At 71.4% G+C, this 224,721-nt stretch carries 213 protein-coding genes (1 of these 213 running past the window's edge); 96 read left to right on the plus strand and 117 right to left on the minus strand.

All coding sequences use genetic code 11. The features are described 5' to 3' along the window. Positions 1-61: 61 nt before the first annotated feature. On the minus strand, positions 62-952 hold the full coding sequence (locus tag ACFOY2_RS07760) for an SDR family oxidoreductase (protein ID WP_379527240.1): 891 nt from the start codon (positions 950-952) through the stop codon (positions 62-64). 78 nt (positions 953-1,030) lie between these two features. On the opposite strand from ACFOY2_RS07760, the gene ACFOY2_RS07765 reads away from it, so the two are divergent. The 3 genes from ACFOY2_RS07765 to mctP all read left to right on the plus strand — a co-directional run bounded on the left by ACFOY2_RS07765 (position 1,031) and on the right by mctP (position 3,611). Continuing rightward, positions 1,031-1,579, plus strand: a complete 549-nt coding sequence (locus ACFOY2_RS07765; protein ID WP_379527241.1) for a VOC family protein — start codon at positions 1,031-1,033, stop codon at positions 1,577-1,579. 215 nt (positions 1,580-1,794) lie between these two features. Then, a complete protein-coding gene (locus ACFOY2_RS07770) occupies positions 1,795-2,004 on the plus strand; it encodes a DUF3311 domain-containing protein (RefSeq protein WP_379527242.1) in 210 nt (69 codons plus the stop codon). After that, on the plus strand, positions 2,001-3,611 hold the full coding sequence (gene mctP, locus ACFOY2_RS07775; RefSeq protein WP_379527243.1) for a monocarboxylate uptake permease MctP: 1,611 nt from the start codon (positions 2,001-2,003) through the stop codon (positions 3,609-3,611). The genes ACFOY2_RS07770 and mctP overlap by 4 nt, the downstream gene beginning before the upstream one ends. 6 nt (positions 3,612-3,617) lie before the next feature. On the opposite strand, the gene ACFOY2_RS07780 is transcribed toward mctP, so the two are convergent. Further along, entirely contained in the window at positions 3,618-3,755 is a 138-nt protein-coding gene (locus ACFOY2_RS07780; RefSeq protein ID WP_379527244.1) for a hypothetical protein, read from the minus strand. A gap of 75 nt (positions 3,756-3,830) precedes the next feature. On the opposite strand from ACFOY2_RS07780, the gene ACFOY2_RS07785 reads away from it, so the two are divergent. Together ACFOY2_RS07785 and ACFOY2_RS07790 are read left to right on the plus strand one after the other, a co-directional pair. Next, positions 3,831-4,613 (plus strand): CPBP family intramembrane glutamic endopeptidase, encoded by a 783-nt coding sequence (locus tag ACFOY2_RS07785; RefSeq protein WP_379527245.1) that lies wholly within the window; start codon positions 3,831-3,833, stop codon positions 4,611-4,613. Next, positions 4,511-4,999, plus strand: coding sequence for a phosphotransferase (locus ACFOY2_RS07790; protein WP_379527457.1), 489 nt, complete (start codon positions 4,511-4,513; stop codon positions 4,997-4,999). Before ACFOY2_RS07785 ends, ACFOY2_RS07790 begins: the two co-directional genes overlap by 103 nt. A 118-nt stretch (positions 5,000-5,117) precedes the next feature. Here ACFOY2_RS07790 and ACFOY2_RS07795 read toward each other — a convergent pair whose 3' ends face one another. Both ACFOY2_RS07795 and ACFOY2_RS07800 read right to left on the minus strand, forming a co-directional pair. After that, the gene (locus ACFOY2_RS07795) at positions 5,118-5,699 is read right to left on the minus strand and encodes a TetR/AcrR family transcriptional regulator (protein ID WP_379527246.1); all 582 of its coding nucleotides are present in this window, start codon (positions 5,697-5,699) and stop codon (positions 5,118-5,120) included. Continuing rightward, positions 5,696-6,154, minus strand: coding sequence for a hypothetical protein (locus tag ACFOY2_RS07800; protein WP_379527247.1), 459 nt, complete (start codon positions 6,152-6,154; stop codon positions 5,696-5,698). Before ACFOY2_RS07800 ends, ACFOY2_RS07795 begins: the two co-directional genes overlap by 4 nt. 402 nt (positions 6,155-6,556) lie before the next feature. Here ACFOY2_RS07800 and ACFOY2_RS07805 point away from each other — a divergent pair, with 402 nt between their 5' ends. The 5 genes from ACFOY2_RS07805 to ACFOY2_RS07825 all read left to right on the plus strand — a co-directional run bounded on the left by ACFOY2_RS07805 (position 6,557) and on the right by ACFOY2_RS07825 (position 12,035). Continuing rightward, positions 6,557-7,234 (plus strand): class I SAM-dependent methyltransferase, encoded by a 678-nt coding sequence (locus tag ACFOY2_RS07805; protein WP_379527248.1) that lies wholly within the window; start codon positions 6,557-6,559, stop codon positions 7,232-7,234. Between the two features lie 205 nt (positions 7,235-7,439). Further along, a complete protein-coding gene (locus ACFOY2_RS07810) occupies positions 7,440-8,210 on the plus strand; it encodes a hypothetical protein (protein ID WP_379527249.1) in 771 nt (256 codons plus the stop codon). Continuing rightward, positions 8,207-9,337 (plus strand): hypothetical protein, encoded by a 1,131-nt coding sequence (locus ACFOY2_RS07815; protein ID WP_379527250.1) that lies wholly within the window; start codon positions 8,207-8,209, stop codon positions 9,335-9,337. Before ACFOY2_RS07810 ends, ACFOY2_RS07815 begins: the two co-directional genes overlap by 4 nt. Continuing rightward, positions 9,325-10,761 (plus strand): hypothetical protein, encoded by a 1,437-nt coding sequence (locus ACFOY2_RS07820; protein ID WP_379527251.1) that lies wholly within the window; start codon positions 9,325-9,327, stop codon positions 10,759-10,761. The genes ACFOY2_RS07815 and ACFOY2_RS07820 overlap by 13 nt, the downstream gene beginning before the upstream one ends. Then, positions 10,758-12,035, plus strand: a complete 1,278-nt coding sequence (locus ACFOY2_RS07825) for an AAA domain-containing protein (RefSeq protein WP_379527252.1) — start codon at positions 10,758-10,760, stop codon at positions 12,033-12,035. The genes ACFOY2_RS07820 and ACFOY2_RS07825 overlap by 4 nt, the downstream gene beginning before the upstream one ends. A 41-nt stretch (positions 12,036-12,076) precedes the next feature. Here the strand turns inward: ACFOY2_RS07825 and ACFOY2_RS07830 are convergent, their stop codons facing one another. Together ACFOY2_RS07830 and ACFOY2_RS07835 are read right to left on the minus strand one after the other, a co-directional pair. Beyond that, positions 12,077-13,006: a GNAT family N-acetyltransferase gene (locus ACFOY2_RS07830; RefSeq protein ID WP_379527253.1), complete on the minus strand. Its 930-nt coding sequence runs from the start codon at positions 13,004-13,006 to the stop codon at positions 12,077-12,079. 60 nt (positions 13,007-13,066) lie between these two features. Beyond that, positions 13,067-14,638, minus strand: coding sequence for an MDR family MFS transporter (locus ACFOY2_RS07835; protein WP_379527254.1), 1,572 nt, complete (start codon positions 14,636-14,638; stop codon positions 13,067-13,069). A gap of 106 nt (positions 14,639-14,744) precedes the next feature. Here ACFOY2_RS07835 and ACFOY2_RS07840 point away from each other — a divergent pair, with 106 nt between their 5' ends. Together ACFOY2_RS07840 and ACFOY2_RS07845 are read left to right on the plus strand one after the other, a co-directional pair. Further along, positions 14,745-15,290 (plus strand): TetR/AcrR family transcriptional regulator, encoded by a 546-nt coding sequence (locus ACFOY2_RS07840; protein ID WP_379527255.1) that lies wholly within the window; start codon positions 14,745-14,747, stop codon positions 15,288-15,290. Positions 15,291-15,372: 82 nt separating this feature from the next. Next, positions 15,373-15,804 carry an ATP-binding protein gene (locus tag ACFOY2_RS07845; protein WP_379527256.1) on the plus strand — a complete coding sequence of 144 codons (432 nt, stop codon included), beginning with the start codon at positions 15,373-15,375 and terminating at the stop codon, positions 15,802-15,804. A 14-nt stretch (positions 15,805-15,818) separates the two neighbouring features. Here the strand turns inward: ACFOY2_RS07845 and ACFOY2_RS07850 are convergent, their stop codons facing one another. After that, positions 15,819-16,175 carry a hypothetical protein gene (locus tag ACFOY2_RS07850; RefSeq protein WP_379527257.1) on the minus strand — a complete coding sequence of 119 codons (357 nt, stop codon included), beginning with the start codon at positions 16,173-16,175 and terminating at the stop codon, positions 15,819-15,821. 58 nt (positions 16,176-16,233) lie between these two features. Continuing rightward, entirely contained in the window at positions 16,234-17,190 is a 957-nt protein-coding gene (locus tag ACFOY2_RS07855; RefSeq protein ID WP_379527258.1) for a Ppx/GppA phosphatase family protein, read from the minus strand. A gap of 196 nt (positions 17,191-17,386) precedes the next feature. Between ACFOY2_RS07855 and ACFOY2_RS07860 the strand changes: the two genes are divergently transcribed. Both ACFOY2_RS07860 and ACFOY2_RS07865 read left to right on the plus strand, forming a co-directional pair. After that, positions 17,387-18,298 carry a formylglycine-generating enzyme family protein gene (locus ACFOY2_RS07860; RefSeq protein ID WP_449290130.1) on the plus strand — a complete coding sequence of 304 codons (912 nt, stop codon included), beginning with the start codon at positions 17,387-17,389 and terminating at the stop codon, positions 18,296-18,298. A 4-nt stretch (positions 18,299-18,302) separates the two neighbouring features. Continuing rightward, on the plus strand, positions 18,303-19,457 hold the full coding sequence (locus tag ACFOY2_RS07865; RefSeq protein WP_379527259.1) for a UDP-N-acetylglucosamine--N-acetylmuramyl-(pentapeptide) pyrophosphoryl-undecaprenol N-acetylglucosamine transferase: 1,155 nt from the start codon (positions 18,303-18,305) through the stop codon (positions 19,455-19,457). On the opposite strand, the gene ACFOY2_RS07870 is transcribed toward ACFOY2_RS07865, so the two are convergent. From ACFOY2_RS07870 to ACFOY2_RS07880, 3 genes are all read right to left on the minus strand, one after another. After that, a complete protein-coding gene (locus ACFOY2_RS07870) occupies positions 19,421-20,338 on the minus strand; it encodes a hypothetical protein (protein ID WP_379527260.1) in 918 nt (305 codons plus the stop codon). The genes ACFOY2_RS07865 and ACFOY2_RS07870 overlap by 37 nt on opposite strands. Positions 20,339-20,359: 21 nt before the next feature. Beyond that, complete coding sequence (locus ACFOY2_RS07875) at positions 20,360-21,268, minus strand: hypothetical protein (protein WP_379527261.1); 909 nt, start codon at positions 21,266-21,268, stop codon at positions 20,360-20,362. An 80-nt stretch (positions 21,269-21,348) separates the two neighbouring features. Then, the gene (locus ACFOY2_RS07880) at positions 21,349-22,236 is read right to left on the minus strand and encodes a hypothetical protein (RefSeq protein WP_379527262.1); all 888 of its coding nucleotides are present in this window, start codon (positions 22,234-22,236) and stop codon (positions 21,349-21,351) included. 228 nt (positions 22,237-22,464) lie between these two features. Here ACFOY2_RS07880 and ACFOY2_RS07885 point away from each other — a divergent pair, with 228 nt between their 5' ends. Together ACFOY2_RS07885 and ACFOY2_RS07890 are read left to right on the plus strand one after the other, a co-directional pair. Further along, the gene (locus ACFOY2_RS07885; protein WP_379527263.1) at positions 22,465-23,121 is read left to right on the plus strand and encodes a response regulator transcription factor; all 657 of its coding nucleotides are present in this window, start codon (positions 22,465-22,467) and stop codon (positions 23,119-23,121) included. After that, a complete protein-coding gene (locus ACFOY2_RS07890; RefSeq protein WP_379527264.1) occupies positions 23,118-24,272 on the plus strand; it encodes a sensor histidine kinase in 1,155 nt (384 codons plus the stop codon). The genes ACFOY2_RS07885 and ACFOY2_RS07890 overlap by 4 nt, the downstream gene beginning before the upstream one ends. Here ACFOY2_RS07890 and ACFOY2_RS07895 read toward each other — a convergent pair. After that, positions 24,257-27,076 (minus strand): NACHT domain-containing protein, encoded by a 2,820-nt coding sequence (locus tag ACFOY2_RS07895; protein WP_379527265.1) that lies wholly within the window; start codon positions 27,074-27,076, stop codon positions 24,257-24,259. The two genes, ACFOY2_RS07890 and ACFOY2_RS07895, sit on opposite strands and share 16 nt — an antisense overlap. Positions 27,077-27,129: 53 nt before the next feature. After that, positions 27,130-28,995 carry a propionyl-CoA synthetase gene (locus ACFOY2_RS07900; RefSeq protein ID WP_379527266.1) on the minus strand — a complete coding sequence of 622 codons (1,866 nt, stop codon included), beginning with the start codon at positions 28,993-28,995 and terminating at the stop codon, positions 27,130-27,132. A gap of 46 nt (positions 28,996-29,041) precedes the next feature. Here ACFOY2_RS07900 and ACFOY2_RS07905 point away from each other — a divergent pair, with 46 nt between their 5' ends. Further along, positions 29,042-29,680 carry a nucleotidyltransferase domain-containing protein gene (locus tag ACFOY2_RS07905; protein WP_379527267.1) on the plus strand — a complete coding sequence of 213 codons (639 nt, stop codon included), beginning with the start codon at positions 29,042-29,044 and terminating at the stop codon, positions 29,678-29,680. A gap of 98 nt (positions 29,681-29,778) precedes the next feature. On the opposite strand, the gene ACFOY2_RS07910 is transcribed toward ACFOY2_RS07905, so the two are convergent. The 6 genes from ACFOY2_RS07910 to def form a co-directional block, all read right to left on the minus strand. Then, entirely contained in the window at positions 29,779-30,141 is a 363-nt protein-coding gene (locus ACFOY2_RS07910; protein ID WP_379527268.1) for a cupin domain-containing protein, read from the minus strand. Positions 30,142-30,235: 94 nt separating this feature from the next. Continuing rightward, a complete protein-coding gene (locus ACFOY2_RS07915; RefSeq protein ID WP_379527269.1) occupies positions 30,236-30,586 on the minus strand; it encodes an MmcQ/YjbR family DNA-binding protein in 351 nt (116 codons plus the stop codon). Between the two features lie 9 nt (positions 30,587-30,595). Further along, on the minus strand, positions 30,596-31,012 hold the full coding sequence (locus ACFOY2_RS07920) for a CBS domain-containing protein (RefSeq protein ID WP_379527270.1): 417 nt from the start codon (positions 31,010-31,012) through the stop codon (positions 30,596-30,598). 189 nt (positions 31,013-31,201) lie between these two features. Beyond that, positions 31,202-32,851: a pyridoxal phosphate-dependent decarboxylase family protein gene (locus tag ACFOY2_RS07925; protein WP_379527271.1), complete on the minus strand. Its 1,650-nt coding sequence runs from the start codon at positions 32,849-32,851 to the stop codon at positions 31,202-31,204. Continuing rightward, positions 32,844-33,506, minus strand: a complete 663-nt coding sequence (locus ACFOY2_RS07930; protein WP_379527272.1) for a helix-turn-helix domain-containing protein — start codon at positions 33,504-33,506, stop codon at positions 32,844-32,846. Before ACFOY2_RS07930 ends, ACFOY2_RS07925 begins: the two co-directional genes overlap by 8 nt. Positions 33,507-33,513: 7 nt before the next feature. Beyond that, positions 33,514-34,053 (minus strand): peptide deformylase, encoded by a 540-nt coding sequence (gene def / locus ACFOY2_RS07935; protein ID WP_379527459.1) that lies wholly within the window; start codon positions 34,051-34,053, stop codon positions 33,514-33,516. Positions 34,054-34,194: 141 nt separating this feature from the next. Here def and ACFOY2_RS07940 point away from each other — a divergent pair, with 141 nt between their 5' ends. Beyond that, positions 34,195-34,989, plus strand: coding sequence for a class I SAM-dependent methyltransferase (locus tag ACFOY2_RS07940; protein ID WP_379527273.1), 795 nt, complete (start codon positions 34,195-34,197; stop codon positions 34,987-34,989). 27 nt (positions 34,990-35,016) lie between these two features. Here ACFOY2_RS07940 and ACFOY2_RS07945 read toward each other — a convergent pair whose 3' ends face one another. Together ACFOY2_RS07945 and ACFOY2_RS07950 are read right to left on the minus strand one after the other, a co-directional pair. Further along, positions 35,017-35,529 carry a hypothetical protein gene (locus ACFOY2_RS07945; protein ID WP_379527460.1) on the minus strand — a complete coding sequence of 171 codons (513 nt, stop codon included), beginning with the start codon at positions 35,527-35,529 and terminating at the stop codon, positions 35,017-35,019. Positions 35,530-35,600: 71 nt separating this feature from the next. Beyond that, positions 35,601-36,524 (minus strand): hypothetical protein, encoded by a 924-nt coding sequence (locus tag ACFOY2_RS07950; RefSeq protein WP_379527274.1) that lies wholly within the window; start codon positions 36,522-36,524, stop codon positions 35,601-35,603. Positions 36,525-36,654: 130 nt separating this feature from the next. Between ACFOY2_RS07950 and ACFOY2_RS07955 the strand changes: the two genes are divergently transcribed. Together ACFOY2_RS07955 and ACFOY2_RS07960 are read left to right on the plus strand one after the other, a co-directional pair. Then, complete coding sequence (locus ACFOY2_RS07955; RefSeq protein WP_379527275.1) at positions 36,655-37,593, plus strand: GNAT family N-acetyltransferase; 939 nt, start codon at positions 36,655-36,657, stop codon at positions 37,591-37,593. 36 nt (positions 37,594-37,629) lie between these two features. After that, the gene (locus ACFOY2_RS07960) at positions 37,630-38,397 is read left to right on the plus strand and encodes an arylamine N-acetyltransferase family protein (RefSeq protein ID WP_379527276.1); all 768 of its coding nucleotides are present in this window, start codon (positions 37,630-37,632) and stop codon (positions 38,395-38,397) included. 66 nt (positions 38,398-38,463) lie between these two features. On the opposite strand, the gene ACFOY2_RS07965 is transcribed toward ACFOY2_RS07960, so the two are convergent. Then, positions 38,464-40,575, minus strand: coding sequence for an ATP-binding protein (locus ACFOY2_RS07965; protein WP_379527461.1), 2,112 nt, complete (start codon positions 40,573-40,575; stop codon positions 38,464-38,466). A 321-nt stretch (positions 40,576-40,896) separates the two neighbouring features. Between ACFOY2_RS07965 and ACFOY2_RS07970 the strand changes: the two genes are divergently transcribed. Then, on the plus strand, positions 40,897-43,245 hold the full coding sequence (locus ACFOY2_RS07970) for a SpoIIE family protein phosphatase (RefSeq protein ID WP_379527277.1): 2,349 nt from the start codon (positions 40,897-40,899) through the stop codon (positions 43,243-43,245). A gap of 10 nt (positions 43,246-43,255) precedes the next feature. Here ACFOY2_RS07970 and ACFOY2_RS07975 read toward each other — a convergent pair whose 3' ends face one another. Beyond that, a complete protein-coding gene (locus tag ACFOY2_RS07975; RefSeq protein WP_379527278.1) occupies positions 43,256-44,104 on the minus strand; it encodes a hypothetical protein in 849 nt (282 codons plus the stop codon). A 108-nt stretch (positions 44,105-44,212) separates the two neighbouring features. On the opposite strand from ACFOY2_RS07975, the gene ACFOY2_RS07980 reads away from it, so the two are divergent. From ACFOY2_RS07980 to ptsP, 8 genes are all read left to right on the plus strand, one after another. After that, on the plus strand, positions 44,213-44,974 hold the full coding sequence (locus ACFOY2_RS07980) for a DeoR/GlpR family DNA-binding transcription regulator (protein WP_379527279.1): 762 nt from the start codon (positions 44,213-44,215) through the stop codon (positions 44,972-44,974). Next, positions 44,971-45,951 (plus strand): 1-phosphofructokinase, encoded by a 981-nt coding sequence (gene pfkB / locus ACFOY2_RS07985; protein WP_379527280.1) that lies wholly within the window; start codon positions 44,971-44,973, stop codon positions 45,949-45,951. Before ACFOY2_RS07980 ends, pfkB begins: the two co-directional genes overlap by 4 nt. A gap of 33 nt (positions 45,952-45,984) precedes the next feature. Continuing rightward, positions 45,985-47,094: a mannitol-specific PTS transporter subunit IIC gene (mtlA, locus tag ACFOY2_RS07990; protein ID WP_379527281.1), complete on the plus strand. Its 1,110-nt coding sequence runs from the start codon at positions 45,985-45,987 to the stop codon at positions 47,092-47,094. A gap of 3 nt (positions 47,095-47,097) precedes the next feature. Then, positions 47,098-47,406 (plus strand): PTS lactose transporter subunit IIB, encoded by a 309-nt coding sequence (locus ACFOY2_RS07995; protein ID WP_357821466.1) that lies wholly within the window; start codon positions 47,098-47,100, stop codon positions 47,404-47,406. Continuing rightward, positions 47,399-47,824: a PTS sugar transporter subunit IIA gene (locus ACFOY2_RS08000; RefSeq protein WP_379527282.1), complete on the plus strand. Its 426-nt coding sequence runs from the start codon at positions 47,399-47,401 to the stop codon at positions 47,822-47,824. The genes ACFOY2_RS07995 and ACFOY2_RS08000 overlap by 8 nt, the downstream gene beginning before the upstream one ends. After that, positions 47,821-48,825 (plus strand): zinc-dependent dehydrogenase, encoded by a 1,005-nt coding sequence (locus ACFOY2_RS08005; protein ID WP_379527283.1) that lies wholly within the window; start codon positions 47,821-47,823, stop codon positions 48,823-48,825. The genes ACFOY2_RS08000 and ACFOY2_RS08005 overlap by 4 nt, the downstream gene beginning before the upstream one ends. A gap of 27 nt (positions 48,826-48,852) precedes the next feature. After that, positions 48,853-49,134, plus strand: coding sequence for an HPr family phosphocarrier protein (locus ACFOY2_RS08010; protein WP_379527284.1), 282 nt, complete (start codon positions 48,853-48,855; stop codon positions 49,132-49,134). A gap of 100 nt (positions 49,135-49,234) precedes the next feature. Then, positions 49,235-50,797 (plus strand): phosphoenolpyruvate--protein phosphotransferase, encoded by a 1,563-nt coding sequence (gene ptsP, locus ACFOY2_RS08015; protein ID WP_379527285.1) that lies wholly within the window; start codon positions 49,235-49,237, stop codon positions 50,795-50,797. Positions 50,798-50,859: 62 nt separating this feature from the next. Here the strand turns inward: ptsP and ACFOY2_RS08020 are convergent, their stop codons facing one another. Both ACFOY2_RS08020 and ACFOY2_RS08025 read right to left on the minus strand, forming a co-directional pair. Beyond that, on the minus strand, positions 50,860-53,358 hold the full coding sequence (locus tag ACFOY2_RS08020; RefSeq protein ID WP_379527286.1) for an ATP-dependent Clp protease ATP-binding subunit: 2,499 nt from the start codon (positions 53,356-53,358) through the stop codon (positions 50,860-50,862). Positions 53,359-53,450: 92 nt separating this feature from the next. Continuing rightward, positions 53,451-54,089: an SDR family oxidoreductase gene (locus ACFOY2_RS08025; protein ID WP_379527287.1), complete on the minus strand. Its 639-nt coding sequence runs from the start codon at positions 54,087-54,089 to the stop codon at positions 53,451-53,453. A 24-nt stretch (positions 54,090-54,113) separates the two neighbouring features. Between ACFOY2_RS08025 and ACFOY2_RS08030 the strand changes: the two genes are divergently transcribed. From ACFOY2_RS08030 to ACFOY2_RS08040, 3 genes are all read left to right on the plus strand, one after another. After that, complete coding sequence (locus ACFOY2_RS08030; protein ID WP_379527288.1) at positions 54,114-54,806, plus strand: HAD family hydrolase; 693 nt, start codon at positions 54,114-54,116, stop codon at positions 54,804-54,806. Between the two features lie 62 nt (positions 54,807-54,868). Further along, positions 54,869-56,293 (plus strand): NADP-dependent phosphogluconate dehydrogenase, encoded by a 1,425-nt coding sequence (gndA, locus tag ACFOY2_RS08035; RefSeq protein WP_379527289.1) that lies wholly within the window; start codon positions 54,869-54,871, stop codon positions 56,291-56,293. Between the two features lie 232 nt (positions 56,294-56,525). Next, a complete protein-coding gene (locus ACFOY2_RS08040; protein ID WP_379527290.1) occupies positions 56,526-57,128 on the plus strand; it encodes a hypothetical protein in 603 nt (200 codons plus the stop codon). Positions 57,129-57,150: 22 nt separating this feature from the next. Here the strand turns inward: ACFOY2_RS08040 and ACFOY2_RS08045 are convergent, their stop codons facing one another. Then, entirely contained in the window at positions 57,151-57,963 is an 813-nt protein-coding gene (locus ACFOY2_RS08045) for an acyl-CoA thioesterase domain-containing protein (protein WP_379527291.1), read from the minus strand. A gap of 88 nt (positions 57,964-58,051) precedes the next feature. Here ACFOY2_RS08045 and ACFOY2_RS08050 point away from each other — a divergent pair, with 88 nt between their 5' ends. From ACFOY2_RS08050 to ACFOY2_RS08065, 4 genes are all read left to right on the plus strand, one after another. Next, complete coding sequence (locus ACFOY2_RS08050) at positions 58,052-58,483, plus strand: type II toxin-antitoxin system PemK/MazF family toxin (protein WP_379527292.1); 432 nt, start codon at positions 58,052-58,054, stop codon at positions 58,481-58,483. 51 nt (positions 58,484-58,534) lie between these two features. Further along, positions 58,535-59,773, plus strand: a complete 1,239-nt coding sequence (locus tag ACFOY2_RS08055) for an NAD(P)/FAD-dependent oxidoreductase (protein ID WP_379527293.1) — start codon at positions 58,535-58,537, stop codon at positions 59,771-59,773. A gap of 83 nt (positions 59,774-59,856) precedes the next feature. Next, a complete protein-coding gene (locus ACFOY2_RS08060; protein WP_379527294.1) occupies positions 59,857-60,585 on the plus strand; it encodes a DUF3152 domain-containing protein in 729 nt (242 codons plus the stop codon). 18 nt (positions 60,586-60,603) lie between these two features. Next, positions 60,604-62,067, plus strand: coding sequence for a carboxylesterase/lipase family protein (locus tag ACFOY2_RS08065; protein WP_379527295.1), 1,464 nt, complete (start codon positions 60,604-60,606; stop codon positions 62,065-62,067). Between the two features lie 53 nt (positions 62,068-62,120). Here ACFOY2_RS08065 and ACFOY2_RS08070 read toward each other — a convergent pair whose 3' ends face one another. Continuing rightward, the gene (locus tag ACFOY2_RS08070; RefSeq protein WP_379527296.1) at positions 62,121-62,687 is read right to left on the minus strand and encodes a TetR/AcrR family transcriptional regulator; all 567 of its coding nucleotides are present in this window, start codon (positions 62,685-62,687) and stop codon (positions 62,121-62,123) included. A gap of 97 nt (positions 62,688-62,784) precedes the next feature. Between ACFOY2_RS08070 and ACFOY2_RS08075 the strand changes: the two genes are divergently transcribed. Continuing rightward, the gene (locus ACFOY2_RS08075) at positions 62,785-63,321 is read left to right on the plus strand and encodes a hypothetical protein (protein ID WP_379527297.1); all 537 of its coding nucleotides are present in this window, start codon (positions 62,785-62,787) and stop codon (positions 63,319-63,321) included. A gap of 65 nt (positions 63,322-63,386) precedes the next feature. After that, on the plus strand, positions 63,387-64,502 hold the full coding sequence (locus ACFOY2_RS08080; RefSeq protein ID WP_379527298.1) for an MBL fold metallo-hydrolase: 1,116 nt from the start codon (positions 63,387-63,389) through the stop codon (positions 64,500-64,502). On the opposite strand, the gene rfbB is transcribed toward ACFOY2_RS08080, so the two are convergent. From rfbB to ACFOY2_RS08155, 15 genes are read right to left on the minus strand one after another with little or no spacing between them, the layout of a single operon-like run. Continuing rightward, positions 64,499-65,428, minus strand: coding sequence for a dTDP-glucose 4,6-dehydratase (gene rfbB, locus ACFOY2_RS08085; RefSeq protein WP_379527299.1), 930 nt, complete (start codon positions 65,426-65,428; stop codon positions 64,499-64,501). The genes ACFOY2_RS08080 and rfbB overlap by 4 nt on opposite strands. Then, complete coding sequence (locus ACFOY2_RS08090) at positions 65,425-66,288, minus strand: NAD(P)-dependent oxidoreductase (protein ID WP_357832911.1); 864 nt, start codon at positions 66,286-66,288, stop codon at positions 65,425-65,427. Before ACFOY2_RS08090 ends, rfbB begins: the two co-directional genes overlap by 4 nt. Continuing rightward, entirely contained in the window at positions 66,285-66,668 is a 384-nt protein-coding gene (locus tag ACFOY2_RS08095) for a SchA/CurD-like domain-containing protein (protein ID WP_379527300.1), read from the minus strand. Before ACFOY2_RS08095 ends, ACFOY2_RS08090 begins: the two co-directional genes overlap by 4 nt. Beyond that, the gene (locus tag ACFOY2_RS08100; protein ID WP_379527301.1) at positions 66,668-67,366 is read right to left on the minus strand and encodes an SDR family NAD(P)-dependent oxidoreductase; all 699 of its coding nucleotides are present in this window, start codon (positions 67,364-67,366) and stop codon (positions 66,668-66,670) included. Before ACFOY2_RS08100 ends, ACFOY2_RS08095 begins: the two co-directional genes overlap by 1 nt. After that, positions 67,363-67,689, minus strand: a complete 327-nt coding sequence (locus tag ACFOY2_RS08105) for an antibiotic biosynthesis monooxygenase family protein (RefSeq protein WP_379527302.1) — start codon at positions 67,687-67,689, stop codon at positions 67,363-67,365. The genes ACFOY2_RS08100 and ACFOY2_RS08105 overlap by 4 nt, the downstream gene beginning before the upstream one ends. Further along, complete coding sequence (locus ACFOY2_RS08110; protein ID WP_379527303.1) at positions 67,686-67,997, minus strand: antibiotic biosynthesis monooxygenase family protein; 312 nt, start codon at positions 67,995-67,997, stop codon at positions 67,686-67,688. The genes ACFOY2_RS08105 and ACFOY2_RS08110 overlap by 4 nt, the downstream gene beginning before the upstream one ends. Positions 67,998-67,999: 2 nt before the next feature. Beyond that, complete coding sequence (locus tag ACFOY2_RS08115; protein ID WP_379527304.1) at positions 68,000-68,725, minus strand: SDR family NAD(P)-dependent oxidoreductase; 726 nt, start codon at positions 68,723-68,725, stop codon at positions 68,000-68,002. 13 nt (positions 68,726-68,738) lie between these two features. Beyond that, the gene (locus ACFOY2_RS08120; RefSeq protein WP_379527305.1) at positions 68,739-69,200 is read right to left on the minus strand and encodes an anthrone oxygenase family protein; all 462 of its coding nucleotides are present in this window, start codon (positions 69,198-69,200) and stop codon (positions 68,739-68,741) included. Continuing rightward, positions 69,197-69,658, minus strand: coding sequence for an SRPBCC family protein (locus ACFOY2_RS08125; protein WP_379527306.1), 462 nt, complete (start codon positions 69,656-69,658; stop codon positions 69,197-69,199). Before ACFOY2_RS08125 ends, ACFOY2_RS08120 begins: the two co-directional genes overlap by 4 nt. Before the next feature lie 2 nt (positions 69,659-69,660). After that, positions 69,661-70,845 (minus strand): ketosynthase chain-length factor, encoded by a 1,185-nt coding sequence (locus ACFOY2_RS08130; protein ID WP_379527307.1) that lies wholly within the window; start codon positions 70,843-70,845, stop codon positions 69,661-69,663. Then, the gene (locus ACFOY2_RS08135) at positions 70,842-72,098 is read right to left on the minus strand and encodes a beta-ketoacyl-[acyl-carrier-protein] synthase family protein (RefSeq protein ID WP_379527308.1); all 1,257 of its coding nucleotides are present in this window, start codon (positions 72,096-72,098) and stop codon (positions 70,842-70,844) included. Before ACFOY2_RS08135 ends, ACFOY2_RS08130 begins: the two co-directional genes overlap by 4 nt. After that, positions 72,098-72,493: a cupin domain-containing protein gene (locus ACFOY2_RS08140; RefSeq protein ID WP_379527309.1), complete on the minus strand. Its 396-nt coding sequence runs from the start codon at positions 72,491-72,493 to the stop codon at positions 72,098-72,100. Before ACFOY2_RS08140 ends, ACFOY2_RS08135 begins: the two co-directional genes overlap by 1 nt. Continuing rightward, entirely contained in the window at positions 72,490-72,810 is a 321-nt protein-coding gene (locus ACFOY2_RS08145; protein ID WP_379527310.1) for a TcmI family type II polyketide cyclase, read from the minus strand. Before ACFOY2_RS08145 ends, ACFOY2_RS08140 begins: the two co-directional genes overlap by 4 nt. Before the next feature lie 10 nt (positions 72,811-72,820). Then, the gene (locus tag ACFOY2_RS08150) at positions 72,821-73,825 is read right to left on the minus strand and encodes a methyltransferase (protein WP_379527311.1); all 1,005 of its coding nucleotides are present in this window, start codon (positions 73,823-73,825) and stop codon (positions 72,821-72,823) included. A gap of 28 nt (positions 73,826-73,853) precedes the next feature. Further along, positions 73,854-74,879: a methyltransferase gene (locus tag ACFOY2_RS08155; protein ID WP_379527312.1), complete on the minus strand. Its 1,026-nt coding sequence runs from the start codon at positions 74,877-74,879 to the stop codon at positions 73,854-73,856. A 237-nt stretch (positions 74,880-75,116) separates the two neighbouring features. Between ACFOY2_RS08155 and ACFOY2_RS08160 the strand changes: the two genes are divergently transcribed. Then, entirely contained in the window at positions 75,117-75,878 is a 762-nt protein-coding gene (locus ACFOY2_RS08160) for an SDR family NAD(P)-dependent oxidoreductase (RefSeq protein WP_379527313.1), read from the plus strand. 5 nt (positions 75,879-75,883) lie between these two features. Here the strand turns inward: ACFOY2_RS08160 and ACFOY2_RS08165 are convergent, their stop codons facing one another. The 4 genes from ACFOY2_RS08165 to ACFOY2_RS08180 all read right to left on the minus strand — a co-directional run bounded on the left by ACFOY2_RS08165 (position 75,884) and on the right by ACFOY2_RS08180 (position 80,905). After that, complete coding sequence (locus tag ACFOY2_RS08165; RefSeq protein ID WP_379527314.1) at positions 75,884-77,044, minus strand: nucleotide disphospho-sugar-binding domain-containing protein; 1,161 nt, start codon at positions 77,042-77,044, stop codon at positions 75,884-75,886. Positions 77,045-77,267: 223 nt separating this feature from the next. Beyond that, complete coding sequence (locus ACFOY2_RS08170) at positions 77,268-78,440, minus strand: nucleotide disphospho-sugar-binding domain-containing protein (protein ID WP_379527315.1); 1,173 nt, start codon at positions 78,438-78,440, stop codon at positions 77,268-77,270. Between the two features lie 15 nt (positions 78,441-78,455). Continuing rightward, entirely contained in the window at positions 78,456-79,295 is an 840-nt protein-coding gene (locus ACFOY2_RS08175; protein WP_379527316.1) for an LLM class flavin-dependent oxidoreductase, read from the minus strand. A 14-nt stretch (positions 79,296-79,309) separates the two neighbouring features. Continuing rightward, on the minus strand, positions 79,310-80,905 hold the full coding sequence (locus ACFOY2_RS08180; protein ID WP_379527317.1) for an FAD-dependent monooxygenase: 1,596 nt from the start codon (positions 80,903-80,905) through the stop codon (positions 79,310-79,312). 187 nt (positions 80,906-81,092) lie between these two features. On the opposite strand from ACFOY2_RS08180, the gene ACFOY2_RS08185 reads away from it, so the two are divergent. Both ACFOY2_RS08185 and ACFOY2_RS08190 read left to right on the plus strand, forming a co-directional pair. Further along, the gene (locus tag ACFOY2_RS08185; protein ID WP_379527318.1) at positions 81,093-82,118 is read left to right on the plus strand and encodes an LLM class flavin-dependent oxidoreductase; all 1,026 of its coding nucleotides are present in this window, start codon (positions 81,093-81,095) and stop codon (positions 82,116-82,118) included. A gap of 23 nt (positions 82,119-82,141) precedes the next feature. Continuing rightward, positions 82,142-82,627: a hypothetical protein gene (locus tag ACFOY2_RS08190; protein ID WP_379527319.1), complete on the plus strand. Its 486-nt coding sequence runs from the start codon at positions 82,142-82,144 to the stop codon at positions 82,625-82,627. Between the two features lie 54 nt (positions 82,628-82,681). Here ACFOY2_RS08190 and ACFOY2_RS08195 read toward each other — a convergent pair whose 3' ends face one another. The 3 genes from ACFOY2_RS08195 to ACFOY2_RS08205 are packed head-to-tail and all read right to left on the minus strand — an operon-like array spanning position 82,682 to position 84,869. Next, complete coding sequence (locus ACFOY2_RS08195; RefSeq protein WP_379527320.1) at positions 82,682-83,881, minus strand: cytochrome P450; 1,200 nt, start codon at positions 83,879-83,881, stop codon at positions 82,682-82,684. Positions 83,882-83,892: 11 nt separating this feature from the next. Continuing rightward, positions 83,893-84,729, minus strand: coding sequence for an NAD(P)-binding domain-containing protein (locus ACFOY2_RS08200; protein ID WP_379527321.1), 837 nt, complete (start codon positions 84,727-84,729; stop codon positions 83,893-83,895). Next, positions 84,726-84,869 (minus strand): hypothetical protein, encoded by a 144-nt coding sequence (locus ACFOY2_RS08205; protein WP_379527322.1) that lies wholly within the window; start codon positions 84,867-84,869, stop codon positions 84,726-84,728. Before ACFOY2_RS08205 ends, ACFOY2_RS08200 begins: the two co-directional genes overlap by 4 nt. Before the next feature lie 152 nt (positions 84,870-85,021). Between ACFOY2_RS08205 and ACFOY2_RS08210 the strand changes: the two genes are divergently transcribed. Genes ACFOY2_RS08210 through ACFOY2_RS08225 form a run of 4 tightly spaced genes read left to right on the plus strand, consistent with a single transcriptional unit; the run spans position 85,022 to position 88,607 of the window. Next, on the plus strand, positions 85,022-85,279 hold the full coding sequence (locus tag ACFOY2_RS08210) for an acyl carrier protein (protein WP_357809091.1): 258 nt from the start codon (positions 85,022-85,024) through the stop codon (positions 85,277-85,279). A 10-nt stretch (positions 85,280-85,289) separates the two neighbouring features. Continuing rightward, positions 85,290-87,140: an asparagine synthase (glutamine-hydrolyzing) gene (asnB, locus tag ACFOY2_RS08215; RefSeq protein WP_379527323.1), complete on the plus strand. Its 1,851-nt coding sequence runs from the start codon at positions 85,290-85,292 to the stop codon at positions 87,138-87,140. A 9-nt stretch (positions 87,141-87,149) separates the two neighbouring features. Next, positions 87,150-88,145 carry an acyltransferase domain-containing protein gene (locus ACFOY2_RS08220; protein WP_379527324.1) on the plus strand — a complete coding sequence of 332 codons (996 nt, stop codon included), beginning with the start codon at positions 87,150-87,152 and terminating at the stop codon, positions 88,143-88,145. A gap of 6 nt (positions 88,146-88,151) precedes the next feature. Next, positions 88,152-88,607 (plus strand): anthrone oxygenase family protein, encoded by a 456-nt coding sequence (locus ACFOY2_RS08225; RefSeq protein ID WP_379527325.1) that lies wholly within the window; start codon positions 88,152-88,154, stop codon positions 88,605-88,607. A 170-nt stretch (positions 88,608-88,777) separates the two neighbouring features. On the opposite strand, the gene ACFOY2_RS08230 is transcribed toward ACFOY2_RS08225, so the two are convergent. From ACFOY2_RS08230 to ACFOY2_RS08250, 5 genes are all read right to left on the minus strand, one after another. Continuing rightward, the gene (locus tag ACFOY2_RS08230; protein ID WP_379527326.1) at positions 88,778-90,127 is read right to left on the minus strand and encodes an acetyl-CoA carboxylase biotin carboxylase subunit; all 1,350 of its coding nucleotides are present in this window, start codon (positions 90,125-90,127) and stop codon (positions 88,778-88,780) included. Then, the gene (locus ACFOY2_RS08235; RefSeq protein WP_379527327.1) at positions 90,127-90,687 is read right to left on the minus strand and encodes an acetyl-CoA carboxylase biotin carboxyl carrier protein; all 561 of its coding nucleotides are present in this window, start codon (positions 90,685-90,687) and stop codon (positions 90,127-90,129) included. The genes ACFOY2_RS08230 and ACFOY2_RS08235 overlap by 1 nt, the downstream gene beginning before the upstream one ends. Beyond that, positions 90,666-92,366 (minus strand): acetyl-CoA carboxylase carboxyltransferase subunit alpha, encoded by a 1,701-nt coding sequence (locus tag ACFOY2_RS08240; RefSeq protein WP_379527328.1) that lies wholly within the window; start codon positions 92,364-92,366, stop codon positions 90,666-90,668. The genes ACFOY2_RS08235 and ACFOY2_RS08240 overlap by 22 nt, the downstream gene beginning before the upstream one ends. A gap of 58 nt (positions 92,367-92,424) precedes the next feature. After that, the gene (locus ACFOY2_RS08245; protein ID WP_379527329.1) at positions 92,425-93,489 is read right to left on the minus strand and encodes a glucose-1-phosphate thymidylyltransferase; all 1,065 of its coding nucleotides are present in this window, start codon (positions 93,487-93,489) and stop codon (positions 92,425-92,427) included. 107 nt (positions 93,490-93,596) lie between these two features. Beyond that, the gene (locus ACFOY2_RS08250) at positions 93,597-95,465 is read right to left on the minus strand and encodes an AfsR/SARP family transcriptional regulator (RefSeq protein ID WP_379527330.1); all 1,869 of its coding nucleotides are present in this window, start codon (positions 95,463-95,465) and stop codon (positions 93,597-93,599) included. Positions 95,466-95,817: 352 nt separating this feature from the next. Here ACFOY2_RS08250 and ACFOY2_RS08255 point away from each other — a divergent pair, with 352 nt between their 5' ends. Next, on the plus strand, positions 95,818-96,504 hold the full coding sequence (locus tag ACFOY2_RS08255) for an SDR family NAD(P)-dependent oxidoreductase (RefSeq protein ID WP_379527331.1): 687 nt from the start codon (positions 95,818-95,820) through the stop codon (positions 96,502-96,504). A 67-nt stretch (positions 96,505-96,571) separates the two neighbouring features. Here the strand turns inward: ACFOY2_RS08255 and ACFOY2_RS08260 are convergent, their stop codons facing one another. Next, positions 96,572-97,162, minus strand: a complete 591-nt coding sequence (locus ACFOY2_RS08260; RefSeq protein ID WP_379527332.1) for a dTDP-4-dehydrorhamnose 3,5-epimerase family protein — start codon at positions 97,160-97,162, stop codon at positions 96,572-96,574. A gap of 4 nt (positions 97,163-97,166) precedes the next feature. Further along, complete coding sequence (locus tag ACFOY2_RS08265) at positions 97,167-98,273, minus strand: DegT/DnrJ/EryC1/StrS family aminotransferase (protein WP_379527333.1); 1,107 nt, start codon at positions 98,271-98,273, stop codon at positions 97,167-97,169. 160 nt (positions 98,274-98,433) lie between these two features. Between ACFOY2_RS08265 and ACFOY2_RS08270 the strand changes: the two genes are divergently transcribed. The 3 genes from ACFOY2_RS08270 to ACFOY2_RS08280 all read left to right on the plus strand — a co-directional run bounded on the left by ACFOY2_RS08270 (position 98,434) and on the right by ACFOY2_RS08280 (position 101,208). Continuing rightward, on the plus strand, positions 98,434-99,387 hold the full coding sequence (locus ACFOY2_RS08270) for an ATP-binding cassette domain-containing protein (protein WP_379527334.1): 954 nt from the start codon (positions 98,434-98,436) through the stop codon (positions 99,385-99,387). Continuing rightward, the gene (locus ACFOY2_RS08275; protein WP_379527335.1) at positions 99,374-100,207 is read left to right on the plus strand and encodes an ABC transporter permease; all 834 of its coding nucleotides are present in this window, start codon (positions 99,374-99,376) and stop codon (positions 100,205-100,207) included. The genes ACFOY2_RS08270 and ACFOY2_RS08275 overlap by 14 nt, the downstream gene beginning before the upstream one ends. Before the next feature lie 86 nt (positions 100,208-100,293). After that, on the plus strand, positions 100,294-101,208 hold the full coding sequence (locus ACFOY2_RS08280) for a pirin family protein (protein ID WP_379527336.1): 915 nt from the start codon (positions 100,294-100,296) through the stop codon (positions 101,206-101,208). A 3-nt stretch (positions 101,209-101,211) separates the two neighbouring features. Here the strand turns inward: ACFOY2_RS08280 and ACFOY2_RS08285 are convergent, their stop codons facing one another. The 5 genes from ACFOY2_RS08285 to ACFOY2_RS08305 all read right to left on the minus strand — a co-directional run bounded on the left by ACFOY2_RS08285 (position 101,212) and on the right by ACFOY2_RS08305 (position 108,351). After that, on the minus strand, positions 101,212-102,165 hold the full coding sequence (locus ACFOY2_RS08285; protein WP_379527337.1) for an ABC transporter permease: 954 nt from the start codon (positions 102,163-102,165) through the stop codon (positions 101,212-101,214). Then, a complete protein-coding gene (locus ACFOY2_RS08290) occupies positions 102,162-103,121 on the minus strand; it encodes an ABC transporter permease (protein WP_379527338.1) in 960 nt (319 codons plus the stop codon). Before ACFOY2_RS08290 ends, ACFOY2_RS08285 begins: the two co-directional genes overlap by 4 nt. Continuing rightward, entirely contained in the window at positions 103,114-104,673 is a 1,560-nt protein-coding gene (locus tag ACFOY2_RS08295; protein ID WP_379527339.1) for a sugar ABC transporter ATP-binding protein, read from the minus strand. The genes ACFOY2_RS08290 and ACFOY2_RS08295 overlap by 8 nt, the downstream gene beginning before the upstream one ends. Further along, positions 104,660-105,727, minus strand: coding sequence for an ABC transporter substrate-binding protein (locus tag ACFOY2_RS08300; protein WP_379527340.1), 1,068 nt, complete (start codon positions 105,725-105,727; stop codon positions 104,660-104,662). Before ACFOY2_RS08300 ends, ACFOY2_RS08295 begins: the two co-directional genes overlap by 14 nt. 92 nt (positions 105,728-105,819) lie before the next feature. Then, positions 105,820-108,351: a PA14 domain-containing protein gene (locus ACFOY2_RS08305; protein ID WP_379527341.1), complete on the minus strand. Its 2,532-nt coding sequence runs from the start codon at positions 108,349-108,351 to the stop codon at positions 105,820-105,822. A 173-nt stretch (positions 108,352-108,524) separates the two neighbouring features. On the opposite strand from ACFOY2_RS08305, the gene ACFOY2_RS08310 reads away from it, so the two are divergent. Together ACFOY2_RS08310 and ACFOY2_RS08315 are read left to right on the plus strand one after the other, a co-directional pair. Continuing rightward, a complete protein-coding gene (locus tag ACFOY2_RS08310; RefSeq protein WP_379527342.1) occupies positions 108,525-109,325 on the plus strand; it encodes a DeoR/GlpR family DNA-binding transcription regulator in 801 nt (266 codons plus the stop codon). Between the two features lie 75 nt (positions 109,326-109,400). Then, positions 109,401-110,882, plus strand: coding sequence for a sugar ABC transporter ATP-binding protein (locus tag ACFOY2_RS08315; RefSeq protein WP_379527343.1), 1,482 nt, complete (start codon positions 109,401-109,403; stop codon positions 110,880-110,882). A gap of 12 nt (positions 110,883-110,894) precedes the next feature. Here ACFOY2_RS08315 and ACFOY2_RS08320 read toward each other — a convergent pair whose 3' ends face one another. Both ACFOY2_RS08320 and ACFOY2_RS08325 read right to left on the minus strand, forming a co-directional pair. Continuing rightward, positions 110,895-111,872 (minus strand): coiled-coil domain-containing protein, encoded by a 978-nt coding sequence (locus ACFOY2_RS08320; RefSeq protein ID WP_379527344.1) that lies wholly within the window; start codon positions 111,870-111,872, stop codon positions 110,895-110,897. 129 nt (positions 111,873-112,001) lie between these two features. Next, entirely contained in the window at positions 112,002-113,672 is a 1,671-nt protein-coding gene (locus ACFOY2_RS08325; RefSeq protein ID WP_379527345.1) for a serine/threonine-protein kinase, read from the minus strand. A gap of 137 nt (positions 113,673-113,809) precedes the next feature. Here ACFOY2_RS08325 and ACFOY2_RS08330 point away from each other — a divergent pair, with 137 nt between their 5' ends. Next, a complete protein-coding gene (locus tag ACFOY2_RS08330) occupies positions 113,810-114,448 on the plus strand; it encodes a GNAT family N-acetyltransferase (protein WP_379527346.1) in 639 nt (212 codons plus the stop codon). Between the two features lie 25 nt (positions 114,449-114,473). On the opposite strand, the gene ACFOY2_RS08335 is transcribed toward ACFOY2_RS08330, so the two are convergent. Together ACFOY2_RS08335 and ACFOY2_RS08340 are read right to left on the minus strand one after the other, a co-directional pair. Continuing rightward, entirely contained in the window at positions 114,474-115,502 is a 1,029-nt protein-coding gene (locus ACFOY2_RS08335; RefSeq protein ID WP_379527347.1) for a LacI family DNA-binding transcriptional regulator, read from the minus strand. Beyond that, complete coding sequence (locus tag ACFOY2_RS08340) at positions 115,486-115,926, minus strand: hypothetical protein (protein ID WP_379527348.1); 441 nt, start codon at positions 115,924-115,926, stop codon at positions 115,486-115,488. The genes ACFOY2_RS08335 and ACFOY2_RS08340 overlap by 17 nt, the downstream gene beginning before the upstream one ends. A 333-nt stretch (positions 115,927-116,259) precedes the next feature. On the opposite strand from ACFOY2_RS08340, the gene ACFOY2_RS08345 reads away from it, so the two are divergent. The 3 genes from ACFOY2_RS08345 to ACFOY2_RS08355 are packed head-to-tail and all read left to right on the plus strand — an operon-like array spanning position 116,260 to position 119,422. Next, entirely contained in the window at positions 116,260-117,606 is a 1,347-nt protein-coding gene (locus tag ACFOY2_RS08345; protein ID WP_379527349.1) for an extracellular solute-binding protein, read from the plus strand. After that, entirely contained in the window at positions 117,603-118,487 is an 885-nt protein-coding gene (locus ACFOY2_RS08350; protein WP_379527350.1) for a carbohydrate ABC transporter permease, read from the plus strand. Before ACFOY2_RS08345 ends, ACFOY2_RS08350 begins: the two co-directional genes overlap by 4 nt. A gap of 44 nt (positions 118,488-118,531) precedes the next feature. Continuing rightward, positions 118,532-119,422: a carbohydrate ABC transporter permease gene (locus tag ACFOY2_RS08355; RefSeq protein ID WP_379527351.1), complete on the plus strand. Its 891-nt coding sequence runs from the start codon at positions 118,532-118,534 to the stop codon at positions 119,420-119,422. On the opposite strand, the gene ACFOY2_RS08360 is transcribed toward ACFOY2_RS08355, so the two are convergent. The 3 genes from ACFOY2_RS08360 to ACFOY2_RS08370 form a co-directional block, all read right to left on the minus strand. Further along, positions 119,391-120,188: a phosphotransferase enzyme family protein gene (locus ACFOY2_RS08360; RefSeq protein WP_379527352.1), complete on the minus strand. Its 798-nt coding sequence runs from the start codon at positions 120,186-120,188 to the stop codon at positions 119,391-119,393. The two genes, ACFOY2_RS08355 and ACFOY2_RS08360, sit on opposite strands and share 32 nt — an antisense overlap. Before the next feature lie 69 nt (positions 120,189-120,257). Continuing rightward, positions 120,258-121,013 (minus strand): hypothetical protein, encoded by a 756-nt coding sequence (locus ACFOY2_RS08365; protein ID WP_379527353.1) that lies wholly within the window; start codon positions 121,011-121,013, stop codon positions 120,258-120,260. A 242-nt stretch (positions 121,014-121,255) separates the two neighbouring features. Next, positions 121,256-122,023, minus strand: a complete 768-nt coding sequence (locus ACFOY2_RS08370; RefSeq protein ID WP_379527354.1) for a bestrophin-like domain — start codon at positions 122,021-122,023, stop codon at positions 121,256-121,258. A gap of 363 nt (positions 122,024-122,386) precedes the next feature. On the opposite strand from ACFOY2_RS08370, the gene ACFOY2_RS08375 reads away from it, so the two are divergent. Beyond that, entirely contained in the window at positions 122,387-122,941 is a 555-nt protein-coding gene (locus ACFOY2_RS08375; RefSeq protein ID WP_379527355.1) for an acyclic terpene utilization AtuA family protein, read from the plus strand. A 322-nt stretch (positions 122,942-123,263) separates the two neighbouring features. Beyond that, a complete protein-coding gene (menC, locus tag ACFOY2_RS08380; RefSeq protein WP_379527356.1) occupies positions 123,264-124,364 on the plus strand; it encodes an o-succinylbenzoate synthase in 1,101 nt (366 codons plus the stop codon). A 263-nt stretch (positions 124,365-124,627) separates the two neighbouring features. Here menC and ACFOY2_RS08385 read toward each other — a convergent pair whose 3' ends face one another. Beyond that, complete coding sequence (locus tag ACFOY2_RS08385) at positions 124,628-124,912, minus strand: transposase (protein WP_379527357.1); 285 nt, start codon at positions 124,910-124,912, stop codon at positions 124,628-124,630. Positions 124,913-125,067: 155 nt separating this feature from the next. On the opposite strand from ACFOY2_RS08385, the gene tuf reads away from it, so the two are divergent. Further along, entirely contained in the window at positions 125,068-126,234 is a 1,167-nt protein-coding gene (tuf, locus tag ACFOY2_RS08390) for an elongation factor Tu (protein ID WP_379527358.1), read from the plus strand. A 150-nt stretch (positions 126,235-126,384) separates the two neighbouring features. Here tuf and ACFOY2_RS08395 read toward each other — a convergent pair whose 3' ends face one another. The 4 genes from ACFOY2_RS08395 to ACFOY2_RS08410 all read right to left on the minus strand — a co-directional run bounded on the left by ACFOY2_RS08395 (position 126,385) and on the right by ACFOY2_RS08410 (position 134,778). After that, entirely contained in the window at positions 126,385-127,194 is an 810-nt protein-coding gene (locus ACFOY2_RS08395; RefSeq protein WP_379527359.1) for a class I SAM-dependent methyltransferase, read from the minus strand. 82 nt (positions 127,195-127,276) lie between these two features. Then, complete coding sequence (locus ACFOY2_RS08400) at positions 127,277-130,057, minus strand: glycoside hydrolase family 2 TIM barrel-domain containing protein (protein ID WP_379527360.1); 2,781 nt, start codon at positions 130,055-130,057, stop codon at positions 127,277-127,279. A gap of 63 nt (positions 130,058-130,120) precedes the next feature. Continuing rightward, positions 130,121-131,275 carry an amidohydrolase family protein gene (locus tag ACFOY2_RS08405; RefSeq protein ID WP_379527361.1) on the minus strand — a complete coding sequence of 385 codons (1,155 nt, stop codon included), beginning with the start codon at positions 131,273-131,275 and terminating at the stop codon, positions 130,121-130,123. Between the two features lie 119 nt (positions 131,276-131,394). Then, entirely contained in the window at positions 131,395-134,778 is a 3,384-nt protein-coding gene (locus tag ACFOY2_RS08410; protein ID WP_379527362.1) for a phosphodiester glycosidase family protein, read from the minus strand. A 104-nt stretch (positions 134,779-134,882) separates the two neighbouring features. Here ACFOY2_RS08410 and ACFOY2_RS08415 point away from each other — a divergent pair, with 104 nt between their 5' ends. Beyond that, positions 134,883-136,067 (plus strand): cytochrome P450, encoded by a 1,185-nt coding sequence (locus ACFOY2_RS08415; protein ID WP_379527363.1) that lies wholly within the window; start codon positions 134,883-134,885, stop codon positions 136,065-136,067. Here ACFOY2_RS08415 and ACFOY2_RS08420 read toward each other — a convergent pair. From ACFOY2_RS08420 to ACFOY2_RS08435, 4 genes are all read right to left on the minus strand, one after another. Continuing rightward, positions 135,987-138,077, minus strand: a complete 2,091-nt coding sequence (locus tag ACFOY2_RS08420) for a hypothetical protein (RefSeq protein ID WP_379527364.1) — start codon at positions 138,075-138,077, stop codon at positions 135,987-135,989. The genes ACFOY2_RS08415 and ACFOY2_RS08420 overlap by 81 nt on opposite strands. 123 nt (positions 138,078-138,200) lie before the next feature. Beyond that, complete coding sequence (locus ACFOY2_RS08425; protein WP_379527365.1) at positions 138,201-139,052, minus strand: sugar ABC transporter permease; 852 nt, start codon at positions 139,050-139,052, stop codon at positions 138,201-138,203. Continuing rightward, positions 139,046-140,059 carry a carbohydrate ABC transporter permease gene (locus ACFOY2_RS08430; protein WP_379527366.1) on the minus strand — a complete coding sequence of 338 codons (1,014 nt, stop codon included), beginning with the start codon at positions 140,057-140,059 and terminating at the stop codon, positions 139,046-139,048. The genes ACFOY2_RS08425 and ACFOY2_RS08430 overlap by 7 nt, the downstream gene beginning before the upstream one ends. A 3-nt stretch (positions 140,060-140,062) precedes the next feature. Next, the gene (locus ACFOY2_RS08435) at positions 140,063-141,352 is read right to left on the minus strand and encodes an extracellular solute-binding protein (RefSeq protein ID WP_379527367.1); all 1,290 of its coding nucleotides are present in this window, start codon (positions 141,350-141,352) and stop codon (positions 140,063-140,065) included. 177 nt (positions 141,353-141,529) lie between these two features. On the opposite strand from ACFOY2_RS08435, the gene pulA reads away from it, so the two are divergent. Both pulA and ACFOY2_RS08445 read left to right on the plus strand, forming a co-directional pair. Next, a complete protein-coding gene (gene pulA / locus ACFOY2_RS08440; RefSeq protein ID WP_379527368.1) occupies positions 141,530-144,337 on the plus strand; it encodes a pullulanase-type alpha-1,6-glucosidase in 2,808 nt (935 codons plus the stop codon). A 215-nt stretch (positions 144,338-144,552) separates the two neighbouring features. After that, positions 144,553-145,215: a hypothetical protein gene (locus ACFOY2_RS08445; RefSeq protein WP_379527369.1), complete on the plus strand. Its 663-nt coding sequence runs from the start codon at positions 144,553-144,555 to the stop codon at positions 145,213-145,215. 43 nt (positions 145,216-145,258) lie between these two features. Here the strand turns inward: ACFOY2_RS08445 and ACFOY2_RS08450 are convergent, their stop codons facing one another. After that, on the minus strand, positions 145,259-145,909 hold the full coding sequence (locus ACFOY2_RS08450; protein WP_379527370.1) for a Uma2 family endonuclease: 651 nt from the start codon (positions 145,907-145,909) through the stop codon (positions 145,259-145,261). Between the two features lie 223 nt (positions 145,910-146,132). On the opposite strand from ACFOY2_RS08450, the gene ACFOY2_RS08455 reads away from it, so the two are divergent. Next, the gene (locus ACFOY2_RS08455) at positions 146,133-146,855 is read left to right on the plus strand and encodes a VIT1/CCC1 transporter family protein (protein ID WP_379527371.1); all 723 of its coding nucleotides are present in this window, start codon (positions 146,133-146,135) and stop codon (positions 146,853-146,855) included. Positions 146,856-146,965: 110 nt separating this feature from the next. Here ACFOY2_RS08455 and ACFOY2_RS08460 read toward each other — a convergent pair whose 3' ends face one another. The 4 genes from ACFOY2_RS08460 to ACFOY2_RS08475 form a co-directional block, all read right to left on the minus strand. After that, positions 146,966-147,301, minus strand: a complete 336-nt coding sequence (locus tag ACFOY2_RS08460) for a spore germination protein GerW family protein (RefSeq protein ID WP_357809264.1) — start codon at positions 147,299-147,301, stop codon at positions 146,966-146,968. Positions 147,302-147,547: 246 nt separating this feature from the next. Next, positions 147,548-148,936 (minus strand): glucose-6-phosphate dehydrogenase, encoded by a 1,389-nt coding sequence (gene zwf, locus ACFOY2_RS08465; protein WP_379527372.1) that lies wholly within the window; start codon positions 148,934-148,936, stop codon positions 147,548-147,550. A 1-nt stretch (position 148,937) separates the two neighbouring features. Then, the gene (gene pgi / locus ACFOY2_RS08470; RefSeq protein WP_379527373.1) at positions 148,938-150,569 is read right to left on the minus strand and encodes a glucose-6-phosphate isomerase; all 1,632 of its coding nucleotides are present in this window, start codon (positions 150,567-150,569) and stop codon (positions 148,938-148,940) included. Positions 150,570-150,676: 107 nt separating this feature from the next. Continuing rightward, positions 150,677-152,383 carry an IlvD/Edd family dehydratase gene (locus ACFOY2_RS08475; protein ID WP_379527374.1) on the minus strand — a complete coding sequence of 569 codons (1,707 nt, stop codon included), beginning with the start codon at positions 152,381-152,383 and terminating at the stop codon, positions 150,677-150,679. A 52-nt stretch (positions 152,384-152,435) separates the two neighbouring features. Between ACFOY2_RS08475 and ACFOY2_RS08480 the strand changes: the two genes are divergently transcribed. Together ACFOY2_RS08480 and ACFOY2_RS08485 are read left to right on the plus strand one after the other, a co-directional pair. After that, positions 152,436-154,739 (plus strand): phosphoketolase family protein, encoded by a 2,304-nt coding sequence (locus tag ACFOY2_RS08480; protein WP_379527375.1) that lies wholly within the window; start codon positions 152,436-152,438, stop codon positions 154,737-154,739. After that, entirely contained in the window at positions 154,715-155,899 is a 1,185-nt protein-coding gene (locus tag ACFOY2_RS08485; RefSeq protein WP_379527376.1) for an acetate/propionate family kinase, read from the plus strand. Before ACFOY2_RS08480 ends, ACFOY2_RS08485 begins: the two co-directional genes overlap by 25 nt. On the opposite strand, the gene ACFOY2_RS08490 is transcribed toward ACFOY2_RS08485, so the two are convergent. The 3 genes from ACFOY2_RS08490 to ACFOY2_RS08500 all read right to left on the minus strand — a co-directional run bounded on the left by ACFOY2_RS08490 (position 155,900) and on the right by ACFOY2_RS08500 (position 158,159). Beyond that, positions 155,900-156,955, minus strand: coding sequence for a PAS domain-containing sensor histidine kinase (locus ACFOY2_RS08490; protein WP_379527377.1), 1,056 nt, complete (start codon positions 156,953-156,955; stop codon positions 155,900-155,902). 45 nt (positions 156,956-157,000) lie between these two features. Continuing rightward, positions 157,001-157,420, minus strand: a complete 420-nt coding sequence (locus ACFOY2_RS08495) for an ATP-binding protein (RefSeq protein WP_379527378.1) — start codon at positions 157,418-157,420, stop codon at positions 157,001-157,003. A gap of 94 nt (positions 157,421-157,514) precedes the next feature. Further along, positions 157,515-158,159, minus strand: a complete 645-nt coding sequence (locus ACFOY2_RS08500) for a response regulator transcription factor (RefSeq protein ID WP_379527379.1) — start codon at positions 158,157-158,159, stop codon at positions 157,515-157,517. A gap of 287 nt (positions 158,160-158,446) precedes the next feature. Here ACFOY2_RS08500 and ACFOY2_RS08505 point away from each other — a divergent pair, with 287 nt between their 5' ends. The 4 genes from ACFOY2_RS08505 to ACFOY2_RS08520 are packed head-to-tail and all read left to right on the plus strand — an operon-like array spanning position 158,447 to position 162,612. Then, complete coding sequence (locus tag ACFOY2_RS08505) at positions 158,447-158,929, plus strand: cation:proton antiporter regulatory subunit (RefSeq protein ID WP_379527380.1); 483 nt, start codon at positions 158,447-158,449, stop codon at positions 158,927-158,929. A gap of 7 nt (positions 158,930-158,936) precedes the next feature. Next, a complete protein-coding gene (locus tag ACFOY2_RS08510; RefSeq protein WP_357809294.1) occupies positions 158,937-160,097 on the plus strand; it encodes a cation:proton antiporter in 1,161 nt (386 codons plus the stop codon). Positions 160,098-160,107: 10 nt separating this feature from the next. Beyond that, the gene (locus ACFOY2_RS08515) at positions 160,108-160,695 is read left to right on the plus strand and encodes a pentapeptide repeat-containing protein (protein WP_379527381.1); all 588 of its coding nucleotides are present in this window, start codon (positions 160,108-160,110) and stop codon (positions 160,693-160,695) included. Positions 160,696-160,707: 12 nt separating this feature from the next. Continuing rightward, entirely contained in the window at positions 160,708-162,612 is a 1,905-nt protein-coding gene (locus ACFOY2_RS08520; protein WP_379527382.1) for a hypothetical protein, read from the plus strand. Positions 162,613-162,658: 46 nt separating this feature from the next. Here ACFOY2_RS08520 and ACFOY2_RS08525 read toward each other — a convergent pair whose 3' ends face one another. Beyond that, positions 162,659-163,519 (minus strand): helix-turn-helix domain-containing protein, encoded by an 861-nt coding sequence (locus tag ACFOY2_RS08525; protein ID WP_379527383.1) that lies wholly within the window; start codon positions 163,517-163,519, stop codon positions 162,659-162,661. A 103-nt stretch (positions 163,520-163,622) separates the two neighbouring features. Between ACFOY2_RS08525 and ACFOY2_RS08530 the strand changes: the two genes are divergently transcribed. Together ACFOY2_RS08530 and ACFOY2_RS08535 are read left to right on the plus strand one after the other, a co-directional pair. Further along, complete coding sequence (locus ACFOY2_RS08530; protein WP_379527384.1) at positions 163,623-164,219, plus strand: NADPH-dependent FMN reductase; 597 nt, start codon at positions 163,623-163,625, stop codon at positions 164,217-164,219. A 15-nt stretch (positions 164,220-164,234) separates the two neighbouring features. After that, positions 164,235-165,221 (plus strand): aldo/keto reductase, encoded by a 987-nt coding sequence (locus ACFOY2_RS08535; protein ID WP_379527385.1) that lies wholly within the window; start codon positions 164,235-164,237, stop codon positions 165,219-165,221. 36 nt (positions 165,222-165,257) lie between these two features. On the opposite strand, the gene ACFOY2_RS08540 is transcribed toward ACFOY2_RS08535, so the two are convergent. The 3 genes from ACFOY2_RS08540 to ACFOY2_RS08550 form a co-directional block, all read right to left on the minus strand. Beyond that, positions 165,258-166,247, minus strand: a complete 990-nt coding sequence (locus tag ACFOY2_RS08540; RefSeq protein ID WP_379527386.1) for a hypothetical protein — start codon at positions 166,245-166,247, stop codon at positions 165,258-165,260. Next, positions 166,237-166,764 (minus strand): copper resistance CopC family protein, encoded by a 528-nt coding sequence (locus tag ACFOY2_RS08545; RefSeq protein ID WP_379527387.1) that lies wholly within the window; start codon positions 166,762-166,764, stop codon positions 166,237-166,239. Before ACFOY2_RS08545 ends, ACFOY2_RS08540 begins: the two co-directional genes overlap by 11 nt. Before the next feature lie 160 nt (positions 166,765-166,924). Continuing rightward, a complete protein-coding gene (locus ACFOY2_RS08550; RefSeq protein ID WP_379527388.1) occupies positions 166,925-167,461 on the minus strand; it encodes a hypothetical protein in 537 nt (178 codons plus the stop codon). 72 nt (positions 167,462-167,533) lie between these two features. Between ACFOY2_RS08550 and ACFOY2_RS08555 the strand changes: the two genes are divergently transcribed. Then, positions 167,534-167,824 (plus strand): hypothetical protein, encoded by a 291-nt coding sequence (locus ACFOY2_RS08555; RefSeq protein ID WP_379527389.1) that lies wholly within the window; start codon positions 167,534-167,536, stop codon positions 167,822-167,824. Here ACFOY2_RS08555 and ACFOY2_RS08560 read toward each other — a convergent pair. The 6 genes from ACFOY2_RS08560 to ACFOY2_RS08585 form a co-directional block, all read right to left on the minus strand. Beyond that, positions 167,814-168,824: a fatty acid desaturase family protein gene (locus ACFOY2_RS08560; RefSeq protein ID WP_379527390.1), complete on the minus strand. Its 1,011-nt coding sequence runs from the start codon at positions 168,822-168,824 to the stop codon at positions 167,814-167,816. The two genes, ACFOY2_RS08555 and ACFOY2_RS08560, sit on opposite strands and share 11 nt — an antisense overlap. A gap of 229 nt (positions 168,825-169,053) precedes the next feature. Further along, entirely contained in the window at positions 169,054-170,193 is a 1,140-nt protein-coding gene (locus ACFOY2_RS08565; RefSeq protein WP_357809326.1) for an FAD-dependent monooxygenase, read from the minus strand. Positions 170,194-170,219: 26 nt separating this feature from the next. Further along, a complete protein-coding gene (locus ACFOY2_RS08570) occupies positions 170,220-171,806 on the minus strand; it encodes an MFS transporter (protein WP_379527391.1) in 1,587 nt (528 codons plus the stop codon). 82 nt (positions 171,807-171,888) lie between these two features. Further along, complete coding sequence (locus ACFOY2_RS08575; protein WP_379527392.1) at positions 171,889-173,289, minus strand: FAD-binding oxidoreductase; 1,401 nt, start codon at positions 173,287-173,289, stop codon at positions 171,889-171,891. 64 nt (positions 173,290-173,353) lie between these two features. Beyond that, positions 173,354-173,608: a hypothetical protein gene (locus tag ACFOY2_RS08580; protein ID WP_379527393.1), complete on the minus strand. Its 255-nt coding sequence runs from the start codon at positions 173,606-173,608 to the stop codon at positions 173,354-173,356. A 71-nt stretch (positions 173,609-173,679) separates the two neighbouring features. Beyond that, positions 173,680-174,576 (minus strand): hypothetical protein, encoded by an 897-nt coding sequence (locus ACFOY2_RS08585; RefSeq protein ID WP_379527394.1) that lies wholly within the window; start codon positions 174,574-174,576, stop codon positions 173,680-173,682. A gap of 246 nt (positions 174,577-174,822) precedes the next feature. Here ACFOY2_RS08585 and ACFOY2_RS08590 point away from each other — a divergent pair, with 246 nt between their 5' ends. After that, the gene (locus ACFOY2_RS08590) at positions 174,823-176,463 is read left to right on the plus strand and encodes a sialidase family protein (RefSeq protein ID WP_379527395.1); all 1,641 of its coding nucleotides are present in this window, start codon (positions 174,823-174,825) and stop codon (positions 176,461-176,463) included. Positions 176,464-176,551: 88 nt separating this feature from the next. On the opposite strand, the gene ACFOY2_RS08595 is transcribed toward ACFOY2_RS08590, so the two are convergent. Next, a complete protein-coding gene (locus ACFOY2_RS08595; protein WP_379527396.1) occupies positions 176,552-177,364 on the minus strand; it encodes a DUF2382 domain-containing protein in 813 nt (270 codons plus the stop codon). A 218-nt stretch (positions 177,365-177,582) separates the two neighbouring features. Between ACFOY2_RS08595 and ACFOY2_RS08600 the strand changes: the two genes are divergently transcribed. Further along, the gene (locus tag ACFOY2_RS08600) at positions 177,583-178,044 is read left to right on the plus strand and encodes a pyridoxamine 5'-phosphate oxidase family protein (RefSeq protein ID WP_379527397.1); all 462 of its coding nucleotides are present in this window, start codon (positions 177,583-177,585) and stop codon (positions 178,042-178,044) included. A gap of 132 nt (positions 178,045-178,176) precedes the next feature. On the opposite strand, the gene fxlM is transcribed toward ACFOY2_RS08600, so the two are convergent. Beyond that, a complete protein-coding gene (gene fxlM / locus ACFOY2_RS08605) occupies positions 178,177-179,319 on the minus strand; it encodes a methyltransferase, FxLD system (protein WP_379527398.1) in 1,143 nt (380 codons plus the stop codon). 119 nt (positions 179,320-179,438) lie between these two features. On the opposite strand from fxlM, the gene ACFOY2_RS08610 reads away from it, so the two are divergent. Continuing rightward, on the plus strand, positions 179,439-179,726 hold the full coding sequence (locus ACFOY2_RS08610; RefSeq protein ID WP_379527399.1) for a HesB/IscA family protein: 288 nt from the start codon (positions 179,439-179,441) through the stop codon (positions 179,724-179,726). A gap of 43 nt (positions 179,727-179,769) precedes the next feature. Here the strand turns inward: ACFOY2_RS08610 and ACFOY2_RS08615 are convergent, their stop codons facing one another. Both ACFOY2_RS08615 and ACFOY2_RS08620 read right to left on the minus strand, forming a co-directional pair. After that, positions 179,770-180,750 (minus strand): acetylxylan esterase, encoded by a 981-nt coding sequence (locus ACFOY2_RS08615; protein ID WP_379527400.1) that lies wholly within the window; start codon positions 180,748-180,750, stop codon positions 179,770-179,772. A 178-nt stretch (positions 180,751-180,928) separates the two neighbouring features. Continuing rightward, the gene (locus ACFOY2_RS08620; protein ID WP_379527401.1) at positions 180,929-184,951 is read right to left on the minus strand and encodes a hypothetical protein; all 4,023 of its coding nucleotides are present in this window, start codon (positions 184,949-184,951) and stop codon (positions 180,929-180,931) included. 257 nt (positions 184,952-185,208) lie between these two features. Between ACFOY2_RS08620 and ACFOY2_RS08625 the strand changes: the two genes are divergently transcribed. The 3 genes from ACFOY2_RS08625 to ACFOY2_RS08635 are packed head-to-tail and all read left to right on the plus strand — an operon-like array spanning position 185,209 to position 186,858. Continuing rightward, the gene (locus ACFOY2_RS08625) at positions 185,209-185,631 is read left to right on the plus strand and encodes a VOC family protein (protein ID WP_379527402.1); all 423 of its coding nucleotides are present in this window, start codon (positions 185,209-185,211) and stop codon (positions 185,629-185,631) included. A 4-nt stretch (positions 185,632-185,635) separates the two neighbouring features. Further along, complete coding sequence (locus ACFOY2_RS08630; RefSeq protein WP_379527403.1) at positions 185,636-186,619, plus strand: MerR family transcriptional regulator; 984 nt, start codon at positions 185,636-185,638, stop codon at positions 186,617-186,619. A 44-nt stretch (positions 186,620-186,663) separates the two neighbouring features. Then, the gene (locus tag ACFOY2_RS08635) at positions 186,664-186,858 is read left to right on the plus strand and encodes a DUF1918 domain-containing protein (RefSeq protein WP_379527404.1); all 195 of its coding nucleotides are present in this window, start codon (positions 186,664-186,666) and stop codon (positions 186,856-186,858) included. Here ACFOY2_RS08635 and ACFOY2_RS08640 read toward each other — a convergent pair. Continuing rightward, positions 186,855-187,382, minus strand: a complete 528-nt coding sequence (locus ACFOY2_RS08640; RefSeq protein WP_379527405.1) for a hypothetical protein — start codon at positions 187,380-187,382, stop codon at positions 186,855-186,857. The genes ACFOY2_RS08635 and ACFOY2_RS08640 overlap by 4 nt on opposite strands. 75 nt (positions 187,383-187,457) lie before the next feature. Between ACFOY2_RS08640 and ACFOY2_RS08645 the strand changes: the two genes are divergently transcribed. From ACFOY2_RS08645 to ACFOY2_RS08655, 3 genes are read left to right on the plus strand one after another with little or no spacing between them, the layout of a single operon-like run. Further along, entirely contained in the window at positions 187,458-188,126 is a 669-nt protein-coding gene (locus tag ACFOY2_RS08645) for an HAD family hydrolase (protein WP_379527406.1), read from the plus strand. A gap of 33 nt (positions 188,127-188,159) precedes the next feature. Beyond that, positions 188,160-188,705 (plus strand): GNAT family N-acetyltransferase, encoded by a 546-nt coding sequence (locus ACFOY2_RS08650; protein WP_379527407.1) that lies wholly within the window; start codon positions 188,160-188,162, stop codon positions 188,703-188,705. A 40-nt stretch (positions 188,706-188,745) separates the two neighbouring features. Continuing rightward, positions 188,746-189,507 carry an SDR family NAD(P)-dependent oxidoreductase gene (locus ACFOY2_RS08655; RefSeq protein ID WP_379527408.1) on the plus strand — a complete coding sequence of 254 codons (762 nt, stop codon included), beginning with the start codon at positions 188,746-188,748 and terminating at the stop codon, positions 189,505-189,507. A gap of 16 nt (positions 189,508-189,523) precedes the next feature. Here ACFOY2_RS08655 and ACFOY2_RS08660 read toward each other — a convergent pair whose 3' ends face one another. From ACFOY2_RS08660 to ACFOY2_RS08695, 8 genes are read right to left on the minus strand one after another with little or no spacing between them, the layout of a single operon-like run. After that, positions 189,524-190,945, minus strand: coding sequence for an aldehyde dehydrogenase family protein (locus ACFOY2_RS08660; protein ID WP_379527409.1), 1,422 nt, complete (start codon positions 190,943-190,945; stop codon positions 189,524-189,526). Further along, positions 190,942-192,090, minus strand: coding sequence for a P1 family peptidase (locus ACFOY2_RS08665; protein WP_379527410.1), 1,149 nt, complete (start codon positions 192,088-192,090; stop codon positions 190,942-190,944). Before ACFOY2_RS08665 ends, ACFOY2_RS08660 begins: the two co-directional genes overlap by 4 nt. Continuing rightward, positions 192,090-193,265 carry a M20 family metallopeptidase gene (locus tag ACFOY2_RS08670; protein WP_379527411.1) on the minus strand — a complete coding sequence of 392 codons (1,176 nt, stop codon included), beginning with the start codon at positions 193,263-193,265 and terminating at the stop codon, positions 192,090-192,092. The genes ACFOY2_RS08665 and ACFOY2_RS08670 overlap by 1 nt, the downstream gene beginning before the upstream one ends. After that, positions 193,262-194,083, minus strand: coding sequence for an ATP-binding cassette domain-containing protein (locus tag ACFOY2_RS08675; RefSeq protein ID WP_379527412.1), 822 nt, complete (start codon positions 194,081-194,083; stop codon positions 193,262-193,264). The genes ACFOY2_RS08670 and ACFOY2_RS08675 overlap by 4 nt, the downstream gene beginning before the upstream one ends. Beyond that, complete coding sequence (locus ACFOY2_RS08680) at positions 194,052-194,972, minus strand: ABC transporter ATP-binding protein (protein ID WP_379527413.1); 921 nt, start codon at positions 194,970-194,972, stop codon at positions 194,052-194,054. Before ACFOY2_RS08680 ends, ACFOY2_RS08675 begins: the two co-directional genes overlap by 32 nt. After that, a complete protein-coding gene (locus ACFOY2_RS08685) occupies positions 194,969-195,802 on the minus strand; it encodes an ABC transporter permease (protein ID WP_379527414.1) in 834 nt (277 codons plus the stop codon). The genes ACFOY2_RS08680 and ACFOY2_RS08685 overlap by 4 nt, the downstream gene beginning before the upstream one ends. Further along, complete coding sequence (locus ACFOY2_RS08690) at positions 195,799-196,737, minus strand: ABC transporter permease (RefSeq protein WP_379527415.1); 939 nt, start codon at positions 196,735-196,737, stop codon at positions 195,799-195,801. The genes ACFOY2_RS08685 and ACFOY2_RS08690 overlap by 4 nt, the downstream gene beginning before the upstream one ends. Continuing rightward, positions 196,734-198,227, minus strand: coding sequence for an ABC transporter substrate-binding protein (locus ACFOY2_RS08695; RefSeq protein WP_379527416.1), 1,494 nt, complete (start codon positions 198,225-198,227; stop codon positions 196,734-196,736). Before ACFOY2_RS08695 ends, ACFOY2_RS08690 begins: the two co-directional genes overlap by 4 nt. Before the next feature lie 89 nt (positions 198,228-198,316). Here ACFOY2_RS08695 and ACFOY2_RS08700 point away from each other — a divergent pair, with 89 nt between their 5' ends. From ACFOY2_RS08700 to ACFOY2_RS08730, 7 genes are all read left to right on the plus strand, one after another. After that, positions 198,317-199,069, plus strand: coding sequence for a FadR/GntR family transcriptional regulator (locus ACFOY2_RS08700; protein WP_379527417.1), 753 nt, complete (start codon positions 198,317-198,319; stop codon positions 199,067-199,069). A gap of 33 nt (positions 199,070-199,102) precedes the next feature. Beyond that, a complete protein-coding gene (locus ACFOY2_RS08705; RefSeq protein WP_379527418.1) occupies positions 199,103-200,068 on the plus strand; it encodes an adenylate/guanylate cyclase domain-containing protein in 966 nt (321 codons plus the stop codon). A gap of 110 nt (positions 200,069-200,178) precedes the next feature. Next, entirely contained in the window at positions 200,179-200,661 is a 483-nt protein-coding gene (locus ACFOY2_RS08710) for a SigE family RNA polymerase sigma factor (RefSeq protein WP_379527419.1), read from the plus strand. Then, complete coding sequence (locus ACFOY2_RS08715) at positions 200,658-201,698, plus strand: hypothetical protein (RefSeq protein WP_379527420.1); 1,041 nt, start codon at positions 200,658-200,660, stop codon at positions 201,696-201,698. Before ACFOY2_RS08710 ends, ACFOY2_RS08715 begins: the two co-directional genes overlap by 4 nt. Positions 201,699-201,707: 9 nt before the next feature. Continuing rightward, positions 201,708-202,463 carry an aminotransferase class IV gene (locus ACFOY2_RS08720; protein WP_379527421.1) on the plus strand — a complete coding sequence of 252 codons (756 nt, stop codon included), beginning with the start codon at positions 201,708-201,710 and terminating at the stop codon, positions 202,461-202,463. A gap of 93 nt (positions 202,464-202,556) precedes the next feature. After that, the gene (locus tag ACFOY2_RS08725; RefSeq protein ID WP_379527422.1) at positions 202,557-204,071 is read left to right on the plus strand and encodes an acyl-CoA synthetase; all 1,515 of its coding nucleotides are present in this window, start codon (positions 202,557-202,559) and stop codon (positions 204,069-204,071) included. A gap of 90 nt (positions 204,072-204,161) precedes the next feature. After that, complete coding sequence (locus ACFOY2_RS08730; RefSeq protein WP_379527423.1) at positions 204,162-204,806, plus strand: class I SAM-dependent methyltransferase; 645 nt, start codon at positions 204,162-204,164, stop codon at positions 204,804-204,806. Between the two features lie 624 nt (positions 204,807-205,430). On the opposite strand, the gene ACFOY2_RS08735 is transcribed toward ACFOY2_RS08730, so the two are convergent. Both ACFOY2_RS08735 and ACFOY2_RS08740 read right to left on the minus strand, forming a co-directional pair. Beyond that, a complete protein-coding gene (locus ACFOY2_RS08735; protein WP_379527424.1) occupies positions 205,431-205,778 on the minus strand; it encodes a hypothetical protein in 348 nt (115 codons plus the stop codon). Beyond that, on the minus strand, positions 205,775-206,725 hold the full coding sequence (locus ACFOY2_RS08740; protein ID WP_379527425.1) for a LysR family transcriptional regulator: 951 nt from the start codon (positions 206,723-206,725) through the stop codon (positions 205,775-205,777). Before ACFOY2_RS08740 ends, ACFOY2_RS08735 begins: the two co-directional genes overlap by 4 nt. A gap of 63 nt (positions 206,726-206,788) precedes the next feature. On the opposite strand from ACFOY2_RS08740, the gene ACFOY2_RS08745 reads away from it, so the two are divergent. Continuing rightward, positions 206,789-208,243, plus strand: a complete 1,455-nt coding sequence (locus ACFOY2_RS08745; protein ID WP_379527426.1) for an MFS transporter — start codon at positions 206,789-206,791, stop codon at positions 208,241-208,243. A 136-nt stretch (positions 208,244-208,379) separates the two neighbouring features. On the opposite strand, the gene ACFOY2_RS08750 is transcribed toward ACFOY2_RS08745, so the two are convergent. Further along, positions 208,380-209,201 carry an aldo/keto reductase gene (locus tag ACFOY2_RS08750; protein ID WP_379527427.1) on the minus strand — a complete coding sequence of 274 codons (822 nt, stop codon included), beginning with the start codon at positions 209,199-209,201 and terminating at the stop codon, positions 208,380-208,382. 100 nt (positions 209,202-209,301) lie between these two features. Here ACFOY2_RS08750 and ACFOY2_RS08755 point away from each other — a divergent pair, with 100 nt between their 5' ends. Beyond that, complete coding sequence (locus ACFOY2_RS08755) at positions 209,302-210,003, plus strand: sulfotransferase family protein (RefSeq protein ID WP_379527428.1); 702 nt, start codon at positions 209,302-209,304, stop codon at positions 210,001-210,003. Here the strand turns inward: ACFOY2_RS08755 and ACFOY2_RS08760 are convergent, their stop codons facing one another. From ACFOY2_RS08760 to ACFOY2_RS08770, 3 genes are all read right to left on the minus strand, one after another. Then, complete coding sequence (locus ACFOY2_RS08760) at positions 210,004-210,648, minus strand: response regulator transcription factor (RefSeq protein ID WP_357809447.1); 645 nt, start codon at positions 210,646-210,648, stop codon at positions 210,004-210,006. It lies immediately after the preceding gene. Next, complete coding sequence (locus ACFOY2_RS08765) at positions 210,639-211,787, minus strand: sensor histidine kinase (protein ID WP_379527429.1); 1,149 nt, start codon at positions 211,785-211,787, stop codon at positions 210,639-210,641. The genes ACFOY2_RS08760 and ACFOY2_RS08765 overlap by 10 nt, the downstream gene beginning before the upstream one ends. A 75-nt stretch (positions 211,788-211,862) precedes the next feature. Then, positions 211,863-214,718, minus strand: coding sequence for a hybrid sensor histidine kinase/response regulator (locus ACFOY2_RS08770; RefSeq protein ID WP_379527430.1), 2,856 nt, complete (start codon positions 214,716-214,718; stop codon positions 211,863-211,865). A 156-nt stretch (positions 214,719-214,874) separates the two neighbouring features. Between ACFOY2_RS08770 and ACFOY2_RS08775 the strand changes: the two genes are divergently transcribed. The 6 genes from ACFOY2_RS08775 to ACFOY2_RS08800 all read left to right on the plus strand — a co-directional run bounded on the left by ACFOY2_RS08775 (position 214,875) and on the right by ACFOY2_RS08800 (position 219,629). After that, a complete protein-coding gene (locus tag ACFOY2_RS08775; RefSeq protein WP_379527431.1) occupies positions 214,875-215,561 on the plus strand; it encodes a response regulator in 687 nt (228 codons plus the stop codon). Continuing rightward, the gene (locus ACFOY2_RS08780; protein WP_379527432.1) at positions 215,558-216,385 is read left to right on the plus strand and encodes a glutamate ABC transporter substrate-binding protein; all 828 of its coding nucleotides are present in this window, start codon (positions 215,558-215,560) and stop codon (positions 216,383-216,385) included. Before ACFOY2_RS08775 ends, ACFOY2_RS08780 begins: the two co-directional genes overlap by 4 nt. Before the next feature lie 126 nt (positions 216,386-216,511). After that, the gene (locus ACFOY2_RS08785; RefSeq protein ID WP_379527433.1) at positions 216,512-217,249 is read left to right on the plus strand and encodes an amino acid ABC transporter ATP-binding protein; all 738 of its coding nucleotides are present in this window, start codon (positions 216,512-216,514) and stop codon (positions 217,247-217,249) included. A gap of 8 nt (positions 217,250-217,257) precedes the next feature. Next, entirely contained in the window at positions 217,258-218,094 is an 837-nt protein-coding gene (locus tag ACFOY2_RS08790; protein ID WP_379527434.1) for a glutamate ABC transporter substrate-binding protein, read from the plus strand. 3 nt (positions 218,095-218,097) lie between these two features. Continuing rightward, complete coding sequence (locus ACFOY2_RS08795; protein ID WP_379527435.1) at positions 218,098-218,766, plus strand: amino acid ABC transporter permease; 669 nt, start codon at positions 218,098-218,100, stop codon at positions 218,764-218,766. Further along, a complete protein-coding gene (locus ACFOY2_RS08800) occupies positions 218,763-219,629 on the plus strand; it encodes an amino acid ABC transporter permease (RefSeq protein WP_379527436.1) in 867 nt (288 codons plus the stop codon). Before ACFOY2_RS08795 ends, ACFOY2_RS08800 begins: the two co-directional genes overlap by 4 nt. A 2-nt stretch (positions 219,630-219,631) precedes the next feature. On the opposite strand, the gene ACFOY2_RS08805 is transcribed toward ACFOY2_RS08800, so the two are convergent. The 3 genes from ACFOY2_RS08805 to ACFOY2_RS08815 all read right to left on the minus strand — a co-directional run bounded on the left by ACFOY2_RS08805 (position 219,632) and on the right by ACFOY2_RS08815 (position 224,291). Continuing rightward, positions 219,632-220,879 (minus strand): hypothetical protein, encoded by a 1,248-nt coding sequence (locus ACFOY2_RS08805; protein ID WP_379527437.1) that lies wholly within the window; start codon positions 220,877-220,879, stop codon positions 219,632-219,634. Positions 220,880-221,169: 290 nt separating this feature from the next. Then, positions 221,170-223,221 carry an ATP-binding protein gene (locus tag ACFOY2_RS08810; RefSeq protein WP_379527438.1) on the minus strand — a complete coding sequence of 684 codons (2,052 nt, stop codon included), beginning with the start codon at positions 223,219-223,221 and terminating at the stop codon, positions 221,170-221,172. 197 nt (positions 223,222-223,418) lie between these two features. Continuing rightward, positions 223,419-224,291, minus strand: a complete 873-nt coding sequence (locus ACFOY2_RS08815) for a hypothetical protein (protein ID WP_379527439.1) — start codon at positions 224,289-224,291, stop codon at positions 223,419-223,421. A 193-nt stretch (positions 224,292-224,484) separates the two neighbouring features. Here ACFOY2_RS08815 and ACFOY2_RS08820 point away from each other — a divergent pair, with 193 nt between their 5' ends. Beyond that, positions 224,485-224,721, plus strand: the 5' end (the start) of a protein-coding gene (locus ACFOY2_RS08820; protein ID WP_379527440.1) for a hypothetical protein. The gene runs 864 nt beyond the window's last position; the window shows 237 of its 1,101 coding nt (coding positions 1-237); its start codon is at positions 224,485-224,487; its stop codon lies beyond the right edge, outside the window.

Consider the following 224,721-nt stretch of genomic DNA (forward strand, 5'->3'; position numbering starts at 1 on the left):
CGGTAGCGGCCCGGCGTTCCGGGCCGCTACCGGCGCAACTCCCGGCCGGCGCTTCCTGGCCCTACCGGTAGGACTCCCAGCCGGTGTTCCCGCCGTTCTCGCGGGCCTCGATGATGTAGCGCCACACCTGCGGGCGGCTGCCGTCCACGTCGGTCACCCCGTACGCCTGCGCGAGGTCGCCGCTGGTCACGGACTTGCCGGACCAGCGCTGCCGGTCGGGATCCTGGGCGAGCGCGGCCACGCCGCGGCCGACGTAGGCGGGCGTCTCGGAGACCATCCAGCTGTCGTCCACCTTGGCTTCGCGCCAGTTGTCCTCGGTGACGCCGAAGTTGTCCAGCATCGCCTCCGAGCGCAGGAACCCGGGCGTGACGGCCACCCCCGTCCCCCCGTACGGGCGCAGCTCGTTCGACCAGGCGAAGGCCAGCCGGTTCACCGACATCTTGGCCAGGTCGTAGTAGACGTTCTCCCGGTAACGGGTCTCGTTGTAGGACCAGGTGCCGTCGGTGACCTCCACGACCAGCCCGCCCTTGTCCTTGATCATCAGCGGCAGGAGGTGCCGGCTGCTGATGATGTGGGTGTCGATCGCCAGCCGCAACAATCGCAGCCCCTTGTCCATGTCGTGTTTCCAGACGGGGGTGTCCCACTCCCACAGGTGGTCGCCGCCCCACACGTCGTTGACCAGCACGTCGAGCCGGCCCTGCTCGCTCTCGACCCGCCCGGCCAGCGCCCGCACCTGCTCGGAGTCCAGGTGGTCGACCTGGACCGCGATGCCGGCGCCCCCGGCGGCCGTGACCAGTTCCGCCGTCTCCTCGATGGTCTCCGGCCGGTTCATCTCCGACCGCTGGGCGCGCGTGCTGCGTCCCGTGCAGTACACCGTCGCGCCCGCCGCGCCCAGCGCGACCGCTATTCCTCGTCCCGTTCCGCGGGTCGCCCCCGCCACCAACGCAATCATGGCGACGATCGTGCCGCGAAAAGCCGACACCTCATGTCATGTTTTTTGCTGAATCCCTGTGATAAGCAGGGAGTTACCATGAACGGCGAATTCGAGCTCCGTGGCGTCAACCATGTCGCGCTGGTCTGCTCGGACATGCGGCAGACGGTCGAGTTCTACTCGGGCGTGCTGGGCATGCCGCTGATCAAGACCATCGAGCTGCCGCTGGGCTGGGGGCAGCACTTCTTCTTCGACTGCGGCGGCGGCAACGCGCTGGCCTTCTTCTGGTTCCCCGACGCGCCCGACGGCGTCCCGGGGGTGTCGGCGCCGAAGAACCTGCCTGACCGGGGCGAACTGGTCTCGGCCGTCGGCTCGATGAACCACATCGCCTTCGACGTGCCGCCGGACAAGATCGAGGAGTACCGCGAGCGGCTCATCGCCAAGGGCGTCGACGTGGGCGTGCTGCTCAACCACGACGACAGCGAGTTCGGCGTGGCGCCCGAGATGCACGACGGCGTGTTCGTGCGCTCGATCTACTTCAAGGACCCCGACGGGACGCTGGTGGAGTTCGCCGCCTGGACGCGGCCCGTCGGGCAGCCGGGCGACGTGCGGCACGAGCCGAAGACGGCGGCCGACAGGACGGCCTGAGCCGCGCACACACCTGGCGACCGTTCGCCGCGGGCAACCGACCGTTCGCCGATCGAGTGATCTTCGGGTGGCGGTCCGTCATTAAGGTGCCGTTGCGGGCATGCCAGACGCACGCCTGCAACATCTAGGCCAAAACGTGACATAACGGTCTTTGGGTTTAATACCGCCATAAATTACTCTCCCCTCTGACAAACTGTCGATTCATCGGAGGGTCGATGACTACCGGGGAACCCGGGCAGCCGCGTACCGACCGCAGCCCGTGGAACTGGCTGCTGGTCCTGCCGATCGTGCTGCCGCTGCTGACGTTCCTGTTCAACGCCGACGAACCGCGCCTGCTGGGCTTCCCGCTCTTCTACTGGCTGCAGATCGCGTTCATCGTGGTGGGCGTCACGACGACGACCATCGTCTACCGGATGACCAAATGAGCGAGCACACGACCGAGCTGGTCGTCTTCGTCCTGCTGTTCCTCCTGGTCAGCGGCATGGGCTTCGTGGCCGCGCGCTGGCGGCGGCCCACCGACCTGGCCAGCCTCAACGAATGGGGCCTGGGCGGGCGCAACTTCGGCTCCTGGATCACCTGGTTCCTGGTCGGCGGCGACCTCTACACCGCCTACACCTTCGTGGCGGTGCCCGCCCTGGTGTTCAGCTCCGGGGCACTGGGGTTCTACGCGCTGCCGTACACGGTGGTCGTCTACCCGCTGGTGTTCCTGGTGCTGGCGCGGATGTGGTCGGTCTCGCACGTGCACGGATTCGTCACGCCGGCCGACTTCGTCCGGGCCAGGTTCGGCTCGCCGACGCTGGCGCTGGCCATCGCGATCACCGGGCTGGTGGCCACGATGCCCTACATCGCGCTGCAGCTCGTCGGCATCGAGGCCGTGCTGAAGTCGATGGGCATCACCGGGCACCTGCCGATCATCATCGCCTTCGCGATCCTGGCCGCCTACACCTACCAGTCGGGGCTGCGCGCGCCCGCGCTGATCGCCTTCGTCAAGGACACGCTCATCTACATCGTGATCCTGGCCGCGGTCATCTACATCCCGTCCCAGCTCGGCGGCTGGGACTCGATCTTCGACGCGGCCAAGGCCAAGTTCGACGCCACCCCCGCCCAGGGCGACGGGATCACCCTCAACGCCGCCAACCAGCTCCAGTACATAACGCTGGCGCTCGGTTCGGCGCTGGCGCTGTTCCTCTACCCGCACAGCCTCACCGGCGTGCTGGCCTCGAAGAACCGCAACGTCATCAAGCGCAACATGTCGGCGCTGCCCGCCTACAGCTTCCTGCTGGGCCTGATCGCGCTGCTGGGCTTCATGGCGATCGCGGCCGGCACCAAACCGGTCGTCGGCGAGAACGGCAAGCCCGACACCAACACGATCGTGCCCATGCTGTTCGACCAGATGTTCCCCGACTGGTTCACCGGCGTCGCCTACGCCGCCGTCGGCATCGGCGCGCTCGTCCCCGCGGCCATCATGTCGATCGCGGCGGCTAACCTGTTCACCCGCAACATCTACCGCGAGTACCTCAACAAGAACGCCACCGACGCCCAGGAGGCCAACGTCTCCAAGCTGGTGTCGCTGGTGGTCAAGGTCGGGGCGGTGCTGTGCATCCTGCTGCTCGACCCGCAGTTCTCCATCGACCTGCAGCTCATCGGCGGCGTGATCATCCTGCAGACGCTGCCCTCGGTGGCGCTGGGCCTGTACACGCGCTGGTTCCACAAGGGCGGCCTGATCGCCGGCTGGGCGGCCGGGCTGGCGGCGGGCATGTGGATGTTGTACCTGATCCCCAACCCGGCCAACGGCAAGCAGCACTTCGGCGGCTCGGCGTTCGGGCTGTCGAACCTCGGGTTCGACACCAAGATGACGATCTACGCCGGGTTCCTGGCGCTGGCCGTCAACCTGGTGGTGGCGGTGCTGGGCACGCTGGCCTTCCGCGCGGCCAAGGTCGCCGACGGCGAGGACGCGACGGCGCGCGACGACTACTTCGCCGACGAGGGCGACCCGAAGGTCAAGGACCTCGACCCCACCGGCTCTCACTGACCCGGGTCAGTCCGCCTCGAGGTGGCCGGGGTCGGCCACCTCGAGCTTGGCCCACACGGCCTGCTCCAGGACGGTGACGAGGGCGTGGTCGCCGGCGATCCGGCCCTCGCGGACGGCGGCGGCCAGCTCGACGTCGTCGGCCACGCCCAGCCGGGCGGCAGAGACGCCAGCTTGTGGGGTTTTATCCGGGTCCGATCATTTCGGGGCTACTCTGCGGCCATGCACACACCCTCTCCCCTCGCACCGCCCCCGGTGCTCGGGCCGAAGCTCATCAGGGCCGAGGTCATCGCCGTGTTGTCGGTCTCGCTCGGGGCCAGCGCGCTGCTGGCGTTCGTGCGGCTGGTCGGGGCGCTCACCGCGCCCAAGGAGCTGCAGAACCAGCAGGCGGTGCTCGTCGGGTCCATGGCGCCGGGGCGGCCCTGGCTGGACCTGACGTTGCAGCTCGTCCAGATCGCGATCGCGGTGGCGCCGGTCGGGCTGGTGGCGTACCTGATGGTGCGCTCGGGCGAGTCGATGCGCACGATCGGCGCCGACTTCCGGGAGCCGGGGCGCGACACGGTGCGCGGGGCGCTGCTGGCGGCCGCGATCGGCGGCAGCGGGCTGGCCTTCTACCTGGCGGTGTGGGCGTCCGGCGTGAACCTGACCGTCGTACCCGGCCAACTGCCCGAAGTGTGGTGGCAGGTGCCGGTGCTGCTGCTGGCCTCCGCCCAGAACGGGGTGCTGGAAGAGGTCATCGTGGCCGGTTACCTGCTGCACCGGCTGGGGCAGGCCGGGTGGGGGCCGTGGCGGGCGGTCGTGGTGTCATCGCTGCTGCGGGGGTCCTACCACCTGTATCAGGGGTTCGGGGGGTTCGTCGGGAACGTGGTGATGGGGCTGGTGTTCGGGCGGCTGTACCAGCGCTGGGGGCGGGCCATGCCGCTGATCGTGGCCCACACGCTCATCGACGCCGTCGCCTTCGTCGGGTACGCCTTCCTGCGCGACCGGGTGAGCTGGCTGCCTTGACCGGGCGCCGGCCACCGTGCACCGCATGCCGCCGTCGTGCGTGCCGCGGCAGCAGCAGGAGGATCCGCTGCCGCGTGCACGACGACTTCCGCAACGGCAACCTCATCGTCGGGTCCAAGGGTCTCAGGGCGGTGCTCGACTGGGAGCCGGCCCATGCCTGTGATCCCCTCGAGGACCTGGAGTGGTTGTGCGTGAAAACGTGGCGGTTCGGCTCGCCGCTGCCGGCGGGCGGGTTCGGCGGCCACCCCGCCCTGGTCGCGGCCTACGAGTCGGCCGGCGGGCCGCCCGTCGACCGGGTGGCGTTGAGACGTTCGGGGTGCTCAAATAGGCATCATCTGCGTCATGCAGACCAGGCGGCACCTGCGCGGCGGGACGCGCTCGGTTGAGCCGGGCGCGATCGGGCGTCGCGTCTGCGCGACCGAGTGGGACCTGCCGCGAATGCTGCGCGCCGCCTAGAACCGCCCGGACGCGAGCGCCGCTAGACCCGCCCGGACGTGAGCGCCGCTAGACCCGCCCGGACGTGAGTGCCGCCGCGATCACGTCGACCAGGCCCTCCACCACCTGCGCGCGGTCGACCTCCTGGTGCTCCAGCCACCAGTCGCCGGTCGTCTGCACCATCCCGACGAACGCGTGCCCGAGCACCTGGGCCCTGACCGGGTCGCGCACCACCCGCTCGGCCGACAACATCCCGCCCAGCTCCTCGCCCAGGCTGCGCACCAGCGAGGTCATGTGGGAGCGGACCCTGGTGTCCTCGGCGCCGGCCCGGTGGAACAGGAAGCGGTAGAGGTTGAGGTTGGCCGAGACCAGGTCGAGGTAGACGCCGATGGCCGCCCCGGCCCTGGCCCGCACGTCGGCGCCGGTCTCGGCGAGCTTGGGCCGCAGCAGCGCGATCACCGTGCGAACGTGCCTGTCGGCCAGCGCCTCGTACAATCCGCTCTTGTCGCCGAAGTGGCGGTAGAGAATGGGCTTGGTGATGCCCGCCTCCACGGCGATGGCCGCCATCGACACCTCGGGGCCTTCGCTCAGGATCACCCGATCGGCGGCGTCGAGCAACGCCCTGCGCCGATCCGGGTCCCGTCCGCTCACCCGCTCAATATAGATCGCAACCGGCCGGGCAGCAGCGCCGAGAGCACCAGGAGCACGCCGATCAGCGCGTACAGGCCGGTCATGCCCGCCATGGTGCCGGGCGGCTCGGCCAGCTCGGCCCACGGCAGGCCGTCGGGACGCGACCACGGGAGCCCGCCCTCCGCCGCCCACGGCAGGCGGACCGCCACACCGAGCGCGGAGTCCAGGTCCAGGACGAACAGGGACCCCGCCGCGGCCAGCGGCAGCCCGCAGCCGAGCGCCGCCGCCGGCCACGCCATCAGGAGGCTGATGATCAGCGCCACCGCACCCAGGTAGGCCAGGCCCTGGGGTGAGGGGGCGAATGTGGCGTTACCCACGCGCAGCGCCCTGGCGGCGGCCTCGGTGAGGTAGTAGACGGGGGCCAGGGCTACCAGACCTGCGGCGGCGCCCGCCAGTTGACGAATCTCAGGGGTCACAGGGGCATAGTCCCCTCGTCCCGCACCCATCGAACCTCATCCCCCGGCCCCGCCGACACGACCGGTCGCGAGCCTCTGCGACGGCCCGGCCGAGCATCGGAACAACCGAGCGACGCCAAGCGTGCACAGGACGGGGACCCCCGGCGGAGAAACCCGCAGCGGTGCGCGGTAACACGACGTGCGGAACGAGTTGGAGCGGCCTGAAACGGGGCGGAGAGGCGGGGGTGGGCACCGTGCCGGTGGTGCGGTGTGGGGCTGGGCGAGGAGACGCGGGGCGTCGAGGTGCGGATGATGCGGCGCGAGGGAAACGGCGCGGATCGCGTGGATGGTTGGGGTGCGCGAGAAAGGGTGGGCGGGTTGTTGGGGGGTGCGGGGGGAAGGTGGGCGGGTTAGCGTCGGGTCATGCGGAACAATGGCACGGGCCCCGGCCCCATTTCCCCCGACGGATCTCCGGTCGAGTTCTACAGCATGCTCCCGCCCAACGGCGAGCCCGAGCTGGTCGCCCAGGTGACCCCGCCCGGCGGTTCGGTCCTGGAGCTCGGCGCGGGCGTGGGCAGGGTGACGCACCCGCTGCTCGCCCTCGGCTTCGAGGTGGTCGCCGTGGACGAGTCCCCAGAGATGCTGGCCCTCGTGCAGGACGCCCAGACCGTGCTCGCCCGGGTGGAGGGGCTACGGCTGGATCGGCGCTTCGACACCGTCATGCTGGCCTCCCAGCTCGTCAACACCGCCGACGACGCGTACAGGCGGGAGCTGATCGCCACCTGCGCGCGGCACGTGGTCCCGGGCGGCGTGGTACTGATCCAGTGGATGCCGGCCTCCGCGCACGACAGGTGGTACGTGGGCAGAACGAGGACCGACGGCGACGTCACGATCACGATGGCGGCCGTCGAGGAGGTCTCCCCCGGCGTCTACCACGCGACGATGCGCTACACCTACGGCGACGCCAAGGTCTGGACGCAGTCGTTCTCCTCCAAGCGGCTCACCGACGACGAGCTCGCGGCCGAGCTGGCCACGGAGGGGCTGCGACTGGACGGGTTCCTGACCGAGGACCGTACCTGGGTGTCGGCGGTGCCCGCCTAACCCCGCGTTTCCGCACTTGCCGGTGTCACTCCTCACCTCCCCAAAGGCACCCCTGCCGAAGTGCGGCGGCGTGGAGAAGGGCGGGCACGTTGGAGTGAGGTGCGGAAAACCAGCCTGCGCGCCCGCCTTTACGATGTAGATCACGTGATGGCGACGATACCGCCGAAATACTGGAAAATACTGGGACTGTTGGTACGCTCGCGCCATGAGTGACCGGCTGGACGATCTGGAGCGCCGGATCGACGAGTTGCGGGCGGGCGTCCGCAAGGCGATGCGGGTCAAGGACGGTGCCGGCGCCCGCGTCCTGCGCGCCGAGCTGCGTACCGCGGAACGCGCCTGGGACGCCCTGGTCAGCGGCGAGCAGCCGCAGGCCGCGCCCGAGCCGCCGCGCCTGGTCACCGTCAGGGAGCAGGTGCACCAGGGGCTGCGGCTGCTGGGGGCGGCGGCGCAGCCGAGGCTGGTCGTGGCCGTCAGCGACGCGTTCTTCGGCGGCACGATCCGCAGCGGCCAGCTCACCAGCCTGCGCAGGGACGAGGAGCGCTCGTTCCGGTCCTCACCCGGCGGACGCCCGTTCTACCTGTGTGCGGCCCTGACCGACCGCCTCTCCCCCGCCCGCGGCCTGCTCACGCTCAGCACCTGGCCGCTGGAGCGGCGCGTGGTCGGGCCGCTCAGCCCGCGTGTCGACTTCCTGACCTGCGCCATCGCGGTGGCTTCGCACGACGGCGACGCTGAGCGGACCTCGCGGTTATTGGCAAGGATGGCCAGGAACATCCCCGGCGCCACCGACGCCGAGATCGGCCCGCCCGACCGCGGGCGGGTGATCGAGGCGGCCCGCGCCGAGCTGGGTGTGCACGCGGGGCGCGACACGCGGGACCGCGCCGAGCTGGCACGACGCGCGACAGCGCAGCTCGGTGACGTCGCCCGGCTGTTCGGCGCCGCTACGCTGAGCACGATCAAGAAAGAGAGGGCCAAGTGAGCGGCTTGAAGCGCGAAGGCGACCATGTGCACCGCCTCGACGCCCTGCGTGGCACGACGCCGTCCCGCCCGCACGACGCCCGCGCCATCGCGGCCCTGGCCGCCAACCCGGGCTGCTCCCGCAGGGCGCTGCTGGACGGCGCCGGCATCGACAAGGACGCCGCGGCTCACCATCTGGGTTTCCCCGCGCCGTTCGGCCAGTCGCCGTTCGCGATCACGCGCGGCAACATGTTCGAGGCGCAGGTCAAGGCCGACGGGTGCGCGGAGCTGCTGCGGATGCTGCGCGAGCTGCTCGGGCTGCCGGTCGCAGAGGTGTCCTACCACGACGTGGAGAACGTCGGCGCCCACCTGCGCCACGCCCACACCAGGACGCTCATCGACCGCGCCGCGGGCGGCGCCGAGGACGCGGGCACGCTGTACGACCACCCGCTGCTGACGATGGACATCGCCGGGCACACCGCCTACCTGGAGCCCGACGTGGTGGCCTTCCAGCTCGGCGGGCGCTTCCACATCGTGGAGATCAAGTCGTTCGCGGTGATCGACGGCCAGGCCGACCCGTCGGCGGTGGCGGCGGCGGCGCGGCAGGCGGCGGTGTACGTGCTGGCGCTGCGCACCCTGCTGGAGGAGCTGGGCCACGACCCGTCGAAGGTCTCCCACGACGTGGTCCTGATCTGCCCGGAGAACTTCGCCAACCGCCCGGTCGCGACCCTGGTCGACGTGCGCAAGCAGCTCGCCGTGCTGCGCCGTCAGCTCACCAGGATGACCTCGCTCGACCGCCTGCTCGAAGGGCTGCCCGAGGACCTCACCTTCGACCTGCTCCCCGGCGAGGACGGGCGTCCCACCAGGCCGGTGGCGGAGCTGGCGGACGCGCTGCGCAGGACCACCGCCCGCTACGCCCCCGACTGCCTGTCCGCCTGCGACATGTGCTTCTTCTGCCGTGACGAGGCCCGCCAGGAGGGCGCTTCCGACCTGCTGGGCCGTCAGGTGCGCGACGAGCTCGGCGGGGTGGCGTCGGTGGCCGAGGCGCTCGGGCTGGCCGACGGCACGCGCGCCCCTGCCGAGGGGCAGGAGGAGATCGCCCGGCTGCTCCGCAACGCCGAACGCCTGCGCAGGGAGTGCCTGAATTGAGCCTGCTGACCTCGCTCGCCCGGCTGCGGGCCATGGAGGAGGGCATCGCGCAGCCCATCGCGACCGTCAGGCACGTGCATCTGGCACCGCGGCCGATGGTGTTCATCCCGCTTCGGCTGTCGGGCGAGGCCGCCGCGCCGCTGGCCGCCATGCTCGGCACCGACCGCCGGCGGCCGCGCCTGCTCGTGGTCACCCAGCCGCGCAACCGCGACCAGCGCTTCGCCTGGGCCGCCGAGCTGGCCGGGGTGCTGCTGGCCTACATCGAGGGCTTCGTGGCCGACACCGAGACGGTCGAGCGCAAGAACGCCGACCCCTACGAGCGGGCGCTGGACGCGCCGCAGCTCATCGTCCCCAACCAGACGGGCGTGGCCTTCACCCGGCTGCTCGGCCGCTCGACCCGTTTCCGCCGCGCCGACGGGCCCTACCCGGTGCCCGACGTGGTGCCGCTGCTGGGGCGGTGGCTGACCTATTTCGGGGAACGGGCGGCCTACCCCGGCTCGTCGTCGCTGCTGGCCATGACCGAGGAGCTGGGCCGCCACTGGGCCAGCGGGCAGAGCGGGCTGGAGGACGCCAACCTGGCCGCGCTGCTCGGCTGGATCACCGAGGGGCCGAGCGAGGCGGCCGAGGACCCGCTGATCTGGCCGCCCGCGGGGCCTGCGACCGATCCAGGGTTCGACGCGGAGGTGCTCGCCCCTGCCATCGAGAGCGGGTCGGCCGAGCGGGTCACCGAGGCGCTGCGTACCCAGCTCGAACCCACCTGGCGGCTGATGTGGCAGGCCGTCGACCTGCTCGCGGGCCTGGAGGAGGGCGCGAGCGTGGCGCAGCGGTGGGAGCAGGACCGCGGCTCGTTCAGCGGCATGGCGGCCCACATCGCCGAGGGCGCGCCGCCGCAGGCCCGGCGCGACGGCGCGATCTCCGCGGCGGCCAAGCTGGCCCGCATGGAACGCGCCCAGGCCGCCTACGACGTGCAGCGCGCCTATGACGACCCGCTCGTCATGGCCGAGTACCGGCTCACCGGGGAGGCGTTCGCGGGCGAGGTGGTCGAGACCGTGCCCGACAACGTCGAGGGCGAGGGCCGCTCACGCAAGCTCCGCCCCCTGGTGGTGATCAAAACCGACGATCCGGTACGCCTGGCGCCCGGCACCACTCTCGGCACCCCGCAGCGCCGCGCCCAGGGCGCCGAACTCGTCGAGGCCGGTGACGGGCTCGCCACGCTGAAGATCACCAAGGGCATGGGCCGGGGCAAGACGGCCGCGCCGGGCGCGGTGCCCGACGTCGGCGAGCGGGTCTGTTACACCTCGCTCACCGACGACTTCCAGGGCTCGCCCAACCTGCCCGACTCCGAGGCCACGCCGTGGACGCACGGCGGGCCGCCGCAGGAGTACGTGCCCGACGACGAGGATGCCCAGGAGGAGTGGTCGTGACGGAGAGCCCGGAGCAGGTCATCGCGAACGTGCTGGCCGACCTGCCCAGGCACCGCGGCGTGGTCGTCGACTCGCCGCCGGGCGCGGGCAAGTCCACGCTCGTCGTACGCGCGGCGGCGCACATCGCGGCCACCGGCGAGCCGCTGATGATCGTGGCCCAGACCAACGAGCAGGTCGACGACCTGGTCGTGCGGATCACCGACAAACATCCCCGGCTCAGTGTGGGCCGGCTGTCGGCGGGTGGCTACGTGCCGCCGCTGCGCATGCTGGAGTTGCCGGGGGTGCGTTTCGGCACCAGGATCCAGGATCTCGCCGATCCGGACATCGTCATCGCGACCGCGGACAAATGGGCGTGGATCGGCGGCCGGGTGTGGCCATGGGCGATCGTGGACGAGGCGTACCAGATGCGCTCGGACAAGCTGCTGCGGATCGCGGGGCTGTTCGAGCGGGCGCTGTTCGTGGGCGATCCCGGGCAGCTCGACCCGTTCTCCATCGTGGACGGCGACCGCTGGTCGGGGCTGTCGTGGGACCCGCTGCAGAGCGCGGTGTCGGTGCTGCTGCGGCACAATCCCGACCTGCCCGTGCACCGGCTGCCGGTGTCGTGGCGGCTGCCCGCCTCGGCCGCCCCTGTGGTGTCGCGGGCGTTCTACCCGTTCACCGGGTTCCGCTCGGGCACCGGCTTCGCCGATCGGCGGCTGGAGCTGGCCACGGGCGGCATGGGCACCGTGCACGACCGGGCGCTGGAGGAGGCGGCCCGGTCGGGGTGGGCGCTGCTGGAGTTGCCGAACCGGCACACCGTGCGCACCGACGGCGAGGCCGTCCAGGCGGTGGCGCTGCTGGCCGAGCGGCTGCTGCAGCGGGGCGCCACGGCCTACTCCGAGCAGGGCGAGCGGCCGGTCACGGCCGAGCGGATCGCGGTCGGGGCGGCGCACCGCGACCAGGTGGCCGCCATCAGGGCTGCCGGGCTGCCGCCGGAGATCACCGTCGACACCGCCAACCGGCTGCAGGGGCGCGAGTACGACGTGACCGTCGTCCTCCATCCGCTGTCGGGGCGGCGCGACGCCACCGCCTTCCACCTGGAGTCGGGACGGCTGTGCGTGCTGGCCTCCCGGCATCGGCACGCGTGCGTGGTGGTGGCCAGGGCGGGCATCGCCGAACTGCTCGACGCCCATCCGTCGGCCGAGCCGGTGCAGCTCGGGGTGCCGGTGAAGTTTCCCGACGGCTGGGAGGCCAACCAGTCGGTGCTCGACCACCTGGCCCGGCACCGCGTCTGACCGCCGGCCGTTCCGGCTTTCGGCTGTTTCGAGCGTTCGGTTCACAGGCGGCGGCGCCAGATGTCGATGGCCATCACCGGGCGCATGCCGGCCGACTCGTACAGGCCCAGCGCCGGAGTGGTGTTGCCCGAGTCGACGTGCAGGATCGTGCCCTTGCGTCCGCGGGCGGCGTCGGCGGCGAAGGCGTGGCGCAGCAGGAGCCGTCCGAGCCCGCGGCCACGGAAGCGCGGCAGCACGGCGAGCGTGGCCACGTAGCCGCAGTCCTGGTCGGAGACGAACTGGTTGTTGCCGATCACCACGGCCGCCGCTCTGCCGTCGATCCTGGCCAGGACGAGCTGGCTCCAGTCGGTCGCGCTCTGCGCCTGCCTGCGCTCGTACCACAGGTCGTAGTCGATCGCCGCGAATCCGAAGTGCTCGGCGAACCCCTCCTGGTGCACGTGGTGCGCCTCGCGCCGTACCTCCTCGCTCTGGCCGCCGTGCAACGTGAGCCCGGCCGGTACGGCGGGCGGCTCGACCGGCCCGTCGAAGTCGATGCGCATGCGGTGGAAGCTGGTGCCCGGCTCGAAGCCCCACCCCTTGGCCAGGGCCTGCTTGCCCTGGTCGGCGCGGTAGAGGCCGACGTGCAGGGTGACGGCGTCGTGGCCGCGTTCCGCGCCCAGCTCGCGGGCCCGCCCCGACACCAGCGGCCACAACTTCTCGGCCAGGTCCCCGGCGCCGGGGCGTACGATCACGTCGACCTCGATGAGGTCGCCGTCTCCCGCGGCCCAGGCCCACGCCCACCCGTCGAGCCGCCCGTCCTGCGCGCGGACCACCCAGCCGTCCTTGTCACGGTCGAAGCCGGGCTCTGCCAGCTCGTCGGCGACATCCTCCGGAGTCGTGTCCGGGGCGCCGAGCACTGCGCGTTCGTAGGTGGAGATGAGCTCGTACAGGGCGTCGGCGTCTTCCACCCGGGGACGGCTGAAGGTGTGCATACGGTGGATTGTCCACACTCACCCCATCCATCCGCCTCCCATTTTCCGCCCCGTCAGGGCTCAGCCGGCTGCCGGTGTGGGCGTCTTCGCGTTGGCGGGCTCTGCCGGGCCGGCGCCGCGTAGCGGGATCTCCTTGATGAAGGCCGCCAGCACCGGTACGGCGACGGCGAACGCGATGGCCCACCAGAACACCCCGGAAATCGACACCGCCAATGACTCCAGCAGCCCGGTGCGCTGCTGGGCGGGCATCTGGGCGAGGGTCGCGGCGTCGATCTGGGAGCCGCCCTTGGCGAGTTTCCCGGCCACCTGCGGGCCGAACCGCCCGGTCAGCTCCGACAGGAAGTGGTTGTTGAAGATGGCGCCGAACAGGGAGATGCCGAACGAGCCGCCGATGGAGCGGAAGAACGTCGAGGTGCTGCTGGCGACGCCCAGGTCGCGCTGTTCGACGCTGTTCTGCGCGATGAGCAACGTGGTCTGCATGAGGAAGCCCATGCCGAGGCCGAGCACCGCGATGTAGACGCCGGTCACCCAGGCGGGTGTGGTGACGTCCATGGTGGACAGCAGCCACATGCCCACGATCATGCCGACGCCACCGATCACCGGGTACACCTTGTACTTGCCGGTGGTGGTGATGGCCCGTCCCACGAACAGCGAGACCACCATGGAGGCGCCCATCATCGGCAGCAGCAGCAAGCCGGAGTTGGTGGCGGAGGCGCCCTGCACGAGCTGCTGGAACAGCGGCAGGAAGTTGATCGCGCCGAACATGGCGAAGCCGAGCAGGAAGCCGATGAGCGAGATCAGGGTGAAGTTGCGGTTCGCGAAGAGCTGCAGCGGCATGACGGGCTCGGCGGCCCGGCGTTCGGCCAGGACGAACAGCGCCAGCGTCACCACGGCGACGGCCGCCAGGGTGAGGATCTGCCAGGAGCCCCACGTGTACTCGGTTCCGCCCCAGGTGGTGATGAGCACCAAGGCAGTGATGCCGAGCGAGAGCAGGATCGCGCCCAGCCAGTCGATGCGGACGCGGTTGTGGTGTTTGGGCAGGTGCAGCCGCGCCACGATGAGGACGAGGGCGACGGCGCCGATGGGCAGGTTCACGTAGAAGGCCCAGCGCCAGTCGAGGTGGTCGGTGATGAAGCCGCCGACGAGCGGGCCCGCGATCATCGCCAGCGACATGATGGCGGCCATGATGCCCTGGTACTGGCCGCGTTCGCGGGGTGGGACGAGGTCGCCGATGATGGCCATGACGTTCACCATCAGGCCGCCCGCGCCGAGCCCCTGGATCGCGCGGAAGACGATGAGCTCCGTCATGCCGCCTTCGGCGCCGCCGAACAGCGACGAGCCCGCCATGCCGCAGAGGGCCGAGCCGATCATGAAGATGACGATGGAGATGATGAAGATGTTCTTGCGTCCGTACAGGTCGCCGATCTTGCCCCAGATCGGGGTCGAGACGGTCGTGCCCAGCACGTACGCCGTGACGACCCACGAGAAGTGGGTCAGGTCCCCGAGTTCTCGGACGATGCGCGGCATGGCCGTGCCCACGATCATGTTGTCCAGTAACGCCAGGACCATCGCCAGCATGAGCCCCGGCAGGACGACCATGACCTCGCGGCGCCGTCCGGCTGCCTCCGTCACTGCCCCCACCCCCTGAATTTCCGATCTTGCTTACTTGCCGACCGGCAAGCCTAGAATAAGGTAGATACTTACTTGTCGGCCGTCAAGTCGGAATATAGGTGTGAAAGTGCGAGAAGATACGCGAACCCGAATCCAGGAGATCGCGCTGAGGCTCTTCACCGAGCAGGGCTACGAGGCGACTTCTCTGCGCGAGATCGCCGAAGAGCTCGGGGTGACCAAGGCCGCTCTTTACTACCACTTCAGGACCAAGGACGACATCATCGCCAGCCTGGTCGAGATGCGTATGACGGAGCTGGAAGAGCTGCTCACCTGGTTCCGCAGCCGGCCGAACACCTTGCAGACACGGCGTGAACTGCTCGAACGCTACGCCGAAACGCTCAAGCGGAGCCGTTATCTCGACGTCGCCAAGTTCCTGGAGCGCAACCAGACGGCGATGCGCGACCATCCGCAGCTCACCCGGATGCGCGAGACGATGATGACGCTGACCAGGGAGATGAGCGACCCCGGCGCCACCCCGACGGAGCGGATCAGCCGCTCGATGGCGTTGTTCGCGCTCCACGCCGGCAAATGGCTGACCCTTGAGACCGAGCTGTCGGATGAGGAGATCGACAAGGCCACCATGGAAGTGGCCATGCGGCTGCTGGAGCCGTAGGAGGGCGGAAGGGGCGATTGGGCCGGGCAATCGCGGGAAGAAGTCCTGGCACGCATCCGCCAGGAAGCAGGAAGGAGGCGCCGTGGAAGCCACGATAGCGCTCCGGTTGCCGAGGGATGCGGCCAGCGTGCCGCTGACCCGGCAGATGCTCGACGGAACGCTGCGGTCACTCGGAGTGGAGGATCAGGTCCGCGATGACATCGAGCTCATGCTGACCGAGGCGTGCTCCAACGTCATCCGGCACGCCGAGCCCAGCGACGACTACACCGTCAGCGCGACCGTCCGCGACCACCTGTGCGTCATCAGGGTCATCGACGCCGGCAACGGCTTCGACCCCCGCAAGATCGTCAAGCCGGATCCCACCTCCGAGCACGGGCGCGGTCTGCAGATCATGCGCGCGCTCGCCGACGACGTCCGTTTCAGCAACCGTCACGAGAACGGCGCGATGGTCTGCCTGGAGAAGCGGCTCCGCTACGCCCCCGGAGCCATCGGCCCTGACCTGATGTCCGCCTGAGCCGGCCCCCGCCCCTAGATCTTGGTGTGCTGTTCCCTGTTCTCGTGGCGGCGCAGCCGGGGGCGCGGGTCGCCCGGGGTGCGGCGTGGACCCCTGGGGTGGGTGCCGCCGAGGTGGAAGCGGCGGCGCAGGGACGGGGTGGTGCCGCTGAGTTCGGCGCGCATCCGGTCGGGCACCGTGTCGCCGCTGCGTTTCAGCTCAAGCCGCGCCTTCCTGCGCGTGAGCCGCCGCAACAACGCGCGCCAGTCGGTCATCGTCCCGGCTATCAGCACGAGGACGGCCAGGAAGACCACCAGGCCGACGACCACGGCCAAGACGATGAGGATCAGGACGACCATCAGGGAACCGATCGTGCCGAGCACTGCCACCATTCGGCGGACAATGCCCACGCACCAGCGGTTTATGCAAGTTGTTGGAGATAGATCGGCCTTACCCCGTGCCGTTCAACTGATCGAGCCGCCCGGGCAGCAGGTCGAGCCTGCGCAGGATGACTCCCTCGCGCAGCGCCCACGGACAGACCTCCAGCCGGTCCACCTCGAACAGGTCCATCGCCGCGTCGGCCACCAGCGCCCCGGCGGCGAGCTGGGCCGCCCGGCCCTCGGACACGCCCGACAGCACGGCCCGTTCCGTCGATCTCATGGTGGTGAGCTTGACGGCCCAGTCGGCCATGTTCTGGCGTGTCAGGGAGCGGGAGACGTACGGGCCGTTGCTGGAGGGCGCCGCGCCGGCGATCCTGGCGAGCTGTTTGAAGGTCTTGGAGGTGGCCACGGCGCGGTCGGGCTCGCCGTACCTGACGACGTCGCCGACGGTGCGCGCGATCTCGGCGCGTACGTGCTTGCGCAGTTTGCGCACCTCTTCCGCGGACGGCGGGTCGCCGGTGAACCAGTCGCGGGTCAGCCGCCCGGCGCCCAGCGGCAGCGAGACGGCCACGTCGGGCTCCTCGTCCACCCCCGCGGCGATCTCCAGCGAGCCACCCCCTATGTCGAAGGCCAGCAGCCGCCCGGACGACCAGCCGAACCAGCGGCGCACGGCCAGGAACGTCAGCCGGGCCTCGTCGCGCCCGGACAGCACGGAGATGCGCACGCCGCTGCGCTCGGCGATCTGGGCCAGGACCTCCTCGCCGTTGGCGGCCTCGCGCACGGCGGAGGTGGCGAAGGCCAGCAGGTCCTCCACCCCCTTGTCCTCGGCGAGGTGGACGGCCTCCTCGACGAAGGCGCCGAGCCGCGCGGGGCCGTCCCCGGCCAGGTGGTTGTGCTCGTCGAGGTACTCCGTCAGGCGGAGATTCTCCTTGTGGGAGTAGGCGGGCATGGGCCGCGCGCCGCGGTGGGCGTCCACGACCAGTAAATGGACGGTGTTCGAGCCGATGTCCAGCACGCCGAGTCGCATGAGAAAAAGCTACCGGTCTGCGGCTTTTTCTGGGAAACAGGGCAGGAATGTGGCGGCCGAGTCGGCGGGCACCTTGACCGAGCGCTCACATGGGGCTGCCCGATCCCCCGCAACCTCGCCTGCGGCCGGTGGCCGCGTGATCGTGGGCATACTTCAGGCACTACCCTTCCATGGTGTCGTGACACGTTTGGGGGGATTGTTGAGCGCTTGCTGTGGCCCGAGCAGAGACGCCGCCGCCGGGCCCTACGAGGAAGGGCCGGTGATCGCCGTGCGGCGGGCGTCGCCGCGTGGGATGGTCCGCGTACCCGGCGGGACGTTCCTCATGGGCGGGGACGATCCGGACGGGCGTCCCGAGGACGGCGAGGGGCCGGTGCGTGAGGTGCGCCTGCGGCCGTTCATGATCGACCCCACGTGCGTGACGAACGCGCAGTTCGCCACGTTCGTCAAGGAGAGCGGATACGTGACCGAGGCCGAGCGGATCGGCTGGTCGTTCGTGTTCCGTCAGTTCGCCGCGGGCGGGGTCATGGAGGCCACCGTGCCGGGCGCGCCCTGGTGGGCCGGGGTCGAGGGGGCGACGTGGCGTACGCCCGAGGGGCCCGGCTCCTCGGTCGGCGACCGCCAGAACCACCCGGTCGTGCACGTGTCGTGGAACGACGCCACCGCGTACGCCGCCTGGGCGGGCAAGCGCCTGCCCACCGAGGCGGAGTGGGAGATGGCCGCCCGCGGCGGGCTGGAGCGGGCCCGCTACCCATGGGGCGAGGAGCTGGCGCCGAAGGGGCGGCAGCGGTGCAACATCTGGCAGGGCCGTTTCCCGACCGCGCCGAGCAAGGGCACGATGCCGGTCAAGTCGTTCCAGCCCAACGGCTACGGGCTCTACAACGTCTCGGGCAACGTGTGGGAGTGGACGGCCGACTGGTGGGGCACGACGTGGGAGGCGTCCGCCGAGGACCCGGCCGGGCCCGCCGAGGGCGCGGCCAAGGTGATCCGCGGCGGCTCGTACATGTGCCACGACTCCTACTGCAACCGCTACCGCGTGGCCGCCCGCACCGCGAACACGCCGGACTCCTCGACCGGGCACACCGGTTTCCGCTGCGCGGCCATACTCTGATCGCATGTCACGAACCCTGCGACTGTTGATCACCGGCGGCGGCACCGGTGGTCACACCTATCCGGCCCTGACGACCCTGTCGGCGGTCCAGCGACGTCAGGTGCCGCACGACGTGCTGTGGGTGGGCACCGCGAACGGCCTGGAGGCCAGGATCACGGCCGAGCACGGCATCCCGTTCAAGGCGATCACGACGGGCAAGCTGCGCCGCCGTCCCAACCTCAAGGAGCTGGGCACCAACATCGCCGACGTGTTCCGCATCCCGATCGGCGTCCTGCAGGCGGTCGGGCACGCCGCCCGCTACCTGCCCGACGTGGTGTTGTCGACGGGGGGTTATGTGGCGGTGCCCATCGGCGTGGCGGCCAAGCTGATCCGCCGGCCGCTGGTCATGCACGAGCAGACGACCGTGGTGGGGCTGGCCAACCGCATCCTGGCCAGGCTCGCGACCAGGATCGCGCTGTCGCACGAGTCCTCGCTCGACTACCTGCCGGCCTCCGCCCGGGGCAAGGCCGTGGTGACGGGCAATCCGATCAGGCCGGAGCTGCTGCAGGGCAACAGGGCGGCGGCCTACGACCTGTTCGGGCTGACGTTCGAGGTGCCGCTGATCTACGTGACGGGCGGCGCTCAGGGCAGCAAGCAGATCAACACGCTCATCGCGGAGGTGCTGCCGCGGCTGCTGCCGCACGCGCAGATCGTGCACCAGTGCGGCCCCGCCTGGATCGACCAGATGCGGGCCGTGCCGCTGCCGCAAGACCTGGCCGACCGATACCACCCGGTGCCCTACGTGGGCTCGGAGCTGGCCGACCTGTTCGCGGCGGCCGACGTGGTGATCTCACGCAGCGGGGCGGGCACGGTGTCGGAGCTGACGGCCATCGGCAAACCCTCGGTGCTGATCCCGCTGATCCCGACCGGCGGCGACGAGCAGCGCAAGAACGCCGGCTACCTGGCCTCCTCGGGCGCGGCGCGGGCGCTGCTCGAACCCGGCCCCACGGCCGAACAGCTCCTGGCGGAGCTGATGCCGCTGCTGGCCGACCCTGGCCTGCGGGCCTCGATGGGGCAGGCGGCGGCCAAGCTCGGCCGCCTCGACGCGGCCGACGCCCTGTGCGACCTGCTGCTGGAGGCGGCTCAGGTGTCCTCTTCCTGGGTCGGCGGCTCCAGGTAGCGGAAGGCCTCGTGGGCGGAGCTGACGCTCCGCCTCAACGCCTGCTCCAGCCGGTCGGCGTCGCGCGCCAGCCGTTCCAGCTCCGGTACGGCGAAGCCGTCCGCCCCGGTCTCGGCCACCAGTTCCTCGTACTGGTGCAGCCGTCCCCGCAGCTCCTCGATCTGGTGGTGGGCCACGTAGGCGCGCTCGGCCTCGGTGACGTTGGCGGCGTAACGTTCCAGCGCCTCCACGCGGGCCAGGACGGCGTCCTCGCTGCTGTCGAGCGCCCTGGCCAGCGGCTCGGCCACGGCCGACACCTCGGGCGTGAGCCCCTTGGAGACGGTCTCCCTGTGCTTGGCGCGCAGGGCCGACAGTTTGGCCAGCAGGCGGGCGATCTCCCACTCCTGCGCGGGCAGCATCACCGCGTTGCGGGCGTCGTCCAGCAGCCCTTCGCTGTGGACCCGGGCGCCGAGGACGACGCCGATCGCGCGCTGGGCGCGGGAGAGCAGCCTCCTGGAGGATTCGTCCAGGTCGTCCACGAGCACGTAGCTGCCCTCGTACCAGCGCAGTTGCTCGTAGATGTCGCGTTCGTACTCGTCCTCGTCCTCGTCGTCGTCCGCCGACAGGTCGTGGCGCAGGAACATCACGATCATCAGCGGGACGCCGATCAGCACCAGCATCAGCAGGCCGAGCCCTCGGCCCAGGCCGCCGAAGCCGAGCACCAGGCCGAAGAGGGCCATCATCGCGAAGCCGCCCGAGAGCACGCGGCGGTTCCCGCTGGAGACGGCCGGGCGGGATTCGGGGGTCCAGCCCTGGCGCATCTTGAGCAGGACCCGCCGGCCTTGCTTGAGGAGTTGGGCGTCGTCCGGCGGCACCCCGGGGTCTACAACCACATCCGCCACAAATCCGGATCCTAGGGGAAGTCAGCCACGTAGGTGGCGAAAAGCCTCATGAGCCGAGCTCACGCTGTCACGTAGTGCCTGTTCAAGACGGTCGGCGTCGTCGGACAATCGGCTCAGCTCCGGCATGGCCGCTCCGTCGGCGCCCGACTCGGCCAGCAGCTCCTCGTAGCGGGGCAGGCGGGCGCTGAGACGTTCGATCTGATGGCGGGCGCGGTAGGCGCGCTCGGCGTCGGCGACGTGGCCCGCGTAACGCTCCAGGGCCTCGACCCTGGCGACCACGGCCCGCTGGCTGCTGTCGAGCACCTCGGCCAGGGGCTCGGCCACGGCGGCCACCTCGGGGGTGACGCCCTCCGCGACGACCTCCTGATGCTCCGAGCGCAGCTCCGACAGCTTGGCCAGCAGGCGGGCGATCTCCCACTCCTGGGCGGGCAGCATCACCGCGTTGCGGGCGTCGTCCAGCAGCCCTTCGGCGTGCACGCTCGAGTCCATGACCAGGCCGATGGCCGCCTGGGCGCGGGCCATGAGCGCGCGGGCGGGCTCGTCGAGCTCGTCGCGCAGCACGTAGCGGCCCTCGTGCCGGCGCGCCTGGTCGTGGACCTCGCGTTCGAGCGCCTGCCGCCGCTCGGCCTCGGCGTCGGGCCTGGGCCTGAGCAGGACGCTGACGATCAGCAGGGCGGCCCCCATCATGATCACCACGAAGGGTGTGTAGTTCTCGGCGACGAACAGGACCAGCCCGTAGACCGCCGTGGCCGCGGCGGTCGCGAAGGCCACCGTCCTGGCCACCCCGCCCGGCAGCCTGTCCAGCACCTCCGCCAGGGGCCCACGGCGCTTGTGCGGCGGGCTCCAGCCCGCGTGGACGCGCAGGAGGATGCGGCGGTTGTCACGAAGGAGGGACGCGACGTCGCCGGGGAGCGCCGGATCGACTATCACCTTCGCCTGACGTCCTGGCGCGTCGTCGATCCTGTGTGCCGGGACTGCGCGCCTGCCTGCTCTGCTCACCCGAACGCCACTCAGCCTTCCAGGTATCTGAAGGCGTCATGGGCGGACTCGACGCTGCGCCGTAAGGTGCGTTCGAGCACGTCGGCGTCGTGCGCCAGGCGTTCGATCTCGGCCACGGCCAGCCCGTCGGCGCCCGCCTCGGCCAGCAACTCCTCGTACCGCGGCAGCCGGGAGCGCAGCTCCTCGATCTGGCCCCGCGCGTGGTAGGCGCGCTCGGCCTCGGCGACATGGCGGGCGTAACGTTCCAGCGCCTCGACGCGGGCGACGACGGCGGCCTCGCTGTTGGCCAGCGCCCGCTCCAGCGGCTCGATGACCGAGGCGACCTCGGGGGCGATGCCTCTGGCCAGCAGTTCCTTGTGCTCCAGGCGCAGGGCGGAGAGCTTGGCCAGCAGGCGGGCGATCTCCCACTCCTGCGCGGGCAGCATCACCGCGTTGCGGGCGTCGTCCAGCAGCCCTTCGGCGTTGACGTGGGAGCGCAGCACGGATCCGATGGCCCGCTGGGCCCGGACGAGCACGTGCGCGGCCTCCGGGTCGAAGTCCTCGGGCAGCAGGTAGCGGCCGTCGTACCAGCGGGCCTGCTCGTACACGCCGCGTTCGCGCGGCCGGTCGTCCTCGTGCACCTCGTTCATGGAGGCGATCTTCACCAGGACGATGAAGACGTACGTGCCCAGCAGCACGAACCCGGCCGGAGCGGCCGGCGAGGCCAGTAAGACGGCCATGAGCGCGACCACGACGGGCGTGGCCGCCAGGAGCAGGGCGCTGGAGGGGCTCCTGCGCTGCGACGGGCGCACGACGGGTGGTGGCACGTAGCCGTTGCGCACCCTTGACAGCAGCGCGGCGTTGGCCCGCAGAAGACCGGCCACCTCCGGTGGCACTCCCGGATCGACGACCACACCCACGCTCTGTCCTGGCACCCTGGCGCCCCCACCGCTCGTGATGTTGGGATATTACGTAAGATTCCGCTTGACTGTCAGCCTCGCAAAGGTGAGTCCGAGAAACCACCACTTGCACACGACCCCACCACAGCCTCTCTTCGTCGCTACGCTGATCGTCTCGGAATGTGGTTATGCCCGCGTTATCCGATCCTGAGCACACTGGCGGCATTTAACATCTTTTTTGGGGGCGCAGTGCGCGTTTTGGTCGCCGAGGACGAGCGGATGCTCGCCGACTCGATCGCCGAGGGGCTGCGAGGGGAGGCGCTGGCCGTCGACGTCGCCTACGACGGGGAGGCGGCGCTCGAACGGCTCGCCGTGCACGACTACGACGTGCTGGTCCTCGACAGGGATCTGCCGCTGACCCACGGGGACGAGGTGTGCAGGACGGTGGTCCGGCAGGGCGGGCTGGTCCGGGTGCTCATGCTCACCGCCTCCGGCGACGTGCGCTCCCGGGTGGCGGGGTTGTCGCTGGGGGCCGACGACTACCTGCCGAAGCCGTTCGCGTTCGAGGAGTTGGTGGCGCGGGTGCACGCGCTCGGCCGCAGGGCCAGGCCGGCCGATCCGCCGATGCTGGAACGGGCCGGGGTGCGGCTGGACTGGGCGCACCGGCAGGTCTTCCGCGAGGGCCGGTACGTGCCGCTGGCGCGCAAGGAGTTCGGCGTGCTGGCCGAGCTGCTGCGCGCCCAGGGCGCGGTGGTCTCGGCCGAGGACCTGCTGGAGAAGGTCTGGGATGAGCACATCGACCCGTTCACCAACACCGTGCGCACCACGGTGATGAAGCTGCGCAAGAAGCTCGGCGAGCCGCAGGTCATCGAGACCGTGCCGGGGGCGGGGTACCGCATCCCATGAGCGTCCGCCTGCGTTTCGCCCTGGCCTGCGCCGGGATCTGTTTCGTGCTCGGCTCGTTGACGGTGGCCGGGCTGTACGTCGTCGTCCGGCAGAGCCTGGAATACCGCAGCGGCCTGCTCACCCCGGAGTACATCAACAACACCTCGTGGATGATCCGCCGCGGGAGCGACTATTACGAGATCGCACGCACGCGGGCGATGCACGTCCGGGAGGTCTACCAGCGCGACACCCTGTCCAACGTGCGCACGATCGGCGCGCTCGCCGTACTGGCGATCACGGGCGGGGCGTACGGGCTCGGCTGGCGCGCCGCCGGGTGGGTGCTCCAGCCGGTCAGATCGGTCACCGAGACCGCCCGCCGCGTCGCCCAGAGCCACGACCTGAGCGAGCGCATCGGCTACGACGGCCCGCGCGAGGAGGTCAAGGAGCTGACCGAGATCTTCGACACGATGCTCGGCCGGCTGGCCCGTTCGTTCGACAGCCAGCGGCGTTTCGTCGCCAACGCCTCCCACGAGCTGCGCACGCCGCTGACCATCAACAGGACGCTGGTGGACGTGGCCGTACGGCGGCCGGACGCCACCGAGGACGTCAAGCGGCTCGGCGAGTCGCTGCTGCTGGTCAACGCTCGCCACGAACGCCTCATCGACGGCCTGCTGGCGCTGGCGGAGGGCGAGCAGGCGGTGCTGGACCGGCGGCCGTTCGACCTGACGGACGTGGCCGAGCACGTGCTCGACCAGGCGGCCGAGGAGGCGGGCGAGCGCGAGGTGAGCATGCACCGGCTGCTGGACTCGGCCCCGACGACGGGCGAGGCGGTGCTGGTGGAGCGGCTGGTGCAGAACCTGGTGGAGAACGCGATCCGGCACAACCACCCCAAGGGCGAGGTGTGGGTGACGACGCGGCGGCGGACCGAGCAGGTCGAGCTGGTCGTGGCCAACACGGGGTTGCAGGTGCCGCAGTACGAGATCGAGACGATCTTCGAGCCGTTCCGCCGGCTGCACGGCGACCGGCTGCGTTCTGACCGGGGCAGCGGGCTGGGGTTGTCGATCGTCCGGGTGATCGCCGAGGCGCACGGCGGCACCGTCACGGCCCGGCCGAGGGACGAGGGCGGGCTGACGATCACCGTGGAGCTGCCGGTCGATCAGTCGGCGCCCTGACTCTCCTTGATCTCCCACAGGACCGTCTCCGGGATGCCGGACTTGACGAGCTGGTCCCAGGTCGCCATGCGGTCGGTGGGGTCGGCGAGCAGGGCGAGCAGCAGCGGCCGCAGCCCGGCGTGGTCGGCGCCCTCTTCGTTCCACAGGGCGCCGAGCGCCCGGTGCATGGCGGGCGAGCGGACGGCCACGGTGCGCACCAGCTCCTCCAGGATGGCCACGCGGTCGCGGTAGGCGGGCGCGCGGCCCTCCCCCAACGCCCCCAGCAGCAGGTCGAGCAGCCGGCGGTGGCGGGGGCTGTGGCCGGTGGCGACCGCGACGACGACGTCGCCCATGGCGCCGCCCTCGCCGGAGCCGAGGATGACGTCCTCCTTGCCGCCCTCCACCACCCGCTGCGCCGACAGCGCGGTGACCAGCCCCGTCCAGCCCTCCAGGCCGAGCTGGCCCTTCCACAGGTGGGTCAGGGCCGCCCAGCGTTCGAGGTGGTCGGGCCCCGGCAGCAGCGAGGAGACGGTGACCGGCTGCTCGGAGGCGGCCACGATGAGCAGGGCGAGGTTCGCGGAGTAGGCGGCCAGGCGGCGGGTCGTCGGGTGGCGTACGGGCTGGAAGCCGATGAAGTGGCGGCGCGGGCGCTCGTACAGGGAGCGGCGCAGCAGCCCGGTCAGCAGCGTGACGCATCTGGCCCGCACCGCGCCGGGCACCTCGTCGAGCAGCTCCATGACGAAGCCGATCGTCGGGCCGCGCTCGGCCAGGCAGGAGTGGGAGGTGACGGCGTACAGCAGGTCGTCGTCCACGCTCTGGACGATGGCCAGGGGTTCGTCGCCCGCCAGGCGGCGGCGCCTGTCGAGGTCGCGCAGGGCGTACATGGCCAGCCAGGCCACCAGGAACTCGCCGAAGGTGGCGTGCAGGAAGGCGTGGCCGTTCCTGCGGACGAAGAAGAAGCGCTCGGTGGCCCGGCGTGCCCAGTCGATCTGGGTGTCCTGCTCGCCGTCGTCCTCGCCGCCGTGGCACAGCGCGGGCAGGTTCCTGTTGAGCGCCTCGTCCGTGATCACCTGGCGACCGCCGGCCAGCATGGACAGCGCCACCGCGCCGAGCATGACCAGCTCCTGGTCGATCATCACCCGGCGGGCGCCGCCGGTCTCGCGTTCGGTGTAGTCCCGCAGCAGGACCTCATACAGGCGGGCGCGGCCGAGCGGGCCGTGGTCGCGCTGCAGGGCGTTGCCGCCCGCGTCATAGAGCGCGAGCAGCAGCAGGAGCAGCGGCTGCCTGGCCATCTCGCCGTGGACGAGCGCCGCCTCGGCGGGCAGGGGCTTCAGGTCGCGCCTGGCCAGCAGGGCGCGGTTGGCCTGGTCCCAGATGTCGAGCCACTGGCGTACCTGCTCGTCGTCGAACGGCTGGAGCTCCAGCGCGAGCAGCCCTTCGGGGAACCTGATCCGGTCGGCCACGACGGTGCGGCTGGTCACGATCACCGCGACCGGCCGGCCGAGATCGGCCTCCCGGCGCTGGAAGTCCTGGACGTCCTCCAGGTAGTCGTAGCGGTTGATGCCGCCCTGGACCAGTTCGTCGAACCCGTCCAGCAGGACCACCGGCATGGCCCCGCCCCCGGCGGCCACCAGGTCGGCGTAGGAGACCTCCTCCCCCAGCATCTCCGCGATGGCCTGCTCGATCTGTTCGGTGACGCCGGCCCGCGCCGCCACGCCGCGCAGCTCCACCCTGATCGGCAGGAACTCCGATCTGGCCAGCCGGGCGGCCAGGACCTCCGCGAGTTTGGTCTTGCCCGAGCCGGGCTCGCCCAGCACCAGCAGCGGCGCCTGGGCGGCGCGCAGCGAGGTCAGGTGGCCCACCAGGAACGCCTCGCCGTCGGGCAGCAGCCGCCGGCCGGCCCACCAGCTCCGCTGCGCGGGCATGGCCTCGCGGGTCAGCTCCGCGACGCGGAAGCGGGGGCTGAGGTAGCCCTCGCCGAGCAGCGGCAGGGAGACGTCCTCGGGGGGCTTGCCGGCGATCAGCAGCGGCCGGTCGAGCGCGTTGGCCGCCATCCTGGCCCGGTGCACCACGGGGCCGTCGCCGACGCGGGGCGGGGCCAGCTCGGCCAGCAGCCACGCCACCCGCGACAGGGCGGTGGCCGGGGCCGGCTTCTCGGTGACCAGGCTGCGCACCCCGAACTCGTGGCTGTCGAGCGTGAGCGACCGGTAGTCCTCGTCGTAGATGCGCAGCGCGTGCGCGGGCGGCCCTTCGGCGAGCAGGCGGGGCAGCAGGAACCGGTCATCGACCGGCAGATCATCCCAGACCGACAGGGCTCCGACATATCCAGCCATGGCCTCGGACATGCGCAGGTAGGCACGTTCCACCTCCAGCCGGGTCTCGGCGTAGGGCAGGTGCGGCTCGGGCGTGGGCAGCCGTTCGAGCAGCAGCTCGGCCACGAGTCTGGCGAACCGCTCGGGCGTGGGCACGCCTCGGGAGATCTTGCCCGCGCGGTCGAGCTGGTCGAGGGTGAAGGGCAGCTTCGCCTCGCCGAACGCCTCGAAGTAGGCGGAGACGACGATGACGGCGTGCGCGGCGGCCAGGCGCTGGGTGCGGGTGCGGCGGTCCACGCCGCTGCGCAGCTCGGGCATGCGGCTGACGACGTCCTCGCCGTAGCGGACGATCTCCTCGCGCAGGTCGGCCAGGCCGGGGGCGAGCTGGGCCCCGCCCGCCAGGGCCCAGCCGGTACGGGCGGCGGCCGAGGCGAACCCGATCACCTTGACGAGCCTGCCGGTCTTGCAGCCGAGAATTCTCAGGGCGTCGGCGTAGCTCGGGGTCTCGATCATGGCCTCCTCCCGGGACTGGGGTGTCCCATCATGCGACGTATGTGGTGATCGCGTCAGGTTCTTTTCACAGCTCGGGCGATCTCGGGCAGCGCCGCCGGGTCCTCGATGGTGGACGGCGTGGTGTAGGAGTTGCCGTCGGCGATGTCGCGCATCGTGGCGCGCAGGATCTTGCCGGAACGGGTCTTCGGCAGGCGGGAGACCACCATGGCGCGGCGGAAGGCGGCCACGGGGCCGATGCGCTCGCGCATCAGGGCGGTCAGCTCGCGCTCGACGTCCTGGGGGTCGCGCTCCGCGCCGGCCTTCAGCACCACGAAACCGACCGGGAGCTGGCCCTTCAGCTCGTCGGCCACGCCGATCACTGCGCACTCGGCCACGTCGGGGTGGGAGGCGATGACCTCCTCCATGGAGCCGGTCGACAGGCGGTGACCGGCCACGTTGATCACGTCGTCGATGCGGCCCATCACATACAGGTAGCCGTCGGCGTCGAGGTGGCCGCCGTCGCCCGTCAGGTAGTGGCCCGGGTAGCGCTCCAGGTAGGAGGCGTGGAAGCGGGCGTCGTCGCGGTAGAGCGTGGGCAGCGCGCCGGGCGGCAGGGGAAGCTTGATCGTGACCGCGCCCTCGACGCCGGGCGGGCACGGCTCGCCGTCGGGGTCGAGGACGCGCACGTCCCAGCCGGGGACGGCTTTGGTGGGCGAGCCCGCCTTGATGGGCAGCGACTCGATGCCGACGCAGTTGGCGGCGATGGGCCAGCCGGTCTCGGTCTGCCACCAGTGGTCGATCACGGGGATGCCGAGCAGGTCGGAGGCCCAGTGGTAGGTGTCGGGGTCGAGGCGTTCGCCGGCGAGGAAGAGGTAGCGCAGCCCGGACAGGTCCCACTTTTTCGCGAAATTGCCGGATGGGTCCTCTTTTTTGATGGCGCGGATCGCGGTCGGCGCCGTGAACAGCGTGCGCACCCCGTGCGTGGCCACCACCCGCCAGAACGCCCCCGGATCGGGGGTGCCGACCGGTTTGCCCTCATACAGGACGGTGGTGCAGCCGGCCAGCAGCGGCGCGTAGACGATGTAGGAGTGGCCGACGACCCATCCGACGTCGGAGGCCGCCCAGTAGACCTCGCCGGGGGCGGCGCCGTACACGTTGGCCATGCTCCAGTGCAGCGCCACCGCGTGGCCGCCGTTGTCGCGCACGACGCCCTTGGGCAGGCCGGTGGTGCCGGAGGTGTAGAGGATGTACAGCGGGTCGGTGGCCGCCACGCTCACGCAGGCGGCGGGCTCGGCGCCGCGTACGGTGCTCTCCCAGTCGAGGTCGCGGCCCTCCTCCAGATCGGCCGCGCACTGGGGCCTGCGCAGGATGACGCAGTGGCCGGGCCGGTGGGCGGCCTGCTCCAGCGCGGCGTCCAGCAGCGGCTTGTAGGCCACCACCCGGGCCGGCTCGATCCCGCAGGACGCCGAGAGCACGACCTTGGGCTTGGCGTGGTCGATCCGCACCGCCAGCTCGCCTGCCGCGAACCCGCCGAACACCACCGAGTGCACCGCGCCGAGGCGCGCGCAGGCCAGCATCGCGACGACCGCCTCGGGCACCATGGGCATGTAGATCACCACGGTGTCGCCGGCCTGGACGCCGAGGTCGCGCAGCATGCCCGCCGTCCTGGCCACCTCGTCGAGCAGTTCGGCGTAGGTGATGGTGCGCACGGTGCCGGTGACGGGGCTGTCGTAGATCAGCGCCGCCTGCCCGCCGCGTCCGGCCTCCATGTGCCGGTCGACCGCGTTGTAGCAGGTGTTGAGCCGCCCGTCGGGGAACCATCGGCCGTCGCCGGTCACCGTGGCGGGCGCCACGTCCCAGTCGATGCCCCGGGCCGCCTCCGCCCAGAACTCCTCGGGCCTTTCGATGCTTTGCCGGTATACCTCGTCATAACCGCGCACTTATCGATCAGATCAGCCCACCGCCCCATGGCGCAAGATATGGGGGATGAACGATGACCTGATCCTTTCCGTCGTCATGGGATCTCGGGCGTACGGGCTGGAGACCGACGACTCCGACACCGACCGGCGCGGAGTGTACGCGGCGCCGACGGCCGCGTTCTGGCGTCTGGACAAACCGCCCACGCACCGTGACGGGCCGCTGCCCGAGCAGTTCTCGTGGGAGGTCGAACGCTTCTGCGTCCTCGCCCTCGACGCCAACCCCACCGTCCTGGAGTGCCTGTGGTCCCCCATCGTCGAGGTGATCACCCCTGCGGGACGGCGGCTGCGCGAGTTGCGCACGGCGTTCGTGTCGGAGAAGGTGCGGCACTCGTTCGCCGGCTACTCCGACGCCCAGTTGCGCCGCCTCGATCCGGCGGCGCCCGCCTGGAAGCGGACCATGCACATGCTGCGACTGCTGCTCAGCGCCCTGCACCTGGTGCGGCACGGCGAGCCGCTCATCCAGGTGGGGCCGCACAGAGAGCGGTTGCTGGCGATCAAGCGGGGCGAGGTGCCCTGGGCCGAGGTGGACGCCTGGCGTCAGAGTCTGTCCGCCGAACTGGCGGCGACCCGGTGCACGCTGCCTGAGCGTCCCGATCGGCGGCGGGTGGAGGATTTCCTGGCCTCGGTCCGCCGGGAGAACCTCTGACCCGGTCCACCGCTCTTCAAGGCCGGTCTGAGGGGCGTAAGCACGGCGTCCCAAAGATCGCGCGGCCGGGCGTTGCCCGGTCGCGCGGCGGTCTCAGCTCAGCTCTCCTTCGCCTTGGCGTATTCGGTCATGCCGCCCGCGAAGTCGTACACCACGGTCTGCTCGTCTCCGACGACCCACGAGTCGTGGCCCGGCTGGCAGACGAACACCTCGCCGGCCCCCACCTCGGACTCGGTGCCGTCCTCCATCCGCAGGCGCATCCGTCCGGCGGCGACGAAGCCGTTGTGGTGGACCTGGCACAAATCCGTCCCCGCGATCGGCTTGACCGACTCGGACCAGCGCCAGCCCGGCTCGAACGTGGCGCAGCAGAAGTCGAGCCCGCTCAGGTGGCAGATCTCCAGGTGACCTCGCGGGAAGTCACGCCGTTCGTCCGGCTTGTCGATGCTCTTGACTTCGATCATGACATCCCCCCTCCGTCAAACCCAGTCTTCCACCGGCCTGCCCCGCAGAAGAGACTTGTTTCGGCAAACACCTTTTTCCGCAGGTCAAAGGCGCTCACGGCCCCGCGGCCAGTTCCTGCTCCCTGCGCACCTTCTTCGGCACGCACATCCGCCACGCCTCCAGGACCAACTCCCGCATCTCCGTCACGTCGATGGCGGCCAGTCGTACCACCACCCAGTTGAAACGCAGGTCCGACTCCCCGGGCATGAGGAACTTCTCCGGCTCGGCGGCCACGAGGGCCTCGCGCTCCTCCTTGGGGAACGCGAAACCCATCAGCGTCTCCTCGCGCGAGAACGCCACGTAGACGATCTTTCCGATCCGGAACTTGACGCGGTCTCTGATCAGGTGCTCCGAGGTGCGCGGGAGCGTGCGCGCGAACTGGCGTACATCCTCGACGGTGACCACCCGGCCACGTTACCGGTTGCCCTCGGCGGCGGAGATGTCGGCGAGCGCGGAGTGGGGGTCGCGTGCGCGCGCGAGGTCGCCGAGGCTGACGATGCCGACGGCGCGGCCGTCCTCGACGACCGGAAGGCGGCGTACGGCGTGCGAGCGCATCAGCCGTACCGCCTGGTCGATGCTGGTGTCGGGCCCGACGGCCTCGACGGACGGGCTGTAGGCCTCGCGGACCGGCGTCTGCGGCGGCTTGTCCCAGGCCACCACGCGCACGGTGATGTCACGGTCGGTGATGATGCCGTGGATGCGCCCGTTGTCGTTGACGATCACGGCGCCCAGGTCGTTGTCGCGCATGAGCGCCGCGGCGGCGGATACGGGCTGGTCGGCCTCGACCGTCGCCGGGTGGGACGTCATCACATCTGCCACGGTCTCCGCCATGGGAACCTCCTGCTGGTGTCGGCCCAGCGGCCCTCTACCCCGGCGGATGCCCCGTTCACGGACTTTGTCCGTTATCTGCGTTCAACGCGCGTGTCGGGGCCGCCGTTTGACCTTCTCATAGGCCCCTTGGCGATCAGCCTGACCTCCTCTGACCACACGCCCCTTGGCGATCAGCCTGACCTCCTCCGGCTACATGCCCTTGGCGGCCAGCCTGATCTCCTCCAGCAGGACGGCCAGGTCCCGCTCGGTGGTGTCCGGGTGCAGGAAGCAGGCGCGCAGCGCCTCGCGCCCGCCGAGCCTGGTGCCGGTGATGAATGCGTTCCCGCGCGCCTGGACCGCGCCGGGGATCGCCCGGTTGAGCGCGTCCAGGCCGTCGGGACGCGGGCGGTGCCTGAAGGCGGTGATCGAGGTGGTGACCGGGGCGAGCAGTTCGAAGTCGAGGGCCTGCTCGACCATGGCGGCGAGCGTGCGGGCCAGTCCCGTCGTGTGGTCGACCAGGCGGGTGATCCCGGCCCGGCCGAGGTACGACATGGTGGCCCAGGTCTTCAGCGCCCGGAACGGGCGGGTTTGTTCGGGTCCGTACTCGGCGAACCATCCGAGATCATCGGCGTTGTCGTCCACCAGGTAGGAGGGCACCAGGCTGAAGGCGGCCCGCGCCGCCCCCGGATCGCGCAGCAGGGCGCAGCCGCAGCCCACCGGGACGCCGAGCCACTTGTGCGGGTCGAGGGCCAGCGAGTCGGCTCGTTCCATGCCCGCGTAGTGCGGCGCGGCGCCGTCGGCCAGGACGCCGAGCGCGCCGTACGCGCCGTCCACGTGGAACCACAGTCCGTGCTCGGCGGCCACGTCGGCGATCTCGCCGAGCGGGTCGACCGCGCCGGAGTTCACGGTGCCCGCGCTGCCCGCCACGCAGAACGGCCGCAGCCCCGCCGCCCGGTCCGCGGCGATCATCTCGCGCAGCGCCGCCACGTCCATCCGGTATGAGCCGTCGACCGGCACGGTGCGGACGTTGCGCGCGCCGATCCCGAGGAGCTGGGCCGCCTTGTGCAGGCAGCTGTGGCCCTCCTCCGTGACGTACATGATCATGGGCGGGCGCGCCGACAGGCCCTCCTCACGAGCGTCCCAGCCGTCAGCGAGCGCCGCCCGCTGGCGGGCGGCGGCCAGGCAGATCACGGTGGCCATGGACGCGCCGCTGGTCAGCAGTCCGCCGCCGGGCGGATGCGGGAAGCCGACCAGGTCGGCCAGCCAGCGCACCACGGAACGTTCCAGGTGGGGGCCCGCGTGGTCGCCTCCGGCGCAGCTCGGGTTGAGGGCGGCGGCCAGCGGCTCGACGAGCACGCCCGCCGGGTTGGGCGGGGAGTTCACCCAGCCGAAGAACCGGGGATGACCGTTGCCCATGGGGTGCGGCAGAACGCGGGCGCGGACGTCGTCGAGCAGGTCATCGAGAGGGCGGCCGGTCTCGGGCAGATCCTGCTCACCCAACCAGGCGCGGGCGGCGTCGGGGACGGGCTGCCAGACGGGCCGGGCGGGAAGCGCCGCCAGATGCTCGGCCACGATCTCCACCGCCCTGCCACCAACCCGCCCCAGGTCGGTACCGGTACGCCCGCCGGGGCCCGACCCGCCGACGCCCAGCTCACCAACGCCCTGTTCGTCGGCGCCCGGTTCTTCAGCACCCGACCCATCGACGCCCAGCCCGCTGACGCCCAGCTCTTCGGCGCCCGGTCGACCGGGGCCCGGCCTGCTGACGCCCGGCGCATTGGCACGGAGCTCATTGGCTCTTGGCTGGTTCGGGCCAGGACCATCCAGGTTGGCGTGGAATTCTGTTGGGTGGAGTTCATCCATCGAGCGGTTCCTTCCAGGGGTCGTGCTGCCCGGTGTGGGGGTCGTGCCGCACGGTCCGGGGATCGTGCTGACCGGCTGCGCCCAGTTCCATGGCGAGGTAGTAGACGCAGTCGGCGGGGCCGTCGTTGGCGAAGGCGTGACGGCAGTCGCCCGGGTAGTACGCCGAGTCGCCGGTCCCCAGCTCGTACGGCCTGCCGTTGATCGTCAGGCGCAGGCTGCCGCTCTCGACGGCGAGGTACTCCCGCGACCCCGGCGCGTGCGGCGCGAACTCGCCCGCGTCCACACCGGGCCCGATCGTGGTGCGCATGAACTCGAACTCCACGTCCTCCAGCACCGGCGACAGCACCCGCCGCTCCCAGCCGGACGGGTCGCGCAGCACCCGCTGCCCGGAATGGCGCAGCACCCGCATGGCTTGGTGCGCGGGTTCGTCGAGCAGGCGCCCGATCGAGGTGCCGAGCGCCGTGGCCAGGCGGTCGAGCACGAGCACGGTCGGCGTCTTCGTGCCCCGCTCGACCTCCGAGACCATGCTCCTGCTGATGCCGCTCAGCTCGGTGAGGCGATCGATGGACAGGCCGCGTGTCCGGCGCTCGGTGCGGATCCGCAGCCCGAGCTCGGCCATCGACAGGCCACTGGACAGAACCCCTTCACTGCGCATTTCTCCACTATAGCGGTGATATGTCCGCGATAGTGGAATGCTCCTCCTTGTATGCGGCCAGCACCTGCTTGCGGCGTTTGGCCGGAAGGCGATCGATGTACAGGTAGCCATCGAGGTGATCGGTCTCGTGCTGCAGGCAGCGGGCCAGCAGTCCGGTGCCCTCGACGGTCACGGGCTCCCCGTCCGCGTCGAACCCGTGCACGACGGCATGGTCGGCGCGGGGCAGCGGCGCGTACTGGCCGGGCACCGACAGGCAGCCCTCGTCGCCGGCGTCCAGGCGGCGCTCGCCGACCTCGGGAAGCTCCAGCGCCGGATTGACGACGACGCCCTTGTGGTGTTCGCCGTCGGCGTCCGGGCAGTCGTAGACGAACACGCGCAGCGGCACGCCGATCTGGTTGGCGGCCAGGCCCACGCCCTCCGCCGCGTACATGCTGGCGAACATGTCGTCCACCAGCGCCGCCAATTCGCCGTCGAACCGGGTGACCGGCTCGCACGGGTGATGCAGCACGGGGTCGCCCACACGCACGATCGGCCGGACCTCTCCCACGACCAACGCCTCTCCTCATCTTGTGAACGTGTCGGCACAAGTCTATGGGCGCTCCAAGCGTCTCATATCGCAAGACGTTATCTCCTGAATAATGAGACCAGGGGTAAAGTCGGTGCCGTCGTCTTCGGTTGGGAGTTCGCGATGGATGCCGTCTACACCCATGGCCACCACGAGTCCGTGCTGCGCTCGCACCGCTGGCGCACCGCCGCGAACTCGGCCGCCTACCTGCTGCCCCACCTCAAAGCGCACATGAAGGTGCTGGACGTGGGCAGCGGCCCCGGCACGATCACCGCCGACCTGGCGGCGCGGACCGGGCACCTGACGGCGTCCGAGGTCAGCGCGGAGGCGTTGGAGCTGGCCAGGGCCGAGGTGAACGCCCGAGGGCTGACGAACGTGGACTTCACGGTCACCGACGTGCACGCGCTCGACTTCCCCGACGACACCTTCTGCGTCGTCCACGCGCACCAGGTGCTGCAGCACGTGGGCGATCCGGTGCGGGCGCTGCGGGAGATGCGCCGGGTGACCAAGCCGGCCGGGTACGTGGCGGCCAGGGACAGCGACTACTCGGCGTTCACGTGGTATCCGCTGCTGCCGGAGCTGGACGAATGGCTGGCCCTGTACCAGAAGGTCGCGCGGGGCAACGGCGGCGAACCGGACGCCGGGCGGCGACTGCTGTCCTGGGCCCGGGCCGCCGGATTCACCGACATCACCGCCACCTCCTCGACCTGGTGCTTCGCCACACCGGACGATCGCGCCTGGTGGGGCGGGATGTGGGCGGAACGCGTCCTGCACTCGTCCATGGCCCGGCAGGCGCTGGCCACGGGAGCCGCCACCGAAGGGGATCTGCGGCGGATCTCGCAGGGGTGGCTGAAGTGGGCCGCCGCGGAGGACGGCTGGCTGTCGATCCTGCACGGCGAGATCCTCTGCCGCGCCTGACCGGCGGTTGCCGGGGACGGCAGAGGGTCACAGCCCCAGGGTGCGGGCGCGCTGCCACTGCGGGTCGCGGTAGAGGACCATGTCCGTCCCGACCAGCTCATCGGGGGCCGACAACATCGTGATCTCGCCCACCGCCTGCAACTCCAGGAGCAGATCACGCACCCGGGGCCCGACAGGCAGCCGCCCGGCGGGCAGCCCCAGCCCGGCGCGGACCGTGTCGGCGATCTCCGACAGCCGGAACGGCCCGTCGAGCCCCGCGACGATCCCACGCACCATGGTCATCGTGATCAGGTGCTCGGCCTCGGCGCAGGCGAGCTGCCAGGTGATCTGCTCCTTCCGGCGCCCGGTGGCCACGCACGCGGTGCAACCACGTGTCACCCCGGGCACCAGTTCCTCGTCGGCGGAACCGAGGCACGCCGAACAGAGTCCGTTCTCGGCCGCGTGCAGCTCTGCCGTCATCCGGCCGGCCAGCAGGACGCCGCAGTCGCAGGCGTACGCGTCATCGACGATGCCGGCCTGCGGGGAGATCGCGTGCTTCATCACCACGCCGACTCTACCGCCGCCCACCACCCTCACAACGCGGTTCCCCCGCGTCACAGCCGGATGCCGTTCTAGCTCCGGACGTCGGCCAGGCCGCGGAGCCGGCGCAGGGCCTTGCGGGCCGAGGCGACCACCCGTTCGTCCGGATGGCGGTCGATGAACACCTGCAGCACCCGCCCCGTCCAGGGGTGTTCCCCGAACGCCAGGATCGCGATCGTCCCCGCCTGCTCCTCCGCGTCCATCCCCATGGCGATCGACTCGATCACCTCACCGCTCTCGCCCCCGAACTCCAGCAGCGCCGCCGCCATGTCCACCAGCACCCAGGCGATTTCGTCCGGCGCGGGCCGGCGTTCGTCGCGGCCGGTCCTGGCGGCGATCACCGCGCCCAGTTTGGGCTCATCCAGCAGCGCGGCGAGCGCCAGCCGTCCTTCCTCGCCGAAGTCCGACGACAGCAGCTCCACTCCGACCGCCCTGCTCAGCGGGCTGACTGTGGCCAGCACCGAGGTGATCTCGCTCACCGCGTCGTCGCGCCCCTTCACCCAGCCGGACAGTTCCTCGCCGCGGTCGGCCTCGGGGTAGGAGCGCAGCCCGTGCAGCAGGCCGGCGGCGTCGGCGTCGGCGAGCGTGCCCATGACCGGGACGTCCTGTCCGGTGGTCTCCGCGACGATCAGCCGTGCCACCCACAGGCCGAGCCAGGTCAGCGTGTACGGTTCGGTGCGCCGTACCAGGCCGAGCCCTGTCAGCGTCTCGGGGACGCCGTCCTCGACCGGCTCCCGCGACAGGAACATCCTCATGAGCTCCAGCAGCAGCCCTTCGTCGGCGGCCAGCCGTTCGCGGCAGTGGTCCGCCCAGGCGGCCAGCACCTCGGCGTCGGAGCCCGCCGGCTCCAGTTCCTCGGCCAGCGGGGCGGCGCGCACGGCGGCCGCGAGTGTGGCTTCGCCGGGCAGCCGGATCGGGGGCTGCAGAGGCAGCGTGTCGTCGTCGTAGGACCTCACAGCCCCATCCTTTCGTGATATTTCCGCTAGAGTGCCATCGCACGCCGAAAAGTCCGAAGAAAGGAGGCGCAGAGATGTTCGGCTTTGGTTCGGGCGCTCACTGCGCCCGCTTCTACTTCTCGGAGGAATCGTGCTTTTCCGTCCTGCGGTCGAGGCTGACCTTGACCGCCTGCTCGGCTGTGTCGTCGACGAGTCCATAAGCTGGGCCCATCCCGACCGGCTCCTGTCGTTCCTGGAGAGCGGCAACTACCGTTTCGACCGTATCTGGCTGGCCACGGACGAGGCCGGCGAGGTCCTGGCCAGGGCCGTGTGGTGGGGTTTCCCCGACGGCCACCGGCCTCTCGCGCTGGACTGCCTGTACGTCCACCCTCGCGTCGATGACCGTGTCGGCCTGGCCGCCGAGCTGCTGCGGCGGGCCCACGACGCGTTCGGGGAAGCTCCGGAGTACCACGTGTTCGTCTCCAACGGCTGGCGCGACAACCCCAAGACCGGCCCGGCCGTCGCCTGGCGGTGGGAGGCCGCCGGCCGCGCCGGGCTGACCGAGGAACTGGAGCGCCTGCGCTATGAGTGGACCGCGGACGCCCCCGTCCCGGAGCCCTCGGGACGGCTGGTGTTCCGTGGGCAGGACGACGACGAGGTCTTCGTGGAGGCGTTCCGGCGGGTGGCCGTCGGGACCCTCGACTTCCACACCCGTCACGCCCTGACGACCATGGACCCCGTGGCGCAGGCCCGCCAGGACGTCCGCGACTACAGGTCGATGCGCGGGGAGCGGGCGTGGTGGCGGCTGGCGTACACGCCGGAGGGCGACCTGGTGGGGGTCGCCCTGCCGTCGGCGAACGACGCCGGCCCCGTCGTGAGCTACCTCGGCGTGGTGCCGGAGTGGCGCGGGCACGGGTTCGCGGAAGAACTGCTCGGCGAGATCACCCGCCTCCACGCCGAACGCGGGGTTCAGCGGATCGTGGCGGACACCGACGCGGGGAACGTGCCGATGGCGCGGGCGTTCGAACGGGGCGGATACCGAAATTTCGCCATAAGACTGGTTCTGTCGACGAATCCCGCGAACACGTGATGTGAGCCCCGTCCCGCCCGCGCCATCGTTGATCCCATGACATGGGACATCGAGAAGCTCGATCTTGACGCCTACCTGGACCGCGTCGGCTATACCGGGCCGCGCACCCCGACGTTCGCGACGCTGCGCGCGCTGCACCTGGGACACGTCCGTTCCATCCCCTTCGAGAACCTGGACGTGATCCTCGGCCGCGACATCGGCCTCGACCTGGGCAGCCTGCAGGACAAGCTGGTGACGGGCGGGCGCGGCGGCTACTGCCACGAGCACAACCTGCTGTTCGCCGCCGCCCTCGAACGCCTCGGCTTCACCCCTGCCCGTCACCTGGCCAGGATCCGGCTGGGCCGCTACCACCTGCCCCGCTCGCACGCCATGCTCACCGTGCCGGTCGAGGGGCGGGTCTGGGTGGCGGACGTCGGGTTCGGCGGAGAAGGGCTGGTGGAGCCGATCGCGTTCGAGGAGGGCGCGACGGTGGAGTCGGGGCCCTGGCGGTGGCGGCTGGGGCGGGACGGGGACTTCTGGGTGCTGCACGCGGGAGAGATGGAGTTGTACGCCTTTCGCCAGGATGAGCCGAACTATCCGAGCGACTTCGAGGTGGCGAACTACCACGTGGCCACACATCCGCATTCGCCCTTCGTCCGGCATGTGCTCGCCCAGCGGACCACGGCCGGGGAGCGGATCCGGCTGGAGGGAGTGACCTTCGCGACGGGCGCGGAACTGGCGGGGTGGCTGCGCGACCACCTCGGGATCGAGCTCACCGAGCGGGACGCGGCCCTCCTGCTGCCGCGCCTCGCCGATCCGCAGTGATGACCGGCGCCGTGGGGACGTGCTCGCCTTGCCCGTCCCCACGGCGCCGCCGCCACCCGGCGGGAACTAGTCGGCGGGCTCGTGGGCCAGTACCTGGCGGGTCAGCTCCACGCGGCTGCTCACCCCGAGCTTGGCGAAGGCATGCCGGAGATGGCTGTCGACGGTGTGCGGCGACAGGAACAGCTCGGCCGCCGCCTCCCGATTCGTCATCCCCCGGGCGACGAGCCGCACCACACGCAACTCGGCGGCCGTCAAGGCCTCCCATCCTCGGCCGGGAGCCCCGCGACGCCCGGCGACGACGACCCCGCAAGAGCGGTAGATCGCCAGCGCCTCCCCCCGCCGTCCGGCCTCCTCCAACGCCGCCCCCAGCCACAACCGCGGATGCCGGTGCGCCACCTCACCACCCGCGGCATCGGCCAGCCGTACGGACTGTTCGGCGTGGCGCAGCGCGCCATCCAGCTCACCGCGGAACAACGCCACGGTGGACCGCGCCTGCAACCCCACCACCTGGGCGAACACCTCGCCGGTCGCCACGGCCTGCGCCGCCGCGACGTCGGCCGCGTCGATCCCGCCCGTCATCATCAACGCATGGGCCCGTACGGCCAGCAGCCGCGCCCGTTCCAGAACCGGCACCCCCGGCCTGCCGAGCACCCGTCCGGTCCGCTGGATGACGCCGTGATCGTCCCCGGCGTGCTTGAGCGCCTCGGCCAGCCCGAGCACGATCCCGGCCTCCTCGGCCGCGGAGAGCGGTGCCCCGGGCGCGTCGGCCACCCGCCGCGCCTCCTCCAACCGGCCCGCCGACGCCAGCAACCGCACCACCCCGGCGACCAGCCCCGCGTCCAGCCCGCCGGCCTCTCGCCTTCCGCGGTTGCGCCCATCCGGGCCGGGTCTCGGCGGCTCGGCCCGGCCATCGCGCCCAGTGCCCGGGGCGCCCCGTCCGTCGTGCTCACCCTGTCGGAACGCGGGAGGCTCGGCCCGATCGCCCGGGCCGGTGCCAGGTGATCCCGCAAGTTCCAGGGCCCGCAACATCAGGTCGGCGGCAGCCGAAGGGGCGACGGACATCATCTCCTCGGCGGCGGCCCGAAGCTCGCCGATCGCCGCCACGTCCCCCAGCCTGGCCCCGTGCCGCAGGTGCTCGGCCAGTTCCGCGGGCGGACGGCCCTCGGCCCGGAGCACAGCCGCCGCCTCCCGGTGCAGCGCCGTCCTGATCGGCGCCGTCAGGCCGCCGTACACCGCCTCCCGGATGAGGTCGTGCCTGAACGCCAGCCGTTCCCCGTCCTCGACCACCGCCCCCGCGCCCACGGCCTCCTCGAGGCAGGAGAACAGCCGCGCGGGCGGCACACCGAGCATCCCGGCGGCCTCGTGCACCGTGAACGGCCGCCGCAACACGGCCGCCACCTCCAGCAACCGCCGCGCCTCCCCAGAAAGATCCCGCAACCGCCTCTCCACGGCCGCGACCAGTCTCACGGGCAACTCGATCCCGCCGACCGCGCCCGCGATCGCGGCCACGCCATCGGTCACCGAGACCCGGCCCTCGTCGCGCAGTCCCGTCAGCACCTCCTCCAGCAGGAACGGGTTGCCCCCGCTGGCCCGGGCCAATTCCGTCACCGACGCGTCCGGTTCCGCCCCGAGGATCTGCCCGCTCAGCTCGGCGCACTCATCCAGGGTGAGCGGGGGCAGCACCACCCTTCGGGCGCCCTCGGCGATGAGCTGTTCCACCGCCTCCTGCTCGGGCAAGGGCCTGCGTCCCAGCAGCCAGATCACGGGCGAGGCGGCCAGCGAGGGTATGAGGTGCCGCAGCGCCAGGCAGGTCAGCTCATCGGCCCACTGCACATCGTCCAGGACGATCGCCAGCGGACGGTGACGGGCGAGGCGTTCGACGGCATCTCCGATCCGTTCGATCCGCCGCAAGCCGTCGGTTCCTTCCAGAGCGCCCGGTGAACCGTGTTCCCGAAGCATCCCGAGCGAGCGGGTCAGCGTGGACAGCGGTGCCACCCGATCCAGTTCGGTGGCCCGCCCGGCACCCACGCTCATCCCCCGTGACCGCCCCAGCGCCACCGCCGCCTCCAACAGGCGGCTCTTGCCGATCCCCGCGGGCCCCTCGACCACCACGCACCCGGCCCCGGCCGCCAGCACCCCTTCGACAGCGCCGAGCGCCTCTTTCCTGCCCACCAACATCACACGGAGAATTCTGTCGTGCCCGCCCCTCCAGGGCGCAGGCCGAGCTCCCACGCGCCCACCGACCGGCCGTGCGGGTGCCGGGGGCGTTACCGCAGAAAGACTTGGCGTTGTCCATTATTTGGCAAAATCATCGCCGTATTCATGGAGAGCGGAGGTAGCCACGGAGCTACCGGATATTAATGGCATGTGCCGCCAAGCATCGCAAATCAGTTTGGCATAGGGACGTTGATAAGGGTCAGGCTATATCTCCTATGCATGGACTTGCCTGGCCATCCCTGCCGACGACCGCGCCCCACGGCGGTGATCGAGGGGATGGGTGTGAACGACCAGTGGGCTGAACAGCCGCACTCCCCACACGTGGAACGGCAGGCCGGGGAGCGGATGCGGTTGCTCAAGGCAGTCGGCGACGAACTGCATGGCGTCGAACTGCTGCGATTCGCGGTCCAGCAGGCCGTGGCCGACCTCGCCGGGCTCGGGGGCATGCTGCATCTGCGCCTGCCCGGCGTCGACGGGCTGTGCCTGGTCGCCAGCAGCGGGCTGCCCCCTGCTCTCACCCACGTGTGGCGGCAGATCGCATGGGACGACGACGCGGCTGCGATGCTCGCGGTGCGCGAGGGCGCGTGCGTGTGGCACCCCGCCGTGTACGAGGCCATGGGCGGCCACGCCCCCAGCACGCCGGTTCCCCCGCCGCGATCGGGGAGCCGAACACGACCGTGGGACTTTCCCGCCGGCACCGGGATCCTGGCCGTTCCGCTGATCGCACCGGACAGACCCCTGGGAGCGCTGTCCGTGCTGACGACCACCCCGGGCGAACCCACGGCCGACCAGCAGGTATTCGTGCGGACACTGGCCTGCTGGGTCGCCGGGCGTCTGGAATCCTTCGACGCTCCGGGTGTTCCCCAGCCGGAGAAACAGCCCTTCGCCTCCCGTTCCAGAAAGGCCGGGCCGGAATGGAATGACACCGATGTCACCGACCATTGGCCTCCGGCCTTGGAGCGGGCCAGGGTCGAGCGGACCGCAGCCGGCCAAGCGGCCAGGATGCTGGAACTGACCGCGGCGCTCGCCGAGGCGATCACCGTGCAGGACGTCGTGAAAGCCGTCGCCGACCGCGTCCTGCCGCCTTTCGGCGCCACCGGCCTGGTCATTCTTTTTCTCGAGGGCGACCACCTGCGGCCGGCGGGGGCGGTCGGATACGCACCGGAATTCGTCGAGGAAATCTGTCATTTCCCGATGACAGATGAGTACCCGATCCCGCGCGTCATCCAGGAACGTGCCCCCCTTTTCATCAGCTCGGTGGAGGAGTACGCCCGCTGCTTCCCCACCTGGAGTGATTTGCCGGCACGGGCGCACAAGAAGGCGTGGGCGTTCCTGCCGATGATCGTCTCCGGGCATCCCTTCGGCAGTTGCGTCATCTCCTTCGACCACCCCCGCGAGTTCTCCGGCGAGGAGCGCAGCCTGCTCACCGCCCTGAGCGGGCTGGTCGCCCAGGCGCTGGAGCGGGCCCGCCTCTATGACGCCGAGCACAACCGCGCTCAGCAACTGCAGCACGCGCTGCTGCCCCGTACCCTCCCCACGCTGCCCGCGGTCACCGCCGCCGCCCGCTACCTGCCCGCCGCCAAGGACATGGAGGTCGGCGGCGACTGGTACGACGTCATCCCCCTGTCTTCAGAACGCGTCGCGCTCGTCATCGGCGACGTCATGGGCCACGGCGTCACCGAGGCCGCCACCATGGGCCGGCTGCGCACCGCCGTGCACACCCTGGCCGACCTCGAACTTCCCCCCGACGAACTGCTCACCCACCTCAACGACCTGATCACCGACCTCGGCGAGGACTTCTACGCCACCTGTCTGTACGCCGTCTACGACCCCACCACCCGCCTGTGCTCCTTCTCGCGCGCCGGGCACCCGCCACCGGCCATCCTCTATCCCGACGGCACCGTCCGCTTTCTCAAGGGCGAGCCCAACCCTCCCCTGGGCGCCGCCACCCCGCCGTTCGACATCGTCGAGACGCACGTGCCCGAGGGAACCGTCCTGATCCTCTACACCGACGGCCTGGTCGAATCCGCCACGCGCGACATCGACCAGGGCATGGCCCTCCTGGCCGAGACCGTGGCCGGCATCATCCGCCGCCCACCGTGCCGGCATCGCGATCACTCGTCAGAAGCCGGTCAGGGCTGCCGCGAATGCATGGAGGTGTTCTGCGACACCCTGCTGACCGCCCTGCTGTCTCCCCAGCAGGCCACCAACGACGACTCCGCCCTGCTGATCGCCCGCACCCACTTGCTCGGCGGCGACGACATCGCCTTCTGGTCCCTGCCCGTGGACCCCAGGGCGGCCGGCCAGGCGCGTTCCCTGGTGCGCGACCAACTGGAGATCTGGCATCTGGATGACCTGTCCATGACGACCGAACTGCTGGTCAGCGAGCTGATCGGCAACGTCGTGCGGCATGCCAGGGGTCCCGTCCAGTTGCGCCTGCTGCGCGGCCGTTCCCTTGTCTGCGAGGTCTCCGACGGCAGCCTCACCACCCCGCGCATCCGGCGCGCCTCCGACACCGACGAAGGCGGGCGCGGGCTTCAGCTCGTCGCCGCGCTGTCCCATCGCTGGGGAACCCGCTACACCGCCACCGGCAAGTGCATCTGGACCGAACAGTCCCTGCCGTCCGCGTAATTTCCGGGAGTCAGGAGACGTTTCTGTAGAGGTCGCGGGTCAAGGAGGTGATGCGCTTGACGGAGGAACTCCACGTGCTGCCGACCGGCTGGGCGGTCAGCAGCGCCATGATGTACCGCTCCCCCTTGCCCACCAGCCCGGTCGTGTGCAGCACCGGACGGCCGTAGTCGGGCACGCCCGAGCCGGTGGCGCGTTGCGCGACCCACGACATGGGCGCCGCCGTGGCCTTGGCGTCGCATCGGAGCGGCGGTGTGGTGCCGAACCCCGACCAGCCCTGCTTGACGGCGAACGGCCTGGGCAGCGCGTCGGGGATGCCGAAGGTCTGGTCGAAGCCGTCGGTGCCGCATGGCGTGGCCTGCCGCAGGTGGCCGAGGATGGTGTCTCTGACCTTGGGGGCGGCGGTGTCGAGCAGGTAGCGGTAGGTGCGGACGATGTCGTACGCGCTGAGCGAGGTGTAGCCCCAGAACCCGGGCTTGGAGGCGGGCGGCGGGGTGGTGTCGGACAGGCCCAGTTTGCGGGCCGTCCGCGTGATGATCTGCCCCTTGCCGCCCCGGTCCCAGAAGGCGGAGGCCGCGTCGTCGTCGCTGGAGCGCAGCATGATCTTGAGCAGGCCGGCGTCGGCCGAGGGGACGCTCTTGCGCCGTTCGAGGTAGTCGATCGCAATGAGGATCTTGACGACGGAGGCCGAGCGGTACTTCCTGTGCGCGTTCTTCGTGGCGACGATCTTGCCCGCCTGCCGGTCGAAGACGACCCAGGCCGCGGTCGTGCCCACGGGGACCCGGGGCGGCTTCGCCTCGGCGGCCTGGGCGGGCGTGGCGAGCGCGGCGACGACGAGCGGGACGGCGGCAAGAGGGATCATTCGCACCCGCCTATAACTACCAGATTCCGCTGACCACCCCTTGACCGTCCAACAAATACAGGTATAAACACAGAGGAAACCACATGGAAACGGCGGTGAATCAACATCATGTACGCCGAGGAGCGGCAGCAGGAGATCCTGCGGAGGGCGCGGGACGCGGGCCGTGTCGACGTGGTGACGCTGGCCGCCGAGCTCGACGTGACCACCGAGACCATCCGCCGCGACCTGACCTCGCTGGAGCGCGCGGGCGTGCTGCGCCGGGTGCACGGGGGCGCGATCCCCGTGGAGCGGCTGGGGTTCGAACCCGGGGTGGCCACCCGCGACGAGGTGATGACGAGCGAGAAGGAGCGCATCGCCAAGGCGGCGCTGGCCGAGTTGCCCGAGGACGGCTCCGTGATCATCGACGCGGGCACCACCACGGGCCGCCTGGTCCAGGTGCTGCCCGCCGACCGCGAGCTCACCGTCGTGGTGAACTCGCCGCCGCTGGCCACCGCCCTGGCCGCCCGCGCCAACCTGCACGTGATCATGCTGGGCGGCCGGGTGCGCGGCAAGACCCTGGCCACGGTGGACGACTGGGCGCTGCGCCCGCTGGCCTACCTCAACGTGGACGTGGCCTTCATGGCGACCAACGGCTGCTCGACGGCCAAGGGCCTGACCACGCCCGACCCGGCCGAGGCCGCGATCAAGCGGGCCATGGTCAAGGCCGCGCAGCGCAGCGTGCTGCTTGCCGATCACACCAAGTTCGGCAACACCTACCTGGCGACGTTCGCCGAGCTGAGCGAGATCGACGTGGTGATCACCGACACCGGGCTGGACCCCACCCTGGCCGCCGACCTGGCGGCGGCCGGTCCGGAGGTGATCAGGGCGTGATCCTCACCCTGACGCTGAACCCGAGCCTCGACCGCACGATCGAGATCGGCGCGCTGGACAGGGGCGCGGTCATCCGCGCCGCCGCCGCCCACCTCGACCCGGGCGGCAAGGGCGTCAACGTCTCGCGCGTCCTGCTGGCCAACGCCGTGGCGAGCAGGGCGGTGGTGCCGTTCGGCGGCGACGAGGGCAGGCAGCTCGTACGGCTGCTCGCCGCCGAGGGCCTCGACATGGTCACCGTCCCGGTGACGGGCACGACCAGGTCGAACGTCACGCTCGCCGAGCCCGACGGCACCATCACCAAGATCAACGAACCCGGCACGGCCCTGTCTCCCGGGGAGCTCGACACCATCGCCGACGCCGTGCTCGACGCGGCGCACTCGGCGGACTGGGTCGTCGCCTCCGGCAGCCTGCCGCCCGAGGTGCCCGCCGACGTGTACGCGAAGTTGTGCCGCAGGTTCGCGGGGGCGGGCATCCACGTGGCGGTCGACACCAGCGGCCCCGCGCTGGCCTGCGCGTTAGGCGCCGCGCCCGCCCTGGTCAAGCCCAACCTGGAGGAGCTGGCCGCGGCAACCGGGGTACCCATCCGCAGGGTGGGCGACGTGGTGGAGGCGGCGGGCAAGCTGCGGGCCGCGGGCGCGCGTACCGTGCTGGCCAGCCTGGGCGCCGACGGCGCCGTCCTCGTCGAGGAGGGCGGCGTCTGGTACGGACGGGCGCCGGTCGGCGAGCCGCGCAGCTCCGTCGGCGCGGGGGACGCCATGCTGGCCGGCTTCCTGGCCGGTGGCGGGCACGGCCCTGACGCGCTGGCGCGGGCGCTGGCCTGGGGCGCGGCCGCCGTCCGCCTGCCGGGCAGCCGGATGCCCGGCCCCTCCGACATCGACCCCACCGCCGTCACCATCGACCCGCCCGACCCGGAACGCCCTCTCGCCTCACCCCTCCTCCCCCCGACCGCTCCTCCCCCTGGCCGGGCGAACCGCTGATCACCTGCTCATCCCCCCGAAGGAGCACGTCCCATGGCCGACAGTTACACACCCCCGGTCACCGGTACCGGCGTCAAGGCCACCATCCAGCGCATCGGCGGCCACCTGGCCGGGATGATCATGCCGAACATCGGCGCGTTCATCGCCTGGGGCCTGATCACCGCGCTGTTCATCCCGACCGGCTGGCTGCCGAACGAGACGCTCGCGAAGATGGTCAATCCGATCATCGGGACCCTGTTGCCGATCCTGATCGCCTACACCGGCGGGCGGATGGTGCACGGGCAGCGCGGCGCGGTGGTCGGCGCGGTGGCGGTGATGGGCGTCGTGGTGGGCACGGAGTCCCCGATGTTCCTCGGGGCCATGATCATCGGCCCGCTCACGGCTCTGATCCTGAAATATGTGGACAAGTTCACGGAGGAGCGGACCAAGGCCGGCTTCGAGATGCTGGTCGACAACTTCTCCGCCGGCATCGTGGGCGGCGCGATGGCCGTGGTCGGCATGTTCGGCATCGGCCCGATCGTCCAGACGATCACCACGGCCGCGGGCAACGCGGTGGGCTGGCTGATCGGCCACAACCTGCTGCCGCTGGCGTCCGTGCTGATCGAGCCGGCCAAGGTGCTCTTCCTGAACAACGCCGTCAACCACGGCGTGCTCAGCCCGCTCGGCGTCGCCCAGGCGGCCGAGACCGGCAAGTCGATCCTGTTCATGCTGGAGTCGAACCCGGGCCCCGGGCTGGGGCTGCTGCTGGCGTACCTGCTGTTCGGGCCGCGCGCCATGCGGCCGAGCACGCCCGCCGCGATGATCATCCACTTCTTCGGCGGCATCCACGAGATCTACTTCCCTTACGTCCTGATGAAGCCCCGCCTCATCCTGGCCGTCATCGCGGGCGGCGCGGCCGGCGTGTTCGCGTTCATGATCACCGGGGCGGGACTGGTCGCCACCCCGTCGCCCGGCAGCATCTTCGCCTACATCGCGGTCACCCCCAGGGGCGGATGGCTCGCCTCCAGCCTGGGCATCCTCATCGCCACGGGCGTGAGCTTCGCCGTCGCGGCCGTTCTGCTCGGCTTCGGCAGGGGCGAGAAGAAGGATGAAGCGGACGAATCCCAGGAAAACATCACAGAACCCGCAACCAAGGAGGCGTGAGCCATGGCCGGCATCGACAGCAAGGACATCCGCAAGATCATCGTCGCCTGCGACGCCGGGATGGGCAGCAGCGTGATGCTCGCCTCCCAGCTGCGCAAGCAGCTCAAGGCGACCGGCGTCACCGTCGAGCACACCCCGGTCAACTCCATCCCCGACGACGCCGACGTCGTCCTGTGCCACGCGGGGCTGGCCGACCGCGCCAGGGCGGCCGCGCCGGGCAAGGTGCTGGTGTCGTTCCAGATCTTCCTGGGCGACCCGGCGGTGACCCGGCTGGTGAACACCATCAAGAACGGCGGCACGGTCGATGCGTGAGGACCTGCTCGACCCCCGGGCGGTGTTCCTGCACGAGAGCGCCCCCGACCGCGCCGCGGCCATCCGCCGGTGCGGCCGGGCGCTGGTCGAGGTGGGGGCGGTCGAGGAGTCGTACGTCGAGGCGATGTTGCGGCGCGAGCTGACCATCTCCACCTACGTCGGCGAGGGCGTCGCCATCCCGCACGGGACGGCGGCCTCCAAGGAAGACGTCAAGCGCGACGCGATCTGCGTGGTGCGCTTCCCCGACGGGGTGAACTGGGACGGCGAGCGAGTGACGCTGTGCGTCGGCATCGCCGCCAAGGGCGACGGCCACGTCCCGCTGCTGGCGGCGCTGGCCGACATCCTGCTCGACCCCGAACGCGCGAGGGCGCTGCGCGAGGCCACGGAGGTCTCGCAGGTGCTGAAGGAGCTTACGTGAAAGTCGCAAGATTCCATGCCCCGGGCGACATCAGGATCGAGGACGCGCCCGAGCCCGTCGCCGGGCCCGGCGAGCTGAAGATCCGGGTACGCAACTGCTCGACCTGCGGCACCGACGCCAAGATCTACAAGTTCGGGCACCACCACATCAGGCCGCCGCGGGTGATGGGCCACGAGATCGCCGGCGAGGTCGTGGACACCGGCGCGCGGGTGCAGGTCATCGCGGCGATCCCGTGCGGGTCGTGCGCCGACTGCGCGCGCGGCCGGCGTACGGTCTGCCCGAACCAGGAGTCGATGGGCTACCACTACGACGGCGGCTTCGCCGAGTACATGATCGTGCCCGCCAAGGTCCTGGCCGTGGACGGCGTCAACGCGATCCCGTCCGGCGTCGGCTTCGCCGAGGCGTCGGTCGCCGAGCCGCTCGCCTGCGTGCTGAACGGCCAGTCGCTGGCCGGCGTGGGCGCCGGCGACGACGTAGTGGTGATGGGCGCCGGGCCGATCGGCTGCCTGCACGTGCGCACGGCGCGGGCCCGCGGCGCCGCCCGTGTCTTCCTTGTGGACGTCAACGCGCAGCGGCTGGCGATGGCGGCCGAGCTCGTGCGACCGGACGCGACGATCGACGCCGACCCCGTCGAACAGGTGCTCAAGCTGACCGGCGGCCGGGGCGCCGACGTGGTGATCACGGCGGCGGCCTCGGGGGCGGCGCAGGAGCAGGCGGTGCGGATGGCGGCCAGACAGGGGCGGATCAGCTTCTTCGGCGGGCTGCCCAAGGATGACCCGGTGATCGCGCTGGACTCCAACCTCGTCCACTACCGTGAGCTGACCATCGTCGGAGCCAACGGTTCCAGCCCGGCGCACAACGCCGAGGCGCTGCGCCTGGTGGCCGAGGGCGCGGTGACGGTGTCCGACCTGATCACGCACCGGCTGCCGTTGTCCCAGGTGCTCGACGGGATCGACCTGGTCAGCCGGGGAGCGGCCATCAAGGTCACGATCGAGCCCTGAGGGTTCGGAGAACTTCGGAGGTGTTCGATGGCACGACGAACGGTCGCCGTGGCCTCGGCCAGCGGGCTGCACGCGCGTCCCGCCAAGCTGTTCGTGCAGGCGGCGGCGCGGCTTGAGGTGCCGGTCACGGTGCGGCTGGGTGAGAAGGCGGTCCCGGCCAAGAGCATGCTGGGGGTGCTGTCGCTGGGGGCGGTGCGCGGCACGGAGGTGACGCTGGAGGCCGACGGGCCAGGGGCGGAGGATGCGCTGGACACGCTGGTGGCGCTGCTCTCCCGCGACCTGGACGCGGACGAGGCCCTCAATGCCTGACGGCCCGCCCCCGACATCCCCGGACGGCCCTGCGCGCACGCCCGCCGACGGTGGGGGAGCAGACGGCCCTTGGGCGGGGGCCGCCGGAGGGCTGGCAGGGTTGGGCGTCAGTCCCGGGCGCGCGGCCGGGCCGATGATCCGGATGGCCGGGCCGCCGGAGCTGCCCTCGCCCCGCGCGGTCGCCGACCCCGGCGCGGAGGCGGCCGCCGTGGCCAAGGCGCTGCAGGCGGTGAGCGCCGACCTCGGCCTGCGCGCCGCCGCCGCGCAGGGCGAGGCGGCCGAGATCCTCGAAGCCCTCGCCATGATCGCCGACGACCCCATGCTCCTTGAGGACGCCGAAGGCCGGGCCCGCGACGGCATGGACGCCGCCCACGCCCTGGAGGCCGCCTTCACCGGGCACCGCGAGGCCCTGGCCGCGCTGGGCGGCTACCTCGCCGAGCGGGCCGCCGACCTGGACGACCTCAAGCACCGGGCGGTGGCCTTCGCGCTCGACCTGCCGATGCCCGGCCTGCCCGCCCCCGGCCACCCGTACGTGCTGGTGGCCGAGGACCTCTCCCCCGCCGACACGGCGGGCCTGGGCCAGGACGTCCTGGCGCTGGTCACCGAGCGCGGCGGGCCCACGAGCCACACCGCGATCCTGGCCCGGGGCAGGGGGCTGCCCGCGGTGGTGGCGTGCGCGGGCGTCATGGACCTGCCCGACGGCACGGTCGTGGGCGTGGACGGCGGCACCGGGGAGGTCGCCGCGGGCCTGAGCGCGCAGGAGGCGGCCGAGGTCATGGCCGCCGCCCGCGCCGAACGCCGGCGGCTGGCCGAGAGCCGCGGCCCCGGCGGCACCGCCGACGGCCACCCCGTCAAGCTCCTGCTCAACATCGGCTCGGCCGAGGACCTGCGCCCGGGCGCGGAGGGGGTGGGGCTGTTCAGGACGGAGTTCCTGTTCCTCGACCGTACGCGGGCGCCGTCGTTCGAGGAGCAGGTGGCCGCCTACGCGCAGGTGTTCGGGAACGAGGAGCACGTGATCGTGCGCACGCTGGACGCGGGCACCGACAAGCCGCTGCCGTTCCTCGGCCTGCCTCGGGAGGACAACCCGGCCCTGGGCGTGCGCGGCCTGCGCGTGGACCGGGTGCTGCCCGCCGTACTGGACACCCAGCTCGACGCGATCGCCGAGGCGGCGCGGGCGACGGGCGCGCGGCCGTGGGTGATGGCGCCCATGGTCACCACGGTCGCCGAGGCCGGCGACTTCTCCCGCCGCGCCCGCGAGAAGGGCATCGTCACGGTGGGCGCGATGATCGAGGTGCCGGCCGCGGCGCTGCGGGCCGGCCGGCTGCTGCGGGAGCTGGACTTCCTCAGCATCGGCACCAACGACCTGGCCCAGTACACCTTCGCCGCCGACCGCCAGCACTCCACCCTGACCGACCTGCTCGACCCGCGCCAGCCCGCGCTCCTTGAGCTGATCGCGATCTGCGCGCGGGCGGGGCGGGAGGCGGGCAAGCCGGTCGGGGTGTGCGGCGAGGCGGCCGGCGATCCGGTGCTCGCGCCACTGCTGGTGGGGCTGGGGGTGACGAGCCTGTCGATGGCCGCCGTCAGCGTCCCCGCCGTGCGCGAGGCGCTGGCGGCGCTCACGCTGGAGGAGTGCCGCGCACGCGCCCGCACCGCCCTCGACTGACGCCGCTCTGGACGGGACCGGCGTGGCCCCGGACGGCGCGCGTCACGGGCCGGTCGGCGGGTTCAGCCGGCCGGTTCCGGGTTGTGGGCCTTGAGGCTGAGTTCGCCGTTCCTGACGTCGATCGTCACCTTGCCGCCCTCGGCCACCTCGCCGGTCAGCAGCATCGTGGACAGCCGGTTGTCCACCTCCCGCTGCACGGTCCTGCGCAGCGGCCTGGCCCCGAACTCGGGCTGGTAGCCGCGCTCGGCCAGCCAGTCCTTGGCCGCCTCCGCGACCTCCAGGCCGACGTTCTGACCGCGCAGCCGCTGCCTTGTGCGTTCCAGCATCAGGTCCACGATCTGGCGCAGCTGGCCGCGGTCCAGCCGGTTGAAGATGATCGTCTCGTCGATGCGGTTGAGCAGCTCGGGCCTGATCGAGTGCCGCAGCAGGTCCATGAGCTGGTCGTGCAGGCGCTGGACGTCGCCCTCGGCCTCCAGGATGAGCTGGGCGCCGATGTTGCTGGTCATGATGACGATGGCGTGGGTGAAGTCGACCGTGCGGCCCTGGCCGTCGGTGAGGCGGCCGTCGTCGAGCATCTGCAGCAGGATGTTCATGACGTCGGGGTGGGCCTTCTCGATCTCGTCGAGGAGGATCACGCAGTGCGGGCGGCGGCGTACGGCCTCGGTGAGCTGGCCCGCCTCCTCATACCCGACGTATCCGGGCGGGGCGCCGATGAGCCGCGAGACCGTGTGCCGCTCCTGGAACTCGCTCATGTCGATGCGCACCATGTGGTCCTCGCCGCCGAACAGCGCGGCGGCCAGCGCCCTGGCCAGCTCCGTCTTGCCGACGCCCGTCGGCCCGAGGAACAGGAAGCTGCCGACCGGGCGGTTGGGGTCCGACAGGCCGGCCCTGGACCTGCGCACGGCCTCGGCGATGGCCACCACGGCCTCGTCCTGGCCGATCACCCGCTGGTGCAGGTGCTCTTCCAGGCGCATGAGGCGTTCGCGCTCCTGCTGGGTGAGCTGGGTGACCGGGATGCCGGTGCGCCGGGAGACGACCTCGGCGATGTCCTCGACGCCGACCGTGGGAACGTTCTCCCGGCCGTCCCTGGCACGCTGCAGCTCCGGACGGATCTTGCCGATCTGCACGGTCAGTTCCTTGGCGCGGTCGTAGTCCTCCGAGGCGACGGCCTGGTCCTTGTCGCGGCTCAGTGAGTCGAGGCGTTCCTCCAGTTCGCGCACGTCGGTGCCGGGGGTGTGCGCCCGCAGCCGCACCCTGGCCGCGGCCTGGTCCATGAGGTCGATGGCCTTGTCGGGCAGGAAGCGGTCGGAGACGTAGCGGTCGGAGAGGTTCGCGGCGGCGTCGAGCGCCTCGTCGGTGATGCGGACGCCGTGGTGGGCCTCGTAGGCGTCGCGCAGGCCGCGCAGGATCTCGACCGTCTCCTCCACGGTCGGCTCGGCGACGAGGATCGGCTGGAAGCGGCGTTCGAGGGCGGCGTCCTTCTCGATGTTCTTGCGGTACTCGTCGATCGTGGTGGCGGCGATGACGTGCAGTTCGCCGCGGGCGAGTGCGGGTTTGAGGATGTTGGCGGCGTCCATGGCGCCTTCCGCCGCGCCTGCCCCCACCAGGTTGTGGACCTCGTCGATGAAGACGATGATCTCGTCGGAGTGCGCGCGCACCTCGTCGATGACCTTCTTGATGCGCTCCTCGAACTCCCCTCGGTACTTGGTCCCCGCCACCATCCCGGTCAGGTCGAGGGCGATGACGCGGCGGTCCTTGAGGAGGTCGGGGATGTCGCCGTTGACGATGCGCTGGGCGATGCCCTCGACGATCGCGGTCTTGCCGACGCCGGGCTCGCCGATCAGGCACGGGTTGTTCTTGGTGCGCCGCGACAGCACCTCGATGCACTGCTCGATCTCGTCCTCGCGGCCGACGACCGGGTCGATCCTGCCCTGCCTGGCCTCTTCGGTGATGTCGCGGCCGTACTCGTCGAGTGAGGGCGTGTCGCCGGCGCCTCGGCGGCCGTCGGCCGGGCGCGCCGCGCCGGACATGATGGCTTCCTGCAGCCTCTCCGGGGAGACCTGCTCGCGCAGCAGGCGCGAAGCACCCGAGTCGCGGTTGACGGCGATGGCGAGCAGCAGGTGCTCGGGCCCGATGTAGGACGACCGCAGCGCGCGGGAGATCCGCTGGGCGTCGAGGACGACCCGTTTGGCGGCCGGTGAGAGCGTCGAGGGCGGCTCGGAGGGTTCGCCTGCGCCCGCCATCGCGTCGATGCGGTCGCGCAGGTGGCCGAGGTCCGCTCCGGAGGTACGCAGCAGCGACTGGACGGCGTCGTTTTCGGCGAGCGCGTCGAGGAGGTCGATGACGTCCAGGTCGGGCGCGCCGCGCTGGGCCGCCGCCTCCAGCGCCCCGCTGAGCGCCTCCTTGGCCGAGTCGCTGAGCAGCCGGCCCAGGTCCACGCGCTGAACGCTGGGCCGGGACGGCGGCCAGCCCTCCATCTCGCCGAACATCCGGCCGGTGAGCTCTTCGAAGCTTCGGAACGGGTCTCCGCCAAAGAACGACCTGAACGGCACATCCGACATTGGCTCTCCCCCTCTCGCTCAGGGGACATCTAGCCGCATATGCCGCATTTCATAGCAAGTATTCGGCAAAGCCTCCCGCCCCGGGAACGCCGTCACTCCGGCGCGACGAGCTCGCTGATGGGCGTGTCCCCGGAGACGAGTTCGAGAGTCTGGCCGACCGTGCCCGAGCCTGTCAGCAAGGCGACGATGACGGCGGCCACGTCGTCGCGCGGCACCGAGCCGCGAGGCGCCTGCGGGACCAGCTTCACCAGGCCCGTACCAGGCTCGTCGGTCAGGTGGCCGGGACGCAGGATGGTCCAGTCGAGGTCGCGGCGGCGCAGGTCGTCCTCGGCCTCGGTCTTGGCCCTGATGTAGGCGGCCCAGACCTCGTCGCCGCCCGCCGGGGGCTTGCCCGCGCCCATGGAGGAGATCTGGACGAACCTGCGTACTCCCGCTTGTTCCGCCGCGTCGGCGAGCAGCACGGACGCGGCCCTGTCGACGGTGTCCTTGCGGGCCGCGCCGCTGCCCGGCCCCGCGCCCGCCGCGAACACCACGGCGTCGGCGCCCTCGACGATGCGCCGCACCTGTTCAAGGTCCGCTCGCTCCAGGTCGCACACCACGGCCTCGGCCCCGGTGGCCTCGACGTCGGCGACGTGAGCCGGGTTGCGCACGATGCCGACGGCGCGCGATTTCAGGCGCCGTTCCAGGCGGAGCGCGATCTTCCCGTGCCCACCCGCGATGATGATCCGCATAGTCGTCCATGGTGTCATGGACCCATGCAGGACTTCCCGGAGGCTCCCACGCCCGCGTTTCTCTTCGACCTGGACGGCACCCTGATCGACAGCGTCTACCAGCACGTCATCGCGTGGCGGCAGGCGCTGTCCGGGATGGGCATCGACCTGTCGGTGTGGCGCATCCACCGCCGCATCGGGATGAGCGGCGGACTGTTCGTCAGCGCACTGCTGCGCGAGACGGGGCTCAAGCTGTCGCGCGAGCAGATCGACGAGTTGCAGACGACGCACGCGCAGGCCTACGAGCAGCAGGTCGGCTCCGTCAGGCCGCTGCCGGGCGCGGCCGAGCTGCTGGCGGAGCTGACCTCGCGCACCATACCGTGGGCGATCGCGACCAGCGGTTACGCCCGCACGGCGCGGCTGTCGCTGGGCATGCTGGGCCTGCCGGACGACACGCCGATGGTCACCCGCGACATGGTGCGCCGCGCCAAGCCGGACCCCGACCTGTTCCTCGCCGGTGCGGCGCTCGTCCGGGTGGACCCCGCGCATGCCATGGTGGTGGGCGACAGCGTCTGGGACCTGCTCGCCGCCCGCAGGGCCGGCGCGCTGGGCATCGGGTTGTTGTCAGGCGGGTACGGCAGGGACGAGCTCGAACGGGCCGGGGCCTTCAGGGTCTACGCCGATCCGGCGGACATGCTGGGCAGGCTCGACGAGCTGGGGGTGCGATTGTCCGACTGAAACTGGAATACCCGCCGAACCCCCGAAGCTGGATCATGCGTATCCCCCACAGAGGAGCTTTGATGGACTTGGCAGACATCGGCGTCACCGGCCTGGCCACCATGGGGCGCAATCTGGCCCGCAACCTGGCCAGGCACGGGTACGCAGTGGCGGTGCACAACCGCTCGCACAGTCGCACGCAGCAGTTGGTCAGGGAGTTCGGCGGTGAGGGCACGTTCGTGCCGTCGGAGGACCTGGCCGCGTTCGTGGCCTCGCTGAAGCGGCCGAGGCGGGCGATCATCATGGTGAAGGCGGGTGCGGGCACCGACGCGGTGATCGACCAGCTCGCCGACCTGATGGAGCCGGGCGACATGGTCGTCGACGGCGGCAACGCGCACTTCGAGGACACGCGGCGGCGCGAGGCGGCGCTGCGGGAGCGGGGTCTCCACTTCGTCGGCACCGGCATCTCGGGCGGCGAGGAGGGCGCGCTCAACGGGCCCAGCATCATGCCGGGCGGGTCGAAGGAGTCGTGGGAGGCGCTCGGGCCGATCTTGCAGGACATTTCGGCCAAGGTGGACGGGGTGCCGTGCGCGGTGCACGTGGGCCCCGACGGTGCCGGACATTTCGTGAAAATGGTCCACAACGGCATCGAATATTCGGACATGCAGCTCATCGCGGAGTCGTACGACCTGCTCCGCCAGGCCCTGGGGGCGTCCCCGGCCGAGCTGGCCCAGGTGTTTCGGGAGTGGAACCAGGGGGAGCTGAACTCGTACCTGATCGAGATCACCGCCGAGGTGCTCGAGCAGGTCGACGCCGAGACGGGCAAGCCGTTCGTGGACGTCGTGGTCGACCAGGCCGAGCAGAAGGGCACCGGGCGCTGGACCGTGCAGAGCGCCCTCGACCTGGGAGTTCCCGTGACGGGCATCGCGGAGGCGGTCTTCGCCCGCGCGCTGTCCGGCCACCCGGAGCAGCGCGCCGCCGCCGCGTCCCTCGAAGGGCCCGCCCTGTCGGGCACCGAGGGACGCGAGCTCATCGAGGACGTGCGGCAGGCCCTGTACGCCTCCAAGATCGTCGCCTACGCCCAGGGCTTCGACCAGATGGCCGCCGCCTCCAAGGAGTACGGCTGGGACCTGGAACTGGGGGCGATGGCCACGATCTGGCGGGGCGGCTGCATCATCAGGGCCAAGTTCCTGGACCGGATCCGGGCCGCCTACGACGCCAACCGTGAGCTGCCGACGCTCCTGGCCGACCCGACCTTCGCGGGGGCGGTGAACCTCGCCCAGGACTCCTGGCGGCGCGTCGTCACCACCGCCGTCCGGATCGGGGTGCCGACGCCCGGGTTCTCCTCGGCGCTGGCGTACTACGACGGGCTCCGCCGCGATCGGCTGCCCGCGTCGCTGGTCCAGGGGCTGCGCGACTACTTCGGGGCGCACACCTATCACCGGGTGGACAAGGAGGGCGCCTTCCACACGGACTGGTCCGCCGACCGCACGGAACACCCCGCCTGAGCGGAGTCCCGGCCCCGGTCGCCATCCCGGCCGGGGCCCGGCGCCTCCCGCGATCGCTCACCTCGGGGTGATCATCGTGGTCGCCCGGGAGCGTACTGCGCACCACCGGCACCCTCCCTACCTGACCCCCGTGTCGGACGGCCCTTCAGATCGTAGTCAGGGAGTAACGCAAAGCCCGCCTTGACGATGTTCTCGATAATTGGTGCGGTCGTGCAGACGGGCGGTTTGGAACGTGACAGTGCCACCGGTTGAGCCGAGGAAGTCCTACCGTGTCCAGATCATCGTGGCGGTCATCGGCGCGTGTGCCGTAGTCCTCGCGGCGCTCATCCCGGTGGCCCTCGCCCAGTTGACCAAACCCGAGCCGACCCCCACCCCGACGCCGGTCTCCGGCTCCTCCCCGGTGTCATCGCCCCCGGCCGACCCGCCCACCCCCGAGACCACCGAGCCGCCCAGGCAACCGGCCGCGGATGAGGGTATCTCCGTCCCCGAGGACTACCGCGGCACCTGGAGCGGCACCATCGTCTGGAGGGCTCCCATGCAGGGGTCCTACACCACGACGCTCACCATCACGGCGGGCTCGCTGGGGACGATGGTCGGCCAGTTCAGCGCGGCGAACGGGACCTGCAGGGGCGCTGTGTGGCTGGTGTCCGGCGGCGGGCCGATCGTCGTACGCCTGCAGACGACCTACGACGGCGGCGGCTGCTCCCAGGTCGCCGACGCGAAGCTGACCCTCAATGACGACGAGTTGGCGTACGATCTCGTCGCCGCCACGTTCGTCAACGGATATGTGAATTCGCCCTCACCGCCCGCCCAAGGGGTGCTGAAGCAGGAGTGAGCCGGCGCGCCGGCGAAGGGTGTCAGCGGCCGATGGGCGTGGCGGCGGCCACCGCCGTGACCAGGCAGAAGCCGATCGGCCCGGTCGTGTCGTGCAGGGTGACCTGGCCTGTCGCGACGCCGTCCGCGTTCAGGTGGCCCGTCGACTCCATCCCGACGAGGTCGTCGGCGGGCAGCCGGGCCAGCGTCAGTGTGTAGTCGGCGTTGATGAACCGCAGCCCGTCCGGCCCGGCGTTGCTCAGCGGGCTGGCGAAGTCGGCCGCCAGCGCCACGCGGACGAACGGCGTCAACGGCTCCCCGTCCACCAGCGGGTACGTCTCGCGCATCCACATCCGCCCCGGCCCCGGCGCGCCCCAGGCGGTCAGCCGCCACAACTCGAAGGGCGGCGTCCATCCTTCTTCGCGTGCCGGCGGGCTCTGTGGCGGGCGTTCGTCCCAGGAGGGTGTCACGATCGACTGGCGGCCGTCCGGCTGGTCGCTCTGCCGCAGCATGACGGCGCTGGCCCGCCCGATCACCCCCTGGTCGGTGGAGATCGTCGCGTCGGCCACCCGGATCCGGCGTCCGTCCCTGACCAGGGAGGTCTCCACCGTCACCGGGAGCATCGGGCTGTTGCGGAACAGGTCGACGGTCAGCCGGGCGAAGCGCAGCCCCGGCTGGGCGTGGTCGCGCTCGATGGCGCGGGCGGCCAGCCCGCCGAGCAGGCGGCCGTGGAGCATGTCGGGCGACCAGGGGCCGCGGGCGTGCGGGGCGGGCACGAGTTCGCCCTGCTTCTGGGTGAAGAACGGCTCGTCCGCGAAGAACGTGGCGGGCGGGGAGAACACTGACGTCGACGACACAGAATCAGATTCTAGAGGAGAGACCTTGAGGTCGAGCTGCAGGCGACCCCGGTGGATTTCCGTCCGGCAGGGGCCGTAGGCTCCAGCAATGCGAGATCTAGGTGAGGACCCCCGGCCCGCCCGGGGCGCGGTACGCGAGATCCATTCCCTCAGCTCCCCCGCCACCCTGGCCTACTCCCCCGACCTCGACGGCCTCGCCGATCCGGGGGAGATCGTCTGGGCCTGGGTGCCGTACGAGGAGGATCCGGAGCGGGGCAAGGACCGCCCGCTGCTGATCGTGGGCCGCACCGGGCGCCGGCTGCTGGGCCTGATGTTGTCCAGCAAGGGCGACGACGATCCCGACTGGCTGGAACTGGGAGCATGGGAGCGGGACGGCCGGACGTCGTATGTACGGCTGGACCGCGTCTTCGTCCTCGACGAGGACGACATCCGGCGGGAGGGGGCCGTGCTCGACCCCGACCGGTTCGCCCGGGTGGCGGCCCGGCTGATGAAAACCCACGGCTGGCAGGTCGCCAGGTAGCGGGGCGAACCCGGCATCGGCCCAGCTCACCTCGGCTGCGATCATTGATTCATGCGTGTTGTGGTGATCGGAAGCGGCATCGTCGGAGCCGGCGCGGCCTACTACCTGACCGGTCGCGGAGCGACGGTGACGGTGGTGGACGGCGCGTACCCGGGTGAGGCGACGCAGGCGGGCGCGGGCATCGTGTGCCCGTGGGTGGACCATCCCGAGGACGACGACTGGTACCAGTTGACCCGCGAGGGCGCCCGCCACTATCCGGGGCTGGTCGAGGAGCTGGGCGAGGACATCGGGTACGCCAAGGTGGGCGCGCTGCTCGTGGCCGAGGACCCGGCCGATCTGGAGCCGGTGCGGGCCCTGCTGCGCCGCCGTTACCTCGACGCGCCCGAGATGGGCGAGGTCACCGATGTGGACACGCCGTCCGAGTTGTTCCCGCCGCTGTCGGACACGCTGAGCGCGCTCCTGGTGCCGGGCGCCGCCCGGGTGGACGGGTGCGCGGTCCGCGACGCGCTCCTGAATGCCGCCGTCGCCCGGGGAGCCGAGGTGCGGACGGCCGCCGCGACGCTCACCCCCGACGGGCAGGTACACCTGCACCCCGTCCCCGGCTCGATGGACGGCGAGCCGGGCGCGCCTGCCGAGCCCGGGTCCCGAACGCAAGCCGGAGCAGTCGGGAGCGCGGGGGGCGCGTCGTGGCGGCAGGCCGCTCCCCTCAGCCCCGGCACACCCCCGCCCGCCCCGACCGGCATCAGGACGTTCACCGGCGAGGGCGTCCCGCTGGAGGCCGACGCGGTGATCGTCGCCGCCGGGGCGTGGACGGGTGAGGTGTGCCGTCCGCTGGGTGTGGAGCTGCCGGTGTTCCCCAGGCGCGGGCAGATCCTGCACGCCACCTTGGAGGGGGTGGACACGGCCTGGTGGCCGATGGTGCTGCCCAATGTCGGCCCGTACCTGCTGGGCTTCCCCGACGCGCGGGTCGTGATCGGGGCGACCGTGGAGGACGTGGGCTTCGCGCCCCGGGTCACCATGGGCGGCCTCCAGGAGGTGATCGAGGCGGGCCTGCGGATCGCACCGGGACTGTTCGGCGCGACGGTGTCGGAGGTCCGGGTGGGGCTGCGTCCGGTGTACGCCCCCGGTCCCGCCCTCATCGGTCCGCTCAGCCACCGCGTGGTGGTGGCGACGGGCCTGAGCGCGTACGGTCTGACGGCGGGCCCGTTCACCGGCCGCATCGCCGCCGCGCTGGCCCTCGGCGAGGAGCCGCCGCTGGACATCACCCCCTACGCACCCGCCATCGGGTGACCCGAGCGGGCCTGCCGCAACCTCACCAATTACAGGACGTATGATCGATTTCCTCCCCACCGTGTCGCCGTGGGGAGGCCACGATGCCGCTGTTCGGGCCGCTGTTGCTGCTGCTCATGCTCGTGGCCGGATGCGGCTCCGCGACGCCCGCCCCGCCGCTCGCCCCTGCCCCGCTCGCCTCTGCCCCGCTCAACCAGGCCGAGCCGACGCCGCCCATGATGCCGCGCCGGCGTCCGGCGCAGGAGGTTCGGGTGCCGTTCGAGGCCTCGGGCAGGTATGCGGTCGTGCGCGGCGAGGCGCCCCCGAGGCCGGGCCGGGGCGCGGTGGTGCGGTACCTGGTGGAGGTGGAGCGCGGCCTGCCGTTCGACCCGGACGCCTTCGCCGCCGAGGTTCACCGCACGCTCAACGACGTACGCGGCTGGGCCCGCTTCCAGCGGGTCGACCAAGGCCCGGTCCACGTCCGGGTCGCCCTGTCGAGCCCCGGCCTGACCATCAGCCAGTGCCTCCCGCTGCGCACCGGCGGCGAACTGTCCTGCTGGAACGGCACCCGTTCCGTCATCAACGCCCTGCGCTGGGCGAAGGGAGTGCCGCAGTACGAGGGGGACCTGGCCGCCTACCGCCAGTACGTCATCAGCCACGAGGTCGGCCACAGCCTCGGACACGACCACCTGCCCTGCCCCGGCGCCGGGCGCCTCGCCCCGGTCATGACGCAGCAGTCGAAGTCGCTCGGCCGCTGCCGCCCCAATCCCTGGCCCTTCCCCACGCGCAGGGGCGAGGAGAGGGAGGAGGAAACTGAAGATCAACGACCATGAGCCGAGGAAGGACAGCCAATGATCAGGATTGACGGCGGCAGGGTGAGGGGAACGACGGGACAGGACGGCGGCAGGGTGAGGGGAACGACGGGACAGGACGGTGTCACGGTCTTCAAGGGCATACCCTTCGCGAAGGCGCCGTTCGGCCCGCTCAGGTTCGCCGCGCCCGTCCCGCCCGATCCATGGGACGGTGTGCTGGCCGCCGACCGGTTCGGCCCCCGTCCACCGCAGGCGCCGATGATGCCCGGCGCGCCCTCGTGGAACCCTGACGACGGCCTCGACATCCTCACCGTGAACGTCTGGACCCCCGACGCGGGCGGCTCCGGCCTGCCGGTGATGGTATGGATCTACGGCGGCGCGTTCCGCTTCGGCTCCGCCGACCTGCCCCTGCACGACGGCGGCAGGCTGGCGGGGCAGGGCGTCGTGGTGGTGACGTTCAACTACCGGGTCGGGTTCGAGGGCTTCGGCCATGTTCCCGGCGCGCCCGGCAACAGGGCGTTCCTGGACCAGGTGGCGGCGTTGCGGTGGGTGCAGGGCAACATCGCGGCGTTCGGCGGCGATCCTGGCAGGGTAACGGTGTTCGGTCAGTCGGCGGGGGCGGTCTCGATCGCGTCGCTGCTGGCGATGCCGATGGCCGACGGGTTGTTCGGGCGGGCGATCGCGCAGAGCGTCTGCGGGGTTTACTTCACACCCGCTCATGCCGAGCGTGTCACACGGGAGATCTCGGGGCGGATCGGGTCCCTGCGTGACAGTGCGCCGGAGGAGTTGGTGGCGGTGTCGGAAGCCATCGCCAACGAGGACATAACCGGGAATTTCGCTAAATGGGGGCCCATGGGCTTCGCCGGGCTCGCCTTCGCCCCCGTGGTGGACGGCGAGGTCCTGCCCGACACCCCGTGGAACGCCCTCGCGGCGGGCGCCGGGCGCGACGTCGATCTGATCGTGGGTTACACCCGGGACGAGTACCAGATGGTGCACGCCATGAGCGGCGGCTGGAGCGCCGGGCTCGCTCCCGCCATGGACGCCCTCGCCCCCTCGGGCGCCGAGTCCGCCTACCGCACCACACATCCCGACATATCCGACGATGACCTGTACGTACGGCTGATGTCCGACTGGATGTTCCGCATGCCGAGCGCCCTCCTGGCCGACGCCCACACAGGGACGACGTACGCCTACGAGCTGACCTGGGCGCCGTCGCCGACCTTCAAGGCCTGCCACATGCTGGACGTGCCGCTCACGTTCGGGAACGTGAGCGACCAGATGGCGACGATGTTGTCCGGCGACTCGCCCGACCTGCCGGGCCTGTCGGAGCAGTTCCGCACGGCCTGGCTCGGCTTCGCCACCACGGGCGACCCCGGATGGCCGCGTTACGAGGCGGGCGTCGCCACGACACACCTGTTCGACGTCACGCCCTCCGACGTCGACGACCCGGAGGCGGCCTCCCACGCCATCTGGTCGAAGACGGGCTTCCCGGCAATCGCCTAGAAAGGCCATGACCGCTCTTCCGGCCGGAAAGAGGCGCCGGCGCGGTAAGGGGCTCAGCGGTCTTCGTCAGGGCGGTCGAACAGCAGGTCGTTCGCGCGGGCGAGGACCTGGGCCCGGGTGCGGTCGCCGTGGCCGGCGGCGAGGAAGTGCAGGCCGATGGCCAGGCAGAAGGCGAGCATGCTGCGGGCCTCGACCTCGTCGGCATCGGAGCAGAAGGTGCCGATCATCTCGCGCAGCAGTTCCATGCGCCTGTCGTCCACCCGTCGCAGACGTTCGGCGACCGCCGCGTCGCGCCTGGCCCAGTCGCGGACCGCGAGGTCGATGGGCAGCAGGCGGTCGCTGGAGAAGGTGAGCATGCCCGCACGCTGGATCTTGGTCCTCGGGTCGCCGCCCTCGCGCTCGACGCGCTCGAGCACCTCGTCGGTGCTCTCCCGTTCCCAGGCGTCCAGCATCGCCTTCAGCAGCGCGTCGCGGTCGGCGAAGTACCCGTAGAAGCCGCCTTTCGTCACGCCGAGCCTCTTGGCCAGCGCCTCGACGCGGACGGCGTCCGGGCCACCGGCGGCCAGCGCCCGCAGCCCCTCTTCAACCCATCGCTCACGCTGGGTGCGTATGACGCCCACTGTGTCCCACCCCACTTCTCCGCCCTATATACGCCACCGTATACAGGGGTCTAACCTCAGTTTATACGGTGGCGTATACATGAAGGCGGTCGCTCTCATGAGGCTTCTCAGGTCGGAACACGCGCGGGACCTCGACGGCATGGACTGCGCCGTGGGGGTGGACAATGTCCCCGAATCCGTCCGCACTCTCAGCTCGTTGCCCGACCTCCACTACGCCGACTGCTTCACCCTGTCCACCGACGCCGAGGCGACGCCGGAGCAGTGGGCTCGGACGACGTTCGGCGACGTCCCCAACGCCGGGGAGCGACTGATCTGGCGCGGTTTCCTCGGGCTCCGGCTCAGCCGGGGGCGGTCGCCGGAGACGGTGGCCGGATGGCGGATCACCGCACGCGGCCAGGACTGGATCCGGCTTGAGGCCGCCTCCTGGTTCCTGACCGCCAACCTGGTCCTGCGGGCAGCCGATGGGCGGGTGTCGCTGGGAACCTTCCTGCGCCATGACCGGCACCTGGGCCACGGGGTGTGGAGGACGTTGTCCCCCGTCCACCGCTACTTGGCGCCCAGAGCGCTCCGCGCCGCCGTGGCCAGGAACGAACGGCGACACCGATCCAGTCAGCGGGGTGATCAAGCAACCTGACCTATCGCGATATATCGTAGGTCGGGAAACACGACGGGTTGAACGGACTTACAGGGAGTGTGGCGATGGCAGGAAAGGCACGCAGGGTCCTCGCAGGTGGCGTGGCCCTGGCCGCGGCCGGCTGGGTGTTGCGTGAGGTGCCCGCCGAGCTGGGCGTGCGACCTCTGACCTCGGGCCCCGACCGGGTCGCCAGGATCCGGCGTTCGCCGCAGTTCGTCAACGGCGCGTTCGCCAATCCGATGCCCGAGCCGACGACCATGATGACCACCCCGCCCGTCGGCCTGGTCGGCGAGCTGGCCAAGGACAGGCAGCAGCGCCGCCCCGCCGGTCTGATCCCGATGCGCATCCCGCCGTCCGATGCGCCGCCCGCCGACGGCCTGCGCGCCACCTGGTACGGCCACGCCTCCACGCTGGTGGAGCTGGAGGGCAGGCGGGTGCTGTTCGACCCGGTGTGGAGCAGGCGCCCCTCCCCCTCGCAGCTCGTCGGCCCGAAGCGGCACCACCCGGTGCCCGTGGAGCTGATCGAGCTGCCGCAGGTCGACGCGATCGCGATCTCGCACGACCACTACGACCACCTCGACATGGCCACCGTCAGGTCGCTGACGCGCACGCAGAAGGCCCCGTTCCTGGTGCCGCTGGGCATCGGGGCGCACCTGGAGCGGTGGGGCGTGCCCGCGTACCGGATCATCGAGCTCGACTGGGAGGAGGAGACCTCGGTCGCGGGGCTGCGTTTCGTCGCGACGGCGGCCAGGCACTTCTCGGGGCGCACGTTCAGCCGCAACGACACGCTGTGGGGCTCGTGGGTGGTGACAGGCGCGAGCAAGCGCGTCTTCTACGCGGGCGACTCCGGCTACTTCCGGGGTTACCGGGGCATCGGGTCGCAGCACGGGCCGTTCGATCTGACGTTGATGCCGATCGGCGCCTACAGCCCCGCCTGGCCGGACATCCACATGAACCCGGAGGAGGCCATCACCGCCCACCTCGACCTGGGCGGCGAGCTGCTGCTGCCGGTGCACTGGGCCACGTTCACGCTGGCCCTGCACCCGTGGGCGGAGCCGGTGGAGCGGCTGTGGCGCGAGGCCAAGGCGCGGGACGTGAAGATCGTCGTGCCCCGGCCGGGCGAGGCCGTCGACGCCGCAGCCGCGCCGTCCGTTGACGGCTGGTGGGAGATCCTGGCCTAACGCTTCTCCTTCCACCAGGACGGGTTGTCCGCATACCAGCGGACGGTCTCGGCCAGGCCCCGCTCGAAGTCGACACCCGGCCGGTAGCCGAGGGCGCGCAGCTTGGCGTCGTCCAGCGAGTAGCGGCGGTCGTGTCCCTTCCTGTCGGCCACCCGCTCCACCATGTCCCAGTCCGCGCCGACGGCGGCCAGCAGCCGCCCGGTGAGTTCCAGGTTGGTGAGCGAGGTGCTGCCGGCCACGTTGTAGACCTCGCCGGGCACGCCGTGCTCGGCGACGATCCTGATCGCCCGGCAGTGGTCGTCGACGTGGATCCACTCCCTGACGTTGCCGCCGTCGCCGTAGAGGGGGACCTTGCGGCCGGTGAGCAGGTTCGTGACGAACAGGGGGATGATCTTCTCGGGGAACTGGCGGGGGCCGTAGGTGTTGCCGCACCGGGTGATCACGACGGGCAGCCCGTGCGTGGTCGCGTCGGCCAGGGCGACCAGGTCGCCGCCGGCCTTCGAGGCCGCGTACGGCGAACGCGGGCGCAGCGGCGCCTGCTCCTCCCACGAGCCCGTCTCGATGCTGCCGTACACCTCGTCGGTGGACACGTGCACCACCTTGGGGACCTCGGCGTCCAGGCAGGCCCGCATGAGCGCCTGGACGCCGAGGACGTTGGTGCGCACGAACTCCGCGGCCCCTTCGATCGACCGGTCGACGTGCGACTCGGCCGCGAAGTTGACCACGAGGTCGTGGCCGGGCACGATCCTGCGCAGCAGGCCGGCGTCGCAGATGTCGCCCTCGACGACCTCGCAGTCGGCGCCGTCCAGGTTGGCCGGGTCGGCGGCGTAGGTCAGCCGGTCCAGGACCGTGATCCGCTCCGCGGCGGCCGTGCGGACGAAGTGCGAGCCGATGAACCCGGCGCCGCCGGTGACGAGAATCCTCATCGCGCGGCCAGGGCGGTCTCCACGACCACCGCGCTGTCCTCGTCGCCTCGGCCCGCGGCGACCGCCTCGTCCAGCCGTTCGGCCGCCCGCGAGCACACCGGCAGGCTCAGCCCGCCCGCGTCGGCGTCGGAGGCGGCCAGGTGCAGGTCCTTGGCCATGAGCCGGGCGCGGAAGGCGGCCGGCTCGTAGGAGCCGTCGCGCATGAACGCGGCGCGGAAGGCCAGGGCCGGCGAGCAGAACGCGCTGCCCGTGATCGCGTTGATCAGCATGGTGCGGTCGAGCCCCGCCCGCACGCCGAGCGCGACCGCCTCGGCCAGGCCGACGGTCTGCACGCCGAGCAGCAGGTTGAAGGCGAGCTTCATGGTGCACGCCATGCCGGGCGGGCCCAGGTAGCGCAGTTCCCCGCCGATGGCCGTCAGGACGTGCTCGATCTCGGCCACGTCCCGCTGGTCACCGGCCGCGAACAGGCGCAGCTTGCCCTGGGCGGCCATGGCCGGGTTGCCGATCAGGCACAACTCCACCCGGCGCACCCCGTGGGCGGCCAGCCGCTCGGCCGCCGCGGCGGCGTAGGCGGCCGAGGTGGTGGTGGTGTCGACGACGACGGTGCCGGGCTTGAGCGCCGGGAGCATCCGCTCGAACAGCGTCTCCTCCACGGCCTGCTCATCGGCCAGGCTGAGCAGGACGACGTCGTTGTCTCCGGCGGCGTCCTGCGGCTGCGCCGCCCAGACGGCGCCCGCCTGGATCAGCGGCTCGGCCTTGGCGGCCGTCCTGTTGTGCACGGTGAGCGGGAAGCCGGACTGCAGCAGGCGTGTGGCCATGCCCGCGCCCATCGCGCCGAGTCCGACCACGGCCAGGCTCATGACGCCTCCGCGGGCTGGGTGTCGGCCGACAACTGGGAGATGCAGCGCATGGTGGCGTTGCGGAAGTAGGAGCCGAACGCCTCCGTCGTGCTGGTGTCACGCTGCTGCTGCAGGTAGGGGGCGAGTTTGGCCTCCAGCGAGTGCACGCCGCCGTGCTTTGCCATCGTCTTGGAGACGGCCTCCAGTGTGCCCTCGTAGTGGATGACCCTGACCATGAAGTCGTCCTTGATGAACACGGCGGTGCCGAGCAGCCGGCCCACCTCGTTGCCCTCCTCGTCGCGCAGGACCGAGGTGCCCAGCCGCTTGAAGTTCTGGAAGATCTCGGCGATCTCGTCCTCGTGCCCCGGCTTGACCCGGTAGGTGATCGCGGCGTACGTCATCACATTCCTCCATCGACGTTGAGCGTGGTTCCGGTGATGTAGCGGGACTGGTCCCCGGCCAGGAAGAGCACGGCCTGCGCCACCTCTTCCGCGGTGCCGAGCCGCCCCAGCGCGGTCATGCCGGCCAGCCGCTCGCGCAGGTGCGGCGGCGGGCCCTCGCCCGGGCCTTGCGCGTCGACGACGCCGGGCGCGACCGCGTTCACCCTGATGCCGCGCGGGCCGAGCTCGCGGGCGAGCGTGCGGGTGAGCCCGATGAGCGCGGCCTTGGACGCGGTGTAGTGGGCGCTGGCGGGACGGCCGCGCAGCGCGACGGACGCGCTGAGGTTGACCACCGAGGCGCCGTCGGACAGCAGGCCCAGCGCGTGCCTGGTGACCAGGTAGACGGAGGTCAGGTTGGCGTCCATGATCTCGTGCCACTGGTCGGGGTCAAGCTTGTCCACGGGGCACATGCCGTCGACCCCGGCGTTGTTGACCAGCACGTCGAGGCCGCCCAGACGCCGCCGGCAGGTCTCGACGAGCGCGGTCACGTCCGCCTCTTGGGTGACGTCGGCGGTGACGAGCTCGTACGGGAGGTCGGCGGGCGCGCCGCGGTGGCAGGCCACCACGCGCGCCCCGGCGGCGGCCAGGGCGCGGGCGGTGGCCGCGCCGATGCCGCGCGACCCGCCGGTGACCAGCACCCGCTTGCCGGCGTACATCATGAGCGCTCCTCCTCGTAGGCGGCGGCGACGGTGTAGAGGCCGAAGCTCGGCCCGCGCGAGGTGTCCTGGAAGGAACGCAGCGGGGCGGTCGTCTGCCGGTGCCGCGTTCCCTCCTCCCACGTGCGGAAGGACTCCAGGCTGTCCCACTCGCTCATCACCACGAACCCGCCCGGCTGGGTGAGCGAGCGCAACAGTTCGTTGCCGAGCAGGCCGGGCGTGCCCGACAGCTCGCGGCTGATGTGGTGGTAGGCCTCGGCGAGGTCGCCGTGGGAGTTCTCGGGCGCCTCGGCGTAGACGAGCACCCGCACCCTCGGGCTGCTCATGCCCGTGCCACGGGGTCCATGGCGTAGACCACGTCCATCGTGACCATGGACCCGCCCGACCGGTACGGGTGGAGCTGGACCCGGTGGTTCAGGTGCTGCTCGCTGGTCTCGAACTCGCGGAAGCGGGGCTCGTCGTCCCAGTCGCTGACGATGTAGTAGATGCCCTCTTCCTCGGTGCTCTTCGAGAGCCACTGGCCCTGGTTGGCGGGGTGCTCGGTGATCGCCTTGCCGACCCGCAGCCAGGTCTGCTCGAACTCGCCCTCGACGCCCGGTTTGATCTGCATGCGCAACATCACTCGGAAGGTCATCGTCAGATCCCGCCGTCCACGTTGATGGTCTCGCCGTTGATGAACGCCGACAGGTCGCCGGCCAGGAAGGTCACCACGGTGGCGATCTCCTCGGGGCGGCCCATCCGGCCCAGGGCGATGAGACGCCGGTAGCGCTCGCGTACCTCGTCGGGCACGCCCGCCTCGGTCTCGACCGGTCCCGGCGCGACCAGGTTGACGCGGATGCCGCGCTCGCCGAGCTCCTTGGTCAGCGACCTGGTCAGGCCGATGAGCCCGGCCTTGGCGGCCGTGTAGTGGGCCCGCAGCGGGATGCCGACGGTGGCCACCTTCGAGCCGATGTTGACGATCGAGCCGCCCTGGCCCATCAGCGGCAGCGCCCGCTGGATGACCATGGCGGTGGCGGTCAGCCCCGTGTTGACGACCCGGTGCCACTCCTCCGCCTGCAGCTCGGCGAACGGGACGTGGCTGATCGCGCCCGCGTTGTTCACCACGATGTCGATCCGGCCCCAGCGGCGCTCGCACTCGCCGACCAGGGTGTCGATGTCCTCCTGCTTGGTCACGTCGGCGGTGGCGACGTGGTGCTCGCCGCCGATCGCCTGCAGCTCCTTGACCAGGGTCTGCGCTGCCTCGCCGCCCTGCCGGGTGCAGGTGACGACGCTCGCGCCCGCCCGTGCCAGGTCCAGCACGATGGCCCGGCCGATGCCTCTGGCGCCGCCGGTGACCAAGGCCTTCTTGCCGTCGAGTCGCATGGGTCCTCCGATGTCACATCAGGGTTGCCGCGCCCGCGCCGCTGGCCGTCAGCGCGGCCAGGACGAGCACGGTGCGGATGAGGTTCCAGGTGCGCCACTGGACTCTGGGGTCCCGCGCGGCCCAGTCGGCCGGCTGGTCTCCGGGGTCCAGCGACGTGACGTACTTGTTGATCGGCACGTTCTTGACGACCGAGATGCCCATGACGAGCGCGAGCAGCACCGCGGCCGCGGTGTAGAGGGCGCGGGCGCCCGTGGACGGGACCAGGAACGCCAGGCCGCCGTTGGCCAGGAACGCGATCGCGTTGACGATGGGCATGAGCGGGTCGTAGCGCGGCCACAGGAAGCTGATCGTGCGCACGTACCCGTCGTAGGGCATGGCCTTGGTGTAGGGCTCGATGCCGATGACGGTCGAGAGCATGACCCCCGCGGCCAGGCCGCCTCCGGCCAGGGCCAGCGGGATCAGCAGGGAGATCATCGCGCCACTTGGGCCGCGGCGGCTTCCACGCGGCGCCTGATCAGGTCGAGCTGGACGACGGTGTTGCGGTTGATCCTGGCCTCCATCGCCGCGTCGTCCAGCGGCGACTGCGGCTTCATCGTGAAGTCCTGCTTCCAGCGCATCAGCACGCCGCAGTCCACCTCGGTGTAGTCCCAGGCGATGTGCATGTACTCGAACCAGCCGGTCTCCACCCGGTGGGCCCGCACGGTCCTGGTGATCGGGTCGGTGGTCCGCTCCGAGACCCAGCTCCAGGCGTTGCCGTCGGCGTCGGGGTGCATGGTGAGCCGGAAGCGGACGGTCTCGCCCGAGCGCTCCAGGATCTCGGCGGAGGCGTACTCGCTGAAGAGCTGCGGCCAGTTCTCCACGTCGTTGGTCATCGTCCAGACGACCTCCATCGGCGCGGAGATGACGATCTGGTTTTCTGTGTGTGCGGCCATGGTCATGTCCTTCGCGTGTCGACGACGATTGCCGAGTTGAACCCGCCGTAGCCCCTGGCCAGCACCAGTGCCGCGCGCAGCGGCGCCTGCCTGGGCGTGTCGCGGACGAGGTCGAGGCCGAACCCTTCGACGGGGCTGGTGATGCCGACCGTGGGCGGGATGACCTGGTCGCGCAGCGCGAGCAGCGCGGTGGCCAGGTCGAGCGCGGCGCCGCCCGCGTACAGCCGGCCGGTCATGGTCTTCGGCGCGGTGACCGGCACGGCCATCGGCCCGAACACCTCGTTGATCGCCTCGGCCTCCTGGCGGTCGAGTTCGGGCACCCCGGCCGCGTCGGCGAAGACGACGTCGACGTCGCCGGGCCGGATTGCGGCGTCGGCCAGGGCGAGCGCGATGGCGCGGCGCAGCGCCGGGGGCCGGTCGGACCACGGCGGCGGATCGAACGTCGCCGCGTGACCGGCTATATATCCATAAATCGGTTTATTGGTGTCGGTGGGCTCGATGGCGAGCATCGCCCCGCCCTCGCCCGGCAGATAGCCGTCCGCGCGGGCGTCGAAGGGCAGGAACTCCCCGGTCGGGCTGAGCCTGCCGTTGCTGAGCTGCGCGACCAGCCCGTACGGGCACAACGAGGCGTCGGTGCCGCCCGCCAGCGCCAGCTTCACGCCGCCGCGCAGCAGCCGGCTCGACTGCGCCACCGCGTCCAGGCCGCCCGCCTGCTCGGCGCAGACGACGCCGCACGGGCCACGCATCTTGTGCCGGATGGCGATCTGGCCGGTGCTGGCCGCGTAGAACCAGGCGATGGACTGGTAGGCGCCCACGTGCCTGGGCCCGTGCCGCCACAACTTCTCGATCTCCCGCTGCCCGAAGTCGGTGCCGCCCGAGGAGCTGGCCGTGGTCACCGCCATCTCGTACTCGGGCAGGTCCGCGGGGTCCACGCCGGCGTCGGCGAGCGCCATCTCGGCCGCCGCCAGCGCCATGTGGGTGAAGCGGTCGGTCTCGGCGACGAGCCTGCCGGGAACCCGGCCCTTGGCGGTGAACGACGACTCGCCGCCCCTGGTGACCGGGTAGCCGCCGGCGTCGAAGTGGGTGATCGGCCCCAGCCCGGTCCGGCCGTCCAGGACGGCCTCCCAGTAGTCCTCCAGGCGGTCGCCGTTGGGCGCCACCACCCCTATCCCGGTCACCGCGCTCATCGCTCTCCCCGTCCCAGCACCATGGCGGTCTGGAAGCCGCCGAACCCGCTGCCCACGCTCAGCACCGCGTCCACCTGCTGGTCCCTGGCGGTCAGCGGCACGTAGTCCAGGTCGCACTCCGGGTCAGGGGTGTGCAGGTTGGCCGTGGGCGGCACCACGTTGTCGCGCATCGCCAGCAGGCAGGCCGCCGCCTCGATCGCGCCGATCGCGCCCAGCGAGTGGCCGACCATCGACTTGATCGAGCTGACCGGCACCTCGTGGGCGCGCTGCCCCAGGGCCCGCTTGAAGGCGGCCGTCTCGTGCCGGTCGTTCTGCTTGGTGCCGGAGCCGTGGGCGTTGATGTAGTCGATGTCCGACGGGTCGAGCCTGGCCTCCTCCAGCGCGGCGCGGATGGACTCGGCCATCTCCCTGCCGTCCGGTTTGAGGCCGGTCATGTGGAAGGCGTTGCTGCGCGAGGCGTAGCCGGCGATCTCGCCGTAGATCGTCGCGCCGCGCCGGCGCGCCACCTCCATCTCCTCCAGCACCAGCACGGCCGCGCCCTCGCCGAGAACGAACCCGTCCCTGTTCATGTCGAACGGGCGCGAGGCGTGCTCGGGGTCGTCGTTGTTGGGCGAGGTGGCCTTGATGGCGTCGAAGCAGGCGGAGGTGATCGGCGAGATCGGCGCGTCGGTCGCCCCGGCCACCACGACGTCGGCGGAGCCCTGCCTGATGAGGCGGGCGCCGAGGCCGATGGCGTCCAGGCCCGAGGTGCAGCCGGTCGAGATCACCCCGACCTGGCCCTCGGCCCCGCAGCTCCAGGCCACCTCGGCGGCCAGGGTGCTGGGCGCCATGAACCCGTACAGGTGCGGCACGCCGTACTCGTGGTCCACCAGCCACCGACGGCCGCCGTCGCTCAGGACGACGTACTCCTCTTCCAGGCTCATCGTGCTGCCCACGGCGCTGCCCAGGCTGACGCTCATCCGCTCGGGCGCGACCTCGCCCAGGCCGCTGTCGGCCCAGGCCTCCCTGGCCGCGACCACGCCGAGCTGCGCGGCGCGGTCCATCCTGCGGATCTCCTGCTGCGTCAGGCCCTCGGCCGCCGGGTCGAAGTCGCACTCGGCGGCCATCCGCGAGCGAAATCCCGACGGATCGAAGAAGGTGATGGTACGCGTCGCCGTGCGGCCCGCCGTGAGCATCTCCCAGAAGGCCTTGGTGCCCGGGTCGCCGGGAGCGACGACGCCGATCCCGGTGACCACGACGCGGGCGGATCGCATCAGGCCTCTCCCGCTCGTTCTTCTGTGTCGACGTGCCCCAGCTCGGGGCGGGGGGCCAGCGGGCACAGGTGGAAGACGATGAGCGCGTCCTCCGTACCGGTGTTCTCGACGCGGTGCCGGGTGAACTTCGGCACCATGACGGCCTCGTCGGCGCGCATCTTGACGTCCTCGCCGTCCAGGCGGCAGACGATGGTGCCGCGGGCGATGAACATGTACTCGTCGGAGTAGGGGTGGTAGTGCTCGGCCACCGACTCCCCCGGCTTGAGCAGCGTCACGCCCATGAAGCCCGTCTTCGAGCCGACGGTCTTCGGGCTGAGCAGCACCCGCAGGTCGCCGCCTCGGCGGCGGTTGGGCTCGACGTCGTCGATGTGGACGATCTTGTGGTTCTCGGTCATCGACTCTCCCAGGTGTAGAAGGGGATGGCCATGGCGTCCTTGGGCTCCTGCCAGTTCGGGTCGTACGGGCTGACGTGCTCCGACAACCGCTGGCTGACGTCCAGGTAGAGCGGGTGGTTGCGGGCCTTGTCCAGGTCCGGCTTGATGTCCTGGTCGGCCTCGACCAGGTGGAAGTACAGGTCGTGGAAGCGGAAGAGGGTCCTGCGGGAGACGCCGATCAGGTGCGGCAGGTCCGTCGCGTCGGAGTCGGCGAAGATATTCGCGATGGCGTCGGCGTGCGAGGCTTCCATGTGCGCGACGATGAGCGTTCTGTGCAAGGTGATCTCCCTACTTGGTCGCGATGATGAGCGTGTCCGTGGGGCCCAGCGGCTGGACGGAGCTGTCCTGGAAGCCCGCCTCCCGCATCCACGCCTGGCACTCGCCCGGCGTGTACTCCGTCCCGTCGGTCGTGGTGAGGATCATGTGCAGGCTCACCAGGAGGTTCTCGGCGTCGGCCGGCTCCTCCTCGATCATGCGGTCGTAGACGAGCAGCACCCCGCCCGGCGCCAGCGCCTGGTACGCCTTGCCGACGAGCATCCGCCGCTCCTCCTCCGACCAGTCGTGCAGGACGTGCCCCATGATCAGGACGTCGGCCTGCGGCATCGGGTCGTTGAAGAAGTCGCCGGGCACGAACGCGGCCCGCCCCGTCAGCCCGAGCGCGGCCATGTGCTCGTCGAACTTGGGCTCCATCTGCGGCAGGTCGAAGACCATGCCCTTGAGGTGCAGGTGGGCCTTGACCAGGTGGGAGACGAGGTTGCCCCGGGCGCCGCCGACGTCGGCCACGGAGTCGTGCGCGGTCCAGTCGTAGGCCTTGGCCAGCTCGGGGCCGAGGTGACCGCTCAGCGAGTCCATCATGGTCAGGAACCGGTCCAGGAACCCGGGCTTGTCGAGCAGCAGCCGGAAGTCGCCGTCGTTGGCCTGCGGCGCTCCGGTGCGCAGCGTGTCGGCGAACTTGCCCCACGCCGGGTAGAGCATCTCGCCCGAGCGCGACAGGAACCCGCCGACGTAGGCGGGGGCGCCGCGGACCAGGAAGCGGGCCGCGGCCGGGCTGTTGGCGTAGCGGCCGTTCTCACGCTGGAGCAGGCCGGTGACGACCAGGGCGTCCAGCCACTGCTTGGTGGCGCGCGGGTGCAGGCCGAGGCGCTCGCGCACCTCCTCGGCGCTGGCCGGGGTGTCCTTGAGCGCGGTGAACAGGTCCAGCTCGGCGGCGGTGAGCACGACCTTGGACATCGCGTACATGTTGGCCAGCCGGAAGATGTCGGCCGGTGTGCTGATCGGTGCGTCCGTTGCCATGAGGGCTCCTTCTCAAGTGGTGGTCGGGTCAGGCCTCGGGCGTCACGGCCTCGATCAGCCGCAGGTCGCCCGCCTCCCCGCGGACGCCGCCGAAGCTGAGGCCGGCGCGGTGGAACAGCTCGGCGAACTCCTTCTCGGTGCGCTCCTTGCCGCCGGCGACCAGGAGCATGTGCACGTCCATCAGGCGGGCCCGCCGCTCGCCGGGACCGCCGGTCAGCAGCTGCTCGACGACGACCACGCGGGCGCCGGGGGGCGCGGCGCGGCGGATGTTCCCGAGCACGCGCAGGCACGTCTCGTCGTTCCACATGTGCAGGGTCTGCTTGATCAGGTAGACGTCGCCGCCGCCGGGGACGGTCGTCTGACAGTCGCCGGTGAAGGCGCTGAAGCGCGCGGCCAGCGGGCCCTCGCGCAGCGCCGGGTCGACGGTCTCCAGCGCCTGCTCGGTCTCGACGAGCGTGCCGGTGACGCCGGGGTGGCGCTCCAGCACGGCGCGCAGCAGGTTGCCCTTGCCTCCGGCCAGCTCGATCACGCGCTCGCCGTCGCTGACGGCCAGCGCGTCGGCGACCATCGGGTCCTCGCGCCTGGCGACGACGGCCAGGCCGTGCTGGAACGCCTCGCCGGCCTGCCTGTTCTGGTCGAAGTAGGCGAAGATGTCCTGGCCGTAGTGGGCCTGGAAGGCGCTGTCGCCCGTCTTGATCGAGTGGGCCAGCAGTCCCCACAGGATCCAGTTCCAGTCGCCGCCCAGACGGATGATCCCCGCGGGGCCGTCGGACGCGTCCGAGCGCAGCGCTCTGGACGTGGGGGTGTGCTCGTAGCGCTCCTCCGCGACCTCGGCGAAGATGCCGTACACGGTGAGCAGCCGCATGAAGCGCCCGAGCGTGTCCTGCCGCGCGCCGACGGCCGACGCGAGTTCCTCCAGGGTGACGGGTTCGTCGTTGACGGCGTCGGCCAGGCCGAGCTGGACCGCCGCACGTACCACCGCGCTGGCGTGGACGCCCGTGGACAGTTCGAACACCGCCGCGGCCGCTTCGTCGCGCATGACCGCCATTGCCATGTGATCCCACCTCCGGGTTTGCCGGGCGGCTGGGCCTTCGAGACCCGCCGACAGCCGAGGCTGAAGGCAGGAGCTCTACGATCGCTCCAGCCCCGCTGGAGCAGCCTCGCGCGAGCTCTCCCGGGGGAAATCGGGTGACGGCGAGCGCGGCTCAGGTGATGCTCGAGTGGCGCCGGTCAGCATGGGCGTCCCGGCGGGCCGGCTCCGCCCGTCGTGCCGATTTCAAAGGAGTGACGGATGGAACTGGGGCTCACCGGAAAGAGCGTGCTCATCACGGGCGCCAGCAGCGGCATCGGACGCGCGACCGCGCGCCTGTTCGCCGCGGAGGGGGCCAGGGTCGCCCTCACCTATCGGGTCAACAAGGACGGCGCGCAGAGCGCTGTCGCCGAGATCGAGCAGGCGGGCGGCACCGCCATGGCCACGCAGTACGACCTGGCCGACCCCGCCTCGATCACCGCCGCGGTGGACAGCGTGATCGCCGCCTACGGCAGTGTGGACGTGCTGGTCGCCAACGCCTCCCCCTGGTCGGGGCCGCACATTCCCTTCCGCGCCTTCGAGGACGTGCCGGTCGCCGAGTGGCAGAGCCAGCTGCGCGAGGAGCTTGACGGCGCCTTCCACACGGTGCAGGCGGTGCTGCCGTCGATGAAGGCGCGCGGCTGGGGAAGGTTGGTCTTCATCTCCGCGGCGTCGGTGCGCTCCGGGATCCCCGGGGAGGAGGCGTTCATCGCCAGCAAGGCCGGTCTCAACGCCTTCAGCCGCACGCTGGCCAGTGAGACGGGCAAGAGCGGGATCCTGAGCGTCGTCGTCTCGCCGGGGGCGACCTCGACCGAGACCACCCGGCGTGCTCTTCCCCCGCAGGTGATGAGCCACGTGGCGGCCTCGGCCGCCACGGGCCGTATCTCGACGCCTGAGGAGGTGGCCCGAGCCATCGTGTTCATGGGCTCGGAGGCCAACGGGAACATCACCGGGACCATCATCGAGGTCACCGGCGGGACCTGATCGGGTCAGCCGCTCCGGCGGGCCTGGGCGATCAGCTCGTCCAGGCCGGCCGCCAGGGCGGCGGGCGACGGCAGCGCCGCGTTCTCCTGCGCCAGTCTGGCGGCTCCCTCCTTGAAGGAGGGGGCCGCCAGTACCTTTTCCGCCGCCGTGCGGAACGTCCCCGCGTCGGCCTCGGCGTAGGTCATCCAGGTGGCGGCGCCCGCCGCGGACATGCGCTCGGCGTACTCGGGCTCGTCGGTGTGCGAGGGCACCACGACCATCGGCACCCCGGCCGTGAGCGCGGTCATCAGCGTGCCCGCGCCGCCGCCGTTGACCACGGCGGAGCAGGAGGGCAGCAGCAGGTTCAGCGGCACCTGCTCGGCCACCCGCACGTGCGGCGGCAGCGTGTCCGGCAGCAGGCCGCGCTGGCTGGGCGCGATCGCGGCCACGACCTCGACGGGCAGGTCCCGCAGGCCCTCGATGGCCTGGGTGATGGGGTGCAGGTTGTCGGTGATCTGCGAGAACATGTGGCCCCACGTGACGCAGACGCGCGGACGCTGCGGCGCGGGGACGAGCCAGGGCGGCAGCGCGGCGGAGCCGTTGAAGGGCACGTAGCGCATCCAGGCGCGGTTGACGTCGTCGGGCTCGGTGAGGCTGGGCGGGCAGGGCGTCAGCGTCAGGTCGCCCAGGGGGTCCACGCCGGTGAGGCCGTAGCGGGCGCACAGGTCGTCCAGGAACGGGCGGTCGAAGGCGCGGCGGGGGTAGTTGGTGTCGATGCCCCAGGTGTGCCGGATGGCCGGGACGCCCACGCTGTGGGCGGCGACGAGGCCGGCGTAGCCTCGGGCCTCGAAGACCACGGCGTCGGGGCGCCAGGCGCGGGCGAGGTCGATGAGGTCGTCGGCGGCCGCCGCGGCGATGCCGGTGAACATCTTCATCGACCGCTCCAGGCGCATGCGCCGGCGGTCGCCTTCGGCCTCCGGTTCGAGTCCGACGCCCTGCCAGAAGGTGCGCAGGTCGACGTCGTGGCCGACGGCGACGGCGGGCAGGCCGGTGGCCGTGACCGTGGCGGTGAAGCCCGGCTCGCAGGCCACCCGTACCTCGTGGCCCGCGCAGCGCAGGGCCCAGGCGAACGGCACGACCGGGTAGAAGTGGGCCGCTGTCGCGATGGTGGAAATGAGGATCCGCATGCGCGCAGGCTGCTCCCGCGCGGTGGAGCCTCGGTGGACACGCGCTGGACCATCGGCGGGGCCCCGCAAACGCCAAGCGGGCCGACGCTTCGCGCATCGGCCCGCTTTCGGTGGGTGGCGTCGACCTTTCGGTGGGTGGCGTCGGCCTCGTGGGAAGTATCGGCCTTCGGTGACTGGTGTCGGCCCGCATTCGTGGGAAATGGCGCCCGGCGGCTTCGCGGGATCAGCCTGGGGCGGTCTGGAGGGTGCGGCCTGCGGCGAGCTCTTCCATGAGCGGGACCACGGCGGCGGGGGCGGGCCGGTCGGCGATCTCCTGGCGCAGGCGGAGCACCGCCTCCTTGGTCCGCTCGTCGTGCAGCAGCCGGTGCGCGTGCTCACGCAGCTCGGCGGGGCCCGCGTCGTCGGGGGCCAGGTGCGCGGCCACGCCGGCGCGGACCAGCCGGGTGGCGTGCGCGTCGTGGTCGGGAAGCTGGGGCACCAGAAGCTGCGGCAGCCCGGCGGCCAGGCCGGTCAGCGACGTGCCCGCGCCGCCGTGCGCGACCAGCAGGTCGCAGGAGGGCAGCAGCGCGTGCAGCGGCGCACCCTCCACGACCCGCACCCCGTCGGGCAGGAACCCGAGGAGCGGGCGCTGCGCGGCGGTCACCGCGACGACCACCTCGAGGTCCGGCGCCGCCAGCGCCCTGGCGACCTCTCCGGCCAGAAAGCGGCGCGCGTGCACGCGGGCCATGGTGGTGCCCCAGGTCACGCAGACGCGGGGCTTGACGGCCGGGCCGAGGAACGGGGCCGCGCCGGACCCGTTGTACGGCACGTACCTGATGGGCGTCGGCCGGTAGTCCACCTCCACCTGCACGCCCGAGGGGAAGGGGTCGATCGTGGCCGCGCCCATCGGGTCCAGGTCGTCCAGCCCGTGCCGCTCCCCCATCGGGGCCAGCAGCTCAGGCAGGAAGCGGCGGGCGCGGTGGACGAGGTCGGCCCCGTACAGGTGGCGGACGGCGGGCACCCCCGCCACGGCCGCCGCGACCGGGCCCGCCCAGGCCGTCGGGTCGTGGACGACCAGCGCCGGCCGCCATTCGCGCACCAGCCGCACCAGGTCGTCGACCATGGCCTCGGCGTTGGCCTGGAACATGCGCAGCGCGCGCGGGGCGCGCCCGTTCGACGGCGTCGCGGCCGGGGTGCCGAAGCGCCGGGTCGGCAGCGCGTAGCCGCGGACCATGTCCACGGAGTCCACGTCCGCGCCGACCTGGGCGCACGGCAGGCCGGTCCGCTCAGCGGCCGGCACCAGGGACGGCTGGCAGGCCACCAGCACCTCGTGCCCGGCCGCGCGCATCGCCCAGGCCAGGGGAACCATGGCGTACAGATGGGATGGCCACGCCCAGGCCGTGAAGAGCACCCGCACCGCTCACACCCGCTCTCAGTTCAGCGCCGCATCGGCGATCAGGTCGACTTGTCCGGGATCGGCCGAGCACGGCAGCAGGATCAGCTCGTCGCAGCCGGCCTCGGCGTAGCCGTGGGCGAGCTCGCGCAGCCGCCCCGGCTCGGTGGCCACGCCGGAGACCACCATCGCGGCCTTGTCCCCGACGAAGGCGTAGTAGCCGCTCAGGTAGCCTTCGGCCTGCTCGCGCCCGCCGGGGCCGAGCGCGACGTAGCTGAGCGCGAGCAGTTTGGGGGCCTCCGTCCGCCCTTGCCGCCGCCACTCGGCGCGCACGCGGGCGGCCAGGTCGGCGTAGCGGGAAACCGAGCTGCCGCCGCCGATCCAGCCGTCGCCGACTCGGGCGGAGCGGCGCATGGCCGCCGTGGAGTGGCCGCCGATCAGCAGCGGCGGCTGCCGCCTGGGGCTCAGCCCCGGACTGGCCTCGGACCAGGCCGTGCGCAGCTCCCGTACGACGGTGTCGAGCCGCTTGCCCCGGCCCGCGAACGGGGTGCCGGTGGCGGCGAAGTCGTCCTCGCGGTCGCCCGAGGCCAGGCCGAGCACGAGCCGCCCGCCGGACAGGTGGTCGAGGGTGGCCACCTGTTTGGCCAGCAGGGCGCTGTCGCGGCAGGCGGCGATGAGGATCGTGGTGGCCAGCTTGATCCGCTCGGTGACGGCGGCGGCGGCCGTCAGGGCGAGCAGCGACTCGTAGTTGGGGTAGACGATGCGGTCGAGCACGCCGAGGGTGCTGAAGCCGAGCCGGTCGGCCCTGCGGGCCCACTCCAGCAGCTTGGGCCCCGTCAGGTCCGGCACGGTCGTGGGCAGGGCGAGTCCGATGTCCATGTCGTGCGCCCTTCTCAGCCGAGGTCGAGGATCCGGCCGAGCACCTGCCGCAGCGCGCTCTCGGGGTCCGCGGGCGGGGCGTCGGCGCGCCAGGCGACGAAACCGTCAGGGCGGACGAGCACCGCGCCCGACGCGCCGACCCCGTACACCTGCGCCCAGCGGCCCTCGGGGTCGGCCAGTTCGGCGCCGCCGACGGTGTGGGCCTCCAGCCCGATCCCGGCCGCGGCCGACTGCCAGGCGCCGCCGCCGGGGCCCGTGAGCAGCACGGGGCCGGTGCCGAACAGGTCAAGCGTGGACAGCGTGGCGCCGTCGCGTTCGAGCACGTAGTGCGGGGCCCTGGTGCCGGGCGCGCCGATCAGCTCCGGCTCCAGCGCGACAGGGCCGCCGGTGTCCTCGCCGAGCACGGCCGCGGAGTCGTAGCGGTAGCCCAGAATGATCGCGGCGTAGCTGACGGGCTTCTCCTCGCCGTCCGCGGTGCTGGTGCGGTCGCGCATGGTCTTCATGGCGAAGTCGATGGTGTGCCCGGCGACGGCGCGGCGCTCCTGCTCGTAGGTGTCCAGCAGGGCGGGGCCCGCGTTGCCGTCCAGGACGGCGGCCAGCTTCCAGGCGAGGTTGTGCGCGTCCTGCACGCCGGTGGCCGCGCCGAGCGCGCCGGTGGGCGGCATGGCGTGCGCGGCGTCGCCGACCAGGAGCACGCGCCCCTGGCGGTAGCGGTCGGCGAGCTGGGCGGCGACCTCGTAGCCGAGGACCTTGGCGCCGGTCCGCTCGATCTGCACCTCGATGTTGTCCACGCGCAGGTCGGGGACGCCGATGGCGGCGCGGATGACCTCGACGCACCAGTCGTCGTCGAAGTCGTCGGCCGAGTGCGCGGCGGGGTCGTAGGGGGTGACGAACACCCAGCGCGAGCCGTCCAGCGGCATCATGCGGGTGCCTGGCGCGGGCTCGTCGAAGTAGCCGAGGCCGAGGTCCCTGCCGCGCAGCGGGCCGGTGAGGTCGGCCTTGAAGACCATGCTGACGATGTTCTGCAGCACGCCGGGGCCGGCCACGCCGATGCCGAGCGTGCGCCTGATGGAGCTGCGGCTGCCGTCGGCGGCGATGAGGTAGCGGGCGCGGATCTGCCGCTCCCTGCCGGTGTCGGCGTCGCGCACGGTCGCCGTCACGCCCTCGCCGTCGTCGTCGAAAGCCACCAGTTCCGTGGAGTAGCGCACGTCGGCGCCGAACTTCACGGCGTGTTCCGCGACGACCTCCTCCAGCCGGTTCTGGTCGATGGAGCACCAGTCGCAGGGGGTGGCCTCGCTGAGCCCGGGCGCCTCGTTGCGCATCGGCGTGGAGAACAGCTCGGCGTCGTTGAGCGTCCTGGACCTGATGACGGTCTTGGTGCTCAGGTCAGAGGTCAGCGATTGGGCGGCGATGATCGTCTCTTCCAGGCCGACAGAACGGTAGACCTCGACGGTGCGCGGATTGATCACCCGCGCCCTGGGGTGGCGCAGCGTGCTGGGCTTGCGCTCGACGAGCGTCACCCGCACTCCGTACCGGGCCAGGAAGAGGGCTGCGGACAGGCCGACGACCGCCCCGCCGGCGATCAGCACCTGGGTGTCTTCGTGTGGCATGGGTGGGCTCATCCCTTCGTAGTCGGCACAGAGGCCCCGCCGTACCAGGGAGCAGTGCGGGCGTCGCGCGGCGCTGGACGCCCGGTCGAGTTCCGCTCCATCCCCCGTCCGTCCCAGGTCCAGCGCGCCTCGAAGCCGACCCACCACCATGACCGCGACGATCGGATCCGAGAGAGCGGGGCTTGCCATGCGATTGGGGATCAACGTCCCCCTGAACGACATCGATCTTGTTGTGGAGGCGGAGCGTCACGGGTTCGAGGTGGCGTTCGTGCCGGAGGGGTTCCGCTCGGACGCGGCCAGCGCGCTGGGGTACATCGCGGCCAGGACCACACGCATCCACGTGGCCTCCGGGGTGTTCCAGATCCCCGCGCGGAGCGCGGCCATGACCGTGATGACGGCGGCCACGCTGGACGGCCTGTCCGGCGGCCGGTTCCGGCTCGGCCTCGGCATCTCCAACGCCTTCGTCACCGAGGGCTGGCACGGCACGCCGTTCGGCCGCCCGCTGGCCAGGACGCGCGAGTACGTCGCGGTCGTCCGGGCCGCACTCGACGGCCGGCAGGTCGACCACCAGGGCGAGCACCTGCGGGTGCCGCTGCCGGGCGGGCGGGGCACGGGCTTCCGCCTGCACGCCTCGCTGATCAGCCCGCGCATCCCGATCTACCTGGCCGCCGTCGGCGAGCGCGGGCTGCGGCTGGCCGGCGAGATCGCCGACGGCTGGTTCGGCGTCTTCTGCTCGCCGGAACGGGTGGCCGAGGCGGTCGGGCACCTGGAGGCGGGACGGCGCAGCGGCGAGGCGAAGGATGAGCCTTTCGAGGTGATCCCCTCGGTCCCGATCGCCGTGGAGGAGGACCTGGAGGCCGCCGCCGTGCCCGTCAAGCACCACGTGGCGCGCTTCGTCAGCCTCGGGCACCGCTCCGACAACTTCTACTTCCGCCTTCTGGAGCGGCTGGGCCACGGCGAGGCCGCGGTGGAGATCCAGGAGCGGGCCAAGGCGGGTGACGCCGCGGGCGCCGCCGCGGCGGTGCCGTTCGAGTTCGTCGACAGCACCTCGTTGCTGGGGCCGCCGGACCGGATCGCGGAGCGGATGTCCGCCTACGCGCGGGCCGGCGTCACCACGATCGCCCTGTCCCCGGTCGGCTCCGACCCGGCGGCACGGCGCAAATCCCTCCAGGTCGCCGCGGAGGCGGCCGACCTGGTCAGTCCCGGCCGATGAACGGCCCAATTCAGGGAGGAACCATGGTGGACAAGGGCGGCAAGGGGGCCGGGCTCGGCCGGCGGGTGGCGCTGGTGGCCGCGGCGGGGGCGCTCGCGCTCGGCTCGGTCGCCGGCCTGGCCGGTTCGGCCAGCGGCGACACCCAGCGGCTGCGCACCCCGGTGGGCACGTGGGCCGTGGACATCAAGTTCGCGTCCAGCCCGAAGACCGAGCGCGCGCTGTTCGCGCTGCGGCCTGACGGCAGCTTCACGATGACCGACGGCAAGCGGACCGGGCTCGGCACCTGGCAGCTCACCTCCGGCGGGTTCAAGTACGCCTTCCGGCACTACAACCTCACCGCGGAAGGCGCCTTCGACTGGGAGCTGCGCGGCGTCCAGGACGGGCAGCTGACCTCGGCCGACGCCTTCACCTCGACGGGCACCGGCACCTCGGTCGACGCCGAGGGCAACGTCCAGGGTGTCTTCCAGACCCAGGTCACGGCCAAGCGGTACAGCATCCAGTCCCCGTGACAGGCGAAAGGGGGCGGTGCCGCGGGTCCGCGGCACCGCCCCCTTATCGCGTTCCTACCAGGTGACGGGCAGGGTCTCGGGGCGGCCGAAGGCCGTCCCCGTACGCCAGCGCAGCTCCGACTCCGGCACCGCCAGCTCCAGGCCGGGCAGCCGGGTCAGCAGCGTCTCCATCACGATCCGCAGCTCGATCCTGCTGAGCTGGGCGCCCAGGCAGTAGTGGATGCCGTGGCCGAAGGTGATGTGGTGGTTCTGCTCCCGCATCGGGTCGTAGCCGTCCGGGTCGGGGAAGACGCCGGGGTCGCGGTTGGCGGCCGTCGTGACCGGCAGCACCGCCTCGCCCGCCTTGATGAGCGCGCCGCCGAGCTCGACGTCCTCGGTGGCGATGCGCAGCGCGCCCACGCCGCCGCCGGCCTGCGACAACCGCAGCAGTTCCTCGCCCGCCTGCGGCAGCAGTTCGGGTTTGTCGCGCAGCGTGCGCATGTGCTCGGGGTGGCGCAGCAGCCGCAGCATCACGTGCGTCATCCCGGCGGTGGTGGCGTGGTAGCCGGCGCCGAGCAGCGTGAACCCGAAGGCCACCAGCTCCTCTTCCGACAGCCGGTCGCCCTCGTCCCTGGCGTTGATCAGCACCATGAGCAGGTCGTCGGACGGCCGGGTGCGCTTGGCCTCGATCAACTCGGCCAGGTAGCCGTTGAGCCGGTCGCGGGCCTCGATGACCTCCTCGCGGCGGCCGGCGTCGAAGCTGAGCATCAGGTCGGTCCACGTCCTGAACTGGTCGACCTCCTCATAGGGCACGCCGAGCATCTCGCAGATGACCATGATGGGCAGCGGCTGGGTGATGCCGGCCACGAGGTCGGCGGGCGGGCCCGCTTCTTCCATGGCCGCCACCAGGTTGCGGGCGATGTCCTCCACGCGCGGGCGCAGCTCCTCCATGCGCCGCACGGAGAAGGCGTGCGACACCAGGCGGCGCAGCCTGCTGTGCTCGGGCGGGTCCATCACGATGATCGACTTGGCGCCCTTGGCGATCGGGAACACCTTGGGCGCTCCCGGGGCGGTGATGGCCTCCCTGCTGAAGCGCGGGTCGGCCAGGACGGTGCGTACGTCCTCGTACCGCGTCACCAGCCAGGCCGGGTCACCCGACGGCAGGGTGATGCGGGTGGCGGGGCCGGGCTCGCGCATCCGGACGTACTCCTGCGGCGGCTCCAGGGGGTCGGCGGCGGCGAAGGGGAAGCTCGGCGGCGGTGCTTGCGTCGTCATGGTTGTCTCCTTTACGACTTCTGCAGCTGCTGCAACTGCTGGAACTGCAACGGCGCGGTCCGGCTCGCGGCGCTCAGCCGTTCCGCGGTGCTGGCGGTGACGGGCAGGGACACACCGGCCGCCTCGGCGTCGCACAGGGCCAGACGGAGCGCGTCGGCCAGCCGGGGCGCCGGGGTCCTGCTCGGGACGAACGGCTCGGCGGGCGCGCGGCCCGCGGTCAGCGCCTCGGCCAGGACCGCCCAGTCCACCCCTGCGCGCACGCCCAGCGTCAGGGCCTCGGTGAGGGCCTCGGCGTGGACGGCGGCCAGGACGTCGAACGCGAGCCCCACGGCCCGTGCGCTGCCGGAGCGGCCCAGGCAGCGGGTCTCGCCCAAGGAGGCCAGGACGTCCCAGAGCCTGGTCATGGCGTGCCGGTCGCCGGCCGCGTACAGGCGGGCCCGGCCGGTGCGCACCGCGTGCGGGCCGCCGAGCACGCACAACTCCACCCGTCGCACTCCGCGGGCCGTGAGACGTTCGGCGGTGGAACGGGCGTAGCGGGCGGAGGTGGAGCTGGCGTCCACGAGCAGCGTGCCGCTGCCGAGCGCGGGGCGGACGTGGCCGAAGAGCCCCTCCTCCACGGCGGCCTCGCTCCCGTAGCACACCAGCACGACCTCGGCCCCGCGCACGGCCTGGGCGATGTCGCCCGCGACGGCGGAGGCGGCTCCTGCAGTCGTGGCTCCAAGGGGGGTCGGTAAAGGGGCGGCCGAGACGGTGGGGCCGGGGAAGACGGTGACGGTGTGGCCGGTGGCGGCGAGGCGGTCGGCCAGCGCCGGTACCAGGGCGTCGTCGCCGACGACGGCGAGCCTCACCAGTTCACCGCCTCGGCCTCGTCGTCCTCGTCCGGCTCCGGCCGGTCGTACCAGATGCCGGGGTCGTAGAACATGAGGGGCGGGTGCTCCGCCCAGGCGCGGGCGTAGGCCCGCAGCCATTCGCCTAGCGGCAACATCATGATGCCGACCGTGACCGCGCGATCTGTCGTCTCGCTGGAGCCCGGCTGGAGCGCGCGCCGCGGGGCCGGTCGAGCCGCCGTCCAACGTCCGTCGAGCGCGCCGTACCAGATTTCCCGCCATAAGACCGCTCTCAGTGAGACAAGGGGTGAAGATGCGGGAGATCACCATCGACACGCTGGTACGGCTGCTGCGTGAGTGCGCGGGCGAGGACGAGTCGGTCGAGCTCGACGGCGACATCCTCGACACGACGTTCGAAGCGCTCGGCTACGACTCGCTGGCCCTGTTCAACACGGTCAGCGCCATCGAGCGGGAGTACTCGCTCGAGATCTCGGAGGAGGCGGTCAGCGGCGCGAAGACGCCCGCGGACCTGCTCAAGACGGTCAACCAGGCCCTGGCGGGCACGTCCTGAGGAGCATCGCATGTGCGGAATCGCCGGCTGGGTGGACTTCTCGCGTGACCTGACCCGCCATACGGCGACGGCCAGGGCGATGACGGCCACGATGAGCCGCAGAGGACCCGACGACGAGGGCCTGTGGCAGGACCGGCACGCCCTGCTCGGGCACCGCCGCCTGTCGGTCATCGACCTTGCGGGCGGCCACCAGCCGATGTCGGCCGAGGAGGACGGCAGGACCCAGGCGGCGGTGACGTTCTGCGGGGAGATCTACAACTTCAGGGAGCTGCGCGCCGAGCTGGTCTCGCACGGACACCGCTTTCGCACCGACAGCGACACCGAGGTGGTGCTGCGGGCGTACCTGCAGTGGGGCGTCGAGTTCGCCGAGCGGCTGAACGGCATGTTCGCCCTGGCCGTCTGGGACGCCCGCACGCAGGAGTTGCTGCTGCTGCGGGACCGGCTGGGCGTCAAGCCCCTGTTCTACTATCCGACGCGCTCCGGGCTGCTGTTCGGCTCGGAGCCCAAGGCCGTGCTGGAGAACCCGGAGGTGCCGCGCAGGGTCGGGCTCGACGGCCTGCGCGAGGTCCTCGACATGGTCAAGACCCCCGAGCGGGCGGTCTTCTCCGGCATGTACGAGGTGCGCCCCGGCCACCTGATCCGCCTGCGCAGGACCGGCCTGACCAAGCACCGCTACTGGTCGATCGAGGCCCGCGAGCACACCGACGACCTGGACACCACGATCGCCACGGTCCGCGGCCTGCTGGAGGACATCGTCGGCCGGCAGCTCATGGCCGACGTGCCCGTCTGCACGCTGCTGTCGGGCGGCCTGGACTCCTCCGCGATCACGGCGCTGGCCGCCGACCGGCTGGCCTCGGCGGGGAAGGGCCCGGTGCGCTCGTTCTCCGTCGCCTTCTCCGGCGCGGAGGACGGCTTCCAGCCGGACGCGGTGCGCGGCGCGCCCGACGCCCCCTTCGCCCGCGCCCTGGCGGAGCACGTGGGGGCCCGGCACAGCGAGGTGCGGCTGAACAGCGGCGAACTGGTGGCCGAGCAGGTGCGCGCGGCGGTGTTGCGGGCCAACGACCAGCCGCCGGCGTTCTGGGGCGACATGTGGCCCTCGCTGTTCCTGTTGTGCCGCGCGGTGCGCGAGCGCTCCACGGTGGCGCTGTCGGGTGAGGGCGCCGACGAGCTGTTCGGCGGCTACCGCTGGTTCTTCAACCCGGCCGCGGTGCACGCGGGCACCTTCCCCTGGCTGACGCCGGGTTCCGCGCGCTACTTCGGCGGGCTGTCGCTGCTGGCCGACGAGCTGAAGGAGAAGCTCGACATCCAGCAGCACCGGCTGGCGCGCTATCACGAGGCGCTGGCCGAGGTGCCGGTGCTGCCGGAGGAGGACCGTCTCGAACGGCGCATGCGGGAGGTGACCTACCTCAACCTCACGCGGTTCCTGCAGACGCTCCTGGACCGCAAGGACCGTATGAGCATGGCCAACGGTCTGGAGGTGCGGGTGCCGTTCCTGGACCACCGCCTGATCGAGTACGTCTTCAACGTCCCCTGGGCGATGAAGGTGTTCGACGGCAGGGAGAAGGGGCTGCTGCGGGCGGCCGTCGGCGACCTGCTGCCGGAGTCCGTGCGCGACCGGATCAAGACGCCGTACCCGGCCACCCAGGACCCCGCCTACGAGCAGGCCCTGCGTGACGAGCTCGGCGAGCTGACCGGCGGCGGCGAGCGCCCGGTGGCCGGGCTGCTCGACCCCGAGCGCGTCAAGAAGGCGGTCAACCGCCCGGCCGGCCACGTCAGCCGGCCCTACGACCGGGGCAGCCTGGAGATGGCGCTCTGGCTGACCCGGTGGTTCACCGAGTACGACGTCACCCTCGACTACTGAGAGGCGCACATGCCTGAGCCGAGTCGCCCGGTGGTGCTGCTGTTCCCCGGACAGGGGGCGCAGCACCCCGGCATGGCCGTGGAGCTGTACGGCGCCGAGCCGGAGTTCACCGAGGCCATGGACGAGTTCTTCACCCTCATGGGCGAGGAGGGACGCCGGATGCGCGCCGACTGGCTCGGCGACGACCCCGGGGTCCCCCTCGACGACGCCTCGCGGGCGCAGCCGCTGCTGTTCGCGATCGGGTACGCGCTGGGCAGGACGCTGACGGCCCGCGGGCTGCGGCCCGCGGCGCTGCTGGGCCACAGCGTCGGCGAGCTGGCGGCGGCGTGCCTGGCCGGGGTGTTCGACCTGGCCGGGGCGGCGCAGTTGATGGCGGCGCGCAGCGCGGCGATGGCGACGGTCGGCCGCGGCGGCATGCTGGCCGCCGGCCTGGCCGCCGAGGATCTGGAGGCCCGCATCGGCGACAGGTTCCTGGCGGCCGGCGTCTCCGTGGCCGCGGTCAACGCGCCCCGCCACACTGTCGTGGCGGGGCCGGAGCCGTGGTTGTCGGACCTGGCGCGGGAGCTGGCGGCCGGCGGCGTGACGACGCGTCCGGTGCCGGCGCGCCAGCCGTTCCACTGCCCCGCGGTGCTGGGCGCGGCCGAGCTGTTCTCCGTGGGCTTCGCCGGGGTGCCGCTGGCGCCGCCCCGGGTGCCGATCAGGTCCACGGCGACGGGGCTGCCGGTGGAGCGGGCCCAGGCGCTCTCGCCCGGCTTCTGGGCCGGGCAGCTCGCCCGGCCCGTGCTGTTCTGGGCGGCGCTGGACGGCCTGCTCTCCGAGGGCGGCTACACGCTGGTGGAGGCCGGTCCTGGCCGGACCCTGTCGATGCTGGCCCGGCGGCATCCGGCCGTGCGGTCGGGCCGCAGCACCGTGCTCTCGCCGCTGCCGGCCTCGGCGCAGGGCACCCTCGCCGCGTGGAAGGCGGCGCTGGAGGAGATCGACGGCCTGGTTGCCGAGGGAGTGTGAGGAGCGATGCAGGTTTCACCGCTGGCCGTGGTGGTGCTGGTGAGCAGCGGGATGGTGGCGGGCGTGCTGTTCGCGGTGGCGCTGAGCGTGGTGCCGGCGCTGATGGCGATGCCCGCCGACCGCTATCTCTACACCACCAACCTCCTCGGCCGTAACTGGGACCCGGTCATGCCGATCCTGGTGCTGGGCACGGCGGCCGGGGACCTGGCCCTGGCGCTGATGCCGGGGCCGCAGAACGCCCGACTGCTGTTCGGGGCGACGGTCGTGCTGATGATCGCCGTCGCGGGCGTCTCGCACCTGTGCAACGTGCCGATCAACCGGATCCTGAAGAAGATCGATCCGACCGCCATCCCCGACGACTGGGCCGATCCCCGTCCGCGCTGGCGGTCCTGGCACCTGCTGCGGACCACGCTGGCCGTGGCGGCCCTGACGGCCAACAGCCTCGCCGTGGCCATGAGCTGACCCCCGGCAGAACGTAGGGCCAGGCGGTGTGGCGCTCCAGTGGAGCACCACACCGCCTGGCCGTTTCCGCTCGCCCTTCGGGGAGGGGACGGGCGTGGGGCCGACAAGCGATTGCCCCCGCCGTACGCCGGCGGGGGCAATCGAGGAGGGACGGGCGTGAGATCGGGCGGTCAGACGGGGTCGACGGTCTCGGCCAGGGCCGTGGTGTGCTTGCCGTCGCGGAAGAGAGGGTGGGCCAGCAGCCGGGTCAGGAAGGCGGTGGTGGTGCTGATGCCGGGCCCGCTGACCACGCACTCCCCCAGCGCCCGCTCCATGCGGGCGATGGCCTGCTCCCGGTCCGGCGCCCACACGCTGACCTTGGCCAGCAGCGGGTCGTAGAACGGCGGGATGCTCATGCCGGGCCTGACGTACTCGTCCACCCGGGTGAACGGCCCGGCCGGCAGCGTCAGCGCCTCGATGGTGCCCGCCGTGGGCAGGAAGCCCCGCGCCGGGTCCTCGGCGTTGACGCGGCACTCGATGGCCGCGCCGTTGAGGCGCACGTCGTCCTGGGTGATGCCGGGCGAGCCGGTGGCGGCCACGCGGAGCTGCTCGCGTACCAGGTCCACGCCGGTGATCAGCTCGGTGACCGGGTGTTCGACCTGGATGCGGCAGTTGACCTCGATGCAGTGGAAGTCGCCGGCGTCGTCGAGCAGGAACTCGAACGTGCCCGCCCCGACGTATCCGACGGCGCGGGCCGCCTCGACGGTCTGCTCGCACAGCCGGTCGGCCACGTCGGCGGGCAGCCCCGGCACGGGGGTCTCCTCGATGAGTTTCTGCCGCCGCCGCTGCACCGAGCAGTCGCGCGCGCCCAGGTGCAGGACCTGCCCGTCGCGCCCCGCCAGCACCTGCACCTCGACGTGGCGGGCCGTCTCCACGTAGCGCTCCAGGTAGACCCGCTCGTCGCCGAAGACGGCGCGGGCGGAGTTGCGGGCCTGCGCGTACGCCTCGGGCAGGTCGGACGGGCGCATGGCGATGGCCATGCCCCTGCCGCCTCCGCCCGACAGGGCCTTGACGATGATCGGGAAGCCGATCTGCGCCGCGGCCTCGGCGGCCTCGCCCGCACTGGCGATCGGCCGGTGCGTGCCCGGCAGGACCGGCAGCCCGGCCGCCGACAGCACGCGCAGCGCCTCGGCCTTGTCGCCCAGCATGGACAGCACCTCGGGCGGCGGCCCGATGAACGTCAGCCCCTCGGCCTGGCACATCTCGGCGAAGTCGGCGTCCTCCGACAGGAAGCCGTAGCCGGGGTGGATGGCCTCGGCGCCGGTCTGGTGCGCGGCCTGCAGGATGGCGGGGGCGTACAGGTAGCTGCGCTTGGCCGGGGGCGGGCCGATCCGCACGGCCTCGTCGGCCAGGCGCACGACCGGGGAGTCCTCGTCCGCGGCGGAGTAGACGGCCACCGTGCGGATGCCCATCTCCTTGCAGGTGCGGGCCACCCGCAGCGCGATCTCGCCCCGGTTGGCGATCAGGACGGTGCCGAACATCAGCTCTCCTCCAGGGCGAAGAGCGCCTGGCCGTACTCGACGGAGTCGGCCTCCTCGACGAGGATCCTGGTGATCCGTCCCGCGGTGAGCGCCTGGATGGGGTTCATCATCTTCATCGCCTCCAGGATCGCGACCTGCTGTCCCGGCGCGACCAGGTCGCCCTCCTTGACGAACGGCTCGGCGCCGGGCTCCGGGCAGCGGTAGAAGGTGCCGACCATGGGCGAGTGGATGAGCGATTCCGTCACCGCCGGCGGCCCCTGGACGGCGACCGCGGCCTGCGCCCCCTGCGACGCCACGGTGGCGGCGGCCATCGCCGCGCTGCCGTCGGCGCCCATCCCGTTGAGCGCCAGGGCGCCGAGCTCGAACCCGGCGATGCCGTTCACCAGGCCGTTGCCCGGCGCGGCCACAGGAATGGCGGGCGGCTCGGCGCCGGGCCACTCGACCTCCAGGCTCACCTCGCCGACCGTCACCTTGAGCCGGCGGACGGGCCCGCCGATCGCCTCGACGAAGTCCACCGTCTGCCGGTACACCGTCTCGATCAGGTCGCCGTGATCGGCCATCTCGTCTCCTCGGAAGAAGGGCTGCCATAACTGCGGAAACGCCGCCGCCGGGCCTCGATCAGCTCGTCCGGCGGCAGTGCTGCCAGCTCGTCGAGGGCCCGCCACACGGCCTCCTGCACCCGTTCGGCGGTGCGGGAGACCGAAGCGTGCGCGCCTGCGTCCGGCTCCGGGATGACCGCGTCGACGATGCGCCGGCGCAGCAGTTCGCGGGCGTCCAGGCCGAGCGCCTGCGCGGCCTGCGGGGCGGCGGCGGCGTCCTTCCACAGGATCGCGGCGCAACCCTCGGGGCTGATGACGGAGTAGACGGCGTTGGACAGGGCCAGCACGCGGTCGGCCACGGCCAGCGCCAGCGCGCCGCCGCTGCCGCCCTCGCCGGTGATGACGGTGACGACGGGGACGGGCAGGCCGGACATCAGGCGCTGGTTGTCGGCGATGGCCCACGCCTGGCCCTGCTCCTCGGCTTCGAGCCCCGGGTAGGCGCCGGGGGTGTCGACGAGCGTGACCACCGGCAGGCCGAGCTTGGCGGCCAGCCGCATGAGCCGGGCGGCCTTGCGGTATCCGGCGGGGGTCGGCATGCCGAAGTTGCGCTTGACCCGTTCCTGGGTGTCGTGTCCCTTCTGGTGGCCGATGAGCATCACGCCCCTGCCGCGCAGGCGTCCGATGCCGCCCACGATGGCCGGGCAGTCGGCGCCCGCGCGGTCGCCGCGCAGTTCGGTGAAGTCCTCCAGGAGCAGCCCGGCGTAGTCGAGGGTGGTCGGGCGGCCCGCCTGTCTGGCCAGCCGCACCACGTCCCAGGCCGGGCGCGGCGGCAGCGCCGACGGGTCCCGGACGAGCCCGGCCGTCGCGGGGACGGGGGCACGGCCGTCGCCCGACGTGCCCGCGGCGTCCGGCCTGGCGGCCGTCAGGAGGCGGGCGAGCGTGCGCCGCAGCGCCGCTCTGGGCACCACCGCGTCGATCAGGCCGCGCGCCAGCAGGAACTCCGCCGTCTGGAAGCCCTCGGGCAGCCGCTGCCTGATGGTCTGCTCGATGACGCGGGGCCCGGCGAACCCGAGGTGGGCGCCGGGCTCGGCGATCAGCACGTCGGGCAGCGTGGCGAACGAGGCCGCCACGCCGCCGTAGGTCGGGTCGCTGATGAGGGCGAGGGTGAGGATGCCGGCCTCGTCCAGCTGGGCCAGTGCCTGGCTGCACTTGGCCATCTGCATCAGCGACAGCGCGCCCTCCTGCATGCGCGCGCCGCCGGAGGCGGTCACCAGCAGCAGCGGTACGCGCTCGGCCAGCGCCTTCTCCGCCGCCACCGTGACGAGCTCGCCGACCCCTGAGCCGAGCGAGCCGCCGACGAAGGAGAAGTCGAGGCAGGCCACCACGACGGGGTGGGACTCGATGGTGCCGGTGGCGCAGAGCGCCGCCTCGCGCATTCCGGTGGCGGCCCGCGCGGCGGCCAGCCGTTCGGCGTAGGGCCGGGTGTCGGTGAAGCCGAGGGGGTCGTCCGCCTGCAGGGCCGTCTCGACCGGCTTCTCGGAGCCGGGGTCGAGCAGCGCGTCCAACCGTTCGCGGGCGGTGAGCCTGGCGTGGTGGCCGCAGCCGGGGCAGACGCGCAGGCCGCGCTCGTACTTGGCGCGGAAGACCAGGTCGGAGCAGCCGGGGCAGATCAGCCACCTGGCCTCTAGAGTCATGGTCATGAGGCCTCCTTCGTCGGCCTCATGTTTGCTTGCTTATTGATGACCTCGACAAGCTCGGTCATGATGCCCCCTGATGCAGACTGGCTTCGCTGTGGTCGCCCAGGACGAGGCAGGCGGGCCGGCCGAAGTCGCCGCTCACCTTCGCCTGCCTGCCGATGAGCGAGTCGCGCAGGCTGCCGCGCACGGTGCTGCCGTCGCACACGACCGAGTTCTCGATGGTGGCGCCGACGATGTCGCATTCGGCGCCGATGCTCGTGTAGGGGCCGATGCGGCTGTCGCGCACCACCGCCGAGAACCCGATCGCCGCGGGGCCCGTGATGCGCGAGCCGCTGACCTGGGCGCCCTCCTCGATGACGACCGGGCCGCGGATCTCGCAGGTGTCGTCCACCTGGCCGCGGATCGACGGCTCCGCGACGTCCAGCGCGGCCCGGTTGCATTCGAGCAGGTCTTCGACGCGCCCGGTGTCCTTCCAGTAGCCGCCGTGCAGGTGCGACTCCACCCGCCAGCCGTTGCGCAGCAGCCAGTCGATGGCGTGGGTGATCTCACGCTCGTTGCGCCAGCTCGGCTTGATGCTGCGCACGGCCTGGTGGATGACGGGGGTGAACACGTACGCGCCGACCAGGGCCAGGTCGCTGCGCGGGTTGGCGGGCTTCTCCTCCAGTCCGGTGACGATGTTGCCGGATCCGACCTCGGCGACCCCGTATTCGGAGGGGTTGCCGACCTTGCCGGTCATCACCATCGCGTCCGGCCTCGTGTGCCAGAACGCGTCGAGCAGCGGGCCGAGCCCGTCGATGATGACGTTGTCTCCGAGGTACATCAGGAAGTCGGCGCCGCCCAGGAAGTCCTGGGCGAGCATGACGCAGTGCGCCAGTCCCAGAGGGGCGTGCTGGTGCAGGTAGGTGATGTTCAGGCCGAACGCGCCGCCGTTGCCCAGCGCGTCGCGGATGGCGGGCCCATGGTCGCCCACCACGACGCCGACGTCGGTGATGCCGACGTCCCTGATGGCTTCCAGGCCGTAAAAGAGCACCGGCTTGTTGGCCACCGGCACCAGTTGCTTGGGGACAGTGTGGGTGAGGGGCCGCAGCCTGGTTCCCCGCCCACCCGCTAGGACGAGAGCCTTCATGGATATTCCTGCCTGACGAGGCCATGGACAACGGCAGGCTGTCCGCAGTCGCTGGAGAAGCGATGGAGCCGCACTCGTCCTTTGGGTCAAGCAGGGCTGGAGCCCGGTCAGACCAGGTCGATGGCTCCCTTCCCACGCCGTTGCCCCCGGTATCCGAGCTCCTGCTCGACCTGCTCGTAGGCGAAGAACCTGACCAGCTCGTGCAGGGTGTAGACGATCTCGTCGGCGTTCTGCATCAGCACGCGCAGGAAGTGGTTCTCCACGAGCTGCAGCAGCAGCTTGTCGACCGAATCGGAGTCGGACTCCAGCAGCTTGGCCACGCCGTTCGCGGTGAACACCGGGCCTGGCAGGAGGCTGAGCAGCCGCAGGAAGCGCCGCTCCTCCTCGCCGAGCCGCTGGTAGCTCTCCTGCAGCCGGTCGCGGACGTCGAGGTCGGCGAAGGTGAGCTCGTCCAGGCGTCTGCTGGCGCTGATGAGGCGCTCGGCCAGTTTCTTCAGCGGCCATCCTGTGGCCGACAGGCGCGCGCCGACCGCCCTGATCGCCAGCGGCAGCCGGCCGCAGAGCTGGGCGATCACCTCGGCGGCCTGGCGCTCGCCGTCGGAGAGGGTCCTGCCGATGATGTTCTGCAGCAGATCGACGCAGTCGGCCGCGGTGGGCAGGTCCAGCCGTAGGTGCACCGCGCCGACCAGCCCGTTCAGCCCGGGACGGCCGGTGATGACGGTGCCGCTGGGCGGGCAGCCCGGCAGCAGGGGCTGGATCTGCGCGGCGGTGGCCGCGTCGTCGAGCACGATGAGCACCTTGCGGGTGGCGACCCAGGTGCGGAAGGCCGCCACGCGCCCCTCCAGGCTGGCCGGCATGCGGTCGTCGGTCAGGCCGGTGGCGTTGAGGAAGTCGGCCAGGATGTCGGCGGGGTCGGCCGGGTCGAGGGTGCTGCCGCGCAGGTTCGCATACAGCTGGCCGTCGGGGAAGGCCGGGCGCAGCAGGTGGGCGGCGTGCACGGCGAGCACCGTCTTGCCGACGCCGGTCATGCCGCTGATGGAGACGACGGGGGCGGTCTCGTTGCGGGGGGTGACCAGCCCGTTCAGCACCGCCTCCAGGCTGTCGGCCCTGGTGGTGAAGTCGAGGACGTCCGGGGGTAACTGCGCGGGCGGCGGCGCGGGCTCCTCCTCGAAGCGCTCGGGAGGGTTGATGGTGATCACGCCCTCGGGCGCGCGCACCTCCAGCGAGCTGGCCGACGACAACACCGCCTGGTGCATCGACTGCGCCCGGCTCGACGGCTCCACGCCCAGCTCGTCCACCAGGAGCGTACGCAGCCTCTGGTAGACGTCGAGCGCCTCGGGACGGCGGCCCGAGCGGTGCAGCGCCAGCATGAGCTGAATGTGGAAGACCTCGTGCAGCGGATGGTCGTTGACCAGGGTCTTCAGCTCGCTGACCGCTCTTCTGTGCCGCCCCAGCCGCAGGTCGACATCGATCCGGAGCTCCAGCGCCCGCAGGCGGCTCTCCTCCAGCGCCGTCCCGTACGCCGACAACAGGCTGCCGCCGGTCACGTCGGCGAGGGCGGGGCCCCGCCAAAGAGACAGCGCCTCCGTCAGCAGATCAGCCGCCGTACCGGGATCTCCGTCGGCGAGAGCAGCATTTCCCGCCGTTGTCAACCTGTCGAAGTGGTAAGAGTCAATGCTTTCTGGAGGAACGGCGAGCATGTAACCGTGTGGCCTGGTACGTAATACGGTGGATCTCTCCCCGTAACCGTCCGACAAGATGTTCCGGAGTTTGTAGATGTAAGTCTGCAGAGTCGACAGCGCGCTCACCGGCGGGCTGTCGGGCCAAAGTTCGTCAATTAGCTCGGATGTCAACACGAGAGTTCGATTGCGCAGGAGAAGCAGCGCGAGCACTTCTCTGACTTTAGGCGGGGTCGGGGTCAGTTCCGCACCCTGACGATCGTGCACCGCCAACGGGCCCAGCACCAGGAAATCCATCGCCTTCCCAAGTTCTACGTCGGGGAGACGCGGCAACTACTGTGCAGGGCGGCCTGTTACGGAGAGTGAGCCCCCGAGCACGGCAGAGTCGCCGTCTGCCCCCGTGTGTTGCGCTTACCAATCGCTCGTATCTCTCAGCCCACGACCTCCTCGAGAACGCCCCCGTACGAACGCCAGCAATGGTTGAAGTCATCCTTAGACGGACGCTGGTGTTCTGATATAAGCACGATCTCCAGGCAGAGAGAACCGTCAAGGGCCTTAACGACGTTGGAAAATATTTCCAGTCAGACTCCAGCGATCCTCCATCGAGGACGCCCATAATCGCGCGATACGGCGGCCGAATGGAGGTCATATGACGGCGACAACGCGTGTTGCCCTGGTCACAGGCGCCAACCGGGGAATCGGACGGGCTGTGAGCGACCGGTTGCAGACGTTGGGGTTCCAGGTGGTGGTGACGGCCAGGGACGCCGAGGAGGCCGAGCGCGCGGCGGCGGCTCTGGGCGGGGCCGCGCGGCCGGCCGTGCTGGACGTGAGCGACGAGGACGCGCCGGCGCGGGTGCGCGACGAGGTCGGCCCCGTGGACATCGTGGTGAACAACGCCGGGATCCAGCTCGACTGGGGGCGTGCGCCGTCGGAGGTCCCGGTGGAGCTGGTCAGGCGGCAGTTCGAGGTGAACGTGCTGGGCGCTTGGCGCATGTGCCAGGCGTTCCTGCCCGGCATGGTCGAGCGGGGGTGGGGCCGGGTGGTGATGGTCTCCAGCGGCACGGGGGCCTTCAGCCACGGGCTCTCGCCCCAGACGCCCGGCTACTCGGTGTCGAAGACGGCGCTCAACGCGCTGACCGTGCTCATGGCGGCCGAGACGGCGGGTACGGGGGTGCTGGTCAACGCGGTCAACCCCGGTCAGGTGCGCACGCGGATGCGGCCGCAGGCCGAGCGGCTGCCCGAGCAGGCGGCCGAGGACATCGTGTGGGCGGCCACGCTGCCGGACGACGGACCCTCCGGGGTGTTCCTGCGCGGTCGCGAAGCGGTGCCGTGGTGACGGGCGCCGCCCTGGCGAAAGCGAAGGGGCCGCCGGGCGTGATGCCCGGCGGCCCCTTCGTCGTCGGTCAGGCGCTGGCCAGCGTGCTGCCCGTGTAGGCCGGCAGCAGCCCGAGGGCCTCGGCCTCGCGCAGCGTGGGCGCCTTGGCGTCCTTGTCCGACAGGAGGCGCGGCGAGGCGGCCCAGGGCAGCGCCAGTTCGGGGTCCAGCGGGTTGACGCAGATCTCCCCGGAGGGGTTGTAGGCGGTCGAACAGAGGTAGACCACGGTGGCCTGCTCGCTGATCGGCGAGAACGCGTGCCCCAGCCCCTCGGCCAGGTACACCGCGTGCCGGGAGTACTCGTCCAGCACCACCGCCACGTGCTCGCCGAAGGTGGGCGAGCCGGTGCGGATGTCCACGATGACGTCCAGGATGGCCCCGCTGACGCAGGTGACGTACCTGGCCTGACCGGGCGGCACCGCGCAGGAGTGCACGCCCCTGATCGTCCCCCGCCGGGAGAGCGAGCAGTTGACCTGGGCCACCGGCATCCGGCCGCCCGCCGGGCCCTCGATCGCGCGCTGCTGGAACAGCTCCAGGAACAGCCCGCGATCATCGGGGAAGATCTCCGGTTCGACGAGGAAGGACCCCTCGATCCGCAACGGTTCGACTGACGTGCTCACGGCGTCACCATCCAGCCTTGATCGTGTTCACGATGTGCTCTCTGTCCTGTTCCGACAACCACCAGCCGACGGGCAGGCACACGATCTGGTCGTGGACCGCGTCCAGTTTCGGCAGCGTCTCGGCGAAGGCGGCCGAGGCGGCGTGCCGGTCGTTGCGCGGGTCGACGTGACCGGCGGCGATGCCGGCCGCGCCCAGGCGGGCGACGAAGTCGTCCCTGCGCTTGACCTTGACCGGATACACCCAGTACGACGGCTCGCTGCCGGGCACCGGCGTGGTCAGCTCCAGGCCCTGAACGTCCTTCAGCTCCCTGTCGAAGTAGGCGGCGTTGGCGCGGTGCCTGCGCACGCGCTCCTCGGCCCCCTCCAGGTTGGCCAGGCCGATGGCGGCGCTGATGTCGTTCATGTGGAACTTCAGGCCCCACTCGGCGATGTTCTGCTCGGGCCTGGGAGCCGCGCCCGGGTCGCGGTCGAGGCCGAACCAGCGCATGAGCCGGCCCCGCCGCAGGCTGTCGTCGTCGGGGAAGACGACCAGGCCGCCGTCTCCGCAGGTGATGTGCTTGACGGCCTGGAAACTGTAGACGGCCAGGTTGCCGTGGTTGCCCAGCGGCAGCCCCGCATACGTGGCGCCCCAGGCCTGCGCGCAGTCCTCGATGATGACCGGCCGCCTGCCGTGGCGGCGCTCGCACTCCTCGGCGATCGCCGTCACCCTGGCCAGGTCGATCGGGTAGCCGGCCCAGTGGACCAGCATGATCGCGGCCGTGTCGGCCGAGACCTTGGACGCCAGGTCGTCCAGGTCGGCGTTGAGCGTGCACGGGTCGACGTCCACCCATCGGATGCGCAGCCCGGCCGCCATGATGGCCCAGTTGGTCGCCACGAACGTCAGCGGGGTGCTCAGCACCTCGCCGCCCTCCGCGGCGGCCAGCCGCAGTGCCAGTTGCAGACCGGCGGTGCCGCTGTTGACCGTGGCCAGGCGGGGGTTGCCCACCCGTGAGCGCAGCGCGTCCTCGAACTCGTCGACCTTGGCGCCCTGCCCGATGTGCCCGCTGGCCAGCACGTCCGCGACCGCTGCCGGGGCCCGCTCGGACATGGCCACCTTGAACATGGGGATCATGTGGTCACCGTCACAGCGGTGGGTCGAGGCCGTCTGGACGCTCGGTCGAGCCCCTCACCAGTCTCCCTCGAGCGGCGCGCACCACCCGGGCTCGAGCGGCCGGCCGCACGCTTGCGCCCATGAAAGCTCTCAGACGTCCGGCCCCCGCCAGGAGCGCCCCATGAACGGTGGCATCCAGGCGGAAGGGCTGGTGAAGCAGTACGGCACGGTCCGCGCCCTCGACGGGCTCGACCTGCACGCACCGGAAGGACAGGTCCTCGGCCTGCTCGGGCCGAACGGGGCGGGCAAGTCCACGCTGGTGCGCATCCTGGCGACGCTGCTGCGCCCGGACGGCGGCCGGGCCAGCGTATGCGGCTACGACGTGGTCCGTCAGGCGAACGCGGTCCGCAGGGTCGTGGGACTGGCGGGACAGTACGCGGCCGTGGACGAGTACCTGACGGCTCGGGAGAACCTCAACATCTTCGGCCTGCTGGCCCGCATGGGACCCCAGGCGGTCCGGACCCGCAGCGAAGAACTCATCGAACGCTTCGACCTCTCACGCGCGGCGGGACGGCCCGTGCGCACCTACTCGGGCGGCATGCGCCGCCGCCTGGACCTGGCGGTGGCGCTCATGGCCGCCCCGCGCTGCCTGTTCCTCGACGAGCCCACGACCGGTCTGGACCCCCGCGGCAGGGCCGAGGTGTGGCGGGTGCTCGGAGACCTGGTCAAGGAGGGCACGACCGCGCTGGTCACCACCCAGTACCTGGAGGAGGCCGACCAGTTCGCCGACCTCATCGTGGTCATCGACCAGGGCCGCGAGATCGCGACGGGCAAGCCGGCCGAGCTGAAGGACCGGGTCGGCGGCGACCACCTCGACGTGGCCGTGCGCTACGCCTCCGACCTCGCGCCCGCGGTGTCGGCCCTGGCGGCGGTCGGCCTGGCCGAGCCGAAGGCCGATGAGGACACGCTGCGCGTCACGGCGGTGCTGCCCGGCGGCGCCAGCCGCATGGCCGAGGTGATCAGGGAACTGGATGCCGGCGGCGTCGAGGTCGCCGACATCACCGTACGCAGACCCACCCTGGACGACGTCTTCTTCGCCCTGACCAGGAAGGAGGACGAGCATGGCCGTGACTGACCCGGGCACCGCCCCCTCGGGCCTTGCTCTGGCGCTGCGCGACTGCGCCGTGATGACCCGGCGCGGGCTGCTGCGCATGGGCCGCGTCCCCGACGAGCTGGCCTACAACCTGGTCCAGCCGATCATCTTCGTGCTGCTGTTCAGCTACGTCTTCGCCGGCGCGATCCCGCTGCCCGGCGGCGGGCCGTTCAGGGAGTACGTCGTGGTGGGGGTCTTCGCGCACACGCTGGCGTTCATGGGCGTCGGCACCGGCACGGGCCTGGCCGTGGACATGAGCAGAGGGCTTATCGACCGTTTCCGCGCGCTGCCCATGTCACACGTGGCGGTGCTCATCGGACGGGCCAACGCCGAACTGGTGCGCGCCCTGCTGGTGACGGGCGTGCTGGCCGTGGTGGGGCTGCTGGTCGGCTGGCGGGCGCACAACGGGGTGCTGTCCACGCTGGCGGGCATCGGGGTGCTGCTGCTGTTCGCGTACGCGATGACGTGGGTGGGCATCACCATCGGCCTGTCGGTGCGCAGCCCCGAGGTGGCCGGCACGGCAGGACTGCTGTGGGTGTTGCCGCTGGGGTTCGTCTCGAATGGGTTCGTCCCGATCCAGGCGATGCCGGACTGGCTCCAGGTCGTCGCGGCCTGGAACCCGGTCACCGCGGTCGTCACCGCGGCACGCACCCTGTTCGGCAACCCGCTCGGCGTGACCGCGCCCGACCGGCTGCCACTGGAATACCCCATCGCGGCCGCCGCGATCTGGTGCCTGGTGCTGATCGCCGTCTTCATCCCGCTGGCCCTGCGCGCCTTCCGCCGTTCGGCCCGCCGCGGCTGAGGCGCCGCACGTCGACCGCGCCCGAGCCCCTGGTCGTCCGCGACGGCCGGGCTTGGGGCGGGCCGCCTGGCGCGTACAGTCATGGCGTGAGCAACCTGGAGCGTGACCCTCGGGAGATCCGCTGCGGCGCCGACGCGGGCGGCGGGCGCGAAGTGCTGATCGGGCGCGAGGTGCCGCTGGGCGGGCCACGGGCGATGACCGTGAGCAGGACCCTGCCGGGCCGCGACCGGCGCATGATCGGCGCCTGGTGCTTCGTGGACGCCTACGGACCGCAGCGGGCGGTCATGCGGGTGCCGCCGCACCCGCACACCGGCCTGCAGACGGTGAGCTGGCTGGTCGCGGGCGAGGTGCTGCACCGCGACAGTCTGGGCACCCTGCAGCGGGTACGCCCGGGGCAACTGAACCTGATGACGGCGGGCCGCGGCATCTCGCACTCCGAGGAGTCGCCCGACACGGTGCTCCACGGGGTGCAGCTCTGGGTCGCGCTGCCCGCCGAACAGCGTCACACCGCGCCCGCCTTCGAACACCACCCGTCCCTGCCGGTGTTGCCGGGGCCCGGTTTCGAGGCGAGCGTCGTCATGGGCTCGCTCGGCGGGGTGACCTCGCCCGCCACCACCCACACCCCGCTCGTCGGCGCGGAGGTCATGGTGGACGGGACGTGCGAGCTGCCGCTCGACCCCGCCTTCGAGCACGGGCTGCTGCTGCTCGAAGGCATCGTGGCGGAGGTGGAGGCGGGCCCGCTGGTGTACCTGCCGCCGGGGTCCGGCGGGCTGCGGCTGTCGGGGCGCGGGCGGGTGCTGCTGATCGGCGGTGAGCCGTTCGGCGAGGAGATCGTCATGTGGTGGAACTTCGTGGGCCGCTCCCATGAGGAGATCGCCGCGTACCGCAAGGACTGGATGGAGGGCGAGGGGTTCGGCGCCGTCGAGGGGTTCGACGGGGCGCCGCTCCCCGCGCCCGTCCTGCCGGGAACCCGGCTCAAGCCGCGCGGGCGGGTGCGCTAGGAGTCAGGTGAGTCGCTGGGCCTTGCTGAGCAGCCGCTGGGCCACGACCACGAACGCCAGGAACGCCCCGCTGACCACCTGCTGGAACGCCGACGTCAGGTTCCCCACCTGGTTGATCAGGCTCTGGATGACGCCGAGCAGCAGTACCCCGGCCACGGTGCCGGTGATGCCCCCCGCTCCCCCGGTCAGCAGGGTGCCGCCGATCACGACGGCGGCGATCGCGTCGAGTTCCAGTCCGATGCCCAGGATCGTCACCCCGGACGACAGCCGGGCGGCGTTCAGCGCTCCGGCCAGGCCCGCCAGGAGGCCCGACAGGACGTACACCTGCACCTTCGTACGGTTGACCGGCACCCCCATGAGCGCGGCGGCCTGCTCGTTCCCGCCGACGGCGTAGACGTTCTGGCCGAAGCCGGTGCGCTGCAGCAGCACCATCGCGGCCAGGGCCAGGGCGGCGGTGATGTACACGGGGTAGGACAGGCCGAGCACCTCGCCCTGGCCGAGCGCGGCGAAGGCGGGGTCCTCGACGAGGTAGGTGGTGGCGCCCTCGTCCGAGATCGCCAGCATCAGCCCGCGGACGCCGAGCAGTCCGGCCAGGGTGACGATGAACGGCGCCATGCCCGTGCGCGCGATCACCAGCCCCTGGAGCAGTCCGACCACCCCGCACACCGCCAGGGGCAGCAGCAGCGCGGCCGGCGTCCCGTACTGCGAGCCGTAGGCCGCCAGCACGCCGCCCAGCACGAACAGCGAGCCCACTGACAGGTCGATGCCGCCGCTGATGATGACGAAGGTCATCCCGATCGCGATGATCGCCAAAAATGACGACGACACCACGACGCTGGCCGCGTTCCCCGGCGTGGCGAAGGAGTCGAAGGCCAGGCTGCCCACGACCACCAGCGCGCCCAGCACCATGAGGGCGCCGTGCTGCTGGAGCACCCGACTGACCTGTTCCCTGTTCAACGACGCTCCCTGGTGGCGTAGACGGCGGCCAGGATGATGACCGCCTGGACCATCTGGGTCCACGACTGCGGCAGGTTGTGCTTGATCAGCGTGGCCGCGAGCAGTTGCATGAGCAGCGCGCCCATGACGGTGCTGAGCACCCGGATCCGTCCGCCGGTCAGCGGGGTGCCGCCGACGACGACGGCGGTGATCGCCGACAGTTCGATGAACAGGCCGAGGGAGGTCGGGTCGCTGGCCTGCAGCCGGGCCGTGGCCAGCACGCCGGCCAGCGCGGCGAGGAGGCCGGAGATCACGTACACGGTCATGAGGACGCGTTTGACGGGCAGGCCGGACAGCTCGCTCGCCGACCGGTTGCCGCCGATCGCCACGACCTGCCGCCCGAACGTGGTCCGCCGCACCACGAACAGCACCACCACCGTCAGTGCCGCCGCGATGAGCACGATGACCGGGATCCCGGCCACCGAGCTGCTGCCCAGCGCGATCAGGTCGGGGTTGCGGAATTCGACGAGCTGCGGGACCAGGACGTTGGCCAGGCCGCGCACGCCGACCAGCAGCGCCAATGTGGCCACGATGGGCTGGACGCCGACGTAGGCCACCAGCGCTCCCCCGGCCGCCCCGACCACGGCCCCGCCGACGACGGCGACGACCAGCGCGGGCAGCCAGCCGTACCCGAGGTAGAGCACCACCAGCGCCGCCGCCAGCGCCATCACCGAGCCGACCGACAGGTCGATGCCCTGGGTGCCGATCACCAGCGCCATCCCGAGCGAGACGATCACGATCGGGGTGACCTGGACGAGCTGGGTGCGGAAGTTCGAGGCGTCCAGGAAGTGCGGGGTGAACAGCACGTTGAACAGCAGCAGCGCCAGCACGGCCGCGTACACGCCGTAGTCCTGCACCCAGGCGAACACCCTCGGCTTGAGGAGTGTGGGGCGTCCCTGTGAGGTGAGCTCAGCCATCGGACTGCTCCGCGATCGTCGCCATGATCCTCTCCTCGGTCACCTCGTCGCCCGACAGTTCCCCGACGACCGCGCCCTCGCGCAGCACGAGGATCCTGTCGGCGCCCTCGACGAGTTCCTCCAGGTCGGAGGAGATCAGCAGCACGCCCAGCCCCTCTTCGGCCAGTTCGTCGATCAGCGCCTGCACCTCGGCCTTGGCGCCGACGTCGATGCCCCGGGTGGGCTCGTCGAGCAGCAGCGCCTTCGGGCGCACGGCCAGCCAGCGGGCCAGCAGCACCTTCTGCTGGTTGCCGCCGGACAGCTCGGAGACGAGCTGGTGCGGCGAGGCGGCCTTGATCCTCAGCCTCCGCATGAAGATCTCGACCACCCGGTCGATCTTCGCCTCCGACACCACGCCCGCCCGGCCGAGGCTGGGCAGGGCGGCCAGCGCGATGTTCTCGCGGACCGACAGGGTCGGGATGATGCCCTCCGCCTTGCGGTCCTCGGGCAGCAGGCTGACGCCCGCCCTGATCGCCGCCTTGGTGGATCCCCGCCGCAGCGGCAGCCCGGCCACCAGCACCTGCCCGCCGTCCAGCGGCAACGCGCCGACGATGGCCTTGGCCGTCTCGCTGCGCCCGGCGCCCAGCAGGCCGCCCAGGCCGACGACTTCGCCGGGCTCGACGCAGACGTTCACGCCGTCCAGGACGTGCCGCCGCATCAACTCCCGCGCCTCGACCACCGGTACCCGCCCCCCGTCACCCGCATCCACCGTCCCGCTGGGGTTCGGGCGGTGGCGGGAGAAGCGGGTCAGGCCCTGGGTGCGGACGTCGTTCAGGTCGCGGCCGAGCATGAGGGAGATGAGGGTGAGCCGTTCCAGGTCGGCCAGCGGCCCCGTGTGGGCGAGGCGGCCGTCCCGCAGCACGCTCACCTGGTCGCACACCCGGTACAGCTCGTCGAGCCGGTGGCTGACGTACATGACGGCGATCCCGGTGTCGCGCAGCCGTCTGATCACGCCGAACAGCGTCTCGACCTCGCGCGGTTCCAGCGAGGACGTGGGCTCGTCCATGATGACCACCCGCGCGTCCACGGAGACGGCCCTGGCCAGGGCGACCATCTGCTGGGCGCCCACGCCGAGCGTGCGCAGCGGCCGGCGGACGTCGGTCCGGACGCCGTAGCCGGCCAGGACGCGTTCGGCCTGGCCGTACATGGCGGCGGTGTCGATCACCCCCAGCCGGCCGCGCGGCTCGCGGCCGAGCAGCAGGTTGCGGGCCACGCTCATCATCGGGACGAGGTTGACCTCCTGGTAGATGGTGGAGATGCCGGCGCGCTGCGCGTCCATGGGGGTGCCGAACGCGGCGGCGCCGCCCTGATAGCGCAGCTCGCCGCCGTCCGGCCGGTACACGCCGGTGAAGACCTTGATCAACGTCGACTTGCCTGCGCCGTTCTCGCCGACGAGCGCGTGCACCTCGCCCGGCCGCAGGGCGAGGGACACGCCGTCGAGGGCGAGGACGCCGGGGAAGCGCTTGCTGATCCCCCGAGCCTCGAGTACCGGTTCCAAGTCAGTACGCCTCACCGAGGGAGTCCTTGGCGTTGCTGGTGTCGTAGTCGCGGTCGGAGATGACGACCTTGTCGGGGATCGGCGTGCCGTCGAGGAACTTCTGGGCGGTCTCGAAGGCCAGGGGGCCGAAGCGCGGGTTGGACTCGATGACGGCGTGCAGCCAGCCGTCGGCGATGCCCTGGACGGCGCTGCGGGTGCCGTCCACCGACACGATCTTGATGTCGCCGGGCTCCTTGCCTGCGCCCTTGAGCGCGGTGACCGCGCCGAGCGCCATCTCGTCGTTCTCGGCGTAGATGCCGTTGATGTCGGGGTTGGACTGGATGAGCTGCTCGGTGACCTGCTGGCCCTTCTCGCGGGCGAACTCGCCGGTCTGCTCGAACGAGATCGTGATCTCGGGGGCCTTGTCCTTGACGCGGTCCTTGAAGCCGTTCGTGCGCTCGGTGGTGACGTTGTTGCCGGGGGCGCCGAGGAGGATGGCGACCTTGCCCTTGCCTGCCAGGGCGTCGATCATGCGGTCGGCGGCGCGCTTGCCCTGCTCGTAGAAGTCGGAGCCGATGAAGGTCAGGTAGTCGCTGCACGCCTTGGCGTTGATCTTGCGGTCGACGGTGATGATGGGGATCTTCTTGGCGGCGGCCTGCTGGAGGACCGGTTCCCAGCCGTCGGAGTTGAGCGGGGCGATGACCAGGAGCCGCACGCCCTGGGCGATGAGCTGCTGGACGTCGGTGATCTGCTTGGAGAACTGCGACTGGGCGTTGGTGACCTTGAGGTTCGTGATGCCGAGCTTGGCCGCCTCGTCCTTGATCGACTTGGTTTCGGCGATGCGGAACGGGTTGGCCTCCTTCTCCGACTGCGAGAAGCCGACCGTGGCCGTCTTGAGGTCGAACGTCGTGCCGCCGAACTGCTGCAGGGTGCACGTCGGCCCGGCCGAGCCCGAGGGCGACTGCACGACCTGCTGCCCGGCGGTGCTGGCGGCGGCGGGCGCGCTCTGCGGCTCCTCCGCCTTGGCGCAGGCCGAGGCGGTGAGGGCAACGGCCAGCGCCAATGCCGCTGTCCGGATGTGGGGGGTCATGGCGGTTCCCTTCGTATCAGGTGCGAAGCCCGGACCACGTGCGTCGATGAGGCCCGGGCGTTCGCGGTCGTTCAGCCCCCGGGGGGCGGTCGTCAGGCGCAGGGCGGGTTGATCGCCGTCGTCAGCGCCTTGTTCGCGTCGTGTACGCGCTTGACGTCGGGCTTGGTGACGGCCCTGTCGTAGGTCATGAGGCCGTTCAGTTCGGTCTCGACGTCGGTCGTCTGGGTGTAGATGGCGGCGCTGAGCTGCTCACAGGCGTGCAGCCGGGCCAGTTGCGCGTTCATGCCGACGTAGCGGGTGGTCAGGGCCTCGGGGTCGGGTTCGACCGCGTAGCCCCAGCCGCCGCCCGACCAGGTGTGGCCGATCAGCGGCAGGCCCAGCCCGCCGTACTCACCGAGCACGTTCGCCCGCGTTCCCGAGGGTTTGCCGGGGTTGCCGGGGCCCGGGTAGATGTGGAAGTCCTTGACGTCGCCGTTTCCGCCGTCCACGGCGCCGCAGCAGTTGACGCCGCTCATGTTGTTCACCAGGCGGGAGGGGTCCCAGCCCTTGACCAGGTCGGCGATGCGCGCCTGGTCGTACTGGCCCCAGCCCTCGTTGAACGGCACCCACATGATCACCGACGGGTTGCTCCGGTGCTGGTCGACCAGTTCGCGCAGCTCGGCCTCGAACTGCGGCCTGTCGGTGGTGCGGACGGTGGAGGGCATGTCCTGCCAGACGAGCAGGCCGAGCTTGTCGGCGTGGTAGTACCAGCGGTCGGGCTCGACCTTGACGTGCTTGCGCACGGCGTTGAAGCCGAGGGCCTTGGTCTGCTCCAGGTCGTAGCGCAGGGCCTTGTCCGTGGGGGCGGTATAGATGCCGTCGGGCCAGAAGCCCTGGTCGAGCGGCCCGATCTGGAAGACGGGCTGCCCGTTGAGCAGCATCCTGTTGCCCGCCACCTCGATGGAGCGCATCCCGAAGTACGACTCCACCTCCTCCTGTTCGACCTGGACGGTCAGGTCGTAGAGGAAGGGCCGCTCGGGCGACCACAGCTTGGGGTTCGGCACGGGCAGTCTGAGCTCCTGGCCGACCTGTCCGGTGACCTTGCCGACCACGCGGCGGCCGTCCTTGGCCACGACCGTGGCCCTGCCGCCGGTGCCGTGCACGGTCACCTTCAACGCCTGGCCCTTGACGTCGGGGACGGTGTCGACGCGCTCGACGCGCTCCTTGGGCACCGGCTCGATCCAGACGCTCTGCCAGATGCCCGAGTTGGTGGTGTACCAGATGCTGCCCGGGGTCAGGCGCTGCTTGCCGACCGGCTGGGCGCCCTTGTCGCTGGGGTCGGCGACGCCGACGACGAGTTCCTGCCGGCCGGTGCGCTTGAGCGCGTCGGTCACGTCCACGCTGATCCGGTCGTAGCCGCCCTTGTGGGTCGCGACCTGCCTGCCGTTGACGTAGATCACGGACTCCCAGTCCACGGCGTCCAGGTTCAGCAACAGGCGCTCACCCTGCCAGGAGCGCGGCACCTCGAACGTCCTGCGGTACCACATGCGCTCCTCGTGCCGGCCGATGCCGGACAACTGCGACTCGACGGGGTAGGGCACGACGATGCGTTCGGCCAGGTCACGGCCGATGGGCGCGGCCTCGCCCTGCTTGGCGGGGGCGAACTGCCACACGCCGTTGAGGCTCTGCCAGCGGTCGCGGACGAGCTGGGGCCTGGGGTACTCGGGCAGCGGCTTGGCCGGGTTGACGTCGGCGGCGAACTTCGTCCGCAGGATGTAGGCCGAGTTGTTGACCACGAACGCGTACGGGAAGGCCTCCAGCGGGGTGCCGTCGGCGTAGGCGAGGCCGCCGGTGCCGTCGTAGGCGGCGCGGAGGGTGGTGCCGGCCTTGGCCGGGATCTGATATTTCAGCTTGAGCTCGACTGTTTGCTGATTTTTCAGGACTGCTGAGCTTGCGGGCCATTTGGTCCCCGCGACCGTGACGATGAGTTTGTCGGCCGTGCCCGCGGGCAGCGCGCTCAGCGGCTTGCCGAACGTCAGCGTCACCACCTCACCGGCCGTGTTCACCGCCGCGTCGGCCGGCCCCGGCGGGTCGAACCCCTCGGGCAGCGTGAACGCCTCCACGGGCACGATCTCCTTGGGCTGGCTCGGGCTCTGCCAGCGCAGCCGCAGGTTCGCGCCGCCGTAGTGCTCGAAGTACTCGACCTTGATGTCGTACTTCCTGCCCGCTTCGAGGGCGATCGGGGTGCCGGTCTGCTCGATGTCCCAGTCGTCCACCCAGTGGTCGATGATCGGCTTGCCGTCCACCCAGAGGCGGAAGCCGTTGTCGCCGACGATGGTGAAGGTGTACGTCTCGGAGTACCTGGGCTGGATCTGGCCCGTCCACCGTACGGTGACGTCGTCCTCCCTGCCGGTCAGCAGCTTGAACGTCGGGTTGAGATCGGACAGCTCCAGGTTGGGGTCGATGACGGTGGCTTTCAGCTCGGCGAAGTCGAACTTGCCCGCCGCCGAGGCGAGGTAGTAGTCGCCGCGCAGCCCGTGCCGCTCGGCTGAGGCGGCGGCGGAGGCGGAGGCGGAGACGGGCGACGGCGTCTGCCATAACACGGACATCAGTACGGCCAGCAGCAACGCGAGGCGCTTACGCACGGGGGGTCCTTTCGAAGGGCGCCGATCAGGTGCTGATCAGATTCCGACAGCTTTTGACCCTGACACGCTCTCAAGTAAGCACCGGCGAACCGAGGCGGTCAAGATTTCCGATCAGATTCGTTCTCGTTCGGTCAGAGGTGAACTCTTCTTGACCTGTCCACTATGATCGGGACGTGAGCGACACGCAGAGCGACGGACGCAGGCCCGTGTTCGCCGCGGAACGCCGGCAGCGCATCCTGGAGTTGGTGCGTGCCAACGGCGCCGTGTCGCTGCGCGAGCTGGCCCAGGCGGTGCACTCCTCCGAGGTCACCGTCCGCCGCGACCTGCGAGCCCTCGAGTCCGAGGGCCTGCTCAACCGCCATCACGGCGGCGCCACGCTGCCCGGCGAGTTGTCGCGCGAGGCCGGCTACGCCCACAAGCTCTCGGTCGAGTCCGCGGAGAAGGCCGCCATCGCCGACCTGGCCGCCGCCCTGGTCGAGGACGGCGACGCGATCGTCGTCGGCCCCGGCACCACCACCCACGAGTTCGCCCGCCGCCTGACCAGGCACTCCGAGCTGGCCGTGGTGACCAACTCGCTGCTGGTCGCGCAGGCCCTGGCCGGCTCGGCCAGGGTCGAGGTGATGCTGACCGGCGGCACGCTGCGCGGCTCGATCCTGGCGCTGGTGGGCAGCGCGGCCGAGCACTCGCTGGCGGGGCTGCGGGTGCGCAGGGCGTTCATCTCGGGCAACGGCCTGACCGCCGAGCGCGGCCTGTCCACGCCCAACATGCAGGTGGCGGGGGTCGACCGCGCCCTGGCCGCCGCCGCGGAAGAGGTCGTGGTGCTGGCCGACCACACCAAGGTCGGCGTCGACACGATGGTGCAGACGGTGGCGCCCGACCGGATCGACCACCTCGTCACCGACGACGGCGCGCCCCGCGACGTGCTCGACGAGCTGAGCGCCCGTGGCGTGCGCCTGCACGTCGCCCCGTTCTGATCGAATGTGACAAACCCGTTACTGGAATGTTTCCTTTCTCGACCACCATCGGGGCTGGAGGCAACAGTGCTGCAGGTGGCCGGCGTTCTCAAGTCGTTCCAGGGTGTCACCGCCCTCGACCACGTCACCCTGTCCGTGCGCGCCGGTGAGGTGCACGCGCTGGTCGGCGGCAACGCAGCGGGCAAGTCGACGCTGGTCAAGGTGCTGTCGGGCGTCCTCCAGCCGGACGCGGGCGAGCTGCGCCTGGAGCGGGAGCCGATCAGGTTCGCCTCACCGGCCGACGCCGAACGGGCGGGAATCGCCACGATCCATCAGGAGACGAACCTCGTCCCGACCATGAGCGTCGCCCGCAACCTGCTGCTCGGCAGGGAACCCCGGGGGCGGTTCGGGCTGATCGACTCGGCGGCCGTGCACGCCCGCGCGCAGGAGACGCTGGCCGCCTACGGACTCCGGGTGGACGTGCGCCGCCCGCTCGGGTCGCTGGGCGAGGGCGCGCGCCAGCTCGTCGCCCTGGCCAGGGCCGCCTCGGCGGACGCGCGCCTGGTCATCATGGACGAGCCCAGCTCGGCGCTGGAGCACACCGAGCTGGAGACGCTGTTCGGGGCCGTCACCCGGCTGCGGGAGCAGGGCCGTTCCGTCATCTACGTCAGCCACCGGCTGGAGGAGCTGTACGGGATCTGCGACCGGGTCACGGTGCTGCGCGAGGGCCGGGTCGTGCACACGGGGCCGCTGGCGGGGCTCGACCGGCTGCGGCTGGTCTCCCTCATGCTCGGACGGCCGTTCCACCCGGTGGAGCCCCCGCTGTCCGCCGGGTCCGCCGACGAAAGCGCCGACCTGCCCGTCCTGGAGGCCAAGGGCCTCACCCGGCACCACGTGCTCGACGGGGTGTCGCTGGCCATGCGGGCCGGAGAGGTGATCGGCCTGGGCGGGCTGCTCGGAGCGGGCCGCAGCGAGACCGCCCGCGCCATCGCGGGGGTGCTGCCCGTGGACGCGGGGCAGGTGACGGTGGCGGGCGCGGCCAGCCGCAAGTGGTCGATCAGGAGCGCCATCCGGGCCGGGGTCGGGCTCGTGCCGGAGAACCGCAGGACCGAGGGCATCGTCCCCACCCTGTCGGTACGCGACAACATCGCGCTGGCCGCCCTGCCGCGGCTGTCACGGGCGGGGATCGTCTCGGACGCCCGGGTGGACAGCATCGTGGCGACCTTCATGAAGCGGCTCGGCATCAAGGCCGTCTCACCCCGGCAGCCCGCGGGGGAGCTTTCCGGCGGGAACCAGCAGAAGGTGCTGCTGGCTCGGTGGCTGGCGATGCATCCCAAGGTGCTGCTGCTGGACGAGCCCACCCGTGGGGTGGACGTGGCGACGAAGCTGGAGATGCAGGCGCTGCTCGACGAGCTGGCGGTCGACGGGCTGGCGATCCTGCTGATCTCCTCGGACGTCGGGGAGCTGGTCGAGAACTGCGACAGCGTGGTGGTGCTGCGGGACGGGGCCATCACCGAGCAGCTCAAGGGGCCCGAGGTCACGGAGGACCGCCTGCTGGCCGCCCTGGCCAGAACCTGACCCGGGGCCTGGTCAGAAGACCGAGATGTGCGGGTGGTCGTAGTGGTTGGCGGTGGTGCCGCCGCGGTCGGACATGGTGCGCCAGCCTCCGGTCCTGATGTGCCAGATGCGCTGCCGGTAGATGATGTACATGATCCCCAGCCGCTTGCCGTTCTTGATCGCCCAGTTGGCGATCTCCTCGCCGCGCCGGAGCTCCTCTCCCCCGGGCATCGCACCGCCCCGGCTGAGCATGAAGTCGCAGGCGCGTCCCAGCGGATGCTCGCCACCGTCCTGGATGGACCGATAACACCCAATCCCGAACGGCACGTCGAAACGCTCCTGAAGGAGCTTCTTGACCAGGGCCATCCGGGGCGTGATGTTGTCGGAGCCCTGCGGGAGCTGCGGCACCCACGTGCCGTCGGAACGCGCCCCCGGCGCCGTGTGCAGCAGGTCGATCTTGTCCTTGATCTTCTCGATCTGCTTTTCGGCTTTCCCCCTGCGCTCGTCCTGGTCCTTCAGCGTCCGGCCGAGTTCGTCCGCGCGGGCGGTGGCCTCGTCCTTGGCCCGCTGGTGATCGTCCCTGACCTGGCCGAAGCCGCGTAGCCTGGCCTGCTGCAGGTCGATGAGGTGCTGGTTGAGCGCCATCTTGCTGAGCAGGGTGGCCGGGTCGTGGTTGCCGGTGAGCAGGACGAGCTGGTCGGGCTGGCCGCTGGTGTACTGGGTGACGGCCATGGTCCTGAGGTTGGCGGACTCGCGGTCGAAGACCTCTTGGGAGGCGGACAGCGTCTCGCGAGCGGATTTTTCCGCTTTTTCGGCCTTCTGGTGGGCGAGTCTGCTGCTGTAGTAGTCGGCGATGAGTTTGTCCGACTCCTTCTGGAGCGCGGCCAGTTCCTTCTTCAACTGCTTGACCGTGGGCTTGGGCGCGGCCTGCACCGCGGATCCCGGACTCGCGATGACGAACACCGCGGTGAGGGCGAACAGCGTACGGACTGGCACGGACGGAACCGGCACTCTTCTCCTTACCCCGAGCCGCAGGGCAGGTTCCGGTCAGCAAGCATTCAGCCCGGGGAGGCGCCCTCTATCCGAAGGCAGATAGTAGAGGATCCACACACCCGGTGCGCAACTTACGACTTTTCGATATCAGTCCGGATTGTCCGCGTCGGGCCGCTTGAGCGGTTCGCGGGAGCGCCGTACCCTCCGCACCACCATCTGCCGCCCGAGCAGCACCGAGCCGGGCACCGCCACCAGGCCGAGCAGGCTCGTGCCGAGACCGAGTCCGATGTCGGCGTCCAGGAGGCCCTCGCCCCGGCCGCGCAGCAGCGGCACGTCGAGCGAGATGCTGACCGACACGGAGATGAGTGGCTCCCGCTCCCTGGCCGGGGGCGGCGTGCCGGGGTCCGGCTCGGGGTCGGGCACGCGTGTGGTGGGGTCGGGCGCGGGCGGCGGGGTGCGGGGCGGGTCGGTGTCCGGAGGCGGTTGCGTCGGCGGCGGCTCGCTCGTGGCGGGCGAGCTACGCGTCGGCCGGGAGGTGGGCTGGGTGGAACGCGTCGGCTCCCGGGTGACCGGGCCGCCCCTGGTCGGAGGGGCGGTGACCCGGGGCGGTTCGTCCGGGGGCGGGATACGCCCGGCCGTTGAGGGATCGCCGACGTGCGTGACGGGCGGCGTCTCCGCGATCGACTCCTCCGGCGTCGGGACGGCGGAGGTCGACGGGGAGGTCGGCGGGGAGACGGCGGGGGACGTCGGCGAGACGGGAGCGGCGGGGGACGTCGAGACGGACGTGGGAGGCGGCAGGGCCTCGCCCCTGCCCGGGTCCGGTGAATCGTTCCAGATCACGAAAGCCGACACCACCGCCGCCGCGGTCGTCAGCACCAGCCCGCCCGTCACCGCGAACTTGGTCATCGGCGTCAGCGTGCTCTGGAACAGGCTCGTGGTGCCGCCGTCGGCGGCCGGTTGCGGCCTGGGCAGCAACGCGGCGAGCGGTACGGTCAAAATCCCGAGCCCGGCACGTCCGCGCAGCTCCCAGTCGTCCCCGTACGCGGCCTGCGCCGTCGTCTCCAGCTCGGTCAGGAACGCCTCGGCCGACTCCGGCCGCTCGGCGGGGTCCTTGGCCAGGCCGTGCTCGACCAGCGGGCGCAGCGGCTCTTCGACGTCCTCCAGGGGAGGCGCCTGGTGCTGGTGCTGGAAGGCGAGGGCGGCCGCGTTGCCCGCGTGGAAGGCCCGGTGGCCGGTCAGGCATTCGAAGAACACCAGCGTCGCGGCGTACACGTCGGTCGCCGGCCCGGCCGGGGCGTCCTGCCACTGCTCGGGCGCCATGTACGTGGGGGTACCCGCGAGCGAGCCGCTCTCCCCGACGTGGGCCGCCACGCCGAAGTCGACGAGCTTGCTGTCGCCGTCCTGGGTGACGATGACGTTCTCCGGTTTGAAGTCGCGGTGGACGACCCCGTGCCGGTGGGCCTCGGCCAGCCCGAGCAGCGCCCCCTTCAGCAGGGTGAGCGCGGCTTCCGCGCCGGTCGCGCCCTCGTGGTCGAGCAGCCGCCGCAGCGTGACGCCGTCGACGAGTTCCATCACGATGACCGCGTCGTCGTCGGCTTCGACGTAGTCCAGGAGGCGGGCGGTGTGGGGGCTGTCGATCTCCCGGATGACCAGCGCCTCCGCGCGGAACCTCGCGACGAATTCGGCGTCCTCGCGCAGCGGCTCGGATAAGTGCTTGATCGCGACGGCCAGCCCGTCGGAGTCCCGTACGGCGAGCATCACCCTGCCTGTGCCGCCGTGTCCGAGTTCCCGGATCTCCGTGTAGCCGGGAACTTCCATAATGGGGCCCTCCAGACAGGATAAAGATCCTTATGTCAGGACGCTAACCGACGATCACGCCACGTGTCGAGCCCCTTCGCCCGAGTAACCACCCCCCGGCGGAAATCGGTATCTTTACTACTCCCTATAGTAGGGTCGTGTCGATTGAAGATCATCTTCGCGCGTGGCTGGGCGTCTGGCCGCCCCGGAGCAAGCTTCACGTGACGGGCTCGCGACGGCGCACCACCCCCGGCTGGGACGGCCGCGTCCATCCCGCGCTCGGCGTGGGCGGGCCCGATGGAGCGGTCCTGTCGGTGCCGCCCGAGCACCAGGCCCGGGTGGCCGCCGCCCGTACGCTCGGCGAGGTGCCGGTGCTGATCGGATATCCCGAACGCGACTGGTTCGAGGCCGTCTACCGCTGGACGACCCGGCCCGCGCCGCTGCGGGACGCCGGGGTGTGGCGGCCCGCGACCGCCCCCGACGTCCCCGGCTGGCTGCGGCCCTTCGGCGGTGAGGTCCTGGTCGCGGTCGACGCCGAGACCGGGCGGCACCTGGCGGGCGTGGGGGTCAAGCGGCACGACGAGCACGGGCACGAACTGTCGGTGGTCACCGCCGTCGAGGCGCGCGGGCGTGGGCTGGCCAGGCGGCTGGTGGCGCAGGCGGCCCGGCGGGTGCTGGACGAAGGGGCGGTGCCGACCTACCTGCACACGGCCTCGAACGCGGCCTCGGCCGCGGCGGCCACGGCGGCCGGATTCCCCGACCTGGGCTGGACCGCCTTCGGCGTCGCCGAACACTGACCCGCCCCGATACGCGATTCCCGGGTCAGGCCGAACCGGGAACCGGGGCCGTTGAGCCGCGGACCACCAGTTCCGTGGCCAGTTCGACGTGATGGGAGTCGATCTTCTCTCCGGCCGCCAGCCGCAACGCCGTGCGCAGGGCCACCCCGCCCATCTCCCGCAGCGGCTGCCGGACGGTGGTGAGCTGGGGTGAGGCGATCTGGGCGACCTGGGTGTCGTCGAAGCCCACGATGCTGAGGTCGCCGGGGATGCGCAGCCCCCGGGCCCGGGCGGCCTCCATGACGCCGAGCGCCGTCTCGTCGCAGCCGACGAAGATCGCCGTCGGCGGCTCCGGCAGGTCGAGCACGGCGGTGCCGTTGTCGAGGCCGTCCTGGTAGCGGAAGTGCCCGGAGCGCGTGTAACCAGGCGGAACGGGCACGCCCTCGGCCTCCATGGCGGCGCGGTAGCCGTGCAGGCGCGCCTGGTTGCAGGCCGCGGTGGCCGGGCCGCCGATGTAGGCGATGCGCCGGTGACCGAGGGCGAGCAGGTGCTGGGTGGCGGCCAGCCCGCCGGCGAAGTTGGTGGAGCCGACGCTGGTCACGTCGGCGTGCGGCAGGTTGAGCGGGTCGATGACGACCAGCGGCAGGCGGGCGCGGGACAACGCGGTGAGCTGACGGGTGGTGAGCTGGCCGCAGGTGACGGCGATGAGCGCCCGGCGTCCGGCGGCGACGAGGTCGCGCGCCCACGCGGTGGAGCGGGGGACCTGCTTCCTGATGCTGACGACGACGCCCACGCCGAGCTCGGCCCCGGCCGTGACCAGGCCCTGGATGATCTCGGTGGAGTAGGCGTTGAAGTCGTCGTCGAACTGCACCTCGACCGTGCACGGCGGGATGCTCTCTCCCCGGCGGGGCGAAGGCGCCACGTAGTCGTGCTGGCGCAGCAGCGACTGCACCAGGGTACGGGTCTGCGGCGCGACGTCGCTGCGGCCGTTGAGCACCTTGGAGACGGTCGCGATCGACACGCCGGCCGAGGCGGCGACGGTGGCCAGCGTGGCGCGTCTAGACCTGGACGGCATCGCTTCCCTCCTGCCGAACGTCTACAGGCGTGCTGAGCCGCCGGTCGTGGCCGACGAAACGGGTGGAGCCATACAAGCTTACGGTGCCGCGGCACGGCAGGTCGGTGGCCGACGTTCCGACGAGCACCTCGACGGCCCCCGGCTCCACGATGCGCCTCAGATCACGTCCGGTGAAGGCGGTGCGGCCGGCGTGCACGAGGAAGCGCGCGTCGGCCGACACGTCCGCCTCGCGGGCCGCGGCCACGGCGGCGGGGAAGCCCGAACGGTCCTGTCCGCGCACGTCGCGGCCGACGAGCTGTCCGACCTTCTCCTCCAGGGTCAGCTCCGTGAGGAGCGCCTCGACCCGGTCGGCCACGGGCAGCGCGGGGTCCCACCACGGGCTCATGGCCCTGCCCGCTGCAGGGGTGCGGTCTGGAGCCGTCATCTGGTGTGCTCCTTCGGCGGTGCCGTTCTGCGGTCATGTTTCGAAATGTTTCGGAGACATCGGATGGCCCGCGCAAGCGCCTCCTCATCGGCGGACAGTCGGCCAGCGGTGCGCGCGAGCGTACCCCAAACGGGCTCGGCCAGCTATGGGCCTTGACACCTCAGGTACCGAAATCTAAATTGGCGTCCCCCGCGGTCATGTCGAAAATGTTTCGAGAACCTGACTCAAGGAGGAGTGCACGAGTAGGCGTCGGGCCCCTCCGACGCACGACCGCCGGCCACCGCATCCCATGATCAACAGCCGCCCCCACGGCGTTCGAGTACGGAGATCAGCGTGGAGTCCAGGAACACCTCTCGCCGCACCTTCCTCAGCCTCTCCATGGGCGTGCCCCTCGGCGCCGCCCTGGCCGCCTGCGGCAGCTCGGGCCCGACCAGACCCGGCGCCGGCGCCACCGGCGCAAGCGGCGGCTCCGGCGCTACCTACTGGTACCTGTCCGGCATGCCGCAGGAGAGCGTGCGCACGGGTGCCGTCGAGCGGTTCAACAAGGCCAATCCGAACGGCCAGATCACCGGCACCACGTTCCAGAACGACGCGTACAAGACGAAGATCAAGACGGCGATCGGGGCAGGCCAGGCGCCCACCCTCATCTGGGGCTGGGGCGGCGGCACGCTGCGCAGCTACGTGCAGGCCGGCCAGGTCGAGGACCTCACTCCGTGGTTCTCCCAGAACGCCGCCGTCAAGGACCGGCTGTTCCCGTCGTCGTTCGGGGCGGCGACCATCGACGGCAAGATCTACGCGATGCCGTGCGAGACGGTCCAGCCGATCATCCTCTTCTACAACAAGAAGGCTTTCGAGCAGATCGGCGCCCAGCCTCCGCAGTCGTGGGGCGACATCATGGACCTGGTGCCCAAGTTCAACGCCAAGGGCATCGCGCCGTTCTCGCTCGGCGGCCAGTCCCGCTGGACGAACATGATGTGGCTGGAGTTCCTGTTCGACCGCATCAGCGGCCCCGAGGTGTTCCAGGCCGTCTTCGACGCCGAGAAGGACGCCTGGTCCAACCCGACCGCCATCGACGCCCTGACCAAGATGCAGGACCTGATCAAGGCGAACGGGTTCATCAAGGGCTTCTCCTCCATCACCGCCGACTCCAACGCCGACCTGGCGCTGCTGTACACCGGCAAGGCCGCGATGATGCTGCACGGCTCGTGGACGTACGGAACCATGTCCACCGACGGCGGCGACTTCGTCTCCGGCGGCAACCTCGGCTTCATGAACTTCCCGCCAGTCGACGGCGGCAAGGGCGACCCGAGCAACACCGTCGGCAACCCCGGCCAGTACCTGTCCATCTCCTCCAAGGCGAGCGACGCGCAGAAGGAGATCGCCAAGAAGTTCTTCACCACGGGCGTGCTCGACGCCGAGGAGGTCAAGGGCTGGATCAACATCGGCGCCGTACCCATCCTCAAGGGCGCCGACCAGCAGTTCGCTGGTTCCAAGGACGCGGCCTGGCAGCAGTTCGTGTACGGCATCGCCAGCAACGCCAAGTCCTTCGCCCAGTCGTGGGACCAGGCGCTCAGCCCGACCGCGGCCGAGGTGCTGCTGGACAACATCGCCAAACTCTTCCAACTGTCGATCTCGCCGCAGCAGTTCGCCACGAACATGAACGCGGTCATCGGCAAGTGAGCGCGCCCGCCGCCCGCACGGGTTCGCTCGCCTGGATGGCCGTGCCGGCGTTGTTGTGCTTCGTCGCCTTCGGCGTGATCCCGCTGATCGGGGTGCTCGCGCTCAGCTTCACCTCCTGGGACGGGCTCGGCGAGATCCACCTGACGGGCTTCGACAGCTGGCGCGCCATCCTGAGCGACCCGGGTCTGCCGCACGCGCTCTGGGTGACGTTCCTGGTGATGGCCCTGTCGTGGGCGGTGCAGACGCCGGCCAGCATCCTCCTGGGGGTGTTCCTGGCCGGCCACCAGCGCTACCGCGCGTTCCTGTCGGTGTTCTACTTCGTCCCGCTGCTGCTCAGCTCGGCGGCGATCGCGATCACCTACAAGGCGCTGCTCGACCCGAACTTCGGGCTCGGCGCCGGGCTGAAGTTCTCGCTGCTCACGCAGGACTGGCTCGGGCGGCCGTGGCTGGCGTTCGGCGTGGTGATCTTCATCGTGTCCTGGCAGTTCATCCCGTTCCACTCGCTGATCTACCAGGGCGGCGTGCGGCAGATCCCGCGCTCGATGTACGAGGCGGCGGAACTGGACGGGGCCGGGCGGGTGCGGACGTTCTTCAGCATCACGCTGCCGCAGCTCAAGTACACGATCATCACGTCGTCGACACTGATGGTGGTCGGGTCGCTGACCTTCTTCGACCTGATCTTCGTGCTGACCGCGGGCGGGCCGGGAGACGCGACGCGGGTGCTGGCGCTGGACATGTACAAACGCGGCTTCCAGGCCAACCTCATGGGCCCGGCCAGCGCGATCGCGGTCATCCTCGTGCTGGTGGGGCTGGCGCTGGCGCTGCTGCTGCGGCGGCTCGGCGGGCGCGACGCCGCCCACAGCCAGATGGAAGGGGCCTGACCGGCATGGGAACCTCCGACGCGCGGGAAGGGGCCTGATCGACGATGGCCATCACCCTCACCAAGGGCGCCAAACAGACGGCCGCGCCCCCGCCCTCCGGCCGGCGCGCCCGCACCACCAGGCGCCCCAACTGGCTGGGCGGCACGGCCGGCTGGATCTGGCTGGCGGTCGTGGTCGTGCCGGTCTACTGGATCGTCATCACCAGCTTCAAGTCGCAGAGCAACTACTACGCGGAGAACCCGCTCGTCCCGCCCGCCGCGCCGACCCTCGACAACTACCTGCTCGTCATCGAGTCCGACTTCCCCCAGTACTTCCTCAACAGCGTCATCGCCACACTCGGCGCCGTCGTCCCGGCCGTGCTGTTCAGCTTCATGGCCGCGTACGCCATCGTGCGTGGGGGTGGTGGCCGCTTCCTGCGCTGGACGAACTCCCTGTTCCTCATGGGCCTGGCCATCCCGCTCCAGGCCACAGTCATCCCGATCTACCTGATCATCATCCGGCTGCACCTCTACGACACGCTGCTGGCGCTGATCCTGCCGTCGATCGCGTTCGCGATCCCTCTGTCGGTGCTGGTGTTGTCGAACTTCATCCGCGACGTGCCCAAGGAGCTGTTCGACTCCATGCGGATGGACGGGGCGAGCGAGCACACGACGCTCTGGCGCCTGGCGTTCCCGCTGACCCGGCCCGCCGTGGTCACGGTGACGATCTACAACGCGCTGTCGATCTGGAACGGGTTCCTGCTGCCGCTGATCCTCACCCAGAGCCCCGACAAGCGCACGCTGCCGCTGGCGCTGTGGACGTTCCAGGGGCAGTACAGCATCAACGTGCCGGCGGTGCTCGCCTCCGTCGTGCTGACCACGCTGCCGATCCTGATCCTGTACGTCGTCGGCCGGCGCCAGCTCCTCAGCGGGCTGACCGCGGGCTTCGGCAAGTGAGGGCCTCGCTGAATGCAGCCTGGTGGCGGGCCAGGTACTCCATGTCCGTGCGGTAGAGCCGGTCGTGGCCGTCGGCGACGTGGGCCGCGAAGGCCGCGTTGCCCGCGGCGGCCTGCTCGTGCATGTAGCGGACCAGGTGCTCCAGGCGGGCTCGGGCGGTCTCGACCAGGATGCTCCTGTCGGGGGCGGTGAGCCCGTACGCGTCGGCGAACACCCGCAGCCGTCGCGCCCGCTCCTCGATCGGGAAGACGTTCACGTGCCGGGGGTCGGTGAGGGGCACGAACCGGTAGGCGGTGTAGGACAGGTCCCAGACGCGCGGTCCCGGGTGGGCGGTGTCGAAGTCGATGAGGGCGACGGGGCGTCCGTCGCGGAACACGCAGTTGTAGGTGGCGGCGTCCCCATGGCAGATGACCTCCGCCGGGGTTCTCGGCGGAAACTGCCACTCGTAGTCCCGATTTTTCGGGAAATCGGCGGTGGCGTCGTGGTACTCGCGCAGCAGCGCCCCCACCCCGGCCAGGGCCTCGTCCGTCCACGCCCATTCAGGCACCGGGTAGTGCGGAACGTCCCCCGGCACGAAGTCGAGGACCTCCCGCCCGTCGCCGTCGATCCCGTGACCACGCGGTGCGCCGGCGAACCCGCGCGCCGCCAGGTGGCCGAGCAGGGCGTGCACGGCCGGGGTCCAGGGGCCCGCGGGCCGCCGTACCGTCTCGCCGATCCTGACGACGTGGTTGACGCCGCCGCCGGTCAGCGGCACCTCCTCGCTCATGCCGCGTCAGTGTGTCAGATGGCAGGGCGGCCCGCACGCGAATAAATCTGCCCGCACGCGGACGAACGGTCAGCGGCGCGCGCCGAACGCCACGGCCGCCGTCGAAGCGATGGCCGTGACCACGACGACCATGACCAGGAGAGTGCCCAGCGGGTTCTCACGGCGGGCCGGTGGCATCGCACGTTTGACGTGCGACCTGATCGAAGGGGTGAGCGTGGGGGTCGGAGTGGGCGTGGGTGAGAGGCTGACCTCGGGGGTGGGCAGGATGACCGGGGCAGGCTGAGCCCGTTGCGGCGCGCGCGGCCGGGTGCGTGGGCACTCCCCCACCGTGACGCCGCCCGCGCACAGGCCGTCGCGGTACACCGTCACGTGGGGCAGTGTGACCTTCGGTAAAGCCGGACGCCTGGCGGCGGGCATCGAGATCGACACCTTGGGGGACGGCGACCGCTCGGTGACCACCCTCGGCACGGTCGCCTTCCCGCGTCGCGCGGTGACGCCCTTGGGCGGCGCGGGGGGACGGGGACGCACGGTCACCTTCGGCACCGGTGGCGGGCTCGGCTGGACAGGGTTCATGCGGGTGGCGCGGGACAGGCCGAGGGCGGTCAGACGGGCAGGGGAAGCGCGGAGGCCGGCCAGGTCGGCGGCCAGCGGACCGGCGGCGACCGGGCTACCGGCGACCCAGCGGACGAAACCCCGGCCGGTGACGACCGATCCCGCAGCGACCGGACCGGCCATGACGGGAACGACCGTGATCGGGACGACCGCAGAGGGGACGACCGGCAGGACGACCGCAACCGGCCCGCCCTCTGACGGGACGACCGCCATGGGGGCCACCGAAATCGGGGCGGCCTCTGACGGGATTTCCGCCAGAAGGGCTACCGAATCCGGAGCACCCGCCGCCGGGACGACCGGCTGAGGGGCTGCCGAATCCAAAGCGACCGCTGACGGGAGGACTGCCTGGGGAACCACCGGATCCGGGGCGACTGCGGCCGGGTGGGTGGCGGGCAGGCCGGCGGTGGCCGGGGTTGCGGCCAGCGCGGAGGCGAGGAGTAGTCGGGCGACCACGATCAAACCCGTCCGGCGACGCGCGCGAACTCCTGCAGGGCCTCCTGGAACGCTCCAGGCTTCACGGCCAGCGGCCCGGCGAAGGCGTGGGAGATGTCCCAGGTGACGTAGGTGCCGAAGCCCAGCAGCCCAGCCATGGCCACCAGCGGCAGGATCGCCAGCCCGCGGGGCCGCGCCCCGGCCAGGAACGGGAAGATGATGACCACCACGCCGGTGAGGACCGTCAGGAACAGCAGGCCCTCGGGCGGAGCGGCGGCGGCGTCGGACGAGCGCTGGGAGCGGGCGGTGGAGATGGCTCCGAGGTAGTCGAGGACGTTGTCCTTGGCGTCCTGCTCGACCTCGCCGCTGACCTTCAGATCGGTGACCCGGCCGCGCAGCTCGTCCAGCCTGGCCGCGCCGACCGGGTCCATCCGGCCTTGGGCCATGAGCGGCCACTCGTCCCTGACGACGAAGGTGACGTACTCGCGCAGCGCCGTGCGCACCTGCTGGGGAGCTTCGCCGGGCAGGGAGTCGGCCGCCCAGAAGGCGTCGATGGCCGCCTGGCTCTCGGTGTGGGTGTTCTGGCGGGCGGCGTCGGCGGTGGTCCACGGCACGATGATCGCGATGGCGAACACCAGCAGGAACATGGCCGACAACATCGCGCCCGCGTGAGCGGCGGTGGGGCCGTTGGGGTCGCGGTCCTCACCGGCCCGCGTCACCCTTCTGAATACCAGGGCGGTGAGCAGGAGCACGCCCACCGCCGCCAAGATCGAGAGTGTGTACGCCACCATAGAATCTCCCGAACCTCTTTTGGATACGCAGTGTCACATTACTATCACACAGTGCATTGATGGCGTCAGGCACGGATTGGTAAAGCTCCGGGCAAGCACACGCACAGGACTCGGGCGGGTCACCCCATAAACCCGGCAAATCTCCGACCCCAGGACGACAGCACACCAACACCCCTCGCCTGCCGATCACCCATGCCATCGGTACGGGTGCCCTCCCCAGGGCGGCGCGGCCCGTCGGAACATCGCCTCCCCATGCGGGGACTCAACCGCCGACCCGGGCACGAGAACGGCCACGCGCAGCCAAGCCAGGACGCAAGTCCGTAACGGTGGGTTACGGACGGCGGCAAAGGGTAGTCAAGGAACATGCTGCGCATCGGCACGTGGAGGTCTGCCGAGTCGCTCGATGTCGTCGTCTGCGCATGGCGCGACAGCGGGCCTGGACACCTCGAAACGGGCATCAAGCTCATTTACGGGATGGGCCGCCCGGTGCCGGAATTGCCGGGGCTGCGTACCGGCTCCCGGGTGGCGCGGGGCGCCGAGGAGATCGCCGAAGCGCTGTCCCAGGGGCTCGACGTGGTGATCACCGCACCCGGCTGCTGCCCGGCCGCGCCGGTGGTGGCGGCCGGGATGTGGCACTACGGCTGGACCCGCGGCGACGTCGGCGCGCTGGCCGGCGCCACGGTCGCCGGGCTGGTGCTGGCCGCCCAGAGGGGGCCGTGTTCGGCCGAGATCTGGCGCGATGGGCGTAGCTCGCTCGACGGTGACGTGACGACCACGACCGTACGCGACTACCTCGCCGCCCGCTTCTCCGGCGGCCGCTACCGCACCCCTGAGGTCACGGTCCCCCTGGAGTCGGTCCACCTCAGCCAGGAGGCCCCCACCCGCATCCTCATCTCCCCCTTCGCCGCCACCCACTGACCCACCGCCAACACGGAACGCCCCGAACGCCGCAAGCACGAGCAAGCGGTGGTTCAGGGTCGACACGGAGATACGACCAGGCGAACAGGCGAGCGACGGCAACTGGGCGAGCAAACGACCCAGGCAGCGCGGAACAGCGGGCCGTGGTGCCAGCTCGGCAGATCGGAGGAGAACGCCATGTCGCCGGTGGCGGGTGTGGGTTGTCGGGGTGTGGGGTGGGAACGGCCAGGGGCGGTGCGGTGTGCGGGAGGAATTGGGGGTGGGGAAATGCTCAGTCTTTAGGAACGGTTTGATGGCAGAGGGCAACGTTGGGGAGACAAGCGTGAAGATCACCGGAGTTGAGCTGCGCCGGATTTCGATGCCGCTGGTGGCGCCGTTCCGCACCTCGTTCGGCACCGAGACCGCGCGCGACATCCTGCTGGTCAGGGTCGTGACGCCGGATGCCGAGGGGTGGGGCGAGTGCGTGGCGATGGCCGAACCTCTGTACTCCTCCGAGTACACCGACGGCGCGGCCGAGGTGATCCGCCGTTTCCTGCTGCCCGCGCTGCCCAAGTCACTGGACGCGCAGGACGTCGCCCGCGCGCTCGAACCCGTCAAGGGCCACCGCATGGCCAAGGCAGCGCTGGAGACGGCGGTGCTGGACGCGCAGCTCAGGACGGCGGGCGAATCGTTCGGGCACTACCTCGGCGCGGCCAGGTCGCGGGTGCCGTGCGGGGTGTCGGTCGGCATCATGGACTCGATCCCGCAACTCCTGCACGCCGTAGCGGGCTACCTGGACGAGGGCTACGTCCGCGTCAAGCTGAAGATCGAGCCCGGCTGGGACGTGTCGCCGGTCCGGGCGGTGCGTGAACGGTTCGGCGACGACGTGCTGCTCCAGGTCGACGCGAACGCCGCCTACTCCCTGACCGACGCCCGCCACCTGGCCAAGCTGGACGACTTCGACCTGCTGCTGATCGAGCAGCCGCTGGCCAACGACGACCTGGTTCAGCACGCCAAGCTGGCCCCGCAGCTGAGGACGCCGATCTGCCTGGACGAGTCGATCGAGTCGGCCGAGCACGCCGCCGCCGCGATCGCGCTCGGCTCCTGTTCGATCGTCAACGTCAAGCCGGGCCGGGTCGGCGGCTATCTGGAGGCGCGGCGCATCCACGACCTGTGCCGGGCGAACGGGGTCGCCGTGTGGTGCGGCGGCATGCTGGAGACGGGGCTGGGCCGGGCGGCGAACGTGGCGCTGGCGGCGCTGCCGGGGTTCACGCTGCCGGGCGACACCTCGGCGTCGCGGCGTTACTACGCCAGGGACATCACCGAGCCGTTCGAGCTGGTGGACGGGCATCTGGAGGTGCCGACGAGGCCCGGCCTGGGGGTGGAGCCGATCCCGTCCGTGCTCGACGAGGTGACCACGTCCACGGAGTGGATCACGCTGTGAGCCGTCCCGGCTCCGAGTAGCCCACCGTCCGTCCCAGCTCCCGGTGTGGCACGTCACGCCAGGGTGTCACCAGCAGCACCAAGGTATCGCCGGGCAGGACCGCAGGGCGATGGCAGGGTCCGCGCCTACCAGGACGTCGAGGAGATCTGCCGGGATCGCGGCTACCACCTCATAGCCACGCCCTTCTCGGCGCGGCGCCCGAGCCGGCCGATGATCCGCCCGTGGCCGCGCTGCTGCCGAGGGCCCCACTACGGCGGAGCTGGTCAGAATCGAAACTCGCGCGGGAGTGCCCTTCGGGACGCGAGCGTGGCTGGACCTTGGCGGGTGGGCCGTTCCTGGCCCTGGATGTACTTGCTGACGGTGGTGAGATCGGCTCCACCGGTTGAGCCCGCGGAGGAGGAGCGGAACCAGAAATGTCCGCCCCATAGGTACTTGCGGACGTGGGAGTCGTATTCCTTGCGCAGGCGTCTCGCGCGGCCGGCGGGTGAAGGAAAACCCGTTGCGCCACCGTGCCGAGGGGCCGGATCATGGTCGTCATGTTCCGGCACGCCCGCCCCACGACGCCCGCACTGGCGGGCGCGTTCCGGCGTGCCTTCGACGGCCTGGAGCGCTGACCTCTCTCCGTGAGTCCCGGTGACCCGGCGGGGAGAGGTGGACGACCCGCGCGGGTCACCAAGACTCCAGGTTTCGGAAGAGGGAACCCATGGCCAAGCAGGCCTACGTACGCAACAAGCCCCACCTCAACATCGGCACGATGGGGCACGTCGACCACGGCAAGACCACGCTGACCGCCGCGATCACCAAGGTGCTGGCGGAGCGGGGGCAGGCCACGTACACGCCGTTCGAGCGGATCGACCGCACCCCGGAGGAGGCGTCCAGGGGCATCACGATCAACATCTCGCACGTCGAGTACGAGACCGCCACCCGCCACTACGCCCACGTGGACATGCCGGGCCACGCCGACTACGTGAAGAACATGATCACGGGGGCGGCGCAGCTCGACGGCGCGATCCTCGTCGTGTCCGCGCACGACGGGATCATGCCGCAGACCAGGGAGCACGTGCTGCTCGCCAAGCGGGTCGGCGTGGAGCACCTGGTCGTGGCCGTCAACAAGGCCGACGGCGCCGACCCGGAGCTGATCGACCTGGTCGAGCTGGAGCTGCAGGACCTGCTCGCCGAGCACGGCTACGACGGCGTCCCGATGGTGCGGGTGTCGGGGCTGCGGGCGCTGGAGGGCGACCCGGTCTGGACGGCCTCCATCGACGCGCTGCTCCAGGCGGTGGACGAGCACATCCCCATCCCTGTCCGGTACGTGGACGCGCCGTTCCTGATGCCGGTCGAGAACGTGCTGACGGTCACCGGCCGCGGCACGGTCGTCACCGGCGCCATCGAGCGCGGCACGGTCAGGGTCGGCGAGAGCGTGGAGGCGGTCGGGTTCGGTGAGGGCTTCGACGCCGTCGTGACCGGCGTGGAGACGTTCGGCAAGACGATGGAGCGGGGCGAGGCCGGCGACAACGCCGCCGTGCTGCTGCGCGGGGTGCGCCGCGAGCAGGTGCGGCGGGGCATGGTGCTGGCCCGGCCGGGCACCCAGCGGGCCCGCACGTCGTTCGCCGCCCGCGTCTACCTCCTCACGCCTGAGGAGGGCGGGCGGCGCAGGGCGATCGCGTCCGGGTACCGGCCGCAGTTCTACCTGCGCACGACCGACGTGCCGGGCGAGCTGGCCCTGCAGGGGCCCGCCCACCCGGGTGACACGGTCGAGGCGACGGTCGAGCTGGGCAGGGCCGTCGCGCTGGAGCCGGGGCTCGGCTTCGCCATCCGCGAGGGCGGGCTCACGGTCGGCGCGGGCACGATCCTCACCGTGCCCGGCTGACCCCCCCGGCACCCGACCCCAACCCCGGGAGACCCGACCTCAAGGCCGAGGGACCCGGCTCGGGCCCTTTGTGGACGGCGCTTCCCTGGCCGGGGGGACCCGGTCGCGATCGGCTCGCGACCGGGTCCCGTCAGCGTGGGCCAGGTGCCGTCAGGGGCGGGTGCCGGTGGCGTAGCGGATCGTGCGGGGCAGGACGTATCGGTCCTGGGGCAGCGCGGCCTCAAGCGCCGCCTTGGCGTCCCCGCGCAGGTGTTCGGGGATGGCCTCCAGGGGCGCTCTGCGGGCGGCCGACCAGAGCCAGTCCCACAGCCGCTCCGCCTCGACCACCACCTCGAACACGACGTCGTCGCAGCGGACCCCGCCGAGCCCGCCGACCTCGAACAGCCGGATCAGCTCCTCGGACGTGCCGAGCATGTGGTGGAACGGCGCGCTGCCCGCACCGGCGGTGTACGGCTGAAGCACCCGCCCCACCAGCCCGAGCAGTTCGATCTCGGCCGGACTCGACTCGACAAGCAGGCTGGCCGCCAGCCGGCCCCCGGGCCGGAGCAGCCCCGTCATGGAGCGCACGGCGGCCAGCGGGTCGGGCAGGAAGTACAGCATCATCCCCGCCAGAACCACATCAAACCGGGCACCGGGCAGTAACTCCTCGGCCCGTTCGGCGTCGCCGAGCAGGACGGTCGCGTTGCTCAGGCCGTGCCGCTCGATCTCGGCGGTGGCGGCGGCGACCATCCCCGGCGCCAGGTCCAGCCCGACAACCTGCCCCGTGGGCCCCACGGCCCTGGCGGCGGGCACGAGCGAGGCGCCCGTGCCGCAGCCGGCGTCGAGGACGCGGTCGCCCGGCTCGGGCGCGGCCTGCCGGACCAGCTCGGCGGCCACGGGCGCGAAGAACGGCACCCCGACCTGCTCGTAGGTCCCGGCCGCGCGGTCGAAGACGCCGGCCATGTACTCCTTGGCATCCATCACAGTCCTCCTCTTCACAAAACGGTCAGAAGGGCGCGCGACACCCCGCAAGGGGTGTCGCGCGTGATCGATGAGCAGCGGGTCAGCGGGGCTCGAACCTGAGCCGCAGGGTGGCCGGCCCGGCCTTGAGGTCGTAGGCGGGCAGCGTGCCGGGACCGCACGTGGCCGTGCCGATGCCCTGCTGGGCCAGGTCCAGGTGGAGGTGGACCCGCTCCCCCGCTGCCAGGTCCGGCCGGTGGCGGGCGGCGGTCAGTTCTTCGGCGCTCCAGCGCCGCACGGTCATCCCGAACACCGGGTCCCCTGACACCGTGAACGGCCCGAACGCGGCCCAGCGCACGTCGGCGCGGTGGCCGTTCTCCTGCGGGTAGACGTAGGGGGTCTGCAGCTCGTCGACCGTGGCCGTCCAGCGGCCGACCCGGGCGGCCATGCCCGTGTCGGGGTAGGCCTCGCCGGGGCCCCGGCCGTACCAGGTGACGCGGTCGACGGCGTCGCCCGGCAGTGTCATCGTGACGCCGAGCCTCGGGATCGGGTCGCGCCAGTCGCCCTCGGGGTCGATGTCCAGGCTGAGCAGCAACGCGCCGTCCCCGGCCACGCTCCACCGGTACGTCGCCCGCATCCCGAGGTCGGTGGCCGCCGCCGCGACCCGGGTGCGGACGATCAGCGTGTCGCCGACCTCGAGACCGTCCACCCGGTGGGTGAGCCGGTGCAGGCCGAGCCCGCGCCAGGTGGCCTCGAGCCCGCCGTACCTGTCGTTGTCGGTGGGCGCCCGCCACAGGTCGAGCCTGGGCCCTTCCACGGGCAGCCCGAACAGCCGCACCAGGCGCCCGGTCTGCGCGTCGAAGGCGGACTCGCCCGCGGTGATCTCGCCGCCGTCGCGGACGAGTCCCGCGCTCCACGGCCCGGCCACGATCTCGCCGGAGCGGGGCTCGGGCGGCGACAGACGCGTCTGCCCCCAGGCGATCTCGTATCCCGCCCCGGCCCACGGCTGGTCGCCGGCCAGCACCGCGCGGACGGTGAGCCAGCGCTCGCCGGTCCCCTCGGGCAGGGCGGGCAGCTTGACCTCGCCGCCCCCCGCGGGCACCTCAAGCCGGTGTTCGGCGGAGTCCTCCACCGTGACCAGGAAGTCCAGGTGGGCCAGGTCGAGGAAGTCGTACCGGTTGACGATGCGGACGACGCCGTCGCCGAACTCGAACCGGACCGGCTCGAAGACCTTCTTCAGGTCGAGCAGGCCGGGTGAGGGCGTGCGGTCGGGGAAGACCAGGCCGTCGATGACGAAGTTGGAGTCGTGGACGGGCTCGCCGTAGTCGCCGCCGTAGGCGTACTCGTGCTCGGGATGGACCAGCCCGTGGTCGATCCACTCCCAGATGAACCCGCCGGCCAGCCGGGGGTAGCGCTCGAACAGCGCCTGGTACTCGGCCAGCCCGCCGGGCCCGTTGCCCATGGCGTGGGCGTACTCGCACTGCAGAAACGGCATCGTGCGCCGCCGCGCGTCCAGGTCGGGGTCGTCCAGCGGGTCCTCCTCGCCGCGGCCGATGGCCTCGACCTCGGCGTGGGAGGCGTACATGCGCGAGTAGACATCCGTGTTGGCGCATGACCAGTCGCCCTCGTAGTGGAGGGGGCGGGACGGGTCGCGCTCGCGGGCCCAGTCGGCCATGACGGCCAGGTTGCGGCCGACGCCGGCCTCGTTGCCGAGCGACCACATGATGACGCTGGGGTGGTTCTTGTCGCGTTCGACCGTGCGCCGCATGCGGTCGAGCAGCGCCTCGGCGTAACGCGGGTCGTCGGTGGGGTTGCCGCGCCAGCCGACCTGGCCGAAGCCGTGGGTCTCCAGGTCGCACTCGTCGATCACCCACAGGCCCAGCTCGTCGCACAGGTCGAGGAAGCGGGGGTGCGGCGGGTAGTGGCTGGTCCTGACGGCGTTGACGTTGTGCCGCTTCATCAGCAGCACGTCCTCGCGCATGGTCTCGTACGGCACCGCGCGGCCGTGCTCGGGATGGAACTCGTGCCTGTTGACGCCCTTGAGCAGCAGCGGGCGGCCGTTGGCCAGGAGCACGCCGTCCACGATGGAGATCGTGCGGAAGCCGATGCGCAGCCGCAGCGTCTCCTGCGGCGCGGTCACGACGGCGTCGTACAGGCGCGGGGTCTCGGCCGTCCACGGCTCCACCTCGACCGTGACCTCCTCGCCCGGTTCCAGGGCGGTGACGCCGAGTTCCGGCACGCTCAGCGTGCCAGGACCGTCGAAGCAGAGCGTGCCGTGCCCGTCGGCGTAGGAGGCGCGGACGAAGACGTCGGCGGTGGAGCGGGTGAGCGTGACGTCGCGGAAGATGCCGGGCAGCCACCACATGTCCTGGTCTTCCAGGTAGCTGGCGTTCGACCACTGGTGCACGCGCACGGCCAGCACGTTGCGTCCCTGGCGCAGCCACGGCCCTGCGTCGAACTCGACCGGGAGCCTGCTGCCCGTCCAGAAGCCCAGTTCGTGGCCGTTCAGCCAGACCCTGGCGAAGGACTCGGCGCCCTCGAACCGCAACCGTCCGCCCGTCCAGCCGTCGGGCAGGTCGAAGACGCGCCGGTAGTCGCCCGTGGGGTTGTCGTCGGGGACGTGCGGCGGGTCGACGGGGAAGGGGAAGGAGACGTTCGTGTAGGCGGGCGCGCCGTGCCCGTGCAGCGGCCAGTGGGAGGGCACGGGGAGTTCGTCCCAGCCGCCGTCGTCGAAGCCGGGCCGGGCGAAGTCGTCGGGGAGGGTCGCGGTGGGGGCGAGGCGGAAGCGCCAGGTCCCGTTGAGGTCGAGGGTGGGTGCGTCGGACCGGAGGGCTGCCCTGGGTTCGAGTCGTCCCGAACCGGGGGTGAAAGTTTCGAGATCCATCGGGGCCGAGCCTAGAGGTTCTGGAGGGGTTTCGGCAGTGATGAGTTTTCTGTCCATTGCCGTTCACGCCCCTTCGCCCAGGCCGTAGACGCGGCGCGCGTTCTCCACGCCCACCATGGTGACCACACGGATGGCCCGCGCCTGCGACCACTCCCCCTCGGCCACGAAGGCGCCGAGCACCCGGGCCATCGCCCGGCGCCACAACTCCGCGCCGAGATGGTGCAGCTCGGCGGGCCCCCAGGCGTCGGAGGAGAAGAGCACCTTCGCGAACGGCGCCACCTCCAGGCTCTCGGCCACCAGCGCGGCGCTGCGCGCCCCCGAGTAGTTCACGCCGAGCCCCACGTCGAAGTGGACGGTCGGGTACGCCTGCGCCAGGTACCCGGCCTGGCGCTGGTAGGGGTAGCAGTGCAGGAGCAGCAGCGGCACCCCGGTGGGCTCGGCCAGCTCGATCAGCTCGCGCAGCAGCAGCGGGTCCGCCCGCCGCAGGTCGAGGTCGGGGTCGCCGAGCCCGACGTGGAACTGCAGCGGCAGCCCGCGCTCGATCCCGGTCCAGATCAGGTGCCGCAGCAGCACGGGGTCGTCCAGTCTGCCGCCGCCGGAGCCGAACCAGCGCCCGGCCGCCTGCGCGACCTCCTCGCCGGTCGGCCGCTCGGGGTCGAAGTCGAGGCCGTGGCGGTAGGCGGCGACGGTTTTGAGCGCGCGGGCCGTCCGCGTGCGTTCCCACAGCGTCTCGGCGAACCGGCCGGCGAACGCCTCCGCCGCGCACCCGCTCGCGGCCACCTGCTCGGCCACCGCCTCCAGCCGCACCACCTCGTCGGCGGGCACCCCGCTCGCCTCGGCCATGCCGGAGGGCCCGAGGATCTCATCGGAGCGGTAGCCGGTCTCGACCAGGAAGTGTCCCACGCCGCTGCCGGCGAGCAGCCGCCGGTTGACCTCCTCGGCGCCGAGCCTGGCACGCCTGGCCAGGTACTCCTCGGGGGTGCAGTGGGGGTCGAGCCCGAGCACGGGCGCGCAGTGGCGCAGGATCGCGTAGCCGAGCTGGGAGTCGAACCTGGTCATCCACTCGGGCACCGGCCTGTCGGACTCGCTGATCATCTCCTCGAACGCGGTGCGTGACAGGTCGTGGGACGTGGCCCCGTGCACGTGGTGATCGACCAGCGGCAGTTCCTCGATGGCGCGCACGAGCCCGCCTGGCACGAGGTCGAGCTCCATGGACATCGGCATCCCTCTCACGGGCCCCGTGGACGTCTCCCCCGCTCAGCCTGCCCGGCCGAGCCGGATGAACACCTGGCCCCGTGAGACCCGATCGGGTCTCACGGGGCCAGGTCATGTGGTCGTCAGGCGGCGGCCTTGGCCGTCAGCGCGACCTGGGCCTGCTTGGTGACGCCGTTGACGGTGACGGCGAGCGTCACCTGGCCGGGGCGCAGCGCCGTCAGCGTGCCCGCCGCGGGGTCGTAGACGGCCACGTGCCACGGCTTGGCGCCCTGGCGGGTGCCGACGTGCAGGTTCGGGGAGCCGGACCAGGCGGCCGAGACGGGGTAGGCGACGGGGACGGTCCTGGTTCCCTGCCTGACCTCGGCCGTCACCTGCGCCGGCCTGCCGACCTCGGCCGTGGCGGGGGCCTTGAGCGTGAGGTCGTCCACGTGCGGGCGGACCTGCGTGCCGATCCAGTCGGGCGCGTCGGTGAACCAGTTCCGCTTGACGTGCTCGGCCTCGGCCCGCGTCACCGGGTCGACGCCCCACAACGACCAGCCGCTGAAGCCGCCGTCGTCCGCGGCGGTGGCCGGGTTCTTGCCGGAGTTGCCGTTGATGAAGTACGGGACCGCGTCCGCGCGGGAGGCGTGGAAGGTCCCCACGTGGGCCCCGATGTAGGCGGCGCCCTTGCCGGTGGTGCGCTGGAAGTCGGCCAGCCAGCCCTCGACCAGCGCGGCCTCCTTGCGGTCGCCCAGCTGGCTGGCCTTGCCGGGCGTGGGGTCGCGCGGCGGCACGTGGAACAGGACCGCGACGGACCCGACGGAGGCGTCCTTGGCGGCCTTGTCCAGCTCGGAGCGGAGCATGGCCACCTGGTCGTAGCCGCCGCCCCTGAGGTTCAGGCGCGAGGTGTCGAGGGTGACGAAGCGGGTGCCCTTGTGGTCGAAGGTCTTGTAGGTGTCGCCGAAGGCGGCCTTGAAGTTGTCGATCTTGCCGCCCATGACCTCATGGTTCCCGGGGATGTAGTGATATTTCACCTTTCCGCCGAGTTCTTCGTCGAGGATCTTCTTCGCCAGCGCGAAGTCCTCCGGCGACGCCTCGTCCACCAGGTCACCGTTGATCACCAGGAAGTCCGGCCCCGCGGCCCTGATCTCCCGCAGCGTGCGGCGGGCGTTCTTGACCAGGTCGCTGTCGGGCTGCCGGGCCACGAACTGCGCGTCCGACATGACCGCGAACCGCCACGGCATCTTCGACACCTCCGCCTTGACCACCGGGTCGGCGACCTTGGGCGCGGGGGGCGCCGACACCGTCGGCGGCACCTTGGCGACCAGGCCGTCGATGAGGATCTCGTTGGTGTAGGACGCCTCGGCCTTGGTCTCGGCCACGTAGAAGCGCCGGAGCTTGAGCGGATAGTTGACGCCCGCGGGCACCGGGAACTCGACGTACTTCCAGCCGGTCCAGGTCATGTACGGGCCGCGCAGGATCTGCGACTGCCCGAGCCCGTCGTAGAACTCCAGGCTGGGCCACTCCCCCTTGCCGGTGGAGTTGATCCACAACCCGAACGCCTGCGGCTGGCCGTCCACCACGATCTGCTGCGGCGGGCTGGCGTAGGCGGCCCTGGTCGCGGTCGAGGTGGTGAAGTCGTAGGCCAGCTTGAGCCCGCCGCCGCTCTGCCCGGGCGCGGCCGACAACGAGCCGGTGGCGCGGGCGGCGGCGAAGGTCCACTTGGCCGCGTCCTCGAAGTCGGCGACCTGCTTGTCCTCGAACCCGACGGTCACGGGCACGGCGGTGCTGGTCTTGCCGACCTTGGCGGTGATGAGCCCGGAGCCGGTGGCCTGCTTGGCCTTGACCGTGAAGGAGCCGTGCTGGGTGGCGCTCACCTCGAACAGGGCGCGGTCGTAGTCGAGCTTGAGGTCGTCCGGCTCGATGGGCGCGGAGTTGCCGTTGCGGTCGTAGCCGACCACGCCGAAGGTGGCCACCCCGCCCGCGCCCTGCATGCCGAGGCGGTCGGCGGTCGTGCCGAGCCGCTCCAGGGGCTGCAGGACCGTCAGGTCGAGGGTGCCCTTGGCGGTGCCGCGTGAGGCGGTGACGGTGGTCGGTCCCGGCACCAGGGCGTGGAACCTGCCGTCGCGGATCACGCCGTGCACGGCCGGGTTGGCCCGCCACGACGGCGTCCCCGCGGCGGGGCCGTACGTCTCGTCGTATCCGGCGGCGCTCAGCCGCCTGGTCAGGCCGGGGAAGACCCGCTCGGGGCGGCCCCCCGCGACGGGCCCGACGCCGGGCGCCTGGGCCGGGTCGGTGGCCGTCTCCAGCCAGAAGCCCTTGAGCCTGCCGCTGCCCTCGGGCGCGTAGAGCGCCAGGCCGTTGGGGACGTGCCGCTCGCCGCCGTCGGAGGGGCTGTTCTCCACCTGGACGTCGGCGGAGCCCGGCTCGCGGGCGAGCATGGTGGAGGAGCCGCCGCCGTCGAGGTTGAGCGCGTTGGCGGCGCCGAGCTCGACCATCATGGCCGCCAGCTCGTTGAGGGTGACGCCGCGGCTGTCGGCCTGGCGGCCGTCCACGGTCAGCAGGTACATCTTCCTGCCGTCGGCGGAGAAGCCGACGGCGGTGCGCGGGTGCGCGGCCGGGTCGGTGGAGTTCTGCACGACGCCGTCCTTGACCAGCACCCAGTTGCCGCCGACGGCCGCCTTGACGGAGCTGCCGTCCGACGGCTTCGGCCGGTACTGCACATCGACGCGGTCGCCGGGCTTCAGCGCGGCCAGGGCGGTGGCCCCGGCGTCGCGGCCGAGCAGGATCGAGGTCCCCGCGGGGATGGGGCCGCTGCCGGCGGAGTCGCGCACCTCGGAGACGACGCCGTCCACCAGGACGACCTCGGCGACGGAGGCGGCGCCCTCGACGGCGCGGGCCCGGGCGTAGGAGCCCCACAGCGGCGTGAACAGGCCGACGCCGCCGCTGCGCACGATCTGGTTGAACTGGGTGAGCCCGATCGGCGATCCGCCTGATGGGGTGGCGCTGCCCTCGAAGAACATCTTGAGCACGCGCCCGACGCCGTCGCCGGTGATCGCGACCGCGTTCTCGTGCCCGGCGATCGGCGACTGGACGAGCGCGCCGTTCTGCACGCCGATGCCCTGGGCGGCGCCGGAGCGGTTGATGTCGAAGAAGTCGCCGTTGACGGCCGCGACGGCGCGGGAGCGCTTGGCCGGCCCGGACAGCGGCTCGGTCTTGGACACCTCGCCGGAGAAGACGTAGTCGGCCTTCGCGCCGCCGAGGTCGGCGGTGACGGCGTCCGCGCGCAGCCAGCCGAGCGCGTCGTAGGTGTCGAAGGAGGTCAGGGAGATGCCCGGCGCGACCGGCCGGGTCTTCTTGGCCGTCTCCATCTTCTGCCCGGCGTTCTGGGCGAGCAGGGTGGAGGGCGGTGGGTAGGAAGAGGCCTCGACGGCGTCCTCGGCGGGAGGAGTGGGGTCGGCCTGCGCGGGCAGGGCCAATGGCCCTAAGACGAGCGCCGCGGCGGCCAGGAAACGGAGGGTCTGCACGACCGAACTCAATCGCCCGTGGATATAACTTTCAAGACCAAAGAGTGAACTAAAAGAAAATTTCAGATCTTGTCCCGTTCCCACCTGCACAGGAGCATGGATCCGTGGATCGAGCAGCGTTCTACCGGGACCCCTATCCCCACTATGCCGCCGCCCGCGCCGCCCCCGGGCTCACTTTCGCCGAAGAGCTCGACGCCTGGCTCGTGGCCCGGTACGCCGACGTGCGCGAGGTCCTGAGCAGGCCGGACGACTTCTCCTCGCAGGGGGCGCTGCGGCCGGACGTGCTGCCGGGGCCGCGCGCGCTGGCCGAGCTGGCGGGCGCCCCGGGCAACGCGCCGATCGTCCTGAGCACCGACGGCCAGGCCCACCAGCGCTACCGCAGGCCGCTCACCCGGGGCCTGTCGCCCACCAAGGTGGCCGCCGTGCTGCCGTACGTCGAGGCCGCGGCGGGCGGGCTGCTGGCCTCGTTCGCGCGGGCGCGCCGGGTGGAGTGGATGAGCGCCTACGCCAGGCCCCTGCCCGCCACCGTCATCGGCCACCTGCTCGGCCTGGACCCCGCGGAGGTGCCCCGCGCGATCATGGCCGGGCAACGCGCCGAGGAGCTGCTGTTCACGCCGCTGCCCGAGGACGAGCAGGTCGTCGCGGCCCGCGAGGTCGCCGCCCTGCGGCACCTGCTGGCCGCGCACGCCGCCAGATCGCGAACCGCCGACACCCTGACCGGCGAGCTGGTGCGCGGCCTGGCCCCGGACGAGCCGACGGCCGGGCAGCGCGACGAGATCGTGGCCAACACCCAGAACGTCATGCTGGCCGGACACCTGACCACGACCGCCCTGATCGGCACCGCCGTGCACCGCCTGCTGCGCGATCGCCGCCAGTGGGAGCTGCTGTGCGCGCGGCCCGAGCTGATCCCGGCGGCGATCGAGGAGGCCGCCAGGTTCGAGGCGCCGGTGCAGGGCTTCCGCCGCCGGGTCACCAGGCCGCTGGAGCTGGCCGGCACCGAACTGGCCGAGGGCGAGACGGTGTTCGTCTCGTTCGGCTCGGCGGGCCGCGACGAGGCGGTGTACGAGCGGCCCGACGAGTTCGACCTCCTCAGGAAGCCCGAACGGCACCTGTCGTTCGGGCACGGCGTGCACGGCTGCCCCGGCGCGTTCCTGGGCCGCGAACAGGTCAGGATCACGCTGGAGCTGCTCCTGCGCGAGTTGCCCGGGCTACGCCTCGCTCGCGACGACGTCGCCATGGCGGCCACGCTCATTCACCGGGCTCCCGAGGAGCTCTTCCTCCTCTGGTGAGCGCACCCCGGCGTGCAGCACCAGCGGCACCATCAGCGCCACCGCCATGGACAGCACCGCCGTGCCCGAGTCGTTGACCAGCATGCCGACCACGGCGCTGACCAGCGCCCCGATCAGCCCGGCGCGCAGCATGGGCGCCCGCGCGAACGCCCTCGGCACGATGCCCGCGCTGATCTGCCCCGGCCGCAGCACCGCGAAGATCAGGAAGGCCAGGCCGGCGATGACGATCGGCATGAGGTTCGGCGAGAGCATGGTGCTCAGCATCGCGCCCAGCTTGCGCCCGATCATCGGCAGGAAGGTGCCGTCGATCACCTGGCCCACGAACCTGCCCAGGTGCGTCTGCGACTGCGGCGGCCGCAGGTAGTCGAGCGTCGCGATGATCGACACCGCGACCCCGCCGAGCACGCAGAACCCGAACAGCTTCATGATCGACACCCGCTGGCCCGCCACGAGCAGCCCCGTCACGGCGATGCCCGGCACGAACGCGATCACGCCGCCGAAGTCGCTGCCGATGCCCGGCCAGCCCGCCAGCAACATCGCGATCACGCCGAGCGTGGCCACCACTCCCACCGCCGCGCGCCTGCGTCCGGCGCGCACCAGGTGCTCGGCCGCGATCGCGGTGGCCATGAGCACGGAGGTGGCCATCAGCGCGAACGGGATGTTGGCCAGCCCGTAGAAGCGCCCGCCGACCACGGCTGTGTAGCCCATCAGGCTGTTGAACTGCAGCGTCGTGCCGGTCAGCAGGTCGCCGACGAGCACCGTCGCGGTGATCACGGCCACCGTGGCGGGCGGGCCGAGCGGATCTCGCCGCCACGGCCCGAGCAGCGCGATCGAGGCGATGACCGCCACGCAGCCGAGCACCCCGGCGATCAGGGTCGGGATCGGGTACGGGCTGTTCTCCCACGGCAGCAGGTTGACCACGTACGTCGAGACGGGCGCGCCGGCCAGCACGATGGCGGCCACGCCGATGAAGCCGAGCTTCTTGCGCCGGCTCAGCAGGAAGTAGGCCAGCGCGTAGAAGCCCACCTGGATGACGGCGAAGGTGGTGAAGAAGATGCCCGTCGCGCCGCGTACCGACGTGCCCGCCATGTCGGCCGTGCGCAGGTCGTCGGGGGTGATGGGGTCGCCGAGCTGCCACGGCAGCCCGATCATGGTCGCGGGCACCGGGATGCCGGCGGCGGTCAGGATCGTGGGCGTGATGTCGGGCAGGGCCACCAGGTCGTCGCGCCTGGTGGAGTTGGCGCCGATGGCGCGGTGCTCGGCGCCGGGCTTCTTCCACATCGTCACCCGCAGGTGCGGCACGCCGGCGTGGTCGCTGATCCCGGCCAGCAGGATCTCGGTGTCGGCGGGCAGCTTGGCCAGCGCCGCGCCGACCTGGGCGTCGGCCTGGCGCACCAGCTCACGGCGGCGCTCCTGCGGGAGCGGCTCGGCGTCGAACGACAGCCGGTCGTTGACCAGGTACGGCTCGACGATCGTGGCGACGTCGACCGCCATCACGCGGCAGCGCGACCAGTCGGCGAGCTTGTCGGGGGTGTCGGCGTACAGGTCGACCTTGCCGCTGCGGTCGGCCAGCCCCAGCGCGGCGCCCTTTCCGACGGCCGCGGTGCACTGCCCTGCCGCCTTGACGGCCGAGCCGAGCGTGCCCGCGGCGGCCCCGTCGGTCGTCTTCAGCAGGTCGGCGACCTGCGGCATGAAGGCCCCCTGGCCCTGCACGACCGGCTCCGGGGAGCGGCCGCACCGGTGGCCGACGGCCGAGCGCACGCCGGAGGCCACGCTCAGCCATCCGTCGTACGGGCACGTCACGGTGCCCACGGCCTTGACCGACAGGGATCCGATCGCGCTCTGCCCGGCCAGCCGCCACAGATTGGGCGTGTTGGAGGCATCGACGTCCGACCACTGGAGGCCGGGCACCCCGATGAACGCCACCCGGCTCCCGGCCTCCGCGTCGGCGGCGGGCGGGGCCGCCCACCACAGTGTCGACGCCACCAGGAGTAGCAGCAGCCGCCTCATCAATCCCCCGCTCGTCTCGGGCCCGCTTCGTGTTGGGAAACGCCCGAAACCTTACACGTCGGCGGGCTCAGTCGGAGGGTCGATTGGTGATCAACCATCTCATGGCCGCCACACCGTTATGCGCTACTTCGTGGCGCCTGCCGTGAGGCCGGTGATCAGATGGCGCTGCACGAGCAGGAAGACCGCGCCGGCCGGGATGGCGATCAGCACGGCGGAGGCGGTCATCAGCCCCCAGTCCGACCAGTGCTGGCCGATGAACTGCTGCAGCCCGGCGCCGAGCGTGCGCTGGGCGTCGCCGGTCATGAACACGGTGGCGTAGCCGACCTCGCCCCACGCGGTCATGAAGCAGTAGAACGCGGTGACCGCGATGCCCGGCCTGGCCAGCGGGAGCACGAGCCGGTAGAAGGTGCCGAACGGGGTCAGCCCGTCCACCATCCCGGCCTGGTCGATCTCGATCGGGACGGTGTCGAAGTAGCTCTTCATCATCCAGGCGCAGAACGGCACCGCGATCGTCATGTAGGCGATCACCAGGCCGGGGATCTGGTTGAGCAGCCCGAGCCCGGCCATGAGGTTGTAGAGCGGGACGATGAGGATGGCCACCGGGAACATCTGGGTGATGAGCAGCAGCCACATCACGCCGCGGTGGCCGGGGAAGCGGAAGCGCGAGAGCGCGTAACCGGTCGTGGCCGACAGGAACACGCCCAGCACCATGGTCAGTCCCGCGGCCAGCACGCTGTTGAGCAGCCACTGCGGGAAGGCCGTACTGGTCAGCACCCGCGCGTAGTTGTCCAGCGAGGAGTGGTCGAACAGGCGCAGCTCGGTCGAGAGCCAGCCGTCGCGGGGCTTGAGCGAGGTCAGGACGAGCCAGACGATCGGGAACAGGGAGACGGCCACCGCGAGCAGCAGCCCCGCGTGCAGGCCGATCGAGGCCAGCGGGCCGCGCTCGCCGCGCCGGCGGGGTTTCCCGGTCACCATGGATCTCCTTGACTGCGCAGGGTACGGCGGTAGCCGACGGCGAGCACGACGAGCATGAGCAGGATGATCACGCCCCAGGCGGCCGAGCCCGAGTAGTTGCGGACGCCCTCGAAGGCTTCACGGAAGGCGTAGGTGACGAGGATCTCGGTCTCGCTGCCCGGCCCGCCGCGGGTGACGAGGAAGATGATGGGGAACATGTTGAACGTCCAGATCGTGCCGAGCAGGACCACGGTGCCGGACACCTGGCGCAGCCCCGGCAGGGTGATCGCGCGGAAGCGCTGCCAGGCGGAGGCGCCGTCCACCTCGGCCGCCTCGTACAGCTCGGCCGGTATCGACTGCAGGCCGCCCAGCAGGGCGAGCATCATGAACGGCACGCCGATCCAGACGTTCACGGCGATGACCGCGATCTTGGCGGTGGTCGGGTCGTCCAGCCAGCCCACCCCCGACAGCCCGGCCATCTTGAGGAAGCCGTTGATCACGCCGTAGTCGCTGTTGTAGAGGTAGCGCCAGATGAAGGCGGCCACGAAGGCGGGCACGGCCCAGGGCAGGATGAGCAGTACCCGGTAGAGCGAGCGCAGGCGCAGCTTCCTGTTGAGCATCACGGCCAGGCCGAGGCCGATGCCGTAGTGCGCGGCCACGCACACGACCGTCCACATGACCGTCCAGATCAGCTTGTCCCAGAACACGCTGCTGGTCAGGATCTGAAGGTAGTTGTCCAGGCCGACGAACTCGTAACTGGCCGGGATGACGTTGACCCCGATGGTACGGCCGATGTTGGCCTCGGTGGCGTCGGTCAGCGACAGGTAGACGCCCCTGGCCAGCGGCCAGCCGATCAGCACCAGCATGACGACGGCCACCGGGGCGACCATCGCCCACGCGTACCAGTGGGCGGACAGCGCCCTGCGCAGCCGGCCCGGGCCCTGTTCGCCGTCTTTGCTGTCTTTGCGGCGGCTCCGGCCGCGGGCGGAGCCGCCCGCGGCCGTCGCGCGCCCGGTCGAGACCGCCACGGGTCAGCTCCAGCCCTTCATGATCCCGCGGTAGCGCTCGTCGACCATCTTGAGCATGTCCGGGGGCGCGGACTTGCCGCCGACGAGCGCCTGATAGCCCTCGAGCAGCGGCTGGAAGAGCTGCCCGCCCTCGGGGATCCACGGCCTCGGCACGGCGGTGTCCATGATGGGCTTGAAGACGGCGACGTCGGCGTTGCCCTGGACGGCGGGGTCGGCGTAGGCGGAGGGGCGGGTGGGCAGCAGGCTGATCTCCTTGGCGATCTTCGCCTGGGCCTGCGCGGTGGTCATGAACCGGACGAACTCATACGCCGCGGGAATGTTCTTCGATCCCGCGTAGATCGCCAGGTTCCAGCCGCCGGTGGGCGCCCCGGCCTTGACCGAGCCCGCAGGGACGGGGGCGATGCCCAGGTTCTCCTTGTCCTGGAACTCCTTGCCCTGATGGATCTCCGAGAGCGCCCAAGGCCCGTTGTAGATCATCGCCGCCTTGCCCTCCTTCAAGGCGGTCATCGCGTTGGCGTAGCTGTCCGTGGTGGCCGGCTTGGGGGCCGCGCCCGAGCTGATCAGGTCGGCCACCGTCTCGATGGCCTTCACGTTCGCCGGGGAGTTCACCACGACCTTCTTGTTCGCCACGTCCAGCAGGTCTCCGCCCTCGCCATACATGAACGGCAACAAGAAGTAGGAGTCGACGTTGAGCGCCAGGCCGGCCGCGCCGGTCTTCGCCTTGACATCGAGCGCGGCCTGCTTCAGCTCGGCGACCGTCTTGGGCGCCTCAGTGTGCCCGGCCTCCTTCAGCAACCGCTTGTTGTAGAGCAGCGCCAGGGTGTCGGTCACCTGCGGCACGGCGTACGTCTTGCCGCCGTACTTCGTGCTGCTCAGCGGCCCCGGCAGGAAGTCCTCCTGCTTGTCCACCGCCCGCGTCCCGTCAAGCGGCTGCAGGTATCCCAATGACGCGAACTGCGGCGTCCAGGCCACCTCAGAGCGGATCACGTCCGGCGCGCCGGAACCGGCCTGCGCGGCCGTCTGGAACTGGTTCTGGGCCTGGTCAGAGGGCACGTTCACATATTTGACCTTGATCTGCGGGTACGCGGCCTCAAACTCCTTGATCAACGCCTGGAACGTCGGCCCCTCGCTGTCCGGCCGCGTCGTGTCCCACCACGTCACCTCGCCGCTGATCTTCGACGGGTCGGAGACCGGGGCGGCGGGAGCGGCGTCCTGACCGCCACCGCCGCCGCAAGCGGAGATCACCAGAGTGATGGCCGCGGCAACCGCCGCCGCCGCTAAGTGTCGTCGCATCTTCTTCCTCACAGGTCGGTCGGAGGCCGGAGTATGCCGGACGTTACGCCGCCGTGACGCAGTCGGGTAGATGCGGCCGTAAGGTTTTCTGCAAGTTGTTACCTAGATCGGGGCCTGTCTTACGGAAACTTCCTGAAAATGCCGCAAAGTGGCCCTGCTCGCTGTGGGGTGAATGGGGTGGTGGCGGCTTCACGGGCGCGCAGACGGGAACGACGACGGCGGGGCCCCTCGCCGAGGGCCGCGTCGAGGGGGACAACGATCCTGAGCAACGACATCAGCAAGAACCAGCACCTGCCGGACGGCCACACGCGGGACGTCTGGGCGACCGACACCCTGGACACCACCATCGCCCCGGGCAGAACCGACGCCTCAAGCGCGGCGGATGCTTCAGACACGGCCACCGACCCGGGCGCGGCCGACGCTCCAGACACGGTCGTCGATCCAGGCGCGGGCGTGGTTGTCGATCCGCTCAGGGCCGAGGCGCACTGGGTGGATCGTGACACCGTGCTCTGGCGTGTCGATCCGTCGTGCGCCCACGTCCTGGCCTTCAGCCCCGAGGGCGGCATCGCCCGCGACGGCAAGGGCGAGCTGATCGGCGACCTGGGCCTCATCCGGCTCACCCCCGGGACGCTGAGCGAGGAGCAGCGGCGCCGGTGGCCGCACCTGGCCGCCTGCACCGCGCTGAAGGTGGACCCGAGCGACGAGGGCCTCGTCCGGCAGGCCCTGCGCGGCCAGGTCGTGGCCGTGGCCGCGGAGCCCGGCGCGCCGCCGGACGTGACGTGCGTGCAGATCCCCGGCGTCCTCGACGACCTGTACGCCGCCAAGGCCGCCCAGGCGGTCCTCGGCCCGGCCGGCGGGAGGTTGTCCCTGTGGGCGCCCACGGCACGGCGGGTCGAGCTCGCGCTCCACGGCCCCGACCGCGCCGTGCACCCGATGCGCCGCGACGACGAGAGCGGCATCTGGTGGCTGCCGTGCCCTCCGTCGTGGCTGGGCCGCGAGTACACCTACCTCGTCACGGTCTACTCCCCGAAGGACGGCGCGGTCGTCACCAACGAGGTCACCGATCCGTACAGTCCGGACGTGACCGCCGACGGCGTCCGCGGCAGGCTCGTCGACCTGGACGATCCGGCGCTGAAGCCGCCGGGCTGGGATACGTTGGCCAAGCCCGCGCCCGTCCCGCAGATGTCGATCTACGAGCTGCACGTACGCGACTTCTCCGCCTCCGACGCGAGCGTGCCCGCCGGGCGGCGCGGCACGTACGCGGCCTTCGACGTGGAGGGTTCGGCCGGGATGCGGGAGCTGCGCGCGCTGGCCGGCGAGGGCCTGACGCACGTGCACCTGCTGCCGGTGTTCGACTTCGCGACCGTCCCCGAGCGGAGGCAGGACAGGACGGAGCCGGACGCCGACGCGCTGGCCGCGCTGCCCGCCGACTCCGACCGGCAGCAGGAGCTCGTCGCGCGCACGGCCGCCGAGGACTCCTTCAACTGGGGGTACGACCCGCTGCACTACACCGTGCCCGAGGGCTCGTACGCCACGGAACCGGACAATCGGATCAGGGAGTTCCGCGGCATGGTCGCCGCGCTCAACCGGACGGGGCTGCGCGTGGTGATGGACGTCGTCTACAACCACACCCACTCCGCCGGCGTGCTCGACCCGATCGTGCCCGGCTACTACCACCGGCGGCTGGAGGACGGGACGCTCGCCACGTCCACCTGCTGCGCCAACACCGCGCCCGAGCACGCCATGATGGGCAAGCTGGTCGTCGACTCGGTGGTCACGTGGGCCAGGCAGTACAAGATCGACGGGTTCCGCTTCGACCTCATGGGCCACCACCCCAAGGCGAACCTGCTCGCCGTCCGCGCGGCCCTCGACCGGATCGACCCCTCGATCATCCTGTACGGCGAGGGCTGGAACTTCGGCGAGGTGGCCGACGACGCCAGGTTCGAGCAGGCCACGCAGGCGAACCTGGCCGGCACCGGCATCGGCACGTTCAGCGACAGGCTGCGCGACGCGGTGCGCGGCGGCAGCACGTTCGACGACGACCCGCGCGTGCAGGGCTTCGGCTCGGGGCTGGCCAGCGCGCCCAACGGCGCCTCGGCCAACGGCACGGCCGAGCAGCGGCGGGACCGGCTGGCGCACGGCACGGACCTGATCATGGTCGGGCTGACCGGGAGCCTGCGCGACTACGTGCTGCCGTCGGGCAGGAAGGGCTCCGAGATCGACTACCACGGCTCCCCCGCGGGGTACACGGCCTCGCCCGGGGAGGCGGTGACGTACGTGGACGCGCATGACAACGAGACGCTGTTCGACGCGCTGGCCTACAAACTCCCGCAAAGCACGCCGATGGCCGACCGGGTGCGCATGCAGGTGTTGTCGCTGGCCACGGTGCTGCTGGGGCAGGGGGCGGCGTTCGTCCACGCGGGCAGCGAACGGTTGCGCTCGAAGTCCCTCGACCGTAACTCCTACGACTCCGGCGACTGGTTCAACCGGCTGCTGTGGGACTGCTCGGCGGGCAACGGCTTCGCCGCAGGCCTGCCGCCGAAGGCGGACAACGAGCCCCGCTGGCCGATCGCCGGGCCGCTACTGGCCGATCCTGCGCTGCGGCCGGACTGTGCGGCGATCAACGCCTGCCGGGCCCGTTTCGGGGAGTTGTTGCGGATCAGGGCGTCGTCGCGGGCGTTCGCGCTGGGGTCGCCGGAGGAGGTGCGGCGGCGGCTGACGTTCCCCGGCTCGCCAGAAGGAGTAATCGTCATGCATGTCGACGTGTCGGGCCTCGACGCGCATTGGACGTCGGTCACGGTCGTCTTCAACGCGACGCCGTCGGCGTGCGCGCAGGCGGTGGAGCCGCTGGCGGGGCGGGCGGTGGCGCTGCATCCCGTACAGGCCGGGTCGGACGACGCGGTGGTGCGGTGCTCCTCGTTCGAGCCGGCCACCGACACGCTGACGGTCCCGGCCCGCACGGTCGCGGTCTTCGTCGCGTCGTGACGACCGCCCTGAGCGAGCGGGACGTCACGCTCGGCAGCTACGGTCGGGTTTTGCCCGCATATTACGGACGCCCAAAACAGGACAGCTGGGGCGGTCTAGGGACGCTCAGGACGAAGAGACCATTATCCCTGGCGTTGCTGGGTACAACAGCGCAGACTGGATAGTCGGCGATCGCGATCGCGTGAAGCAGTATCGCGTGGAGCAGTGGAGCACCCGTGGACAATCACCTTGATCACATGCCGGTCCTGTCCCGTGGCAGACATCGCAACCCGAAACGCGGTGCCTGCTTCATGGAACTGGCCTCCTACCTGGCAGGAGAGCGGTGGAGCGACCATCCGGCCTGCACGCATCCGTTGCTGGCCGCCCTCGCCCGCCTGGTCAACGACAACACCAACGACGAAAGCCGCGCCAAGCTCGTCCACCTCGTGCCGTCCATCATCGGGCTGACCGGCGACGACCTGCGCGTGGACGCCCGGATCGCGCTGCGCTGCGCCACCACGGCACTCCCGGTGGCGGCGGCCGAACGCCAGCTCGCCCTGGCGGTGTCGGTGCTCGCGGCCGAGGAAATGCTGGCCCGGCTCGACGGCGCCCCCTCGGGGCGGCTGAGCGAGCAGAGCCGGCACGCCATGGAGCAGGTGCCGCAGGCGGCCGAACAGGCCAGGCGCTTCAGCCGCGCGGCCCGGATCACGGAGAAGGGCTTCCGCCGCTACGCCGCCCCGAACGCGGTGCAACTGTCGGTGGTGGGCATCGTCCAGGCCTGCATCCCCGACCCGGACGCGCTGCTGCGGCGGCTTCTGGCGGAGGCGATCGCCGACTGCGACGCCCTGCTCCGTGACCCGAAAACCGACTCCACCGTCACGGCGCCGGTACACGCCTGAACAAGGCGACGTCCCCTGCGGGATCGCAGGGGACGTTCCGGTTTCAGCATTTACGACGACCTGCCAGCAGGGCGGGGTCGAAGGAGACCTTAAACGGCTCAGAGAGGGTCAGATTCTCTCCTGCGCTGGCCACGGAGACACGAATGTAGCCCGCCTTCCCCAGGTGGAAAACCTCCACCGTGGGCGCGTCGTCTCCTTCAAGTTCGACGCGGATGAAGACAGGGATGCCCGCTGCAGCGTACTTCGGCGGTTTGATCTTGTAATCGCGCTTCCAATTGCCGATGCCCGGGCTGACGATCTCCGCCACCGCCACGACGTCAGGGAATGCCAGATCCGGGATGCCCGCGAGCATCGCCTCCGCATCGGCGATCACAATGTCGGGGATGAGACCGTCCTCCCCCACCACAATCCCCACCGCTTCCGCCACCTCAAGATGGTCCGGCGCGGCAGCAACGAGCAAACGCACCAGCCGTGATGCGCAAATGGCGTGATTGGTAGCAGGAACGCCGTGCACCACGAAACTCCCGTCGATCAACTCGATGCGCTCCCCGGTCTGGGGCAACTTGCGCCAGTCATCGACGGTGTAACCGGCGACTCGTTGGGAGCCGGGGAACAGGCGCGCCATGCTGGGAGGCGGGTGTTCGACCAGCCATGCCTCGGTTGGCAGTGCACTCATTTCCTCGTCACCTTCCATAAGTCGAGTTTCGCACGCATGACCCCACACAGCCATGCGCGTTCGCACGATCACACCGAGTGGCGCGAGCAATATTACCTCGACTTGGCCCACTCCATTGGCTCTCCGTGAAGAATCATGCACGTTCTGTTAGTTTCGCAGGTCAGGCAAGCCTCTCCTTCGTTGCGGATCACCGGACGGATGCGTAAATTTTCTGACAAGTGATCCATAAGTGGAGGAATTCATGACCATCGAGCTCTCTCGGCCGTACTCGCCCGAGAAGCATCACAGCCACCGAGACGTGACCGGCGGCTGGTTGCGGCCGGCGGTGTTCGGGGCGATGGATGGGCTCGTGTCCAACTTCGCGTTGATCGCTGGAGTCGTGGGGGCGGCGGGCGCCGGGCAGGGGGCGGTGCTGGCGGGGTTCGCGGGGCTGGTGGCCGGTGCGTGTTCCATGGCCGCCGGCGAGTACACCTCGGTGAAGTCCCAGACCGAGCTGATGCGGGCCGAGATCGCCGTGGAGCGGCGGGAGCTGGCTCGCAACCCGGAGGGCGAACGGGCGGAGCTGGCGGCGCTCTACCGGGAGCGGGGCCTTGACGCCGACCTGGCGCGAAAGGTCGCCGAAGGGCTGTCGAGCGACCCCGAACAGGCGCTGCGGGTGCACGTGCGCGAGGAACTCGGCGTCGACCTCGACGACCTGCCCTCGCCTCGCCTGGCCGCCGTCTCGTCGTTCTGCGCCTTCGCGGCCGGGGCGACGGTGCCGCTGGTGCCGTTCCTGTTCGGGGCGTCCGGGCTGGTGGTCGCCGTGGTGGTGAGCATGCTGGCGCTGTTCGGGTTCGGGGCCGTGGTGGCCGTGATGACGGCCCGGCCGTGGTGGCTGGGCGGCCTGCGCCAACTCGCCCTCGGCGTCGGCGCCGCCACCGTCACCTTCGGCCTGGGCCACCTCCTCGGCGTCACCGTCTCATAGCGTTGCCGGGCCGCGACGCGCGACCTCGCCACGACGAGCCAGTCAGTCCAATAGGCCGCCCCGACCAAGCCGGCGCGGCGATGTCGTGCCCGCGCCCAGAGACAGCCGGCTCAGCGCTTGCGGCCGCGTTTCTTGAAGATGGTGCGCAGCGTCAGCAGCAGCACCACGGCCACGATCTGGCCGCCGATGACGATGCGGTTGACGTCGATGGCGGGCCGCCACTGCGCGTCACCGTCCTTGATCACGTAGACGCCCGCCGGTGCGGCCGAGAACCCGAATCCGCCGCCCGAGCCGCCGCCCTCTTCGCCCTTCTCGCCCGCCTTCGTACCCTGGCCTCCCCCGCCCCCTTGGGCGATCCTGGCCACGGGGACCACGATGACGTCGCCCTGCTGAATCGGCTCACCGAAAACGCGCTTCACGGCGGCGACGTCCTTCGACCGTTCCATCAGTTCCATGATGTCCATCCCCCATCGTTACCCTCGTTCGCCTACCTGACCACCCCATCGACCCCTCGCGGAAAGACGCGCCGACTGCGGCCGGGCGGCAAAGGCAACGACCGACCCCGGCCGGACCCGCCACCGTCCCGCCCGGATGGCCCTGAGGGATCTCGGGAAGTGGCCCCGGCCCAGGAAACGGACAGCGGAGCGCGCATCATCCGGAAACGGCAGCGGTCTCGGAAGTGGCCGAGCGGGTCAGTCGAACGTGGTCGAGATCTCGTGCCATCCGCCCGGCGGAATCTCCGCCGCCGGTTCGGGCCCCCAGGAGCCCTCCTCGTACGGCAGCGGCCGCTCGGGCAGGTCGAGCACCGGCTGCACGATCCGCCACGACTCTTCCACGAGGTCGAACCTGGCGAACCTGCGTGGGTCGCCGGTGATGGCGTCGGCCAGGATGCGTTCGTAGGCGGCCTCCATCGGCCCGAGCACCTTGGTGAAGTCGACGCTGACGGGCACGGGACGGGTCTGCTGCCGGCCCGGCTCCTTGGCCAGCAGGTCGAAGGTGACCCCGGCGTCGGGCTGCAGCCGGAACCGGATGAGGTTGGGGCCGGGCGGCGACCCGTGCTCGCCGCCGAACATCGTCACCGGCGGCCTGCGCAGCTCGGCGACGACCTCCAGGTCGGTGGTGGGCAGCGCCTTGCCGGAGCGGATGCACCAGGGCACGCCCGCCCAGCGCCAGTTGTCGATGTAGGCGCGCAGCGCGACGTAGGTCTCGGTCGTGGAAGCGGGGCGGACGCCGTCGGTGTCGAGGTAGCCGGTGTACTGGCCGCGTACGACGTCGGCCGGGTCGATGGGCTGGACGGCCCGCAGCACCCGCCACTTCTCGTCGAGCTGGGCGCGGGCGTCCCTGGAGGGCGGCGCGTCCATGGCGAGGATGGCGAGCAGTTGCAGCAGGTGGTTCTGGACGACGTCGCGGATGGTGCCGTTGGCGTCGTAGAAGGCGCCCCGGTCGCGGACGTCGAAGTCTTCGGCCATGGTGATCTGGACGCTGCGGACGTGGTTGCGGTTCCAGATGGGTTCGAGCAGCGTGTTGGCGAAGCGGAACACCATGAGGTCCTCGACCGGCTCCTTGCCCAGGAAGTGGTCGACCCGCCGCAGGTGGTCTTCGTCGAAGCATTTGAGCAGTTCGGCGTTGAGCTCGCGGGCCGAGGCGAGATCGTGCCCGAACGGCTTTTCGACGACGAGCCGGGCGTCGTGGTTGAGCCCGGCCCGGGCCAGCCCTTCGGCGACCACGGCGAACAGCGCGGGCGGGACCGCAAGATAGTGGACGAGGAAGCCCTTGCCCGCCGTCTCCGCCTTGAGCCTGGCGAAGGTGCCGGGGTCGCGGTAGTCGCCGGCGACCAGGCGCAGGTTGCCCGCCAGTTTCTCGAACGCCGCGTCCTGGACGCCGCCGCAGGCCTCGCGGGCGTACTCGCGCAGCCCGTCGAGGTCCATGTCGGTCTTGGCCACGCCGATGATCGGCAGGTCGAGCCGGCTATTGGCGGTCAGGTGGTAGAGGGCGGGCAGGACCATCTTGCGCGCGAGGTCGCCGGTGATGCCGAACAGGACGAGCGCCCCGGCCCGCGCGGCGTCGGCGGCGGGCCCCATCTCAGACTCGCCTTCCGCGCAGCTCGCGGTATCTGCGCACGAGTTGCCCTGTCGAGGCGTCGGGGAACTCGGCCGGCGGCTCGTCGGAGGTGAGCGCGGGCGCCAGGTCGAGCGCCATCTTCTTGCCCAGCTCGACACCCCACTGGTCGAAGGAGTCGATGCCCCAGATCGTGCCCTCGACGAAGACGATGTGCTCGTAGAGGGCGACGAGCTGACCGAGCGTGGACGGGGTCAGCTTGGGGGCGAGGATCGTGGAGGTGGGCCGGTTGCCGGGCATCACCTTGTGGGGCACGATCTCCGGCGGCGTGCCCTCGGCGGCGATCTCTTGCGCGGTCTTGCCGAACGCCAGCGCGGAGGTCTGGGCCAGCAGGTTGGCGACGAGCTGGTCGTGCATGCCCTCGCGGTCTTCGTGGGGCTCGGCGAAGCCGATGAAGTCGGCGGGCACGAGCCGGGTGCCCTGGTGGAGGAGCTGGTAGAAGGCGTGCTGGCCGTTGGTGCCCGGCTCGCCCCAGAAGATCTCGCCGGTGCCGGCGGTGACGGGGGCGCCGTCGGCGCGCACGGACTTGCCGTTGGACTCCATCGTGAGCTGCTGGAGGTAGGCGGGGAAGCGGTGCAGCCGCTGGCTGTAGGGCAGCACGGCGCGGGTCTCGGCGTGGAAGAAGTCGTTGTACCAGATGCCGAGCAGTCCCATCAGGACGGGCATGTTGGCCTCGAACGGGGCGGTGCGGAAGTGCTCGTCGACGGTGTGGAAGCCGGCGAGCATCTCGCGGAACCGCGCGGGCCCGATCGCGATCATCAGGGACAGGCCGATGGCGCCGTCGTAGGAGTAGCGCCCGCCGACCCAGTCCCAGAAGCCGAACATGTTGTCGGTGTCGATGCCGAACTCGGCGACCTTGGCGGCGTTGGTGGAGACGGCCACGAAGTGCTTGGAGACGGCGTCCTCGCCGAGCGCGTCGACGAGCCAGCGGCGGGCGACCCTGGCGTTGGTGAGTGTCTCCAGCGTGGTGAAGGTCTTGGAGCTGACCACGAACAGCGTGGTCGCGGGGTCGAGGCCGGCGAGGTTGCCGGTGATGTCGGCGGGGTCGATGTTGGAGACGAACCTGGCGGTGATGCCCGCGTCGGCGTAGTCGCGCAGCGCCTCGTAGGCCATGGCGGGGCCGAGGTCGGAGCCGCCGATGCCGATGTTGACGACGGTCTCGATGGGTTCGCCCGTGGCGCCCTTCCACTCTTTCGACCTGACGCGGTCGGCGAAGGCGCTCATCTCGGCCAGCACGGCGTGCACGTCGCGCACGACATGTTGCCCGTCGACGACCAGCTCGGCGTCTTCTGGCATGCGCAGCGCCACGTGGAGCACGGCTCGGTCCTCGCTGACGTTGATGTGCTCGCCGCCGAACATGGCGGCGATCGCCTCGCTCAGCCCGGCCCGCTCGGCCAGGGCCACCAGCAGGTCGATCGTCTCCCGCGTGGCGCGGTGCTTGGAGTAGTCGAGGTAGAGGTCGCCCGCGGTCACGGTCATGCGGCCGGCCCGGCCGGGATCGTCGGCGAACAGCTCGCGCAGGTGCCTGCCCGCCAGCTTCTCGTGGTGTTTGTCCAGGGCCGCCCACTCCTGGCTCTGGCTGATGTCGCCGCTCACGTTCTGCCTCCTCTGATCGCCAAGCCGATCAAGCCGTTCCCATCGTCGTGTAACCGCATACCCGCCGCGGTCGATTCCGCGCACGGCGCAGCGCGCTCTTTGAGGGCTCAGTGGGATTCGCGGCCCACGTGGTCGCCGCCTGAGCCGATGAGGAAGTCGAGGTCGGCGCCTCGGTCGGCCTGGGTGACGTGCTCGACGTAGAGGCGCTCCCAGCCGCGCGCGGGCCGGGCGTGCCCGTTCACGACCGGCTCCCTGGCGGCCAGGTCCGCGGCGGGGACGTCCACGTCGATCCGGCGCGCGGGCACGTCGAGGACGATCGGGTCGCCGGTGCGCACCCTGGCCAGCGGCCCGCCGGCGGCCGCCTCGGGCGCGGTGTGCAGCACGACCGTGCCGTAGGCGGTGCCGCTCATGCGGGCGTCGCTGACGCGGACCATGTCGCGTACGCCCTTGGCCAGCAGCTTGCTCGGCAGTGGCAGGTTGGCGACCTCGGGCATCCCCGGGTAGCCCTTGGGGCCGCAGCCGCGCAGCACCAGCACCGACGTCTCGTCCACGTCCAGGTCCGGCGAGTCGAGGCGGGCGTAGACGTCCTCGACGCTGTCGAAGACGACGGCCCTGCCTCGGTGGCGCAGCAGTTCGGGCGAGGCGGCGGCGGGTTTGATCACCGCGCCGCCCGGCGCGAGGTTGCCGCGCAGGACGGCGATGCCGGCGTCGGGCAGCAGCGGGTCGGCACGCCGCCTGATGACGCTCTCGTCCCAGATCTCGGCCCCGGCCAGGTGCTCGACGAGCGGCCGGCCGGTGACGGCGATCGCCTCCGGGTCGAGCAGGTCTTCGACCTCCTTCAGCACGGCGGCAAGGCCGCCGGCCCTGAACAGGTCGTCCATCAAGTGCTTGCCGGCCGGTTGGAGGTCGACGAGCAGCGGCACGCCCGCGCCGGTGCGGTCGAAGTCGTCGAGGGTCAGGTCCACGCCGAGCCGGCCGGCGATGGCCAGCAGGTGGACGACGGCGTTGGTGGAGCCGCCGACGGCGGCCAGCGTGACGATGGCGTTGAGGAAGGAGCCCCTGGTCATCACCTGGCTCGGCCTGCGGCCCGCTTTGACGAGGTCGACGGCGAGCCGGCCGCTGTCGTGGGAGCGTTCGAGCAGGCGGCTGTCGGGGGCCGGGGTGCCCGCGGTGCCGGGCAGTGTCATGCCGAGCGCCTCGGCCATGCAGGCCATGGTGGAGGCGGTGCCCATGGTGTTGCAGTGACCGCGGCTGCGGATCATGGACGATTCTGACTGCAGGAACGCCTCGCGGGACAGGGTGCCCGCGCGTACCTCCTCGCTGAGCCGCCACACGTCGGTGCCGCAGCCGAGCGGGGCGCCGCGGAAGTGGCCGGTGAGCATGGGGCCGCCGGGCACGACGAGGGCGGGCAGGTCCACGGAGGCGGCGGCCATGAGTAACGAGGGGATGGTCTTGTCGCAGCCGCCGAGCAGCACCACGCCGTCGATGGGGTTGGCGCGCAGCATCTCTTCTGTAGCCATGGCGGCCAGGTTGCGCCAGAGCATGGCGGTCGGGCGCACGTTGGTCTCGCCGAGTGAGACGACGGGCAGGTTGAGCGGCACGCCGCCGGCTTCCCAGACGCCGTTCATGACGCTCTGGGCCACCTCGTTCAGGTGGGAGTTGCAGGGGGTGAGGTCGGAGGCGGTGTTGGCGATCGCGATGTGCGGTTTGCCGCCCTCGAACGCCTCGCGCGGCAGCCCGCGCCGCATCCAGGCCCGGTGAATGTAGGAGTTGCGGTCATTTCCCGAATACCAGCGCGAACTCCTGAGCTCCATATTGGTCACCTTATCGGGGGTTCAGGGCGGTCTGTGGAGGAATCAGCAGGGCATGGACCACATTGACGCCTACTGGCGAGCGGCCAACTACCTGTCCGTCGGGCAGATCTACCTGCTGGACAACCCGCTGCTCACCGAGTCGCTGCGGCCCGAGCACATCAAGCCGCGGCTGCTCGGCCACTGGGGCACGACGCCCGGCCTGAACTTCTGCTTCGCGCACCTCAACCGGGTGATCAAGGAGCGCGACCAGGACATGATCTACATCATGGGCCCCGGTCACGGCGGCCCGGCGGCCGTGGCGCACGCCTGGCTGGAGGGGACGTACTCCGAGCGCTATCCGAACGTCTCGCAGGACGCGCAGGGCATGCGGCAGCTCTTCCGCCAGTTCTCCTTCCCCGGCGGGATCCCGAGCCACGCCGCGCCGCAGACGCCTGGATCGATCCACGAGGGCGGCGAGCTGGGGTACTCGCTCGCGCACGCCTACGGGGCCGCGTTCGACAACCCGGACCTGGTCGTGGCGTGCGTCGTCGGCGACGGCGAGGCCGAGACAGGCCCGCTGGCCGCGAGCTGGCACTCCAACAAGTTCCTCGACCGCCGCCGAGACGGGATCGTGCTGCCGATCCTGCACCTGAACGGCTACAAGATCGCAAACCCGACGGTCCTGGCCCGCATCCCCGAGGCCGACCTGCTGGGGCTCATGGAGGGGTACGGCTACCGCCCCCACCTGGTGGGCCCCGACCACGGGGAGATGGCGGGCACGCTGGACACCGCCTTCGAGGAGATGGCCGCCTACAAGGCGGGCGACGCCGACCGGCTGCCGATGATCATCCTGCGGACGCCGAAGGGCTGGACGGGGCCGCGCGAGGTCGACGGCAAGCCGGTCGAGGGCACGTGGCGCTCGCACCAGGTGCCGCTGGCCCAGGTGCGCGAGAACCCGTCGCATCTGGCCCAGTTGGAGGAGTGGATGCGCTCGTACCGGCCGGAGGAGCTCTTCGACGGCGACGGACGGCCGATCGGCGACATCCTGCGGACGGTGCCGCCCGGCCCGCGCAGGATGAGCGCCAACCCGCACGCCAACGGCGGCGAGCTGCTGGCGCCGCTGCGGCTGCCGGACTTCCGCAGGCTCGCGGTCGAGGTCAAGCTGCCGGCCGAGCAGTCGAGCGAGCCCACCCGGGTGCTCGGCGCGTTCCTGCGGGACGTGATCGCCGCCAATCCGCGCACCTTCCGGCTGATGGGGCCGGACGAGACCGCCTCGAACCGGTTGTCGGCGGTGTTCGAGGCCACCGACAGGGCGTGGAACGCCGAGGTGCTGCCGACGGACGAGCACCTGGCCCCCGGCGGGCGGGTGATGGAGGTGCTGAGCGAGCACCTGTGCCAGGGCTGGCTGGAGGGCTACCTGCTGACCGGCAGGCACGGGCTGTTCAACTGCTACGAGGCGTTCATCCACATCGTGGATGCCATGTTCAACCAGCACGCCAAATGGCTGGAGACGTCGCAGAAGATCCCGTGGCGGCGGCCGGTGGCGTCGCTGACGTACCTGCTGTCGTCGCACGTGTGGCGGCAGGACCACAACGGGTTCAGCCACCAGGATCCGGGCTTCCTGGACGTGGTCGTCAACAAGAAGGCGTCGGTGGTGCGGGTGTACCTGCCGCCGGACGCCAACACGCTGCTGTCGGTCGCCGACCACTGCCTGCGCTCGCGCGACTACGTCAACGTGATCGTGGCGGGCAAGCAGCCCGTGCTCGACCTTTTCACCATGGACGAGGCCATCGCGCACAACACGCGCGGCCTCGGCATCCTGCCGTGGGCCTCCACCGACGAGGGGCGCAGGCCCGACGTGGTGCTGGCCTGCGCGGGGGACGTGCCGACGCTGGAGACGCTGGCCGCCGCCTCGATCCTGCGCGAGCACCTGCCCGAGCTGCGGGTCAGGGTCGTGAACGTGGTGGACCTCATGCGGCTGCAGACGCCGACGGAGCATCCGCACGGCATGCCGGACGCCGAGTTCGACACGCTGTTCCCCGTCGGCACACCGGTCATCTTCAACTTCCACGGCTACCCGTCGCTCGTCCACGAGCTCACCTACCGCCGTCACGACCACGACGACATCCACGTGCGCGGCTACAAGGAGGAGGGCACGACGACGACGCCGTTCGACATGTGCATGCTCAACGACATCGACCGCTTCCACCTGGTGCTCGACGTGATCGACCGGGTCCCCGGGCTCGGGGTCTCCCAGGCGCACCTGCGCCAGCGCATGAGCGACGAGCGGCTGCGGGTGCGCGCCTACACCAGGGATCACGGCGAGGACCCCGCGGACATCAGGTCGTGGACATGGCCGGTCGCGTCCTCGTCCTGAACACGGGCTCCTCCTCCATCAAGTACGAGCTCGTCGACGCCGCCACCGGCGACCGGCCGGCCAGGGGCCTGGTGGAGCGCGTCGGCGAGGCGCGCGGGCGGCTGACGCACCACGCCGGGGACGACCCCCCGTACGTGCGGGAGCGGCCGTTCCGCGACCACCGCGAGGGACTGGAGGCGGCGCTGGAGGCGTTCGAGGCCGCGGGACCGGAGCTGAGCCCCGTCGCGGTCGGGCACCGCGTCGTGCACGGCGGCGACCGCTTCACCGGGGCCGTGCTGATCGACGAGGGCGTGATCAGGGCGATCGAGGAGCTGGCGCCGCTGGCGCCGCTGCACAACCCGGTCAACCTCACCGGCATCCGGATCGCGCGGGCGGCCTTTCCCGGGGTGCCGCAGGCGGCCGTGTTCGACACCGCCTTCCAGCTCACGCTGCCGCCGCAGGCCTACACCTACGCGGTGCCCCGCGACTGGCGCGAGCGCCTGGGGGTGCGGCGCTTCGGCTTCCACGGCACCTCCTGCGCCTACGTCTGCCGCCGCGCCGCCGCCCTGCTCGGCCGCGACCTCGCCACGCTCGACCTGATCGTGCTGCACCTGGGCAACGGCGCCAGCGCGACCGCGATCTCGGGCGGGCGCAGCGTCGACACCTCCATGGGCATGTCGCCGCTGGAAGGGCTGGTGATGGGCACGCGCTCCGGTGACGTCGACCCGGCACTGGCGGGCTACCTGGCGCGGGTGGAGGGCATGGACGCCGAGCGGGTGGAGGACGCGCTCAGCCGCCGCAGCGGCCTGCTGGCCCTGACCGGCACGGGCGACATGCGCGAGGTACGCGTGCGCGGCGACAAGGAGGCCCTGCTGGCTCTGGAGATCTACACGCGGCGGATCCGCAAGTACGTCGGCGCCTTCTACGCGCTGCTCGGCCGGTTGGACGCGATCGTCTTCACCGGCGGGGTCGGCGAGCACGACGCCGCCACCCGCGCCGAGTCGCTGGCCGGGCTCGGCCGCCTCGGCATCGTGGTGGATCCGGGACTCAACAGGGCGCGGGCGGACGGCGAGCGGGCGGTGTCGCCGCAGGACGCCGAGGTGGCCGTGCTCGTCATCCCGACGGACGAGGAATGGGAGATCGCCCGCCAGACGCTCGCGCTGGTCGGCGGTGACGGGTGATCAGGGCCGTCCATGCCGGTGGGCCTGCTCGCGCGCCACGGCGGGCACCCAGAACTCCACCGCCGTGCCCGCTCCCGGCTCGCCCCTGATGGCCCACCAGCCGCCCGCCATCTCCACCCGCTCGCGCATCTCGATGAGGCCGAAGTGCCCGGCCTGCTTGTCGTGCCCGTCGTGGGCGGCCAGCCCGACGCCGTCGTCGCGGACGCGCACCTGCACGCCCAGGTTGAGCGAGGCCAACTCGACGGTGACGGTGGCGGCCTTGGCGTGCTTGCGCACGTTCGTCAGGGCCTCCTGGCAGACGCGGAAGACGGTGATCGCGGTCTCGGCGGGCGGCTCGCCGTCGAGGTCGTGCGACAGCTCCCACGCCACGCCGGTCATCATCTGCTCCAGGTAGCCGGTCAGCCCCTCCACCAGCCCGTCGCCGGGTGGGCGGAGCTGGAAGGCGAGATCGCGCAGGCGTACGACGGCGCCGTCCACGGCGGCGTCCAGCCCGCGTACGGCGGCGGCGTGCTCCTCGGGCAGGCTGTCCTCCAGCAGCCGCAGCCGCATCCCGACGGCGATCATGGATTGGATGGTGTCGTCGTGCACGTCGGAGGCGATGCGGCGGCGTTCGCGCTCCTGGGCCTGCACCAGGTGGGCCAGGAGCATGCCGCGCTCGTCCAGCGCCCTGGCCATGCTGCGCCGCTCGGTCAGGTCGCGCGTCACCTTGCCGAAGCCGCGCAGGTCGCCGTGCCCGTCGTACAGGGCGGTGATGACCACGCTGGCCCAGAACCTGGTGCCGTCCTTCCTGACCCGCCAGCCCTCCTCCTCCCAGCGGCCCTCGGCCGCGGCCACCTCCAGCTCCATCGCGGGCTTGCCGGCCGCGACGGCCTCGGGCGGATAGAACACGGAGAAGTGGGTGCCGATGATCTCTTCGGCGGTGTAGCCCTTGATGAGCTGCGCGCCGGCGTTCCAGCTCGCGATCCTGCCGCGGGGGTCGAGCATGAAGATGGCGTAGTCACGGATGCTCTGGACGAGCAGCCTCATGTCCTCGACGGGGCGGTCGTGCTCGGGCATACCGCAGCCTTTCACGCCGGGAGACGATGCCCCAACCCCGGCCCCTCAGGCCTCGAACGGGTAGGCCGGCAGGGGCGCGAGATTGGCCACCAGCTCGCACCACACCACTTTCCCACCTTCGGCGGGCGCGATGCCCCAGTCGGTGGAGAGCATTCGCACCACGTGCAGACCCCAGCCGTTCGCCGGGCCGGGGTCGCGGAGCCTGGGCAGATCGGGGCCGAGGTCGGTGACCTCGATCCGCACCCGGGACGCGCCGCCGCGCACACGCAGCCAGGGCCGGCCGTCACCGTGCACCAACGCGTTGGTGACCAGCTCGGACACCACCAGCAGGACGTCGTCGTAACGGCCGCGGTAACCGCACTCCTCCAGGGCCTGGCGGGTCATGTCGCGTGACGCCGTGATGCTGCCCATCTCTTCTGGCAGATGGGTGTCCACCTGGTGTGACCCCGCCTCCTTACCGCCCACCCCTCTACTTTCGGGGAGATGGACGGCCGATCACGAGAGGCAGCCGCGCCATGCCGCCTGATACAGCTGTGGGAAGCGCACTAGTGCATCCGCATCAGTCCAGCAGGCCCTCCCTGCGCGCGACGGCCACCGCCTCCAGCTTCGAGCGGGCGCCCAGTTTCTCCAGAACGTGCTGAACGTGGTTACGCGCGGTGTTCCTGGCCACGCCGAGGCGTTCGCTGATCTCGTTCGTGCTGGCGCCATCGGCCAGGAGCAGCAGCGTCTCCTGCTCGCGGGCGGTCAGCGCCGTCCCGAGGTGACCCACGCGGCCCGTCAGCCGGTCGAGCACGCCCGGCAGCAGGCCGGGCGCGAACACCACCCTGCCCGCCGCCACCTCCCGCACCGCCGACTCCAGCTCGCCCAGCCGCGACGACTTCACCACCAGCCCCGCGCCTCCGGCCTCCACCACCCTGGCGGCGACGGACGCGGTCGCATCGCCCGTCAGCACCAGCACGCGGGCCTTGGGGGCGGCGGCGGCGAGCCTGCCGATGGCCGCGATGCCGTCACCGTCGGGCAGGCGGCGGTCCAGCACCACCACGTCGGGCTGGCACCTTCCCGTGTCGGCGACGGCGGAGGCGATCGAGCTCGCCTGGGCCACCACGTCGATGCCGTCGGACTGGTCTAACGCCAGGCCGAGAGCCTCCGCGACCATCGCGTGATCTTCCACGAGGACCAGCCGGATGGAGGGGGGAGACGGCATGGTGGGATGTTCCTTCGGTTTCCGTCTGTCGCGCCCGGATTCGCGCGGGCGCGTCACTGGCAGTCTCGCACAACCCCCGCCGCCTGGCCCCAGCCTGTCCACATGCGGCCCCGCCTTTCATCAACAACCGGCACGAAACCCGTCGAGGCGTCGCCGATCCTGCTGTCTCGCCGGGGTGTGACGTGGTCGTCCGGGTGGCGAGCGCCCCTGGTCCAGGCCAGTTCAACAGGGAGCCAAGCGTTGGTAGGGTTGTCCGGAAATATGAGGATCTGAACGGGTGGGGTTAGGTGGAGGTCGAACAAACAGCACTGCCGGGCATCGGGCTGCGACATGATTTCACCACCCGCAAAGGCCAGCGGGTAGGCGTGGTGTCCCACCGTACCGGCCGTCGCGACTTGGTCATCTACGACAAGGAAGACCCGGACGCGGTCTGCCACGTGGTCAAGCTCAACGACGAAGAGGCCGACGCCCTGGCGGAGCTCCTGGGCGCCCCCCGCATCGTCCAGCGGCTCAACCAACTGCACCAGCAGGTCGAAGGACTGGTCAGCGTGCAGCTGCCCATCCCCGACGGCTCCCCGTACGCCGGCAGGCCGATGGGGGACGCGCGCGTGCGCACCCGTACCAGCGCCTCGATCGTGGCCGTGGTGCGCGGCGGGCAGGTGTTCGCCAGCCCGGGCCCCGAGTTCGTCTTCGGCGCCGGTGACGTGGTGGTCGTGGTGGGCAGCGAGGACAGCACCGCAGAGGTCGCCGACATCCTGGCAGACGGGTAGGTCGCGGGTGCACCACACCGCGATCGTCTTCCTTGAGTTCGGCGCTGTCCTTCTGGGTCTTGGAATATTGGGCGCGCTGGCGTTGCGCGCCGGTATCTCCCCCATCCCCCTTTACCTGATCGCCGGCCTGGCGTTCGGAACCGGCGGCGTGCTGCCCCTGGCGACGAGCGAGGAGTTCATCTCGGTCGGCGCGGAGCTGGGCGTCGTGCTGCTCCTGCTGACGCTCGGCCTGGAGTACAACGCCGACGAGCTGGTGACGAGCCTCACGAGCAATGCCCGCGCGGGCATCGTCGACCTGGTGCTCAACGCCGCGCCCGGCGCCATCTGCGCGTTACTGCTGGGCTGGGGCCCCGTGGCGGCCGTGGCCATGGCGGGCGTCACCTACGCCACCTCCTCGGGCATCACCGCCAAGGTGCTGTCCGACCTGGGCTGGGTCGGCAACAGGGAGACGCCGACGGTGCTGTCGCTGCTGGTGTTCGAGGACCTGACGATGGCGGTCTACCTGCCGATCCTGACCACCATGCTGGCCGGGCTGAGCCTGGTCAGCGGGGCGATCGCGGTGGGCATCGCGCTGCTGACGGTGAGCGTGGTGCTGCTGGTGGCGCTGAAGTTCGGACGCTTCATCGAGGCATTCGTCTCCAGCCCGAACTCCGAGGTGCTCCTGCTCAAGGTCGTGGGTCTGGCCCTGCTGGTGGCCGGTCTCGCGCAGCAACTCCAGGTGTCGGCGGCGGTCGGCGCGTTCCTCGTCGGGATCGCGCTGTCCGGCGAGCTGGCCGAGGACGCGCAGGCGCTGCTCGCGCCGCTGCGTGACCTGTTCGCGGCGGTGTTCTTCGTCTTCTTCGGTCTCCAGACCGATCCGGCGAAGATCCTGCCGGTGGCGGGGCTGGCGGCGCTGCTGGCCCTGGTCAGCATGATCACCAAACTCCTCACGGGCGCGTACGCGGCCAGGCGGGCGGGCATCGCCAAGGCCGGTCAGGCGCGGGCGGGCATCGCGCTCATCCCGCGCGGCGAGTTCAACATCGTGATCGCGGGTCTGGCGGTGGGCGCGGGCGCCCATCCCGACCTGGGGGCGCTGGCGGCGGCGTACGTCCTCATCCTGGCGGCCTTCGGGCCGCTGGCGGCCAAGCTGGTGCAACCGCTCATCACGGCCATCGCGAAACGGGCATGAACCGGCCGTCATGATGATCGACAGGGCGATCAGGTCCGCCGACTGGGACAGCGCCGAGCTCTCCGGTGAGAGCTACCAGCGGGTCCTGTTCCAGGAGGTGGACATGACCGAGCTGGTCGACAGCGGCTCGTCGTTCGAGCAGTGCGTGTTCAGGAACGTGCGCTTCAACGTCTCGACCCACGAGGACGCCCGGTTCGTCGGCTGCGAGTTCTCGCGCTGCTCGTTCTTCGATGCGACCTTCAGCGGCTGCAAGCTGACCGGCAGCACGTTCGAGGGCTGCACCTACGGGCTGCTGAAGGTCGAGGGCGGCGACTGGTCCTACGTCGCGCTGCCCGGCGCCGACCTGCGGGGCAGCTCCTTCGACGGCGTCCGGCTGCTGGAGGCCGACCTGACGGGCGTGCGACTGGAGGGCGCCAAGGTGCGGCGCTCGGACCTGTCGGGCGCCTCGCTGCGCGGCGCCGACCTGACCAGGTGCGACCTGCGCGGCAGCGACCTGAGTGGGCTCGACCCGCACACGGTCACGCTCAAGGGGGCGATCATCGACCCCTTCCAGGCGACGATGATCGCCGCCGCCCTGGGGCTGGACGTGCGCGGATAGGATGACCGGGCTGTGCACACCACCGATCTGACCCCAGCGGAGCGGGCCGTGGCCGAGGCCCTGCCCCACGGCCGCGCGGTCGACCTGCGTGCCGGTGACCCGGCCCTCGACTCCCCCGCCGACGCGGGCTCCTGGCCGCAGGAGCGCCTCGTGCGCGCCGAGGTGCTGGCCGGGCTGATTCTCGGCCAGAGCGCGGAGCCGGCCGCCAAACCCGCCTTACGCCTGACGGGCGCGCGGGTCACGGGCCGGCTCCGTCTGTCGTTCGCCGAGATCGGCTTCCCCGTCGCGCTCCAGCGGTGCGCCTTCGACGAGGCCCCCGACCTCTACCAGGCCCGCACCAGCTTCCTCAGCTTCACCGGCTCCCACCTGCCCGGCCTGGTCGCCTCCAACATCCAGGTGGAGGGCAACCTGCGCCTCAACGACTGCCGCGTCTCGGGGGAGATGCGGCTGCCACGCGGCAGGATCAGCGGCAATCTCATCCTCGACGGCGCGACGCTGCACGTTCCCGACGGCCAGGCCCTGTATGCCGAACACCTCGACGTCGGCGGCAACCTGCAGGCCCATCACGGGTTCACCGCCACCGGCGAGATCATCCTGACCTCCGCCGGCGTCGGCGCGGCCGTCACCATCGACGGCGCCCGGCTGCGGGCCCCCGGCGGGCAGGCGTTCGGCGGCTCCAACCTGGTCGTCCAGGCGGGCCTGATCGCCCGGCACATCGAGGCCGACGGCGAGGTCACCCTGCGTTTCGCCCGCGTCGGCGGGCCGCTCACGCTGCGCGGCTCGCGCATACGCAACCCCGGGGGCCTGGCCGTGCGCGGCAGCGGCCTGAACGCCGAGGGCGGCCTGTTCCTGTCGCGGATGGAGGTCGACGGTCAGGTACGGCTGCAGGGCGCCGCCGTCGGCCGCACGCTCACCCTCGACGCCACCACCCTGCGCAACCCGGGCCACGTGGCCCTGGCGGCCGACGGCATCGTCGTGGACGGGACGCTGCGGGGCCGCGACGGCCTGTCGGTGGAGGGCGAGATCAGCCTGCAGGACGCCTCGGTCAGCGGGCCCGTGCACTTCCAGGGCGCGCGGCTGAGGAACCCGGGCGGCTCGGCCCTGTCGGCCAACGGCATCACGGTCGGCAAGGTGCTCAACCTGTGTGAGGGCCTGTCCGCCCAGGGGCGCATCAGGCTGACGAACGCCCAGGTGGGCAGCCGCCTCTGCTTCGACGACGCCACCTTGGCGGCCCCCGGCGAGGTGGCGCTCAAATGCTGGCGGCTGGAGGCGCGCGAGCTGGCGCTGCGCACCGCCGCCCCGATCGACGGCACGGTCGAGCTGCGGCACGCGCGCATCGGGGTGCTGCGTGACAACCCCGAGGTGTGGCCGGCGGCGCTGCGCATGGACGGCATCTCCTACGAGGTGCTCGAACCCATGCTGCCCGCCGCGGAACGCCTGGGCTGGCTGCGCCGCGACCCCGACGGCTACCTGCCCAACGCCTACGAGCAGCTGGCGGGGATGTATCGGCGGCTCGGCAGCGACGTCGACGCCCGCGAGACGCTCCTGGCCAGCCAGCGGCGGCGCCGCGCCACCCTGCCGTGGTACGCCAGGCTGTGGGGTCACGTCCAGGACGTCACCGTCGGGTACGGCTTCCGTCCCCTGCGCGCGGCCGGCTGGCTGCTGGCGCTGCTGGTGGTGGGCACGGTGGTGTTCGGCTTACAGGCGCCGCCGCCTTTGAAGCGGGGTGAGGCGCCGGAGTTCAACGCGCCGGCCTACACGCTGGATCTGCTGCTGCCGATCATCGACTTCGGGCAGGAGAAGGCGTTCAATCCCGCGGGCGCGGCGCAGTGGCTGGCGTACGGGCTGATCGTGTCGGGCTGGGTGCTGGCGACCACGATCGCCGCCGGGCTGACCCGGTCGCTGCGCCGGGCGTGAGCGCCGCCCCCTCAGGAAGCCGGCAGGACCGGCCGCCCCTGGCCGGTCAGCCGTCGCTGACCGCTCGCAGGGCGCCGGGGAGGCGGCCCGTGAGACGGTCGAGCGCCGCCGAGGTGGCCGTGTCGTCCGGCAGGTAGGCGAGGATGCGCTGCCCGTCGTCGTGCAGGTTGAGCACCTCGCACGCCAGCCGCAGCTCGCCCTCCTGCGGATGCCTCAGCCGCAGCCGCCGGGCCACCGTCGCCGGCGCGGGCGGCCCCGCCACGCGTTCTGCGAACTCCTTGCCCGCCATGAACGACAGCTCGGAGATGAAGTGCGGCGTGTGCACCTCGTCGTGGGCCGCCTCCAGCTTGAGCGCGGCGACGTGCTCGTCGGCGATGCGGTCCCACTCGGGGAAGGCCGCCTTGGCGCGCGGGTCGGTGAAGGTGTAGGCGATCACGTTGGGCCTGTCGCCGTCCAGCAGCCCGACGGGCCCGAACAGCCCCTCGTAGCCGCTGGTGCGGGCCAGCACGTCGCCCAGGCGGTTGAGCAGGACGGCAGGGGCGGGCTCGAACCGGTCGAGCAGCGCGCGCACGGTGGGCCGCGCGGTGCGGCCGGGCGGCCGGTTGGCCGCGGTGCACAGCGCGGCGCTGCCGTTGAGCGTCCTGGACAGGTCGCGCAGGTGGTTGCGCTCGTCGGAGGTCATGCGCAGCGCGTCGGCGAGGTTGCCGAGCACCTGCATGGACGGGTTACGGTCGCGGCCCTGCTCCAGCCTGGTCAGGTATTCGACGCTCACCCCTGCCACGGTGGCCAGCTCGGACCTGCGCAGCCCCGGCGTGCGCCGCCTCGGCCCGTCGGGCAGCCCGACGTCGGCCGGCCTGACGGCCTCGCGACGGGCGCGCAGGAACGCCCCCAGCTCGTTGTCGCTCACAACCCCGAGTCTACGGGGAGCGCCGGGCCCCTATCGTGGCCCTGCCGGGGCCAGTCTCGGCCCGGTCTCCCTCGGCCACGAGGATGGCGGCAGGTTGGGAGCCATGAACGACACCATGACGTTGGCGGTGATCACGGGCAGCGTCCGCGAAGGACGGTTCGGCCCGACGGTCACCAACTGGTTCGCCGAGCAGGCCGGGCAGCACGGTCTGTTCGCCGTGGACGTGATCGACCTGGCGCGGACGCCCCTGCCGGTGACGCTGCCCGCCACCCCCGAGGAGATGACCGACGTGGACGGCCGCCCCGAGGACCGCAGGCGCCTGGCGCGGCGACTGGCCGGGGCGGACGCGTTCGTGGTGGTGACGCCGGAGTACAACCACAGCTATCCGGCCTCGCTGAAGAACGTCATCGACTGGCATTTCACCGAATGGCAGGCCAAGCCCGTCGCGCTCATCTCCTACGGCGGATGGGGCGGCGGCATCCGGGCCATCGAGCACCTGCGGACGGTCTTCGCCGAGCTGCACGCGGTCACGATCCGCAACTCGATCAGCTTCGACCAGCACTGGGAGCGGTTCGACGCCGACGGCCGCCCGGTGGATCCCGTAGGCCCGAACGGGGCGGCCAAGGCGCTGCTCGACCAGCTCGGCTGGTGGAGCAGGGCGCTGCGCGAGGCCAGAGCCATCACTTCCTACTCGAACTGAAAGGCGTTCGCACACATGCGTTACCGACTGCTGGGCCGTACCGGGCTGAGGGTCTCCGAGCTGTTCCTCGGCGCGATGACCTACCAGAAGCCGACGGCGGAGGCCCGGCGCATCTTCGACCTGTACGCCGACTCCGGCGGCAACGTCGTGGACACGGCCCAGATGTACGGCGAGAGCGAGAACGTCGTCGGCGAGCTGCTCCAGGGCCGCCGCGACCGGTTCGTCCTGGCCACCAAGTACACCCCCACCCGCGACCGCACCGACCCCAACGCGGCCGGCAACCACCGCAAGAACCTCGTCTTGTCGCTGGAGCAGAGCCTGCGCCGACTGCGAACCGACTACATCGACCTCTACTGGGTGCACGTGTGGGACAAACACACCCCGATCGAGGAGACGATGCGGGCGCTGGACGACGCGGTACGCGCGGGGAAGATCCTGTACGCGGGCGTCTCGGACGCGCCGGCGTGGCTGACCAGCAGGGCCAACACGCTGGCCGAGTGGCGCGGGTGGACACCGTTCGCGGGGTTGCAGGTGCCCTACAGCCTGCTGCGGCGCGACATCGAGCGGGAGCTGCTGCCGATGGCGCAGGCGTACGGGATGAGCGTGGCGGCGTGGGGGACGCTGGAGCGCGGCATCCTGTCGGGCCGCTACAACCGGCCGGGCGCGGCGGCCTCGCGCGTCTCACCCGACTCGATGAGCGAGCGGGACCGGGCGGCGGCGCGCGCGGTCGTCGAGGTGGCCGGCGAGCTGGGGGTCACGGGCTCGCAGGTGGCGCTGGCGTGGGTGCTGGGGCGCGGGGTGCATCCGATCGTCGGGGCGAGCAGCGCCGAGCAGCTCAAGGACGACCTGGGGGCGTCGGGGCTGGCGCTGCCCGAGGAGGCGGTGCGGCGGCTGGAGTCGGCGGTGGCCTTCGAGCTGGGCTTCCCCCGCGACTTCGTCGAGGAGGTGGACCGCAGCCCGGACATCTACGGCGACGCCGTCCACCTCCTGGACGCCCGCTGAGCGCCCCGGTCCCCCGCCGCGCCTCGCCGCACAGGGTCAGCACAGGGCCATGGCCGTCTGCCACACGCCCGGGAGCGCCGCCAGCACCCGGTCTCCGCGCCTGCGGCGGTCCACGAACGTCTCGGCGCCGAGGTCGGCCAGCAGTTCCAGGAGCCCGTCCTCATGCCCGGACAGCCCGGCGGCCTGCCGTTTGGCCAGGCAGCGCGCGTAGGTGGCCACGATCCAGAAGACCGCCTCCCTGTGCAGCCCCTGGTCGATGAGTTGCCGGGTGCCGTCGACGGTCATCGGCCGCGCGAGTTCGCTGATGTCGGAGTCGAAGCGGTACGAGGGCGCCCGTACGGCGGCCGCCGCGTCGAACGCCTTCTCCAGGGCCGCCAGGTGCCGTTCGATCCTGGCCACCCCGAGGTCGGCGCAGCCCAGCAGGTCGAGCAGGCCTTCGTGGAAGTCGAGCCGCCCGTGGGCGGTGAGCAGGTCGCGGACGTCGGCGTAGCGGCGGCGCACGGTGGGGTTGCGCAGCCCGGCCACGAGCAGCACGTGGGTGGTCACCCCGGTGCCGAACACCCATGAGGTGACCTGGTCGGGCAGCGACGCGGACTCGTCCATGCCGTTGATGAAGGCGCGGACCCGGTCCATGGCGTTCGTGCAGCGGGCCAGGATCCAGGGCCGTTCCGCGAAGTCGCGCGCGACCACCCGCTGCGTCTCGGTGAGCCGTCCCGAGGGGTCGGCGAGCACGCACGGCAGGTGGAGGCTGGAGGCCAGGTGGTAGTCGCTCAGCACGTCGTGCGTGGAGCCGATCCCGGGGATCGAGGAGACCTCGAGCAGCACGCCTTCGTAGGAGAACTTGCCGATGTGGACGGGCGGGTCGGCGATCAGCATGACGTCCACGTCGGACGTCGGGGGGAGCTCCGCGTCCGGCTCGGCCCACAGCGTGGACCCCGTCAGGAACGCCCCGTCGAATCCGCGCACGTCGGCGCCTCGCTCGCGCACCCACTGCCGTGCGACCTGCCTGGCCTGCTCAATCCGCATCCACTTCCTCCCGATCTGCGCTGCGGCGCGTGGTCCGGATCAGGACGAACGCGCCGAGCACGACAAGCACCGCCAGCCCGCCCCAGATCCAGCCGGGAACGCCCGCCGTCCCCGCCGCGGACGGCTCCCGTGCCGCCGGACTCTCAGCGACGGACGACGGCGAAGCCGATGAAGAAGATGATCCTTTCACGCTGAAGGGGATCTCGCCTTCAATGGGGTGACCGTCGGAGGATACGACCCGCCAGGCGATCGTGTACGGGCCGGGCGCGAGCGGCCCCTGGACGTCGGCGAACACCTTCGGCCCCGCCAGCCGAGGCTCGCCGAGTTCGACCGTTTTTCCTGCCGCGTCGTGCAGCACGACGAACGGGAACTTGACGCCGGCGGAGTATTCGAGCTCGATCTCCTTCGGCGAGGAGATCACCGCGTTCTTTGCGGGCGAGCTGCTCTTGAGTGCGTCGTGGGCGAACGCCGGCGAAGCCTCGAAAGCCGGGAAAAGGGCGCAGGCGAGCGCGGCCACCCGCACCCGCCGAGGCAGGACTGCCATGATGGGTCTCCAGAACGATCTCCCGGGCCAGGCCCGGACCAGACGAGGAAGGAACACGCGCCCGTAGGACGCGTCGTACGGCACGAAACCCGGACCGGCCGAGGCCCTCGAACGGGAACCTCGGCGGTATGGGCTATCGAGCCGGCGGCCCTCGCCTGCCGACCGCCTGGGAGACGATCCGGCCCCCGCACACGGGGACCTCGCGGGTCACCGGCCGCCACGACGGCGGCGCGACCTCCACCGGGGCGCCGAGCAGCAGCCGGACGACCGGCGGGACGGCGCCGTACAGGCGGATCATGAGCCACAGCGCCCGCTCGCCCCGGTGCAGCCACCATGCCGTCAGCGCGGCGATCGTGAGGTGGACGAGCACCATCCTGGACGCCGGATGCGCGTGCCCGGCATCGAAGCCCGCGCCGGGCGCGAGCCGTTCGAAGACCTGGTGCAGCGCCATCTGCGTGGTCACGGCGGCGGCCAGCACCGCCGCGAGCCCGCGCTCACGCCCGTCGATCAGGTACGCCAGCGCGAGCGCGGCCGCCACCCCGGCCAGGAAGACCCGGAACGGGACGGCCCCTCCCCCGGCCAGCACGTGCCCGCCCGCCGACACCGCGCAGCAGACCGTCGCGAACACGACGGCCCGCGACAGACGCAGCGCTTGGGACGCGGACGACACAGCCGCCATCCTTACACACAGATTGCCGGCTGCCGGAGGTTCACAACCCGCCGGTGTGGGCAGCTGACTCTGATGGACACCGCCTTGGGCGACGGTCTGGGCCTGGAAGAGCTGGTCCGTCGGGAGTTGAGGGAGGCGGGCTTCACCGTCGAGCCGACGCTCGTGTCGGCCGAGGGCGGGCTCGGCGTCTGGCTCGATCCCACTCGCGGAGTGGTGATCACGTGGGGCACGTCCACCGACCAGCTCGTGAAGTACGCGACCGTCCGCGCCGCGGTCCTGCTCGCGTTACGGACGGTGCTGGTCGAGGGCGGCCATCAGATCAGGGAGGATTCGGGCGGGTTGGAGCTGGTCGTCATCTCCTGAGCGGCCGTCCGACCTCGTGCAGGTGGCGCAGGGCCTGCCCCCATGACGCGAACAGCCCGCATTCGACGTACTCGACGCCGAGCGAGCGGCAGTAGTCGCGGACGATGGGCTGGGCCCTGCGCAGGTTCGCGCTGGGCATGCTGGGGAACAGGTGGTGCTCGATCTGGTAGTTCAGGCCGCCGAGCGCGACGTTGACCAGGCGCCCGCCGCTGACGTTCCTGGAGGTCAGGACCTGGCGGCGCAGGAAGTCGAGTTCGTCTTGCGCGCTCAGCACGGGCATGCCCTTGTGGTTGGGGGCGAAGGTGCAGCCCAGGTAGACGCCGTAGCAGGCCTGGTGGACGGCGAGGAAGACCAGCGCCATGCCGGGCGGCAGCACCAGGAACAGCGCGCCGAGGTAGATCAGGACGTGCGCGCTCAGCAGCAGCCCCTCGGCCATCCTGGCTTTGAGCGACGGGCGGCGCAGCGCGCGGAAGCTCGACACCTTCAGGTTCACGCCTTCGAGGGTGAGCAGCGGGAAGAACAGGAACGCCTGCCGGCGCCCGATGAGGCGCGGCAGCCCGCGCGCGGCCTCGGCCTGCTTGTGCGACCAGATGAGGACGTCGGGCGAGACGTCGGGGTCGTGGTCCTCGTGGTTGGGGTTGGCGTGGTGGCGGGTGTGCTTGTCCATCCACCAGCCGTAGCTCAGCCCGACGGCCAGGTTGCCCACCAGCAGCCCGGCGATCCTGCTCCTGCGCCGCGAGCGGGAGATCTGCCCGTGCGCCAGGTCGTGGGCCAGCAGCGTGACCTGCGCGAAGGCCACGGCGAGCAGCACCGCGACCGGGATCTGCCACCAGGAGTCGCCGACCGCGGCGAACAGCGCCCAGCTTCCCCCGAACAGGCCCGCGACCAGGCCGATCCTGACCGCGTAGTAGCCGGGCCGCCGCTCGAGCAGCCCCGCCTGGGCGATGCGGCGCGACAACCCCGCGAAGTCGCTCCCCCGCTGAAGGCGGGATGTCTCCACCACAGTCACATTCGTCTCCGATGCTGATGAATCTCGTGCGGATCATTCATCAGCATCGCGACAGCGGGGGTCCTGGCGGACCCCCGCTGTCACCCGTCCTCACGGTAGTGCTGGCCCTACCATGGGACTGGACGCCCCCGCCGCCTTGGGGATCGGGCTGCCCATCGCACTCAGCGTGGCACTGGACGACCTCACCAATGTGGGAATGGCGGGCGGCGGGGGCGCCGGCTCAGGTCGGTTGCAGGGCCGGCGGCTGCGCCGGTGCGGCCGCCTCGCCGAAGATGTGCAGGTCGGCGCGGAAGGCGGCCAGGTAGGCGTCCCGGTCGGGGAAGGTGGCGGCCAGGGCGTCTCCGTAGTCGATGAGCTGCCGGTGTGCGTGCCTGCGGGGCTCGTAGCGGGCGTACAGCAGCCGGTCGAGCCGGTCGTCGTCGCCGCCCGCCGCGCTGATGGCCTCGGCCAGGATCTCGGCGTCGTGCAGCGTGTAGCTCATGCCCATGCCCGTCATCGGGTGGCAGGCGAAGGCGGCCGAGCCGAGGAGGGCGGCGTTGCCCTTGTGGTAGGCCTCCACCCGCAGCGAGGAGACCTTGATCCGCTGCCAGGTGGCGGGCTGGAGCGCGTTGAAGACGTCGGAGCTGTCGGTGACGAACTTCTTCAGCTCGTCCAGCAGCGCGGGGATGCCTTCCTGGAAGATCTCCTTGTCGTCCTCGGGGGGCAGGCCGACGAACACCCTGGCCTGGTCGCGGCTGATCGGGTACAGGTAGGCGAGCCACCCTCCCGAGCTGAAGTAGAGCCGGTTGAGCTGGGCGACGCTGGCGCTGAGCGGCACGGTGGCCACGCGCATGAGCAGCCGTTCGTAGGGCATCGTGCGCTGCTCGATGTCCAGCGCCTGGCGGATGGCGGACTTGGTGCCGTCGGCGCCGATCACGACGCCGGGGCGCAGCCGGCGGCCGTTCGACAGCGTCAGCTCCTCGACGTGGCCGTCGTCGATCGCGATGTCGGTGATGCCGGCGTCGAAGCAGAACTCGACGCCCTCCATCGCGCAGCTGGCGTAGATGAGCTCGACCAGCTCGTGGTAGGGGCGGATGAGGAAGCCGCCGTCGGGGAAGCGGCACTCCTGGATGGGGTCGCCGTCGTGGTAGTAGCGGATGAGGTCGCGTTTGAGGCCATGGCGTTCGACGAGGCCCGCCAGTCCGTGCCGGGCCAGCACCCGTAAACCCGGCGGCTTGAGGAAGTCCGCGCCGGCGCTGGGGATCGAGGGTCCTTGCTCGATGACGACGACGTTGAGACCGCGGCGTCCCAGCAGCAGTGCCAGGAAGCAGCCGCCGAGGCCGGCGCCGACGATGGCTACGTCGCAGGATGTGGTTGCCATGACGAGAGCCCTTTCGGTGGTTCGAACTAGTGCGTGTTCCCGCGGGAACCGGCGAGGGGGCCAGGCTCGGCCACCCGGGGCCGCGGGACGCGGCTCATATCGGGATTCATGGGGGGAGTGCGGGTCTCGACAGGCAACAACGCGTCGGCCTCCGCCGCTACGGTGGCCAGGGTCATGCGCAACTCCAGCAGCATCCGGCGCGGCACCTTGATCATGACGTCGCCGGGGTCCGGCCGCAGCCGGGTGATCTTGGTCAGGGCCAGCGCGCCGATCAGCACCGAGATCGCCACGCACAGCGCCAGCGCCCCTGCCAGCCCGGCGAAGGGGCCGGTCATGAACGGGTGGTCGATGACGACGGACACGACGGCGACGCCGACGGCACCGCCGACCATGCGCGCCATCGTGGCCGCGCCGACGGCGGAGGCGTACTGCTGCGGGCGGGCGGCCAGGGTGGTGGCGACGGAGGTCCCCGGCGCGAGCGCGCCGACGCCGACGCCGACCACGACGCTGGCGATCAGGCCCCAGATGGTGGGCCCGACCTGCGTCAGCACGAGCACGCACGCACCGCCGCAGAGCAGCGAGCCGGCGTAGATCAGCCCGTAGGCGCCGACGCGCTTGACCAGACGCCCGGCCAGGAAGCCCGTCACGGCGACGGCCACCGAGGTGGGCGTCAGCCACATGGCCACCTCGAGCATGGGATAGCCCAGGTGGAGCAGGTAGAGCGGCTGGACGGTCAGCAGCCCGTACGACAGCGCGCCGAAGCCCCAGGTCGCCAGCCAGCCCCAGACGAACTTCGGGCGCCGCCACAGGGTCAGGTCGATCGCGGGCAGGCGGTGGTGCCTGGCCTGGGCGAACGCGCCGCCCAGCAGGGCCAGCGCGGCCAGCGCCAGCCACACCACGTCCATGCCCCAGGCCATGGCCTTGGAGATGGCCAGCACGATCACGCCGATGCCCGCGGCGAGCAGCAACGCGCCCAGCATGTCCGGCACGCCCTTGGCGCCCGCGCGCTTGCCCGGCGGAAGCCCGAGACAGGCGATCAGGAGCACGACGCCCATGACGACGTCGGGGAAGAACAGGGCCCGCCAGCCGACGGCGACGGCCAGCCAGCCGCCGCCCGCCTGCATGAGCAGGCAGCCGAGCCCGGAGGCGGAGCTCCACAGCGCGATCGCGCCGCGCCGCTGCGACTCCGGCAACTCTCCGAGCAGCAGCCCGAGGCTGGCCGGGATCATCGCCGCGGCCCCGGCGCCCTGGACGGCCCGTGCGGCCAGCACGTAGGACCAGGAGTCGACGGTGACGGCGGCGATCCCGCCCAGCGTGAAGATCACCAGGCCGACGGCGAGCACCCGCCGCCGGCCGAACAGGTCGGCCCAGCGGCCGGCCGTGGCCAGCAGCGCCGCGATCGGGATGAACGCGGCGCTGGTGAGCCAGACCAGGTCGCCGAGCGGCATGCCGTCGCCCGCCGGCGTGTAACGCAGCATTCCTACCGCCAGGGTGGTGGCGGTCGTGTCGGCCATCACCGTCAACATCACGCCGGCACCGACCAGCCGCAGCATCACGCCGTAGCGTCGGCCTTCGCCGGTTGTGCTCGTCCCCCGCGCTGGTGACGAACTCACGAGGTCACCTCCTTGACATCTTGAACGGTTCCCACCCGGCGGGCGCGCTCCGGCTGCGCCCGCACGGCTGACGGGTGGTCTTTCAGGCGCCGTAGCGTCCGGGCGACAGCAGGCCGTCCGGGTCGAGCGCCGTTTTGAGCCGGTGCAGCATGCCGAGGCTGGCGGTGCTGGTCTCGGACCAGACGTCGGCGGCGGCGTGGTCGATGTCGGAGCGGTAGATGGCGCAGCCATGGCTGCGCAGCACGCAGTTGCCGTCGTTGCGGAGCTGGTGCGCCCGGTAGGGGGCGTCGGGCTCGCCACGCTGGAAGAAGATCTGCATGACGCCGTTGGCCAGGTGGGTGCTGACGAGGTTCCACTCGACCATGAGGGCGGTGCCGTGCGCGTCCACGGCCGTTTGCAGGGCGGCCAGGAGGTCGTCGGTCCGTCGGGCGTGCATCGGCATCAGCGGCATCAGCGCCAGGAAGCCGATGGTGCCCTCGTCGATCTGCTCGCAGGACGTCACGCCGAGCGCGTTGCGCACTCCGATGCAGGTGGGGATGCCCTGGGCCATGAGCGCCCTGGGGTAGAGCGGGTCGTCGGGGGCGACCTCTGCGGCGTCCACGACGCGCAGCGCCTCGGCGCCCTCGACCTCGACCAGCGCCTTGCGCAGCAGGTCTTCGGCGAGTTCGACGGTGGCGTCGCTGCCCAGGAGCGGCCCGAGGACGGTGAACAGGCCGGGGTCGGTGCCCTTCGGCAGGAACCACTCGCCGCTGCTGGGCGTGAGCGCCAGCTCGCGCAGGCGCAGGAACCCGCCGGCCGGGTTGCCGCGGCGCAGGAAGCCGGTGATGGCGCCGAGCGCGAGGCCGACCTGGTCGCGCGGCATGCGGCCGTGCACGAGCCCGATGGTCTGCGGGCGCGGCACCAGCGAGACGGCCATGGCGGTGACGATGCCCAGGTTGTGCTGGACGAACGCGGGCGTCAGGTCGGGCCCGGCGACCCGGCCGTGGTAGCGCCCGACGGGGTCGAGCCCGCCGGTGGTGATCACGCTGCCGTCGGCCAGCACGGCCTCCAGCCCGGCCACGTCGTGGACGCGGGAGCGCAGGCAGCCGTCGCCGCGGTCGAGCGCGTTGCCGACGACGGAGGTGTCGGCGCAGGAGGCGGTGACGTTCAGCATCCACGGGGTGTCGCGCAGCACCTCGGCCAGCTGCGCCTGGGTCACCCCGGGTTCGATGACCGCGTAGCCGGTGTCGAGGTCGAGGCTGCGGATGCGGTTCATGCCGCTGAGGTCGACGACCAGGTTGTCCTCTGTCACCGGCATGGACGAGCCCATGCCCCAGTTCCTGCCGGTGCTGATCGGGTAGAGGCGGCGCTTGGCCGCCATGACCCGGCGGACGAGTACTCGTACCTCGTCGAGGGTGCGCGGCGTTTCGATGCCGGCCACGGTGCGCGGTTGGTGACCCCCGACATCACGCGACTGCAGGTCCAGTCGCGATAGTCCCTGCATGGCTCTCCTCAAAGGATGAGATATCGCTGTTCCGGCCCCCCGGCCGGGGGCCGTTGGGCACACCTCAGGAGGTGTGCTGGAGAAGGTCGTCGATGGAGCCGATGGCCTGGTTGGACAGTTCCCTGATGCCGAGCAGCCGCTGCTCGACGAAGACGTCGGTCTCGGGGTCGGCGTCAGGGGCGGGGAAGTCGAGTGTGCCGCGCGGGGCCGCCTGCACGGGGACCTCGTGCAGGCTGTAGGGGTGCCGACGGCCTCGCGGTGTTTCGGTGTCTCGGGGCTCGCGCCGGGTTCGGGCGGGCAGGTGCGGGGGGGTTCGCATGACGGGAGCTCTCCTACCGGACTCGTGTGGGTTTTCCGGGCGACCGCTCGCCGTTGAGCGGGTCAACGTGCTCAGCGCGCGCCTTCCTCGCGGCCGTTGCGCGCGGCACGTTGAGTGGCGCTCGCGGGGGTCGCCCGCGGCACGCCGTGGTTGATCACGCTCGCGGCGATGCGGCGTTCGGCCAGCCCCATGTGAGGACGGCCGCCGCCGGCGGAACTCGGCCGGGGGGCGGCCGAGCCACGGATCATGGAACTGGCGTGCACCCATCGGCGGGAGTCGGCCAGCACCTCACGCTGGGCGCGGCGCAGGTCGGAGTGCATCGCGTACTGCTCGCAGACGGCCCGCGCGAGCACCCTCGCCATGACGAGGTGCTCCTCACACGCCGCGGCGACCTTCGACTCCAGCCCCGTGACCTGGGCGAGGAGCAGTTGCAGGTGCGGCAGGCCCGAGCTGCGGTCGAACCCGGCCAGTTCGGCCAGCCGCTCCGGCCAGCGCAGCCGCCGCTCGATCGAGGCGCAGACCGCCGCCACGACCTCGGTGACGGGCTGCTCGTCCGGGTGGTGCCCGTCGAGCTGGACGGCCCGCTGGGCGGTCTGCTCGAAGCCGGACAGGCGGCGCAGCCCGCTCTGGAGCAGGCGTACGCGGTTGTGCAGGCACGCGGCGCTCCAGCCGAGAACCAGCAGGCGGTCGGCGTCGGCCTCGCAGTGCCAGCCGACCAGGGCCACCTCGCGCGCCATGCGGTGGTGGAGCACCCACGACTCCTGTTCGGCGATCGGCACCGGGGTGTCGATCCACACCTGAAGGCCGCCGGGGGGAACCTCTCCGACGCCGATCTCGACGCCGTCCGGGGCGACTCTGGCGCAGATGCGTTTGACGACGCGTTGCTGGGCTGCTGTCTCCGGCGCCACGGGCACCGGGCCTGGCAGCACGCGCTCTGGGACGACTCTCGCCCTGGGCTCGATGCTCATGGGGGGCCACCTCCTGACCCGTGGACCTCTTCGTAAATTCACACTTAATGGTTCCGCCATCAGAGTCGTCAGCGGGCGCTTTTCTGTCAACTGTCACTTAACCAATACAGCATGGATCATCTTCCCGCCACCCGGGCGCCGAGGTGAACTCGCGACTTCCCGCAGGTGAATACCGTGTTGCGGGCCGTGGATGACCTAGAGTCCGAACGTCGTGGTGATCGGTCGACGCAGGGAAGGAGAGAGCCCGTGCCGGTGCTCAGAGCCGTGGTCGCGGCCATGTGCGTGGCCGCCGGACTGCCCGCGCACCCCGGTGCGGTGCAGGCAGAAGGCAGTTACTGCGTGCTACCGGATCAACCCCCGCAGTCCGGGCCTTACCTGATCGATACTGATTCCTCACTCGATTGGATTCATCCGAATCCGCAGCCGATCGCGGGTGAACCCACGGATTCCGAACGGCTCGATTTCGCGGGTTTCCCGAACGTCACGGCCGCGGGCCGGAAGGTGCTCGTCACCTACACCACCAACGTCGACAGGATCGTCACCCTCACCAGCGACTCGGCGCTGTCCGTCGACGGCGGCCGGACGTTCGGCCCGTCGAGCGCCACGCCGCTGCGCGAGTCGCCGATCGAGCTGCACGACGGCCGCTTCTTCGCCACCGAGTACTACCTGGGCTGGACCGGGCCGCACACGGCGCGGCTGGGGGTGCTCACCTCGCCGTCGCTGGATGCCGGGGAGAGCTGGGTGCGCGCGAAGGCGACGCTGACCACGCAGGGGGAGCTGCTGCCCGGCGGGGCCGTGCACGGGGCGCCGATCCAGCTCGCCGACGGGACGATCCTGATCACGGCGTACGCCCGCTACCTGGACACGCAGACCTACCAGGCCGAGGTCTACGCCAGCGCCGACGGCGGGGGCACCTTCACCCGCCGCGGCGTCATCGCCATGCCGTCCGGCGGGTTCGTCTACAACGAGGCGGCCGTGGAGCAGACCGCGGACGGCAGCCTGCTGGCGGTGCTGCGCCGCGACGGGGGCAAGTACTCCACGCTGCACCAGAGCCGCTCCACCGACGGGGGCCGCACCTGGTCGCCGGTCAGCGAACTGCGCCTGAGCGGCATGGACTGCGTGGTGCGCGGGGTGGCGCCGCGGCTGCTGCTGACGCCGGGCGGGGTGCTCGTGCTCAGCGCGGGACGGCCGGACAACTGGCTGGCGGTCTCCCCCGACGGGCTCGGGCACTCGTGGCTGCAGCCGAGGGTGACCTACCACAACCGCGACGGCGTGTGGGACACGCACGGCTCCTCCGGCTACACGGGGCTGGCCGCCGTCGGGGCGCACCGGCTGATCCAGGTGTTCGACAACTGCAAGCTGCCCGGGGTGCGGCCCGACGGGACGCTGAACGAGACGGCGTGCCCGGCGCACGGGCGGTTCGAGAACGGCGGCTGGTATGCGATCAAGCGGCGGCTGTTCACCGTCGCGCCGCCCGCGCCAGGACGGCTGGACCTGGCGGAGATGCGGGGGCGCGGGCTGCTGGAGATCTCCACCACCATGCGCGACAAGGGCCGCGCGCTCGACGGCAGCACCGAGTACCGCTCCAGCGCCGTCGCGGCGGGACGCGGCCAGTACGTGCTGCGCCTGGACCGGGCCTATCCGCTGCGGCTGATCGGGCTCAGCCTGCGCCCCGGGCACGCCGCCGGCGCGCGGGTCTACGTCTCGCGTGACGGGCGGTCGTGGGGCGATCCGGTGCTCACGATCGACGGGCGGACGGATTACGCGCTGCGTTATTCGCCCGTCTCCGTGACGGGGCAGCACGTGAAAGTGATTGTGCCGCCGGGCGCGGGCTGCGAAATCGGCAAGCGCTGCAGCATGCTCAATGAAATTGAGCTTTACTCGTAATTTACTGGAGTTTCAGAATTTCATTCTGGAGACGGGCGCGGGGGCGCGGATGCACGCCCCCGCGAGCCGTCTCCTCCGCAGCGGCCGCTCACCGCTCGCCGGGGCGGCGCGGCCCGCCCCCGCGGGCGGTCCCGTCCGTGTCGATCTCCAGGCGCTCCTTCCGGACCTCGCCCTCCACGGTCTCCTCGTGCTGGACGCGCTCCTTGTGCACGTGGATGCGCTCGACCGGCCTGGTCTCCTTGCTGACGACCGGGCGCTCCTCGTAGAGCGTCATCTGCCGGTCCTCCTCGGTGAGCTCGTAGGTGGCGCTCACCTCGCCGTCGTGGATCGGCTCGCGCTCGATCACGACCTCCTCATGGGAGAGCGGCACCCGCTCCTGGACGCTTTGGGTCTCGACGCGCTTGCGCAGGCGGACGTGGCCCGTCTCCCTGCTCTCCTTGCCGATGCGCAGCCGCTCTTCCGACCTGGTCATCTCGATGTCCCGGTCGTCACCGGCCCGCTCCCCCGCGGCCTGCCTCGCGCCGGGCTTCGCGGCCGGCTCCGCGATGGGCGCTCTCGTACGCGGCTCGCCGGCGCGCTGCGGCGGGACGTCCGTCGGGCGCATGCCGTAGTAGCGGTAAAGGTCGGCCTCCTCCTTCAGGGACAGGCGGCTGTTCACGTCGATGTTCGGCGCCCCCTTGATCATCTCCCTGTCGTAGGGAACCCGGATCTCCTCGCCCGAGCGGCGGGCGTTGGCCAGGGGCACGAAGGTCTGACGCATGCCGAAGAACCCCGTGCGTACGGTCACCCACTCCGGCTCGCCTGTGCGGTCGTTGAGGTAGACCTGGCCCACTTTGCCGATCGGCTGTCCGTCGGATCCGACCACGTGACACTCGAGCAGGTGACGGATCTCTGTTTGCATAGCCACGACGATCCCCCTGTGTGTTCGTCCTGGTTTCAAACAGGACAAATACCCCATATCGCCACAAGGCTGCACACGGGCTGGGCAGTTTTTCCTCTACTTCGGTTTCACGGCGTTTGAAACACCGGCGACAGAGTCAGACGAGTGTGCATGGCACTCCGAGCGAGCCCGTCATCGATAATGGCCGGAGAACCCGAACCCCCGGAGGACCTGCGAAAATGACCGTGCCCGACCCCCGTACCCCCGAACAGCGCAAGCAGGACACCCTGGACCGGCTGCGGAACGACGTGGACGCCTGGGTGGCCACGGCGGACGAAGGGGGCGGGGAGCCGTACCTGGTGCCGCTGTCGTTCCTGTGGGACGGCGCGACGCTGCTGATGGCCACGGCGAGCGCCTCCCCGACCGCCCGCAACCTGCTGGCCACCCGGCGGGTGCGTGTGGGGATCGGGCTGGTGCGCGACGTCGTCCTCATCGAGGGGACGGCCGAGGCCACGCCCGCGACCGAGATCCCGGCCGAGACCGGCGAGGCGTTCGCCGAGAAGACGGGGTTCGACCCGCGCAAGTCGTCCGGCCCTTACCACTACTTCCGCCTCACGCCGGTGCGCGTGCAGGCGTGGCGGGAGGCGAACGAGCTGGCGGGCCGCGATCTCATGCGCGACGGCGAGTGGGTCGTGGCGTAGGCGGACCTCCGGAAAAGCGGAAGTCCGGAAAGGCTGGAGCCCCAGAAAGGCAGGGAAGCTGGAGTCCCAAAAGGCGGGAGGAAGCGGCCGGGCGGGCGTGGAAATTATGGGGTTTCCGTAAGGAGCGTTATTTCAATTTGCTCCGAAGTCCAGCGCCAGATTCACGTGCCGTTTCTCGATGACGGTGCGCCCGGCCGGCGCCGGGCCCTCGTACGCCTCGATGCGCAGGGACTCCGTCTTCGGGCGGCCGGCCGCGTCCCAGTCCCGGACGTGCGCCGCCAGTTCGCCCGCCAGGCGCGCCCCGTCGGGCCCGTGACCGCGTACGACCAGCGGGCCGTCCGAGGCCAGCAGCGCGATGCTGTCGCCCTCGACGATCCCCGAGGTCCCGCCGTAGCCCGTGCCGGGGCCGAGCACGCCGATGAGCGCGCACCAGCGGGGCTCGTGCAGCGCCAGCCAGAGCGCGGTGCCCATGCCGATCTCGGCCCCGGAGGACGGCCCCTCCACCTCCGTGGCGATCTGGGCGGGGTCGGTACCGAGGGCGGCGAGCACGTCGCCGAACTCGCGCGGCTCGGGCAGCACCAGCATCAGTTCTGGGCGCAGGACCGTGATCACCTCGGTCCCGGAGAAGGGCCCGCGCATGCGCATGAACCCGCACGGCACCACCGATCGGCTGACCCAATGGCCGCCCTCGCGCTCCAGCGCCACGGACGCCTGCACGCCGCGCAGGTCCAGGGGCACCACCAGCCGTCCCTGATCCCCGAGCTGCTCCATCCAGGCCGGGGCCAGGTCCCAGACGCCCACCGTGGCGATCAGCCGGTCGTAGGGGGCCAGTTCCTCATGGCCCTGGGCCCCGTCGGCGCACACGACCTCCACGTGGTCCGCCCCCGCGGCCGACAGGTTCTGCCTGGCCTGGGCGACGATGTCGGCGTCGATGTCCACGCTCACCACCCGCCCGCCCGGACCCGTCAGGTGTCCCAGCAGCGCCGCGTTGTAGCCGGTGCCCGCGCCGATCTCCAGCACCCGCTGTCCCGGCTCCACGCCGAGCTGGTCGAGCATGAGGGCCATGATGGCGGGCTGCGAGGAGGAGCTGATCGGCCGTCCCTCCGCGTCGCGTTTGGTGACGATGGGCTCGTCGCGGTAGGCGTCCTCGGGGGCGACGCCGGGCACGAACAGGTGGCGCGGCACGGCGCGCATCGCCGCCGCCACCGGCTCGCTGATGTCCTGGCGCTCCCGCAGCAGCGCCACCATCGCTTCCCTGCGCGTCGCGAAGTCCATGGGCTCCATTCTCACCAGACTCACGCCATCTCAGTAAAGAAATGGTCAAGAAGGGTTAGGACGCGATGTTGGGGGAAGGGCAGCCAACTCGTGTACGTCGACCGTGAGGAGGAGCCGTAGTGCTCACCCTGACAGCCAACGCAGCCCAGGCGATTCGTGATCTGACCGCGTCCGCGCCCGAGCCTGCCCAGAGCGGGATTCGCATCTCGTCTCAGGGCGAGGGCTCGAGTTCGCTCACCCTTTCGCTGGCCACCGCTCCGGAGCCGGCTGACGCCGTGGTGGAGACCGAGGGGGCTCGGGTGTACCTCGACCCTGTGGCGGCAACCGTGCTGGACGACAAGGCCTTGGACGCCGGGGCCGATGACAAGGGAAGCGTGTCGTTCGTGGTCACAGAACAGACCGCTTGACGACGGGGCCCCGCCGCGCCGCACCGGCGCGGCGGGCACCCGCCTATCCGTCGGAAAGGAGCTTGTGGAGGTAGCGCAACTGCTCCTCCGACTGGAAGCCGCCGCCGCCCTCATGGTTGTTCCACGGCCAGACGGTGATCTCCTTGGGGCCCTGCCAGTGGTTGTAGGCGGCGAACACCGTGGACGGCGGGCACACGTCGTCCATCAGCCCCACGGAGTACAGCGCGGGCACCTGGCCACGGGCGGCGAAGTTCAGGCCGTCGAAGTATGACAGCGTGCGGAACACCTGCTCGGAGGTGTTCCTGCGGGTGGACAGGAAGCGCACCAGCTCCTGGTACGGGTCGCGCCCGGTGATCTCCACCGCCCGCCGGAAGTGGGTCAGGAACGGCACGTCGATGAGGGCCGCCTTGACCGCCGGATGCAGCGCGGCCGTGGCCTGGGCGATGCCGCCGCCCTGACTGCCTCCTGAGACGACGATGCGGGCGGGGTCCACGTCCGGGTGCTCGCACACGGCGTCCACGGCCCTGACGGCGTCGGTGAACACGCGCCGGTAGTAGTAGTCGCCTGGGTCGAGGAGGCCGCGCGTCATCATGCCGGGGGCCTGCGGGCCGGCGCTGCCGTGCGGGTCGCCGGTGGTGCCGGGGCTGCCGGCGTTCGCGCCGCCGTGGCCGCGCGTCTCCATCACGAACACCGCGTACCCGGCCGCCGGCCACATCAGGTGGTCCTTGGGGAAGCCCCGGCCGCCGCTGTAGCCGATGTAGTGGACCACGCACGGCAGCGGCCCCTCGATGCCCTGCGGGACCAGGAACCAGCCGTTGATGCGGTGCCCGCCCCAGCCGGCGAACGAGACGTCGTGCACCTTCACGCTGACGAAGGGGACGTCGTAGGGGACGTACTCGGCGGCCAGGTCGAACTCCCTGGCCTCGGCCAGGGTCGCCGACCAGAAGTCGTCGAAGTCGGCGGGCTCGTCGCGGTCGGGAAGGTAGGAGCGCAGCTTCTCAAGCGGCAGGTCGAACAGTGGCACGAGGTGTCTCCAAAGCGTAGAACGACTTTGACATTTCACCTCATCCAAACGGTAAACGCTATCCCAGTCTCATAAGGGACACGCGGAGGCGCACGGCCGCCCGGGGAGACGCGGCCGTGCGGGTCCTCAGCGTTTCGCGGGCCGGTGGACGCGCCACCGGCCCGCGAAACCAGCGGGATCAGCGTTCTGGGCTCGACGGAGCCCCGGTGGCCGAGCAGCCCCCGGCCTTGGTCCCCGCGACCTTCCACTGCGCCCCGGGGAACGGGCTCATGAAGTGCGTCAGCAGGTCCACCGCATAGTCGGGCACCTGCCCGCCGGGATCCAGCAACGACACCATCTGCGGCCCGTCGGCCCCGCGCAACGTGATCGCGTTCTTCCCCCCGGCGGCCGCGAACCCGGGCTTGGCGTCGACCGTCACGCACGCCAGGCTGATCCCGGCCGCCTTGACCTCCTGCTTGGCCCCGATCCTGCGCATCCGCTGGTCGTAGCGGCGCATCGCCAGCGTCGAGGTCGGCCCGAGGCGTACGGAGTCGTTGAAGACGTCGTCGCCGATCTCCCTGCTCAGCTTGAGGTCGATGGCCACCTCCGGCCGCAGGTCCACGCCCTTGGCGGTGATGTCCAGGCGCCCGTAGTTGCCCTCGAAGCCGGGGGCGACGTAGCCGAGGGCCGGCGGCGCCTTCAGTCCGAAGGGGACCTTACCTGGTCTGACGCGCAGCCACGACAGTTGCCGTACCGACAGCCCCACGGCCTTGACCGAACTCTGCGCCAGCCCGAACTCCCCGCCGACGTGGTAGGTGAGGAACCCGGTCGTGTACGGCACCTCCTGGCTCACCGCGACCCGCTGACGCGGGACCGCATCCACCTTCAGGCCCGCGCGCAGCGCGATCTGCCCGGTCGGCACCGGTTTGGAGACCAGGTCGAGCGTCTGGTCCGGGTTGAGCCTGATCGTGGTGTCGGCGGCCAGGTCCTTGACGGCGAACGACACGTCCCCGAGGCGTCCCTGCGGATCCACCAGCCCGCTCTCGACGCCGAGATAGCCGTCGAGGGTGCTGCGGTCCGACTTGTAGGTCACGGCCGGCACGCTCAGCCCGGCCGCCGAGGCGTCGGCGTCCACTCCGAAGGTGGCGGGCACGTCGGAGAAGCGCAGTTCGCCGGTGCCCTTCCCGGCCATGGTGACCTTGGCCGCCAGGCGCTTGACGGGGGCGGAGTTCTGCACCCTGATGCGGGTCTTGGCGCCGTACGTCCCCTGGACGGCCACGGAGGCGGGCACCGGGTCGATCGCCACGTGCCCGCGCAGCCCGGTGGTCTCGGCCCGCACGTCGAGCGAGCCCAGCGTGGCCGCCGGCTCGATGCGGTAACCGGCCTTGACCGCGTTGCCCTGGGCCACCTCGAACGGCCCCAGCGACATGCTGGTGATCTTCGAGGGGAGCCCGCTCAGGGTGGCCGCGGCCTTGATGGGCACGGGTGACAGGACGCTGCTGGCCAGGTAGACGCCCAGGTTCCGGCTGCGGGGCTGGAACCCGGAGAACGCGAACGTCTTGGCCGCGAGGTCCACCGTCACCTGGTCGGGCAGCCCCGTCACGTCCAGGTACCCCTGGAGGCCGAAGCAGCCGCGCTGCGGCGTGCAGAAGGGGCCCTGGGCGCAGCCCGCGGAGCCGGCCGCGCAGCCGCCGTCCACCAGGGAGATGCCGCCGGCGACGGCCGGGGCGGCCCGCATGCGCGACAGCGCCCCGACCTTGCCGAGCCAGGCGCGGGCACGCACGTCCAGGTGCGAGCCGGAGTAGGTGAGCTTGCCGTCGGCGGTCGAGACCGCCAGGCGGCCCGGCACCGGGCCGAGCGTGCCGACGAGCCCGAACCGCGTGTCGGCCTGGGTGACGTCGGCGTCCACGGCCAGGCGCTGCTTGGCCGAGCGGAAGTCGGCGTTGAACCCCTGGGCCGCCGGGCTGAACTCGACGTGCGCGAGCCCCTTGACCAGCACGCTGCCGTCCAGGTCGCCGGAGGCCTGGTCGTAGTGCGCCGCCAGGTGCGGCCCCGTGGGCGCCTTGGCGTCGTCGTGGTTGGTGAACGCCAGCGCGGCAGAGCCGACCGGCCCCGACAGGCCGCGGAAGCGGTAGGAGGCGGGGTTCCATGAGGCGTCGAAGCGGGCGGGCACGTCGCTCACGTCGGCGGCGGCCCGGACGTAGCGTCCGCCTATCTTGGTTCTGGCCAGGGCGGTCACCTTGTCGACCGGCCCCGCGGAGTCCCAGGTGAGGGTTCTGGCCTTGGTGTCGGCGACCAGTTCGACCCGTTTGCGTACGCCTTCGACGCTCGCCTGAAGGTCCTCTCCCGACGGCGAGGTCACGTTGGCCTTGTTGGCGTAGACGTTGACGCGGCCGAGCTTGGAAGAGCTGCTGACCTTGACGGTCGCGCGTTCCCCCAGCTCCCACGATGCCTTGACGTCGTCGCGCACGCCGAGCACGGTGCCGTCGATCGTCGGCCCCGACTTCAGGTTGACGTAGGCGGCGCGCACCTTGTCGATGAGGCCGCTGGCCTGGTAGGCGGCCTTCCTGCCGGTGGGGTCGAGGGCGACGTCCACGCTGGAGGGCGTGTTGGAGATCTCCAGCTTGGCCAGGTGGGTGCGGTCGATGCTGGCCGCGCCGACGAACGACCGTCCGCTGGAGTCGACCTCCAGGTGGGCGCGCGGCGAGCCGCCGTAGGTGACGTCGAACCCGCGCAGCCCCGACAGCAGCCCCGACACACCGACCGCGGCCCCATCCTTGATCATGGTGACGTGACCGCCGCGCGGGCTGGAGACGGCGCCCTCGTTGCGCTGCAGCACCACCGCGAACCTGCCGATGGGCGAGCTGGTCTTGTGCGTGACGCGGTTCTCGGTCAGGTCGTTGACCAGGCGCACCTTGGCGGGCAGGTCGCTCAGCTCGGCCTTGACCACGGTCTTGTCCGCGGCCCTGTCGAAGTAGTGCACTTCGGCCGAGCCGGCGCGCGAGCGGTCCGCGTCCATCGACAACGTCTGTTTGGCGGCGTTGCCGCCGTATTTGACGGCGAAGGTCTGCGGCACCTTCCGCATCTCGACGCCGACCATCCGGGCCAGCCGCCCGTCGCGGTAGGTGAAGTGGTGCACCTGGCCGCGCTCGATCGGGGACGGGCTGGAGAAGCGGATGTCGCCGCCCGCCACCCTGATGCCGGCGCGGCTGGGCATGCGGTCGAGCACGGCGTGGGTGAACTGGCGGCCGGTCACCGCCAGGGCCTCCAGCTTGGCCGATCCGGACGCCTCGACGTCGAAGGAGGGCGGGTCGAGGGCGGCGTTCACGGTGAGCTGCTCGGTGGCCGGCGTCTGACGCAGGCTGACGGCGCTCTTCCCGGTCAGCCCCGCGATGACGGACGCCGACTCCCCCGGCTCCTTGCGCTTGACGCTGGCCTTGACCCGCTTGCCCGCCATGTCCACGGTGAACGTGCCCGATTCGTAGGCCGCCAGTGAGGACCCTCGGCGCAGGCCGTCGAAACCGACCGACACCTTACCGTCGTACTCGGCCCAGACCCTGGCCTTGAGCCCCTCCTGCGACAACCTCCTGACCGCGAACCCGAGCCCGACGGAGCCTCCCGACGCGTTCATGGCCGGCAGCAGGTCGGCGGCCAGGTCGGGCTTGTTGTCGCCGGTGACGTCGGCCGCCACGGGCGTGCCGACCGGGCGCTGGATCGTGCACGAGACCGGCACGTCGGCGCTTTCGACGCAGAGCCGGTACGTCAGCCCCGGCACCACCTTCCCGAGCCCGTCGAACGCCTTGATGACCGACGCCAGCGGCTTGAGCGGCGTCAGCGTCTGCGCCTGGGCGGTGTCGGGCAGCACGTCGCGGACGGCGGGCACCTGCGTGCCGAGACCCTGCTCCTTCTGTACGGCGGCTGCCTCGGCGGTGAGCTCGTCGACGAGTCTCGGCCCGGCAGGCGTGGTCACCTCGGGCGTGCCCGGCCCCACCTTCTGCTCTCCGGCGGGCCTGGTGGCAAGCGACGCCTGCGTCGGAACGGTGACCGCGGCTGCGGGCGGCTCCTGTACGGCGGGCACGGGCCGGATCTTGACCGCGGACTGGACCCTGGCCTGAGCTGGGGCCTGGGTCGGGACCTGCGCCTGGACGGCGGCCGGCGTGGCCACCATGACGGTGCTTGCGATGGACATCGAAGCGAGCACGCGCAGGAGGGCGTGCGGCATGTAGCGTTCTCCCCCGGACCGGTCTAAGTCATCCCATCAGAAACATAAGTCACGAGACGACCATATTTCCTCACATGTAGTCAAACCATCACCTGACGTGGAACTCCAAGTTCAGGGGTGGTATAGGGGCATATGGGGTGAGACCACCAGCATGGCGACGTCGACCAGCAGCCACGGATCCCCGAAGATCATGACCGGATCGAAGAAGGGGCCACGCGGCTTCCTCCGTCAATGGGGCGCCTATAGGGTCAACGGGCATGGACGTCACCGGAACGCTGCACCACATCGAGATCTGGGTGCCCGATCTGGGGCGGGCCGTCGCCGGCTGGGAGTGGCTGCTCAAGGAGCTCGGCTACGTCCTCCACCAGGACTGGAGCGACGGCCGGAGCTGGAAGCTGGGGGCGACGTACATCGTGATGGAGCGTTCGCCCGCGCTCACCGACGACCGGCACGACCGGTGCCGTCCCGGCCTGAACCACCTGGCCTTCCACGTGGCCGATCGCGCCCTGGTCGACTCCCTGGCCGAGCGGGCGCCCGCGCACGGGTGGCGGCTGATGTTCCCCGAGCGGCATCCGTACGCGGGCGGGGAGCGGCACTACGCCGCCTACCTGGAGGACGCCGACGGGTTCGAGGTCGAACTGGTCGCCTTGAGTCTCCCGTTGGAGGAGACACGAGAGTGAGGCCATGAACGGCGACCCGCTCTACTCGATCGGCGACCTGGCCCGGCGGACCGGGCTGACGGTCAAGGCCATCCGGTTCTACTCCGATGAGGGGATCGTGCCGCCCGCCGACCGCAGCCCGGCCGGCTACCGCCGCTACGACCTCGACGCCGTCGCCCGCCTCGACCTCGTACGGACGCTGCGCGAGCTGGGCGTGGACCTGCCCACGATCCGCAAGGTCGTGGACCGGGAGCTCTCGCTCGCCGAGGTCGCCGCCGCGCACGCCGAGGCGCTGGCGGTGCGGATCCGCACGCTGCGGCTGAGGCGCGCGGTGCTGACGGCGGTGGCCAGGCGCGGGTCCACATCTGAGGAGATGGATCTGATGCACAAGCTGGCCAGGCTCTCCGAGGACGAACGCCGACGGCTGATCGGCGACTTCCTCTCCGCCACCTTCGACGGCCTGGACGCCGACCTCGGCGGCGTGGCCGGCTCGCTGACCCCCGAACTGCCAGACGACCCAGAACCCGAGCAGGTCGAGGCGTGGGTGGAGCTGGCCGAGCTGGCCCAGGACCCCGGCTTTCGCGCCCGCGTGCGCGGCATGGCGGAACGGCTCGCGGCCGACGCGCGGCGAAGAACACTCCCGCGCCGCGATCCCGTCGCGCTCGTCCGCGACGAGGCGGGCCCGGCCGTGGCGGCGGGCGTCGATCCGGCCTCGCCGCGAGCCGATGAGGTCGTGGCGGCGGTGACGGCGGCCTACGCACGCGACCGGGGCCTGACGGAGGCCGCCGGACTGCGGGCCGCGCTGGAGGGGGCGGACGACCCTCGGTGGGACCGCTACCTGGAGTCGCTCGCGGTGATCAACGGCTGGCCGCCCCCGCGCCCGACGGCCCCGGCCGTGCACTGGTTCGTCGAAGCCCTGCGCGCCCGCGAACAGGGCTGCGGCCACTCGGGTGTCATCGGGGAACTCGGCCAGTCGCCTTTGCGCGGCGGCCCGTCTGGTGCAAGGTGAGGAGGAACCTCAAAGGCGCCGGACCCCGGTTGAGAGGAACCGCCATGCAGGCAAGCGTCGGTGACACGCTGCTCTTCCACGGCAACGTCGTCGGCCAGCGTGACAGGAAGGCCGAGATCATCGAGGTCCGCGGGCGCGACGGCAGCCCTCCCTACGTCGTCCGCTTCGGCGACGGGCACGAGCAGCTCGTCTTCCCCGGACCGGACGCGGTGGTCGAGCCGACCCTCGCCTCCGACTAACCGAAAACGAGCGAGCGCAGGGCCCCGGCGGCGCCGTCGCCGGAACCGGCGGCGGTCACGTTGCCGTCGCGGTCGCGCACGATCGCGGTGACCTGCGACTGCTGCGCGTCCAGGGCCAGCGTGATGGTGTGGCCCTCGACCAGCAACGCGTCGGCGTCGACCCGGTTGGAGGTGGCAGAGCGCTCGATCAGGCGGCCGGCCCCCACCAGGGCGGCGACCGGGTTGCGGTGGCGGCTCAGCAGGATGGGCATGTCGTCGTACGGCTGGGCGGCCTGCCGGACGAGCTCGCCCAGCTTGCCGCGGGCCGACGACACCGACAGCACGGGCAGGCCGCTCAGCACGCCGGACACCTGCGACAAGGGCACCAGGGCAGCCCATTCCCAGCGTTCACGGGTGATCAGGGTGATGGAGCCGAAACCTGCGGAACGGATCAGGGAGCCCCAGCGGGCGCGCGCGTCCTCGACGCCGACGGGGGCGCCGTAGCGTGCCACCAGGTCGTCGTACTCACGGCGGTCGTTGATCATCTAGAAATCGTAAGGCACCTTACAGAACTTCTCAACCTGGCCGAGGGACGGCCTGCGCCGGAAGGGCGGCATGAGGTGAAGGTGGTCGTCTTCGATGCGATGGGCGTTCTGTACCGGTACGGCGACGTTCAGGGACGGGTACTGATCCCGTACCTGCGAGCCCAGGGATGCCACGCGCCCGAACAGGACATCCGGAAGGCCTACCGCGCCGCCACGCTGGGGCGGCTGACCACGGACGGGTTCTGGGCGGCGGTCGGCCTGACGGCCCGCGACGAGCACTACTGCCAAGAGCACCGTCTCACCGAGGGCACCCTGGAGGCGCTCGACGAGCTGGCCGGGGCGGGACTGGAGGCGGCCTGCCTGAGCAACGACACGGCGGCATGGTCGGCGCTCGTCCGCCGCAGATTCGGGCTTGAGCGGCGCATCCGGCGCTGGTTCATCAGCTCCGGCCTGCGGGTTCGCAAGCCCGATCCGGCCGCGTACGAGGCGGTCCTCGACGCGCTGAACGTGCCCGCCTGGCAGGTCGTGTTCGTGGACGACCGGCCGGTCAACCTGGCTCCTGCCCGCGCTCTGGGGATGCGCACGGTGCTCTTCCGCAGCGACGACACCGACGCCCACCCCGCGCCAGGATCGCCGCACGAGGTCGGGTCGATGCGAGAGCTGGTCGCGGCCGTGCGCCGGATCCACCGTCCGATGGATGCCGGGCGGGCCTCGCCGACGGGCAGGTCACCCGACGGGTCATGAGCCCGCGTTCCTCCGCTCGGTTAACGTGTGCCGGTGCACATTTACCTGGAAACCGACCGGCTCATCCTGCGCCGTTTCACCGAGTCCGACGCCGACCACCTCTTCGAGCTCAACAACGACCCGGAGGTCATGCGTTACCTCAACGGCGGCAAGCCGACGCCGCGTACGACGATCGTCGAGGAGACGCTGCCCAGGCTCATCGCCTCGGACTTCTTCGCGACCATCGAGAAGTCGTCCGGGACGTTCCTCGGTTGGTTCCACCTGCGGGCGCCCAAGGACGCGCCCGCCGACGAACCCGAGCTGGGTTACCGGCTGCACAAGGCGGCCTGGGGCAAGGGGTACGCGTCCGAGGGCTCGCGGGCGCTGATCGACAAGGCGTTCCTGGAGCTGGGGGCGCGGCGGGTGTTCGCGCAGACGATGACCGTCAATCGAGGGTCGCGGCGGGTGATGGAGAAGTCCGGGCTGCGCTTCGTACGGACCTTCCACCCGGAGTGGGACGATCCGATCGAGGGGGCCGAGGAGGGCGAGGTCGAGTACGAACTGCTCCGCGCCGACTGGGAATCCGTCCAGGGCCGGTAGACCTGGTGCACTGGTCGGACCAGTCGCTAGGGTGCCTCGTATGGGATATGACGCGCTGTTCCGCCTGGACGGGCGGCGGGCCGTGGTGATCGGGGCGGGAAGCGGCATCGGCAGGGAGGCGGCGCTGGCGCTGGCCGCCCACGGGGCGTCCGTGGTGTGCGCCGATCGCGACCTGGCCTCGGCGCGGGAGACGGCCGCCGGGTGCGGCGGGGACGCCCGGCTGCTCGACGTGCTCGACGCCGCGGCCGTGCGCGCGTTCGCCGACGCCGAGCCCGCCGACGTTCTGGTGTTCACCGCGGCCACGAACGTCCGCAAGCGGCTGCTCGACTACTCCGGCGAGGAATTCGACCGGGTCGTGGGGCTGAACCTGCGCGCCTCGTTCGACGTGGTGCGGGCGTTCGGTGCGGGGATGGTGGCGCGGGGCCGCGGCTCGATCATCGGGTTCGCCTCGATCCGGGCCTCCGTGACCGAGCCGGGGCAGGGCGTCTATTCCGCGACGAAGGCCGGGCTCGTGCAGTTGCTGCGGACGGCTGCGGCGGAGTTCGGCCCGCACGGGGTCCGGGTGAACGCGATCGCGCCCGGCGTCGTGGAGACGCCGCTGACCAGGCAGATCAAGGACAACCCCGGCTGGTACGACGCCTACGCCGCCAAGAGCGCCCTCGGCCGGTGGGCATCGGCCGAGGAGATGGCCGGGGCGGTGGTCTATCTGGCGGGCGACGCGGCCAGCTTCGTGACAGGCTCGGTGCTGTACGTGGACGGCGGCTGGACCGCCGTCGACGGCCGCTTCGACCCACCCAACTAGCCACCCGCACGATCGGCTACGGCCGGATGACGGCCATCCGGGTGACGGTCAGTTCTTCGATGGCGAAGCGGGGCCCTTCGCGGCCGATGCCCGAGTCCTTGACCCCGCCGTACGGCATGTTGTCCGCCCTGAACCCCGGCACGTCATTGACCACCACTCCCCCGGCCTCGATCCGCTCGATCGCCGCGAACGCCGTCGCCAGCGACCGGGTGAAGACGGCCGCGTGCAGGCCGTACCTGGAGGTGTTGACGGCGGCGAAGGCGGCGTCGAGGTCGGGCACCGGGCGTACGCACACCACCGGCCCGAAGATCTCCTCGTCCCAGGCCGTCGCCCCGTCGGGGACGCCGTCGAGGACGGTCGGGGCGATGGCGCGGCCTTCGCGGTGGCCGCCGGTGATCGTCCGGGCGCCGGAGGCGGCGATCCAGTCCAGGACGCGTTCGGTGGCGGCCTCGTCGATGAGCGGGGCGACGCGGGTGCCGGGCAGGCGGGGGTCGCCGACGGAGACGTTCTTGACGCGGGCGGCCAGCAGGGACAGGAACTCCTCGCGTACGGGCTCCTCGACCAACACCCGCTGGACCGAGATGCACGCCTGGCCGGAGGCGTAGTAGCCGCCGCGTACGACGGCGTCGGCGGCGGCCTCGAGGTCGGCGTCGGCCGCGACGACGAGGGCGGCGTTGGAGCCGAGTTCGAGCAGGACCTTGGTGGGGGCGGCGCCCCTGGCGATGGCGTGGCCGGCGGCGGCCGAGCCGGTGAAGGAGACCGCGCCGATGCGCCTGTCCTCGACCAGCGTGCGACCGACCTCGACGTCTCCGGTGACGACCTGTACGGCGGCCGGTGGGAGCACGTTCGCCGACCGCAGGAGGTGCGCCAGCCAGAGCGTGGCCAGCGGCGTCGCGGGGGCCGGTTTGACGATCACGGGACAGCCGGCGGCCACGGCAGGGGCGATCTTGTGGGCGGCGAGCAGGAGCGGGTAGTTGAAGCCCGTGATGCCGACGACGACGCCGATGGGCCGCCGCGTCCAGAACCCGATCAGCCCCTCGCCGGAGGGCAGCAGGTCCAGCGGCACGGTCTCCCCGTGCAGCCTGGCCACCTCCTCGGCGGCCGTGGTCAGGGTGAGCAGCGTTCTGGCCACCTCGACCTGGCAGTCGACCAGGGGTTTGCCGGTCTCCATGACGAGCAGGCGCTCGAACTCCTCACGGTTGGCGCGCAGGGCGTCATGCGCGTGGGTGAGGGCGGCGCGCCGGGCGTGCGAGGGCGTGGCGGCCATGGCGGGCGCGGCGGTCAGGGCCTCCTCCAGCGCTCGTGCCGCATGGGCTTGGTTGCCCAGCGGGGCCCGGGCGACCGGCGAACCGTCGTAAGGGAAGATCACCTCGGTGGTCCGCGCGGTCTCCACCCATCCGTCGCCGATGGGCAACCCGGACGGCCAGTCGTTGGTCATGAGCCTCCCCCTTGAGCGCTCGGGAACACGTCGAGGTACGCGGGCGCGTCCTCGCGGCCGGTGGCGGTCAGGACGGCGTGGGCCACGGCGCGGGCGAACGCGTCGGCCGCCGCCGCGAGCACGTCCTGGAAGACGTCGTGGCCGGGGGCGTGGGTCGCGCACGTGGCCAGGCCGAAGATGGTGTCGCCGTCGGTCATGGTGTGGGCCGGCCTGATCGCCCTGGCCAGGCCGTCGTGGGCGACGGCGGCCAGTTTGCCGCACTGGGCCTTGGTGAGGGTGAGGTCGGTGGCCACCACGCCGATGGTGGTGTTGAACGACGGGGCCATGACCGGGTTCCAGGCGTCGACCTCCTGGCGCGTGGGGGTGTGGAGGTGGCCGAACTCGCCTGGCAGGCCGTACCTGGCGCCGGCCAGAGTGCCGTCGGCCGGGTCCAGGACGGAGCCCGCGGGGTTGGCCACGGCAAGGGCGGCAACGGTGGTGCCGTCGGGCAGTACGGTGCTCGCCGTCCCCACCCCTCCGGCCAACCCTCCGGCCAACGCCCCGGTACCGGCCCCGATCGACCCGCTCGCCGTCGGAGACGCCGTCCTTTGGGTGAAGGCCCTGCCACCCGGCACCCCGATCCCACCACCATCCACCGTCACGATCCCGCCCGATGGTGCGGTCCCCTGGAGTGCTTCCCCGCCGTCCGGGGTTGCGGTCTTTTCTGGGAGGGCGGCCGGGGAAGGGCCGGCAGCGTCGTAGGCGGCGGTGCCCAGGGTGGCGTCCGGGACGGCGCGGAAGACGCCTCCGCGTCCCAGGTCGAAGATGACGTCCGCGGGGACGATCGGCACCACGCCACCGGCCACCGGATACCCGATCCCGTCGTCCGCGAGCCGCTCCATCACCCCGCACGCCGCCCCCAGCCCGTACGCGCTCCCGCCCGTCAGGACCACGGCGTGCACGCGTTCGACGAGGTTGCGCGGGTCGAGCAGTTCGGTCTCCCTGGTCCCCGGGGCGGCGCCGCGCACGTCGACCCCGGCCACCGCACCGGCGGGAGGGGGCAGGACGACGGTGGTGCCCGTCAGGTGGCCGCCGCCGACGCGCTGCGCGTGCCCGACGCGCAGCCCCGCGACGTCCACCAGGGAGTTCGTGGGCCCGGTCCGCATCAGAAGTCCCTGTGCAGGAACCTGCGGGCGGCTTCGGCGAACACCCGGGTGCACCGCACGATCTCGGCCACCTCGACGTACTCGTCCGCCTGGTGGGCGATCCACTTCCCGCCCGGCCCGTACACCACGGACGGGATCCCGCCCCAGTGCGTGAGCACGGTCCCGTCGGTGGAGCCGGGGACGCCGCCGTAGACGGGTTCCTGCCCGGTGACGGCCCGATGGGCGGCGGCCAGCGCGGCCACCACCGGGTCGGACGTGGGCACGTCCACCGGCGGCCGGTCCACCAGCACCGACACCTCGGCGGTGATGCCCTCGGCGGCGGAGGCGAGCACGGCGACCCGGTCGGCGACGGTCTTGTGCTCGACACCGGGGATCGTCCGCACGTCCACGAAGAGCGAGGCGACGGCGGGGATGACGTTCACCTGCGCCTCGGCGCCGGCCTGCAGGACGGTCGGCGTCACGTACACCTCGCCGAGGTGCTCGTGGGCGGGGTGGCGCGCCTGGAGCTCCTCCTGCAGGGCCGCGAGCGCCACCAGCAGCGTGCCGAGCGCGGGGATCGGGTTGCGGCCGTGCTGCGGCATCGCCCCGTGCGCCATCTTGCCGGTGAGGTCCACCCGCAGCCGCAGCGCGCCCTTGGCGACCGCGCAGATCTCGCCGGCCTCGGGTTCGGCCACGATGGCGCCGTCGACGTCCGCCGTCAGCCCCTCTGAGACGAAGTGGTGGGCGCCGAGCATGAGCCCTTCCTCGTCGGCCAGCGCGCACACCTTGATCCGCCCGGGGAACGGGCCCGCGAGTTGCAGGGCTCGGGTGGCGTACAGGGTGGCGGCCAGTCCTGACTTCATGTCGGCGCTGCCCCGCCCCCACAGCCTGCCGTCGCGGATCTCCGCGCCGAACGGGTCGACGGTCCACGTGGACAGGTCGCCCTCGGTCACCACGTCCGTGTGGCCCTCGAACATCAGCGTCGGCCCGGCGCCGCCCCCGCCCTCGACCACGGCCACCACGTTGGGCCGGTCGGGCGCCACCTCGTACACGACCGGCTCCCAGCCCCACTCCCGCATCCTGGCCGCGACGAGTTCGGCGGCGGCCCGCTCGCGGCGGCCCGGGTCGTTGGTGCTCGGGATGCGCACCAGCGCCTGAGTGAACTCCACCACTGCGTCGGCATCGACGTCGATCACAACAGTCCCTCCAGAGTCGGCACGGCCCGCAGCAACGTGCGCGTGTAGGGGTGGGCGGGCGCGGCCCAGACCTCGTCCACCGGCCCGCTCTCCACGATCTCGCCCGCGTTCATGACCGCGACCGTCTCGCACACGTGCCGCACCACCGACAGGTCGTGCGAGACGAACACGATCGTCAACCCGAGCTCGTCGGCCAGGTCGGCGAGCAGGTTGAGTATCTGCCCTCGGACGGAGACGTCCAACGCGCTGACCGGCTCGTCGGCGACGAGGACCTTCGGCCGGGGCGCGAGCGCGCGGGCGATCGCGATGCGCTGGCGTTGCCCGCCGGAGAACTGGTGCGGGTAGCGGCCGGCGGCCGAGGCGGGCAGGCCGACGGCCTCCAGCAGTTCGGCCACCCGCCCGGCGACCGGCAGCCCGAGGGCGACGAGCGGCTCGGCGACGAGGTCGCGCACCCGCATGCGGGGGTCGAGCGAGCTCATCGGGTCCTGGAAGACGATCTGGAGGTTCTCGCGCAGGAACCGCAGGCGGCGTTCCGGCCTGCCGGTGATCTCCTGGCCGTCGAACGTGATGGAGCCGCCGGTGGGCTGGTCGAGCGCGCACAGCAGGCGCAGCAGCGTGGACTTGCCCGACCCTGACTCGCCGACGATGCCGAACCGCTCGCCTCGGTGGACGGTGAGCGACACCCCGCGCAGCGCGTGCACGGCCGCGCCCGCTTTGGCGAGCGAGGTGCGGGGCCGCTGGTAGACCCGGGTGAGGTCGCGGACCTCGATCAGCGGGTCGCGGTCGTCAGCCGGCGGGGTGCCAGCATGCGTGGGCATGGCCGTCTCCTGTCAGCGCCGGCGCCGACTCGCACGCCGGGGTGGTGTGCGGGCAGCGGTTGCTGAACACGCAGCCGTCCGGGAACTGTCCCGCGCCCGGCACGCTGCCCTTGATGGTGGGCAGGCGGGTGCCGCGCGGGGTGAGTTTGGAGGCGGCCAGCAGGCCCTCGGTGTAGCGGTGGCGGGGCCGGGTGAAGACCTCGCGGATGGGGCCCGACTCGACGACGCGGCCGCCGTACATGACCAGGACCCGCTCGCAGAGCGAGGCGACCACGGCCAAGTCGTGGGTGATGAACAGCAGCGCGGGCGCGACCTCGGCGATCAGCTCCAGCATCTGCTTCTGCACGGTGACGTCGAGCGCGGTGGTGGGCTCGTCGCAGATGAGCAGTTCGGGCTCGTTGGCCAGGGCGATGGCGAGCATGACGCGCTGCCGCTGGCCGCCGGAGAGCTGGTGCGGGTAGGCGCGGGCGATCTGTGCGGGTTCGGGCAGGCGGACGCGTTCGAGCAGGTCGATCGCCCGCGAACGGGCCCGGGCGCGGGGCGTGCCGTGCAGCGTCATGGCCTCGGCGACCTGGGCGCCGATGCGCATGAGGGGGTTCAGCGCGGTCATCGGCTCCTGGAAGACCATGGAGAGGCGGCGTCCGCGCAGGTCCTTCAACCGGCTCTCCGGCACGCCGACCAGGTCCCTGTCGCCGAGCCTGGCCCGTCCGAGGGCGCGCACGCCCTCGGGGAGCAGGCCCATGAGGGACAGCGCGGTCAGCGACTTGCCCGAGCCCGACTCGCCGATCAGCCCGACGCGTTCGCCCGGCGCGATGTCGAACGACACCTCGCGCACCAGCTCGACGGAGTCGGCCCGCACGCTCAGGCCCTCGACGCTCAGCGTGTTCACGCCTCCTCACCCGCTCTCCTGAGCTTGGGGTCGAGATAGTCGCGCAGGCCGTCGCCGAGGAGGTTGAAGCCGAGCACCGCCAGCGCGATCGCCAGCCCCGGCCACAGTGCCAGGCGCGGCGTGGAGAACAGCAGCTCCTGCGACTCCTGCAGCATCCGCCCCCATGAGGGGGTCGGCGGGCGGGTGCCGAAGCCGAGGAACGACAGCGCCGCCTCGGCCAGGATCGCGATCGCGAACGACACCGACGCCTGCACGATGAGGACGGAGCCGATGTTGGGCAGCACGTGCCGCATGGCGATGGCCGTCCTGCGGCGCCCCGCGGCTCTGGCGGCCAGGATGTAGTCGGTGACCATGACCTGGAGTGTGGCGGCGCGGGCCACGCGGGCGAACGCCGGCACCGTGGCCACCCCGATCGCGATCATGGCGGTGAGCGTGCCCGCCCCGTAGACCGCGCCGAGCATGACGGCCAGCAGCAGCGCGGGGAAGGCGAACACGAGGTCGTTGACCCGCATGATCAGCTCCGACAACCAGCCGCGCGGCGTCATCCCGGCGATCACGCCGAGCGGGACGCCCAGCGCGGCGGCGATGCCGACGGCCACGACGCCCACGTACAGGGTGGTGCGGGCGCCGATCATGAGCTGGCTGAAGGTGTCGCGGCCGAACTTGTCGGCGCCCAGCAGGTAGCCGTCGCCGGGTTCGCGGAGCTTGCGGGCGGCGTCCACGAGGGTCGGGTCGTGCGGCGTCCAGAAGAACGAGACGAGCGCGGCCAGCACGACGAGCCCGACGAGCGCGCCGCCGGCCAGCAGCCCGGCGTTGACCCGGCCCCTCATCGCAGCCTCGGGTCGAGCAGGTGGTAGGCCACGTCCACCACGAAGTTGATCAGCAGGACGGCTGCCACGAGCACCATCACCACGCCTTGGACGAGCAGCAGGTCGCGCCCGGCGACGCCGCCCAGCAGCAGGTCGCCGAGCCCGGGGATGACGAAGACCCGCTCGACCACGACCGCGCCGACCAGCAGCGTGGCCAGTTGCAGGCCGAGCACGGTGACGACGGGGATGGAGGCGTTGCGCAGGCCGTGCCGCCACAGCGCGCCCGTGCTGCCCCGGCCCTTGGCGCGGGCGGTGCGCAGGTAGTCCTCGCGCATCACGTCGAGTACGGCGGTGCGCACGTAGCGGGTGAGCACCGCGCCCTGGACGAGCCCGAGCGACAACCACGGCAGCAGCAGGCCGCGCAGCCACTCCCCCGGGTCCTCCGAGATCGGCACGTAGCCGCCGGACGGCAGCGCCTGGGCCTGCACCGCGAAGACGAACACGAGCAGGATGCCCGCCAGGAACGCCGGGACGGCGATGCCGACCTGGCTGGCGGCGCTGATGGCGGCGCCGAGCGGGTCGCGGTGGTGGACGGCGGCGAACGTGCCGAGGGGCACCGCGATCACCAGCGCCACCGCCATGCCGCCGAGCACCAGGACGGCGGTGACGCCGAGCCGGTCGCCGATCTGCGGGCCGATGGGCGAGCTGGTGACGTAGGAGGTGCCGAAGTCGCCCTGGACGAGACCGCCGAACCAGTCGAGGAACTGCACGACGGGCGTCCTGTCGGTGCCGAACCGTGCGCGCAGCTCGGCCACCGCCTCCGGGGTGGCGTTGACGCCCAGCGCGATCTCCGCGGGGTCGCCGGGCAGCAGCGCCATGAACGCGAACACCGCCACGGCGGCCACCACGGTGCCGGCCAGCAGCACGGCCAGCCGCTTGATCAGGTAAAGGGTCACTGTTTGGCGAGCGCGGTGAAGTCGAAGGACTCCGCGATGGCGTTCTTCGGCAGCCCGGTGACGCCCTTCTTCGCCACGATCAGGTTCGGGAAGAGGAAGAGCCAGTCGGCCGCGGCGTCGTCGGACAGCAGTTTGGCGGCCTTCTTGAGGTCGTCGATCTGCTGCTGTTCTGTGCCTTCGTCGGCGGAGGCGAGGAGTTTGCCGAACTCGGGATTGTCATACCTGAAGTAATACGACTTGTCGGCAAAAATCCCCATGTCTCGGGGTTCGACGTGGTTGATGATGGACAGGTCGTAGTCGCCCTTCGTGAACACCTGGTCCAGCCACCGGGCGGGGAACTCCAGCGGCTCGATCTCGGCCGTGATGCCCACCTGGGCGAGCTGCGACTTGACGACCTGCGCGCTCGCGACCGCGTACGGCAGGTTGGGGATGCGCATCTTGACGTTCAGCGTCCTGCCGCCGAGCAGCGCCTTGGCCTTGGCCGGGTCGTAGGGGTAGTCGCCGGTGCGGTCCTCGTACCACGGGTCGGTCGGCGGCGCCATCGAGCCGATGAGCTGCCCGCGCCCTGCCCAGGCGGTCTCCAGCAGCGCCTTGTGGTCGATGGCGTGCCGGACGGCCTGCCTGGCCTTGATGTCGTCGAACGGCGGGCGGCTGTTGTTCATCGACAGCACGACCTCGCCGTTCGTGGTGCCCTCGATGGTCTGGAAGCGGTTGGGGTCGGCGAACTGCTGCAGCGACTCGGGTGCCTGCACGCTGGAGATGGCCTCGATGCCGCCGCTCAGCAGCGCGTTGTTCATCGCCGTGGCGTCCTTGAAGTACTTCAGCGTGATCGCCGACAGGGCCGGCTTGGCGCCCCAGTAGGAGGTGTTGGCGTTGAGCTGGATGGAGTCGCCGCGCCGCCACGAGCCGAGCACGTAAGGGCCGGTGCCGACGGGCTTGTTGGCCAGGTCGGAGACCCCCGTGCGGCTGAACATGGCGCCGAGCCTGGTGGCCATCGAGTACAGGAACCCGTTGCTCGGCTTCTTGAGCGTGACGACAGCGGTGGAGTCGTCCTTCTTCTCCACTTTGTCGACGACGTCGAGCTGCGACTTGATCTTGAGCTTCCAGTCGGACTTCACCCGGTCCAGCGAGAACACCACGTCGTCGGCGGTGAACGCCGCGCCGCTGCTGAAGGTGGCGTTCTTGCGCAGCGTGAAGGTGTAGGTCCTGCGGTCCTCGGAGACGTCCCACTTCTCGGCCAGCAGCGGCACGATCGTGCCGTCCTGGTCGAGCTTGACCAGCCCCTCGTAGACGTTGACGAGCAGCGCCTGCGGGATGGCGGCGCCCTCGGTGGAGGTGAAGTCGAGGTTCGCGGGCTCGGCCACGAATCCGACGGACAGCGACTGGGTCTTGGGGGTGGACGGCCCGGCCCCACCATCTGAGCCGCCGCCACAGGCGGCCGTGCTCAGCAGGAGACCGCCGGCGGCGATCCAGATCCCGATTCGCCTCATGTCTCACAGCCTCCTGGCTAGTGCACTGGTCGGACCAGTAGGCTACGCACATTGCCAGTCGGCGGCGGCTCGGGTCAAGGGGGGCTTGCATGGGTGGTCCGCGCTTCGAGCCGGTGCGTGCCGTGCGCGCTTATGAGCGGGTCGTGGAGCAGATCGAGGAGGCCATCGAGGGCGGCACGCTCTGCCCTGGGCAGCGCCTGCCCAGCGAGCGCGAGCTCATGGTGCAGTTCTCCGTCAGCCGCTCCACCGTGCGCGAGGCGCTGCGGGTGCTGCAGGCCCGCGGCCTGGTCCGCTCGCGGCCCGGCGACCCGCACGGAGCGGAGGTGCTGCCGTTCTCCCCCGCCGCATTACACAAGTCGATGACCACGCTGGCCAGGGTGGCGGAGCTGTCGCTGGCCGAGCTGGTGCAGTTCAGGATGGTCCTCGACTCCTCGGCCATCCTGCTGGCCGCGCGGCTGCGCACCGACGAGCAGCTCGCCGAGATGGACACGGCCGTGATCCGCATGCGCGCGGCCGTCGAGGCGGGCGGCGACGACTTCGGCGCCTGCGACGTGGCCTTCCACGACGCGGTGGCGCGCGCCAGCGGCAACAAGCTGATCCAGATCTGCACGGACGTCGTCCGCTCGATCGTGCTCGACCTGATCTCGGAGAAGATCGCCGGCGCACCCGACGGCGAGGCGCTGATGCGGCAGAGCATCCGCCACCACGAGGAGGTCATCGCCGCCGTCCGCACCGGGGACGGCCCGCTGGCCGCCAGGCTGACGCGCCAGAGCATGTACGACTATTACGCCGGATATGTCCCACCCGCCGAGCGGGCGGCGCTGCGGGCCCTCCTCGAATAAGTGACCTGGCCCACAGGGTGTTATCTTGCCCACGTGGCGCTCGAGGATGAGGACCTGCTGGCGGAGGCGTTCCTGCGCGAGCCGCGCCGCTACACCAGTCACCAGGTCGCCGACATGGCCGGGGTGCCGGTCTACCGCGCCCGGCGGCTGTGGCGCGCCCTGGGCTTCGCGAACGTGGCCGACGACGCGGTCGAGTTCACCGAGTCCGACGTCGAGGCGCTCAAGACGATGCTGCGCATGATCAGCACCGGCGCCTACGACGAGGAGCACATGCTGCTGATCGCCCGCTCGATCGGCCGGGCCTCGACCCGGCTGGCCGAGTCGCAGGCCGAGGTGGGCGCCGAGTCGCTCGACCAGGCGGGCGTGCCGCTGGCCGAGCGGGCGCGCGCCTGGCGGCGGCGGGCCGAGATGGTGGTGCCCGACCTGGCGCGGCTGCTCGTCTACGCCTGGCAGCGCCAGCTCGCCGCCGCCGCGGGCCGCATCGCCGGCCAGGACATGAGCGCCGTACGCCTGGCGGTCGGCTTCGCCGACCTGGTCGCCTTCACCCGGCTGAGCAGGCAGATCACCTCCACCGAGCTGGCCAGGCTGATCGACAGGTTCGAGGGGCACTCGGCCGACATCGTCACCTCCACCGGCGGGCGGGTGGTCAAGACGCTGGGCGACTCGGTGCTGTTCGTGGCCGACAAGTCCCACGTGGCGGCCGAGATCGCGCTGCGGCTGGTGGAGACGCACGCGCGCGTCAAGGACATGCCCGAGCTGCGGGTGGGGCTGGCGTCGGGGCCGGTGATGTGGCGCATGGGCGACGTGTTCGGCACGACCGTCAACCTGGCCAGCAGGCTCACCGCACTGTCCCTGCCCGGGACGATCCTGGCCGATCCGCAGCTCGCCGAGGAACTGGAGGGCGACCGGGCCTTCCGGCTGCGCGAGGTCAACCGGCTGTCGGTACGCGGGCTGGGCGAACTGGCCCCCTTCACGGTGACCCGCTCCGAACCCACCTGACACGCCCCGCCCGTCCTTCACACCAACTGTTGTCCTGCTGGGCGCGGGCAACCTCGGTTCGGGTTCGATGCGTCTCTACCGTCAGCAGGCAGGACAGGAGGCACGTCAAGTTGGCGGATAGGGCGGAATATCAGGACTTCGTGGTTTCGAGGGCGGATCGGCTGTTACGCACCGCGTACCTCCTGACCCGCGACTGGGGCACGGCGGAGGACCTGCTGCAGGAGTCGCTGACCAAGGCGTGGTTCGCCTGGCCGGGCATCGAGGAGCCAGAGGCGTACATGCGCAGGGTCCTGGTCACCACGTACACGTCCTGGTGGCGGCGCCGCTGGCGCAGGGAGCTGCCCAGCGACACCCTCCCCGAACAGATCGCGCACGACGCCTCGGGGGCCGGGCGCGAGGAGCTGTGGCAGGCGGTGGGCCGACTGCCCGCCAAGCAGCGGGCGGTGATCGTGCTGCGTTTCTACGAGGACCTGCCGGTGGCCGAGGTCGCCAGGATCCTGGACTGCCACGAGGGCACGGTCAAGAGCCAGACCGCCAAGGCGCTGGCCAAGCTGCGCGTTGACGAATCGATCGTGAAGGAGCTGTACCGGTGACCGTACAAGACCTGCGCGAGGTCCTGCGGGAGCGGGCCGAGGCCCCCTCGCCCGCGAACCCGTACCGCCACGACCAGGTTCGCGCGCGTGTGCGCAGGACGCGGCTGCGGCGGCGCATGGCAGCGGGCGCGACGGCGGCGGTGGCGGCCGTCGCGGCCGTCGCGACGGTCGCGGTCCTGATGCCGGGCACGTCCGAGCCGCGCGAGATCACCGCGGCGACCGGCCAGAAGGGCGGCGAAACCACCGCTGCCGTCGAGCTGCCCGAGCGGTTCACCTCCGACGACGGCACCGACTACCGCCGCGTGGCCGCGCTCTCGATGCGCAAGGACGGACCGAAGAAGGCGTCGGTCGAGGTCCCGGTCTCCGGAAGGCCGCTGGACGTGGCCGGTCGGTGCTTGGGTGAACGCGGCGACTACAGCCCGAAGATCACCGTGAACGGCCGTTCCAACCTACGCCCCAGCTTCTCCCCGTGTTTCAACATGGGGACGACGGAATCACACCCGCTCATCGTGCCGAAGGGCGCGACAAGGGTCACCGTCGAGTTCGACCTGTCCGGCGTCGGGTGCCTCCAGAAGGAGAAGGACGGGCCGTGCCTGCCGGAGCCGCGCGAGGCCGGCTGGAGCCTGGCCGTCTACGAGTGGACGCCGCCCGCGCGACGGGTCGAGCCGGAGCCGGTCAAGGCTTTCCCCGAACGCGTGGGCGACATGCCGCGGATCGCGAACAGCACGGGACTGTCGGACAAGGAGCACGAGTTCACGCTCACGGTCACGAGTTCCAGCGGGAAGATCGGCATCGACCAGCTCTGCACGGGCGACCTGGCCCAGCGGATGTGGTTCAGGTACGAGATCAACGGCGGGGACAATCCGGTGACGGGTAGTTGCGGCGTCTGGAAGAAGGGCCCGTACCCGATGGCGACGGCCGACTTCTCGATCGCCGTCCCCAAGGGCAAGCCGGTGCGGATCACTGGGAGAATGGGCCTGTGGGGTGACTCGACCAACCGTCCGGTCCGATGGTCGGTGGGGGTGTTCTCGAAGTAGGAGGTGGCCATGCTCCAGCGCGCCGTGATCGAGGGCCGGGTGGTCGACGCCGACGCGCGTCTCGCGCTCGAGACCCGCTACGGCCACTTCACCTCCATGCAGATCAGAGACCGCCGCGTGCGCGGGCTCGACCTGCACATGGAGCGCCTGGAGGCGGCCGGCCGCGAGCTGTTCGGCGTCGGCGTCGACCGTGCCGAGGTGCTCGGCTCGATCAGGGCCGTGCTCGGCGACGACCTGCGGGACGCCAGCGTGCGCGTGTTCGTCGTGGACAGCGACGGGCCGCGCGTCCTGGCCACGGCCTCGGCCCCCGTCACGCCGCCCGACCGGCCCCACCGCGTCAAACCGGTCGTCTACCAGCGCTTTCTGCCGCACGTCAAGCAGGCCTTCGGGTTCCAGCAGCTCCACATCGTGCGGCAGGTGGCCCGCGAGGGCTTCGACGAGGCGCTGCTCACCACCGAGGACGGCCTGATCAGCGAGGGCGCCATCACCAACCTGGGCGCCTTCGCCGGCGGCCGGCTGCTCTGGCCGGACGCGCCGATGTTGCGCGGCACCACGATGCGGCTGCTGGAGCGCATGGACGTGCCGCAGGAGTGGCGTCCGATGAAGGTCGGCGACCTGGCGGGCTTCGACCAGGTCTTTCTCTGCAACTCCTGGGGCGTGATGCGGGTCGGCGAGGTGGACGGGGTCGCGTTGCGGCAGGACGAGACGATGATGACGCGGCTGCTTGAGCACTATGACGGGGTCGCCTGGGATCGGCTGGACTGACCCGAGGTCCCTCCGGGCGTCGGAGGATGGCAGCGTCCTTCCAGGTTAAGATCGCCCGAACATCGTTCTGCGCGACTGAAGGGTGCACCCCCCATGACTCGTCAGCATGCCATCGGTGATCTGCTGCGGCGCTCGGCCGCCCGTTTCCCCTCCAAGACCGCGATCGTCTACGGCGACCTGCGGCAGAGCTACGCCGACCTCGACCTGATGGTGAACCGCACGGCCAACGCCCTGGCCGCGCGGGGCGTGGGCAAGGGCGATCGGTTTGCCCTTTTCAGCCATAACAACCATGCGTTCGTGGTGGCCTACTTCGCGCTGGCGAAGCTGGGGGCCGTCTCTGTGCCGATCAACTTCATGTTGCGGGCAGAGGAGGTCGCCTACATCCTGGACCATTCGGGCGCGACAGGGATGCTGGTGGAGGAGGCGCTGCGGCCGGTGGCCGAGGCGGCGCTCACCTCGGCGGTCGGCGTGCGCGGCGTGATCGGCGCGGCGGACGGCTGGGAGTCCTTCGCGCAGTGGGCGGCCTTCGGCGAGGCGTCGGAGCCGCGGGTGGAGGTCGGCGACGACGACCCCATCCAGCTCATGTACACCAGCGGCACCGAGTCCCGTCCCAAGGGCGCCACGCTGTCGAGCCGCGGCCTCATCGCCCAGTACGTGACGTGCGTCGTGGACGGCGAGATGAGCCACCACGACGTCGAAGTCCATTCCCTGCCCCTCTACCACTGCGCGCAGTTGCACTGTTTCCTCACGCCTGGCATCTACCTGGGCGCCACGAACATCGTCCTGCCCGGCGCCAGCCCTGCGGCGATCCTGGCCACGATCGAGGGGGAGCGCGCCACCAAGCTCTTCTGCCCGCCGACCGTGTGGATCTCGCTGCTGCGCCACCCCGACTTCGACCGCCGGGACCTGTCGTCGCTGCGCAAGGGCTACTACGGCGCCTCGATCATGCCCGTGGAGGTGTTGAAGGAGATCGCCGCCCGGCTGCCGGAGGTGCGGCTGTTCAACTTCTACGGCCAGACCGAGATGGCGCCCGTCGCCACGATCCTCGGCCCGGAGGAGCAGCTCACCAGGCTCGGCTCCGCGGGCCGGCCGGCGCTGAACGTCGAGACCAGGATCGTCGACGACCAGGACAGGCCCGTGCCGCCCGGCGTGGTCGGCGAGATCGTGCACCGCAGCCCGCACGCCATGCTCGGCTACTGGAACGACCCGGACAAGACCGCCGAGGCGTTCAGGGGCGGCTGGTTCCACAGCGGCGACCTGGGCGTCATGGACGCCGACGGCTACCTGTCGGTCGTGGACAGGAAGAAGGACATGATCAAGTCGGGCGGCGAGAACGTGGCCGGCCGCGAGGTGGAGGAGGCGATCTACCGGCATCCGGCCGTGGCGGAGGCGGCCGTGTTCGGCGTGCGGGACGAGAAGTGGATCGAGGCGGTGGCGGCCGCGGTGGTGCTGCGCGAGGGCGCCGAGCTGACCGCCGAGGAGCTGATCGCCTTCCTGCGGGAGCGGCTGGCCCCGTTCAAGACGCCCAAGCGGGTGGCGTTCGTGGCCGCGCTGCCGAAGAACGCCTCGGGCAAGGTCCTCAAAAGGGAGCTGCGCGAGTCGTTCTGATGCCCTCTCACCAGGCGTCATCTCGCTGATTAGCGGGAATTCACTCTCGGCGACGACTCGATCACCCCCGTCTCGACCGAGAGAGGCCGTATGCCTGGCTTTGCTGAGACCATGCACCGGACGTTCTTCCGCACGCTCTCCCTGCTGTCCCCGGCGGGGCAGGCGCTGCTCCTGAGCCGCTACTTCGACTGGGTGCACCGGGCCCCCGACCCGTGGAAGCTCGCCACCGACGGCTACGAGCAGCACAAGTACCGCTCCACGCTGCGGCAGCTACCGGCCAGGCCCTATCGGCGGATCATCGAGGTGGGCTGCAGCGAGGGGGTGTTCACGCGCGCGCTGGCCGGCGCGTACCCCGAGGCGGAGATCGTCGGGGTGGACGTGTCGGAGCGCGCGCTGGCCAGGGCGCGGGTGCGCGTGCCCGAGGACGGGCGGGTGCGTTTCATCCGCGCCGACATCCTCACCCACCGGCCCGAACGCCGCTTCGACCTGGTGTTCTGCTCCGAGACGCTCTACTACCTGGGCCGCCACGAGCGGCTGCGGCGGGCCTCGGCGCAGCTGAGCGAACTGCTCGGCCCCGACGGCGTGCTCGTGGCCGTCCATCCCTGGCCGGAGGCCACCCGGCTGCACCACTACCTGGACGCGCACACGTCGTTGTCGCGGCTGAGCGAGGAGGTCCACGCGTCCTCCCCTCGGCCGTTCGCCATCACGGTCTACGGGACGAGATCCGGCGATTAGGGGAACTTGCCGAGCAAGGTCGGCGCTGAGCGCCGTGAGTGCGTGCTCGGCTTTCTCTGGACCGATCGACTACTACTAAAAGTAATCGTGTAGTAATGTTCAGTCATAGCCGGGTGCCCGACTGGCGCCCGGTCCCCGCCCCCGATTGGTGTCCGCACCAATCGGGACAGCGTCCGGCGGGGCGGTGGCCCAAGAGCTGCACTCCATCCAGGAATGCGAAGTCAGGCCCCGACAACGCGGCTCTTACCCACGGTCCGCCCGGCTCACCGGACGGACGCGGCGCCGGCTTCCACCGGATCACTTCCCGGCCTCGGCCGGGAAGGCGACGAGGTTACGCTGATGTCCGTTTTACTCATGTAAACACAGAGAGCTGAAGACGCTCACGCTGTAGTGGAAGTTGATGTACTTCTGGATAACCTCCAGGGGATGCCGCTGATGTGGCGGACGTCGTTGGTGTCGTGCTCGCGCATGAGCTGCGCCGTCCGCCCCACCACCTGGTCCACGCCCGTGGTGCCCACGAACACGATAGTCCGGCAGCGCCACATGGTCGCAGTGCGCCCATCCCTGGCGGCTGGGAGCCGACCTCGGAGCACCCCCGACTGTATACAGGCCCTTATCGAGTCATCAATTGTCTGTAGAGCGTCCCGGGCGGCGGTCCAGCGCCTGGGCCCATTTGACGGCCACGGCGGCGACCTGGATCAGCTCGGTCCGCAACCGCGCCGGGTCGCTCTCCGCGAACGCCTCCAGCACCTCCTCCTCCAGGATGTGCCGCCATGTCAGCCCTCCGTCCTGGGCCGCGGCGTCGGTCTGCCGCCTGGCCCGGTCGGAGTGGGTCGTGGCGTCCTGGCCGCCGGTGCCGTCGGGGAGCGTCTGCATGCCCCATCTCTCGTCCTGGGCAGCCCGCTCGGCCGCCACGTCGGCCAGCACCCTCGCCAACGACCCCGTCACGCCCGCGTCACCGTCATGTGTCATGATCCCCAGTCTGGCGCAGGAGGGCGGAAGCCCTGCCCCAGCTTCGTCTCGCCCGAGCACACGTGGTCCCTGAACACCCGCGCCGCAGGGGTCAGCCGCTCCCCCGCGGACCAGCTCGCCCCGATGGTCCTGAACACGGCCGGCTCCAGCGGGATCTCCACCACCGACGAGGTCGAACGCGCACGCGGCAGGATCGCCACCCCCAGACCGGCCGCCACCAGGCCGCGGACGGTCTCCGACTCCTGCCCCTCGAACGCGATCCTCGGCTCGAACCCCGCCGCCGCGCACAGGTCGTCGGTGATCTGGCGCAGGCCGTACCCGTGCTCCAGCGTCACCAGTTCCTCGCCCTCCAGCTCGCCGGCCCGCACCCGCGCGCGGGCGGCGAAGCGGTGTGAGCGCGGCACGGACAGGACCAGCTCCTGGTCGGCGAGCGGGCGGCTGACCAGGTCGGGGTCGTCGAGCGGCATGGGCGCGACGAACGCCAGGTCGATCTCGCCATCGTGGACGGCGCGCAGCATGTCCTGGCGCGAGCCCTGCGCCAGGGTGAAGCGGATGCCGGGGTGGCGCACGCGGAAGCCGCGGATCAGGGACGGCACGAGCGAACGGCCGAGCAGGTGCAGGAACCCGAGGACGACACGGCCGGTGTCCGGGTCGATCTCCTCGCGTACCTGGCGGACGGCGGCGGCGACCGTGGCCAGCGCGCGGGTGGAGGCGCCCGCCAGGGTGCGGCCCGCGCCGGTCAGGCGGATGCCGCGGCCTGACGGGAGCACGAGCGGGGCGCCGACCAGGTCGGCGAGCGCGGCCAGGCGGCGGCTGGCGGTGGGCTGGGGGACGCCGAGCAGTTCGGCGGCGCGGGTCACGTGGCCCGTCTCGCCGACGGCCGCGAGCAGGGCCAGGCCGGGGGCGAGCTGGGCGGCCAGGCGATCGTCCGCCGATTCATGCGTCATAACATGAATTATCTCTCATTTTTGCATTAGACGTATTTATTAGCCTTGCTTAGCGTTGCTGGTGTGGTGGTAATCGAGGCTTCCCCCGCCGGCACGCGGCGGGTCAGCGCGGCCGTGGCCGCGGCCGGGCTGTCGTCGTTCGCGCTGCTGTACGCGCCGCAGCCCGTGCTGCCGCAGCTCGCCACGGCGTTCCGGCTCGATCCAGGGACGGCGTCGCTGGCGATCGGGGTGGCCACCGGCGCGCTGGCCGTGGCCGTGCTGCCGCTGGCGTGGCTCGCGGGACGGGTCGGACGGCGGCGCGTCATCCTCTGGTCGGTGCTCGGCTCGGCGATGATCGGGCTGCTGCTGCCGCTCGCGCCGTCCTTTCCCGCGCTGCTGGCGATGCGGGCGGTGCAGGGGGTGGCGATCGCCGGGTTCGCCGGGGTGGCGGCGGCCTACCTGGCCGATCAGCTCGGCACGGCCCGGCTGGCGGCCGCGGTCGGGGCGATGATCGCGGGGAACTCGGTCGGCGGGATGACCGGCCGGCTCGGCGTCGGCTTCGCCACCGGGCCGCTCGGCTGGCAGGGGGCGCTGGCCGTGGTGGCCGGGGTGTCCCTGGTGTGCGCCCTCTTCGCCGCCCTCGCCCTGCCACGCACGCACCACACCCCTGACCCCCTGTCCCCGGAGCCGGCCCCGGCCCCGGACGGTCGAGCCCAGGCAATCGGGACCGGACGATCACCGGAGCCGGCCTCGGATCGGGGACCGCAGACGATCGAGGCCGGCCGATCGGCGGAGGCTGCCGGGGCGGCGGAGACGGACGGGGCGATGGAGGCCCACGGGACGATGGAGACAGCCAAGGCGATGGAGACGGCCAGGGCAGTGGAGACGGGGCGGCTCGCGGCCACCGTGACGCTGGAGAGGGCTCCGGAGAGCGGGGGCCGTCGGCGGCTGGGCGCGGGCCTGCTCACCCCCTTGGCCGTGGGCGCGCTGGGCATGGGCTCGTTCGTGGCCCTCTACAACGCCGCCGGCTTCCGCCTGTCCGCCCCGCCCCTGTCCCTCACCCCCGCCGCCGCCTCCCTCATCTTCCTCGCCTACGCCATGGGCACCGCCTCCTCGGCGGCCGCGGGACGCCTGACCTCGCTCTGGGGCCGTACCCCCGCCCTGGTCACGGCCCTGATCGTCACGGTGGCGGGGTCCGCGATGACCCTGCACGGCTCGCTCGCGGTCATCGCGGCCGGCCTCGCCGTCCTGACCGCCGGGTTCTTCGCCGCGCACACGATCGCCAACGCCTGGGTCGCCGCGGACGCACCGCCGCACGCCCGAGGCCGGGCCGCCGGCCTCTACACGCTCTGCTACTACCTGGGCAGCGGCGCGGGCGGCACGGCGGGCAGCATCGTGTACGGCCACGCGGGCTGGGCCTGGCTGATCGCCACCACGTCGGTCTGGCTGCTGCTGGCCACGCTCGCGGTCCTCGCCACCACCCGCCGCGGCAGGCGGCTCACGACAGGGTGCGTTCGAGCGAGCCGGTCAGCCACATGAGCGTGTGACCGATCGTGTCAGGGGCGGTCTCGGACGTCATGCCCCTGTTCTCCCACGGCCTGCCCCTCGACGACGCCGGGGTGAGCGTCACCGGGGACCGGGCGCTCCTGGAGCACTGGCTGTCCCACATGGTGTTCTAAAGCTCGACGTGCGTGTCGGGGTGGCCGCCGGTGCGGCCGCCCCGGTCGAGGGTGTCCAGCCGGGCCATCTCCTCCTGTGACAAGCTGAAGTCGAACACCTCGAGGTTCTGCCGCATGCGCTCGGGGTTGACCGACTTGGGGATGGGCACGGCGCCGAGCTGCACGTGCCAGCGGAGCACGATCTGCGCGGGGCTGCGCCCGTGGGCCGTGGCCAGCTCCTTGACGGCGGGCTCGTCGAGCAGCTTGTTGCCGGCGCCGAGCGGGCTCCACGACTCGGTCGCGATGCCCTGCCCCGCGTGCCAGGCGCGCAGCTCGCGCTGGGCGAGGAACGGGTGGAGTTCGACCTGGTTGACGGCCGGCAGGCAGCCGGTCGCCTCCACCAGGCGTTCGATCTGCTCGGGCGTGAAGTTGGACACGCCGATCGAGCGCACCAGGCCCTGCTCGCGCAGGTGGACGAAGGCCCGCCAGGTGTCGACGTAGAGCCCGTGCCCCGGCAGCGGCCAGTGGATCAGGTAGAGGTCGACGTAGTCGAGGCCGAGCCGGTCCCTGCTCTCCTCGAAGCCGCGCATGGTGGCGTCGTATCCGTGCTGCGATCCGCGCAGTTTGGTGGTGATGAACAGCTCCTCACGGGGCAGGGCGGCCTCCGCGACGGCCGCGCCCACGCCGCGCTCGTTGCCGTAGGTGGCGGCGGTGTCGATCAGCCGGTAGCCGACGGAGAGGGCGTAGGTCACGGCCTGGTGGGCCTGACGGTCGTCCATGGGCCAGGTGCCGAGGCCGATGCGCGGCATCGGGCGTCCGTCGGCAAGCATGATGGTCATGGGTGGATCTCTTCCCCTGCCGGGGGGCCGCACGCCCACCCGGCGACTGCACGACGGAAGATGATCACGTCATACCAGCCGACACCCCATGGAGGCGACGATGCTCACCGTGATCGGAGCTGGGCTCCCGCGAACGGGAACCAGCTCGATGAAGGCGGCGCTCGACCGGCTCGGATTCGGGCCATGTCACCACATGTTCACCATCATGACCGACCCGGCCCGGGTCGACCGGTGGCTGCCGCTGGCCGCCGGCGAGCCGGTGGACTGGGAGCAGGTGTTCGAGGGCTTCCGGTCCGCGCAGGACTGGCCGGCCTCGTTCTACTGGCGGGAGCTGGCCGAGGCGTACCCCGAGGCGAAGGTCATCCTCACCGTACGGGACCCGCGCGCCTGGTACGTCAGCATGCGGGCGCTCCTGTCCAACGGCCCTGAACGGGATCTGCCCGAGGACATGCCCGAGGCGGCCACGGCCGTGTTCCAGGCCATGATGCGTCTCGGCCCGGTGGTCGACCACATCTCCAGCTCCTTCTTCGGCGGCCCGTCGATGCGGGAGGGGCTGCCCGACGAGGAGAGCGCCGTGGCCGCCTTCGAGCGGCACGTCGCCACGGTGAAGGAGAGCCTGCCGCCGGAGCGGCTGCTCGTCTTCGACGTGCGCGAAGGATGGGAGCCGCTCTGCCGGTTCCTGGGCGTGGACGTGCCGGCCGGGGAGTCGTTCCCGCACCTGAACGACGCCCAGGCGATGCGGCAGACACTCGACACGCTCGTGAAGGAGGGCCGCCTGGCCTCGCCGTTCAACGCGAGCTGATCACCCTTCGAGATAACGCAGGATCGCCAGGACGCGGCGGCTGTAGTCGCGGTCGCGCGGCAGGTCGAGCTTGTCCATGATGGCGTTGACGTGCTTCTCCACGGTGCTGAGCGAGACGTGGAGGCGTTCGGCGATCGCGGCGTTGACGAAGCCCTGGGCGAGGTGACGCAGCACCTCGCCCTCACGGGCGCTCAGCCGGGCCAGCGGGTCGGCGTGGGTGGTGCGGGCCAGGAGCTGGCGCACCACCTCGGGGTCGAGCGCGGTGCCGCCCGCCTCGACGCGTTCGAGCGCGTCGAGGAAGTCGGCCACCTCCGAGACGCGGTCCTTGAGCAGGTAGCCGAGCCCCTCGGTGGAGCCGGCCAGGAGCCTGGCGGCGTAGTGCTGCTCGACGTACTGCGACAGGACGAGCACGCCGACGCCGGGCAGGCGCTCGCGGATCTCCAGCGCGGCCCGCAGCCCCTCGTCCTTGTGTCCCGGCGGCATGCGCACGTCGATGACGGCCACGTCGGGCCGGTCGCGGGCGACGGCCTCCAGCAGCGCGGGAGCGTCGCCGACGGCGGCGACGACCTCGTGGCCCGCGTCGTCGAGCAGCCGGGTCAGGCCCTCGCGCAGCAGGACGGAGTCGTCGGCGAGGATCACGCGCACGGCGGCGCCTTCGGCAGGCGCGCGCCGACCCTGGTGGGGCCGCCGGGCGGGCTGTCCACCGTGAAACGCCCGTCGAGCGCCAAGACGCGCCTGGCCAGCCCGGACAGCCCGCCGCCCGAAGGGTCGGCGCCGCCCGCGCCGTCGTCGGATATCGTCACCTTCACCGTCCGCTCGTCCTCGCCCAGCACGACCAGGATGTCACGCGCTCCGGCGTGCTTGACCGCGTTGGTGATCGCTTCGCGGACGACGAAGTACAGGGCCGTCTCGATCTCGGAGGCGGGCCTGCCGGCCAGCCCGTAGTGGACGGTGACCGGCACGTCCGAGCGCTCGGCGACGCCGGTGAGCGCGGCGCGCAGCCCCAGCTCGTCGAGGGCGCTCGGGTAGATCCGCCAGGCCACGCTGCGCAACTCGTCGAGGAGCCTGCGGGACTCGGTGTAGGCCTGGCCGACCAGTTCCGCGGCCCTTTCGTGGTCGCGGCTGTGCTTGGCGCGGCCCAGCAGCATGGCCAGGGCGACGCCGCGCTGCTGGACGCCGTCGTGCAGGTCGCGTTCGATCCTGCGGCGTTCGTCGTCGACGGCCCTGACGATGCCGGAGCGGGTCGCGGTCAGCTCGGCGATGCGCCTGCGCATCCGCTCGCGGTCGCCGGGGCCGAGGAAGTGGTCGGCCAGCCGCCGTTCGGCCCAGCCGAGCGCCAGGACCAGCGGCACCAGCAGGGCCAGCCCGGCCACGCCGGCGGTCAGCCCGAGCACGCCGCCGCTCGTGACGATCTTCACTCCTGGCAGTTCCACGGGCACCGGCTCCTGCTCGCTCCAGAGGAGGTCCCATGCGCCGCCGAACAGCAGCAGGCAGCTCAGGAACAGCGTCGCGTAGCAGCAGTAGCCGCCGATGACGCCGAGCGCGGCGCGGGCGGCGAGGAAGGCGTAGCCGCCGTCCTGCCGGGTGGCGCCGTGGTCGAGCCATCTGCCGAGTCTGGCGCGTTCGAGTGCCGTCAGCGCCGCCAGCCCGCGCGCGGCGGCGGGCCGGGCCGAGGAGATCAACGCGGCAGGCCAGGCCAGGGCGAGGAAGACCAGCTCGACCAGGCCCAGTGCCATGCCCAGAAGGACTCCTGTCAGCGTGCGCGCCACCTTGTTTCCCGCCACGGGCCGGAAGTCTAGGCGTCGCGGCAGCACGAACGCCCCGAGGCGGGAGCGAGAGCGGGCCGTGCGCCGGAGTCTCTAACTCGATGCCGCGTTCATCCACGCGGGCGCCGCTTTCACCAGCTCGCCCAGCTCATCCAGCAGCCCGGCCTCGACGTCGCCCGCACGCGCCGCCTCCTCCACGCGCCGGCACAGCTCGGCCTCCCGGGCGGCCCCGACGGTCGCGCAGCCGCCCTTGAGCCGGTGCGCGAGCCCCGCCGCCTCCGCCAGGTCCCCCGCTCGCACGGCCCGCGACAACTTCTCGAACGTCTGCGTGGCGGTCGTCAGGTACGCCTCGGCGATGTCCGCCAGCGCCTCCTGTGACAGGCCCGCGAGCTCGGGCGGAAGCCCGGCCGCGGCCGCCCACTCGGGGATCCTGGCGAGCACGTGCGGCCAGTCGACGGGCTTGGCCAGGTGGTCGTCCATGCCTGCTTCCAGGCATCGGATCCGGTCGTCCGGCATCGCCGCCGCGGTCATCGCGATGATGGGCGTGTGCCGCTCTTCGCGCGCCCTGATCTCCACGGTGGCGGCCAGGCCGTCGAGCACGGGGAGCTGGCAGTCCATGAACACCAGGTCGTATCCGCCGGTCAGCACCGCGCGCACGGCCTGCGCCCCGTCGTCCACCGCCTCGACCTCGTGCCCGGCCTGCCGCAGGACGAGCTGCGCCACCTGTCTGCTCACCTCGTCGTCCTCGGCGACCAGGATGCGCACGCCGCCGCCGTCCCCGCCGGCCTCGGCACCGTCACGTGGCTCTCCCGGGCATTCGCCGTTGCGCAGGGTGTTCTCCACGGCGGCCAGCAAGCGGCGGCGGCTGAGCGGCCGGGTGATCGACTGCACGGTGCGCTCGTCGAGGGCGGCCGGCCAGGCGAAGCCCGCCCGGCCGGGGGTGACGACCACGATGACGCTGGTGGCCCGCAGCAGGGGGTCGGTGAGGATGGCGGAGGCGAGCGAGTCGGCGTCGGGGGTCTCGGCGCCCAGGTCGAGCGCGACGACGGCCAGCTCGTACGGCCTGCCGCCCTCGGCCGCCGCCCGCAGCAGCGCCAGCGCGGAGGCGGCGTCCCGCGTCTCCTCCACGACGAGCCCGGCGTCGGTGAGGAAGCGCCCGGCCAGCCCCCGGTCCTCGGGACGCGGGTCGGCGACGAGCGCCCGCCGCCCCCGCAGCACGTCGGTCCCCTGCTCCGATGCTTCGGGCTCCGACCAGGTCGGCACGTCCACCGGCAGCGTCACCCAGAAGCGGCTGCCCACGCCCTCCACACTGTCGAGCCCGATCTGGCCGCCCATGAGCTCGGTGAGCTGCCTGCTGATGGCCAGGCCCAGCCCGCTCCCGCCGGTCCTGCGCGTGATCGGCGAGTCGACCTGGCGGAAGACGCCGAAGACCCGCTCCCTGTCGTCGGGCCCGACCCCGATGCCGGTGTCGGCGACCGCGAACCTGAGCACCGCCCGCGGGTCGCCCCGCTGCCCCTCTTCGAGGCTGACGTGCAGGTCGACGCCGCCCTGGACGGTGAACTTCAGCGCGTTGCCGACCACGTTCGTGAGGATCTGCCGCAGCCGCGCGGGATCGCCCGTCACCTGCCTGGGCACGTCCTCGTCGAGCCGGAGCGTCAGCCACAGGCCCTGCTCGTAGGCGTGCGGCGCGAACGGCGCGACCACCTCGTCGCACAGTCTCGGCAGGTCGAAGGGCACCGCCTCGACCTGCATCGCGCCCGCCTCGATCTTGGACAGGTCGAGGAAGTCGTCGAGCAGGCGCAGCACGTTGCGGGCCGACTCCTGGGCCGTGGTGGTGTAGTAGCGCTGCTCGTCGTCGAGCCGGGTGCCCATGAGCAGGGAGTTCATGCCGAGGACGCCGTTGATCGGGGTGCGGATCTCGTGGCTGATCTTGGCGAGGAACTCGGACTTGGCCGTGGACGCGCTGACGGCCAGGTCCCTGGCCGAGGCCAGTTCGGCCGCGTACCTGGCGAGCGTGGCCTGCGCCCGGCGGCGGCCGCGCGTGGTGTGGATCTGGATGCCCAGACCGATGAGGATGAGCAGGGCCAGCAGCGCCGCGACGGTCAGCACGTTGGCCCGGAGTTGGTCGGCCGAGGCCAGCGCCGCCGACGCGGAGACCTCGGCGGTGACCGTCCAGCCGATGCTCGGGATCGGCTCCGAGGCCGCCAGGACCGCGCCGTCGATGCCGTGGAAGGGGCCGTTCCAGGCGCGCCCGGCCAGCGCCGCGTCCACTCTCGGGTCCTCGCGCAGCGAGGTCAGGGCGTACAGCTTCCTGCCGGGGTCGGCGACGAGCACGCCGGCCTGGTCGGTGATCAGCAGCCGGATGCCCTGGGCGTCGGCGGCCTCCTCGGCGAACTGCTGGATGGCGCTCAGGCTGTAGACGACCGTGATGATGCCGATCATGCGCTTGCCGTCGGCGCTGGGCACCGGCGCGGCCACGGCGACGGCCCTGGACACGCCGATCATCGTGGGCGTGTACGCCTGCGAGACGTGGGTCGTGCGCCGGTCGCGCACGGCGCGGTACCAGTCGGTGTTGCTGACGTCCTGGGGCAGGCCGCTCGGCGGCTCGGCGCCCAGGATGCCGCCCTCTGGCGAGATGAGGATGATCCCGCTGACGCCGTCGCGCAGGCGCTGCAGTTCGCGCAGGTGGTCGCGCAGGTTGGCGGTGGTGGTGTCGGCGACGCTCTGGCGTACCTCGGGCTGCTCGGCGAAGGCGGTGACGAGCTTCTTGAGCGAGCCCATCTGCTGCTCGACCACGACGCGGCTGACCGAGGCGGTGATCCTGACACGGTCGGAAACCTCGTCGCTCACCGCGTCTTCCGACAGCGAGATGCTGGAGGACGTCAGCAGCGCCAGGGGTAACAGCCCTAGCACGGTCCACAGGGCCGTCACCGCGAGCACCCATCTCACCGGCGTCCGTCCTCCCTCCGTCGCCCGCGCACCAGCGTAGGAGCAAAAGGGCGCGCGCGCCGGATCGTGATGAGCAGAAGGCGCAAAACACGATTTAATGAAACAAAACTTGCTTAAGCTGCCTTGATCGCCTGTTCAGATGGTAAAGGGGCTAAGGTGCCTGAGCCCAGGGACATCACCGTTCTCATCGTGGACGACGACCCGATCGTCACCGCGACGCTGCAAGCGCAGGTGAACCGGGTCCTCGGCTTCCGCGTGGTGGGGATCGCCCACACCGGGCAGGCGGCGCTGGCCGCCGCCGGCCGCTTCGCGCCCCGGCTGATCCTGCTCGACCTGCACCTGCCGGACCTGCCGGGGCTGGAGGTGGCCCACCGGCTGCAGCGTCCCGGCCAGCAGCCCGCCGACGTCATCGTGATCTCCGGGCACAACGAGTCGGCCGCCGTCCGCGCGGCCATGCGCCACGGCGCCCTGTACTACCTGGTCAAGCCGACCAGAGCCGGCACGCTTGAACAGACCCTGCTGCGTTACGCGGCCACGGCCGAGCAGCTCGCGCCGGGCGGCAGGTTCGCCGAACAGCAGGAGATCGACCGCGTCTTCCGCTCGCTCCACCTCGACCACGTGGTCCGGCCGAAGAGCATCTCGGCGGCGACCGAACAGGCGGTGCTGGACGCGCTGTCGGCCGTCGACGGGGACGTCTCGGCGAACGAGCTCGCCGACATCATCGGCGTCAGCCGCGCCACCGCCCGCCGCTACCTGGAGCACCTCGCCGAACGCGGCCAGGTCGAGGGCCGGCCGAGGTACGGGCCGACCGGGCGGCCCCAGCACCGGTACCGCGTACGGTGAGGCCGCTCAGGGTGCTGGTCGCCGCGCTGCTGTGCCTGCTGCCCGCCGCCTGCGGCCAGGCCGAGCGCTTCCCCGACGGCTCGACCATGGCCAGGATCAGGGATCGTGGCGTCCTCGTCGTGGGCATCAAGTTCGACCAGCCCATGTTCGGCTACAAGGACCCGGCGGGCGGGCGCATCACCGGGTTCGACGCGGAGATGGCCCGGCTGGTGGCCAAGGACCTGACCGGCAGCGAGCGCAACATCCGCTTCGTCGAGACCGTCTCGCGCCAGCGGGAGAACTTCCTGTCGCAGCGGGTCGTGGACCTCGTCATCGCCACGTACTCGATCACCCCGGCCCGCGCCGAGCGCGTGGCGTTCAGCGACCCCTACTACTACGCCGGGCAGGACCTGCTGGTGCGGGCCGGCGACACGAGCATCGGCGAACTGGCGGACCTGGACGGCAAGATCGTGTGCACGGTGGCCGGCTCGACCTCCGTGGAACGCCTGCGCGAGCGGGTCCCCGGCGCGGACGTGGAGATCGTCGACGCCTACAGCGAGTGCGTTCCCGCGCTGATCAACGGCCGGGTGGACGCCCTCAGCACCGACGACACCATCCTGCTCGGCCTGCTGGCCCAGCATCCCGACGCGCTGCGACTGGTCGGCAAGCCGTTCGGGCGCGAGCCGTACGGGATCGGCGTCAACCGGCAGGACACCGCCTTCCGCGACTACCTCAACGGGCTGATCACCCGCTGGCTGCGCGACGGCGAGTGGGAAAGCGCCTTCTCCGACACCATCGGCATCACCGGCGCCACCCCGGACCAGTCCAAGCCCTCCAATCGCTGAGCAGAACGATCACAAGCCTTTCGGTGACACACACGACTCCTACGGTTACGCCAACGCTGATCAACACAACCGCCAACGCACGGCGGACAACAGCTGACGCGCAGCGGACCAGAAGGAGCGTGAGGTATGGCGGACCTGATCGTGCTGGACCAGGTCAACAAGCGCTACGGCGACCACCATGTGCTCAGGGACGTCAACCTGCGGGTCCGGCAGGGAGAGGTCGTCGTGATCATCGGCCCGTCCGGGGCAGGAAAGTCGACCCTGTGCCGCGCGATCAACCGGCTGGAGAGCATCGACTCCGGCACGATCACCGTGGACGGGACGCCGCTCCCCACCGAAGGGCGTGAACTGGCCCGGCTCCGCGCCGAGGTGGGCATGGTCTTCCAGTCGTTCAACCTGTTCGCGCACAAGACCGTCCTGGACAACGTCGTCCTCAGTCAGGTCCACGTACTCAGGCGGCCCAAGGCCGAGGCCGTGCGCAAGGCACAGGAACTGCTCGACCGGGTCGGCATCGGCGGGCAGGCGGCCAAGTTCCCCGCGCAGCTGTCGGGCGGCCAGCAGCAGCGGGTGGCGATCGCCCGCGCGCTGGCCATGGACCCGAAGGTCATCCTGTTCGACGAGCCGACCTCGGCTCTGGACCCCGAGATGGTCAACGAGGTGCTCGAGGTGATGACCTCCCTGGCCCGCGACGGCATGACCATGGTCGTCGTCACCCATGAGATGGGCTTCGCCCGGCGGGCGGCCGACCGGGTCGTGTTCATGGCCGAGGGCGAGATCGTCGAGGAGAACACCCCCGACGCCTTCTTCGGCTCCCCCAGCACCGACCGCGCCCAGTCCTTCCTCGCCAAGATCCTGACCCACTAAGGAGTGCCATGTTTGGGAAGTCCTTTTTTGCGACGTTCGCCGTGGTCGCGCTGGCCGCCACCGCCACCGGCTGCGGCGGCGGGCAGGAGTCCTACGCCTCCATCGTGGACAAGGCCAAGAACGACAAGAAGCTGGTGATCGGCGTCAAGGCCGACCAGCCGGGCCTGGGACTGCGCACCCCTGACGGCGCCTTCGCCGGGTTCGACATCGAGATCGCCAAGTACGTGGCCAAGGAGCTCGGGGTCGAGCCCAAGGACATCACGTTCAAGGAGACGGTGTCGGCCAACCGGGAGGCGTTCATCGAGCAGGGCCAGGTGGACATGGTGGTGGCCACGTACTCGATCACCGACGCCAGGAAGCAGAAGGTGTCCTTCGCCGGACCGTACTTCGTGGCAGGACAGGACCTGCTCGTGCGGGCCGACGACTCGGGGCTGACCGGGCCCGAAACGCTCAACGGCAAGAAGCTCTGCTCGGTCGCCGGCTCGACGCCCGCGCAGAAGGTCAAGACGGAGTACTCCAAGGAGGTGCAGCTCCAGGAGGAGCGGACGTACTCCGCGTGCGTGGACCGCGTGCTCGGCGGCCAGCTCGACGCCCTCACCACCGACAACGTCATCCTGGCCGGCTACGCCGCGCAGCACGCCGGCAAGCTCAAGGTGGTCGGCAAGGCGTTCAGCACCGAGAAGTACGGCATCGGGCTGAAGAAGGACGACTCGGCCGGGCGCAAGGCGGTCAACGCCGCGCTGACCAAGATGTTCGCCGACGGGAGCTGGAAGAAGGCGCTGGAGGGCAGCGTCGGCGCCTCAGGGTTCGCCGTCCCCGAGGCCCCGCAACTGGAGCAGTACTGATCCATGGAAGCGTTGCTGCTCGAACGCGACACCATCTTCGCCGCGTTCTGGATGACGATTCGGCTCACGGCGGTCAGCGCGCTCGGCTCCCTGGTGCTGGGGACGCTGCTGACCGCCATGCGGGTCTCGCCGCTGACCACGCTGCGCGGGGCCGCGAGCGCCTACGTGAGCGTGGCCCGCAACACGCCTCTCACCCTGGTGCTGCTGTTCACCGGCCTGGGCGTCGGGGCGAACCTGGGGCTTGAGCTGTCCGACGACATCGCGACCAACAACTTCTGGCTCGCCTCGATCGGGCTGACCGCCTACACCTCGGCGTTCGTGTGCGAGGCGCTGCGCTCCGGGCTCAACACGGTGCCCGTCGGGCAGGCCGAGGCCGCCCGCTCGCTCGGGCTGAGCTTCGTCAAGACGCTCGCGCTGATCACGCTGCCGCAGGCGTTCCGCGCCGTGGTGGCGCCGCTGGGCAGCATCCTCATCGCGCTGACGAAGAACACCACGATCGCGCTGGTCGTGGGCGTGAGCGAGGCGTCGGTGCGGATGCGCGAGATGATCGAGACCTACGGCGACCAGGTCATCGAGATCTTCGCGGGCTTCGCGGCCGGGTTCGTGCTGCTGTGCCTGCCGATGGGCCTGCTGTTCGGCTGGCTCTCACGCCGGATGGCGGTGACCCGATGAGCACCACGCTGACACGCGACCGGCAGAACACGCGCAAGCGCAGCGGGCCGGGCGCGCCGCCGCGCGGCGGGCAGTACACCAACCTCTACGAGCGGCCGGGGCCGCGCGGGATCCTGCGCAACCGGATCATGGCGGTCGTCGTCGCGGCCGTGCTGCTGGCGCTGGCCTATGTGGTCTACGTGCGTTTCGACGACAAGGACCAGTGGGCCGCGGAGAAGTGGACGCCGCTGCTGCGCGCGGACGTGTGGGGCACGTTCATCCTGCCGGGCCTGGCGGGCACGCTCGGCGCGGCCGTGGCGGGCGTGCTGCTCGCGGGCCTGTTCGGGCTCGTGTTCGCCACCGCCAGGCTCTCCGACCACCGGTGGATCCGGGTGCCGGCGGCCACGGTGGTGGAGTTCTTCAGGGCCGTACCCCTCCTGCTGTTGATCTTCTTCGCGTTCTTCGGCTCGTACGTGCTCATCGGCGTCAACATCTCGGCCTTCGCCGCGGTCGTCTTCGGGCTCACCCTCTACAACGGCTCGGTCATCGCCGAGATCATCCGCGCCGGGGTGCAGAGCCTGCCCAAGGGACAGCGGGAGGCCGCCTTCGCGATGGGCATGCGCAAGGGCCAGGTGATGCGGCTGGTCCTGCTGCCGCAGGCGCTCAAGGCCATGATGCCCGCGCTGGTCAGCCAGTTCGTGGTGCTGCTGAAGGACTCGGCGCTCGGGCTCATCGTCGGTTACGACGAGCTCGTGGACCGGGGGTTGAACGGCATCGCGGCCAACTTCTCCAACATCATCCCGGCGGCGATCCTCATCGCGGCCATCTTCATCGTGATCAACATGTCGCTGGACCGGCTGGCGTACCGGCTGAGCAGCCGTTGAGCTCAGCGTCGTCGGCGTCTGAGGGCGGCGGGGATCCAAGGGGCGACGGCCAGCAGGGCCAGCGCCGACAGCAGCGGCGCCCGCCACCACGGCGTGATGCCCGGGGCGGGCGGCGGCCCGGCCGTCACCCAGGGCCGGGCCGTCTTCGACCAGGCCAGGAACGCGTCCCCGATCGGGAGCAGGCCGAAGGCGTAGCGCTTGGTCCACGGGGTGTCGATCGGCAGCCCGGCCAGCTCACCGTAGGCGGCCAGGGCCTCGGCCAGCGGGGCGTCCCCGTGCACCTGGGCCGCCCCGAGGGTGACGACGGTGGCTGACAGGCTCACGCCGAGCGGCAGCGGGCCGGAGTCGACGTCGCCCGGGCCGTCCATGTCCTGCGGGTACTCCCTGGTGGCCGGGCCCAGGCCCAGCGGGCGCACGACATAGAGGTCGCGGAAGCGGGTGTACTGCTCGGCGGCGAAACCCCGGTCGATCTCGGGGAGGAAGCGCTGGATCATGCTCTGCGAGCTGCCCCTGGCCACCTCGGCGGGCGTGCCGGAGCCGGGGTCCGCGCGGTGCGGCAGCAGGCCCGTACGCGGGTCGAGGCGCGGGCGTACCCCCTGGAGCCAGCGGTCCGCGGTGCCGCCGAAGCGGGGCGGCAGGAGCGTGTCGTGCAGGCGCAGCGACGCCATCGCCACCGTGGAGTCGACCGGCCACGCCTGGCCCGGGTACGCCTCCAGGAAGGGCGAGGTGGAGGCGTCGAACGCCGCGGCGAGGGCGGCGGAGTCCTCGGCGAACCTGCGCGTCTCCGCCGGGTCGCGCCTCGTTTGCAGGGTCAGGACGCCACCACGCAGCCAGTTGGTCCATCCCCGGTAGAAGACGCCGTGGGGCGGGGTGAGGCCGGGGCTGAACGGGGCTTGTCCGGCCGGTGAATCCAGCCGTCGCAGCGCCCATCGGGCCTCGCGCAGCGCCGTCTCCCGTCGCGCGGGCGGCTCGCGCCTGCCGAGCTCGGTCCAGGCCAGGCCGTACAGGGCGTGCAGGAAGAAGTATCCCTCGGGGAACAGGGTCTGCGCCTGCTCGCCCGCCCCCGCGTCCAGCGCGGAACGCAGGAACGCCAGTTGACGACGCGCCCCTGGCGGTTCCCCGTCTTGGCCCCCGGTGGCGGGGACGGTCAGCCGTACGATGCCGGCCAGGGCGAGGAGGGTGAGCGTGGCGGCGAGGATCCGGCGGCACCAGCGCCACACCCGGCGCGCCGGGGACGGCGGCATGGACATCCGCCGATCCTAGCCCCTCCCCCACCCACCGACCCTCCGTCGAACAGCCCACACCTTGCACCCAACGGCCTCGGCGTCATACGACGGACACCCCTGGACCGCGCATCTCGAACCGCGCCTCCGACCACCGCGCCTCGGATTGCGCATCTCCGAACCGCGAGGACCGAGTGTTTCGGTCTGGCGTCGTGAGCCGGGCATCTCAGGCCGGGCATCTCAGGCCGAGGGTCCCGGGTGGGGGTCCCGGGTCGGGGTCCTGGGCCGAGGGCAAGGCCGGGTGTCTTGGGGCGGGGTCAGGGGTGGCCGGCGGGGCGGAGGGTGTTGAGGATGCCGGTGTCCAGGCCGGTGTCGTAGCCGGCGTGGAAGGCCGACTGGTAGGCCTGGTCGCCGATGGCCTCGCGGGCCTGGAGTTCGCACGCCTGCCCCGCCGCGACCCATTCGCGGATGCCGAGCCGCGCCTGGCCGACGGTGTCCCAGACCTGCTGGGCCAGTCCGAGCAGGCGGGCGGCGGGCTCCCCCCGGCCTGCGGCGGCGGCCGAGCAGGCGAGCACGTCGAGGGCCATCGCGATGCCGATGATGTCGTGCAGCCGGTGCTTGACCTCCAGGGCGGCCCGCCCGTACCCCTGCGCGGCCTCGGGACGGCCCAGCGCCAGTTCGGCCTGGCCGCGGAAGAGGTCCGCGTTGGCGCGCATCCAGTGCTCGCCGTACCGGTCGCACTCGGCGTACAGCTCCTGCAGCGCCTTGATCGCGTCCTCGACGCGGCCCTCGGCGGTGTGCACGTGGCTGCGGCACAGGCGGGCCAGGAGCGTCGGCAGGCTGAGCCCGTCATCAGGCCGGTGTTCGGCCAGCAGTTCGTCGGCCAGGGCCAGGGCCTGCGTCAGGTCGCCGCGGATGGTCGCGGCCGCCATGTCCATGGCGCGTGCGGCGTGCGCCGCGGCGGCGTCGCCGAGTTGTTCGGCCGTCGCGGCGCACTGGGTGGCCCAGACGAGGCCGGCGGTGGCGTCGCCCTGGACGATGAGGGTCAGGCTGCACACCCACAGGGCGCGGTTGCGCATCGGGCCGGGCTCGGTGTCGCGTTCGAGGGCGCGTTCGAGGTAGTGCTGGCCCTCCTTGAGGAAGCCGCACGGGTACCAGAAGAACCACAACGCCGCCGCCAGTTCGACCCCGGTGTGGTCGGCGGGGCCGGTCAGGCTGAAGTCGAGTGCGGTTCGCAGGTTGTCGTGCTCGGCGATGATCCTGTCGTTCCATGAGACCTGGTCGGGCCCCAGCCAGGCGGCGGAGCCTCGGCGGGCCATGCGCAGGAAGAAGTCGCGGTGCCTGCGGCGGGCCGTGTCCTGCTCGCCCAGCGCGCGCAGCCAGATGGCGCCGTACTCGCGGATGGTGTCCAGCATCCGGTGGCGTTCGCCGCCGCCGGTCGGCGTCCACATCAGGATCGACTTGGCGGCCAGCCTGGCCAGCAGTTCGGGGATGTCCTGTTCAGGCAGCCGCGCGTCGGCGCAGACCTGGACGGCGGCTTCGTCCTCGAAGCTGCCCGCGAACACCGACAGCCTGGCCCACAGCAGCCGCTCGGCCGGGGTGCAGAGCTCGTGGCTCCAGCCGATCGCGGTCCGCAGCGCCTGGTGCCAGGGCGGGTCGGCGTCGAGGACGGCGCTGTCGGTGTCACCCAGCAGCGCGAACCTGTCGTCCAGGCGTTCGCACAGCTCTTCGACCGGCAGCTCGCGCAGGCGGGCGGCGGCCAGCTCGATCGCCAGCGGCAGGCCCTCCAGCCGGCGGCACAGTCGCGCCAGCGCGGCCCGGTTGTGCTCGGTGACGGCGAAGCCGGGCACGACCGCGGCGGTTCTGTCGGCCAGCAGCAGCACGGCGTCCTGCGCTCCCGTGCCCTCGGCGTCGGGGACGGGCAGGGGGTCGATGGTCAGCGCGCGCTCGTCCGGCACTTCGAGCGGGCGGCGGCTGGTGGCGATGACGGTGAGCTTGGGCGCGGCCTCCAGCAGCGCCCGCACCGTGCGGGAGCACGCCTCGATCAGGTGCTCGCACGTGTCGAGGACGAGAAGCAGCTCCCGGTCGGCGAGGTATTCGGCCAGCACCTCCGTCATCGGCCGGGTCGTCCTGTCGGCCAGCGGCAGCGCCTCGGCGATCGTGTGCGGCACCAGCGCGTCCTCATCCAGCGCCGACAGTTCCACCAGCCAGGCGCCGTCCTGGAAGCGTGACTGCAGCGCGGCCGCGGCCCGCAGCGCCAGCCGGGTCTTGCCGACGCCGCCCACGCCGGTGAGCGTCACCAGCCGTGAGCGTAGGCATGCCCGCCTGATCGTGGCCAGTTCCTCGTGGCGGCCAATCAAACTGGACATTTCCGGCGGAAGGTTGCCCATGGAGCGCCCACTCATCATCGTGATCCCTCACCTGTCCGGTTCGGTCCGCCGCTGTCGGTGACAGCAGCTTGCCCGACGCGGATTTGTTCCGCCACGGCAAGTGAGAAAGTGGATACTCATCCGCGCGGACTGTGTCCGTCCTGGACGGCCGGTGACCGGCATGGGACCAGTGGAGGTCAGTTCATGCCGTAGTCGAACGGGACCCCGATGCCCAGGGACTGGGTGATGGTCAGGACCGGCTGGCCCTGCCTGTTGTCGACCACCACGGGGGTGGGGACGCCGCAGGTGATCTCGTACCCGGACGAGAGCCGTACCGACTCGATCATCTTGTTGGGCGTGCAGGCGCGCTGGACCTTGGCCAGGGCCTGCTTGGCCTCGTGCTGCAGCGCCTTGTTGCCCGGCCACAGGTGCGTCACCGCGATGCCGAACGCGTGGGTGCCCAGCTTCGCGGAGTTCTTGAAGGTCGTGCCCCGGTTGACGGCGTGCGTGGAGGCGACGATGTACACCTTCTGCATCGGGCCGCCCTTCTGACGCGGGGCGGTCCGATAGCCGAGGGAGACCATCTTGGTGTACGCCTGGTCGACGTTGTTGGTGGCCTGGCACTCGGGGTCCCTGATCGTCAGGCCGGCTTCGTCCTTCTCACCGGATTTGTAACAGCGCCACTTCATGGCCTTTTCGATGCGGTTCAGGAACGCCGCCCCGGGTGTCGAGGCCGGGAAGCAGTGGGGGCCCCGCTCCCTGCCCGGGTCGCAGGGCACGGGGGCCTCGGGGGCCCGGGGCTTGTCGGGCTGCTTCGTGCTGGAAGCCGCGGTGGGCGTTTCGCGCGCCGGTGTTTCCGCGGCCGGGCTCTGCGCGGCCTGGGTCGCCGGGGGCCGCTCGCCGGGCTTCCTCATCATGACGACGACCGCCGCCGCCGCGATCACGACGACGGCCACCGCCGCCGCGCATCCGGCGACGATCCAGAGGGTGTGACCGCCCTTCTTGCGCGCCGGCGGGTAGTTCGGCATTTGCGGCCCGCCGCCGTACGGCCGCCCGTTCCACTGGCCCACCCGAACCCCTTTCCCACTCCGACGATACTTCTCCCCACGGGAGACTAAGCCCAGGTCCGACGGGTTGCGGCTCCCTTCGAAAATCGTGGAAGCGTGCCAATCGGGGCTTCGCGAATTTGCGGTAAGGTGCCGTACCACCATGGCTGACAGCACGTTTGAAGAGATTTTGAAATGTCGCCGGAAAAATGTTCTGGTGATCGCGGTCACGGCCGTCGTATTGAGCGGCTGCGGCGTGGTCGCCAATATCCAGCCCCGAAATTCCGAGCCGCCGCAGGAAAGCGCCGCGTCGTCCTCCCAAGAGCCGTCCGCGCAGGAGTCGTCCCCCCAGGAGTCGTCTCCCCCGGATGAGGAGGGCGACCTGACCGCCCATTTCAAGCGGGTGCGCGCGGCCGACCCCTGCGAGCTGGTCACGCACCCCACGCTGAAGAAG

It is taken from the genome of Nonomuraea purpurea (assembly GCF_042650645.1).
GTDB lineage: Bacteria > Actinomycetota > Actinomycetes > Streptosporangiales > Streptosporangiaceae > Nonomuraea > Nonomuraea purpurea.

Bases quoted from the DNA above. Each gene is read 5' to 3' on its own strand.
- ACFOY2_RS07760 (WP_379527240.1), bottom strand. From the start codon at position 952: ATGATTGCGTTGGTGGCGGGGGCGACCCGCGGAACGGGACGAGGAATA.
- ACFOY2_RS07765 (WP_379527241.1), top strand. From the start codon at position 1,031: ATGAACGGCGAATTCGAGCTCCGTGGCGTCAACCATGTCGCGCTGGTC.
- ACFOY2_RS07770 (WP_379527242.1), top strand. From the start codon at position 1,795: ATGACTACCGGGGAACCCGGGCAGCCGCGTACCGACCGCAGCCCGTGG.
- mctP (WP_379527243.1), top strand. From the start codon at position 2,001: ATGAGCGAGCACACGACCGAGCTGGTCGTCTTCGTCCTGCTGTTCCTC.
- ACFOY2_RS07785 (WP_379527245.1), top strand. From the start codon at position 3,831: ATGCACACACCCTCTCCCCTCGCACCGCCCCCGGTGCTCGGGCCGAAG.
- ACFOY2_RS07805 (WP_379527248.1), top strand. From the start codon at position 6,557: ATGCGGAACAATGGCACGGGCCCCGGCCCCATTTCCCCCGACGGATCT.
- ACFOY2_RS07810 (WP_379527249.1), top strand. From the start codon at position 7,440: ATGAGTGACCGGCTGGACGATCTGGAGCGCCGGATCGACGAGTTGCGG.
- ACFOY2_RS07830 (WP_379527253.1), bottom strand. From the start codon at position 13,006: ATGCACACCTTCAGCCGTCCCCGGGTGGAAGACGCCGACGCCCTGTAC.
- ACFOY2_RS07850 (WP_379527257.1), bottom strand. From the start codon at position 16,175: ATGGTGGCAGTGCTCGGCACGATCGGTTCCCTGATGGTCGTCCTGATC.
- ACFOY2_RS07855 (WP_379527258.1), bottom strand. From the start codon at position 17,190: ATGCGACTCGGCGTGCTGGACATCGGCTCGAACACCGTCCATTTACTG.
- ACFOY2_RS07865 (WP_379527259.1), top strand. From the start codon at position 18,303: ATGTCACGAACCCTGCGACTGTTGATCACCGGCGGCGGCACCGGTGGT.
- ACFOY2_RS07890 (WP_379527264.1), top strand. From the start codon at position 23,118: ATGAGCGTCCGCCTGCGTTTCGCCCTGGCCTGCGCCGGGATCTGTTTC.
- ACFOY2_RS07895 (WP_379527265.1), bottom strand. From the start codon at position 27,076: ATGATCGAGACCCCGAGCTACGCCGACGCCCTGAGAATTCTCGGCTGC.
- ACFOY2_RS07905 (WP_379527267.1), top strand. From the start codon at position 29,042: ATGAACGATGACCTGATCCTTTCCGTCGTCATGGGATCTCGGGCGTAC.
- ACFOY2_RS07910 (WP_379527268.1), bottom strand. From the start codon at position 30,141: ATGATCGAAGTCAAGAGCATCGACAAGCCGGACGAACGGCGTGACTTC.
- ACFOY2_RS07920 (WP_379527270.1), bottom strand. From the start codon at position 31,012: ATGGCGGAGACCGTGGCAGATGTGATGACGTCCCACCCGGCGACGGTC.
- ACFOY2_RS07925 (WP_379527271.1), bottom strand. From the start codon at position 32,851: ATGGATGAACTCCACCCAACAGAATTCCACGCCAACCTGGATGGTCCT.
- ACFOY2_RS07930 (WP_379527272.1), bottom strand. From the start codon at position 33,506: ATGCGCAGTGAAGGGGTTCTGTCCAGTGGCCTGTCGATGGCCGAGCTC.
- ACFOY2_RS07940 (WP_379527273.1), top strand. From the start codon at position 34,195: ATGGATGCCGTCTACACCCATGGCCACCACGAGTCCGTGCTGCGCTCG.
- ACFOY2_RS07945 (WP_379527460.1), bottom strand. From the start codon at position 35,529: ATGAAGCACGCGATCTCCCCGCAGGCCGGCATCGTCGATGACGCGTAC.
- ACFOY2_RS07960 (WP_379527276.1), top strand. From the start codon at position 37,630: ATGACATGGGACATCGAGAAGCTCGATCTTGACGCCTACCTGGACCGC.
- ACFOY2_RS07965 (WP_379527461.1), bottom strand. From the start codon at position 40,575: ATGTTGGTGGGCAGGAAAGAGGCGCTCGGCGCTGTCGAAGGGGTGCTG.
- ACFOY2_RS07975 (WP_379527278.1), bottom strand. From the start codon at position 44,104: ATGATCCCTCTTGCCGCCGTCCCGCTCGTCGTCGCCGCGCTCGCCACG.
- ACFOY2_RS07980 (WP_379527279.1), top strand. From the start codon at position 44,213: ATGTACGCCGAGGAGCGGCAGCAGGAGATCCTGCGGAGGGCGCGGGAC.
- mtlA (WP_379527281.1), top strand. From the start codon at position 45,985: ATGGCCGACAGTTACACACCCCCGGTCACCGGTACCGGCGTCAAGGCC.
- ACFOY2_RS07995 (WP_357821466.1), top strand. From the start codon at position 47,098: ATGGCCGGCATCGACAGCAAGGACATCCGCAAGATCATCGTCGCCTGC.
- ACFOY2_RS08000 (WP_379527282.1), top strand. From the start codon at position 47,399: ATGCGTGAGGACCTGCTCGACCCCCGGGCGGTGTTCCTGCACGAGAGC.
- ACFOY2_RS08010 (WP_379527284.1), top strand. From the start codon at position 48,853: ATGGCACGACGAACGGTCGCCGTGGCCTCGGCCAGCGGGCTGCACGCG.
- ACFOY2_RS08020 (WP_379527286.1), bottom strand. From the start codon at position 53,358: ATGTCGGATGTGCCGTTCAGGTCGTTCTTTGGCGGAGACCCGTTCCGA.
- ACFOY2_RS08025 (WP_379527287.1), bottom strand. From the start codon at position 54,089: ATGCGGATCATCATCGCGGGTGGGCACGGGAAGATCGCGCTCCGCCTG.
- ACFOY2_RS08030 (WP_379527288.1), top strand. From the start codon at position 54,114: ATGCAGGACTTCCCGGAGGCTCCCACGCCCGCGTTTCTCTTCGACCTG.
- gndA (WP_379527289.1), top strand. From the start codon at position 54,869: ATGGACTTGGCAGACATCGGCGTCACCGGCCTGGCCACCATGGGGCGC.
- ACFOY2_RS08050 (WP_379527292.1), top strand. From the start codon at position 58,052: ATGCGAGATCTAGGTGAGGACCCCCGGCCCGCCCGGGGCGCGGTACGC.
- ACFOY2_RS08055 (WP_379527293.1), top strand. From the start codon at position 58,535: ATGCGTGTTGTGGTGATCGGAAGCGGCATCGTCGGAGCCGGCGCGGCC.
- ACFOY2_RS08060 (WP_379527294.1), top strand. From the start codon at position 59,857: ATGCCGCTGTTCGGGCCGCTGTTGCTGCTGCTCATGCTCGTGGCCGGA.
- ACFOY2_RS08065 (WP_379527295.1), top strand. From the start codon at position 60,604: ATGATCAGGATTGACGGCGGCAGGGTGAGGGGAACGACGGGACAGGAC.
- ACFOY2_RS08075 (WP_379527297.1), top strand. From the start codon at position 62,785: ATGAGGCTTCTCAGGTCGGAACACGCGCGGGACCTCGACGGCATGGAC.
- ACFOY2_RS08080 (WP_379527298.1), top strand. From the start codon at position 63,387: ATGGCAGGAAAGGCACGCAGGGTCCTCGCAGGTGGCGTGGCCCTGGCC.
- rfbB (WP_379527299.1), bottom strand. From the start codon at position 65,428: ATGAGGATTCTCGTCACCGGCGGCGCCGGGTTCATCGGCTCGCACTTC.
- ACFOY2_RS08090 (WP_357832911.1), bottom strand. From the start codon at position 66,288: ATGAGCCTGGCCGTGGTCGGACTCGGCGCGATGGGCGCGGGCATGGCC.
- ACFOY2_RS08095 (WP_379527300.1), bottom strand. From the start codon at position 66,668: ATGACGTACGCCGCGATCACCTACCGGGTCAAGCCGGGGCACGAGGAC.
- ACFOY2_RS08100 (WP_379527301.1), bottom strand. From the start codon at position 67,366: ATGATGTACGCCGGCAAGCGGGTGCTGGTCACCGGCGGGTCGCGCGGC.
- ACFOY2_RS08105 (WP_379527302.1), bottom strand. From the start codon at position 67,689: ATGAGCAGCCCGAGGGTGCGGGTGCTCGTCTACGCCGAGGCGCCCGAG.
- ACFOY2_RS08110 (WP_379527303.1), bottom strand. From the start codon at position 67,997: ATGACCTTCCGAGTGATGTTGCGCATGCAGATCAAACCGGGCGTCGAG.
- ACFOY2_RS08115 (WP_379527304.1), bottom strand. From the start codon at position 68,725: ATGCGACTCGACGGCAAGAAGGCCTTGGTCACCGGCGGCGCCAGAGGC.
- ACFOY2_RS08120 (WP_379527305.1), bottom strand. From the start codon at position 69,200: ATGATCTCCCTGCTGATCCCGCTGGCCCTGGCCGGAGGCGGCCTGGCC.
- ACFOY2_RS08125 (WP_379527306.1), bottom strand. From the start codon at position 69,658: ATGGCCGCACACACAGAAAACCAGATCGTCATCTCCGCGCCGATGGAG.
- ACFOY2_RS08130 (WP_379527307.1), bottom strand. From the start codon at position 70,845: ATGAGCGCGGTGACCGGGATAGGGGTGGTGGCGCCCAACGGCGACCGC.
- ACFOY2_RS08135 (WP_379527308.1), bottom strand. From the start codon at position 72,098: ATGCGATCCGCCCGCGTCGTGGTCACCGGGATCGGCGTCGTCGCTCCC.
- ACFOY2_RS08140 (WP_379527309.1), bottom strand. From the start codon at position 72,493: ATGACCGAGAACCACAAGATCGTCCACATCGACGACGTCGAGCCCAAC.
- ACFOY2_RS08150 (WP_379527311.1), bottom strand. From the start codon at position 73,825: ATGGCAACGGACGCACCGATCAGCACACCGGCCGACATCTTCCGGCTG.
- ACFOY2_RS08155 (WP_379527312.1), bottom strand. From the start codon at position 74,879: ATGGCAATGGCGGTCATGCGCGACGAAGCGGCCGCGGCGGTGTTCGAA.
- ACFOY2_RS08160 (WP_379527313.1), top strand. From the start codon at position 75,117: ATGGAACTGGGGCTCACCGGAAAGAGCGTGCTCATCACGGGCGCCAGC.
- ACFOY2_RS08165 (WP_379527314.1), bottom strand. From the start codon at position 77,044: ATGCGGATCCTCATTTCCACCATCGCGACAGCGGCCCACTTCTACCCG.
- ACFOY2_RS08175 (WP_379527316.1), bottom strand. From the start codon at position 79,295: ATGGACATCGGACTCGCCCTGCCCACGACCGTGCCGGACCTGACGGGG.
- ACFOY2_RS08180 (WP_379527317.1), bottom strand. From the start codon at position 80,905: ATGCCACACGAAGACACCCAGGTGCTGATCGCCGGCGGGGCGGTCGTC.
- ACFOY2_RS08185 (WP_379527318.1), top strand. From the start codon at position 81,093: ATGCGATTGGGGATCAACGTCCCCCTGAACGACATCGATCTTGTTGTG.
- ACFOY2_RS08190 (WP_379527319.1), top strand. From the start codon at position 82,142: ATGGTGGACAAGGGCGGCAAGGGGGCCGGGCTCGGCCGGCGGGTGGCG.
- ACFOY2_RS08195 (WP_379527320.1), bottom strand. From the start codon at position 83,881: ATGACGACGCAAGCACCGCCGCCGAGCTTCCCCTTCGCCGCCGCCGAC.
- ACFOY2_RS08205 (WP_379527322.1), bottom strand. From the start codon at position 84,869: ATGATGTTGCCGCTAGGCGAATGGCTGCGGGCCTACGCCCGCGCCTGG.
- ACFOY2_RS08210 (WP_357809091.1), top strand. From the start codon at position 85,022: ATGCGGGAGATCACCATCGACACGCTGGTACGGCTGCTGCGTGAGTGC.
- asnB (WP_379527323.1), top strand. From the start codon at position 85,290: ATGTGCGGAATCGCCGGCTGGGTGGACTTCTCGCGTGACCTGACCCGC.
- ACFOY2_RS08220 (WP_379527324.1), top strand. From the start codon at position 87,150: ATGCCTGAGCCGAGTCGCCCGGTGGTGCTGCTGTTCCCCGGACAGGGG.
- ACFOY2_RS08225 (WP_379527325.1), top strand. From the start codon at position 88,152: ATGCAGGTTTCACCGCTGGCCGTGGTGGTGCTGGTGAGCAGCGGGATG.
- ACFOY2_RS08230 (WP_379527326.1), bottom strand. From the start codon at position 90,127: ATGTTCGGCACCGTCCTGATCGCCAACCGGGGCGAGATCGCGCTGCGG.
- ACFOY2_RS08235 (WP_379527327.1), bottom strand. From the start codon at position 90,687: ATGGCCGATCACGGCGACCTGATCGAGACGGTGTACCGGCAGACGGTG.
- ACFOY2_RS08240 (WP_379527328.1), bottom strand. From the start codon at position 92,366: ATGACCATGACTCTAGAGGCCAGGTGGCTGATCTGCCCCGGCTGCTCC.
- ACFOY2_RS08245 (WP_379527329.1), bottom strand. From the start codon at position 93,489: ATGAAGGCTCTCGTCCTAGCGGGTGGGCGGGGAACCAGGCTGCGGCCC.
- ACFOY2_RS08250 (WP_379527330.1), bottom strand. From the start codon at position 95,465: ATGGATTTCCTGGTGCTGGGCCCGTTGGCGGTGCACGATCGTCAGGGT.
- ACFOY2_RS08255 (WP_379527331.1), top strand. From the start codon at position 95,818: ATGACGGCGACAACGCGTGTTGCCCTGGTCACAGGCGCCAACCGGGGA.
- ACFOY2_RS08265 (WP_379527333.1), bottom strand. From the start codon at position 98,273: ATGATCCCCATGTTCAAGGTGGCCATGTCCGAGCGGGCCCCGGCAGCG.
- ACFOY2_RS08270 (WP_379527334.1), top strand. From the start codon at position 98,434: ATGAACGGTGGCATCCAGGCGGAAGGGCTGGTGAAGCAGTACGGCACG.
- ACFOY2_RS08275 (WP_379527335.1), top strand. From the start codon at position 99,374: ATGGCCGTGACTGACCCGGGCACCGCCCCCTCGGGCCTTGCTCTGGCG.
- ACFOY2_RS08290 (WP_379527338.1), bottom strand. From the start codon at position 103,121: ATGGCTGAGCTCACCTCACAGGGACGCCCCACACTCCTCAAGCCGAGG.
- ACFOY2_RS08300 (WP_379527340.1), bottom strand. From the start codon at position 105,727: ATGACCCCCCACATCCGGACAGCGGCATTGGCGCTGGCCGTTGCCCTC.
- ACFOY2_RS08325 (WP_379527345.1), bottom strand. From the start codon at position 113,672: ATGGAAGTTCCCGGCTACACGGAGATCCGGGAACTCGGACACGGCGGC.
- ACFOY2_RS08335 (WP_379527347.1), bottom strand. From the start codon at position 115,502: ATGCCGTCCAGGTCTAGACGCGCCACGCTGGCCACCGTCGCCGCCTCG.
- ACFOY2_RS08340 (WP_379527348.1), bottom strand. From the start codon at position 115,926: ATGACGGCTCCAGACCGCACCCCTGCAGCGGGCAGGGCCATGAGCCCG.
- ACFOY2_RS08355 (WP_379527351.1), top strand. From the start codon at position 118,532: ATGGCCATCACCCTCACCAAGGGCGCCAAACAGACGGCCGCGCCCCCG.
- ACFOY2_RS08360 (WP_379527352.1), bottom strand. From the start codon at position 120,188: ATGAGCGAGGAGGTGCCGCTGACCGGCGGCGGCGTCAACCACGTCGTC.
- ACFOY2_RS08365 (WP_379527353.1), bottom strand. From the start codon at position 121,013: ATGGCGGTCGTCCCGTCAGAGGGCGGGCCGGTTGCGGTCGTCCTGCCG.
- ACFOY2_RS08370 (WP_379527354.1), bottom strand. From the start codon at position 122,023: ATGGTGGCGTACACACTCTCGATCTTGGCGGCGGTGGGCGTGCTCCTG.
- ACFOY2_RS08375 (WP_379527355.1), top strand. From the start codon at position 122,387: ATGCTGCGCATCGGCACGTGGAGGTCTGCCGAGTCGCTCGATGTCGTC.
- tuf (WP_379527358.1), top strand. From the start codon at position 125,068: ATGGCCAAGCAGGCCTACGTACGCAACAAGCCCCACCTCAACATCGGC.
- ACFOY2_RS08395 (WP_379527359.1), bottom strand. From the start codon at position 127,194: ATGGATGCCAAGGAGTACATGGCCGGCGTCTTCGACCGCGCGGCCGGG.
- ACFOY2_RS08400 (WP_379527360.1), bottom strand. From the start codon at position 130,057: ATGGATCTCGAAACTTTCACCCCCGGTTCGGGACGACTCGAACCCAGG.
- ACFOY2_RS08405 (WP_379527361.1), bottom strand. From the start codon at position 131,275: ATGTCCATGGAGCTCGACCTCGTGCCAGGCGGGCTCGTGCGCGCCATC.
- ACFOY2_RS08420 (WP_379527364.1), bottom strand. From the start codon at position 138,077: ATGAGGCGGCTGCTGCTACTCCTGGTGGCGTCGACACTGTGGTGGGCG.
- ACFOY2_RS08425 (WP_379527365.1), bottom strand. From the start codon at position 139,052: ATGGTGACCGGGAAACCCCGCCGGCGCGGCGAGCGCGGCCCGCTGGCC.
- ACFOY2_RS08435 (WP_379527367.1), bottom strand. From the start codon at position 141,352: ATGCGACGACACTTAGCGGCGGCGGCGGTTGCCGCGGCCATCACTCTG.
- ACFOY2_RS08450 (WP_379527370.1), bottom strand. From the start codon at position 145,909: ATGGAAGGTGACGAGGAAATGAGTGCACTGCCAACCGAGGCATGGCTG.
- ACFOY2_RS08455 (WP_379527371.1), top strand. From the start codon at position 146,133: ATGACCATCGAGCTCTCTCGGCCGTACTCGCCCGAGAAGCATCACAGC.
- ACFOY2_RS08460 (WP_357809264.1), bottom strand. From the start codon at position 147,301: ATGGAACGGTCGAAGGACGTCGCCGCCGTGAAGCGCGTTTTCGGTGAG.
- zwf (WP_379527372.1), bottom strand. From the start codon at position 148,936: ATGGGGCCCGCCGCCGACGCCGCGCGGGCCGGGGCGCTCGTCCTGTTC.
- ACFOY2_RS08475 (WP_379527374.1), bottom strand. From the start codon at position 152,383: ATGGAGCTCAGGAGTTCGCGCTGGTATTCGGGAAATGACCGCAACTCC.
- ACFOY2_RS08480 (WP_379527375.1), top strand. From the start codon at position 152,436: ATGGACCACATTGACGCCTACTGGCGAGCGGCCAACTACCTGTCCGTC.
- ACFOY2_RS08485 (WP_379527376.1), top strand. From the start codon at position 154,715: ATGGCCGGTCGCGTCCTCGTCCTGAACACGGGCTCCTCCTCCATCAAG.
- ACFOY2_RS08490 (WP_379527377.1), bottom strand. From the start codon at position 156,955: ATGCCCGAGCACGACCGCCCCGTCGAGGACATGAGGCTGCTCGTCCAG.
- ACFOY2_RS08500 (WP_379527379.1), bottom strand. From the start codon at position 158,159: ATGCCGTCTCCCCCCTCCATCCGGCTGGTCCTCGTGGAAGATCACGCG.
- ACFOY2_RS08515 (WP_379527381.1), top strand. From the start codon at position 160,108: ATGATGATCGACAGGGCGATCAGGTCCGCCGACTGGGACAGCGCCGAG.
- ACFOY2_RS08530 (WP_379527384.1), top strand. From the start codon at position 163,623: ATGAACGACACCATGACGTTGGCGGTGATCACGGGCAGCGTCCGCGAA.
- ACFOY2_RS08535 (WP_379527385.1), top strand. From the start codon at position 164,235: ATGCGTTACCGACTGCTGGGCCGTACCGGGCTGAGGGTCTCCGAGCTG.
- ACFOY2_RS08540 (WP_379527386.1), bottom strand. From the start codon at position 166,247: ATGCGGATTGAGCAGGCCAGGCAGGTCGCACGGCAGTGGGTGCGCGAG.
- ACFOY2_RS08555 (WP_379527389.1), top strand. From the start codon at position 167,534: ATGGACACCGCCTTGGGCGACGGTCTGGGCCTGGAAGAGCTGGTCCGT.
- ACFOY2_RS08565 (WP_357809326.1), bottom strand. From the start codon at position 170,193: ATGGCAACCACATCCTGCGACGTAGCCATCGTCGGCGCCGGCCTCGGC.
- ACFOY2_RS08575 (WP_379527392.1), bottom strand. From the start codon at position 173,289: ATGCAGGGACTATCGCGACTGGACCTGCAGTCGCGTGATGTCGGGGGT.
- ACFOY2_RS08580 (WP_379527393.1), bottom strand. From the start codon at position 173,608: ATGCGAACCCCCCCGCACCTGCCCGCCCGAACCCGGCGCGAGCCCCGA.
- ACFOY2_RS08585 (WP_379527394.1), bottom strand. From the start codon at position 174,576: ATGAGCATCGAGCCCAGGGCGAGAGTCGTCCCAGAGCGCGTGCTGCCA.
- ACFOY2_RS08595 (WP_379527396.1), bottom strand. From the start codon at position 177,364: ATGCAAACAGAGATCCGTCACCTGCTCGAGTGTCACGTGGTCGGATCC.
- ACFOY2_RS08600 (WP_379527397.1), top strand. From the start codon at position 177,583: ATGACCGTGCCCGACCCCCGTACCCCCGAACAGCGCAAGCAGGACACC.
- fxlM (WP_379527398.1), bottom strand. From the start codon at position 179,319: ATGGACTTCGCGACGCGCAGGGAAGCGATGGTGGCGCTGCTGCGGGAG.
- ACFOY2_RS08620 (WP_379527401.1), bottom strand. From the start codon at position 184,951: ATGCCGCACGCCCTCCTGCGCGTGCTCGCTTCGATGTCCATCGCAAGC.
- ACFOY2_RS08625 (WP_379527402.1), top strand. From the start codon at position 185,209: ATGGACGTCACCGGAACGCTGCACCACATCGAGATCTGGGTGCCCGAT.
- ACFOY2_RS08630 (WP_379527403.1), top strand. From the start codon at position 185,636: ATGAACGGCGACCCGCTCTACTCGATCGGCGACCTGGCCCGGCGGACC.
- ACFOY2_RS08635 (WP_379527404.1), top strand. From the start codon at position 186,664: ATGCAGGCAAGCGTCGGTGACACGCTGCTCTTCCACGGCAACGTCGTC.
- ACFOY2_RS08640 (WP_379527405.1), bottom strand. From the start codon at position 187,382: ATGATCAACGACCGCCGTGAGTACGACGACCTGGTGGCACGCTACGGC.
- ACFOY2_RS08655 (WP_379527408.1), top strand. From the start codon at position 188,746: ATGGGATATGACGCGCTGTTCCGCCTGGACGGGCGGCGGGCCGTGGTG.
- ACFOY2_RS08660 (WP_379527409.1), bottom strand. From the start codon at position 190,945: ATGACCAACGACTGGCCGTCCGGGTTGCCCATCGGCGACGGATGGGTG.
- ACFOY2_RS08665 (WP_379527410.1), bottom strand. From the start codon at position 192,090: ATGCGGACCGGGCCCACGAACTCCCTGGTGGACGTCGCGGGGCTGCGC.
- ACFOY2_RS08675 (WP_379527412.1), bottom strand. From the start codon at position 194,083: ATGCCCACGCATGCTGGCACCCCGCCGGCTGACGACCGCGACCCGCTG.
- ACFOY2_RS08685 (WP_379527414.1), bottom strand. From the start codon at position 195,802: ATGAGGGGCCGGGTCAACGCCGGGCTGCTGGCCGGCGGCGCGCTCGTC.
- ACFOY2_RS08695 (WP_379527416.1), bottom strand. From the start codon at position 198,227: ATGAGGCGAATCGGGATCTGGATCGCCGCCGGCGGTCTCCTGCTGAGC.
- ACFOY2_RS08700 (WP_379527417.1), top strand. From the start codon at position 198,317: ATGGGTGGTCCGCGCTTCGAGCCGGTGCGTGCCGTGCGCGCTTATGAG.
- ACFOY2_RS08720 (WP_379527421.1), top strand. From the start codon at position 201,708: ATGCTCCAGCGCGCCGTGATCGAGGGCCGGGTGGTCGACGCCGACGCG.
- ACFOY2_RS08725 (WP_379527422.1), top strand. From the start codon at position 202,557: ATGACTCGTCAGCATGCCATCGGTGATCTGCTGCGGCGCTCGGCCGCC.
- ACFOY2_RS08730 (WP_379527423.1), top strand. From the start codon at position 204,162: ATGCCTGGCTTTGCTGAGACCATGCACCGGACGTTCTTCCGCACGCTC.
- ACFOY2_RS08735 (WP_379527424.1), bottom strand. From the start codon at position 205,778: ATGACACATGACGGTGACGCGGGCGTGACGGGGTCGTTGGCGAGGGTG.
- ACFOY2_RS08740 (WP_379527425.1), bottom strand. From the start codon at position 206,725: ATGACGCATGAATCGGCGGACGATCGCCTGGCCGCCCAGCTCGCCCCC.
- ACFOY2_RS08750 (WP_379527427.1), bottom strand. From the start codon at position 209,201: ATGACCATCATGCTTGCCGACGGACGCCCGATGCCGCGCATCGGCCTC.
- ACFOY2_RS08755 (WP_379527428.1), top strand. From the start codon at position 209,302: ATGCTCACCGTGATCGGAGCTGGGCTCCCGCGAACGGGAACCAGCTCG.
- ACFOY2_RS08785 (WP_379527433.1), top strand. From the start codon at position 216,512: ATGGCGGACCTGATCGTGCTGGACCAGGTCAACAAGCGCTACGGCGAC.
- ACFOY2_RS08790 (WP_379527434.1), top strand. From the start codon at position 217,258: ATGTTTGGGAAGTCCTTTTTTGCGACGTTCGCCGTGGTCGCGCTGGCC.
- ACFOY2_RS08795 (WP_379527435.1), top strand. From the start codon at position 218,098: ATGGAAGCGTTGCTGCTCGAACGCGACACCATCTTCGCCGCGTTCTGG.
- ACFOY2_RS08800 (WP_379527436.1), top strand. From the start codon at position 218,763: ATGAGCACCACGCTGACACGCGACCGGCAGAACACGCGCAAGCGCAGC.
- ACFOY2_RS08805 (WP_379527437.1), bottom strand. From the start codon at position 220,879: ATGTCCATGCCGCCGTCCCCGGCGCGCCGGGTGTGGCGCTGGTGCCGC.
- ACFOY2_RS08810 (WP_379527438.1), bottom strand. From the start codon at position 223,221: ATGTCCAGTTTGATTGGCCGCCACGAGGAACTGGCCACGATCAGGCGG.